The sequence below is a fragment of the Micromonospora sp. NPDC048907 genome (assembly GCF_055586885.1).
The window spans coordinates 321981-549128 of record NZ_JBVJHI010000003.1; the positions used below are offsets into that span (position 1 = coordinate 321981).

Sequence of the window (227148 nt, forward strand, 5' to 3'; positions counted from 1 at the left end):
CCCGGGGGGTCGTGGCGCGGCGCCGGGCGGAACGCCTGCGCGCCGCGGACGTGGCCACGCTTGCCGACCTCGGCTGCGGCCTCGGCGCGGACGCGCTCGCCGCAGCCGGCGCCGGCATCCGGGTGTACGGCGTGGAGGCCGACCCGGTGACCGCCGCCATGGCCGCCGCGAACGCCGAGGCGGCCGGACTGGCCGACCGGTTCACCGTGGAGTGCGGGGACGCCACGGCGTTCGACGTGGGCCGGGTCGACGGGGTCTTCTGCGACCCGGCCCGCCGGAAGGCCGGCACCGGCCGGCGGATCTTCGACCCGAACGCCTACTCGCCGCCCTGGGACTTCGTGACGGGGCTGGCCGCGCGGGTGCCGCGCACGGTGGTGAAGGTGGCCCCTGGGCTGGACCACGCGCTGATCCCGGCAGGCGCCGAGGCGGAGTGGGTGAGCGTCGACGGCGACCTGGTCGAGGCCGCGCTCTGGTGCGGCGAGCTGGCCGGGGTGCCCCGCCGCGCCACCGTGCTCCGGGAGAGGGAGGGACGGCTCAACGCCCACCAGCTCACCGGCAGCGGCGACGCCGAGGCGCCGGTGGACGGGCCCCGCCGCTTCCTGTACGACCCGGACCCGGCGGTGGTGCGCGCACACCTGGTCGCCGAGCTTGCCGGCGACCTCGACGCGACGCTGGCCGACCCGAGCATCGCCTACCTGTACGGCGACGAGGCCCGGCCGACGCCGTTCGCCCGCTGCCTGGAGGTCACCGACGTCCTGCCGTTCTCGCTGAAGCGGCTGCGCGCGCTGCTGCGGGAGCGCCGGGTCGGACGGGTGGAGATCCTCAAGCGCGGCTCCGCGCTGGAGCCGGAGAAGCTGCGCCGGGATCTGAGGCTGGCCGGCGACGCGGCGGCCAGCCTGGTGCTGACCCGGGTGGCCGGCGCGCCGACCGTGCTGCTCTGCCGCCCGGCGCCGGGCTGAGCGGGACGCGCGGCGGGTCAGGACGCTTCGCGGACGCGCAGGTCGGCCAGCCACACCTCGGCCAGGTCGCTGAGCGCGACGTCGAGGACCTCGCTGAGGCAGACCACGGTGCCGAACGCGGGCGCCGGGAGCCGGCCCACCTCGATCTTGCGCAGCGTCTCGGGCGAGATGCCGGCCGCCAGGGCCACCTCGACGAGGCTGCGGCCACCTCGCGCGACCCGGAGCGCCGCCCCGAGACGTTGCCCCGCGGCGATCTGTTCCGGCGTGAGCGGTGGGCGAACCATGCCAGCAGGATATCCGCCTTCCCGGATCGGCGAAGCCGACCGGGCGGGCGCCTCGGCCGGCCTGGTATAAATATACCGCACCGGAAGGAAGGGTTGATCGTGATCGAACTGAAGTCGGCCGAGGAGATCGACCGGATGGCCGAGACCGGCCAGTTCGTCGGCGAGCTGCTGGCGGAGCTGCGTGAGACCGCCGCCGTCGGGGTCGACCTGATGGACCTCGAACACCACGCCCGCCGCCGGATCAGGGAACGTGGCGCGGAGTCCTGCTACTGGGACTACACGCCGTCGTTCGGCCGCGGCCCGTTCCGCAACGTCCTGTGCCTCTCGGTCAACGACGCGGTGCTGCACGGCCTGCCGCATCCCTACGTCCTGCGCGACGGCGACCTGCTGAGCATCGACGTGGCGGTCGGGCTCGACGGCTGGGTCGCGGACTCCGCACTGTCCGTCGTCGTCGGCACCCCGGCCCCGGAGGACCTGAAGCTGATCGAGGCCACCGAGGTCGCACTGGAGGCCGGGATCGACGCCGCGCGGGTGGGCAGTCAGCTCGGCGACGTCTCCGCCGCCATCGGCGACGTGGCCCGCCGCTACGGCTACCCGGTGAACAACGAGTTCGGCGGGCACGGCATCGGCCGCACCATGCACGAGGCCCCGCACGTGCCCAACAGCGGCCGCCCCGGCCGGGGCATGCGGCTCAGGCCCGGCCTGACGATCGCCATCGAGCCGTGGTTCTGCCGGGGCACCGACAGGATCAGGTTCGACGGGGACGGGTGGACGATCCGGTCCGCCGACGGCTCGCGCTCCGCCCACTCCGAGCACACCGTCGCGATCACCGAGGCCGGCCCCCGGGTGCTGACCCGCCGACCCGGGCACGACACGAGGCCCGGCGACCGCAGCGGGCGGTCGGCCGCGTCGGCCTGACGAGCGTCCCCGTCGGCGCGGCGCGCGGCCCGAGCAGGCCGGTCGCCCTCTTCCCGGCCGGTGATTTCGGCTCGCCCGCCGGACGGGAGCCGGGTTAGCTTGTCGCTCATGGCGGGACAGGGCACTCCGGCGACGGCACTGCTGACCAAGCGGAAGATCGCGCACAGCACCCACCCGTACGACGTCTCGCCGGACGCGCCGAACTACGGCGCCCTGGTCGCGGCGGCCCTCGGGGTGCCTCCGGCCCGGGTGTTCAAGTCGCTGGTCACCGAGGTCGACGGCGGGCTGACCGTGGCGGTCGTGCCGGTCACCGGCGAGCTGGACCTCAAGGCCCTCGCCGCCGCGGCCGGCGGGAAGCGGGCGGCCATGGCGGACCGGGCGGTGGCCGAGCGCGCCACCGGGTACGTCCGCGGCGGGATCAGCCCGCTCGGCCAGCGCAAGCGGCTGCCCACGGTCGTCGACGCCTCGGCGCTGGCGCATCCGACGGTCTACGTCTCGGCGGGGCGCCGCGGCCTCCAGCTCCAGCTCGCCCCGGCCGACCTGGTCGCGCTGACCGGGGCCGTCACGGCGCCGATCGCCTCCCGCTGAGCGCCGGCCCTGGGAGCGTTTCCGCACGCCACCCGGATGGAGCGCTCTCTGCAGGTGACAACGGGGTGCCACTGGCGTTGCTGAATTGTTACTGCCGCCAACAAACTTCTGACCTCGGCTCTCTTGCGCGCCTCCGCGGGGGAGGAATACGTTGCCGGGCACAACAAAACACCGACACCACTCCCCCAACCCCCGAAAGGACCCATGCATATGCGCAAGGGCTTCCTCACCTTCGCGGCAGTCGGTCTTCTCGCGACCGGCAGCATGGCCGCCTGCGGTGACAACGGCGGTTCCGACCAGGCCGGCGGCTCGACCGACAAGAAGCCGAAGATCGGCGTGATCCTCCCCGACAGCAAGTCCTCCGCCCGGTGGGAGGGCGCCGACCGCAAGTACCTCAAGGAAGCGTTCGACGCGGCCGGTGTCGAGTCGGACATCCAGAACGCCCAGAACGACAAGAACGCCTTCCAGACCATCGCCGACCAGATGATCACCAACGGCGTCAACGTGCTGATGATCGTCAACCTGGACTCCGGCACCGGCAAGGCCGTGCTCGACAAGGCCAAGTCGCAGGGCGTCGCCACCATCGACTACGACCGGCTGACCCTGGGCGGCTCGGCCCAGTACTACGTCAGCTTCGACAACGAGGCGGTCGGCAAGCTCCAGGGCGAGGGCCTGAGCAAGTGCCTGACCGACAAGGGCGCCAAGAACCCGTCGATCGCCTACCTCAACGGCTCGCCGACCGACAACAACGCGACCCTGTTCAAGAACGGGTACGACTCGGTGCTCAAGCCGAAGTTCGACTCGAAGGAGTACACCAAGGTCGCCGACGACTCCGTGCCCGCCTGGGACAACGCGCAGGCCGCCACGATCTTCGAGCAGCAGCTCACCAAGGCCCGCGGCAAGATCGACGGGGTGCTGGCCGCCAACGACGGCCTCGGCAACGCGGCCATCTCGGTGCTGAAGAAGAACAAGCTCAACGGCAAGGTCCCGGTGACCGGTCAGGACGCCACCAAGGAGGGCCTGCAGAACATCCTCGTCGGCGACCAGTGCATGACGGTCTACAAGGCGGTCAAGAAGGAGGCTGACGCCGCCGCCGAGCTGGCCATCGGGCTGGCCAAGGGCCAGAAGAAGGACACCGGACAGACGGTCAAGGACCCGGAGGGCGGACGGGACGTCCCGGCCGTGCTGCTGGAGCCCAAGGCGATCTACAAGGACAACGTGAAGGACGTCGTGGCGGACGGCTACGTCACCAAGGACGAGCTCTGCACCGGCGCCTTCGCCAAGCTCTGCACCGACGCCGGCATCAGCTGACCCCCACCCCGCACCAGGCGGCGCCGCCCGGCACGGACACCCGTGCCGGGCGGCGCCCGCGCCGGACGGGATCCGAGACCTCCCCTCCGTTCCGAAGGAGAACCCCCGTGTCCGCAACCCCCCTGCTGGAGCTACGCGGGATCGACAAGAGCTTCGGTCCCGTCCAGGTGCTGCGCGATGTGGCCTTCACCGCGTACCCCGGCGAGGTGACCGCGCTGGTCGGCGACAACGGCGCCGGCAAGTCGACCCTGGTCAAGTGCATCAGCGGAATCCACCCCACCGACGGCGGGGAGTTCCGCTTCGACGGCCGGCCGGTGAGCATCAACAGCCCGCGCGACGCCGCCGCGCTGGGCATCGAGGTCGTCTACCAGGACCTCGCGCTCTGCGACAACCTCGACATCGTGCAGAACATGTTCCTCGGCCGGGAGAAGCGCAGCGGCATCGTGCTCGACGAGCCGACCATGGAGCAGATGGCCGCCGAGACCCTGGCCGGCCTGAGCGTGCGGACCGTGAAGTCGCTGCGCCAGCACGTGTCCAGCCTCTCCGGCGGGCAGCGGCAGACCGTGGCCATCGCCAAGGCCGTGCTCTGGAACAGCAAGCTGGTCATCCTGGACGAGCCGACCGCCGCCCTCGGCGTCGCGCAGACCGCACAGGTGCTGGAGCTGGTCCGCCGGCTCGCGGACAACGGCCTGGCCGTGGTGCTCATCTCGCACAACATGAACGACGTCTTCGCGGTCTCCGACCGCATCGCCGCGCTCTACCTCGGCCAGATGGTCGCCCAGGTGAAGACCAGCGACATCACGCACGCGCAGGTGGTCGAGCTGATCACCGCCGGTCGCTCCGGCAACCTCGGCCTCGCCGATTCGGGCAGCAACGGCACCGGGGCCGCGCCCGCCGACACGACTCCAGGAGCCGTCCGATGACCACCACCGCCGTCAAGAGGGAGGGCCCCGCCGCGGTCACGCCGGCGCCCACCCTCGGCACCCACCTCAGCAACTACTGGCGCCGGGTACGCGGTGGCGACATCGGCGCGCTGCCGGCCGTGTTCATGCTCTTCGCGCTGGTGGTCGGCTTCTCGATCGCCCGGCCGACCTTCTTCACGGCCGGCAACTTCGCCAACCTGTTCACCCAGGGCGCCGCGACCACGCTGATCGCGATGGGTCTGATCTTCGTCCTGCTGCTCGGCGAGATCGACCTCTCCGCCGGCTTCGCCAGCGGCGTCTGCGCCGCCATCCTGGCCAACGCGGTCACCGAGCGCGGCTACCCGTGGTACGTGGCGATGCTCGCCGCCGTGATCACCGGCGTGGTGATCGGCACCATGCTCGGCCTGCTGGTGGCGAAGGTCGGCATCCCGTCCTTCGTGGTCACCCTCGCCGGCTTCCTCGCCTTCCAGGGCATCGTGCTGATGCTCATGAAGGAGGGCTCCAACATCTCGGTGCGGGACGACACCATCCTCGCCATCGCCAACCGCAACCTCTCCCCCACGCTCGGCTGGGCGCTGGCCGCGGTGGCCGTCGCCGCGTACGCGGCCGTGCAGCTGCTGCGCCACCGCAACCGGGCCGCCCGCGGCCTGCTCACCGACCCGATCGCGGTGGTGGGCGCCCGGATCGCCGGCCTCGCGGTCATCCTCGGCGCGGCGGTCTACGTGCTCAACCTGGAGCGCAGCCGCAACGTGCTCGTCGTCTCGCTCAAGGGCGTGCCGATCGTGGTGCCGATCATCGCGGTGCTGCTGGTCGTCTGGACGTTCGTGCTCCAGCGCACCAGCTACGGCCGGCACGTCTACGCGGTCGGCGGCAACGCCGAGGCGGCCCGCCGGGCCGGCATCAACGTCGACCGGATCCGCATCTCCGTCTTCGTCATCTGCTCCACGATGGCGGCGATCGGCGGCATCGTGGCGGCCAGCCGGGCCAACTCCGTGGACCCCAACACCGGTGGCAGTAACGTACTGCTCTACGCCGTCGGCGCGGCGGTGATCGGCGGCACCAGCCTCTTCGGCGGCAAGGGCCGGATCCTCGACGCCGTGCTCGGTGGCGCGGTGGTCGCGGTCATCGACAACGGTATGGGACTGATGGGTTACAGCTCGGGCGTGAAGTACGTGGTCACCGGCGTGGTCCTGCTCGCCGCCGCCACCATCGACGCGCTGTCCCGCCGGCGGGCCGCCGCGACCGGCACCCGCTGAACCCGGCACGGAACATGACGGTGGCGATGCGCGCGGGACCGAGCCAGGACGAGATCCGTCGGCAGAACCTGGGCGCGCTGCTCCGGTACGTGCACGTCCGGGGCGCCACCAGCCGCGCGGAGCTGACCACCGCGCTCGGCCTCAACCGCAGCACCATCGGCGCGCTGACCGCCGACCTGGCCGGCGCCGGTCTGGTCAGCGAGGGGACGCCGAAGGAGACCGGCCGGGCCGGACGACCCTCGCTGGTCGTCCGGCCCGAGTCGGCCCGGGTCTACGCGTACGCGTACAGCGTCGAGGTCGACCGGCTGCGGGCCGCGCGGGTCGGGCTCGGCGGTGAGGTGCTCGACCGCCGGGAGCTGGACCGGCCGCGGAACCTGGTCGCCGGGGACGCCGCGCCGCTGCTGGCCGACGCGGTCCGGGAGATGCACCGCGCGGTGCCGCCCGACTCGATCTGCGTCGGGGCCGGCGTGGCGGTCTGCGGCATGGTCCGCCGCGAGGACGGGCTGGTCCGGCTCAGCCCGACCACCGGCTGGGTGGACGAGCCGCTCGGCGCGGCGCTCGCCGCCGAGCTGGGTGTCGACGTGCCCATCACGGTGGGCAACGTGGCCGACGTGGCCGCCTTCGCCGAGCACGCCCGGGGCGTCGCCGCCGGCTGCGACAACGTCATCTACCTGTACGGGGACGTCGGCGTCGGCGCCGGCATCATCGCCGGCGGCCGGCGGCTCACCGGGCACGGCGGCTACAGCGGCGAGGTCGGCCACATGGTGGTGGTCCGCGACGGCATGCGCTGCGACTGCGGGCGGCGGGGCTGCTGGGAGACCGAGATCGGCGAGCACGGGCTGCTCCGCGCCGCCGGCCGCTCCGACGCCCGGGGCCGGGAGGCGCTGCTGGCGGTCTTCGACGCCGCCGACCGGGGCGACGCGCGGGCCCAGACCGCCGTGCGGCAGGCCGGCGACTGGCTCGGCTTCGGCGTGGCCAACCTGGTCAACATCTTCAACCCGGAGATGGTCATCTTCGGCGGCACCATGCGCGACCTCTACCTGGCCGCCGCCGCCCAGGTGCGCAGCCGGCTCAACTCCAACGGGCTGCCCGCCTGCCTGGAGCACGTGCGGCTGCGCACCCCGAAGCTCGGTGACGACGCGGCGCTGATCGGCGCCGCCGAGCTGGCCTTCGAACGCCTCCTCGCCGACCCGCTCGACGTCGGCTGAACTGATCGGGTCCGTGATCCGTACCAGTGTGCGGACGGGCGGCCGGCGGGTGCGGCCCGCCCGCGACATCCGCGTACCGGTCCGGACCGAGGAGGCACCCCCACCATGGCACCGCTGGAATCCGCACGCCGCCGGCTGGCGCACCGGGTGATCCTGCTGCTCGTCGCGCTCACCGCGGGGATCGGCGTTCTTCCCGGCGCGGCACAGGCCGCGCCCAACCCTGTCGTACAGCTCAACGCCGCCGACATGACGCTGCTCAACGGGGTACGGCTGGCCGGGCTCTGGGAGATGCCGGCCGGGCAGATGGCCGCCGAGAAGGGCCAGTCGAAGCGGGTACGGGAGATCGGCGCGGAGATCGCGCGCCAGCACGGCGTCCTGGACCAGCTCGTGGTCGAGGCCGCGAACAAGCTGGGCGCCACCCTGCCGACCACACCGACCACCCAGCAGCAGGGCTGGCTGACCGAGATGCAGAACGCCACCGGCGCCCAGTTCGATCAGATCTTCGTGACCCGGCTGCGGGTCGCGCACGGCAACATCTTCCCGGTGATCGGGGCGGTCCGGGCCAGCACCCGGGACCCGATCGTGCGCAAGCTCGCCGACCAGACGAACACCTTCGTCACCAACCACATGCTGATGCTGGAGAGCACCGGGCTGGTCCGCTGGCAGCAGCTCCCGCCGCCCGCGATGCCCCCGGCGCAGAGCGACTCGCTGATCGCCGCGGCCGGCGCCAACGTCGGCAGCGGCGGCGGGATCCAGGTCAGCACCACCGTGGTGTGGGCCGTCTTCCTGCTGGCCCTGGCCACCGGCGGGTACGCGACCTGGCGGCTGCTCCGCCGCTCCTGACCGCGCGGCACACCCGAGGCCCCACCGGTGCGACCGGTGGGGCCTTTCGCTCAGCCGTGCCAGGACCGCCACAGGGCGGCGTACGAGCCACCGGCCGCGACCAGCTCGTCGTGCGAACCCAGCTCGGTGATCCGGCCGTCCTCGACCACCGCCACCCGGTCCGCGTCGTGGGCGGAGAACAGCCGGTGCGCGATGGCGATGACGGTCCGGCCCTCGAGCACGGCGGCCAGCGAGCGTTCCAGCGCCCGGGCCGCCCGCGGGTCGATCAGCGAGGTGGCCTCGTCCAGCACCAGGGTGTGCGGATCGGCGAGCACCAGCCGGGCCAGCGCGACCTGCTGCGCCTGCGCCGGCGAGAGCTGATGCCCGCCCGCGCCGACCCGGGTGTCCAGCCCGTCCGGCAGCGCCTCCGCCCAGTCCCGCGCGTCGACCGCGGCGAGCGCCGCGCGCACCTCGGCGAGACCGGCGTCCGGGCGGACCATCGCCACGTTGTCGGCGAGGGTGCCGATGAAGACGTGGTGCTCCTGGCTGACCAGCGCGACGTGGGTGCGCAGCTCGGCCAGGGGCAGCCCGGACAGCGGCCGGCCGTCCACGGTCACCGTGCCGGCGCGCGGCTCGTGCACCCCGGCCAGCAGCCGGCCCAGCGTGGACTTCCCCGCGCCGGACGGGCCGACCATGGCCAGCTTCTCCCCCGGCCGGGGCACCAGCGTGACCCCGTGCAGCACGTCGTGGCCGGCGCGGTACGCGTACCGGACGTCGTGGGCGGCGAGCCGCCCGTCGTCGGAGACCGGCCGCCGGTCGGCCGCCTGCTCGGTGGCCTCCGCCGGACCGCCGGACACGCCGAGCAGCCGGGCCAGCGAGGCGCCGCCGACCTGGAACTCGTCCAGCCAGGACAGCAGCCGGTCGACCGGGTCCACCAGCTGCTGGGCGTAGAGGGTGGCCGCGGTGACCTGACCGAGGCTGGCCCAGCCCTCCAGGTAGAACCAGCCGCCGAGCAGCAGGGTGCCGACCACCGGCAGCAGGTAGCCGATCTCGGCGACCGGGAAGAAGACCGTCCGTAGGCTCAGCGTGTAGTACTCGGCGGCGTACGACCGGCGGATGTCGGCGTCGGAGCGGGCCCGGCGGCGGGCCTGCTGGCGCAGCGCCTCGGTGGTCCGCGCCCCCTCGACCGTCTCGCTGATCCCGTCGGTGATGTCGGAGTACGCGGCGTTCTCCCGCAGGTAGCCGGCCGGCGCCCGGCGCAGGTACCAGCGGGTGCCGGCGACCAGCAGCGGCACGGCGAGCAGGCAGGGCAGCACCAGCAGCGGGCCGGTCAGCACCAGCGCGCCGAGGATCAGCAGCACGGTGAGCGCCGAGATCAGCGTCTCCGGCGCGGCGAACCGGACCGTCCGGGACAGCGCGGCGACGTCCCGGGAGGTGCGGGTGAGCAGGTCGCCGGTGCCGGCGCGTTCCACGGTGGACAGCGGCAGGGCGAGCACCCGGTCGACGAACTCCTCGCGCAGCTCGGCGAGGACCCGCTCCCCGAGCCGGGCCGAGGCCAGGTGGGCGAAGCGGACCAGCACCGACTGGGCGACCACGAAACCGGCGATGGCCAGGGCCACCCGGTCCACGGTGACGGCGCCGACCCCGCGCGAGATCCCCTCGACCAGGTCGCCGAGGAGCCGGGGCGCGACCAGGCCGGCGGCCGCGGCGAGCGCGTGCAGGCCGAGCGCGGCGGCCAGGCCGCGCGGGTGCCGGCGGACCAGTTCCCGCGCGTACCGGCGGACCTGCTGCGCGTCGGCCACAGGCAGGGCGTTGCTCACCGGTCCTCCTCCTCCCGGCTCACCGTGGCCCGGTACCGGGGCTCGGCGGCGAGCAGCTCGTCGTGGCGGCCCTCGGCGACCACCTTGCCGTCCTCCACGAACACCACGTGCTCGGCGCGGCCGAGCACCAGCGGGCTGGTCGTGCAGACCAGCGTCGTCCGCCCGCGCCGGGCGGCGGCCAGCCGGTCGGCGATCCGCGCCTCGGTGTGCGCGTCCACCGCGCTGGTCGGCTCGACCAGGATCAGCGTCTCCGGGTCGGCGACCAGCGCCCGGGCCAGCCGCAGCCGCTGCCGCTGCCCGCCGGAGAACTCCCGGCCGCGCTCGGCGACCGGGCTGTCCAGGCCGCCGGGCAGCGCCTCGACGATGTCGGTGGCGCTCGCCGCGACCAGCGCCGCCTCGATCGCGGGGCCATCCGCCCGGTCGTGCGGGTCCAGCTCCGCGCGGAGGGCGCCGCTGAACAGCTGCGCGTCGTTGTCGGCCACCAGGATCCGCTCGCGCACCGTCGCCAGCGCCACGTCCCGCAGCGGTACGCCGTGCAGCGTCACGTCCCCGTCGGCGTACCGGCCCAGCCGGTCGGCGATCTCGACGGCGTCCTCGGGCGCGGTGGCGGCCAGCGCGGTGAGCCGGCCCGGCCGCAGCACCAGCCCGGAGCGCACGTCCACCAGCTCGCCCGGCCCCTCGGGCACGGGCACCGGGCGGGCCGGGTCGGTGAACTCCGGGGCGAGGCGGAGCAGCCGCACCACGCGGCGGGCCGCGACGTGCCCCCGGGTCAGCTTGTCGGCCGCCTCGGTGAGGTTGCGCAGCGGGCTGACCAGGAACGCCGTGTAGCCGTAGAAGGAGACCAGCTGGCCGGCGCTGATCTCGCCGCGCAGCGCGAACCGGGCCCCGAGCCAGGTCACCAGCACCACGAAGACCCCGGGCAGCAGGATCTGCGCGGCCTGGATGAGCGACTCCACCCGGGCCACCCGCAGGCCGTCGGCCCGCAGCGCCTGGGACTGCTCCCGGTAGCGGGCGCCCAGCACCGGCTCACCGCCCACCCCGCGCAGCACCCGCAGCCCGGACACGATGTCGCCGGCCCGTGCGGTCAGCTCACCGGTCGACTCCCGGTACGCCGCCTGCTGCCGGTGCAGCGGCCGGATGAGCAGCGCCACCAGCGCCATGAGCAGCGGCACCCCGAGCACCACCACGAGGCCGAGCGGCAGGGACGCGGTGAGCAGGATCACCGCCACGGTGGCGATGGCGACCACCGCGCCGGTGCCCCGGGCCGTGATGTCGATGGCGCTGCCGATGTGCTCGATGTCGGCCGTGCCGATGCTCACCACCTCGCCCGCGGCCACCCTGCGGGGCAGCGCGGCCCCGAGCCGGTTGGTGGCGTCCACGGTGACCTGCACGGTCCGGTACGCGGCGCCGAGCCAGTTGTGCACGGCGCAGCGGTGCCGCAGGATGCCGGCGGTCGCCTGGACGACGCCCAGCCCGAGCAGGACCAGGCCCCAGCGGAGCAGGGCGTCCGGGTCGCGGTGGGCGAGGCCCGCGTCGACGGCCCGGCCGACGGCGGCCGGCATCAGCGCCTGGGCGAGCATCCAGACGATGCCGAGGGTGATGGCGGCGCCGAAGTACAGGGGGTGCCGACCGGCGAGCCAGACCAGGTAACGGGTGGCGGACCGGGCGTCGGGGGTGCCGGGGTCGCCGGCGGGTGAGAAGCGCATGACCACCCGACGCTAGGTGCCGGGCCGGGGTGGACGCCAACCGGTTTCCCGCCGGCCGGGCCGGCCCGGGTCAGCGATCGACCTGCGTGAAGTCCCAGCTGTGCGGCGGCCGGGCGACCAGGCGCATGGGTGGCTCGGGCAGCTCCCGCGGGTTGCTCCGCCACTTCGAGATCACCACCACGCGGTGGTCGGTCGACGAGAACACCTCGCTGGACAGGTGCAGCGGTTCGTGCTCGAACTCGGGCAGCGCGGTCTCGCACACCCAGGTGATCAGGTCGGCGAAGCCGTACGGCTCGGCCTTCGCCTCCCACATCCGGACGATCACGTCGGTCCCCTCCCCCGCCTCAGACACTGACCACGGTCAGCGGCATGGCGGAGTCGGCGGGCAGGTCCAGCCGGCTCGGGGCGACGCCCGCGGCGACCAGGTGCGAGCCGAGCGCGGCCACCATGGCGCCGTTGTCGGTGCAGAGCTTCGGCCGGGGCGTACGCACCCGGACGCCGTGCTTCGCCGCGCGGTGCTCGGCCATCGCCCGCAGCCGCGAGTTGGCGGCCACCCCGCCGCCGATCACCAGCGTGTCGATGCCGCTGCTGCGGCAGGCGTCCAGCGCCTTGCCGACCAGCACGTCGCAGACCGCCTCCTGGAAGGACGCGGCCACGTCGGCCACCGGCACCGGCTCGCCGGCCCGCTGCCGGGCCTCCACCCAGCGGGCCACCGCCGTCTTCAGCCCGGAGAAGGAGAAGTCGAAGCGGTGCCCGGCCAGGTCCTTCGGCGCGGTCAGCCCGCGCGGGAACGCGATCGCCGCCGGGTCGCCGGCCCGCGCTTCCCGGTCGATGAACGGGCCGCCCGGGAAGGGCAGCCCGAGCAGCCGGGCCACCTTGTCGAACGCCTCACCGGCCGCGTCGTCGATCGTGGCGCCGAGCGGCGTGACCTCCCGGGCCAGGTCGTCGACGCGCAGCAGCGAGGAGTGCCCGCCGGAGACCAGCAGGGCGATGGCCGGCTCGGGCAGCGGACCGTGTTCCAGGGTGTCCACGGCCACGTGCGCGGCGAGGTGGTTCACCCCGTACACCGGCTTCTCGGCGGCCACCGCGTACCCCTTGGCGGCGGCGACCCCGACGAGCAGCGCGCCGGCCAGGCCCGGCCCGGAGGTCACGGCGATCGCGTCGATGTCGGCGATCGTCACCCCGGCCTCGCGCAACGCCCGGTCCATGGTCGGCACGATGGCCTCCAGGTGGGCCCGGCTGGCCACTTCGGGCACCACGCCGCCGAACCGGGCGTGCTCCTCGACGCTGGAGGCGAGCGCGTCCGCGAGCAGGGTGTGCCCGCGCACGATGCCCACCCCGGTCTCGTCGCAGGACGTCTCGATGCCGAGGATCAGTGGTTCGTCAGCCATCCGCGTCAGTCCTCGTTGCGCTGCATGACCAGCGCGTCGGTGTTGCTCGGTTGGTAGTAGCCGCGGCGTACGCCGATCGGCTCGAAGCCGTACATCGCGTAGAGCCGCTGCGCGGGCGCGTTGTCGGCGGCGACCTCCAGCAGGGTGCTGCGCACCCCGCGCCGGGCCGCCTCGGCCAGCAGCGCCTCCAGCAGCAGCCGGCCGATCCCCCGGCGCTGGGCGTCGCGGCGGACCGCGACGTTCTGCACCCACGCCTCGTCGGGCGGCGCCACCATCAGCCCGGCGTAGCCGAGCACCGTGCCGTCGTCGTCGGTGGCGACCAGGTAGTGATGGCCGCTGGCCAGCTCGTTCCAGAACATCGCCGCGGACCACCGCTCGGCGCCGAACAGGTCCGCCTCCAGCGGCAGCACCTGGTCGACGTGCCACCAGCGGAACCGGCCCAGACGCACCTGGCTCATTGCAGCACCGGCTTGTGGCCGGTGGCCGCGACCGCGTCCGGGCGGCGCAGGTAGAGCGGGGTGAGCGGCTCGCCGGGTGCGCCCGCGCGGATCCGCTCGGCGGCCAGGCGGGCCAGCGCCAGGGCGTCCGGGTACCGCGGCTCCTCCCGGACCGGCAGGCCGAGGACGTCGGCGTACCGGTGCGCGCCGTCACCGACCGCCACCGTGACGGCCAGGCCCCGGGCCCGCTCGGCGGCCACCGCCGGGATGTCCACGTTCGGCCCGGCGATGCGCTGGCCGGCGCCGTCGTAGACGGCCCAGTAGACCTCCCGGCGGCGGGCGTCGCTGGCCGCCAGCACCGGCTCGCCGGCGGCCGCCGGGTGCCCGATCCCGTCCAGCGAGCAGACCCCGTACGTGGGGATGCCGAGCACCTGCCCCATCGTGGCGGCCGTGACCAGGCCGACCCGCAGCCCGGTGAACGGCCCGGGACCGAGCCCGGCGACGATCGCGGCCAGGTCGGCGGGGCGGGCGCCGACATCGGCAAGCACCGCGTCGACCTGCGGGGCGAGCAGCTCGCCGTGCGCCCGGGCGTCGACCGTGCACCGCTGCGCGCGGGCCGCGACGCCGTCCGCCGAGACCTCGACCAGCGCCGCGGTCACCGCGGGCGTCGAGGAGTCCACCACGAGTACGAGCACGGTATGCCAGCCTAGCCGCCGCACCGGTTACCGGCGGTGACGCCCCTCCCCCGTCACCGCTGCGCTCGGAGCGCGGACGGCGGTGCCGGCTCGACGGTCAGCCGGCGGTGCGTTCCCAGTCGATCGTGGGCAGGCCGGCGTCGGCGAGCGCCTTGTTGGCGGCGCTGAACGGGCGACTGCCCAGGAAGCCGCGCGGGTTCATGGGGCTCGGGTGGCCCGCCTCCAGCACCACGTGGTGCGGGTTGGTGACCAGGGCGGCCTTCTTGCGCGCGTAGCTGCCCCAGAGCAGGAAGACCACCCGCCGGTCGAGCGCGTCGAGGGCCCGGATGGTGGCGTCGGTGAACTCCTCCCAGCCCCTGTTGGCGTGCGAGCCCGGGGTGGCCTGCCGGACCGTGAGCACCGCGTTGAGCAGCAGCACGCCCTGCCCCGCCCAGCCGCTGAGGTTGCCGCCGGCCGGCTTCGGCACGCCCAGGTCCTCGCCCAGCTCCTTGAAGACGTTGCGCAGCGACGGCGGCACGGCCACGCCCTCGCGCACGCTGAAGCTCAGCCCGTGCGCCTGCCCCGCCTTGTGGTAGGGGTCCTGCCCGAGGATCAGCACCCGGGTCTCCGCCGGCCCGCACAGCCGGTAGGCGGAGAACAGGTCCTCGACCGGCGGAAAGACCGCGCGGGTCGCGTATTCCCCGGCGACGAACTCGGCCAGCGCCGCGGTGCGGGCCGGGTCGAGGTGCGGGGTGAGCGCCGCCCGCCAGGCGTCCGGGAGGAGCGCCAACAGGTCGAGGGTGGGAGCGTCGTCGGGCATCGGCAGCCTTTCACCGCGTCGGATCGGTCCCCGGCACTGTAGGCAGCGGGTACGACACAGGGTCAGTCCAGGGTGGCCAGGCGCCGCGCCCAGTCGCCACCGACCGGCTCCAGGGTGACCACCCGGGTGTCGTCGTCCCGCCGGTCGATGCGCACCCGCAGATGGGCGTCGACCAGCTGCTCGACCATCCCCTCGCCCCACTCGACCACGGTGACCGCCTCGTCCACCGAGGCGTCCAGGTCCAGGTCGTCGATCTCGGCGCGCGGGTCGGCCGACTCCCCCAGCCGGTACGCGTCGGCGTGCACCAGGCTCACCCGGCCGCCCCGGGCCGGATCCGGCCGGTGCACCCGGGCGATCACGAAGGTCGGCGAGGTGACGTCGCCGCGCACACCGAGGCCGGCGCCGATGCCCTGGGTCAGCGCCGTCTTGCCGGCGCCCAGCGGGCCGCTGAGCAGCAGCAGGTCACCGGCGCGCAGCACACCGGCCAGCCGGCGGCCGAACTCGTGGGTGTCGTCGACGGTCTTCAGCTCCAGCACCTCGCTCACAGCGACCCCAGGAACCTCTCCAGCGCCGCGTTCACCTGGTCGGCGTGCTCCAGCATCACCACGTGCCCACTGTCGTGGATCTTCACGAACTCGGCGTGCGGCAGCCGCCGCACGATCTCCTCGGAGTGGGTCACCGGCGTGATCATGTCCTTGTCCCCCACGACCACCAGCACCGGCGTGCCGGCCAGCGCGGCCAGGGCCGGGAACCGGGAGTGCGTGGCCAGGGTGCGCAGGTAGCGGGTGACCGTGTCGGCCGACGTGCGGGAGTTCATCGTCTCGACGTACGACACCAGGGCCGGGCTGGGCTTCGCCGTGCCGAAGCCGTACCTGCGGGTGAGCAGCCAGGCCACGTTGGACGTCGACTTGCGGGCCTTGTCGATCACCGGGCCGCCGTACCGCGTGGCGTTGCTCATCATGTAGATCACCGGCGCACCGACCCGGCCGAGCAGCGCGGGCGCCACCAGCTTGGTCTCCGCGAGCAGCCCGCCCGAGGTGGCCATCAGCACCGTGCCGACCACCCGGTCGCCGAACAGCTCCGGGTAGAGCTCGGCCAGCGCCATGATCGTCATGCCGCCCATCGAGTGACCGATCAGCACCAGCGGCCCCTCCGGGGCCACCTCGTCGATCACCCGGCGCAGGGTGTGGCCCAGCGCGGCCAGGTCGTAGTCGCCGCCCTCCAGCTTCCCGGAGCGGCCGTGCCCGGGCTGGTCGTAGGCGACGATCCGGTAGTCGCCGCGCGCGGCGAGCAGCTTGCGCTGGAAGTGGAACGTGCCCATGTCCAGGCAGAAGCCGTGCACCAGCACCACGGTCGGGTGCCCGGCGACCGGACGGGTCGGCTCGACCACCTCCACGTGGATGTCGGTGCCGTCCGGCATCTCCAGCGCGTACGCCGCGTCGTGGCGCAGCTCGCCGAAGACCTCGTCGGCGTAGGGATCCGCGGGGTCGGACTTGAGGCGGCGGACCAGGACCCGCTCACTCACCACCCCGGCGGCGAGCCCGGCGGCGGCCACCCCGAGCGCCGCGCCGACCACCCCGGCGACCCGGCCGGCGGCGGTCCGCGGCCGGGGAACCCGGAACCGCTGGCTCACTGTGCCACCTCGGCTCGCGACTGCGGGGCTCGCAACCCCGGCTCACTCCTCGCGCTCACCGTGCCACCCCGGCTCGCGACTGCGGGGCTCGCAAACCCGGCTCACTCCTCGCGCTCACGGCCGCTCGCCGTCGTAGACGCGGGGCACCCGGACACCGCCGAACCGGGTCACGATCTCGTAGTTGATGGTGCCGACCGCCTCGGCCCAGTCGTCGGCGGTGGGCTCGCCGTCCGCGCCGCTGCCGAAGAGCGTGGCCACGTCCCCGGCGGCCACCTCGTCCTCGCCGCAGTCGACGACGAACTGGTCCATGCAGACCCGCCCCGAGATGGTCCGCCGCTTGCCGCCGAGCTGCACCGGGCCGGTGTTGGAGGCGTGCCGGGGCACCCCGTCGGCGTAGCCGAGCGGGACGACCGCCAGGTTCGCCTCCTGCTCGGTCCGGTAGGTGTGGCCGTACGAGACGCCGGTGCCGGCCGGGACCCGCTTGGTCAGCATCACCCGGGCCCGGGCGGTCATCGCCGGGCGCAGGCCGAACCGCTCGCCCTCGATCGGGGAGAGGCCGTAGACGGCCAGGCCGGGCCGGACCAGGTCGAAGTGGGTGTCCGGGCGGGTCAGCGTGGCGGCCGAGTTGGCCAGGTGCCGGTAGCGGGGGCGCAACCCGGCCCGCTCCACCATCTCCAGCCCCTCGTGGAACACCGCCAACTGCCGGTCCGTGGTGGGGTGGCCGGGCGAGTCGGCGTACACGAAGTGGCTCCACACGCCGACCACCTCGACCAGGCCGTCGGCCTGCGCCTTCGCGGCGGCCTCCAGCAGCGCCGGCCAGTCGGCCACGGTGGCTCCGCCGCGGGACAGCCCGGTGTCGATCTTGAGGTGCAGCCGGGCCGGCCGGTCCGCCCGCCGGCCCGCCTCGATCATCTCGTCGAGCTGGGTGAGGCTGGCGCAGCCCAGGTCGACACCGACCGCGACCCCGTCGTGCAGCGGCAGCCCCGGGTCGAGCAGCCAGGCCAGCACGGGCGCGGTCACCCCCTGCTGCCGCAGCAGGAGCGCCTCGTCGAGGGTGCAGACGCCGAGCCAGTCCGCCCCGGCGTCGAGCGCCGCGTTGGCCGCCGGCACCATGCCGTGGCCGTAGCCGTCGGCCTTGACGACCGCCATCAGCTCGGCGCTGGTGCCCGACTTGAGCCGGGCCACGTTCTCCCGGATCGCGTCCAGGTCGACGCGCACCTCCGACTGCCACATGCCCTCAGCCTACTTCCGCGGGTGATCACCGTGGCCGCGAGCCGCGCGGCCGGCCTGTCGGCCGCCGCCGTGGTCAGGGCAGGCGGGCCAGCACCGGGCGCAGCGCGGTCGCCACGTCGGGTGCGGTCACCGGGCCGCCGCGCGCCGCTTCCCGGCCGGCCAGCCCGTGCAGGTACGCCGCCGCGGCGGCCGCCCGCTCCGGAGCCAGCCCGGCGGCGAGCAGCGAGCCGAGCAGCCCGGCCAGCACGTCGCCGGTGCCCCCGGTGGCCAGCACCGGGGTGCCGGTCGGGTTGACGTAGGCCCGGCCGTCGGGGGTGCCGATGATCGTCCGGTCGCCCTTGAGCAGCACCACCGCGTTCATCCAGGCGGCCAGCCGCAGCGCCGCCCCGACCCGGTCCGCTCCCGGGGTCTCGCCGCACAGCCGGGCGTACTCGCGGTCGTGCGGGGTCACCACGATCGGCGCGTCCCGCCCGCGCAGCCGGTCCGCCAGCTTGCCGTCGACCAGCAGGGTGAGCGCGTCGGCGTCGAGCACCACCGGCACCGGCGCGGCGAGCACCGCGCGCAACTCGGCGGCCGACGCCTCGCCGGTGCCCAGACCGGAGCCGCAGATCCAGGCCTGCACCCGGCCGGCGTCGGCGACCCGCTCGGTGGCGATCACCGACGGGTGCTGGTGCAGCACCTCGGCGCGGGCGCCGCCCGCGTAGCGGACCATGCCGGTGGGGCCGGAGAGGGCGCCGCTCACCGAGAGCACCGCCGCGCCCGGGTAGGTCGCCGAGCCGGTCGCCACCCCGACCACGCCCCGGCTGTACTTCTCCGAGGACGGGCCGAGCCGGGGCCACCAGTCGACCAGGTCGGACCACTCGGTGACGCGCAGCGCCGGGGTGCCGCGCAGCCAGGGCGCCAGCCCGATGTCGACCAGCTCGACGTGCCCGGCGAGCGGCGCGGCCGGGCCGACCACCAGGGCCGGCTTGAGCGCGCCGAAGGTGACCGTCACGTCGGCGCGCACCGCGCAGGGCCGGCCGGAGGCCGTGAGCGGCACGTGCCCGGTGTCCACCGCGACGCCGCTCGGCACGTCCACGGCGACCACCGTGGCCCGCGTGCCGTCCCGCCCGATCCGCTCCGCGAGGCTCGCGGCGAGCTGGTCGGCGGTCTCCCGGAGCCCGCCGGTGCCGCCGATCCCGACGATCCCGTCGAGCACCAGGTCCACCACGGCCGGCGGCCGGTCGACGACGCGCCCGCCGGCGGCCCGCAGCGCGGCCAGCCCCTCACCGTGCGCCCGGCCGGGGGTGAGCAGCAGGGCGGCGACCGCCGCGCCCCGGCGGGCCAGGTGCGCGCCCGCGTAGAGGGCGTCGCCGCCGTTGTCGCCGGAGCCGACCAGCAGCAGCACCCGGGCGCCGTAGACACCGCCCCGCTCGCCGAGCAGCAGCGCGCAGCGGCGGGCCAGCCCGGCGGCGGCCCGCTGCATGAGCGCCCCGGGCGGCAGGGTGCCCATCAGGCCCGCCTCCGCCGCGCGTACGTCCGCGACCCGCCACACCGGTCTCATGCCACCCCGTCCCGTCCGTTCGTCCTGTTCGTCCCGGACCGGCCGGCCGGCCCGCCGGGTCGGCTCACTGTTCCGCGACCACCATGGCCGACGCGATCCCGCCGTCGTGCGACAACGACAGGTGCCAGCGGTTGATCCCGCGTTCGGCCGCCGCGGCGGCCACCGTGCCGGACACGGTCAGCCAGGGGCGGCCGTCCGGGTCGGAGGCGACCTCGCAGTCGTGCCAGTTGAGCCCGGCCGGCGCGCCGAGCGCCTTGGCCACCGCCTCCTTGGCCGCGAACCGGGCGGCCAGCGACTCCGGCGAGCGCGGGGTGCCGGAGCCGGTGCGGCGCTCGGCCTCGGTGAAGAGCCGGTCGCCGAGCGACGGCGTGCGCGCCAGGGACCGGGCGAACCGGTCCACCAGCACGACGTCGATGCCGACAGCCACGATCACGGACCTCACCCTACCGGCGCTGCGGGCCGCGGATCAGCCGTGGACGACCCCTGTGGAAAACCGGGGGTACGCCCCACCGCCCGTTGTCCACAGGGCCGGCGTGGGCAATCCGCCCGGCCGTAGCGTCGCCGCTGTCCGTCCGCCGGGTCGCAGGGAGGTCAGCATGGCCGAGGAGCCGTTCAGCGTCGAGCCTGAGCTGCTGCGCGGGGTGGCCCGGGAGCTGGCCGACGACGCCTACCGGCTGGCCCGCGGCCCGGCCACCGGCCCGGGGCTCGTGGTGCCGGCCGACGGCTGGCGGGCCGGGGCGACGCTGGCCGAGCTGGAGGCCGCGGTGCAGCGCTGGTGCGGGTCGCTCGCCGCGCGGGTGGCGACCACCGCAGAGGCGGTCCGGGCCGCGGCCGAGGGCTACGAGGCGGTGGACGAGCGGGCCGCCCGCCGTCTGGCCGGGCTTCCCCGGTGAGCGCGGCCGCCGGCTTCCGGCCGGCCGGGCGAGCGCACCGACCGGACCGGCTGGGCGAGCGGGCGGCCGACGTGCCGCCGGTCGGCTACGCGCAGCTCTGGCGGGCCGACCCGGGGGCCTGGGCCGCCGCCGGCGCGGCCTGGCGGGCACTCACCGGCCCGGTCGGGCGCCGGGCCGACGGGCTTGACGCCCGGATCGGCGCCCTGCGTCCGGGCTGGTCGGGCGCGGCCTCGGCCACCGCGCAGGGCCGGATCGGCGAGCTGCGCACGGCGCTGACCGACGTGCTGCCCGCGCTCGTCGAGGTCGACCAGGTGCTCGCCGAGTTCGCCGCCCGGGTGGCCGCGGCCAGGGCCCGGCTCGGTGCCGCCGTGGCGCACGCCGACGCCGGCAACCTGCTGGTGGACCGGGCCGGGGCGGTGCGGCCCGATCCGGCCCGCCCCCGGCCCGCCTGGCTGGCCGGCCCGGCGGTGGCGCAGGTCGGCGCCGAGATCCGGGCCGCGCTGGCGCTGGCCGGTGCGGCGGACCGGGAGGCCGCAGGCCGCCTGGCGGAGCTGGCGACGGCGGCGGTGACCGGTTGGGTGAGCGTCCCGCCGGCCTGGCGACCACCACCCGGGGCCGGACCGGCCGAGGTGGGCCGGTGGTGGGCCGGCCTCACCCCGGCGGAGCGCCGGTGGCTGGTCGGCCGCGAGCCGGACCGGGTCGGCCGTCTCGACGGGGTGCCCGTGGCGGCCCGCGACCAGGCCAACCGGCTGCTGCTCGCCCGGCGTCGGGCCGAGCTGGTGCGGCGGCGCGCCGGGCTGCTGCGCCCGCGGCCGGCCGGGCCCCTCGAACTGGCCCGGCTGGCCCGGCTCGCCGCCGTGGAGGCGGCGCTGCGCGGCCTCGACGGGCTCGGCGAGCGGTTGGCCTCGCCCGGTGCGCCGCGCGCGTACCTGCTGGGGCTGGACCCGGCCGGGGACGGGCGGGCGGTGGTGGCGCTCGGCAACCCGGACCGGGCCGGCGCGGTGCTGACCTACGTGCCGGGGATGACCGCGGACCTCGCCGACGCACCGGGCGAGCTGGGCCGGGCCGCCCGGGTGCTGGACCGGTGCGCGGCGGTCGACCCGGGCACGGAGGCGGCGGCCGTGCTCTGGCTGGACTACGACGCGCCGGATTTCCTGCCCGAGGCGGCGCGCGGGCGGCAGGCCGAGGACGCCGGGCCGGCCCTGCACCGGTTCCAGGAGGGGCTGCGCGCCTCGCACGAGGGGCCGCCCGCCCGGCAGACCGTGCTGGGGCACAGCTACGGCTCGGTGGTGGTCGGCACCGCGGCGCGGGACCACGGGCTGAGCGCCGACGCCCTGGTCTTCGTGGGCTCTCCCGGAGTGGGCGTCGACCGGGCGACCGAGCTGCGCATGCCGCCCGGCCAGGTCTGGGCCGCCACCGCGCCGGATGACGTGATCCGGCTGGCCCGGCCGCCCGACGAGCTGGCCCGTCGGGCGGTGCTGGCCGGCACGCCGCTCGGCCCGGCGGCCGCGCTGCTCGATCCGCACGGCGACCGGCTCTGGTTCGGCGCGGACCCGAGCTCCCCCGGCTTCGGGGGCCGGCGCTTCCCGAGCGGGCCCCACGGGCACGCCGGCTACTGGGACCCCGGCAACCCCGCGCTGGACGGGATGGCCCGGATCGTGCTGGGCCGGTGACCGCGCCGGGGCCGGAGACGGCGCGGCCCCTCCGCCGTGGGACGGAGGGGCCGCGACCGGTCGACTACTCGACGGTGACCGACTTGGCGAGGTTCCGGGGCTGGTCGACGTCGTGCCCCCGGGCGGCGGCGATCTCGGCGGCGAGCACCTGGAGCGGCACCGTGGTCACCAGCGGCGCCAGCAGCGTCGGCGTGCGCGGCACGTAGATCAGGTGGTCGGCGTAGCGGACCACCGCCTCGTCGCCCTCCTCGGCGATCACGATGGTGCGGGCGCCGCGGGCGCGCACCTCCTGGATGTTGGAGACGACCTTGTCGTGCAGCATGCCCCGGCCGACCGGCGACGGCACGATGCAGATGACCGGGGTGCCCTTGTCGATGAGCGCGATCGGGCCGTGCTTCAGCTCGCCGGCGGCGAAGCCCTCGGCGTGCATGTACGCCAGCTCCTTGAGCTTCAGCGCGCCTTCGAGGGCCACCGGGTAGCCGACGTGCCGGCCGATGAACAGCACGGTCGGCTCCGACTTCAGGTCGCGGGCCAGCTCGCGGACCGGCTCGATGCGGTCGAGCAGCTCACGCAGCTTGCCCGGCATCTCCTGGAGCTGGGCCACCACCGCGCCCACCTCGTCGGCGAACTTGATCCCGCGCACCTGGGCCAGGTGCAGGCCGATCAGGTAGCAGGCGACGACCTGGGTGAGGAAGGCCTTGGTGGAGGCGACCGCGATCTCCGGGCCGCCGTGCGTGTAGAGCACGGCGTCGGACTCGCGCGGGATGGTCGAGCCGTTGGTGTTGCAGATGGCCAGCACCCGGGCCTTCTGCTCCTTGGCGTGGCGCAGCGCCATCAGGGTGTCCATGGTCTCGCCGGACTGCGAGATCACCACGATCAGCGTGGACCGGTCCAGCACCGGGTCGCGGTAGCGGAACTCGCTGGCCAGCTCCACCTCGCAGGGAATCCGGGTCCAGTGCTCGATGGCGTACTTGGCGACGAGACCGGCGTGGTAGGCGGTGCCGCAGGCCACGATGAAGATCTTGTCGACGTCGCGCAGGTCCTGCTCGCTGAGGCGGACCTCGTCGAGGGCGATCTCGCCGCTCTCGGTGAGCCGGCCGAGCAGCGTGTCGGCGATCGCCTGCGGCTGCTCCTCGATCTCCTTGAGCATGAACCAGTCGTAGCCACCCTTCTCGGCGGCCGACGAGTCCCAGTCGATGTGGAAGTCCTTGCCGGTCGCGGGCTGGCCGGCGAAGTCGGTGATCTCGATGCTGTCCGGGGTGATCAGGACGATCTGGTCCTGGCCCAGCTCGACCGCGTCGCGGGTGTGCTCGATGAACGCGGCCACGTCGCTGGCCAGGTAGTTCTCGCCGTCACCGCGGCCGACCACGAGGGGCGAGTTGCGCCGGGCGCCGACCACCGCGCCGGGGATGCCGGCGTCGACCGCGAGCAGCGTGAAGGCGCCCTCCAGCCGCTGGCAGACCAGCCGCATGGCGGAGGCGAGCAGCTGGGGGCTGTCGACCTCGCCGGCCGAGCGCAGGTCGGCCAGGGAACGGGCGAGCAGGTGCGCGGCGCACTCGGTGTCGGTGTCGCTGGTGAACTCGACGCCGTCGGCCTCCAGCTCGGCCCGGAGCTTCGCGAAGTTCTCGATGATGCCGTTGTGGATCACGGCGACCCGGCTGTCCGGGGAGAGGTGCGGGTGGGCGTTGCGGTCGGTCGGGCCGCCGTGGGTGGCCCACCGGGTGTGGCCGATGCTGGTCGTGCCGTCGCCGATGCCGATCGGGCTGGCGGCGCAGGACTCGGGGTCGGAGGCGGCGCGCTCGGCGAGAACCTTCTCCAGGTTCGCCAGCTTGCCGGCCTTCTTCTCGATCAGCAGCTCGTCGTCGCAGACGACGGCGACGCCCGCCGAGTCGTAGCCGCGGTACTCCAGCCGCCGCAGTCCGTCCAGCACGATGCCGAGCGCCGGGCGCGCACCGGCGTAACCCACGATTCCACACATGGTCCGCAGCCTAACCCAGTTTCGCTCACCACGTGTGCTCGGAAGCCGGGTAAACGATCACTGAATTTGAGCGAACGGGTGTGCGGATGGCGAGGATCAGACAAACCTCGCATCCGGGCACGGCCATGCTGGCGCGGGCCGACCCATCGACCGAGGACGGGTTCCGGCGGGACCGGCGCGTACGGGGGACGCGCCGGCCGGTCGGCGGGCCGTACATTGAGGGCCCCGGTCGGGGCCACGCCTCCGACCCGCCCGTCCCGCGGTCGTCCGCGCCGTCCCTGCGAGCTGAACGATGTCCGAGACGACCCCCACCCCGGACCGGGGGAACAGCGACGGCCCCAGCGACCCGACCGCTCCGGAACCCACCACCTGGACCCCGCCGGACCCGCTCGCCGCCCCGCAGCCCTGGGCGCCACCCGCCCCCTGGGCCCCCACGCCCTGGACCCCCAGCCCGTGGGCCCCGCCCGGATCCGCTCCGCCGGGCCCGTGGCCGCAGCACGGGTCCGCCGCCCCGGACGCCCCCGGGACGCCCCCACCGCCCGGCCCGGGCACGGACCCGACGGCAGCACCCGGCCCGACCGGTTGGACGAGCCCGGGCGCCGCGCCGGGCCCGGCGGGCTGGGCCGCCCCGGGAGCAGCACCGCCGCCCTCCGGTCCGAGCGTCCCGGGTGGCACGCCGCGCCCGGCCACCCCGCCGGGGTACCCGGTCGGCCCGCCGGGGTACCCGGCCGGCCCGCCGGCGCCACCCTGGCCCGGCGGCGCTTCCGGGCCGGGATGGCCGCCGGCCGGCTACCCGCCGCCGTACTCGTACCCCGGGGCGGCGCCGCGCCGGTCGACGGGCGGATGGGTCGTCGCCGTCGCGGTGACCGTGGTCGTCGCCCTGGTGCTCGCCTTCTGCGGCTGCGTCGGCCTCGGCGTGCTCGGCAGCTTCCTCGACGACTCGGCCAGCTCCGGGCAGCCCTACGACCCGGAGTTCGACGAGCCGGACGACGGCCTCGCGGGGGACCCCACGGAGGGCGCGCCGCCGATCCCCGCCACCACCCCGTCCGGCGGGCGCGGGCGGTTCACCGTGGTCTACGAGGCGACCGGCGCCGGCACCGTAGACGTGCAGTTCTACGACGCCAACGCCGACTTCCTCCAGGTCGACGGGGTGCGGTCGCCGTGGCGGCTGGCGTTCACCGCGAACGACCGGGAGCGGGTGCAGATCATCGCCTCGCCCACCGATTCGGGCGAGGCGAGCTGCCGGATCACCATCGACGGGAAGGTCGTCTCGCAGGACTCCGGCGAGTACGGCGCGACCTGCTTCGGCTGGTGACGCGGTGGTCTTGCGGCGTCGGCGCCGGGCCGTAGGCTGGCCGGCGTGACGACGACCGATCCGCTGGTGGCCCGGATGCGGCCGTTCGGCACCACCATCTTCGCCGAGATGTCCGCGCTGGCCGTGCGCACCGGCGCGGTCAACCTCGGGCAGGGCTTCCCCGACACCGACGGCCCGCCGGAGATGCTCGCCGCGGCCGCCGAGGCCCTGCGCTCCGGCCACAACCAGTACCCGCCCGGCCCGGGCATCCCGGCGCTGCGCGCGGCCGTCGCGGCACACCAGCGCCGCTTCTGGGGCCTGGAGTACGACCCGGACGGCGAGATCGTGGTGACGGCGGGCGCCACCGAGGCCATCGCGGCGAGCATCCTCGCCCTCTGCGAGCCGGGTGACGAGGTGGTCTGCTTCGAGCCCTACTACGACTCGTACGCGGCCTCGATCGCCCTGGCCGGCGCGGTCCGCCGCCCGGTGACGCTGCGTCCCGCCGCCGACGGCCGGTACGCGTTCGACCCGGCGGAGCTGCGCGCCGCGTTCGGGCCGCGCACCCGGCTGGTGCTGCTGAACAGCCCGCACAACCCGACCGGCAAGGTGTTCACCGCCGACGAGCTGGCCCTGGTCGCCGAGCTGTGCCAGGAGCACGGCGCGTACGCGCTCACCGACGAGGTCTACGAGCATCTAGTCTTCACCGACGCCGCCGCCCGGCACGTGCCGCTGGCGACGCTCCCCGGCATGCACGAGCGGACGTTGCGCATCTCCTCGGCGGGCAAGACGTTCTCCTGCACCGGCTGGAAGGTCGGCTGGGTGAGCGGCCCGGCGCCGCTGGTCGCCGCCGTGCTGCGGGTGAAGCAGTTCCTCACCTTCGTCAACGCCGGGCCGCTGCAACCGGCCGTGGCGGTCGCGCTCGGCCTGCCGGACGCGTACTTCGCGGACTTCCGGGACGGGATGCAGCGGCGGCGGGACCAGCTCGTCGCCGGGCTCACCGACGCCGGGTTCGGGGTGCTCGCGCCGGAGGGGACGTACTTCGTCACGGCCGACGTCACCCCGCTCGGCGGGTGGGACGGGGTGGAGTTCTGCCGCTCGCTGCCGGAACGCTGCGGCGTGGTGGCGGTGCCGACCCAGGTCTTCTACGACGACGCGGAGGCCGGCCGGCGGCTGGTCCGGTTCGCGTTCTGCAAGCGGCCCGAGGTGCTCGCCGAGGCGGTCACCCGGCTGCGCCGGCTCAAGGAGGACGCATGACCGACGCGTACGCCGAGCGGATGCGCCGGCTCGCCGCCCAGCGCGACTGCGACACCGTCCTGTCCGGCGTCCGGCCGGCCTCGGTGCGGGAGCAGCTCGCGGCCCTCGGGGCGGCCGTCCCCGACGACCTGCTGCCCGACTTCTACGGCGAGGGCGGGGCGGTGGAGCAGCTCGAACGGCGGGTCGCCGAGCTGCTGGGCGTGGAGGCGGCGGCCCTCTTCCCCACCGGCACGATGGCCCAGCAGGTGGCGATGCGCTACGGCGCCGAGCTGACCGGCCGGGACGCCGTCGGCCTGCACCCGCTCAGCCACCCGCTGGTGCACGAGCGCGACGCGTACGCGGTGCTCGGTGGCCTGCGGGCGGTGCGGACCACGGCGGCGCCGCGCAACCCGACGGCCGAGGAGGTGGCCGCGCTCGACGAGCCGATCGGCACGCTCTTCCTGGAGCTTCCGCTGCGGGACGCCGGATTCGTGCTGCCGAGCTGGGACGAACTGGTGGCGGTGGTCGCCGCGGCCCGGGAGCGCGGCGCCCGGGTGCACCTGGACGGCGCCCGGCTCTGGGAGTCCACCGTCCACCTCGGGCACCCGGCGGCCGAGGTCGCGGCCCTGGCGGACAGCACGTACGTCTCGTTCTACAAGTCCCTGGGCGGCCACTCGGGCGCGGCGCTGGCCGGCGACGCCGAGCTGGTCCGGTACGCCCGCGCCTGGCGGCACCGTTACGGCGGCACCCTGTTCCAGCAGTGGCCGGCGGCCCTCGCCGCGCTCGCCGGGCTGGCGGGGGAGCTGCCGCGGCTGGCCGGCTACGTGGCGCACGCGAAGGTGGTGGCCGAGGCGCTGGCCACCCTGCCGGGCGCGCGGGTCCACCCGGCCCCGCCGCACACCCACCAGTTCCGGCTCTGGCTGCCGCATCCGGCCGAAGCGCTGGACGCCGCCAACCTCGCGCTCGCCGAAGAGGAGAAGGCGTGGTTCGCCGGCGGCTGGCGGGACACCGAGGTGCCCGGCCTGGCGCTGACCGAGGTGACGGTGGCCGGCCCGGCGCTGGAGCTGGGCCCCGACCGGATCCTCGACCTGGCCGACCGGTTCCTCCGCCGGGTCGCCTCCCGCTGACCCGGACGGGTCAGCCGGCGGACCGGGCCGGGCCGTCCTCCGCTGCCGTCGCCGGGCCCGGCCGGTCGGTCGCCAGCGCCCGGAGCACGGCACCCCCGTCGGCGAGCAGCGCCGACTCGGCGTCGTCGACGAAGGCGAGGTCCGCCTCGACGTGCCGGGCGGCGGCGGAGAGCAGCAGCCGGACCACCGGGTCCTCGGAGCCGCGGCGCAACCCGTCGAGGTTGCGCAGCTCCCGCATGAGGTGGCCGCGCTGGTTGGTCAGCACGGTGCGGACGGTGGTGGCCTCGCCGGACCGGGCGGCGGCGGTGACCTTCAGGAAGAAGTCGTCCCGGAAGCCGCCGCTGCGCGGGCTGGGTTCGGCGAGCCAGCGGTCCAGCTCGGTCCGGCCGGCCCGGGTGATCTCGTAGACCACCCGGTCGGGCTTCACCGGCTGGGCGTGCCGCTCGGCGACCACGAGGCCGTCCCGCGACAGCCGGTCGAGGATCTGGTAGAGGTGCCCGATGTTGAGCGGGCCCCACTGCGGGCCGACGGCCCCCTCGAAGGCGCCCTTGAGCTCGTAGCCGTAGCTGGTGCCGCGGGCGAGCAGGGCCAGGACCGCGTGCTGGATCGCCACCGTCTCCTCCGATCCGGTTCCGGACAGGCGCCCCGGAGGGGCCTTGCATTGTCACAATGTATCGCGCACAGTGTGAGTCAGCACACGGGGAGGCGCGAATGTTCCACGTCATCTGGGGGCAGCTTCGTGGCCGTGCCGGACGGTCGGTGGCGCTGCTGGTCGGCGTGCTGGTGGCGACCACCGGCTTCACCGTCCTGACCGGGGCCACCACGACCTCCCGACTGGACGTCACCGGCACGGTCGAGCGGAACACCGGGGCGGCGTACCAGATCCTGGTCCGCCCGAAGGGGACGCGCACCCCGCTGGAGGTCGAGCGGCGGCTGGTCCGCCCCAACTACCTCTCCGGCCTCTTCGGTGGCATCACCACGGCCCAGTACGCGCAGGTCAAGGCGGTGGGCGGCGTCGACGTGGCCGCGCCCATCGCGATGCTGGGCCACTCCACCGCACCGGTGCCCATGTCGTTCGACCTCACCGACGCCGTCGACCGGAGCCTGGACCGGCAGGTGATCCGCGTCGACCCCACCTTCGTCGCCGAACGCGGCCTCTCCACCGCGCCGGCCAAGCCGCGCTACGTGTACGTGACGAAGCACCGCCTCATCTACCCCCGCTTCGACGGCGACCTGGGCGAGCAGGCGACGCCGTACACCGACGGCCGGTCGTACGCGTGGGACAGCGTGTGCGGGCCCGTCCCGCGAGAGGTGCTCCCGGACGGAGCGAGCCGCCCGATCTGCGATCCGATGTTCGGCGGGCTGCAGGCCGGTCCGGCCACCCTCTCCGAGCGGGAGGTGTGGAGCCTGGACTCGGTGCGGCTGCTGCCGGACGGCCGGTTCGAAGCGGCCAACGGCCTGCTCACGCGGGACAGCGCCCCCACCACCACCGACCGCCTGGTGCTCACCTACCAGCTGACCGTGCCGTTGCTGGTCGCCGCCATCGACCCGGTCGCCGAGAACCAGCTCGTCGGACTGGACGCCGCGGTGGTCAGCGGGCGGCCGGTCCGGGCCGGCGACCCGGTGGCCGAGCACCGTGGCGGCACCATGCTGACCCGTACCGCACCGGCGCTGGTCACCAACCGTCTCTTCTTCGACAGCACGGTGCGCGCCCGGTTCACCCGGTTGCCCACGGCCCGGCCGGCCACCGTGCCGGCGATCGAACTCGAGCAGACCCTGGGCCGCGCCACCGGGATCCCGGCCGGCTCCGCCGAGGTCGACGCGGACACCGCCTACCGCGCCCAGCTCACGAAGGGGGTCGCCGAGGACGCCTGCTGCCGTGGCCAGCTCCAGCGGGTCATCCAGGCGGGGCCGGTGACCTACCGCGAGCTGCCCGACGGCACCCTGCGCGCCGACCCGGTGCCGCCCGCGAACCCCGAGGTGTACGGCAATCAGTTCACCTTCAACTTCCTGCCCCGGCCCTGGCTGGCCGAGGACACCGGCTTCCGGCCGGTCCGGGCCGTCGCCGGGAAGGAAGGTGGCGCGGCCACCCAGTACCACCAGTGGCAGGCCGCCGGGGTGTTCGACCCGGAGAAGCTGACCGGCTTCAGCGACCTGGGCACGGTCCCGCTGGAGACGTACGAGGCGCCGCGCGCCGAGGGCGCGGACGACGCCAGCCGCACGGCGCTCGGCCGGCGGCCCCTGGAACCGAGCGGCAATCCGGCCGGCTACCTCTCGGTGCCGCCGCTGGTGCTGGTCAACCTCGCCAGCGTGCCGAAGCTGCTGGAGGGCGGCAACAGCCCGCAACGCGGCGCGCCGATCAGCGCGATCCGGGTGCGGGTGGCCGGTGTGGACGGATACAGCGAGCAGGCCGCGGAGCGGGTCCGGCTGATCGCCGAGCAGATCAACCGGGCGACCGGCCTGGACGTCGACATCACGCTGGGCTCGTCCGCCGCCCCGCAGACCGTGGAGCTGCCCGGCGGCGCGTTCGGCCGCCCCGACCTGCGGGTGACCGAGAACTGGTCGGCACTGGGTGTCGCCTCGACGATCGTCCAGGCGGTGGACCGCAAGAGCGCCGTGCTGTTCCTGCTGGTGCTGGTGGTCTGTGTGCTCTTCCTCGGCAACGCCGTCTCCGCCGCCGTCCGGGACCGCCGCGCCGAACTGGCGGTGCTGGCCTGCCTCGGGTGGCCGGCCCGCCGGATCGGGGCACTCATCCTCGGCGAGGTCGCCCTGCTCGGCCTCGCCGCCGGGCTGCTGTCGCTCGGGCTCGCCGTACCGCTCGGCGCCGCCCTCGGCATCGGCGTCGACTGGCGGCGGGCGTCGCTCGCCGTACCGGTGGCGCTGCTGCTCGCGCTCGCCGCCGGCCTGGCGCCCGCGCTGCGGGCGGCGCGCGCCCACCCGGCCGCCGCGCTCCGCCCGCCCGTGGCCACAGCGCGGTGGGTACGCCGGCCGCGCAGCCTGCCCGGCCTGGCCCTGGTGAACCTGGTCCGCACTCCCGGTCGCACCGTGCTCGGCGCGGGCGCGCTGGCCATCGGGGTGGCCGCCCTGACGCTGGTGGCCGCCGCCGCGTACGCCTTCCGCGGCGCCATCGTGGGCAGCCTGCTCGGCGACACCGTGTCGCTCGGCGTACGCGGCGCGGACACCCTGGCGGCCGTGGCCACGGTCCTGCTCGGGGCGGCGGCGGTCGCCGACGTCCTCTACCTGAACATCCGCGACCGCGCCGCCGAGCTGGCCACGCTGCGCGCCACCGGCTGGACCGACGCCGCGTTGGGTCGCCTGATCGGCTACGAGGGCTTCGCGCTCGGCGCGCTCGGCGCGGTCACCGGGGCCGCCCTCGGGCTCGGCGGGGCGGCCTGGCTGGTCGGCGAGCTGCCGGCGGCGCTGGTGGCGGTGGCCGCCACCGTGGCGCTGGCCGGGGTGCTGGCCACCTGCCTGGCGGCGCTCGTCCCGGCCGCGCTGCTGCGCCGCCTTCCCACCGCACGACTGCTGGCAGAGGAGTGACAATGGATGCGACGACGGGCAGTACGGTACGCACCGCCGGGCTGGTCCGGCAGTTCCGCAGCGGCACCGAGCGGCTCACCGCCGTCGACGACGTGTCGCTGGAGATCGCGCCGGGATCGGTGGTGGCGCTGACCGGGCCGAGCGGCTCCGGCAAGTCCACGCTGCTGCACCTCATCGGCGCGATCGAGCAGGCGGACCGGGGCACCGTGACGGTGGACGACGTGGAGGTCACCGGCCTGCGCCGGGCCGCGCTGGCCCGGTACCGCCAGCGGGTCGGCTTCGTCTTCCAGCGCTACCACCTGCTACCGGCCCTGACCGTGCTGGACAACGTGATCGCGCCGGTGCTGCCCCGCCGGGGCCGCGCCGACCACGCGGTCCGCGCCCGGGAGCTGCTGGACGCGGTGGGGCTCGCCGGCCGGGAACGCGCGCTGCCCGCCCAGCTCTCCGGCGGCCAGCAGCAGCGGGTGGCGATCGCCCGGGCGCTGATGGGCGCGCCCCGGCTGCTGCTGGCCGACGAGCCGACCGGCAACCTCGACTCGACGACCGGCGCACAGATCCTCGACCTGCTGCTCGACCTGCGCGACCGGCACGGCATGACGATCCTGCTCGCGACCCACGAACGGGCCATCGCCGCCCGGTGCGACCGCCTGGTCCGCCTCGCCGACGGGCAGGTCGTGGAGGACGTCGACCTCACCGACGGGGAGGACCCGGCCGACACCTTCGACCGCGCCACCCGGCTGCGGCTCTGACCGGCGCCGCCGTTCAGGGGTGCCGGACGCGGTGCGGCGGACTCCGCAGAGGTCAGCCAGTGTGAGTCAGCACAGGGAGAGGCGCGACATGTTCCACGTCATCTGGGGGCAGCTTCGTGGCCGCGCGGGACGGTCGGTGGCGCTGCTGGTCGGCGTACTGGTGGCCACCACCGGCTTCGTCGTCCTCACCGGCGCCACCACCACCTCCCGGCTCGCCGTCACCGGCACCGTCGAGCGCAACACCCGCGCCGCCTACGACATCCTGGTCCGTCCGAAGGGGACACGCACCCCGCTGGAGGCGGAGCGTGGCCTGGTCCGGCCCAACTACCTCTCCGGCAGCTACGGCGGCATCACCACCGCACGGTACGACCAGGTCAAGGCCGTCGAGGGGGTGGACGTCGCCGCTCCGATCGCCATGCTCGGGCACTCCACCACCCAGGTCGAGCTGCCGCTCGACCTCACCGACGCCGTCGACCGCTCGCTGGACCGCCAGGTGATCCGGGTCGACCGCACCTTCCTCGCCGAACGCGGCTTGAGTCACGTCGTCGCGGAACCGATCTACGTGTACGTCACCACACATCCGCTCCTCTATCCGCGCACCGACGAGGGGTTCCGGGCCGACGCCATCCCGTACAGCGACGGCCGGCGCTACAACTCCCTGCTCTGCGGGGACGTGCCGCGGGAGGTCCTGTCCCGCGGACGGAGCGCGCCCATCTGCGACCCGCGCTGGTATCTCGCCCCGTCGATGAACACCCTCACCGACCGGCAGACCTGGTCGATCGAGGCGTTCCGGCTGCTGCCCGACGGGCGATTCGAGAGCCGCGCTCCCGCCTCGCCGCCGGCCGAAGAGTCGGATCGGCTCGTCGTCCGGCCGAGGGTCACGGTGCCGTTCCTGCTCGCGGCCGTCGACCCGGACGCCGAGCAACGGTTGGTCGGCCTGTCCGGAGCGGTCGTGGAGGGCCGGCCACTCACCGCCGCCGACACCCTCCGGACGAGGCGAACGTCGGGCACGACAATGCACACCCTGCCCGTGCTGGTCAGCGCCCGGCCCTACCTGGACGGCACGGTACGCACCACCTGGCACCGCATCGTGCCGCCCGGCAGCATCGGCGACGTCGAGCCGGACGACCTGGCCCGGGTGTTGCGCGGCGCGCCGACCGTTCCCGCGGGCGGGTCGGAGCAGGAGGTGGCGGCCGCCTACCGGGCGCAGCTCACCGTCGCTGAGGAATGCTGCGCCGGTCAGCTCGCCCGCGTGGTGCAGCCCGGCCAGACCAGCTACGACCAGATGCCGGACGGCAGCCTCCGCGCCCGGCCGGCGGCCCCGAACCCCAAGGTGTACGTCGGGACCGACCTGGGGATCGCGACGCCGCGTCCCTGGCTCACCGAGGACACCCCGTTCCGGCCGCTGGCCGCGCTCGGTCTGCCCACGTCCGGGCGGTCCCTGACCACCGCGCGGAACTGGCGGTCCGTGGGCCTCTTCGACCCGGAGAAGCTGACCGGGTTCAGCGATCTGGGCAAGGTGCCGCTGGAGACGTACGAGCCGCCCCGGGCCACCAGCGCCGACGACCGCAGCCGTGCGGCCCTGGGCGGGTCGCCGCTGGAGCCGAGCGGCAATCCCGCCGGCTACCTGTCCGCCCCGCCGCTGCTGCTGGCCACCCTCGCCGCGGTGCCGGAGCTGCTCAAGGGCGGCAGCAGTCCGCAGCGCACCGCGCCGATCAGCGCGATCCGGGTCCGGGTGGCCGACGTCGACGGCTACAGCGAACGCTCCGCCGAGCAGGTCCGGCTGACCGCCGAACGGATCGCCACCACCACCGGCCTCGACGTGGACATCACCCTCGGTTCCTCCCCGGCCCCGCAGACCGTGGAGCTGCCCGCGGGCGCCGTCGGCCGCCCGGACCTGCGGCTGACCGAGAACTGGTCGGCCCTCGGCGTCGCCACGGTGATCACCAGAGCGGTGGATCGGAAGAGCGCCGTCCTCTTCCTGCTGGTGCTGGTGGTCTGCGTACTCTTCCTCGGCAACGCCGTCTCCGCCGCGGTCCGGGACCGCCGCCCCGAACTCGCCGTGCTGGCCTGTCTCGGCTGGCCCGCCCGCCGCATCGGCGCACTCGTCCTCGGTGAGGTCGCCGCCCTGGGCGTCGGCGCCGGGTTGCTCGCCGTCGGCCTCGCGATACCCCTCGGCACCGCCCTCGGCATCGACGTCGACGGGCGGCGCGCCCTGCTCGCCGTACCGGTGGCCCTGCTGCTGGCGTTGGCGGCGGGGCTGACACCCGCGCTGCGGGCCGCGCGCGCTCACCCCGCGGCCGCGTTGCGCCCGCCCGTGGCCCACACCCTGCGCTCCCGTCGGGCCCGGACGATCGCCGGCCTGGCTCTCGTCAACCTGGCTCGCACTCCCGGGCGCACGCTGCTCGGCGCCGGCGCACTGGCCATCGGGGTGGCCGCGCTGACCCTGGTCGCCGCCGTCACCTACGCCTTCCGCGGTGCCGTCGTCGGCAGCCTGCTCGGCGACACGGTGTCGCTGAGCGTGCGCGGCGCGGACGTCCTCGCCGCGGTGGCCACCGTCCTGCTCGGATCCGCCGCCGTGGCCGACGTGCTCTACCTGAACATCCGCGACCGCGCCGCCGAGCTGGCCACCCTTCAGGCCACCGGCTGGACCGACGGGATGCTCGGCCGCCTGATCGGCTACGAGGGCTTCGCGCTCGGCGCACTCGGCGCGGTCACCGGCGCCGGCCTCGGCCTCGGCGGAGCGGCCTGGCTGGTCGGCGACCTGCCGGCGGCGCTGGTGGCGGTAGCCGCCACCGTGGCGCTGGCCGGAGTGCTGGTCACCTGCCTGGCGGCACTCGTCCCGGCCGCGCTGCTGCGCCGCCTGCCCACCGCACGGCTGCTGGCCGAGGAGTGAGCATCGACCCGACGACGAGCAGCACCCGGCCGCGCGGGTAGCCGGGTCAGGCGACCGGGCTGGCGGTGCGGACCTGCTCGGCGATGCGCTCGGCCACCGATCGGGCGGTCGACTCGGTGGCCGCCTCGACCATGACGCGGACCAGCGGCTCGGTGCCCGACGGGCGGAGCAGCACGCGGCCGGTCTCGCCCAGCTCGGCCTCGGCCCGGTCCACCTCGGCGCGGACGGCCGGCGCGGCGGCGCCGACGGTGCGGTCGCCGACCGGCACGTTGATCAGCACCTGGGGCAGCTTGGTGACCACGCCGGCCAGGTCGGCGAGGGACTTGCCGGTGGCGGCCATCCGCGACATGAGGTGCAGGCCGGTGAGCACGCCGTCGCCGGTGGTCGCGTACGCCGGCATCACGATGTGTCCACTCTGCTCGCCGCCGAGCGCCAGGCCGGACGCGCGCAGCTCCTCCAGCACGTACCGGTCGCCGACCTTGGTCTCGACCAGCCGGATGCCCTGGGCGGACATGGCCAGCCGCAGGCCGAGGTTGCTCATCACGGTGGCGACCAGGGTGTCCTGGGTCAGCTCGCCGGCCTCCCGCATGGCCAGCGCGAGGATCGCCATGACCTGGTCGCCGTCGACCTCGTCGCCGTCGGCGGTGACCGCGACGCAGCGGTCGGCGTCGCCGTCGTGGGCGATGCCGAGGTGCGCGCCGTGCTCGACCACGGCGGCACGCAGCGCCTCGATGTGGTTGGAGCCGCACTCGTCGTTGATGTTCAGGCCGTCCGGCTCGGCGTAGATGGCGATGACCTCGGCGCCGGCCTCCCGGTACGCCACGGGGGCGACGTCGGCGGCCGCGCCGTTGGCGCAGTCGACCACGACCTTGATCCCGTCCAGCCGGTGCGGCACGGTGCCGACCAGGTGCTGGACGTAGTGGTCGGCGCCGTCGAGCAGGTCGTGCACCCGGCCGACCCCGGCGCCGATCGGGCGCTCCCAGGCGGTGGTGGCGTTCGCCTCGACGGCGGCCTCGATCCGCATCTCGATCTCGTCGGGCAGCTTGTGCCCGCCGGCGGCGAAGAGCTTGATGCCGTTGTCCGGCATGGGGTTGTGCGAGGCGGAGAGCATGACGCCCAGGTCGGCCTTGGCCTCGGCGGTCAGGAACGCCACCGCGGGGGTGGGCAGCACGCCGACCCGCACCACGTTGGCGCCGGCGCTGGTCAGCCCGGCGACCACGGCGGCCTCCAGCATCTCGCCGCTGGCCCGGGTGTCCCGGCCCACCACGGCGAGCGGCGGATGGCTCTTGTCGGTCTCGGCCAGCGTGTGGGCGGCGGCTACCGCCACCGCGAGCGCCAATTCCGGGGTGAGATCCGCGTTCGCCCGCCCGCGTACGCCGTCCGTGCCGAACAACCGGCCCATACCCGCCAACCTCCGATGGAACTGCCGATGAGAGGAGAAAGCGGAACGGCCGGGCCACCTCCCGGAGTGGGAGGCGGACCCGGCCGTCCGTCAGAAGTACAAGGCGCTGTTGGTGATCAGCGCTTCGAGTACTGGGGAGCCTTACGGGCCTTCTTGAGGCCGTACTTCTTGCTCTCCTTGACCCGGGCGTCACGGGTCAGGAAGCCGGCCTTCTTGAGGGCCGGGCGGTCGTCGGGCTCGCTGACGATCAGCGCCCGGGCGATGGCGAGCCGCAGCGCGCCGGCCTGGCCGGTGGTGCCGCCGCCCCGCAGGTTGGCGATCACGTCGAACGCCTCGGGCTTCTCGGCGGTGACCAGCGGGTCCTTGATGAGCTGCTGGTGCACCTTGCTCGGGAAGTAGGCCTCGAGGTCGCGGCCGTTGCAGGTGATCTTGCCGCTGCCCGGAACGATGCGGACCCGGACGATGGCTTCCTTGCGCCGACCCACGGTCTGGATCGGGCGGTCGCCACGAGGCGCGCGCGCGACGGGCGCCGGCGCCTCGGTGGCCTCGGGGGCGACCTCGGTGGCGGTGATGTCGGTCATGCTGCTTCCTTCGCCCGCGCTCACTGCGCGATCTGCTTGATCTCGAACGGCATCGGCTGCTGCGCGCCGTGCGGGTGCTCGGCACCGGCGTAGACCTTCAGCTTCTTGAGAATCTGGCGGCCCAGCTTGTTGTGCGGAAGCATGCCCTTGACGGCCAGCTCGATGGCCCGCTCGGGCCGCTTGGTCAGCAGCTCGTCGTAGCCGACCCGCTTCAGACCACCCGGGTAGCCGGAGTGGCGGTAAGCGATCTTGGTCTGCCGCTTGTTGCCGGTCAGCGCGACCTTGCCCGCGTTCACGATGACGACGAAGTCGCCCGTGTCGACGTGCGGCGCGAAAGTCGGCTTGTGCTTGCCACGCAGCAGCGTGGCGGCGTGGGTCGCGAGGCGGCCCAGCACGACATCAGAGGCGTCGATGACGTGCCACTGACGCTCGATCTCACCCGGCTTCGGGCTGTACGTACGCACAGGTCTACCTTGTCTCGTCGTCGGTCTGGGGTCGCGCGCCGAGGTGACCAGGGCTTCCCGGCCGGACCAGCGCGCACGAACGACCAAGCGTACCTGATGCGGCACGCCTAAGAATGTCGTACAACAGCAGGCAACGATACCCGGCCGTGCGGCGGCAGGTCAAAACGGGGTGTCGCCCCGCGTGGCCTGCGCCTTTCCCCATGGCGGAGGTCACACGCCGGACAGTTTACGCGGCCCCGGCCGCAGGTACACCGCCCAGGTCACCAGGAAGCACAGCGCGTACCAGCCGAGGAAGGCCAGGTAGGCGGCGTCGGCGGTGCCGGAGGTCAGAAACGACTGCCGGAACGCCACGTTCACCAGCACCCCGCCCGAGGCGCCGACCGCCCCGGCGATGCCGATCAGCGCCCCGGAGAGCCGCCGGGCCCGCCGCTCGGCCGCCTCCCGGTCCCCGGTCAGCTCCGCCTCGGCGGCGGCCCGGGCCCGGAAGATCGCCGGGATCATCTTGTACGTCGACCCGTTGCCGATGCCGGAGAAGACGAAGAGCGCCAGGAACCCGGCCAGGTAGAGCGGGAAGGACCGGTCCCGGGCGGCGTACAGCACCAGGCCGGCGCCGGCGGCCATGGCCACGAAGTTGCCGAAGGTGACGCGGGCCCCGCCGAGCCGGTCGGCGAGCTGGCCGCCGAACGGCCGGACCAGCGAGCCGATCAGCGGCCCGAGGAAGGTCAGCCACGCGGCGTCGACCGGGGTCGGGAACCGGTCGTGGAACTGGAGCTGGAGCACCTGGCCGAAGGCGAAGCCGAAGCCGATGAACGAGCCGAAGGTGCCGATGTAGAGCAGGGACATCACCCAGGTGTGCGGGTCCCGGGCCGCCGCGCGCAGCGCGCCGGGCTCGTTGCGCGCCCCGGGGAGGTTGTCCAGCCGGCGTGCCGCGAGCAGCGCCGCGACCACGATCAGCGGCAGGTAGACCGCCGGCACCAGCCGGGGGTACGCGGCGCCGGCGGTGGCCAGCACCGCCAGGCCGACGAGCTGCACGGCCGGCACGCCCAGGTTCCCGCCACCGGCGTTGAGCCCGAGCGCCCGGCCCTTGAGCCGCTCCGGGAAGAACAGGTTGATGTTCGCCATGGAGGAGGCGAAGTTGCCGCCGCCGACGCCGGTCAGGCAGGCCAGCACCATGAGGGTGGCGTACGACACGCCGGGTTCGATCAGCACCGCCATGGGCACCGCCGGCACCAGCAGCAGCAGCGCGCTCACGACGGTCCAGTTCCGGCCGCCGAACCGGGCCACCGCCAGGGTGTACGGCAGTCGCAGCACCGCCCCCAGCGCGGCCGGCACGGCGGTGAGCAGGAACTTCCCGGCCGGGTCGATGCCGTACTCGGGGCCCAGGAAGAGCACCATCACCGACCAGAGGCTCCACACCGAGAAGCCGACGTGCTCGGCGAAGATCGAGACGTACAGGTTGCGGCGGGCGACCGGCGCGCCGGTCGTGGCCCAGAACCGCGGATCCTCCGGGCGCCATTCGGTGATCGGTCCCGGGCGGCCGGTGGCGGCCGGGGCCAGGGTGGTGGGGGAAGCGAGCGTGCTCACGGCGACTCCTCCTCGTCGGTGACGAGGGGGACGCTAGGAACGTGCGGTTTCCCGGCCGTGCCCGTCGCGGGTCGGTCCGGAAACGGAGATCGCACGTCGGCCGGAGGGCGGCGGTGAAGCGGCTCAGATCTCCTGGAGGATGCGCAGCGCGCGGCCGACCCGCTGCATGGTCTCGGTGTCGGCCACGTCCACGCACTCGGTGAACCACTTCTTCATGGGCGAGGAGAGCCGGTCGGGCATCACCACGTAGCCACCCATCCGCACCGCCAGGGGCGAGTCGCGCAGCAGCGACTCGTCGACCACCTCGACCACGATCACGATCGGCACGGCTGTGGAGTTGTAGACGTCCGAGCTGATGACCAGGCCGAGCCGTTCCCGGGCGCCGGAGATGCGCCAGATCTCCCCCCTACGCAACACGCGGGCGCCCGCCCCCGAACAGCGCGTCGTCGACCAGCGCGACCTCCTGGGCGTCGGCCAGGGCGGCGGACTCCAGGTCGAGGCCGGCACGGGCGACCGCCTCGGCGTGCGCGGTGAAGACCTCGCGCAGCGCCTTCTCCCGGGCGGCCTGGTCCATCCAGGCGGAGAGGGAGAGCCCCTCCCGCTTGGCGAACCGGCGCGCCTCCTCGATCGTCTCGTCGGAGAAGGACAGTGTCACCTTGGCGGTCATGCCGGACAGATTACCCACCGGTATGACCGCCAGTCATCCCCGCTCGCGCGGGTCGCGGAACCGGACAGCCGGGCACGCTCAGGGACGCCGGCCGCCGAACACCGCGAACCGCCACTCCTTGAAGAAGCAGTCCACGTCGACCAGGCCCGCCTCGGCGAGCCAGCGGCACTGGTCGGCCACCGGCGCCGGCCGGTCGTGCCGCATCCGCTCCCGGGCCCCGGCGATCTCCGTGGCGTCCGAGCCCAACTCGGTGATCCGGGCCGTCCAGACCTCGTCGTAGCGCCGGTCGAGGGCCGGCGTGGGCCCGGCCACCTGCTCGGCGTTGACGAAGACCCCGCCCGGCGCCAGCGCACCCGCCGCCCGGCGGTAGAGGGCGCGCTTGCCGTCGTCGTCCAGGTGGTGGATGGCCAGCGCGGAGACCACCGCGTCGTAGCGGCCGGCGGGCAGCGGGTCGGCCAGGTCGGCGAGCACCGTGCGGTGCGGCACCCCGCGGGCGGCCAGGTGGCCGGTGGCCACCGCGAGCATGCCGGGCGCCGCGTCGACCAGGGTCAGCCGGACCCCCGGGACCGCCGCCGCCAGCAGCAGCGAGAGCAGGCCGGTGCCCGCGCCCAGGTCCAGCACCTCCGGGGTACGCCCCGCGGCGAGCGCCGCCCGCAGCGGCGGCGCGGCCACCTCGACCGCCGTGCCGTAGAAGGAGTCGAAGCACGGCACCAGGCGGCGCCGGGCCGCGTCGTAGCTGCCCGCCACCGCGTCGAACGCGTCCGCCACACTCATCGCGTCTCCCATTATCCGAGATATTCGTCCCACATTCTAAGCCCAGCCGGCCGGCCCGTCACTCCCGCGCCATGTGAGGTGCTCTTGACAGGACCGAAACAGAGGGGACCCGGAGCGGAAACCGCTCGCCGGCACGCTTTCCCGACATGACAGACGGTGCACGGCTGGCGACGCAACCGGGGGTACGGCCTCGGGAGGCCGCCACGCACTGCCCCTACTGCGCGCTCCAGTGCGGCATGCTGCTGCGCGAGACCGCCGGACGCGTCGAGGTCGCGCCCCGCGACTTCCCCACCAACCGCGGCGGCCTGTGCCAGAAGGGCTGGACGGCCGCCGAGCTGCTCGACCATCCGGACCGGCTGACCACCCCGCTGCTGCGCGACCGGCCCGGCGGTGAGCTGCGCCCGGCGAGCTGGGACGAGGCGCTCGACCGCGTCGCGGGTGGGCTGCGGGCGATCCAGGAGCGGCACGGGCGGGACGCCGTCGCGGTGTTCGGCGGCGGCGGGCTGACCAACGAGAAGGCGTACGCGCTCGGCAAGTTCGCCCGGGTGGCGCTGGGCACCCGGCACATCGACTACAACGGACGCTGGTGCATGTCCTCGGCCGCGGCGGCCGGGCTGCGCGCCTTCGGCGTCGACCGGGGGCTCCCCTTCCCCCTCGCCGACCTGGCCCGCGCGGACACCCTCCTGGTGGTCGGCGCCAACCCGGCCGAGACCATGCCGCCGCTCATGCGCCACCTCGCCGACCAGCGCGAGCGGGGCGGCCGGCTCATCGTCGTCGACCCCCGGCACACCGCCACCGCCCGCCAGGCCGACCTGCACCTGCAACCGCTGCCCGGCACCGATCTGGCCGTGGCCAACGCGCTGCTGCACATCGCGCTGACCGAGGGTTGGCTCGACCGGGCGTACGTGGCCGACCGGACCACCGGCTTCGACGAGGTCCGGCGGACCGTGGCGGGCTGCTGGCCGGCCGAGGCGGAGCGCCTCTCCGGGGTGCCGGTGGCCGACCTGGAGGCGACCGCCCGGGCCCTGGCCACCGTGGACCGTGCGGTCATCCTCACCGCCCGGGGCGCCGAGCAGCACGCCAAGGGCGTCGACACGGTCACCGCGTTCATCAACCTGGCACTCGCCCTGGGCCTGCCCGGCCGCCCCGGCTCCGGCTACGGCTGCCTCACCGGGCAGGGCAACGGGCAGGGCGGCCGGGAGCACGGGCAGAAGGCCGACCAGCTCCCCGGCTACCGGCGGATCGACGACCCGGCGGCCCGGGAGCACGTGGCCGGAGTGTGGGGCGTCGATTCCGCGGCGCTGCCCGGTCCGGGCGTACCGGCCTATCAGCTCCTCGACTCGCTCGGCACCGCGCACGGCCCCCGGGCGCTGCTGGTCTTCGGTTCCAACCCGGTGGTGTCGGCGCCCCGCGCGGCCCGGGTCGAGTCCCGGCTGCGCGACCTGGACCTGCTGGTGGTGGCCGACTTCCTCCGCTCGGAGACCGCCGAGCTGGCCGACGTGGTGCTGCCCGTCGCCCAGTGGGCCGAGGAGGACGGCACCATGACCAACCTGGAGGGCCGGGTGCTGCGCCGCCGCGCGCTGCGCGAGCCGCCGCCCGGCGTCCGCACCGACCTGGCCGTCCTCGCCGGGCTGGCGGGCCGCCTCGGCGCGCCCGGCGCGTTCCCCACCGACCCGGCGGCGGTCTTCGCCGAGCTGCGCCGCGCCTCGGCCGGCGGGCCGGCCGACTACGCCGGGGTCAGCTGGGACCGGATCGACGCCGACACCGGCGTCTTCTGGCCCTGCCCGGACGAGGACGGGCCGGACACCCCCCGCCTCTTCGCCGACCGGTTCCCCACCCCGGACGGGCGGGCCCGGTTCCGCGCGGTGACCCACCGGCCGGCCGCCGAGCCGGTCTGCGCCGACTACCCGCTGCACCTCACCACCGGCCGGGTGCTCGCCCACTACCAGTCCGGCGCGCAGACCCGGCGGGTCGCCGCGCTGCGCCGGGCCGCGCCCGGCGGCTTCGTGGAGCTGCACCCCGACCTGGCCGGCCGGCTCGGCGTGGCCGAGGGCGAGGAGGTCCGGGTGGTCTCCCGCCGCGGCGAGCTGCGCGCGCCGGCCCGGCTCAGCGCGGCGATCCGGCCGGACACCGTCTTCGCGCCGTTCCACTGGCCCGGCGCGGCGCGCGCCAACTCGGTCACCAACGACGCCGTCGACCCGGTCTCCGGGATGCCCGAGTTCAAGATCTGCGCCGTCCGGGTGGAGAAGGCATGACCGAACGCATCGTGATCGTGGGCTACGGCATGGCGGGCGCCCGCCTCGCCGCCGAACTGCACGCCCGGGGCGGGGACCGGAAGGTCACCGTGCTCGGGGCGGAGCCGCACCGGGCGTACAACCGGATCCTGCTCTCCACCCTGCTCGCCGGGAAGATCGACGAGCCGGACGTGGAGCTGGTCGAGGTCGCCGGGCAGGGCGCGGACGTGCGCACCGGCGCCGCGGTCACCGCCGTCGACCGGGCCGCCCGGGAGGTACGCACCGCCGACGGCGACCGGCACGGCTACGACCACCTGGTGCTCGCCACCGGCAGCCGGGCCCTCGTGCCGCCGCTGCCCGGGCTCCACCCGCTCCCGGAGCGGGTGGTCCCGTTCCGCACCCTGGACGACTGCCGGCGGATCCTCGCCGCCGCCCGGGGCGCCCGCCGCGCGCTGGTGCTCGGCGGCGGGCTGCTCGGGCTGGAGGCGGCCCGCGGGCTCGCCGCCCGGGGCCTCGACGTGACAGTGGTCCACCCGGTCGGGCACCTGATGGAACGGCAGCTCGACGAGCCGGCCGGCGCGGTCCTCGCCGGCACCCTCGCGGGGCTCGGCGTACGCACCCGGCTCGGGGTCACGGCGACCGGGGTGGCCGCCGACGCCCACGGGGTCCGCCTCGACCTCGCCGACGGCGACCCGCTCGCGGCCGACCTGCTGGTCCTGTCCTGCGGCGTACGCCCGGACACCGCACTGGCCGCCGCCGCCGGGCTGGCCGTGGACCGGGGCGTGGTGGTGGACGACCGGCTGCGCACCAGCGACCGACGGATCTCCGCCATCGGCGACTGCGCCCAGCACGACGGGACCCTGACCGGGCTGGTCGCTCCGGCCTGGGCGCAGGCCCGGGTGGTGGCCGACGTGCTGACCGGCGGCGACCCGCTGGTCCGGTACCGGCCGCGGCCGGTGGTGACCCGGCTCAAGGCGGCCGGGATCGACCTGGCCGCGATGGGCGACGCCGCCGGCGCCCCGGACGGGGACGGGCCGGTCGAGGAGCTGACCTTCGCCGACCCGGCCCGCGGCACGTACGCCCGGCTGCGGATCCGCGACGAGCGGCTGACCGGGGCGATCCTGCTCGGCGACAACCCGGCGGTCGGCACCGTGGTGCAGCTCTTCGACCGGGGCGCGCCGGTGCCGGCGGACCGGCGCTCGCTGCTGCTCGGGCGGGCGTTCGGCGCCGCCCCGGCCACCCCCGCCGCGTCCCCGGCGCTGATGCCGGACGCGGCGACGGTGTGCCAGTGCAACGACGTGAGCAAGGGCGCGCTGGTGGCGTGCTGGCGCGCCGGCGCCCGGACCATCGCGGACCTTGCCGCGGCGACGCGGGCCGCGACCGGCTGCGGCGGCTGCCGGGACGCGGTCGCCGGGATCGCCGGCTGGCTCGCCGAGGTGGATCCGGTGGCGGGACGGCAGGAACGGAGTGCGGGGATGGACCGTCTGGAGGTGGCGGGATGAGCGGCAGGCTGGTGGTCGTCGGCAACGGCATGGTCGGGCAGCGCTTCGTCGAGGCGTTGCGGGCCCGGGACCAGGAGGGACGCTGGCGGGTCACGGTGCTCGCCGAGGAGCGGCGGCCGGCGTACGACCGGGTGCGGCTCTCGGCCTTCTTCGACGGGGTGAGCGCCGGGGAGCTGAACCTGCACACCCCCGACGACGGGGTGGAGCTGCGGCTGGGCGAGCCGGCGCTGGCCGTCGACCGGGCGCGGCGGGTGGTGCGGACCGCGACCGGCGAGCACCCGTACGACGCGCTGGTGCTGGCCACCGGCTCGTCGGCGTTCGTGCCCCCGATCGGCGGCACGGACCTGCCGGGGGTCTTCGTCTACCGGACGCTGGACGACCTGGCGGCGATCCGGGCGCACGCCGAGGGCCGGCGCACCGGGGCGGTGATCGGGGGCGGGCTGCTCGGCCTGGAGGCGGCGAACGCGCTGCGCCTGCTCGGCCTGGACACCAGCGTGGTCGAGTTCGCGCCCCGGCTCATGCCGGTGCAGGTGGACGAGGCGGGCGGGGCGATGCTCCGGCGCTACGTCGAGGAACTGGGCGTCACCACGTACCTCGGGGTGGCCACCAGCGCGCTGACCCCCGGCCCGGACGGGACGGTCGGCGCGCTGGAGCTCTCCGACGGGCGCACGGTCCCGGCGGACCTGGTCGTGGTGGCCGCCGGCATCCGGCCGCGGGACGAGCTGGCCCGGGCCGCAGGGCTGCCGCTCGGGCCGCGCGGCGGGGTGCTGGTCGACGCGGGCTGCCGGACGGCGGACGAGCGGATCTGGGCGGTCGGCGAGTGCGCCGCCGTGGACGGCACCTGCCACGGGCTGGTCGCGCCCGGCTACGCGACCGCCGAGGTGGTCGCCGACCGGCTGCTCGGCGGGGCGGCCACCTTCCCCGGCGCGGACACCGCCACGAAGCTCAAGCTGCTCGGCGTGGACGTGGCCTCGTTCGGCGACGCGCACGGCGTCACCCCGGGCTGCCTCGACGTCACCTTCACCGACCCGGCCACCCGCGCGTACGCGAAGCTGGTCCTCTCCGACGACGCGCGGACGCTGCTCGGCGGCGTGCTGGTGGGCGACGCGAGCGCCTACCCGACGCTGCGGGCGAGCGTCGGCGGGCCGCTGCCCGCTCCCCCGCTGGCGCTGCTGGCGCCGGCGGGCGGTACGGGCGCCGGGGCCGGCGCGCTGCCGGCCGCCGCGCAGGTCTGCTCCTGCAACGCGGTGACCCGGGCCGACCTGGACGCGGCCATCGCCGGCGGGGCGACCGACGTGCCGGCGCTCAAGGCGTGCACCCGGGCCGGGACGAGCTGCGGCTCCTGCGTGCCGATGCTCAAGCAGCTCCTCGACGCGGCCGGGGTGCGGCAGTCCCGCGCGCTCTGCGAGCACTTCGACACCGGGCGGCAGGAGCTGTTCGACATCGTCCGGGTCCGGGGCATCCGCACCTTCTCCCAGCTCATCGCCGAGCACGGGCGCGGGCGCGGCTGCGACATCTGCAAGCCGGTGGTGGCCTCGATCCTCGCCTCGCTCGGCACCGGGCACGTGCTCGACGGCGAGCAGGCGTCCCTCCAGGACACCAACGACCACTTCCTGGCCAACCTGCAACGCGACGGCAGCTACTCGGTGGTGCCGCGGATCCCCGGTGGCGAGATCACCCCGGAGAAGCTCATCGTGATCGGCGAGGTGGCCCGGGACTTCCGGCTCTACACCAAGATCACCGGCGGGCAGCGGATCGACCTGTTCGGCGCCCGGGTCGAGCAGCTCCCGCAGATCTGGCGCCGGCTGGTGGACGCCGGCTTCGAGTCCGGCCACGCGTACGGCAAGGCGCTGCGCACGGTGAAGTCGTGCGTCGGTGAGACCTGGTGCCGGTACGGGGTGCAGGACTCGGTCGGGCTGGCCGTCGCGCTGGAACTGCGCTACCGGGGGCTGCGCGCCCCGCACAAGCTCAAGTCGGCGGTCTCCGGCTGCGCCCGGGAATGCGCCGAGGCCCGCAGCAAGGACTTCGGCGTCATCGCCACCGAGAGCGGCTGGAACCTCTACGTCGGCGGCAACGGCGGCTTCCGGCCCCGGCACGCCGACCTGTTCGCCACCGACCTGAGCACCGCCGAGCTGGTCACCCTCATCGACCGGTTCCTGATGTTCTACGTCCGCACCGCCGACCGGCTCCAGCGCACCGCCGCCTGGATCGAGGCGATGGACGGCGGGCTCGACCACCTCCGGTCGGTGCTCGTGGACGACTCCCTCGGGCTCTGCGCCGAGCTCGACGCGGCCATGGCCCGGCACGTCGCCGGATATTCCGACGAGTGGCGGGACGTGCTGGAGGACCCGGAGCGGCTGCGCCGCTTCACCTCCTTCGTCAACGCCCCCGACGTCCCCGACCCGTCGATCACCTTCGCCGTCGAGCGCGGCCAGCCGGTGCCCGCCCGCGGCGCGCCGCCGGGCGCCGACGATCGCCGCCAGCCGGTCGCCCTGGGCCTTCCGGAGGTACGGCGATGAGGACCCTGGACTGGACGGCCGTCTGCCCGCTGGACCGGCTGGACCCGGACCGGGGCGTGGCCGCCCTGGTCGACGGGGTGCAGGTGGCGCTCTTCCGCACCGGCGGCGAGCTGTACGCGGTCGACAACCTCGACCCGGTCGGCGGCGCGCAGGTGATGTCCCGGGGGATCGTGGGCAGCCGGGGCGGCCTGCCGACGCTCGCGTCCCCGCTGCACAAGCAGGTCTACGACCTGACCACCGGGCGGTGCCTGGACCTGCCCGGCGTGGCACTGCGGCGGCACGAGGTGCGCTGCCGGGACGGCCTGGTCGAGGTGCGGCTGCGGCAGGAGGAGTGATGCGGGAGGAACTGGCCGGCTTCACCATCGGGGTCACCGCGGACCGGCGGCGCGACGAGCTGGCCGCGCTGCTCCAGCGGCGCGGCGCGCGCGTGGTGCTCGCCCCGGCACTGCGGATCGTGCCGCTGGCCGACGACACCGACCTGCGCGAGGCCACCCGGACCTGCCTGGAGCGCCCTCCGGACGTGCTCATGGCGAACACCGGGATCGGGATGCGCGGCTGGCTGGAGGCAGCCGAGGGCTGGGGGCTGGCCGAGCCGCTGCGCGGCGTGCTGTCCCGCTCGTACGTGGTGGCCCGCGGCCCGAAGGCGACCGGGGCGATCCGGGCGGCCGGGCTGCGCGAGCACTGGTCCCCCGCCTCGGAGAGCTGCGACGAGGTGGTCGAGCACCTGGTCCGGCGCGGGGTGGCCGGCCAGGTCGTCGCGCTGCAACTGCACGGCGAGCGGCAGCCGGAATGTACCGAGGCGCTGGAGTCGGCCGGGGCCACGGTGATCGAGGTGCCGGTCTACCGCTGGGCGCCGCCGACCGACCCGGCACCGCTGCACCGGCTGATCGACCTGGTCGCCGGGCGGATGGTCGACGCGGTGACGTTCACCTCCGCCCCGGCGGCCGAGGCGCTGCTGCGGGCGGCCGGGGACCGGACCGAGACGGTGCTGGCGGCGCTGCGCGGCGACGTGCTGGCCGGTTGCGTCGGCGCGGTCACGGCCGAGCCCCTGGTGCGGCGGGGCGTGCCGGTCAGCGCGCCGACCCGGGCCCGGCTCGGCGCCCTGGTGCGGACGATCGTCGACGAGCTGCCCCGCCGGACGGTGACCGTGAAGGCCGGCGGGCACCTGCTGACCCTGCGCGGGCACGCCGCGGTCGTGGACGGCGAGCTGCGCCCGCTCGCGCCGGCCCCGATGGCGGTGCTGCGGGCGCTCGCGGCCGCGCCCGGGAAGGTGCTGTCCCGCACCGCCCTGCTGCGTACCCTGCCCCGGGGCGCGGACGAGCACGCGGTGGAGATGGCGGTCGCCCGCCTGCGGGTCGGGCTCGACGCCCCCCGCGTGGTGCAGACCGTGGTCAAGCGCGGCTACCGGCTGCGGGTCGACTGACCCGCGACCGGCGCCCCGTCAGCCGACCGGCGTCGCGAAGCCGTGCTCGGCCTGGAGCCGGAGCATGGCGTGCTCGACCACCGTCACCAGCACCTGCTTGACCGACTCGCGCCGCCGCGCGTCACACATCACCAGCGGCACGTCCGGCGAGATGGCCAGCGCCTCGCGGACCTCCTCCAGCTCGTACTGCGGCGCGTCGTCGAACCGGTTTAGCGCCACCACGTACGGCAGGTTCCGGTTCTCGAAGTAGTCCAGCGGCGCGAAGGCGTCGGTGATCCGGCGGGTGTCCACCAGCACGGCGGCGCCCACCGCACCCCGGATGATCTCGTCCCACATGAACCAGAAGCGGGTCTGGCCCGGCGTGCCGAAGAGATAGAGGATCAGGTCCTCGGCCATGGTGATCCGGCCGAAGTCCATGGCGACCGTGGTGGTCTCCTTGCCGGGCACCTTCGACGGGTCGTCGATGCCGACGCCCGCCGCGGTCATCAGCGCCTCGGTGGTCAGCGGCTGGATCTCGGAGATCGCGCCGACCAGGGTGGTCTTGCCCACCCCGAAGCCGCCCGCGATGACGATCTTCGCGGAGATGATCTCCCGGCTGCGGTTCGCCCCGGCGGGGTCATAGTTCGCGAAGTCCACTTAGCACCCTTCCAAGCAGGTTCATGCGCGCCGCGAACCCCGTCGCGGGAGCGGCAGTGTGTAGCGTCAGCAGGCCCTCGGCCACCATGTCGGCGACCAGCACCCGGGTGACGCCCAGCGGCATCCGGGTGTAAGCGGCGATTTCCGCCAGCGACTGTGCCCGGCCCTCACAGACCGAGGCGATGCGGTACTTGTCGTGCCCGGCGAACCGCGCCTCGGCCGACTGGGTGGGCGTGCACGACAGCACCGCCTCGAGCGCGATGTTCTGCAACGGCTCGGTGCGGCCACGGGTGACCGCGTACGGCCGCACCAGCGCGCCACGCGGGTCTCGTCGTGGTTCCATCTCGCGATCACCTCCCCTCGTACGGAGCCGGACGGGCTCCGGATCACCAGGTCACCGGACGGCCGGTCAGGGCCGGACGGCGTCCCTCGGAAGCGGGACCAGCGCCTGGCCGACCCGTTCCACCAGCAGCGCCATCTCGTAGCCCACCTGTCCGACGTCGCAGCTCCGCGCGGCCAGCACGGCCATCGACGAGCCGTCGCTGATCGACATGAGGAAGAGGTATCCGCTGTCCATCTCGATGACGGTCTGGAGCACCCCGCCGGCGCTGAACATCCGGGCGGCGCCCTCGGTCAGGCTCACCACGCCGGACGTGATCGCGGCGAGCTGGTCGGCCCGATCCGTCGGCAGGTCGCGGGAGGAGGCGAGCAGCAGCCCGTCCGCGGACACCGCCACCACGTGGGCGATGCCCGCCACGCTGTCGGCGAAGTTGGTGAGCAGCCAACCCATGTCCTGCATGGCCGCTGGCCTGTTCATCGGTTCGTCTCCTTGGTCGAGGTGCTGTTCAGGTCCGCGCCGGCCGTCCGACCCCGCTGCACACCGCGGTGGTAGGCCGACAGCAGGCCGCGTACTTCGTCCGGGGTGCGCCGGGCGGAGGCCCGGCTGCCCTTCGGCTCGATGCCGCCGGGCACGAGCTGCGCCTGCGGCACCCGCTTGGGCAGGCCGGAACGGGTGGTGCCGGCGTTGCTGGGCTCCGCGGCCTTGCTGGCCCGCGACCACCCCTCGTCGGCCGCCGTGCGCCACGCCTCCGGGTCGATCGGCGGCGGTGCCGGTGCCGGCGGGGGTACGGCCGCGGCGGGCGCCGGGGACGGCACCGCCGGCGGGGTGTACGGCGGTGGGGTGGTGACCCCGCCCGCCTGGGCGCCCGGGGTGCGGGTCGGCAGCGGCGGCAGCGGCGGCGGGCCGGCGGGCTGCGCGACCGCGGTGGGCTGCGCGGCGGCGGGCTGCGCCGGCGCCGGCGGCTCCTCGTCGAACCGGGGGCGGGTGAAGATGGTGGTCTCGTCCTCGCCGTGCGAGCGGAACCACACCGCCTCCATCTCCCGGAAGATCGGCGCCTCGGCCGGGCGGGCCGAGCGGGCCACCACCGGGGCCGCCGGGGTCGGCTCGACCGCCGGTGCCGGTGCGGCCGGCTGGTAGGCCGGCGGTGCCGCCGGGGCACCCGTCGCCGCCTCGCCGCCGGGCGTCCGGTGGGGCAGTGGGTCGAGCGCCGGGTGCGCGACCGTCGGCCCACCCGCCGACCAGCCGGCGCCGGAGATCGGAGCCGGGGCGACGGGGGCGGGCGGCGCGGAGGCGACCGGCGCGGGCGCCGGCACGGTGGGCAGCGCGCCGGTCGCGCCGAACTGCACGGCCGGGGCGGTGTCCCGGGCCTCGGCGGGCGCCTGCCAGCGGGCGGGCGGGGGCGTGGCGGTGCTGCGCCACTGATCGGCAAGGGTGGCCGTGCCGGCCCGGCCCGCGCCGGCAAGCGCCTCGGGGGCGCCCATCTGGCTGAGCGGGGACTGCTCGACGGCGAGCGGCTGGCGCGGGCGGGTCAGCGGGGCCTGGCCCCGGTTCGCCGGCAGCACCACTGTGGCGTTCGGCAGGGTGACCTGGGCGACGGTGCCGCCCTCGACGTTGCGGCGCAGCTCGACCCGGATCCCGTAGCGGGAGGCGAGCCGGCTGACCACGGCCAGGCCCATCAGCCGGAACGCGGCCACGTCGACCGTGGGCGGGGCGGCCAGCCGGCGGTTGAGCGAGTCGAGCTGCTCGTCGCTGAGCCCGAGGCCGCGGTCCTCGACCTGGATGAGCACGTAGTCGCGGATCCGGCGGCCGTCGGCCACCACGATCGTGTTCGGCGGCGAGAACCGGGTGGCGTTGTCCAGCAGCTCGGCGACCAGGCGGACCACGTCGTTGACCGCGTGGGCGGCGACCGAGATGTCGGTGTCGACCGTGCCGAACTCGATCCGGTTGTAGAGCTCCACCTCGGACTGGGCGGCGCGCAGCACGTCCACCAGGAGCGCGTCGTCGCGGCGTGGCACCGCCGAGTCGGCCCCGGCCAGCACCAGCAGGTTCTCGTCGTTGCGGCGCATCCGGGTGGCCAGGTGGTCCAGCTCGAAGAGCTGGGCCAGCCGCTTCGGGTCCTCCTCGCTGCGCTCGATCGCGTCCAGCTCGCCGATCATCCGGTCGACCAGGCTCTGCGAGCGGCGGGCCAGGTTGAGGAACATCGCCGAGACGCTGGTCCGCAGCGCGGCCTGCTCGGCGGCCACCCGGACCGCCTCCCGGTGGACCACGTTGAACGCCGACGCCACCTGGCCGACCTCGTCGCGGTTGGTCAGCTTGATCGGGTCCCGGACCTGCTGGACGATCTCGTCCACGCCGCCGTCGCCGATGGCGTTGACGTTCTGCAGCCGGCTCACCGCGTCGGGCAGGTCGTGGTTCGCCACCGCCAGCGCGCCCTCGCGCAGCCGGCGCAGCGAGTCGTTGAGCGAGCGGGCCAGCACCACGGCCAGCGTCACGGCGATGGCCAGGGTGAGCAGCACCAGCAGGCTCTCCACGACGGCCTGCCGGATGACGTCGGAACGCACCGCGTCGGCGTCGGCGAGCAGCTCGTCCTGGAGCTGGATCTCGGCCCACCGCATCAGGTCGCCGACCGCGCCGACCGCCGCGGCGGCCTCGTCCCGGGTGACCAGCGGGACCTGCCCGACCGAACGGGAGATGTCGTTGGCGACCCGGTCGGAGAGCTGCACGGCGTCACCGGAGACCGTGCGGTCGACCAGGGACCGTTGGGCCGGCTCGGCGGCCCGGGAGAAGGACAGCAGGGCCTCCTGCTGACCGGTCAGGGTGGCCACGAAGGAGGAGAACTGCTCCTCGTCGATCCGGCCGGTGGAGAGGGCCGTGAAGGCGACCGCCTCCTCATCGGCGACCTCCGCCTTGGCGTGGGCGAAGGCGGCCACCGCGCGGCGGGCGTCCGCCAGTCCCTCCGCGCCGGGCTGCTGGGCCAGCGTGTCGCCGTACGCGACGAGGTCGTCCAGGATGATGCCGTAGCGCAGGCTCGCCTCGGAGACCGGCATCTGCTGCCGGTCCAGTACCTCCTGGCGGGTGCCGTTCAGCGTCGCCAGGTGGTCGTCGATCACCTTGAGCCGGTCGCGCACCGAGGCCGGCACGTCGCCGAGCTTGCCCCGCTCGTCCCGGTAGGCCGCGATCCGCTCGTCCGTGCTGCGGACCCGCAGGTTGTAGGCGTCCGGCTTCTGGTTGGGCGCGACCAGGAAGGACGCCGCCGCCATCCGCTCCTTGTGCAGGTCCTGGGTGAGCGCCGAGACGTCGATCGACAGCGCGGTCAGCGACCGGATCCGGTTGGCCTCGTACGCGCCCTCGCCGACCGAGACGAGTCGGATAGTTGCCAGTGCGATGACAGCCGCCACCGGAACCACGAGGATGAGGGCGAGCTTGGAGCGGATCCGCGCGTCACGCAGCCGAGGCAGTCGCCGGCGCCGGTTCCGCTCATCGGCGTCGGGGCTCTCGGGCAGGGTCGTAGGTCCGGTGCTCACGACATCGCCTCCGTCGTTTCTTCCACGCCTGACCCGCCGACCCGTGCCTGGTGCAGCGGCCAGCGCCACGCGCGGCACGGCCGCGATTTCATCAGACGAGATCCTGTTTGGGAAGCGGCAGTGAGGCAGGAAACGGTCGGGGCCGACGCAACCCGTGATCCGATCACCTAATACCTTCTTTTCTCCAGCCCCCTGAACAGGGCATGTCACTCCAGAGTGGTCGGATGCATCTGCGCAGTAATTGTCGGTTAACGTTCCGTGTCCCCAGCATGTGGGACGGCTGTCCCGAAACGACTCCCGGCATCCGCGCTTGACCACAGGGCCCGGCATTGGCAAGGTTTTGCAGGCTTCGCGCACACCGTACGGCACACCAATCCCGATCCTCCACTGAGGACGGACGAGCGGCGGTGGTCGGGCGCTGGCCCGCGCCGCACCTGGAGGACTGAGTTGAGCCCCATCCGCTCCGCGAGCATCGCGGTGCTCGCATCGGCCGTGCTGGCCACCACGCTCACCGGCTGCGGGATCGGCGAGGAACCGCAGGACACCAGTCCGATCGTGATCGCCGCGGACCTCGAACTGTCCGGCGCCTCCGCGTCGATCGGCAAGGTCTACCAGCGGGCCCTGGAACTGAAGGTCCAGCAGTTGAACTCCTCCGGCGCGCTGGGTGGCCGGAAGATCGAACTGAAGGTGAAGGACAACCGCTCCGACGCCGCGGAATCGTTGCGCAACATCAACGATTTCAGCGCTGACTCGCGGGTCAGCGCCATCATCATGGGCGGCTGCAACGAATGCGCGATCGGTGCCGTCCGCACGATCGGCGAGAAGCGCATTCCCACCATCGCGCTCGCCTCCTCCGGGGAGGTCACGGAACCCGTCGCCGAACGCCGCTATGTCTTCAAGCTGGCGCCGAATGCGGCCGACAGCGCCGCCGCCCTCACCACCGAGCTGATCCGCCGCGACATCCGCAAGGTGGCCGTGCTGCACAGCGCCGACAAGTACGGCGAGGAGGGGCTGGCCGCGTTGAACGGCGAGTTCGACAAGGCCGGCATCAAGCTGACCCGCGCCGAGTCGGTGCGGACCACCGACACGGAGGTCAGCACCCAGATCGGCAACCTGACCGCCAAGAAGCCCGAGGCCATGGTCGTCTGGACCCCGCCGGAGCAGGCGTCCCTGGCGGCCGCCACCGCCCGGCAGAACCGCTACACGGGTGCCCTCTTCTTCGACGCCTCGGCGGCCGGTGACCTCTTCCTGGGCGCCTCCGCCCGGTCCACCGAGCGGACCACGCTGATCTTCACGCAGACGATGGTGATCGACGACGTCATCGCCACCACCCCGGCCAAGGCCGCCCGGCGGCAGTGGTTCCAGGAGTACACCGCACGGTTCGGCGGCTACAACGGCTTCTCCTCGTTCGCCGCCGACGCCGTCCAGCTCATCGCCGACGCCGAACTGCGGGCCGGCGGCGAGCCCGGCCAGGTGGACCGGGGCGCCCTGCGCGAGGTCCTGGAGACCGCGCAGCTCGACGGCCTCTCCGGACCGATCCGGATGACCCCGGACAACCACTCCGGCCTCATGCCCCAGGCGCTCACCACGCTCGTCGCCCGCGGCGGCCGCTGGCGACTGGCCGGCTAGTCGCGACGGCTTCCCGGCAGGAGGCGGAGACGCTTCCTGCCGGGAGCAGCGGTCAGCGGGCCGAGGTGGTGGCGCGGACCCACGGCAACGCCAGGCGCTCGACCAGGCTGAGGGCCGAGTAGAGCACGATGCTCATCACCGCCACCAGCACGATCGCCGCCCACGCCGTCGCCGTGTCGCCGACGCCGTTGTACTGGAGGATCTGGTAGCCCAGCCCCGGCCGGTCCGAGTAGAACTCCCCGATGACCGCGCCGATCGCGGCCAGCGGCATGGCCACCTTCAGCCCGACGAAGATCTGCGGCAGCGCGGCCGGCAGGCGGACCTTCCGGAACGCCTGCCACCAGGACGCGTTCAGCGAGCGGCCCAGCTCGGCCAGGTCCGCGGGAGTGGTGGTCAACCCGGTCGCCGTGGAGAGCACGATCGGGAAGAAACACAGCAGGAACACCATGGTCAGGATGGGCTTCTGCCCCCAGCCCACCGCGACCACCAGCAGCGGCCCGAAGGCGATCTTCGGGACCGCGTTGACGGCCACCAGCAGCGGGGCGAACATCCGCTCCACCCGGCTGGAGGCGGCCAGCGCCATCCCGATCAGCACCCCGGCGAGCGTCGAGAGCAGGAAGCCGAGCAGGGTCGTCCAGGTCGTGATGCCCAGCGCCGGCAGCAGCACGTCGGTGGCGGCGACCAGCGAGCGCCACACCGCCTGCGGCGGCGGCAGCGCGACCGGGTGGACCAGGTGCAGCCCCGACGTGATCAGCCACCAGGCGGCCACCGCGATGACCAGCCCGAGCGCCGGCAGGCCCACCGCCGCCGGGCGTACGGCGAGCCGGCGCGGAGCGACGACGGGCTCCGCCGGCGCTGCCGCCTCGGCACGGGCCCCGGTCAACTGCGTCAACGTGTCCTCCTCTCTCGGCCGGCCCGACGACCGGCACGCGAAGGGGGTGCGCCCCGCCGGGAGTCCCGGCGGGCCGCACCCCCGTTGCCCGAGCCGACCGGTCAGGCCTTCGGCGCGAGGTTGAAGTCGATGATCTGGTCGGGGGTGAGGTTCTGCTTGAGCGCGCCCGCGCCCTGGAGCAGGGCGATGCTCTTGGCGACCCGGCCGCTGTCCAGCGTGCCGATCGCGGTGCCGGAGTTGCTGGAGCGGACGTACGCGGCCATCAGCTGGAGCTCGGCGGCGCCCGCGGCCGGGTTGGCGGCCGGCACGTTCTTCTTCAGGAGCTCGCCCGCCTCGTCCGGGTGGGCCAGCGAGTATTCCAGGCCCTTGAGCAGCGCCGCGGTGAAGCGCTTGACCATCTCCGGCTTCTCCTTGGCGATCTTGCTGGAGGTGATCAGCACGTTGCCGTAGAGGTCCTGCATCACGTTGCTGTAGGGCAGCACCACCGGCTTCTTCTTGGCCACCGCCTCGACGGTGGGCTGGCCGACCACGAACTGGCCGATGCCGTCGACCGCGCCCGAGCCGAGCATGCCGATCAGGCCCTGCGCCTCACCGTTGACCCAGGTCACCTTGCTGCCGTCGATGCCGGCCAGCCGGGCGTACGTCGGGAAGAGGTTGCGCACGACCGAGGTGGGCGTGTCGGCGAGCTTCTTGCCCTCGAGATCCTTCGGGGTGGCGATGTTCTTACCCTCGACCGAGACGATGGCGGCCATGGTGCGCTGCTGGATCGCCGCCACGGCGATGAAGTCCTTGGCCTGTCCGTTGCCGAGCTGGAGGATGCCGCCGGTCAGGTCGATCGGGCCGAAGTCGGCCTGGCCGCCGGTGATGGTCTGGATGACCGATCCGGTGCCCTGTCCGGGCTTGATGTCGACGTCGAAGCCGGCCTCCTTGAAGAAGCCCTTCTCCTTCGCCACCCAGGCGTAGGAGTCACGGCCGAAGTTGCCGAACGAGGTGAGGTAGGTCACCTTCTCCAGCGCCGCGCCGTTGCCGCCCTTGGCGTCCTCCGACTTGTCCGAGTCGCTGCTGCAACCGCCGACGAGGGCGAGGGCGGTGGCCAGCGCGGCGGCGGCGACCGTACGGGTCAGCCTTCTCATCAGTGCACCATGTCCTTTCCGACCAGGGCATGTTCGCCCGGTCGGGTCGTGGGTCCGACGGTGTCGGCAGGAGGGGGCGCCGACGGGACCGTCGTGAGGGGACTCTTCGCGCGCAACAGCGTACGAGAAGGCCGATGACGTCCGGCGGGCGTACGGGTTGCGGAACGGAAACGAAGTTGCCTGACGGAAAGGAGACTGACGTCCACCCTGGATGGTGCTATAGGGACGGCCTCCCGCTACGCTAGCCCGGCTCGCGATCGCGACTGGGGAAGGGAGCCGGCGGGAGATGATCCGACTGTCCGGGGTGTCCCGCACCTTCGACGGCCGCTCGGGGCGGGTCGAGGCGCTGCGCGGCATCGACCTCGACGTCGCCGACGGCGAGTTCGTGGCCGTTCTCGGCCGCTCCGGCTGCGGCAAGTCCACCCTGCTGCGCATGGTCGCCGGCCTCCTCCCGGTCACCGAGGGCGAGATCACCGTGGCCGGCACGCCGATCACGAAGCCCCGCCAGGACGTCGCCATGCTGTTCCAGCGACCCGCGCTGCTGCCCTGGCGCACCGTGCTCGACAACGTCCTGCTGCCGGTGGAGATCTTCGGCTGGAGCCGGGCCAAGCACCGCGACCGGGCCCGCGAGCTGCTGGAGATGGCCGGGCTGAGCGGCTTCGAGAAGCGCCTCCCGCACGAGCTCTCCGGCGGCATGCAGCAGCGGGTCTCGCTCTGCCGGTCACTGATCGGCGAGCCCCGGGTGATGCTCATGGACGAGCCCTTCTCCGCGCTCGACGCGCTCACCCGCGAGGAGCTCTCCGGCGAACTCCAGCGGGTGCACATGGAGACGAAGGCCACCATCGTCTTCGTCACCCACTCGATCGACGAGGCGGTGCTGCTCGCCGACCGGGTCGTCGTGCTCAGCCCGCGCCCCGGCCGGATCCGCGAGGTGGTCGAGGTGGCCGTGCCCCGGCCCCGCACCCTGGGCCGCCACGCGCACCTGGCCGAGGTGGCCCGGATCAGCGCCGAGCTGCACGAACTGCTGATGGAGCGCGACGCCACCGAGGGCGTCGTCGCGGGAGGACTCTGAGCATGCGGGTGTCCGTCTTCACCGAGCCGCACCGCGGGGCCAGCTACGACGACCAGCTGCGGTTCGCCCGGCTGGTCGAGGAGACCGGCTTCGAGGGCTTCTTCCGGGCCGACCACTACCGCGCCATGGGCGACGAGCCCGGGCTGCCCGGCCCCACCGACGCCTGGCTCACGCTGGCCGCGCTGGCCCGGGAGACCTCCCGGATCCGGCTCGGCACCCTGGTCACCTCGGCCACCTTCCGGCTGCCCGGGCCGCTGGCCGTGATGGTCGCCCAGGTCGACCAGATGAGCGGCGGCCGGATCGAGCTGGGCATCGGCGCCGGCTGGTTCGAGCGCGAACACACCGCCTACGGCATCCCGTTCCCGGCCGTCACCGAGCGGTTCGACCGGCTGGCCGAACAGCTGGAGATCGTCACCGGGCTGTGGCGCACCCCGCTCGGCGAGACCTACAGCTTCACCGGGGACCACTACCGGCTGGTCGACGCGCCCGCCCTGCCCAAGCCGGTGCAGCAGCCCGGCCCGCCGGTGATCGTCGGTGGCCGGGGCCCGAAGCGCACCCCGGAACTGGCCGCCCGGTACGCCGACGAGTTCAACATGCCGTTCAAGACCGTCGCCGAGACGGCCGCTGCGTACGAGCGGGTCCGTGAGGCGTGCGACCGGACCGGCCGCGCCGCGTCGGGGCGGGCGCCGCTCGTGCTCTCCGCCGGGATCGTGGTGGCCGTCGGGCGCACCGACGCGGAGGCGCAGCGCCGGGCCGCGCCGCTGCACGTCAAGAGCGCGCTCCCGCCGGAGGACCCGGTGGTCGGCTCCCCCGCCCAGCTCGTCGACCGGCTCGGCGAGTTCGCCGCCATCGGGGCCACCCGGGTGCACCTGCGGCTGATCGACTTCGACGACCTCGACCACGTGGAGCTCATCGCCGCCGAGGTGCTCCCCCAACTGGACGGACCACGATGACCGACCTCTCCGCCGACCTCGAACTCGGCCCGGTGGGCCAGGAGATCGTCTTCGAGAACGACCGGGTACGCGTCTGGCACATCCGGCTGGAGCCGGGCGAGCGGCAGCCGCTGCACCGGCACGACCACCCGTACCTGGTGGTGGCGATCCAGGGCGCGAAGAACGTGGTGCAGACCATCGACGGCACCACCATCGACGCCGACGAGCCGACCGGCGGGGTGGTCTACCGCGACCCCGGCGCCGTCCACATGCTGACCAACGTCGGCGACACCACGTACCTGGCCCGGCTGGTCGAGCTGAAGTAGCCACGCCGGCGCCATCTCGCCGCGCCACGGGTGGCAAGGTGGCGATCGGGTGCACCGGGCCGTAACGTGCCCGACATGGCCTTTCGGACGTGGGGCAGGCTGCTGCTCACGGCGCTCGGCGTGAGCGTGCTGGCCGGGGCCGGCCAGCTGGGCATCGCGTACGGCTTCGGCGCCGTACGCCTCGACGGCGCGTTCGTCGACGACTCGGTGAACCGGTGGCCCGCCCAGCTCGCCTGGGTCGGCTGGTTCGCGGCGGTCGCCACGGTCGCCGGGGCCGTCCTCACCGACCGCCTCGCCCGCCGGGACTCCGCCCCGGTCGGCACCACCGAGCTGCTCTCCATCGCCGGCGTCAGCGGGCTGGGCGCGATCGTGGTCGCCCCGCTCTGCATGCAGCCGGCCCGCGCCGCCGAGCTGGGCGGCACCGTCGACCCGGTGTGGGCGGTCGGCATCTGCGCCATCCTCGGCGCGGTGGTCGGTGCGGGCGCGGCGATCGCCGTGCTGCTCAAGCCACCGTTCGGCTGGAGCATCGCGCTCACCGCCGCGGCCGTCTGGCTGCTCGCCCTGATCTCCGTGGCGCCGTCGGTCACGTCGGCCGGCCCGCTGCCCACCGTACGTCTCGGCGTCCTCGAACCGTCCTGGCTGGATCCGGCCGCGGCCGAGCGCCTGGCCATGCTGCTGCTGCCCACCCTGGCCCTGCTGGCCGGCGCGGCGGTCGGCGCGCTGGCCCGCCGGGCCGGCTACCTGCCGCTGGTCGGCGGCGCCGCCGGGGCGGCCGGCCCGGTCCTGCTGGCCTTCGCCTACCTGACCGCCGGCCCCGGCACCGCGGCCGACCGCTACCAGCTCGCGCCCTACTACGGCGCGCTCATCGCGGTCGCCGCCGGAGCGCTCGGCTCGACCGCCACCACGGTGCTGCCCCGGCCGGTGACCGCGGACGAGCCCGGCGCCATCGAACCGACCGACATCCTCCAGGCCCTGCCGCCGTCGCCGGCCACCCCCGACCCGGCCGATCCGGCTCCCGCCGCCCCGGTGCCCGTGCGCCCCGCCGGGGCGCCCAGCCCGGCCCACTGGGACTGGCCGGCCGCCGGCGGGCTCACCCCGGCGCCCGTACCGGCCGGGCTCACCCGCCGGCCCCAGGGTCGCCCCGCCCCCGACCGGCCGGCGGACCGGGACGAGGCGACACCGGTGCACGGGCGGGGCTTCGCCGCCGAGCGCGACGCGACCCGGCCGGGCTCGATGCGGCACCGGTTCGACGCGGCACCTCCCCCCGACGCCGCCGAGGCCACCGGTCCGGTCCCGGACGCGCACGGCGCGGACCGGCCGGCCACCGGTCCGGTCCCGGACGCGCACGGCGCGGACCGGCCGGCCACCGGGCCCGGTACCCCGGCGTGGCCCGGCACGGCCGACGACACCGCCGCGCGGCGCCCGGCCCCGGACGGCCCGACGGCGGACGTGGCGCCGGGCGGGCCCCGCGAGGTGACCTGGGAGGGGCACGGTTCCGACCAGCCGGCCGCACCGACCCAGGGCCCGGACGTCCCACGTCCGGACCGGCCGTCCGACGACACCGGCCTCGGGCAGCTGCCCGGTTCGCCGCCCCCGGGACGGCGGACCTCCGCCATCGACGTGCTCGCCGCCGGCCGCCCGGCCCCGCCGGGCGGGCCGGAGCCGGTGACCCGTCCCGCCCCGACGGCGGAGCCCGCCTATCCGGCGGCAGCGCACGCCGAGGCCACGAGGGCCACCGGCCGGACCGAGGCACCGACCGCCGGGGCGGAACCGGTCACGCCTCCAGGTCCGACGACGACGGAGCCGGTGCACCCGTCGGCCACGAGGGCCACCGGCCGGACCGAAGCCCCGGCCGTCGCGCCGCGCGCGGCGCTGGACCGGACGGAAGCGGCGCCGGAACCCGAGGTGGCCGAAGCCGCCCCCGCCGCGCCGGCGCCGGAGTCCGCTCCGACGCGAACGACGCGACCCAGGCGGAGCCGCGCCGCCGCCTCCTCGACACCCACGCCGCGCTCGGCGGACGACACGCCCCCGCCGGCCCGGCCGGCGGACGACGCTCCGTCGGCGGCGCGACCGGTTGACGACGCCCGGTCGGCGGCCCGACCGGCGGACGACGCGCCGTCGGGGGCCCGACCGGCGGACGACGCGCCGTCGGCGGCGCGACCGGCGGACGACGCGCCGTCGGCGGCCCAGCCGGCGGACGGCGCCACCCTGGCGGGCGCCGGCGGCACGAAGTCGGCTGCCGGGGCCGGTGATCCCGCCCCGGCTCCGGCCGGACGCGCGAAGCGCACCCGCAAGCCGCGTACCACCCGGACGACCCCGGACCAGGCACCCGAGCCGACCCCGACCGCCGCACCGGCCCCCCTGACCGAGCCGCCCGCGACCACCGCGGCCGCGGCGGCCGGCACCACGGCGGACGGCCAGCAGCAGGACCCCCGGGAGCGGTACCGGGGGCCGGAGGAGCAGACCACCTCCGGGCGAGCCGGAAGCAGGCGGGACGGCACCGCGGCCGAGCCGGCCGGAAGCGCAACCGACCACCCCTCCGCGCCAGCCGACGGCATCCCGGCCACCACCGCGCCGACCCCGTCGACCGGCGCCGAGCCGGCCGGGACGGCGCGGCCCGCGGACGTGCCGGAGACGCCGGGCCCGGCGGAGGCCGACCCGAGCGGCGGCGGCGCGCCGGCCGCCGGCGAGCGGCGGAGCTTCTTCTTCGACGCGGAGCCGGCGCCGGCCGACCTGCCCGAGCCTCCGGCGTCACCCCGGCCAAGGATCCCGATCTTCGAGGACGTGACCCCGGGCGACGTCCGGCCGGCCTGGCCGGTCGCGCCCGCCGCGAACTGGCCGGTCACCCCGCGCGGCGGCACCGAGCCGGCCGCACCGGACGGCCCGGCCGCCGGCGCCGAGGGCACCCCGGCTGCCGGCCCCGCCCGGCCCGAGCCGGCGCCTCGTCCCCGGCACCGGGCCCTGCCCGACCTGGGCCGGAGCACCGGCTGGGAGGCCCTCGCCAAGGCCCGCCCCGCCGGCCCGCCCGCCCCGCCGCCCGCCGGCCGGACCCCGGACACCACCGCCCCCGGCGGCCCGGTCCCGGCAGACACCGACACCACCGGCCGGGTCCCGGAAACCACGGACCGGCTCCCGGGGACCGCCGGCCCCGCCGCGGAGTCCACCGGCCGGCTCCCGGAGACCACCGGCCCGGAGACCACCGGCCCCGAGGCCGCCGGTGCCACCGACCGGGCCCCGGCCGGCGCGGTCCTCCCGGCCTGGGACGCTCCGGCCCCGGAGGCGACCGGCGGCGCATCCGGCGGGCGGCACGCCGACGAACCCGGGGCCGGCGCGAGCGCCGAGGCGGCCGGCGGGAAGTCCAAGGCCCGGCGCAGCCTGTTCCGGCGTAACCGCGGCAAGGGCGCCGAGGCCGGCGAGGCCGACCGCGACGCCGAACCGCTCGCCGCGCAGGACGAGGAGTACGTCGACTGGGTCGCCGGCCTCGCCTCGGACGACAACGCCGACGACGCCCGGTCGCTGCGTACCGGCCGGCACCACCGCGACTGAGCCCGCGGGGCCGGGTCGAGCAGCGGCCCGGCCCCCGGCGGCGCTCAGGCGAGCGGCAGGTAGACCCGCGAGCCGCCGGCCACGAACTCCTCGGACTTGTCCTTCATGCCGCGCGCCGCGTAGTCCTTCAGCTCCTGGGTGATCTTCATGGAGCAGAACTTCGGCCCGCACATCGAGCAGAAGTGCGCGGTCTTCGCCGGCTCCGCCGGCAGCGTCGCGTCGTGGTACGACCGGGCGGTCTCCGGGTCCAGCGCCAGGTTGAACTGGTCCTCCCAGCGGAACTCGAACCGGGCCTTGGAGAGCGCGTCGTCCCAGGCCTGCGCCCCGGGGTGGCCCTTGGCCAGGTCGGCCGCGTGCGCCGCGATCTTGTACGCGATGACGCCCGCCTTCACGTCGTCCCGGTCGGGCAGCCCGAGGTGCTCCTTCGGGGTGACGTAGCAGAGCATGGCGGTGCCGAACATGCCGATCATCGCGGCGCCGATGGCCGAGGTGATGTGGTCGTACGCGGGCGCGATGTCGGTGGTCAGCGGGCCCAGCGTGTAGAACGGTGCCTCGTGGCACCACTCCTGCTGGAGGTCCACGTTCTCCTTGATCTTGTGCATGGGCACGTGGCCGGGGCCCTCGATCATGACCTGCACGTCGTGCGCCCAGGCGACCTTCGTCAGCTCGCCCAGCGTGCGCAGCTCGGCGAACTGCGCCTCGTCGTTGGCGTCCGCGATCGAGCCGGGCCGCAGCCCGTCGCCGAGCGAGAACGTCACGTCGTAGCGGGCGAGCAGCGCGCACAGCTCCTCGAAGTGGGTGTAGAGGAAGTTCTCCTCGTGGTGCGCCAGGCACCAGGCCGCCATGATCGAGCCGCCGCGGGAGACGATGCCGGTGACCCGGTCCACGGCCAGCGGCACGTACGGCAGCAGCACCCCGGCGTGCACCGTCATGTAGTCGACGCCCTGCTCAGCCTGCTCGACCACCGTCTCGCGGAACACCTCCCAGCTCAGCTTCACCGGGTCGCCGCCGACCTTCTCCAGCGCCTGGTAGATCGGGACGGTGCCGATCGGCACCGGCGAGTTCCGCACGATCGCCTCGCGGGTCTCGTGGATCCGCTTGCCGGTGGACAGGTCCATCACGGTGTCCGCGCCCCACCGGGTGGCCCAGGTCAGCTTCTCCACCTCCTCGGCGACCGAGGAGGTCACGGCCGAGGTGCCGATGTTGGCGTTGACCTTGACCAGGAACGCCTTGCCGATGATCGCCGGCTCGCACTCGGGGTGGTTGACGTTGAGCGGCAGCACGGCCCGCCCGGCCGCGATCTCGTCCCGGACGAGGTCCGGCGCGACCCCCTCGCGGATCGCCACGAACTCCATCTCCGGCGTGACGATCCCGGCCCGGGCGTACGCGAGCTGCGTGGGCCGGCGACCGTCCACGCCGGCCAGCGGGGTGCCGGCGCCGCGCACCGGTGCGACGTCCCCGCGCGCCGCGATCCACGGTCCGCGCAGTGGCGGCAGCCCCACCTCGGGCTCGGATCCCGGCCCGGAGGTGTCGTAGAGCCGGACCGGCGGGTTGTCCCCGGTCAGCGGCACCTCGGCGAACGGCACCCGGATGTCCGGACGTGACCCCTCGACCCAGACCTTGCGACGTGCGTGCATGACAGCCTCCCTGTCGCTCATGCGGACCAGCCGAAGTGGTCCAGCGGGCCGTGTCCCGCGCCCAGCTCCCAGTGCCGCGCGCCGGTCAGTGCGCGGGCCACGTACTCCTTGGCGGCGGCCACGGCGACCGGCACCGGGTCACCGGCCGCCAGCCGGACGGCGATCGCCGCCGAGAACGAGCAGCCGGTGCCGTGGTGGTGCCGGGTCGGCACCCGGGGCGCGCGCAGCAGCGTGGTCGCGCCGCCGCCGGCCAGCACGTCCACCGACTCGCCGGCCGCGTCCACGTCGCCGCCGGTCACCACCACGTGCGCCGGGCCGGCGGCCGCCAGCGCCTCGGCCGCCGCGACCATCTCCTCGACCGTGGTCACCGGGCGTCCGGTGAGGGCCGCGGCCTCCGCGCAGTTCGGCGTCGCCACCTCGGCGTACGGGAGCAGCCGCTCGACGGCCGGGACGACGCCGAGCCGGTGCCCGCTGGTGGCGACGAGCACCGGGTCGACGACCAGGTGGGGAAGGCGGCCCGCCTTCGCGGCCTCGACCACCGCGTCGGCGACGGCGGGAGTGCCGAGCATGCCGGTCTTCACGGCGCGTACGGCGAAGTCGGCGAGCACGCTGTCGAGCTGGTCGCGCACGGTCTGCGGGGGCAGGGGCAGCACGGCGTCGACGCCCCGGGTGTTCTGCGCGGTGACCGCGGTGATCACGCTGGTGCCGTAGGCCCCGAGGGCGGCGAAGACCTTGAGGTCGGCCTGGATGCCGGCGCCGCCGCCCGAATCGGATCCGGCGATCGTGAGCAGGGTGGTCGGCGTCATGGCTTTCCCCCGGTGGCGGTGGGCGCTGGTCGGGCCGCCCCGTGACCGGCCCGACCAGCGAATTCGTGGGCCGCCGTGAGCGTGGCGGCGATCCCGGCGGGGTCCTCGGCGCGCATCAGGGCGCCGAGCACGGCCACCCCGGCGGCGCCGGCCGCGACGCACTGCCGGACCTGGTCCGGGGTCTCGACGCCGCCCAGGGCGAGGACCGGCACGGGGCTGGCGGCGATCAGCTCGCGGAGCCCGGCGGGGTGCAGGGGTGGGCCGTAGCCGGGTTTCGTCCGCGTCGGGAAGACCGGCGACAGGGTCGCGTAGTCCTCCGTGGTGAGCCGGGCCAGCTCGGTGGCGTCGTGGCAGGATCGGCCGACCAGCCCGGCGGCCGGCGGCGGGTACGGGCCGGCGGCCGGCAGGTGCACGGCGTCGCCGTCGAGCGGGTCGGGCCCGGCGACGATGAGCCTGCCGCCGGCGTCGGCGAGGATCGCGCGCAGCTCGGCGGCCAGCGCCGCCCGCTCGGCCCGGGGCAGGTCCTTCTCCCGCAGCACCACCCAGCGCACTCCCCCGGCCACGGCCGCCTCCACGACCTCGGTCGGCGGCCGCCGCGCAAGCCGCCGGTCGGTCAGCAGCACGACGCCCGACGGCACGGGGCGGTCCGGCCGCGCGCCGGCAGCGACGGAGGCGGGTGCCGTCACAGGTCCGGCCTCCCCTCGTCCGGGGTGGAGGCGAGCGCGTGGAAGCGGCGGGCGATCCGGCCCGCCCCGTACGCCAGCCGCCCCGCCTCGACGGCGTGCCGCATGGCGCTGGCCATCGCCACCGGGTCGGCGGCCCGGGTGACGGCGCTGGCCAGCAGCACGGCGTCGCAGCCCAGCTCCATGGCGAGCGCGGCGTCGGAGGCGGTGCCGATCCCCGCGTCGAGGATCACCGGCACGTCCACGCCCTGCCGGATCAGCCGGATGTGGTGCGGGTTGGTCACCCCCAGCCCGGAACCGATCGGCGCGCCGGCGGGCATCACGGCCGCGCAGCCCACGTCGGCCAGCCGCCGGGCCAGGACCGGATCGTCCGAGGTGTACGGCAGGACCGTGAACCCGTCGGCCACCAGCTCCTCGGCGGCGCGCAGCAGCTCGACCCCGTCGGGCAGCAGCGTGCGCTCGTCGCCGATCACCTCCAGCTTCACCCAGTCGGTGTCGAACGCCTCCCGGGCGAGCTGCGCCACCTTCACGGCCTCCGAGGCGGTGTGGCAGCCGGCCGTGTTCGGCAGCAGGCGTACCCCGCACCGGTCCAGCAGGTCGAGCAGGCCACCGGCGGCGGCCGGCGCGGTGTCCACCCGGCGCAGCGCCAGGGTGACCAGTTCGGTGCCGGAGGCGCGGATGGCCTGCTCCAGCACGTGCAGGTTGCCCGCGCCGCCGGTGCCGAGGATGAGCCGGGAGCCGAAGTCCACCCCGCCGATCGCGAAGGACATCCGGCTCACCCGCCCTGGGCGGCGCTGAGCACCTCGACCCGGTCGCCGTCGCGCAGCACGGCCGCCGACCAGCCGCCGCGCGGCACCACCTCGCCGTTCACCGCGACCGCGAGGCCGCGTTCCTGGGCGGTGACCTCGCGGACCACGTCGGCGACGGTCGAGCCGGCGGGCAGGTCCCGTCCCGCGCCGTTGACGATCAGTTCCACCTGGGCTCCTTCCCGAACCGGTCCGGGGTGAAGGGGGCGAGCAGCGGGTCCGGCTCGCCGGTGACGATCAGCTCGGTGACCAGGTCGGCGGTGACCGGGGTGAGCACGATGCCGTGCCGGTGGTGCCCGGTGGCGACGAGCACGCCGGGCCGGCCGGGCAGCGGCCCGATGATCGGCGCGTTGTCCGGCGTGCCGGGGCGCAGCCCGGCGGTCGCCTCCACCAGGTCGTACTCGGCCAGCTCGGGCACCAGGTCGACGGCGGCGCGGAGCAGCCGGAGCACCGCACCGGCGGTCACCTCGGTGTCGGCGCGCTCTTCGACGGTCGCCCCGACCACCACCTCGCCGCTGTCCCGGGGCACCAGATAGACCGACTCGCCGTCGGCGTACCCCCGGATCACGTGCCGGAAGTCCGGCGCGCCGCGACCGGGCGCGCGGAGCCGGAGCACCTGGCCCTTGACCGGCCGGACCGGCAGCCCGGTCAGCGCGGCGGCGCCGCAGCCGGCCGCCACCACGGTGACCCCGGCGTCCACCTCGGACAACGCGCCGACCCGGGCCGGGCTCAGGACCGCGCCGGCCCGCTCGGCCGCCGCCCGCAACGCGGGAACCAGCCGGCGCGGGTCGACCTGGTGGTCGCCGGGCGCGACCGCGCCGCCGCGCACCCGCGGGGCCAGCGCCGGCTCGCGGTCGCGCAGCTCCGAGGGGCGCAGCGGCGTGATCGGCAGTCCCAGACCCTGCTGGTACGACCAGAGCCGCCGCGCCTCGGCCAGGTCGTCGGCGGTGAGCCCGACCACCAGGGTGCCGTCGGCCCGGTAGCCGACGTCGGCGCCGGCCGCCTCGGCCAGGTCGGCGGCGAAGCGGGGCCAGCGGGCGGCGGACTCGGCGAGCAGGGCGGTCAGCTCGTGCTCACCGAAGTACGCCTCGGCGACCGGGGAGAGCATCCCGGCGGCGACGTGCGAGGCCCCGGAGCCGGGAGCGGGATCGTGGACGGTCACGCGCAGCCCGCGGGACGCGCACCGCCACGCGATCGCCAGCCCGACCGGTCCCGCCCCCACGACGGCGACGTCCGGTCGGGTCAGCACGCCAGCGCCTCGATCAGCTCGGCGGTCGCGCGGCCGGGATCGGGGCTGGCCGACAGGGCACCCACCACCGCCACCCCGTACGCGCCGGCGGCCCGCAACGCGGGCACCGACGCGGCGGTCACCCCGCCGATGGCGATCACCGGCACGTCGACGGCACCGGCCACCGCGCGCAGCCCGGCCGGGCCGATCGGGTCGGGCAGGCCGGACTTGGTGGTGGTCGCGTGACAGGGGCCCACGCCCAGGTAGCTGGCTCCGGCGGCGACCGCCGCGGCGGCGCCGCCCGGCTCCCGCGCGGTCGCACCGAGCACGGCGCCCGCGCCGAGCACCCGGCGGGCGGCCGCCACCGGCAGGTCCTCCGCGCCGACGTGACCCCCGGCGGCGCCGACCGCCAGCGCCACGTGCAGCCGGTCGTTGACCAGGCACGTCACCCCGTACGGCCGGCACAGCGCGACCGCCCGGCTGGCCAGCTCGTACGCCTCCCGGTCGGTGGCGTCGTCCTCCACCCGGACCTGGACGACCAGCTCGGCGCGGGCCACCGGCAGGGCGGCGCGCAGCACGGCGAGGGGCTGCCGCCCCGGCCGGGTGTCGGTGATCAGATGCAGTCGTCCCAGGGACGGCACGGCAACTCTCCTCCCTGCGCCGGCATTACCCGGATCAGGTTCGACGGTCGGGGGCTTCCAGCCCCCCTCTCAGCCCGGTGGCACCGGGCTCCCGTGGGTCACTTGCGGGCCTACCGTACGACGTGCGCGCGGATCCGCCAAGGGGCGGGTGGGGAATTTCCCACCGACCGTCCGAGGTGGAGTGCCGGGACAGCGCGTGACCTCCCGCTCACGTCATGCTGTCCGGATGCCCTCGCCCGCCCACGTCCCCCGCCGGCTGTCCTTCCGGCCGTTCCGGGGCAGCGCCGCCGTCGCCGATGGGCTCCTGACCTGGGCGATGTTGAAGGGACCCGCCTGGCGCTGCCTCCTGCCGGACGTGTACGTGCACCGCGACGGCCACCGCCCGGAGGACCATCGCATGTGGTGCGAGGCCGTGGCGCTACGGCTGCCGGCCGCGGCCATCGCCGGGCGCAGCGCGGCGTATCTGTGGGGCGCCGACCTGCTCGCCCGGGACGCGCCGGTCACCGTTCTGCTGCCCCGGACCGCGCGGATCCGGCCGCATCCCCGCGTGCACCAGGTCCGTTCCGTGCTGCCGGACACCGACCGCGCCCGCTTCGCCGGACTGCCGATCACCACGGCGCTGCGAACCGCCTTCGACCTCGGCCGGCAGGGGCCGCGGGTCGAGGCGCTGGTAGCGGTCGAGGCGTTGCTGCACCGCCGGGTGGTGAAGCTGCCCGCCCTGCGCGCCTACGCGGCGGCGCATCCCGGCTGGCCCGGCGCGGCGGTGCTGCGCGAGGTGCTGGCGCTGGCGGAACCGCTGAGCGAATCCCCGATGGAGACCCGCCTGCGGCTGCTCCTCCTCGACGCGGGCCTCGGCCCGCTCAGCGCCCAGCACGACGTGCACGACGGTCGAGGGCGCTTCATCGCCCGCGTCGACCTGGCCTGGCCCGCGCTCCGCGTCGCCGTCGAGTACGACGGCGACCACCACCGGGAACGCGCCCACTTCCGCCAGGACGTGGCCCGCCTGAACGCCCTCCGCGCGGCCGGGTGGCTGGTCCTCCGCTTCACCGCCGACGACGTCCTCCGCCACCCCCGCGCCACGCTCACCCTGGTCCGCCAGGCGCTCCGCGAACGCGCCACCCGCTGACCGCGTGCCCTCCGCCGAGCTCAAACCGCCCGCGTGACCTCCACAGCCTTCCACCCACGCCCGCACCGCCACCGTCGGTGGAGCGCCATGGAGGTCAAAACCCCAAGATGACCTCCATACCGCTCCACTCACGCCCCGCCGCACCCCGGCGCGGCGGGGCGCGGCGGGGCGCGGCGGGACGGCGGGGCGGCGGGGCGACGGAGGGTTGGTCAGAGGATCGCGTCGAGGGTGTCGAGGTCCTCGTCGGTGGGCTGCCAGGTGCCCGCCTCGGCGTTGGCGCGTACCTGCTCGGGCGTGGTGGCGCCGGCGATCACCGAGGTCACCGCGGGCCGGGCGGCGAGCCCGCCGATGGCCACCTGGAGCATGCTGATCCCGCGCTCGGCCGCGTACGCCTCGATGGCCTCGATGGTGTCCCAGTCGGCGGCCGCGAGGCGCGCGGCGTACCGGCCGCCGCCGGAGAGCCGGCTGCCGGCGGGCGGGGCCTCGTCCCGCTTGTACTTGCCGGTGAGCAGGCCGTTGGCCAGCGGGAAGAACGGCAGCATGCCGAGGCCGAACCGCTCGCACGCCGGGATCACCTCGGCCTCGACGCTCCGCTCCAGCAGGGAGTAGTGGTTCTGCGCGGAGATGAAGCGGGTGCGGCCCTGCGAGGAGGCGGTCCAGTCGGCGTCGGCGATCTGCCACCCGGCGAAGTTCGAGTTGCCGAGGTAGCGCACCTTGCCGGCGGTGACCAGGTCGTCCAGCGCGGCGAGGGTCTCGTCGATCGGGGTGCCCGGGTCGGGCTCGTGCATCTGGTAGAGGTCGATGTGGTCGGTGTCGAGGCGGCGCAGGGACGCCTCGACCGCCCGGGCGATGTAGCGGCGGGCGCCCCGGGCGCCGTGGTCCGGCCCGTTCAACCCGTGCATGTCCATGCCGAACTTGGTGGCGACCACCACGTCGTCCCGGCGGCCCTTGAGCGCCTGCCCGAGCAGTTCCTCGGAGCTGCCCTGCGGCTCACCGTAGATGTCGGCGGTGTCGAAGAAGTTGATCCCGGCGTCGAGCGCGGCGTCCACGACCGCGCGGGTGCCGTCGAGGTCGAGCTTGCGGCCGAAGTTGTTGCAGCCGATGCCGACGACGGACACCACGAGTCCGGAGTCGCCGAGCCGGCGGTAGGTCATCTCAGTCACGAGATCCACCCTATGCCGGTCGGCGCACCCTCACCCGACGTCCCAGACCGGCTCCGGGGTCTCCACCACCTCGCCGTCGCCGCGGAACAGCACGAACCGGTCGAAGGAGCGGGTGAACCACCGGTCGTGGGTGACCGCCACCACCGTCCCGGCGAACGCCTCCAGCCCCGCTTCGAGGGCCTCGGCGGAGGCCAGGTCGAGGTTGTCGGTCGGCTCGTCGAGCAGCAGCAGGGTCGCCCCGGACAGCTCCAGCAGCAGCACGAGGAAGCGCGCCTGCTGGCCGCCGGAGAGGGTGCCGAACCGCTGGTCGCCCTGCCCGGCCAGCTCGTAGCGGGACAGCGCGGCCATGGCCGCGTGCCGGTCCATGCCGGCCCGGTGCTCGTCGCCCCGCCACAGGATGTCGACGAGCGTCTTCTCCATCAGCTCGGGCCGGTCGTGGGTCTGCGAGAAGTGGCCGGGCCGGACCCGGGCGCCGAGGCGTACGGCCCCGCCGTGCGCGACGGGCGCCAGCTTCGCCCCGTCGACCGGGATGTTGGCCGGGTCCGGGTCGGTGCCGCCGCGGGCGAGCAGGCGCAGGAAGTGCGACTTCCCGGTCCCGTTCGCGCCGAGCACCGCGACCCGGTCGCCGTACCAGAGTTCCAGCTCGAAGGGATAGGTCAGGCCGTCCAGTTCGAGCTGCTCGGCGATCACCGCGCGTTTCCCGGTCCGCCCGCCGGTCAGGCGCATCCGGATGTCCTGGTCCTTCGGGGGTACGGGCGGCGGCCCCGCCTCCTCGAACTTGCGCAGCCGGGTCTGGGCGGCCTGGTAGCGGGAGGCCATCCCGTCGTTGTACGCGGCCTTCTGCTTGTACATGAGCACCAGCTCGCGCAGCTTCTGGTGCTCCTCGTCCCAGCGGCGGCGCAGTTCGTCGAGTCGGGCGTGCCGGGCCACCCGCGCCTCGTGCCAGCTCGCGAAGCCGCCCGGGTGCACCCAGGCGCTGCCGCCCTCCACGGCGACCACCCGGTCGGCGGTCTGGGCGAGCAGTTCCCGGTCGTGCGAGACGTAGAGCACGGACTTGCCGGACTCGCGCAGCCGGGCCTCCAGCCAGCGCTTGCCGGGCACGTCGAGGAAGTTGTCGGGCTCGTCGAGGAGGAGCACCTCGTCCGGGCCGCGGAGCAGCAGTTCCAGCGCGAACCGCTTCTGCTGGCCGCCGGAGAGGGTCCGCACCGGGCGCTCCCGGGCGGCGTCCCAGGGCAGGTCGAGGACGATGGTGGCGACGGTGTCGAAGAGCACCTCGGCGTCGTACCCGCCGGTCTCGCCCCAGGCGGCCAGCGCGTCCGCGTACGCGAGCTGCGCCTTGCCGGCGGCGCTGCTGTACTTGCCGCGGACCTCGGCCGCCCGCATGGCCGCCTCGGTGTCGGCGAGGCGGCGGCCGGCGTCGCGCAGCGCGGGCGGGGCGAGCGACAGCGCCAGGTCGGCGAGGGTCGACTCGTCACCGATCATGCCGATGAACTGGCGCATCACGCCGAGGCCGCCGGCGCGGGCGACGGCGCCGGTCTTCACCGGCAGGTCGCCGGCCACCATGCGCAGCAGGGTGGTCTTGCCGGCGCCGTTGGGGCCGACGAGCGCCACCTTGGCGCCCTCACCGACCCGGAACGACACCCCGGCGAAGAGTTCCCGGCCGTCCGGGAGGATGTGCCCGACCCCTGCCACGTCCACGTATCCCACGCGGGCATCCTCCCCGAGGGACGGGGGCGGGCGACACCGGATTACCGGGTGACCCGGAGCACCCGGTAGCCCTTCTGGCTGGCGTGCCGCTCGACCTGCCAGCCCTGCTCGACCAGCCAGCGGTGCAGCGAGTCGCCACCGAGGTGCCGGGCGACGACCAGCCAGGCGACCCCGTCCGGGGTGAGCCGGGGCAGCCAGCGCCGCAGCAGCTCGTGCAGCTCCGCCTTGCCGATGTGGATGGGCGGGTTGGACCAGATCTCCGCGAAGGCGACGTCGGCGGGTACGTCGTCGGGTGCGGCCACCCGGACCCGGTCGGCGGCACCGACCCGGGCGGCGTTGGCGGCGGTGAGGTCGCGGGCCCGCTGGTTGACGTCGACCGCCCAGACGGTGGCGGCCGGCGCGCTGCTGGCCAGCACGCAGGTGATCGGCCCGAAGCCGCATCCGACGTCGAGCAGCGGGCCGGTGGCGTCGTACGCCGGCAGGTCGGCCTTGCGCAGCAGCACCGCGGTGCCGGGGTCCAGCCGGGCGGCGGAGAAGACGCCGGCGGACGAGGCGAGGGTGTAGTCGCGCCCGGCGACGGAGAACTCGACCTCGCGGGGCTGGGCGGGGGTCGCGGGTTCAGCGGTGAAGTAGTGGTCGCCGGTCACGTCGGGCATTGTCGCACCGCCCGGGAGCGGCGCCCCGACGGTGCGGCGCGCAGGACGAAACGCCACTCCGCTAGATTTTGCCGATATTACCCACGAAAGGGACAATGGCCCCTACTGTAGCCAACATGGTGTATCGGTACGAGTCCGATGAGGACGCCTTCCTGGAGTACCCGCGGCCCGGGTCGGACCCGTCGGTGCCCGGGGAAGCGGCGGCTCCGCCTGCGGGTCCCTCGCCGTCCCGCTTCCCCACCCCGTCGCTGCCGCCACCGGTCCGGCCCACCCGGCCGGCCGCCGACGTCGCCCGGGCGCCGGCCCCGGCGCCCCCGGCTCCGGCTCCGGCGCCGAGCCGGCCCGCCCCGCCACGGGAGCCCGCTCCCGTGCCGCAGCCCACTCCGGCCGTGCCGCCGCCCGCGCCACCGACGCCGCAGCCGACGCCGGCCGCCGCGCCGAGGCCGGCGTCGACCCACGCGCCGTCGGCCCACGCGCCGTCGGCCCACGCGCCGTCGACCCACGCGCCGTCGACCCACGCGGCGTCGACCGCCACGACGTCGACGCCGGCCGACCCGATCGCCCGGACCACCGATCCGCTGGACCTGACCCGGTCCCGCCGGGCCGATCGCCGGCGCGGCGGCCGGGCCTGGCAGGTGCTGATCGGCGGCGCCGCCGTGCTGATGCTGCTCGCCCTCACCGGGCTGGCCGTCGCGGCCCTCCTGGAGGACCGGACCGTCACGCCACCGGCCAGCCAGCAGAGCAGCCAGCCGGTGGTGGAGCAGTCCGCCGCCGCCGACGGCACCGACCTGGACTCCCGGGACACCGACCAGTCGGCGCTCACCGCCAAGGAGGTCTTCCCCGGCCAGCAGCTCGTGGTGGCCGACGGGCAGCCGGCGTACCGGGTGCTGAAGACGCACTCCAGCGGCAGCTGCGCGGTCGCGGCCACCGGCGAGATCGCCGACCTGCTGGTGCGCCTCGGCTGCAACCAGGTCGTCCGGGCCACCCTCCGCTCCCCCGACGGCGACCACCTGCTCACCGCCGGCCTGTTCAACCTGACCGACGTGGCCAGCGCCCAGCGGGCGCGCGACCGGATCCGCCCGATGCTGGACGAACGGCAGGGCCGGTTCCGCGGCATGGCGGCGGACAAGGACACCGAGGTCGTGGCCACGGCCGCCGCCCGGGTCGGCTGGCAGGTCCGCGGCCACTACCTCGCCTACTGCGTCGTCACCCGGGCCGACGGGGAACGAATCAGCTCCGGCGACACGAAGGCCCGGGACATCCTGTACGACATGATCGAGGTCTACCTGAACCGGGGCGTGCTGGAGCGCCGGGCCAGCGGCGGGGTGGCCAGCCAGCCCACCGACGGCCCGAGCGAGGGCACCGCCGGCCAGGACGGCACCCGCAACTGAGCCCGCCCAACACGGCCCGTCGTTCCCGTCCCGGGGGCGGCGGGCCGTTCCGCTGTGGTCAGCCCTCGGCCACCGGCACCCGGAGCCGGCGGGTGAAGTCGGCGCGGCGGGCGTACTCGGCGGGGTCGGCCGGGTAGCCGACCTCGACCAGGGCCAGCCCGTGCGCGGGCGCCACGGTCACCTCGCTGGCGCGTTCCCGGCGGTCCAGCAGGCCCGCCGGCCACGCGACCGGCCGGCGGCCGTCGCCGGCCACCAGCATGGCGCCGACCAGGCTGCGCACCATGTTCTGGCAGAACGCGTCGGCCTGCACCGTGGCGACCAGGACGCCGTCCGGCTCGCGCCGCCAGTCCAGCCGGGTCACCTCGCGCAGCGTGGTGGCGTTCTCCTTGCGCCGGCAGTACGCGGCGAAGTCGTGCTCACCCACCAGACCGGCCGCGGCGGCGTTCAGCGCCGCCAGGTCCAGCGGCTTCGGCCAGGCGAGGGTGTCGGTGCGGCGCAGCGGCTCGGCGCCCCACGGCGCGTCGGTCACGCGGTACTCGTAGCGGCGGAACGTGGCCGAGAAGCGGGCGTCGAAGTCGGCCGGCACCTCGGTCATCGCCCGCACCCGCACGTCGGGTGGGAGCAGCCGGGCCAGCCGCCGCAGCAGCCTCCCGTCGTACTGCCGCCACACCTCGGCCGGCAGGTCGAGGTGGCAGACCTGCCCGGTGGCGTGCACGCCGGCGTCGGTGCGGCCGGCCACGGTGAGACCGGTCGCGGTGCCCACGCCGAGGACCAGGTCCAGGGTCTCCATGAGCACCCCGGCGACCGTGCGCCGGGCGGGCTGGGCGGCCCAGCCGGAGAAATCGGTGCCGTCGTACGAGACGTCCAGCCGCAGCCGGATCCGCTCGTCCACCTCGTACCTCCTCATGGCGTCGGGGGGGGGGGGCCCCCCCCGGGGGGGGGGGGCCCCCCGCCCGGGGGGCCCCCCCCCCCGGGGGGCCGGGGGGGGGGGGGGGGGGGTGGGGGGCGGCGGGGGGGGGGGCCCCCGCGGTATATTGGGGGGCGGTGTCACTCGAGGCCCCCCCCCCGGCGCCCCGGCCGCCCCCCCGGGCCCCCCCCGGGGGGGGGGCCCCCCCCCCCCCGGGGGGGGGCCCGGGCCCCGACGATGCGGCCTACGCTCAGGCCTTGTCGTTCTCGGTGGCCTCGTCGCTGTCCTCGCGGGCCTCGGCGGTGTCACCGGAGGCCGAGACCGGGGCCTCGGCGTCCTGGTCGGCGGCCTCGCTGGAGCGCGGGGCCTCCTCGGCCGGGGCCAGGGCCTCGACCTTGTCCTGCTGGGCGGCCTTGCGGGCGGCGGTCTTCTTGTTCGCCTTGGGCTCGGCGACCTGAAGCTCCTCCACCAGCTCGATGATCGCCATCGGAGCGGCGTCACCCTTGCGCGGACCGGTCTTCACGATCCGGGTGTAGCCACCGTTGCGGTTGGCGTACCGGGGCGCGATCTGGTCGAACAGGGCGTAGACCACGTCCTTGTCCTTGACGACGCCGAGCACCCGACGCCGCGCGGCGAGGTCGCCGCGCTTGGCCTTGGTGATCAGCTGCTCGGCCAGCGGACGCAGCCGCCGGGCCTTCGTCTCGGTGGTCTGGATCTTGCCGTGCTGGAACAGCGCGGTGGCCAGGTTGGCCAGCATCAGCCGCTCGTGCGCGGGGCTGCCGCCGAGGCGGGGGCCCTTGGTGGGCGTGGGCATGCTTGGTGCTCCTCAGGTGTGGCGGCAGCGCGGACTAGAGCTGCTCGGTCTCGCGGTAGTCGTCGGTGTCGTAGTCGGCCTCGCCGAAGGCGTCCACGACGTGCGCCGGGTCGAAGTTCGGAGCCGAGTCCTTCAGCCCCAGGCCCATCCCGGCGAGCTTCATCTTGACCTCGTCGATCGACTTCTGGCCGAAGTTGCGGATGTCGAGGAGGTCGGCCTCGGTACGCCCGATCAGCTCACCAACGGAGTTGATGCCCTCGCGCTTGAGGCAGTTGTAGGAGCGGACGGTGAGGTCCAGCTCCTCGATCGGCAGGGCCAGGTCGGCCGCCAGCTGGGCGTCCTGCGGGGACGGCCCGATGTCGATGCCCTCGGCGGTCTCGTCCAGCTCACGGGCCAGCCCGAACAGCTCCACCAGCGTCGAGCCGGCCGAGGCCAGCGCGGTGCGCGGGCCCATCGACGGCTTGGTCTCGACGTCGATGATCAGCCGGTCGAAGTCGGTCCGCTGCTCGACACGGGTCGCCTCGACCCGGTAGGTCACCTTGAGCACCGGCGAGTAGATCGAGTCGACCGGGATCCGGCCGATCTCGGCACCCGACTGCTTGTTCTGCGCCGCCGTGACGTAGCCACGACCCCGCTCGACGGTCAGCTCCATGTCGAGCCGGCCCTTGCCGTTCAACGTGGCGAGCTTCAGGTCCGGGTTGTGCACCGAGACACCGGCCGGGGGCTGGATGTCACCGGCGGTCACGTCGCCCGGGCCCTGCTTGCGCAGGTACATGCTGACCGGCTCGTCGTGCTCGGAGCTGACGCAGAGCTCCTTGATGTTCATGACGAGCTCGACCACGTCCTCCTTGACACCGGGGATGGTGGTGAACTCGTGCAGGACACCGTCGATCTTGATCGAGGTGACCGCCGCACCCGGGATGGACGACAGCAGCGTGCGCCGCAGCGAGTTGCCCAGGGTGTAGCCGAAGCCCGGCTCCAGCGGCTCGATGGTGAACCGGGAACGGGTCTCGTTGATCGACTCTTCGGAGAGAGACGGTCGCTGGCTGATGAGCATCTTTTCTCTTCTCTTCCGGGGCGCCCGCTATATGACGCCCACGACACAAACTGTTCCGGTGGCCCGCCCCGGAGGGCGGGCCACCGCAACGAGCCCTTACTTGGAGTAGAGCTCGACGATCAGCTGCTCCTGGACCTGGGTGTCGATCACCTGGCGGGCCGGGAGCGAGTGCACGAGGATCTTCATCTGGCTGGGAATCGCCTCGAGCCAGGCCGGAACCGACCGCGAACCGGCCTGAGCCTGCGCCACCACGAACGGGGTGAGCTGCTTGCTCTTCTCCCGCACCTCGATGATGTCGTGCTCCTTGACGCGGTACGACGGGATGTCGACCTTCTTGCCGTTCACCGTGAAGTGACCGTGCTTGACCAGCTGGCGGGCCATGTCCCGGGAACCGGCGTAGCCGGCCCGGTAGACCACGTTGTCCAGCCGCGACTCGAGGATCTGCAGGAGGACCTCACCGGTCTTCGCCTGCTTGCCCACGGCCTCCTCGTAGTAACCGCGGAACTGCTTCTCCAGCACGCCGTAGACCCGGCGAGCCTTCTGCTTCTCACGGAGCTGGAGCAGGTACTCCGTCTCCTTGGTGCGGCCGCGGCCGTGCTGCCCGGGCGGGAACGGCCGGGACTCGAACGGGCACTTCGGGCCATCGCACTTGCTGCCCTTGAGGAACAGCTTCATCTTCTCCCGCCGGCAACGGCGGCAGTCAGCACCGGTGTAACGAGCCATCTCTCTCTACCTCTCAGACCCGACGACGCTTCGGCGGACGGCACCCGTTGTGCGGCTGCGGGGTGACGTCGGAGATCTGCCCGACCTCCAGCCCGACGGCCTGCAGCGAACGGATGGCGGTCTCCCGGCCGGAGCCGGGGCCCTTGACGAACACGTCGACCTTGCGCATGCCGTGATCCATGGCCCGGCGCGCGGCGGCCTCGGCGGCCAGCTGCGCGGCGAACGGGGTCGACTTGCGCGAGCCCTTGAAGCCCACCTGGCCCGCGGAGGCCCAGGAGATGACCGCACCGGTCGGGTCCGTGATGGACACGATGGTGTTGTTGAAGGTGCTCTTGATGTGCGCCTGCCCGTGGGCGACGTTCTTGCGTTCCTTGCGCCGGACCTTCTTGACGGCGGCTCCGGCACGAGCCTTCGGTGGCATAAGTCTGTGCGCTCCTAGTTACTTCTTGCCGGGCTTCTTCTTGCCGGCCACGGTCCGCTTCGGGCCCTTGCGGGTCCGCGCGTTGGTCTTGGTCCGCTGGCCACGGACGGGCAGGCCCCGGCGGTGCCGGATGCCCGCGTAGCAGCCGATCTCGACCTTGCGGCGGATGTCGGCGGCGACCTCGCGGCGAAGGTCACCTTCAACCTGGTAGTTGGCCTCGATGTGGTCGCGGAGCTGCACGAGCTCCTCGTCCGTGAGGTCCCGAGCGCGCTTGTCCGGCGAGATGCCGGTGGCGGCGAGCGTCTCCAGGGCGCGGGTGCGACCGACCCCGAAGATGTAGGTGAGCGCGATCTCCATCCGCTTGTCGCGGGGGAGGTCCACGCCGACTAGACGTGCCATGTGCGGGCGTACTCCTCGTGATGTTGTGGCGGAGGTGTGGACCCGTCCCATCCCGCTACCGACCGTCCCTGTCCTTCCGGCGCGTTCAGCGCCGGCGACCGGGATCGGTCGCTGCCCGAGCGGGCCCCGGCCTCCGACCGGGGGTCAACCACGAGGAAGTACGCGCTGCGTACCGCTCGCGGCTGGGACGAGCTGGTGATGTGTGTGCGGGATCTGCGAACCCGGGCCGGTTCCGCCGCCGCTCGTCACGGTCGGCGGGAACGGTTCAGCCCTGGCGCTGCTTGTGGCGCGGGTCAGAACAAATGACCATGACCCGGCCGTGCCGGCGGATCACCCGGCACTTGTTGCAGATCCTCTTGACGCTCGGCTTGACCTTCACGGTTGCCTTACTTCCCATCTGGCCCGGAGACGCGACGATGCGCGACCCGGACGTCGAAGACGGACACGGGGACGTCCCGGCCGTCGTCAGGCTTACTTGTAGCGGTAGACGATGCGCCCGCGGGTCAGGTCGTACGGCGAGAGCTCGACGACGACCCGGTCCTCCGGCAGGATGCGGATGTAGTGCTGCCGCATCTTGCCGCTGATGTGAGCCAGCACCTTGTGGCCGTTCGCGAGCTCCACCCGGAACATGGCGTTCGGCAGGGGCTCGATGACCCGACCCTCGATCTCGATGGCTCCGTCTTTTTTCGGCATGTCCTCCGCTGTCCTGACGTCGGTTGCTCCGGACGGCCCACAACGTCTTACACGGGCTCCGGCGAGGAGTCGCCGAGCCCGAGCCAGCCGCGGCTCCGACTCCCACCGAAGCGCAGGGTGGGCATGCCGGAGTGGACGCTGTGCGCCGATCTGAAAGTGTACGCCCGCCTGCGCGCCGTCGCCAAACCGGCCGCCCGGCCGGTCACCCGACCGGAGCACATCCCGCGCCCGCTGTGACCACCGCCACAGACAAGCGGTCAGCGCCGGCCGCGCCGCTCCCGGCGACGGGGTCGGCCCGGGTGCCCCGGATGGCCGCTGCCGATGAGCCCCACCGAATGCATCACCAGCAGGGCGCCCCACGGCCCGAGGACCCAGGCCGGCCAGAAGTGCGCCAGGTCCCGGGAGCCGATCGAAACGAGGACCCAGATCGGGACGATGATCCCGGCCACCCGCAGCCACGGCGTCCACAGCCCGAGCAGCCGGGATCGCGCGGCCCCGGCCACCGGCCCGCCGTCCCCGGTCACCGGTGCCGGGGGTGGCGGCGCGGGCGCCACCGCGGAGCGCTGCGCCGGCGCCGGGCCGGGCAGGTCGGCCACCACCTCGTCCAGGTCGGCGTAGGTCTTGGCGCCGTACGCCCGGGCCAGCCGCTCGTCGTACTCGTGCAGGCCGAGCCGGCCCTCCTCCAGCGCCACCCGGAGCCGCTCCGCCGTGGCCTCCCGGTCGGCGTCGGCCGCCCGCATTCCGCTCCGCCCGTCCATGCCGGCAAGCATGACACCGTCTCGCCAGCGCGGGGTACCGCCCGCGGGCGGGACGGGGAGTCCCGGGCCGCCCGAGCGGACCGTCTCCGGTCAGACGGCCGGCGAGTCGGCGGGCTGGCGTGCGGTGACCAGGTCGCCGAGCCGGGCCCGGCCGCCGTCCTCGGCGGTCAGCACCCAGACGCCGTCGTCCAGCAGCGCCATCGAGTGCTCGACGTGCACCGCCATCGACCGGTCGCGGGTGACCACGGTCCAGCCGTCGGCCAGCTCGACCGTACGCGCGGAGCCCATGGTGATCATCGGCTCGATGGCCAGCGCCATGCCCGGCACCAGACGCGGGCCCTTGCCCGGGCGCCCGTGGTTCAGCACATGCGGGTCCTGGTGCATCTCGGTGCCGATGCCGTGCCCGCCGTAGCCGTCGACGATGCCGTACCGGCCGCCCTTGCGGACCGCGGTCTCGACCGCGTGGGAGATGTCGGTGAGCCGGCCCTTCCGGCTCGCGGCGCCCCGCGCGGCCGCGGCGATGCCGGCCCACATGGCGTCCTCGGCGACCGCGGCCATCTTCAGCAGGGCCGGCTCGACCTCGCCGACGCCGACCGTGATGGCCGCGTCGCCGTGCCAACCGTCGAGCACCGCGCCGCAGTCGATCGAGATGAGGTCGCCCTCGCGGAGGACCTGCTCGGGTGACGGGATGGCGTGCACCACCTGCTCGTTGACCGACGAGCAGATCGACGCCGGAAAGCCGTGGTAGCCCTTGAACGACGGGACCGCGCCGGCCTCCCGGATGGTGGCCTCGGCGATCGCGTCGAGATCGGCGGTGCTGACGCCGGGGGCGACCGCCTCCCGCATCCGGCGCAGCGCACGGGCGACCACCAGACCGGCGGCCCGCATCAGCTCGATCTGCTCGGGGGTCTTCAGCTGGATGTCCAGCTGGGGACGACGCATGGAGGCGATACCTTTCGTTGCGCGGAACAGCGGGGCACGTCGCACGTACCCCGCTGTTCGCACTCTATCCGCCGAGGTCCGGCGGGACGTCAGCCGCCGTACGACCGAAGGGCGTCGATGGCGCGGACGGTGACGTCCTCCACCGGGCCGGTCGCGTCGATGCCGACGAGCTTGCCCTGGGCGCCGTAGTAGTCGACGAGCGGCGCGGTCTTCTCGGCGTACTCCCGCAGCCGGGCCGCGATGGTCTCCGGCTTGTCGTCGTCCCGCTGGAACAGCTCGGCGCCACACCGGTCGCAGACACCCTCGCGGGTGGTGGCGTCGAACTCGACGTGCCAGATCTTGCCGCAGCCCCGGCAGGTGCGCCGGCCGGAGAGCCGCCGGATCACCTCGTCGTCGTCGACGACCAGCTCCAGCACCAGGTCCAGCGCCGTGCCGAGGTCGGCCAGGAGCTTGTCCAGCGCGGCGGCCTGCGGGGTCGTGCGCGGGAAGCCGTCGAGGAGGAAACCCTCGCCGGCGTCCGGCTCGGCGAGCCGGTCCCGCACCATGTTGATGGTGACCTCGTCCGGCACCAGCTTGCCGGCGTCCATGTACCGCTTCGCCTCGACCCCCAGCGGCGTGCCCTGGGAGACGTTGGCCCGGAAGATGTCACCGGTCGAGATCTTGGGCACCGAGAGGTGGGCGGCGATGAACTCCGCCTGTGTGCCCTTGCCCGCGCCCGGCGGGCCAACCAGAACGAGTCGCATCTACCGCAGGAACCCTTCGTAGTTCCGCTGCATGAGTTGGCTCTCGATCTGCTTCACGGTCTCCAGACCGACGCCGACCATGATGAGCACAGCGGTGCCGCCGAACGGGAAGTTCTGGAACTGCTGGTTGTCGAGCCAGATGAAGAAGAAGTTCGGCAGGATCGCGACGATGCCCAGGTAGAGCGCGCCCGGCAGGGTGATCCGGCTGAGGATGAAGTCGAGGTACTCGGCGGTCGGCTTGCCGGGGCGGATGCCCGGCACGAAGCCGCCGTACTTCTTCATGTTGTCCGCGACCTCGGTCGGGTTGAACGTGATCGACACGTAGAAGTACGTGAAGAAGATGATCAGGAGGAAGTAGATCGCGATGTGCTCCGGCGCGGCGGCCTTCACGATGTGGTTCTGGATCCAGGCCTGGGTCTTCCCCGGGTTGTTCTGGTCGAAGAACTGGAGCGCGAGCTGCGGCAGGTAGAGCAGCGACGAGGCGAAGATGACCGGGATGACGCCGGCCTGGTTCACCTTGAGCGGGATGTAGGTGGACGTGCCGCCGTACATCCGCCGGCCGATCATGCGCTTGGCGTACTGCACCGGAATCCGGCGCTGCGCCTGCTCGATGAAGGTGACCGCGGTGATGACCAGCAGGACCAGGGCGATGACGAGGAGGAACATCCCCCAGCCCTTGGTGGTCTTGATCTTCCAGCCCTCGCTGGGGAGCCGGGCCGCGATCGAGGTGAAGATCAGCACGGACATGCCGTTGCCGACACCCCGGTCGGTGATCAGCTCACCGAGCCACATCACCATGCCGGTGCCGGCGGTCATCGTCATGACCAGGATCGTCAGCGTCAGCCAGTCCGGGATGCCGGTGCCCCGCGGGACGATCGGGAACTGGTCGCACTGGTTGTTGAAGAGCTGACCCGAGCGCGCCAGCGCCACGAACGCCGAGGACTGGAGGATGCCCAGGCCCAGCGTCAGGTAGCGGGTGTACTGGGTGATCTTCGCCTGGCCGGCCTGCCCCTCCTTGCGGAGCTGCTCCAGACGCGGAATGACCACGGTCAGCAGCTGCAGGATGATCGACGCGGTGATGTAGGGCATGATGCCCAGCGCGAAGACCGAGAGTTGGAGCAGCGCGCCACCGGAGAAGAGGTCCAGCAGGCCCAGCACACCGGTGCCGCCCTGGACGGTGTCGAGGCACTTCTGCACGTTGCCGTACGACACACCCGGGCTGGGCAGCGTGGCGCCCAGCCGGTAGACCGCGATGATGCCTACTGTGAACAGCAGCTTCTTGCGCAGGTCAGGCGTACGGAACGCACTGAGAAAGGCGGACAGCAACTTCTTCCTCCTGCGCGACGCGGGCCGCCGGTGATGATCCCTGGCGGAGCGGGGTGGGTGCCGGGCGGAGCGCCCGATATCCATAGCTGGGAAGGGACTCTAACAGCCCGACCCGGGTCCGGGCAGATGCGCCCGGCTACATAAAACGAATCCGATGTTACCCGGCGCACATTCGCCAGGTAGAGCACGGCGCCCGCCCAGTTGCGGACAACTGAGCGGGCGCCATGAGTGCCTTACAGCTCGGTGACCGAGCCGCCGGCCGCGGTGATCTTCTCCTTGGCCGACGCGCTGAACGCGTGCGCCGACACCTGGAGCGCCACACCGCCGAGGTCGCCGGTGCCGAGCACCTTGACCGGGTGGCCCTTGCGGACCGCACCGGCCTCGGCCAGCTCGACCGGGCCGACCTGGCCGCCGTTCGGGAAGAGCTCGGCGAGCCGGTCCAGGTTCACCACCTGGAAGACGACCTTGAACTTGTTCTTGAAGCCCTTCAGCTTCGGCAGGCGCATGTGGATGGGCATCTGCCCACCCTCGAACGCCGCCGAGATGTTCTTCCGGGCCTTGGAACCCTTGGTACCGCGACCGGCGGTCTTGCCCTTCGAGCCCTCACCGCGACCCACCCGGGTCTTGTCGGTCTTGGCCCCGGGCGCCGGGCGCAGGTGGTGCACCTTGATCGTCATTACTCGACCTCCTCGACCTTCACGAGGTGGTTGACCGTGAAGATCATGCCCCGGATCTCCGGCCGATCCTCCTTGACCACCACGTCGTTGATCCGCTTGAGACCGAGCGAACGCAGCGAGTCACGCTGGTTCTTCTTGGTCCCGATCTCGGACCGGACCTGGGTGACCTTCAGGCGTGCCATCAGGACGCCACCCCCGCCCGCGACGCCAGCATGGCGGCCGGCGCGACGTCCTCGACCGGCAGACCACGACGGGCCGCGACCTGCTCCGGCGACTCGAGCGCCTTCAGGGCCGCCACCGTGGCGTGCACGATGTTGATCGGGTTCGACGAGCCGAGGCTCTTGGAGAGCACGTCGTGGATGCCCGCGCACTCCAGCACGGCACGGACCGGACCGCCGGCGATGACACCCGTACCGGCCGAGGCCGGCTTGAGCAGCACCACACCGGCCGCGTCCTCGCCCTGCACCGGGTGCGGGATCGACTGGCCGATCCGCGGCACCTTGAAGAAGTGCTTCTTGGCCTCCTCGACACCCTTGGCGATCGCCGCGGGCACCTCCTTGGCCTTTCCGTAGCCCACACCGACGGTGCCGTCGCCGTCGCCCACGATCACCAGGGCGGTGAAGCTGAAGCGACGACCACCCTTCACGACCTTGGCGACGCGGTTGATCGCGACGACCCGCTCGAGGTGCGGGGTCTTCTCGACGGGCGCGTTTCCGCGGCCGCCCTCACGGCGGTTGTCGCGGCGACCACCCTCGTTGCCACCGGACCCGCCGCCACGGCGCTGTTGACCTGGCATCAGCAGCCTTCCTTCTCTCTCGTGACGGGGTTTCTAGAACTCGAGCCCGGCTTCGCGGGCGGCTGCGGCAAGCGCGGCGACCCGCCCCGCGTACCGGTTGCCACCGCGGTCGAAGACGACCTTCGAGACGCCGGCGGCCTTGGCGCGCTCGGCGAGCAGGGCGCCGACCTTGCCGGCCAGGGCGCTCTTGTCGCCCTCGGCGCCGCGCAGCGAGGCGTCCATGGTCGAGGCCGACGCCAGGGTGTGACCCTTGGTGTCGTCCACGATCTGGGCGACGATGTGCCGCAGGGAGCGGGTGACGACCAGGCGGGGACGCTCGGTGGTGCCGCTGACGTTCTTGCGGACCCGGAAGTGCCGGCGCGCACGCCCGACGGCCCGCTTGGCGGCGACGCCGCGGCGGCGCTTGAGCAGCGTGGCGCTCACTTCTTACCTGCCTTTCCAGCCTTGCGGCGGATGACCTCGCCCTGGTACTTCACGCCCTTGCCCTTGTAGGGCTCCGGCGGGCGGATCTTCCGGATGTTGGCGGCGACCTCGCCGACCTGCTGCTTGTCGATGCCGGCCACGTGGAACAGCGTCGGCCGCTCCACCGTGAAGGTGATGCCCTCCGGGGCCGGAACCAGCACCGGGTGCGAGAAGCCGAGGGCGAACTCGAGGTCCTTGCCCTTGGCGGTCACGCGGTAACCGGTGCCGGCGATCTCGAGGCTCTTGCGGTAGCCCTCGGTCACGCCGACGATCATGTTGGCCACCAGCGTACGGCTCAGGCCGTGCAGCTCCTTGGCCTTGCGCTCGTCGTTGGGCCGGTTGACGTGCAGCGTGCCGTCCTCGCCCCGCTCCGCCGTGATCGGCTCGGCCAGTACGTGGCTCAGCTCGCCCTTGGGGCCCTTGACCTTGACGGTCTGGCCGTCGATGGTGACGTCGACGCCGGCTGGCACCGGGATCGACTTACGTCCAATACGCGACATTTCTACCTGTCTCCCGTTACCAGACGAAGGCGAGGACTTCCCCGCCAACGCTCCGCTTGCGGGCCTGCCGGTCGGTCAGCAGCCCCTGGGACGTCGAAATGATCGCCACGCCCAGCCCGCCGAGCACCCGCGGGAGCCCGTCCGACTTGGCGTACACCCGGAGACCGGGCTTGGACACACGCTTGATGCCGGCCAGGCTCCGCTCCCGGTTCTGGCCGTACTTCAGCTCGACGACCAGTCGCTTGCCGACGGCGCCCTCCTCGGGCTCCTCGACGGCCCAGGTGGCGATGTAACCCTCGGCCTTGAGGACCTCGGCGATGTTCGCCTTGATCTTCGAGTAGGGCATCGTCACCCGGTCGTGGTACGCCTGGTTGGCGTTGCGCAGACGCGTGAGCATGTCTGCGATCGGGTCGGTCATCGTCATGAAATTCGTCAACCTTTCTCGCCGGGGTTCCCCGGGCCAGGCCCGGGGCCTACGGCGAAGAGACAGTTCAGCTGACGCGCGAAGCGCGCCGGGCTATTACCAGGAAGCCTTGGACACGCCGGGCAGCTCACCGCGGTGGGCCATCTCCCGGATGCACACCCGGCAGAGACCGAACTTGCGGTAGACCGCCTTCGGACGCCCGCACCGCTGGCAGCGGGTGTACGCGCGAACCGAGAACTTCGGCTTCGCGGCCGCCTTGAGGATCAGCGCCTTCTTGGCCATCTCAGTTCTCCTTGAACGGGAAGCCCAGGAGCTTGAGCAGCGCCCGGCCCTCGTCGTCGGTCGTGGCGGTCGTGACCACCGTGATGTCCATGCCCCGCTGGCGATCGATCTTGTCCTGGTCGATCTCGTGGAACACCGACTGCTCGGTCAGACCGAACGTGTAGTTGCCGTGGCCGTCGAGCTTGCGCCCGTCCAGGCCGCGGAAGTCGCGGATACGCGGCAGCGCGATCGAGAGCAGCCGGTCCAGGAACTCCCACATCCGGTCGCCCCGCAGGGTGACCTTGGCGCCGATCGGCATGCCCTCACGCAGCTTGAACTGCGCGATGGACTTGGTCGCCCGCCGCACCAGCGGCTTCTGACCGGTGATCGTGGCCAGGTCGCGGACGGCGCCGTCGATCAGCTTGGCGTCCCGAGCGGCCTCGCCGACGCCCATGTTGACGACGATCTTGACGAGCCCGGGCACCTGCATGGGGTTGCCGTAGTTGTACTGCTCCTGCAGCTTCGCCACGACCTCGTTGCGGTACCGCTCCTTGAGGCGCGGCAGGGTCTTGGTTTCGGTAGCCGTGGTCATCAGAGGTCCTTACCGGTGCTACGCGCGATGCGGACCTTCTGGCCGTTGTCGTCCACCCGGTAACCGACGCGGGTCGGCTTGCCGTCGGAGTCCAGGACCTGCACGTTCGAGACGTGGATCGGGGCCTCCTGGGTGACGATGCCACCGGTCTTGGCGCCACGCTGGGTGGTGCTGATGCGAGTGTGCTTCTTGACCCGGTTCACGCCCTCGACCAGGACCTTGTCCTGCCGCGGGTAGGCCGCGATGACCTTGCCCTTGGCACCCTTGTCCTTGCCGGCGATGACGACGACCGTGTCGCCCTTCTTGACCTTCACGGTCACAACACCTCCGGCGCGAGAGAGATGATCTTCATGAACCGCTTGTCCCGCAGCTCCCGGCCCACCGGGCCGAAGATGCGGGTACCGCGCGGGTCCCCACCGTCCTTGATGATGACGGCGGCGTTCTCGTCGAAGCGGATGTACGAGCCGTCCGGCCGCCGCTTCTCCTTGGCGGTGCGAACGACGACGGCCTTGACGACGTCGCCCTTCTTCACACCGGCACCGGGGATCGCGTCCTTGACCGTGGCCACGATGACGTCGCCGATGCTCGCGTAGCGCCGACCGGAGCCACCGAGAACCCGGATGCACAGGATCTCCCGGGCACCCGTGTTGTCGGCGACGCGCAGTCGCGACTCCTGCTGAATCACGTCTATCTCCTATGTCTGCCGGTTCTCCGGCCGCCGGGGGCGGCCGGAGCCTGGCGGAACCTGCGCCCGACCGAACCCGGCCGAGCTCGAGCCTTCGCTACTTGGCCTTCTCGAGGATCTCCACGAGCCGCCACCGCTTGGTCGCGGACAGCGGCCGGGTCTCCATGATCAGGACCCGGTCGCCGATGCCGGCCGAGTTCTGCTCGTCGTGGACCTTCAGCTTGCTGGTCCGGCGCATGATCTTGCCGTACAGCGCGTGCTTGACCCGGTCCTCGACCTCGACCACGACGGTCTTTTCCATCTTGTCGCTGACCACGAGGCCCTCGCGAACCTTGCGACGGGCCCGCGCGGCGGCGGTCGTGTTCTCACTCATGATGCAGTCACCTCAGTCGGCGCGGCCGAGAGACCCAGCTCACGCTCACGCATGATCGTGTAGATCCGGGCGATCTCCCGACGGATGACCTGCAGCCGCCGGTTGTTGTCCAGCTGCCCGGTTGCGGCCTGCACGCGGAGGTTGAACAGCTCCGCCTTCGCCTCGCGCAGCTTCGTGACCAGCTCCTCCTCGGAGAGCTCACGCAGCTCGGAGGCCTTGACGCCCGCTGCCATCAGGATTCACCCACTTCGCGCGTAACAATGCGGCACTTCATCGGGAGCTTGTGGATCGCGCGACGCATCGCCTCTCGCGCGATCTGCTCGTTGGGGAAGGACATCTCGAAGAGAACCCGCCCCGGCTTGACGTTGGCGACCCACCACTCGGGCGAACCCTTACCGGAACCCATGCGGGTTTCCGCCGGCTTCTTGGTGAGGGCCTGGTCCGGGAAGATCGTGATCCAGACCTTGCCGCCACGCTTGATGTGACGGGTCATCGCAATACGCGCCGACTCGATCTGGCGGTTGGTCACGTAGGCCGGCTCGAGAGCCTGGATCCCGAACTCGCCGAACACCACCCGGTTACCGCCCTTGGACGCGCCACTGCGGTCCGGGTGGTGCGGCTTGCGGAAGCCCTTCGGGGGCTTGCGCGGCATCAGCATCTGTCAGCCCTCCTGCTGCGTTTCTGCCGGCTGAGTGGCGGCCGCGGCGACGGCGCCGGCGTCAACCGGCTCGCCGCTCGGCGTCTCGGCCTGCTGCGCGATGGTGGTCGCGGCAGCCCGGCCGGCCTCGGTGCCACCGGCGGTCGTGCCCGACGAACCCGACCGGCCACGGCGCGGCCGCTCGGGGCGGTCACCGCGGTCACGGCGCGGGCGGGACGGACCGGCCTCGGCCGGAGCCTCCCGGCCCGGGACGGCGTCACCCTTGTAGATCCAGACCTTCACGCCGATCCGGCCGAAGGTGGTACGGGCCTCGAAGAAGCCGTACTCGATGTTGGCCCGCAGCGTGTGCAGCGGGACCCGGCCCTCGCGGTAGAACTCGGTCCGGCTCATCTCGGCGCCGCCGAGACGGCCCGACACCTGCACCCGGATGCCCTTGCAGACCGGGTTCTTCATCGCGGACTGCATCGCCTTGCGCATGGCCCGACGGAAGCTGACCCGGCTGGACAGCTGCTCGGCGACGCCCTGGGCGACCAGCTGCGCGTCCGACTCGGGGTTCTTCACCTCGATGATGTTCAGCTGGACCTGCTTGCCGGTGAGCTTCTCCAGCTCGCCGCGGATCCGGTCGGCCTCCGCACCCTTACGGCCGATGACGATGCCCGGCCGGGCGGTGTGGATGTCGACGCGGACCCGGTCCCGGGTGCGCTCGATGTCGACCTTGGAGATGCCGGCACGCTCGAGGCCCTTGGACATCATCCGGCGGATCTTGACGTCCTCGCCGATGTAGTCCTTGTAGAGCTTGTCCGCGAACCAGCGGGACTTCCAGTCGGTCGAGATGCCGAGCCGGAACCCAGTGGGGTGAACCTTCTGACCCATTACTCGGCACCTTCCGTCGTGCTCTGCCCCTCAGCCGCTCCGGCCTGGCTGGTCGCCTCGGCCTTCGTCTGCGCCTGGGCCTTCTTCGCCGACTTCTTCGGCGCGGCCGGCGCGACCGCCTCGACCGCCACGGTGATGTGGCAGGTCCGCTTGCGGATCCGGTACGCCCGGCCCTGCGCCCGCGGCCGGAACCGCTTCATCGTCGGGCCCTCGTCGACGAACGCCTCGCTGACGAGCAGCGCATCGGGGTCCAGCCGCTCGTTGTTCTCCGCGTTGGCGATCGCGCTCGCGAGCACCTTGTACACCTGCTCGCTCGCAGCCTGCGGCGCGAACTGCAGCACCGTGAGCGCCTCCTTCGCGGGCAGGCCGCGGACGAGGTTGACCACCCGGCGCGCCTTCATCGGCGAGATGCGCACGTGCCGCGCAACCGCCCGCGCGCCCGGAAGCACCGGAGCGTCGCCCTTTCCTGGCATCGCTGTAACCCCTTGTTCCTCTATCCGTATGCCCGCGGCGTCAGCGCCGGCGGCTCTTCCGGTCGTCCTTCTCGTGACCCTTGAACGTGCGGGTCAGCGCGAACTCGCCGAGCTTGTGCCCGACCATGGCCTCGGTCACGAAGACCGGGACGTGCTTGCGTCCGTCGTGCACGGCGATCGTGTGACCCAGCATCTCCGGGATGATCGTCGAGCGACGCGACCAGGTCTTGATGACGTTCTTCGAGCCCTTGTCGTTCTGCGTCTCCACCTTCTTGAGCAGGTGGTCGTCGACGAACGGGCCCTTCTTCAGGCTGCGAGGCATGTCTTATCTCCCTCAGCCGCGCTTACGCGTGGCGTAGCGGCGGCGGACGATCAGCCGGTCGCTCGGCTGGCCCTTACGACGGGTGCGGCCCTCGGGCTTACCCTGCGGGTTGACCGGGTGGCGACCACCGGAGGTCTTACCCTCACCACCACCGTGCGGGTGGTCCACCGGGTTCATGGCCACACCACGGACGGTCGGGCGCTTGCCCTTCCACCGCATCCGGCCGGCCTTACCCCAGTTGATGTTCGACTGGTCGGCGTTGCCGATCTCGCCGATGCTGGCGCGGCAGCGCACGTCGACCCGCCGGATCTCACCGGACGGCATGCGGAGGGTCGCGTACACGCCCTCACGGCCGAGCAGCTGGATGCCGACGCCGGCCGAGCGGGCCAGCTTGGCGCCGCCGCCCGGACGCAGCTCCACGTTGTGGATGGTGGTACCGACCGGGATGTTGCGCAGCGGCAGGTTGTTGCCCGGCTTGATGTCGGCGCTCGGCCCCGACTCCACCCGGTCGCCCTGCTTCAGGTCCTTCGGCGCGATGATGTAGCGCTTCTCGCCGTCGGCGTAGTGCAGCAGCGCGATGCGCGCGGTGCGGTTCGGGTCGTACTCGATGTGCGCGACCTTCGCCGGCACGCCGTCCTTGTCGACCCGCTTGAAGTCGATCAGACGGTACTGCCGCTTGTGGCCGCCACCGTGGTGACGCGTGGTGATCCGGCCGTGGGCGTTGCGTCCGCCCTTCTTCGGCAGCGGAGCCAGCAGCGACTTCTCAGGCGTCGACCGGGTGATCTCGGCGAAGTCGGCGACGCTCGAGCCACGCCGGCCCGGCGTCGTCGGCTTGTACTTACGGATAGCCATTGTCTACACCCCTCAGCTGACCGGGCCGCCGAAGGCCTCGATACGGTCACCGTCAGCCAGCTTCACGATCGCCCGCTTGGTGGACTTGCGCTGACCGAAGCCGGTCTTGGTGCGCTTGCGCTTGCCCTCGCGGTTGAGCGTGTTGACCGTCAGGACGCGGACGTTGAAGATCTGCTGGATAGCGATCTTGATCTCGGTCTTGTTGGCGTCCGGGTGCACCAGGAAGGTGTACCAGTTCCGGTTCAGCTCGCTGTAGCTCTTCTCCGAGACGACCGGGGCGACGATGATGTCGCGCGGATCGGCGATCGTGCTCACTTGCCACCCTCCTCGGTGGTCTCGGCGGGAACGCCCAGGAACTCGTCCAGGGCCTCCTTCGTGAAGACCACGTCGTCGGCCACCAGCACGTCGTACGTGTTGAGCTGGCCGGCCTCGATCAGGTGCACGCGCGGCTCGTTGCGCAGCGACACCCAGTTCAGCTCGTCGGTGCTGCTCAGCACGACCAGGACCCGACGGGCCTCGGTCAGCTTCGCCAGCGTGGCCAGCGCGGCCTTGGTCGACGGCTTCTCGCCCGAGACGAACGCCTCGACGACGTGCATCTGGCCGGCGCGCGCCCGGTCGGAGAGGGCGCCACGCAGGGCGGCGGCCTTCATCTTCTTCGGGGTGCGCTGGCTGTAGTCGCGCGGCACCGGGCCGTGGACCACGCCACCGCCGGCGAACTGCGGCGCGCGGATCGAGCCCTGGCGGGCACGACCGGTGCCCTTCTGCTTGTACGGCTTCTTGCCTCCACCGGAGACCTCGCCGCGGGTCTTGGTCTTGTGCGTGCCCTGCCGGGCCGCCGCCAGCTGAGCCACCACGACCTGGTGCATCAGCGGGATGTTGGCCTGAGCGTCGAAGATGTCGGCGGGCAGCTCGACGGAGCCGGCCTTGTTGCCTTCGACGTTGAGGACGTCAACGGTGGTCACTTGGCCGCACCGCCCTTCTTGACCTTGGCCTTGGCCGCGGTGCGGACCAGGACCAGCGCGCCCTTCGGGCCCGGAATGGCGCCGCGGACGAGCAGGAGGTTGTTGTCGGTGTCCACCGCCTGGACGGTCAGGTTCTGGACGGTGTAGCGAACGCCACCCATCCGACCCGCCATCCGGGTGCCCTTGAAGACGCGACCCGGGGTCGCGCAGGCGCCGATCGAGCCCGGCGAGCGGTGCTTGCGCTCGACACCGTGGCTGGCGCGCAGACCGTGGAAGCCGTGCCGCTTCATCGGGCCGGCGTAGCCCTTGCCCTTGGTCTTGCCGGTGACGTCGATGGTCACGCCGGCCGGGAACTCCTCGACCGTGACCTCCTGGCCCGGCGAGTAGTCCGCGGCGTCGGAGGTGCGCAGCTCGACGATGTGCCGGCGCGGCGCGACGTCCGCCTTGGCGTAGTGCCCGGCGATCGGCTTCTTGACCTTGCGCGGGTCGATGGCCCCGTACGCCAGCTGGACCGCGGAGTAACCGTCCTTGTCGGCGCTACGAACCTGGCTCACGACGCACGGGCCGGCCTGAACCACGGTCACGGGAACAACGCGGTTGTTGTCCCAGACCTGGGTCATGCCGAGCTTTGCGCCCAGGATCCCCTTGACTTGCCTGTCCATTTGTCCGGTCCCTACAGCTTGATCTCGATGTCGACGCCAGCCGGCAGGTCGAGGCGCATGAGCGAGTCGACCGTCTTCGGGGTCGGGTCGATGATGTCGATCAGACGCTTGTGCGTGCGCATCTCGAAGTGCTCGCGCGAGTCCTTGTACTTGTGCGGCGAGCGGATAACGCAGAAACGGTTGATCTCCGTGGGCAGCGGCACCGGGCCAGCGACCTGCGCCCCGGTACGCGTCACCGTCTCGACGATCTTCCGAGCCGAGGAGTCGACGACCTCGTGGTCATAGGCCTTGAGCCGGATGCGGATCTTCTGTCCCGCCATGGTGGCTTCTGTTCCTTCTCTCGATGCCGCTGTGTTGCGGGCGCCTGTACCGGCTGGCACAGGCCCACTTCGCCGACCCCCGCGGTCGGGCGTGTCGCGCCCGTGGGCCGGGCTCCGCCCCGGGACTCCGGAGCGATTTCCGACCACGCGGTGGGTCATGGCGCCGATCGCGGTGACCGCGACCTGGACGCCGCGCGAGGGTGGTTGACCGCCAGGGGCGATCAACCACCCTACGCGAGACTGTCTGTCACCCGGAGGTCCAGCGTTAACCGGACGCAGGTAACTGACCGTCGTTACGCAACCTGACTAGTATGCCGCACGACCGGCGGCGACGCTAATCGGGGTTACCCAGCTCACTTGACGATCTTGGTGACGCGACCAGCGCCGACCGTGCGGCCACCCTCCCGGATCGCGAACTTGAGGTTTTCCTCCATCGCGATGGGCTGGATCAGCTTCACGGACATCGTGGTGTTGTCGCCCGGCATGACCATCTCGGTGCCCTCGGGCAGCGTGACGACGCCGGTGACGTCCGTGGTCCGGAAGTAGAACTGCGGACGGTAGTTCTGGAAGAACGGGGTGTGCCGGCCGCCCTCCTCCTTGGAGAGGATGTAGACCGTCGCCTCGAACTCCGTGTGCGGGGTCGTGGTGCCCGGCTTGATGACGACCATGCCGCGCTCGACGTCCTCGCGCTTGATGCCGCGGAGGAGCAGACCGACGTTCTCGCCGGCCCGGGCCTCGTCGAGCAGCTTGCGGAACATCTCGATGCCGGTGCAGGTGGTCTTCATCGACTTCTCGCGGATGCCGACGATCTCCACCTCCTCGTTCGGCTTGAGGATGCCGCGCTCGGCGCGACCGGTGACGACGGTGCCACGACCGGTGATCGTGAACACGTCCTCGATCGGCATCAGGAACGGCTTCTCGGTCTCGCGCTCCGGCTGCGGGATCGCGGTGTCGACAGCGTTCATGAGGTCCATGAGCTTGCCGGTCCACTCGGGGTCACCCTCGAGGGCCTTCAGCGCCGAGACCCGGACGACCGGCAGGTCGTCACCCGGGTACTCCTGCGACGAGAGCAGCTCGCGGACCTCGAGCTCGACGAGCTCCAGGAGCTCCTCGTCGTCGACCATGTCGCTCTTGTTGAGCGCCACGACGATGTACGGCACACCGACCTGACGGGCCAGCAGCACGTGCTCGCGGGTCTGCGGCATCGGGCCGTCGGTCGCCGCCACCACCAGGATCGCGCCGTCCATCTGCGCGGCACCGGTGATCATGTTCTTGATGTAGTCGGCGTGACCGGGGCAGTCGACGTGCGCGTAGTGACGCGCCTCGGTCTGGTACTCGACGTGCGCGATGGAGATCGTGATGCCGCGGGCCTTCTCCTCCGGCGCCTTGTCGATCTCGTCGAACGGCGTGTACGGGTTGAGGTCCGGGAACTGGTCGTGCAGGACCTTGGTGATGGCCGCCGTCAGCGTCGTCTTACCGTGGTCGATGTGACCAATGGTGCCGATGTTGACGTGCGGCTTAGTCCGCTCGAACTTCGCCTTCGCCACTGGTGTCCTCCTGTGGACTTTCTTGGTTCGTTCGCCCCGGTGCGCCGGTCGGCGCTTAGGACTCTGTCGACAGCCTTTCCGGCCTGACGGCCGGAGAGCCTTTGTGGGTTCTGCGGCGATGAAGCCTACAGGCCCGGATTCACACAATCCGACCGAGGTGGCCGCGGGGCGGGAGAACCCTCCCGCGGCCGCCCCGGATCAACGGATCAGCTCAGGGTGAGCGTCACTCACCCGTAGCCTTGGCGATGATCTCCTTCGCGACGCTCTGGGGAACCTCGGCGTAGGAGTCGAACTGCATGCTGTAGCTAGCCCGGCCCTGGGTCTTCGACCGCAGGTCGCCGACGTAGCCGAACATCTCCGACAGCGGCACCAGGGCCCGGACGATGCGAGCGCCGTGACGCTCCTCCATCGCCTGGATGATGCCCCGCCGGGAGTTGAGGTCGCCGATGACGTCACCCATGTTCTCCTCAGGAGTGGTGACCTCAACGGCCATCATCGGCTCGAGCAGTGCGGGGTCGGCCTTGCGGGCCGCCTCCTTCATCACCATCGAACCGGCGATCTTGAACGCCATCTCGGACGAGTCGACCTCGTGGTACTGGCCGTCCAGCAGCGTCAGCTTGACACCCACCAGCGGGAAGCCGGCGAGAATGCCGTACTGCATGGCGTCCTGGGCGCCCGCGTCCACCGACGGGATGAACTCCCGGGGGATGCGGCCACCGGTGACGGCGTTCGCGAACTCGTAGGTCGGCGAGTCGTTGTCCAGCGGCAGCGGCTCCAGGCTCACGATCACCCGGGCGTACTGGCCGGAACCACCGGTCTGCTTCTTGTGGGTGTACTCGACCTTCTCCACCGCGCGGCGGATGGTCTCGCGGTACGCCACCTGCGGCTTGCCGATGTTCGCCTCGACGTTGAACTCGCGGCGCATCCGGTCCACCAGGATGTCCAGGTGCAGCTCGCCCATGCCGGAGATGACCGTCTGGCCGGTCTCCTCGTCCAGCTTGACGCGGAAGGTCGGGTCCTCCTCGGCCAGCCGCTGGATGGCGGTGCTGAGCTTCTCCTGGTCGGCCTTGGTCTTCGGCTCGATGGCCACCTCGATGACCGGCTCCGGGAAGGTCATCGACTCGAGGATGACCGGGTTCGCCGGGTCGCACAGGGTGTCACCGGTGGTGGTCTGCTTCAGACCCTGGACCGCGATGATGTCGCCAGCCTTGGCGGAGCTGCGCTCCTCCCGCTTGTTGGCGTGCATCTGGTAGATCTTGCCGATGCGCTCCTTGCGGTCCTTGGTGGAGTTGACCACCTGGGACCCGGACTCGACCACACCGGAGTAGACCCGGACGTAGGTGAGCTTGCCGAGGTGCTTGTCGGTCTGGATCTTGAAGGCCAGGCCGGAGAACGGCTCCGAGGTGGACGGCTTCCGCTGCAGCGGGGTCTCGCCGTCGGTCGCGGTGCCCTCGATCGCCGGGATGTCCAGCGGCGACGGCAGGAAGTCGACCACGGCGTCGAGCATCGGCTGGACGCCCTTGTTCTTGAACGCGGAGCCGCAGAGCACCGGGTTGGCCTTGCCGGCGATGGTGGCCCGACGGATGGCGGCCTTGATCTCCTCGGCGGAGATCTCCTCGCCCTCCAGGTACTTCTCCATCACCGAGTCGTCGACGTCGGCCAGCGTCTCCATCAGCTTCTCGCGCCACTCGGCCGCGGAGTCGGCCAGCTCGGCCGGGATCTCCTCGATCGCGTAGTCCTCACCCTTCTGGGTCTCCCCGCGCCAGGTGAGGGCGCGCATGCCGATCAGGTCGACGACGCCGATGTGGTCGGCCTCGAGCCCGATCGGGATCTGGAGCACCAGCGGGGTGGCGTTGAGCCGGTCGATCATCATCTGCACGCAGCGGAAGAAGTCGGCACCGGTCCGGTCGAGCTTGTTGACGAAGCACATCCGCGGGACGTTGTACTTGTCCGCCTGCCGCCAGACGTTCTCCGTCTGCGGCTCGACGCCGGCGACACCGTCGTAGACCGCGACCGCACCGTCCAGCACCCGCAGCGACCGCTCCACCTCGACCGTGAAGTCGACGTGGCCGGGCGTGTCGATGATCTGGATCGTGTGGCCCTTCCACTCGCACTTGGTGGCGGCGGAAGTGATGGTGATACCGCGCTCCTGCTCCTGCTCCATCCAGTCCATGACGGCGGCGCCCTCGTGGACCTCACCGATCTTGTACGTGATGCCGGTGTAGAACAGGATTCGCTCGGTGGTAGTGGTCTTACCGGCATCGATGTGCGCCATGATGCCGATGTTGCGTACGTTGGCGAGCGCGTCTGCGGCGGCCACTTCAATCCCTACTTATCGTCGTCTAGACACAACTGGTGGCGGTTCCGGCGCCTCGTGGGCGCCGGAACCAAGGTGTTACCAGCGGTAGTGCGCGAAGGCCTTGTTGGACTCGGCCATCTTGTGCGTGTCCTCGCGCCGCTTGACGGCGGCACCGAGGCCGTTGCTCGCGTCCAGCAGCTCGTTCATCAGCCGCTCGATCATGGTCTTCTCGCGACGGGCGCGGGAGTAGGTGACCAGCCAGCGCAGACCCAGGGTGGTCGCGCGGGCCGGCCGCACCTCGACCGGAACCTGGTAGGTGGCGCCACCGACGCGGCGGCTGCGAACCTCGAGGGTCGGCTTCACGTTGTCCATCGCCCGCTTCAGCGTGACGACGGGGTCGGTGCCGGATTTCTCGCGGCAGCCCTCCAGGGCGGCGTAGACGATGCGCTCGGCGAGCTGACGCTTGCCGCGCAGCAGGATCTTGTTCACCAGCTGGGTGACCAGCGGCGAGTTGTACACCGGGTCAGCGACCAGCGGCTTCCGCGGAGCGGGTCCCTTACGCGGCATGTCAGCTCTTCTCCTTCTTCGCGCCGTAGCGGCTGCGAGCCTGCTTGCGGTTGCGGACACCCTGGGTGTCCAGCGAGCCGCGAACGATCTTGTACCGCACGCCGGGGAGGTCCTTCACACGGCCGCCGCGGACGAGCACGATCGAGTGCTCCTGCAGGTTGTGGCCGACGCCCGGGATGTAGGCGGTCACCTCGATCTGGCTGCTGAGCTTGACACGAGCGACCTTGCGCAGCGCCGAGTTCGGCTTCTTGGGGGTGGTGGTGTACACGCGGGTGCACACGCCGCGACGCTGGGGGGACCCCTTGAGCGCCGGGGTCTTGGTCTTGGTCGTCTTGGCCTGACGGCCCTTTCGGACCAGCTGCTGAATGGTGGGCACCGGGTTTCTCCGCTCCCTTCGGCCGCTGCGAGGCGACCGCGCCGTCTGCTCTAGCCGGCCTGATGGACGGCTCTCCTACATTCCAACCAGGGCCACCTGACGGGGGTCCCAGCACCCGCGGTCGGGCGTGTCGCCCAAGTCACGGTCCCGGCCCGGTCACTCGCGTGTCCCACCGGGTTTTTGTCACCGGCGCAGGAAACTCCCGACGCCAGGTCTTGCGGCTCTGTCGTGCGGCCGCGCGATCACCGACTCACCGGCTCCAGCGCACGCACGCATTGCCCGGGCTGGCCCGGGCACAAGGGGAAAGAGTACCTACCACAGCCGCGCGGGTCAAAACGGAGCGGCTCGGGGGGAACCGCGTCGCGGTCCGCCGGCCGATCGCATCGTGCCCGCGCGCCCGTCATGGGCACCTACGGTGACAAGTGTACCGGCTTCCCCAGCGCTCGGCCCGGCGGCCCCGGTTCCACCCGCGCACCGGACATCCCGGCATACCGGTCATAGCCGGTCAATGCGCGGCCAGGCCGGCCGACCGGGTCACGTGATCTGCACCACCAGGGCCAGCACCAGCCCGCCCAGGCTGATCAGCAGGCCCACTCCCCCGCAACTGACCCCGGCGAGGGCCAGGCCACGCCCGGTGAACCGGACCGCCGGCGGCGGCGCCGGCCGCCGGATCTGCCGCCGGGCCAGCAGCCCCGCCACGACGGCCGCCGTGCCGGCGATCACCCCCAGCACGGTGAACGCCCCGGCGGCCCAGGCGCCGCCGTAGTTCCGCCCGGCGACACCGAAGCAGAGGACCAGCAGCGACACCAAGATCGAGGCGATCCCGATCACCAGCGACCCGATGGCCAGCCCCGACGCGACCGGCGGCACGTCCAGGTGGACCACCCCGAACGGGGTGCCCGGGACCGCGTCGACGCGCTTCGGCGGGCGCGGCGCCTCGCGCGGGGGCGGCGGCACCGACGCCGGAGGTGTCGGACCCCAGCCGCCGCCGGCCGGCGCGCTCCCCGGCGCCGCCCACCCACCACCGGGCACCGGCTGGTTCCCCGGGTACGCCCCGGACGCCGGCCAGCCGGCCGGAGTCACCGGTCCGGCGGCGGCCGGGGACGGGTGGCCGGCGTGCTGCGGCGGGAAACCGGCCGGGGCCGACGGCGGGGCCGCGTACCCCGGGTGAGGTGACGGGGAGCCCCACGGCGCGGCGGCGGGCGGGGCCGGGTGCCCGGCGTGGTGTGCCGGGGAGCCGGGCGGCGCCGGCGGATACGGCCCGGCGGGCGGCCACGGTCCGGGCGCGGCCGACTGCGGCGGCCCGGCCGCGTCCGGCCCGGTGCCGGGGCGGGTCGGATCGCCTCCCGGCGGCGGGGCCGGTTCCGTCACGGGATCCTCCTGTCGACGTGGCTCGCCCACCGCGCGGCGGACACCGGCCAGGCTACCGTCGCGGGTCGCGCCCGCGGGGTCGGGCGCGTGCGGGCTCCCCCGCCCGGTCAGTCGACGTTCGGGGCGAAGTCGTGCCCGAACGGGGCGCCCGCCAGCCGGACCAGGCCGATCACCAGGGCCGCCACGGTCGCGACGGCCGCGAGCAGCAGGCCCGTCCAGGCCAGCTGCTCCCCCCGGCGCAGCCAGCCGGCGCCGGTGAGGAAACCCCCCGAGACGTACGCCTCCCGGCGGGCCTGCCGGGCGAGGGTGAGCGCGATGGTCGCGGGCACCACCCCGCCGACGAAGAAGCCGGTGAGCGCCCCGATCAGCCCGAGGGCGAAGACGGCGCGGGCCTTTGTCGAACGGACCGGCTCCGGGTCGAGCGGGTGGCGGTGCCCCTGCGGAACGACGGGCACCTGCCCGGGCACGGTCGTCATGCCCACCATTCTGCCCCGAGAGCCCGACGCCGGTCGGGCGCTACGCGGCCGACGGCACGGGATCCGGCGATGCCGACGCCTCGGTCCGCCGCGCGGTGAGGCGGTCGGCCCGGAACAACAGCAGCGCGGCAAGTCCCACGACAGCGGCCTCGGTCAGCAGCAACGCGCGGTAGTCGAGCACCCCGATCAGGTACGCGCCGAGCCCGATCGAGAGGGTCTGGGGGACGGTCGTGGTCACCTCGAAGCCGGCGTAGACCCGGCCCTGCAGTCGTTCCGGCGCGCTGCGTTGCAGCAGGGTCAGCAGCGCGATGGCCATCACGGTCAGGCCCGCGCCCGAGCTGACCCGTCCGGCCAGGACCAGGCCGAGCAGCGGGGTGCTGGCCCCGATCGCGCCGGCGGCCCAGGCCAGGAACGCCGCCGCGGCGACGCGTACCTCACCGAAATGCCGGACGGCTGCGGCGCTGGCCAGGCCGCCGAACACCGCCCCGACGCCCTGCGCGGCCTGGAGTACGCCGAGGAACTCCGGGGACCGGTGCAGCCCACGGTCGACGACGGCGTACGCGGTCGACTCACTGAAGCCCAGCACGAGAGCGAGCACACCGGTGGCGAGGACAACCCGGCGGAGCAGGGGGTGGCCGGCGAGATGCCGGAATCCGGCTGTCAGCTCCCCGGCCCAGTGCCGGAGCGCGCCGCCGCCGCGATCCGAGCGCTCGGGGGTGGGGTCCGCGACGCGCAGCGTCAGCAGCAGCACGGCCGCGGCCGCGAACGTCGCCATGTCCAGCGCCGCGACCGCGGCACCGCCGAGCAGCGCGTAGAGGCCGGCCCCGGCGAGCGGGGCGAGCAACCGCAGGCTCTCCCGCGCCGTGCGCAGCAGTGCGTTGGCGTCGGCCAGCAGGTCGTCGGGGAGCAGGCTGACCAGCAGCGCGGACTGGGCTGGCGCGATGACCAGGTTGAGGCACCCGTACAGGAGCATCACCGCGTAGATCAGGGGCACCTGCTCGGGACCGTGGACCGCCAGCAGCGGAAGCAGGATCGCCGCCCCGGTCAGGTTCGCCACCACCAGGAGCCGGCGGCGCGGCAGACGGTCGGCGAGCAGTCCGGCCAGCGGCGCGAGCAGCGCCGGGGCGGTGAAGAAGAGGAAGGTCAGTCCGGCCGCGCCGTCGCTGCCGGTCAGGTCCTTCACCCAGATGCCGCAGGCCAGCCACATCGAGCTGTCGCCGACCAGCGAGAGGGTCTGACCGGCGAGGTAGCGGCGGGCGCGCCGGTCAGCCAGCAGTCGTCGGGTCGACATCCGACACCTCCGGCGCTCGGACGGGGTAGCCGAAGAAGAGCAGTTCGACCGGAAGCGCCCCGGCCGGGCGGGCGTCGGCCCCGGCGCGTCGGGCGTCGAACCGGGCGGTGAATCCGGCGACCAGCTTCCGGTAGGCGGCCGCGAACTCGGCCAGTTCGTCGGGGGTGAGGTGGAAGAGCTGCTGCTGTCCGGTGGCCGCCTGGTACCACTCGGGCGGATAGGTGGGGGCCTCGTCGACGAACCGGCGCAGCCGCTGGACGTACCGGTCGAGCAGGACCCGGTCGAGGGCTTGGGAGGCGCGGGTCCAGTCGGGGTCCTCGGGTCGGGCCGGCGCCGACCAGCCCCGCCGGGTCAGCCGCCAGGGCCGGACCCGGCCGCGGCCGCCGCCGGCCTCCTCCACGAATCCGTAGCGAGCCAGCTGACGTAGGTGGAAGGAGCAGGTGGTGGGGCTCTCCCCGATCAGCTCGCCGGCCTGCGTGGCGGTCAACGGGCCGGCCCCGAGCGCCTCTAGGAGGGCAAGTCGTACGGGGTGGCTGAGTGCGCGGAGCTCTCGAGGGTCGGTGAGGGTGCGGGGTTCGTCGCCGTTCATGTTGTCGAGAGTAGTCTCTCGAGAGAATTCTCTCGAGACGTAACCTTTCAGATGGCGCACCGGAGACGCGACGAGGCCCCCGGCGGGTGCCGGGGGCCTCGTCGTTTCCTACTGCTTAGCGGTACGACCCGAAGTCGAAGTCGTCCAGCGGCACGGCCTGGCCGCTGGCCGGCCCGAAGCCGTAGTCGGTCTCCGGGTAACCGGTCATCGAGTAGACCTTGGCCTTCGCCTCCTCGGTCGGCTCGACCCGGACGTTGCGGTACTTGCTGATGCCCGTACCGGCCGGGATGAGCTTACCGATGATCACGTTCTCCTTGAGGCCGACCAGCGAGTCGCTGCGCGAGTTGATCGCCGCGTCGGTCAGCACCCGGGTGGTCTCCTGGAAGGAGGCCGCCGAGAGCCAGGAGTCCGTGGCCAGCGAGGCCTTGGTGATACCCATCAGCACCGGGCGACCGGCGGCGGGCTCGCCACCCTCGCCGACGAGCCGGCGGTTCTCCGACTCGAACAGCGCCCGGTCGACAAGCACGCCCGGCAGGAACTCGGTCGAGCCGGAGTCGATGACCGTCACCCGCTTGAGCATCTGGCGGATGATGATCTCGATGTGCTTGTCGTGGATGAGCACACCCTGCGAGCGGTAGACCTCCTGGACCTCCTGGGTCAGGTGGACCTGGACCGCGCGCGGACCGAGGATGCGCAGCAGCTCGTGCGGGTCGATGGTGCCCTCGGTGAGCTTCTCGCCGACCTCGACGTGGTCGCCGTCGTGCGCCCGGAGCCGGACCCGCTTCGAGATCTTGTCGTAGACGATCTCGTCGCTGCCGTCGTCCGGGATGACCACGATCTTGCGGGACCGCTCGCCGTCCTCGATCCGGATCCGGCCCGGGGTGTCGGCGATGGGCGCCTTACCCTTCGGGACCCGGGCCTCGAAGATCTCCTGGACACGGGGCAGACCCTGGGTGATGTCCTCACCCGCGACACCACCGGTGTGGAAGGTACGCATCGTCAGCTGCGTACCCGGCTCACCGATCGACTGGGCGGCGATGATGCCGACCGCCTCGCCGACGTCCACGGTCTTGCCGGTCGGCAGCGAGCGGCCGTAGCACGCACCGCAGACGCCCAGCTTCGACTCGCAGGTGAGCACGCTGCGCACCCGCACCGTCTCCACCCCGGCGGCGACGATCGCGTCGACCAGGATCGAGTTGAGGTCCTGACCCCGCTGGGCCACCACGGTGCCGTCCGGCCCCTTGATGTCGTCGGCCAGGGTCCGGGCGTGCACGCTGGTCTCGGCGTGCTCGTGCACGACCAGCTTGCCGTCGAGCCGCTCGCCGATCTGCATCGGGATGGCGCGGTCGGTGCCGCAGTCCTCCTCGCGGATGATGACGTCCTGCGAGACGTCCACCAGACGCCGGGTCAGGTAACCCGAGTCGGCGGTACGCAGGGCGGTGTCCGCGAGACCCTTCCGGGCGCCGTGCGTGGAGATGAAGTACTCCAGCACGGACAGACCCTCCCGGTACGAGGCCTTGATCGGCCGCGGGATGATCTCGCCCTTCGGGTTGGCCACCAGACCACGGATCGCCGCGATCTGCCGGAGCTGGAGCAGGTTACCGCGGGCACCCGAGTTGATCATCTTCCACAGTGGGTTCTCCTGCGGCAGCGCGGTGTCCATCTCCTTGGCGACCTCGTTGGTCGCCTTGGTCCAGATCTCGATGAGCTCGCCGCGACGCTCCTCGGCGGTCATCAGACCACGCTGGTACTGCTTGTCGATCCGGTCGGCTTCCTTCTCGTACTTGTCCAGGATCTCCCGCTTGCGCGGGGGCGCGATGACGTCCTCCATGCCGATGGTGACGCCGGACCAGGTGGCCCAGTGGAAGCCGGCCTCCTTGAGCCCGTCCAGGGTGGCCGCCAGAGCGACCTTCGGGAAGCGCTCGGCGAGGTCGTTGACGATCGCGGAGAGCTGGCCCTTGCGGATCTCGTAGTTCACGAAGCGGTAGCCCTGCGGCAGCGTCTCGTTGAACAGGACCCGGCCCAGGGTGGTCTCCACCGTCACCGGCTCGCCCTCGACCCAGCCCTCGGGCGCGACCCACGGCTCGGCGCCGGCGCCGTTGTCGACACCGACGATGCCCCGCAGGCGGATCTTGACCGGGGTCTGCAGGTGCAGCTCACGGTTGTCGTACGCCATCCGCGCCTCGGCGTCCGAGCTGAACGCCCGGCCCTCGCCCTGCCCACCGGGGGTGAGGTGGGTGAGGTGGTAGAGGCCGATGACCATGTCCTGGGTGGGCATGGTGACCGGCTTGCCGTCGGCCGGCTTGAGGATGTTGTTCGACGACAGCATCAGGATCCGCGCCTCGGCCTGGGCCTCGGCGGACAGCGGCACGTGGACCGCCATCTGGTCACCGTCGAAGTCGGCGTTGAACGCGGTGCAGACCAGCGGGTGGATCTGGATGGCCTTGCCCTCGACCAGCTGCGGCTCGAAGGCCTGGATGCCCAGCCGGTGCAGGGTCGGCGCCCGGTTCAGCAGGACCGGGTGCTCGCCGATGACCTCCTCCAGCACATCCCACACGACCGGCCGCTGCCGCTCGACCATCCGCTTGGCGGACTTGATGTTCTGCGCGTGGTTGAGGTCCACCAGCCGCTTCATCACGAACGGCTTGAACAGCTCCAGCGCCATCTGCTTGGGCAGGCCGCACTGGTGCAGCTTGAGCTTCGGGCCGACCACGATGACCGAACGGCCGGAGTAGTCGACGCGCTTGCCGAGCAGGTTCTGCCGGAACCGGCCCTGCTTGCCCTTGAGCATGTCGGAGAGCGACTTCAGCGGGCGGTTGCCCGGACCGGTGACCGGCCGGCCGCGACGGCCGTTGTCGAACAGCGCGTCGACGGCCTCCTGGAGCATCCGCTTCTCGTTGTTGACGATGATCTCGGGCGCGCCGAGGTCGATCAGCCGCTTGAGGCGGTTGTTCCGGTTGATCACGCGGCGGTACAGGTCGTTCAGGTCGGAGGTCGCGAAGCGGCCACCGTCCAGCTGCACCATCGGGCGCAGGTCCGGCGGGATGACCGGAACGCAGTCCAGCACCATGCCGAGCGGCGAGTTGCGGGTGTTCTGGAACGCCGCCACGACCTTGAGCCGCTTGAGCGCCCGGATCTTCCGCTGGCCCTTGCCGGACCGGATGGTCTCGCGCAGGCTCTCGGCCTCGGCCTCCAGGTCCATGTTCTGGACCAGCGCCTTGATGGCCTCGGCGCCCATGCTGCCGGTGAAGTACTCGCCGAAGCGGTCGCGCAGCTCGCGGTAGAGCAGCTCGTCGGTGACCAGCTGCTTCGGCTCGAGCTTGCGGAAGGTGTCGAGGACCTCGTCGAGGCGGTCGATCTCGCGCTGGGCCCGGTCGCGGATCTGGCGCATCTCGCGCTCTCCGCCCTCCTTGACCTTGCGCCGGACGTCCGCCTTCGCGCCCTCGGCCTCCAGCTCGGCCAGGTCGGCCTCGAGCTTGGCGGCCCGCTTCTCGATCTCCGAGTCGCGGCTGTTCTCGGCCTGCCGCTTCTCGGCCAGGATCTCGTTCTCGATCGTCGAGAGGTCACGGTGACGCGCTTCGGCGTCCACGCTCGTCACGACGTACGAGGCGAAGTAGATGATCTTTTCGAGGTCCTTCGGGGCGAGGTCCAGCAGGTAGCCCAGCCGGCTCGGCACGCCCTTGAAGTACCAGATGTGGGTCACCGGAGCGGCAAGCTCGATGTGACCCATCCGCTCCCGGCGGACCTTGGAGCGGGTCACCTCGACGCCGCAGCGCTCGCAGATGATGCCCTTGAAGCGGACCCGCTTGTACTTACCGCAGTAGCACTCCCAGTCCCGCTGCGGGCCGAAGATCTTCTCGCAGAAGAGCCCGTCCTTTTCCGGCTTCAGGGTGCGGTAGTTGATGGTCTCGGGCTTCTTGACCTCGCCGTGGGACCACTGACGGATGTCGTCGGCGGTGGCGAGGCCAATGCGCAGCTCGTCGAAGAAGTTGACGTCGAGCACTATGTCCCCTATGTCGTCGTCTGTACTGCCTAGCTAACGGGCGGGGTCGGGAGCCGGCGGACCGGCTCCCGACCGCTCGCCTCAGACCTCTTCGACCGAGCTCGGCTCGCGCCGGGACAGGTCGATGCCCAGCTCCTCCGCGGCCCGGAACACCTCGTCGTCGGTCTCGCGCATCTCCAGGGCCACACCGTCGCTGGAGAGCACCTCGACGTTGAGGCACAGCGACTGCAGCTCCTTGAGCAGCACCTTGAACGACTCCGGGATGCCCGGCTCCGGGATGTTCTCGCCCTTGACGATCGCCTCGTAGACCTTCACCCGGCCGAGGACGTCGTCGGACTTGATGGTCAGCAGCTCCTGCAGGGCGTAGGCGGCGCCGTACGCCTGCATGGCCCAGCACTCCATCTCACCGAAGCGCTGGCCACCGAACTGCGCCTTACCACCCAGCGGCTGCTGCGTGATCATCGAGTAGGGGCCGGTCGACCGGGCGTGGATCTTGTCGTCGACCAGGTGGTTGAGCTTGAGGATGTAGACGTAGCCGACCGCGATCGGGTCCGGCAGCGGCTCGCCGGAGCGACCGTCGAACAGCTGCGCCTTGCCGGAGGAACCGATCAGCTGCTTGCCGTCCCGGTTGGGCAGGGTCGACGCGAGCAGACCGGAGATCTCCTCCTCCCGGGCACCGTCGAAGACCGGAGTGGCCACGTTGGTGTCGGGCTCGGACTCGTGCGCCTCGATCGAGCGGAGCTGGCGCTTCCACTCGGCGTCGTCGCCGTCCACGCTCCAGCCGGTCTTGGCCACCCACCCGAGGTGGGTCTCCAGGACCTGACCGATGTTCATCCGGGACGGCACACCGAGCGGGTTCAGCACGATGTCGACCGGGGTGCCGTCCTCCAGGAACGGCATGTCCTCGATCGGCAGGATCTTGGAGATGACGCCCTTGTTGCCGTGGCGGCCCGCGAGCTTGTCACCGTCCTGGATCTTGCGCTTCTGGGCCACGTAGACCCGGACCAGCTCGTTCACGCCCGGGGGCAGCTCGTCGCCGTCCTCCCGCGAGAAGGTACGCACACCGATGACCGTGCCGGTCTCGCCGTGCGGCACCTTCAGCGAGGTGTCGCGGACCTCGCGCGCCTTCTCACCGAAGATCGCGCGGAGCAGCCGCTCCTCGGGGGTCAGCTCGGTCTCGCCCTTCGGGGTGACCTTGCCGACCAGGATGTCGCCGGGGACGACCTCGGCGCCGATCCGGATGATGCCGCGCTCGTCGAGGTCGGCGAGCATCTCCTCGCTGACGTTCGGGATGTCGCGGGTGATCTCCTCCGGGCCGAGCTTGGTGTCCCGGGCGTCGACCTCGTGCTCCTCGATGTGGATCGAGGTGAGCACGTCCTGCTGCACGAGGCGCTGCGACAGGATGATCGCGTCCTCGTAGTTGTGGCCCTCCCAGGTCATGAACGCCACGAGCAGGTTGCGCCCGAGCGCCATCTCGCCCTCGTCGGTGCACGGACCGTCGGCGATGACCTGGCCGGCCTCGACGCGGTCGCCCTCGAAGACGACCGGCTTCTGGTTGACGCAGGAGCCGGCGTTGGAGCGGCGGAACTTGTGCAGCAGGTACGTCCGGCGGTGGCCGTCGTCCTGGTGGACGGTGATGTAGTCCGCGCAGAGGTCCTCGACCACACCGCCGACCTCGGCGACGACGACGTCACCGGCGTCCACGGCCGCGCGGTACTCCATGCCCGTGCCGACCAGCGGGGCCTCGGCCTTGACCAGCGGCACCGCCTGGCGCTGCATGTTGGCACCCATGAGCGCGCGGTTGGCGTCATCGTGCTCGAGGAACGGGATCATCGCGGTCGCGACCGAGGTCATCTGCCGCGGCGACACGTCCATGTAGTCGACGGCCGACGGCGCCACGTCCTCGGTCTCGCCGCCCTTACGGCGGACCAGGACGCGGTCCTCGGCGAACGACCCGTCAGCCTTCAGCGGGGCGTTGGCCTGCGCCTTGACGAACCGGTCCTCCTCGTCCGCGGTCAGGTAGTCGATCTGGTCGGTGACCCGACCGTCGATGACCTTCCGGTACGGCGTCTCGATGAAGCCGAACGGGTTGACCCGGGCGAAGGTGGACAGCGCGCCGATCAGGCCGATGTTCGGGCCTTCCGGCGTCTCGATCGGGCACATCCGGCCGTAGTGGGACGGGTGCACGTCGCGGACCTCGAAGCCGGCCCGCTCCCGGGACAGACCACCCGGGCCGAGCGCGCTCAGCCGGCGCCGGTGGGTCAGACCCGCCAGCGGGTTGGTCTGGTCCATGAACTGGGACAGCTGCGACGTGCCGAAGAACTCCTTGATCGCCGCCACCACCGGGCGGATGTTGATCAGGGTCTGCGGCGTGATCGCCTCGACGTCCTGCGTGGTCATCCGCTCGCGGACGACCCGCTCCATCCGGGAGAGACCCACCCGGACCTGGTTCTGGATCAGCTCGCCCACGGTGCGCAGGCGCCGGTTGCCGAAGTGGTCGATGTCGTCGGCCTCGTAGCCGTCCTCACCGGCGTGCAGCCGGCAGAGGTACTCCACGGTGGCGACGATGTCGTCCTCGGTCAGCGTGCCGGTGGTGATCGGCACGTCCAGCTCGAGCTTCTTGTTGAACTTGTAACGACCGACCTTGGCGACGTCGTACCGCTTCGGGTTGAAGAAGAGGTTGTCGAGCAGGGTCTGGGCGTTCTCACGGGTCGGCGGCTCGCCAGGGCGGAGCTTCCGGTAGATGTCGAGCAGCGCCTCGTCCTGGCCGGCGATGTGGTCCTTCTCGAGCGTGGTCATCATCAGCTCGGACCAGCCGAACTTCTCGCGGATCTGCTCCGCGGACCACCCGATGGCCTTGAGCAGGACGGTGACGGCCTGCCGACGCTTGCGGTCGATGCGGACGCCGACCGTGTCGCGCTTGTCGATGTCGAACTCCAGCCAGGCACCCCGGCTCGGGATCACCTTGACGCTGGAGAGGTCGCGGTCGGAGGTCTTGTCCGGCTGCTTGTCGAAGTACACGCCCGGCGAGCGGACGAGCTGGCTGACCACGACGCGCTCGGTGCCGTTGATGATGAAGGTGCCCTTCGGCGTCATCATCGGGAAGTCACCCATGAACACCGTCTGGCTCTTGATCTCGCCGGTGGTGTTGTTGGTGAACTCCGCGGTCACGAACAGCGGGGCGCAGTAGGTCAGGTCCTTCTCCTTGCACTCCTCGATCGAGGCCTTGACCTCGTCGAAGCGCGGAGCCGAGAAGGAGAGCGACATGGTGCCGGAGAAGTCCTCAATGGGACTGATCTCGTCGAGGATCTCCGCGAGACCCGATCGTGCGTGCGGGTCGTCCGACGACCGGCCCTGCCAAGCCTCGTTGCCGACGAGCCAGTCGAAGGACTCGTTCTGGATGGCGAGGAGGTTGGGGACCTCGAGGTGTTCGGTAATCCGACCGAAAGAAACTCGGCGGGGCGCGAAAGCGCTCGACGTACGACTGGTCTTCGCAGGGCGGGAAGCTGCCAAGATGCGTCCTTCCGAGGACCGGTGCTGCAGAACGGCTGGTACGCGTGCACTCCAATGACCCCACCAGAAATATCCGTAAACGGACATTTCCGAGCAGGGGTCAAGTCGGAAGGCAGCGCAAACTAGCAGTGTAGCCGAGAGGCTAACCGCTGTCCAGCCCACCCCGCAGGTCATCGCGGAACTTGCCTCGGGACCTCGGAAAACCGGGTCAACCGGGCTGCTCGGAACGCGACGTTCCTGCCGGTCCGCTCGGGCGGAGCGGCGGTGGTGCTGCCGTTGCCTTACCCGAGAGGCGGCCGTTGCAAGCGCGGAAGGTCTTGCTGGTGTCAGCGTGCCTGCCGGGCCCGTGTCGCGTCAAGGGCCGGTTACCCCTCGGGGTGTCTTTCCCACCGACGGGCTACCGACAGGGGCCGGCGCGACACCCGCACGCCGGGCGCGGACGCCCTGCTCACGCCGCTGCCCTCGGGTACCACCAACACGGCGGGCGGCGATCCGGTTCCCCGGATCACCGCCCGCCGAGACGCGGTGTGCCCCGACTCACGTGAGCCGGACGCGCGTCAGGTCGAACTCAGGGTCACTTGAGGGTGACCTTGGCGCCCTCGCCCTCGAGCTTGGCCTTGGCCTTGTCGGCGGCCTCCTTGTTGACCTTCTCCAGGACCGGCTTCGGAGCGGCCTCGACCAGGTCCTTGGCCTCCTTGAGGCCCAGGCCGGTCAGCTCGCGCACGACCTTGATGACCTGGATCTTCTTGCCACCGTCGGCGTCGAGGATGACGTCGAACTCGTCCTTCTCCGGCTCGGCCTCGGCGGCCGGGCCGGCGGGGCCGCCGGCGGCGGCGACGGCGACCGGAGCCGCCGCGGTGACCTCGAAGGTCTCCTCGAACTGCTTCACGAACTCGGAGAGCTCGATCAGCGTCATCTCCTTGAACGCGTCGAGCAGCTCGTCGGTGCTGAGCTTCGCCATGTCTGGCGTCCTTTCTGAAAGTGAAAACTAAGAACGTGGGTGCGCCGGGTGGCCTCAGGCCGCCTCGGCGCCCTCCTTCTCGCGCTTGTCCTGCAGAGCGGCCGCCAGACGCGCGGTCTTGGCGAGCGGAGCCTGGAACAGGGCCGCGGCCTTGCTCAGGTTGCCCTTCATGGCGCCGGCCAGCTTCGCCAGCAGCACCTCGCGGGACTCCAGGTCGGCGAGCTTCGTGACCTCGGCCGCGGAAATGGCCTTGCCCTCGAAGACACCGCCCTTGATGACGAGCTTCGGGTTGGCCTTCGCGAACTCGCGAAGCCCCTTCGCCGCCTCGACGACGTCGCCCGAAACGAAAGTCAGCGCGGTAGGACCGGTGAACAGCTCGTCGAGGCCGGAGATGCCCGCCTCGGTCGCGGCACGCTTGGCCAGCGTGTTCTTCGCGACCGTGTAGCTGGTCTCCTTGCCGAGCGAGCGCCGCAGCTGCGTGAGCTGCGAAACCGTGAGCCCGCGGTACTCGGTCAGCACGGTCGCTCCCGCGGTGCGGAAGCTCTCGGTCAGCTCGGCGACGGCCGTGGCCTTGTCGGCCCGGATCGGCTTGTCCGCCATGTCCCTCCTCTCTCGTTGCTCGGAGCTGGTACGCCGGCGACGAGCAGAGCTCGCGACGGCGGCGGAGGCATCACGACAACGAGAAAAGCCCCGGCGCAGGGCGCACGGGGCGAGGGCCGGCACGACGGGCGCGGTCGGCGGACCACGCACTGCACCGATTTTCGCTTGCCGCCCTGCGCGGGTCGCCCGTCATCGCGGGACCTTCGACCGTGCCGGGGCACGGTGACCAGCGGTCTTTGGGTGGAACTACGCGACTAGGTTACGCGACCCGTCCCGAACCACCAAATCGCCCCCGGAGTGCGCCCGGTCACTCAGGCGCGGCTCCGGCGGCCCCAGGCGTAGCCGGCCAGCGCCACGGCCGCCCAGGCCAGCGCCCAGGCGGTCAGCAGCACGCCGGTGGGTGCCGCCAGCGGGCCGGCCAGCGCCCGGGCGGTGGGCAGCACCGGCGGCACGAGCCAGGGAGCCACCGAGCGGGAGAGGCCGAGGACCACCGCGGCCACCGCGCCGACGGTGAGCACGGCGACGCCGTAGCCGGCGCTGCGGGTGATCGCCCGGCTGGACAGGGCGCCCAGCGCCACCGCCGCGGGGAGGGCCAGCAGGTGCGCCCAGAGGCCGAGCGCCAGCCCCTCGACCAGCGGCCGGTCCCCCGGCCCGCTGGGGCCGGTCACCCCGCCGACCAGCCAGGGGAAGACCAGCGCGACGGCGATCGTGGCGAGGCCGGCCACGGCCGCCGCGAGCAGGCCGGCGGCGCGCTCCCGGGCCGGGCCGACGACCACCCGGGCCAGCCGGCGCTGCACGTCGGGCTCGACGTCGAGGAGGATCTTGGTCTGCCAGGCCAGCACCGGGAAGAGCACCACCGCCGAGACGCCGTAGGCCTCCGCGGGCTGGGCCCGGCCGCCGCCGTAGAGGACGCCGAGGGCCAGCAGGCCGGCCAGCACCGGGGCCAGCGCCCGCCCGGTACGCAGGAAGCCGGCCAGCCGCAGCCGGACCAGGGCGGTCACCGGGCCACCTCCGACGCGGGGCCGGACCGGCCGGCGCCGGACGCCGGTTCCACGGCGGCGGACGGGAAGTCGGGCTCCGGTCGGGCGGCGGCGGACGCCGAGTCGGGCTCAGGTCCGGCGGCGGGAGACGGGGAGTCGGATCCGGGTCGCGTGGCGGGGGGCGCGACGGCGTGGTCGCGTATCCGCAGGACGTGGTGGCCGTCGGCGCGCAACCGGGCGACGGCGGCCGCGGCCGCGGCGGCCGGGACCGACAGCTCGACCACGACGGTGGCCGCGGCGCCGGACGGCGTCGCCTCGGTGACCGTGCCGTCGGCGACCGACCAGTGGCGGGCGCCGGGGAGCCGGACCGTCTCGCCGCGGTGGTCGCTGACCAGCACCGCGCCGCCCTCGGCCAGCACCTCGCCGATGACCTCGGGCACCAGGTCGCGGGTGGCGGCGTCCAGCCCCTCCCACGGCTCGTCGAGGACGAGCAGGCCGGGCGGGCGGATCAGCGCCTGGGCCAGGCCGACCTTCTGCGCGGTGCCCTTGGACAGCTCGGGCAGCCGCACCCCGTGGAAGCGCGCCAGGCCGAGCCGGTCGACCCAGTGCCGCACCGCCCGGTCGGCCTCCGCGCCGGGGACGCCGGCCACGCGGGCCATCGCGGCGAGGTAGGCCCCCACGGTGAAGGGCTGGTCGGCGGGGAAACGCTCCGGCACCCAGCCGACGGCCGCCGGCCGGTCGACCACCCGGCCCCGGGTCGGCCGGAGCACACCGGCGGCGAGCTGGAGCAGGGTGGACTTGCCCACCCCGTTGCGCCCGAGCACCACCGCCACCTCGCCCGGGCCGATCGCCACGTCGGTCTGCCGCAGCACCCACGGGCCGCGCCGGTGGTAGCGCAGCCAGACGCCTTCGAGCCGCATGTGCCGAGCCTGCCACACCGGACAGACGGACGGGGCCCCGCCACCAGCAGGTGGCGGGGCCCCGTCAGGGCAGTGGTGCTCAGGCCTCGGCCGAGGCCTCGGTCAGGTTCTTCACCGCGTTCGGGTCGACCGGGACGCCCGGGCCCATGGTGGTGGTGAGGGTGACCTTCTTCAGGTACTTGCCCTTGGCCGCGGACGGCTTCGAGCGCAGGACCTCATCCAGCACCGCCGCGTAGTTGTCGATCAGCTGGGACTCGGAGAACGAGGCCTTGCCGATGATCAGGTGGAGGTTGGAGTGCTTGTCCACCCGGAAGGTGATCTTGCCGCCCTTGATGTCGGCGACGGCCTTGGTGACGTCCATGGTCACCGTGCCGGTCTTCGGGTTCGGCATCAGGCCGCGCGGGCCCAGGATCCGCGCGATCCGGCCGATCTTGGCCATCTGGTCCGGGGTGGCGATCGCCGCGTCGAAGTCCAGCCAACCGCCCTGGATGCGGGCGACCAGCTCGTCGGTGCCCACCTCGTCCGCACCCGCGGCGGCGGCCTCTTCGGCCTTCGCGCCGGCGGCGAAGACGATCACGCGGGCGGTCTTACCGGTGCCGTGCGGCAGGTTGACCGTGCCGCGGACCATCTGGTCCGCCTTGCGGGGGTCGACGCCGAGGCGCATCGCGACCTCGACCGTGGCGTCGAACTTGACGTTGGTGGTCTCCTTGGCCAGCTTGACGGCCTCGGCGGGAGAGTAGAGCTTCGACCGGTCGATGACCTCGGCGGCCTTGCGGTAGCTCTTGCTGCGCTGCATTTCTCGTAACTCCTGTGGTCTATGGCGGGCCCGCGACCTGCGCGGCCCTCCCACGAACTGATCCGGGTGGAGCGGTCGACCGAGGTCAGTCGGCGACGGTCAGGCCCATCGACCGGGCGGTGCCGGCGATGATCTTCTCAGCCTGGTCGATGTCGTTGGCGTTGAGGTCCGCCATCTTCTTCTCGGCGATCTCGCGCAGCTGGGCGCGGGTCACCGAGCCGACCTTCTGGGTGTGCGGGACGCCCGAGCCCTTCTGCACGCCGGCGGCCTTGATCAGCAGCCGGGCGGCGGGCGGGGTCTTCAGCACGAAGGTGAAGGTGCGGTCCTCGTAGACGCTGATCTCGGCGGGGACGATGTCGCCCCGCTGCGACTCGGTCTGCGCGTTGTAGGACTTGCAGAACTCCATGATGTTCACGCCGTGCTGGCCGAGCGCGGGGCCGACCGGCGGCGCCGGGGTGGCCTGGCCCGCCGGCAGCTGAAGCGTGAACGTCTTGACGAGCTTCTTCTTCGGAGGCATGTCTCTTCCTGGGGCTTGGAACTGGGATTTTCGCCGGCCCGCGGGCGCGCACGGTCAGCGCGGTGCGGACAGCCGACGTTCTAGGGTAGCGCAGCCTCGCGCCACCCTCCCCGCCGAGGTCCGGCGGACGGCGAAAACGACGCACCGGCGGCCGGCCGGAGGCCCACCGCCGGTGCGGACGTGCGTCAGATCTTGGCGACCTGGTTGAAGTTGAGCTCGACCGGGGTCTCCCGGCCGAAGATCGACACCAGGACCTTGAGCTTCTGCTGGTCGGCGTTGATCTCGCTGATCGTCGCCGGCAGCGAGGCGAAGGCGCCGTCGGTGACGGTGACCGAGTCGCCGACCTCGAAGTCGAGGACCTTGACCTCGGGCTTGGCCTTCTTCTGCTCGGTCTCGACCGCCGGGGCCAGCCACTTGAGCACCTCGTCGAGGCTCAGCGGCGCCGGGCGGTCGGCCCGGTCGGTCGCGCCGACGAAGCCGGTGACCCCCGGGGTGTTCCGGACGCAGGAGTAGGACTCGGCGGTCAGCTCCATCCGGACCAGGATGTAGCCCGGGAAGACCTTCGCCTGGACCTGCGACCGCTTGCCGTTCTTGACCTCGACCTCTTCCCGGGTCGGCACCTCGACCTGGTAGATGAAGTCCTCCATGTCGAGGGAGGTGATCCGGGTCTCGAGGTTGGTCTTGACCTTGTTCTCGTAGCCGGCGTAGGAGTGCACCACGTACCAGTCGCCGGGGGCGTAGCGCAGCTTCTGGCGCAGCTCGGCGACCGGGTCGAAGTCCTCGTCCGGGGCCGGCTCGGTGGTCGGGAACTCCGGCTCGCTGGCGGCCTCGACCGACTCATCGTTGGCCGCCGTCGCGACCGTGGACTGCTCGTCCGTGGTCTCGGCGGTCTCGTCGTACTCAGGCACGCTCGCTCACTTCCGTCACTATCGCTGTCCGCAGGTCAGCTGGGGTTGCCGAAGACCCACAGCACCGCCTTCGCGAAGCCGTAGTCCAGGCCGGCCACGATCGCCAACATCACCGCGACGAAGGTGACCACCACCGCCGTGTAGGTCAGCAGCTCCTTGCGGGTCGGCCAGATGACCTTACGCAGCTCGGCCACGACCTCGCGGAAGAAACGCGCGATGCGGGCGAACAGCCCGATCCGCTCGGTGTCCTTCCGGGTCTTCCGGCCCTCGGTCGAATCGGTGCGGGCCCGCTTACGGGTGGCGGTGCCGCCCCGGGAGACCGGTTCGTCCGCGTCGGTGGCGTCGTCGTCGGCCACGCCGTCGACGGTCGCGTCGTCGTCCAGACGCTCGTCGCCGGCGTCCTCGCCGCGCCGCTTGCTCTCGGCCACTTCGCCCTCCGTGCGGGATATCGGGTCGCACGCCGGGCGGCGTGCGCGGCGTGTGGTCACGCCGGCCGGACCAACCGTCCCGCGACGGGCCGCGGCCGGCGGATCGACCCGGGAGGGCCCCGAATGCCTCGGAACCAACCCCGCCGATGCCACCACCACGGGCCGGGCGCCGCCGTGCGGCGGCGCGACCCACGGGAACGGTCAGGCCTGAGGCGCAGGGGTGACAGGACTTGAACCTGCAGCCTGCGGTTTTGGAGACCGCTGCTCTGCCAATTGAGCTACACCCCTGTGCGGCAACTCACCCTCACCCGGACACGAGGTGCCGAGCAGGGGTCACTTGCCCCACGGCGGACCAGTGTACGGGTAGTCGTGCGACTTTCCCAACCGGTCCACCCCTCGCGCGCCGAACGGATCCTCAGCGAGGCGTCCGCACGAGTGCCCGAGCCTGCGACAGCACCTTCTCCCCCAGGCAGGTCGCGGTGATGTCGAGCCTGGTCAGGCCGTCCTCGGTGACCTCCCTGACCACCGCGGCGACCTCGACCTCGGTGCCCTCGTCGGTGTCCGGCACGACCACCGGGCGGGTGAAGCGCACGTTGAAGTCGACCACCGCGTCCGGTGCGCCGGCCCAGGTGGTCACCGCCCGGCCGACCAGAGCCATCGTGAACATGCCGTGGGCGATCACCCCGGGCAGGCCGACCTTGGTGGCCGTCCGGTCGCTCCAGTGGATCGGGTTCAAGTCGCCCGAGGCGCCCGCGTAGCGGACCAGGTCCGCGCGGGTCACCCGGTACGTCTGGGTGGGCAGTTCCATCTCTCAGGCCTCCCCGCGTACGACGATCTTGGACCAGACGGCGACCACCGGCTCACCGGCGACGGTGCTCACGTCGGTACGGGTGGTCAGGAAGCCGTGCCCGCCCCGCGTCGTGACCTCCTCGATGGTGTTCACGCAGACCAGCTCGTCACCGGCCACCACCGGCCGGTGGTACGCGAAGCGCTGGTCGCCGTGCACCACCCGGCTGTAGTCGACGCCCAGCGCCGGGTCCTCCACGATCTGCTGGCTGGCGGCCATGGTCACGATCACCGGGAAGGTCGGCGGGGCCACCACGTCGGGATGGCCGAGCGCCCGGGCGGCCGCCGGGTCGTGGTGCGCCGGGTCGGTCGCGCCGATGGCGGAGGCGAACTCGCGGATCTTTTCTCGGCCCACCTGGTAGGGGGCGGTCGGCGGATAGGTCCGGCCGACGAAGGACGGGTCCAGGGACATGCCGCGAACCTACACGGAAAACACGAACGCCGATCCGTACGGTCGGGCGGCTCGGAGGCCGCCGTCCGTGCGGATCGGCGTTCGGAAGCTGTCTGCGGGCCGGCCGGGCCGGCCGCGGGTCAGCGGGTCTCGCGGTGGATGGTGTGCTTGCCGTCCCGGGGGCAGAACTTCTTCAGCTCGATGCGGTCCGGATCGTTGCGGCGGTTCTTGCGCGTGATGTAGTTGCGCTCCTTGCACTCCACACACGCCAAAGTGATCTTCGGCCGGACATCGGTCGCCTTCGCCACGGCGGAGTGCCTTCCTCGCTCACGGATAACAACTACGGCGCATCAGACTACGCGCTGAATACGCGGACATGCAAAGTGGGCGCCTGTGGCGCCCATCCCACCGTCCGCCGGGCGGGCCCGGAGGACGAGAGTAGCGGTGGCCGGACTTGAACCGGCGACACAGCGATTATGAGCCGCTTGCTCTGCCATCTGAGCTACACCGCCGTGGCGGGTCCAGCCGGACCCTCTGAGCCCCCTTACGGAATCGAACCGTAGACCTTCTCCTTACCATGGAGACGCTCTGCCGACTGAGCTAAGGGGGCCTACCCGATCACCCCGTGGGGTGTCGCGCAGAGGAAACAGTACACGACCCCGTCGGCGAGGTGAAATCGGATCCCCGGTTGCGATGTTCCCGCAGCTCAGGGCACGACACGCAGGCGCGGCAGCTCGCCCGCCACGATCGTCTCCGGGTCGACCTGGGCGCCGAACCAGGCCTCCAGCCGCTCGTACGGCAGGGGCCGGCTGAACAGGAAGCCCTGGCCGATCTCGCAGCCGATGTCCTGGAGCAGCTCCAGGGTCAGCTCGCTCTCCACGCCCTCGGCCACGACGGTCAGGCCGAACTGCTGCGAGAGCGTCACCACCGCGTTGACGATGGCCAGGTCGCCCGGGTCGGTCGCCATCCCCTGCACGAACGAGCGGTCGACCTTGACCTCGTGCACGGGCAGCCGACGGAGCTGGGCCAGGGACGAGTTGCCCGTGCCGAAGTCGTCCACGGAGAGCCGGACACCGAGCTCGCCGAGGCGCTTCAGGGTCGGGATGGGACGTTCGGTGCCGTCCAGCACACCGGCCTCGGTGATCTCCAGGGTGAGCCGCTGCGCCGGCACGCCGTACTCCTCCAGCAGATCCCGCACCAGGGCCGGGAAGTGCTGGTCGGTGAGCGTCCGGGCGGCCAGGTTGACCGAGATGGCGAGCGCCTGCTCGCCGTGGTTCCAGTCCCGGCTGCGCCGCAGGCTCTCCCGCAGCACGAACTCGGTGAGCCGGCCGAGCTGGCCGGTGTGCTCGGCGACGGCCACGAAGTCGTCCGGGGCCACCGTGCCGTGCGCCGGGTGCTCCCAGCGGGCCAGGCACTCCACCCCGACCAGGCGCCGGTCCCGCAGCGTCACCTTGGGCTGGAAGTAGACCTCCAGCGCGCCGTCGTCCAGCGCCCGGCGCAGGTCGCCGGCGAGGCCCAGCCGGCGCAGCGACCGGGACTCCAGCGCCGGGCTGTAGAGCTGAACGCTGCCCGGGACCGACTTGGCGGCCGTGGCGGCCAGGTCGACCCGCTGGAGCAGGGCCACCGCGTCGCTGCCGTGGTCCGGGTGGACGGCGACGCCGACCGCCGTGTCCACGTCCAGGGTGAGCGCGTCGAAGACCATCTCGTCGCGGATCTGCTCGCGCAGCTGGCCGGCCAGTTCCAGCGCCGCCTCGGTGCTCTCCAGCCGCAGCGTCACCAGGAACTCGTCGCCACCGGCCCGGCCCACGAGGGCGGAGGAGGGTGCGCTGGCGCGCAGCCGCTCGGCCACCTCGACCAGGACCTTGTCCCCGGCCGCGTGACCGAGCGACTCGTTGACCTGGCGCAGCCGGTCGACGTCGAAGAGCAGCAGGGCCACCACCTCACCGGGCGCCGCGATCCGGACCGCCTCGGCCACCGCCGCGGTGATCCGCCGGCGGTTGGGCAGCTTGGTCAGCGTGTCGTGCTCGGCGTCGTGCCGGAGCCGGTCGACCAGGCGGGTGTTCTCCAGGGCGACCGCGGCGTGCGCGGCCACGGTCTCGAAGACCGCGATGTCCGCAGGGGTGAAGTGGTTGCCGTCACCGAGCCGGTTGGCCACCTCCAGGGTGCCGATCACGACCGGACCGGAGCGCAACGGCACCACCACGGCGTCCTTGACCCGCCGCTCCGCGAACTCCGCGCGGAACTCGTCGTCGGTCGTCACGCCGTGTCCGACGGCGACGGTACGCCGGAGCTCCCGCACCTTCTCCCGCAGCGCCTGCGGCGTGTGCGCCATGTCGAGCAGACCCGGGTCGTCGACCCGGGCGGTCAGCAGCGTCTCCGGGTGCCGGCCCTGGGCGGGGAGCCAGAGTGTGGCGTACTCGGCCTGCATCAGGGACCGCACCCGACCGAGGAGGGCGTCCGCCAGTGTGCCGCTCTGCCCGCTCTCCACCACGGCGCGGGTCAACTCGTAGAGGTCGGTCAGGGTGCGGTGCTGCCGGAAGAACTGGGCGTACGACCGGTAGACCAGGACGAGACCCGCGCCCAGTGCGGACAGCAGGAGCAGCGACCACCACGTGCTGCGCACCAGGATCAGCACGATCAACCCGACGGACACGTTGATCGCCGCCGTCAGCAGTCCGGCCTTGGCGCTGCGCAGGGCGCCCCGCCCGGTCTGCCAGCCGTGCAGCAGGGTGTGCACCGCGACCACGCTGGCGACGCTGACCAGCAGCACCATGCTGACCGCCGCGAAGATGCTCACCCAGGTGCGTGGCCCGACCCCCTGGATGGGCGGCAGCGCCTGGAGGACCAGCACGGCCAGCGAGGTGCCGGCCGCGGCGCGCGCGACGTTGAACCAGACCTTCGGCGCCGAGAACCGGTGCCGGATGTGCGTGATGAGCGCCGTCAGCGTGTAGATGACCACGACGGTCAGCGGCGGCAGGAAGTAGAGCGCCAGGACCAGCGGCAGCTCGGTGAGCGTGACGCCGAGCGTCTGCCGGCGGACGACCAGGCTCAGCAGCGGCAACCCGGCGACGATCATGAGGAGCAGGAAGAGCGCCGCCTGCGGCCACTTCCCGACGGGATGCTCGGCGAGCAGGCCGGTCACCGTGGCGCAGGCCACGGCGACCAACGCCATCGGTGCCGTGATGATCCAGGCGTCCTCAGACGACCGGCGTCGTGGCTGACCGCGACGGATCATGCCGCTCCTTCGGATTGGCGGCGCGCCGCCCCGTCATCGACGCGAGTCGTCGCCCGGCTGGCACGTGAGAGTCGTGGCAGCCGGGCTCGACGGCGACAGACCGGAGAACCCGGTCACTGCCACACAATGTCCAGGGTCTGGACGCCCCCGTTGATGCCATCGAAGTCGACACCGCCGACACCACCGACGAGGGCGGCAAGAATAAGAAGTGAGCCAAGCAGCCGGCCCAACCTTCGACCAGACATGATTGCTCCTGTCGAGAGAGTTTCAGCGATGGTGGAGGTTCCACGATCGTGCCACACGGGGGGCAGGCGGAAAAGCGGTGGAGGGCCCACCTCGCAGGGGCAGACGGGGAAATCATCCGTTCGACCGGCGCGCCCGTCCCTCCGGCCCAGCATGCTGTCACGATCGGTCCCGACGCTGCTACGGAAGGCGCGCACAACGACTTCCCGGTTAAACCGCGCGTAAGAGCAGATTCGCCTACCAGCCATGATGATCGGTCACCTTGACCACATTGGACGGCGAACCGGGCGGCTGCGGCGACCCCGTCGAACAGACTCCACCATCATCGATGTCCCGGGCAAGGGTTTCGGGCTGTCCGATCCACGCGTTCCACCGGCCTCGGCGGCACCGGGCCGCCGCCGGGCGGCGTGAGAGGCTGACCGGATGGGGACCGTCATCCGCAACGTCGCGTTCGACTGCGCCGACCCGTACGGGCTGGCGCACTTCTGGGGCCGGGTCTTCGACTGCCCGGTCGACCCGCAGTTCACGCCCGACGACGAGGAGGTGGCCGTCGAGCCGCCCACGGGCGCGAGGCTCTACTTCCAGCGGGTGCCGGAGCCGAAGAGCGTCAAGAACCGCGTGCACGTCTGCCTCCAGCCCGAGGTGCCTCGCGATCAGGAGGTCGAGCGCATCCGCGCCCTGGGCGCCACGGTCGTCGCCGACCGGCGCGAGCCGGACGGCAGCGGCTGGGTCGTGCTGGCCGACCCGGAGGGCAACGAGTTCTGCGTGCTGCGCAGCGAGGCCGAGCGGGAGACGTCCGCGTAGGCCAACGCTGCCGCCCTCAGGCGCGGCGGAACTCCGCGCGCCAGCGGAGCCCACCGTCGGGGGCCACGATCTCCTCGACCCGGGCCGGGGTCAGCGGGCCGGCCGCGAACGCGTCGACCTCGGCCCGGGCCAGCGGCCACGGCGGGCCCTCGACGACCTCGTCGTCCCGCCGGCCGGCCGCGATCACCAGCAGCGTCCCGTGCGGCGCGACCAGCCGGCCGACCGCCGGGATCGCCCGCTGCCGCAGCTCGGCCGGCAGTGCCTGCACGTTCATGCTCTCCAGCACGAGGTCGAACCCGCCCAGCCAGTCCTGCGGCGGGTCGAGCAGGTCGGCGGTCTCGTACCGGACCGAGGAGTCCGGGTGGCGGCGGCGGGCCGTCCGTACCGCCGTGGGCGAGATGTCGAAGGCGACGGTGGCGAAGCCGAGGCGGGCCAGGTGTTCGGCGTCGCGGCCGAAGCCGCACCCGACGACCACGGCGCGCCGACCGGAGCCGTCCGGCCGGATCCGGTCGGTCCACTCGCTGAGCAGGGAGTGCGCCCGGTCGAGGTCCCACGGGACGACCGCTTCGCCGCGCTCGGCGTCGGCGTAGAGCCGCTCGAACCGGCCGATCGGATCGTCTTCGGCGGTGGCCGGGGAGGGCAACGGGTGGGTCGGATCGTGGTCGTGCACGGACGCCTCCTCGCCTCGGACACCGCGAAACGACGAAGGCCCCTGACCGGCGTTTCCGCAGGTCAAGGGCCTTGCCGTTCCCTGGTGGCGGGTAGAGGATTCGAACCTCTGTAGCTTTCGCGACGGATTTACAGTCCGCTCCCATTGGCCGCTCGGGCAACCCGCCAGGGCATACCACCGCGTTCGACGCGGCGGCGGAAGCAAGGATAGCGGTTGTCCCCCGGGCCGTCGCAAGCGGGTACCGTCAGGGGGTCCCACGCTGGTCAGTGGGGGACGGACCAGGACAGACCGCCGGACAGCAGGAGCATGAGCATGGCAGCGAACCCGTCGTTCGACATCGTGAGCAAGGTCGACCGGCAGGAGGTCGACAACGCCCTCCGCCAGGCGGAGAAGGAGCTCTCGACGCGGTTCGACTTCCGCGGCACCGGCGCCGAGATCTCCTGGTCGGGCGAGGAGGCGATCAGCCTCCAGGCGGAGACCGAGGAGCGGGTCCGGGCAGCTCTGGACGTGTTCAAGGAGAAGCTGGTCAAGCGGAACATCTCGCTGAAGTCGCTGGACGCCGGCGACCCGCGCTCGTCGGGCAAGATCTTCAAGATCGACGCCAAGGTGATCCAGGGCATCGACTCGGACAAGGCCAAGGCGATCAGCAAGAAGATCCGCGACGAGGGTCCGAAGGGCGTCCAGGCGCAGATCCAGGGCGACCAGCTCCGGGTCACCGGCAAGAAGAAGGACGACCTGCAGGCCGTCATCGCGCTGCTCAAGGGCGAGGACTTCGGGGTCGCCCTCCAGTTCACCAACTACCGGTAGGACGGGCCACGGGCCGCCGCCCCGACGAGCATCCGGCGGCGGCCCGGCCCACCGGGGGTGGGACGGGCACCGTCAGCGCGAGAAGATCAGCAGCAGGATCACGGTCACGACGGCGCTGACCAGGATCGAGCCGAGGCAGCCGACCCGGTTCGAGAAGAAGAGGAACATGCCGGGGGCTGTACCCGCCCGCGCCGGTTTGATCCCGGGGACTCAGGCGACGAGCGACTGCTCGGCGCGTACCGCGGTGGCCTCGGCACGGGCGATCGGGCCGGTGGGCAGCGCGGCGACCGCCGCGCCGACGGCGACCGCGGCCCCGGCGAAGAGGAAGGCCCAGGGCACGCCGCCGGCGTGGTCGACGATGAGCCCGGCCACCGCTCCCCCGGCGGCGCTCGCCGCCACCGACATGGTCACCACCCAGGTGTACGCCTCGTTCAGCATGCCGGCCGGAGCGATCCGGCCGACCAGGGTGTTCTCCAGGGTCAGCGCGGGCGCGATGGTGGCGCCGCCGAGCACCAGCGCGGCGCCGAGCGCCGCCGGGGTGGGCATCACGGCGAAGACGGCGAAGCTGGCCGCGACCGCGCCGAGCAGCCAGGCGAACTGGCGGGTCATGTTGGCGGCGGGCTTGCGTACCCCGAACCAGAAGCCGCCGAGGGCGCTGCCGATGCCCCAGACGGCGAGCAGCACGCCGGCGAGGCTCTCCGGGTCGCCGGTGGTGGAGTTCCCGGCGAAGGCCGGGACGATCACGCCGGCGGCGCCGAAGGCGATGCCGAGGCTGGCGACGCAGAGCAGCAGGGCCGGGAAGCCGCCGACCCGCAGCGGGCCGAGGCCCTTGGCGTGGTGCTCGCGCGGGTGCGGCTGCCAGCCGCGCATGACCCGGCCGAGCGCGACGGCGGTGGTGCCGACCAGGGTGACCACGGCGGCGCCGACCAGCGCGGCGGCGGCGTCGGCGACCAGGACGAAGCCGGCCACCAGCAGCGGGCCGAGCACGAAGACGACCTCGAAGAGGGAGGTCTCCGCGGCGAGCGCCGTGTTGCGCAGGTGGGCCCGGCCGGTGGCGGGGGCGGTGAGGTCGTTCCAGGCGCCCCGGATGGCGGCGGTGAGCGGCGGGTACGTGGCACCGGCGACGCCGGCGGCCAGGTAGATCAGGGCGAGGTTGTCGGAGCCGGACCGGCTGGCTCCGAGCAGCCCGAAGAGGGCGAGCGGGTGGGCCACGGCGGTGGCCAGCAGCACCGGGGTGGGGCCGACCCGGTCGGCGATGCGCCCGCCGATCGGGCTGAGCGCGGCGCCGGAGAGCGCGTAGATGCCGCCGGCGACGGCGGCGAGCGAGTACCTGTCGGTTACCTCGGCGACGACCAGCAGCAGCGCCAGCGGGGTCATGCCGATCCCGAGCCGCCCGATGACGCCGAGGATCAGCAGCATCGGGGCGCCGGGGATCCGCCAGACGCCCAGGTACTGGCGCAGTGCGGCCACGGGTCGACCTCCAGGTAACGGGTGAGAGACGTTTCGACCCTAACGCCGGCGCGTATCCGGGGGAAACGGTTTGTGCCCGGACACACCACTCCGCCCGCGTCCGGCGGGACGCGGGCGGAGGTGGTCGGTGCGGGTCAGCGCTGGAACTGCACGGGCCCGGCGTTGCGGGCCAGCTGCTCCAGCCGGGCCACCCGCTGCTCCATGGGCGGGTGGGTGGCGAACATGGCGGCGAGGCCGCCGCCCCGCTTGAACGGGTTGTCGATCATCAGGTGCGCGGTGCTGGTGAGCTGGCCCTGCGGCGGCAGCGGGCGCGCCTGCGTACCCACATGGATCTTGCGGAGGGCGCTGGCCAGCGCCAGCGGGTCCCGGCTCAGCTCGGCGCCGGACTGGTCGGCCTGGAACTCCCGGCTCCGGCTGATCGCCAGCTGGATGAGGGTGGCCGCGATCGGGCCGAGGATCAGGGTGAGCAGCAGCACGGCCGGGTTCGGGCCGTCCTCGTCGTCCGAGGAGCCCAGCGGGATGAACCAGGCGATGTTCGCCAGCGCGGTGATGATGCCGGCCAGGCCGGCCGCCACGCTGGAGATCAGGATGTCCCGGTTGTAGACGTGGGACAGCTCGTGGCCGATCACGCCCCGCAGCTCCCGGTAGTCGAGGATCTCGACGATCCCCTGCGTGACGCAGACCGCCGCGTGCTCCGGGTTACGCCCGGTGGCGAACGCGTTGGGCTGCGCCGTCGGGCTCACGTAGAGCCGGGGCATCGGCTTGCCCGCCTGGGTGGAGAGCTCCCGGACCATCCGGTACAGCTCGGGGAACTGTGCCTCGCTGACCGGTTGCGCCCGCATCGAGCGCAGTGCGAGCTTGTCGGAGTAGAAGTAGGTCACGCCGTTCATCACCAACGAGAGGACGACGGCGATGACGAGGCCGCCGCTACCGCCGAACCAGTAGCCGACCGCGAGGATCAGCGAGGTCAACAGGCCGAGCAGCGCTGCGGTCTTGAGACGGTTGTGATGCACGATCGCTCCTTCGGTGCGCGGGCCGTGCGGGGCCCGCTGACCGGTTCAACAACACCGGTACCCGCCAACCATCCTGCTCATGGCTGAAAGTTGGCTGGGGATTCCTGTGAGCGCGCTGTGCCGGCCGCCCCCCAGGGGACGAAACCGTCAGCGGGCCGCCACGTCGAGCACCAACTGCGGGGCGAAGCCGAGCACCACGGCCAGCGCGGTGGCGACCCCCAGCGCGACCACCACGAGCCGGCCGGGGCGGACCGCGACCCCGCCGGGAGCGGCGTAGAGGGTGGCGGCCAGCCGCAGGTAGTAGGCCAGGCCGAGCACCGCGTTCAGCGCCACCACCAGGGCCAGCCAGCCGGCGTGCCCGGCCAGCAGCGCGCGGACCACGGTCACCTTGGCGAACAGGCCGGCCAGGCCGGGCGGCAGCCCGGCCAGCCCGATGAGGGCCAGCGCGAACGCGCCACCCACCCACGGGTGCCGGCGCGCCGCGCCGCGCAGGTCCGCCAGCGTGCCGCCGTCACCGTCGGCCGGTCGCAGCGCCACCACCGCGGCGAACGCGGCCAGCTCCAGCAGCACGAAGAAGACGGTGTACGCGACGGCCGCGGCGTACGCCCCGGCGCGGGCGTCGGCGGTGCGTCCGGCGGACAGCGCGAGCGCGCCCAGCGGGGCGAGGATGTAGCCGGCCTGGGCCACCGAGGACCAGGCGAGCAGCCGGACCGTACGCCGCTGGCGCAGCGCCACCAGGTTGCCCACGGTCATGGTGAGCACCGCCAGCAGGGCCAGCACCGGGCCGGTCACGCTCGCCGGCAGCGCCCGCTGCACCACGGCGAGCAGCGCCACCACGCCACCCAGCTTCGAGGCCGTCGACAGGTACGCGGCCACCGGCAGCGGGGCGCCGTCGTAGGTGGCCGGGGCCCAGGCGTGGAACGGCACCGCGGCGACCTTGAAGGCCAGCCCGGCCACCACCAGCGCCACGGCGACCGTGGCGAGCGGCACGTCGAGCAGGCCCTCCTCGCCGGCGAAGGTCGCGCCGAGCCGGTCGAGGTGGACGCCGCCGGTCATCGCGTAGAGCAGCGCCGCGCCCAGCAGGGTGACCGTGGTGGCCACCACGCTGACCACGAAGAAGGTCACTGCCGCCTCGGCACCGGCCAGGCTGCCCCGGCGCAGCCCGACCAGCACGTAGAGCGGCAGGGTGAGCGTCTCCAGCGCAACGACCAGGGTGATCAGGTCGCCGGCCGCGCCGAGCACCACGCCGCCGGTCATCGCGCAGGCGAGCAGGAAGCAGTATTCCCCGACCGGGACCCGGCCGGCCCGCAGCAGGGGGCCGGAGAGCGCGAGCACGCCGAGGGTGAGCAGCGCGATGGCCACCGCGACCAGCGCGGCCCGCCCGGTCCAGAGCCAGGAGCAGTCCGCGCCCACGCAGAAGGTGCGGCGTTCGCCGGCCGCGCCGACCAGCGCCGCACCGGCGGCGGTGCCCGCCGCGCCGAGGGCGGCCACGGCCACCGTGGCGGCGGCCCGGGCCGCCAGCAGGTCGACCAGGAGCACCAGCACGGCCGTGCCGGCGGCCAGGTAGGCCGGCAGCAGCGCCACGTTGTCCACGCTCTGCACCAGGCTCATTTGGTCACCACTCCCACCAGGGCCCCGACCGGGCCGGAGGCGTAGGACAGGACCAGGGCCGGGGCCAGGCCGACGGCGAGGGCGAGCAGCACCAGCGGCGCCCAGGCGGCCAGCTCCGCCGCGGCCAGGCCGGGCGCGAGCGGGGCCACCGCCGGGCTGGGCCGCCCGTGGGTGACCCGGCGCAGCAACCGCAGGAGGTACGCGGCGGTCAGCGCCCCGCCCAGCGCGGCCAGCACCGCCAGGGTGGTCCACAGCCCGCCGCCCCGCCGGACGGCGGCCACCACGGCGAACGCCTCACCCCAGAAACCGGCCAGCCCGGGCAGCCCGAGCGAGGCGACCGCCGCGAAACCGAGCAGCCCGGCCAGCCGGGGCGCGGTCTCCCGCAGCCCGGACAGCTCGGCGAGCGACCCGGTGCGGGTGCGGTCCTTGATCGCCCCGGCCAGGAAGAACAGCAGACCGGTGATGACGCCGTGCGCGATGTTGCCGATCAGCGCGGCCTGGAGGCCGGTGGCGGTGAGCGTGGCGACCCCGAGCAGCACGAACCCCATGTGCCCCACGCTGGAGTACGCGATCAGCCGCTTCAGCTCGTCCTGCGCGAGGCAGACCAGGCCACCGACCAGGATCGCCGCGACGGCGAGCACCCCGAGCACCGGGGCGGCCCAGCGGGCGCCCTCCGGGGCCACCCCGACCGCCACCCGGATCAGCCCGTACGTGCCCATCTTCAGCAGCACCCCGGCCAGGATCACGCTGCCCACCGTGGGGGCCTGGGTGTGCGCGTCGGGCAGCCAGGAGTGCAGCGGCCAGAGCGGGCTCTTCACCGCGAAGGCCAGTGCCAGCAGCGTGAACGCGGCGAGCTGGGTGCCCCGGGACAGCCCGGCGCCACCGGTCAGCGTCACCAGATCGGCGGTGCCCGCGGCGGCGACCACCACGTAGACGCCGACCAGCAGCAGCACCGAGCCGAACAGGGTGTAGAGGGCGAACTTGCGGGCCGCCCGCCGCCGGTCGTCGCCGCCCCAGCCGGCGATGATCGCGTACATGGGGAGGAGGACGACCTCGAAGAACAGGAAGAACAGCACCAGGTCGAGGGCGAGGAAGGTGCCCAGGATGCCCACCTCGACCACCAGCAGCAGCGCCACGAGGGCCCGCCCGCTGCCGCCGCCGGCGGGCACCCGCCAGAGCGTGTAGCCGCAGCAGAGCAGGGTGAGCAGCGCGGTGAGCACCACGAGCGGCCAGGAGATGCCGTCCACTCCGAGGTGGAAACGCAGGTCGAGGCCGGGCACCCAGGACACGTCCACCTGGTGCCAGGCCTGCACCGCCGGCCGGGGGCCGTAGCCGAACCAGCCGTGGTCGCCGCCGGCCAGCGGCAGGGTGGCGAGCAGGGTCAGCGCGGCCGCGGCCGTGCCGACCAGCCGGCCGGCCCGGTCGCCGGGGACGGCGGCGGCCGCGACCGCGCCCAGCGCGGGGACCGCGAGGACCGCCACCAGCAGGAACTGCCCGAACGTCATGAGGTCACTCCGATCAGGGCGACCGCGAGGCCGATCAGCAGCGCGCCGGCCAGCACCCCGGCCGCCGCGCGGGGCAGCGCGGCCCGGTGCAGCGCGGCGAGCCCGCCGCCCAGCTCGACCGCGGCCCGGCCGCTGCCCTCCACGAGGCCGTCCACGCCGAGCTCGTCCCCCGTGCGCACCGCGCCGGCCAGGGCGGTGGTCGGGCGTACCACGAGGGTGTGCTGGACGTCGTCGAGCCGGAACGCGCGGGCGAAGACCGGCCGCAGCGGACCCAGGAGGCGCGCCGGGTCGGCGGCCGGGTCGCGGCGCCAGCCGGCCCAGGCCACGCCCGCGCCGACCAGCAGCACGAGGAACGGAAGGACCAGGTTCGGCGCGAGGTGGACCAGCTCGACGGCCTCGTCGGAGGCGTCGGCCGGCACCCGCAGCCGGTCGGCGAACCACGGCGCGAAGGCGGCCAGGCCGAGCAGCGCGGCGGGCACCGCGAGCAGCAGCACCGGCCAGCGCAGCACGGCCGGCGGGTCGTGCGGGTGCGCCAGCGGGATCCGGGTCGCGCCGAAGAAGGTCCGCAGCAGCAGGCGGGTCGCGTACCAGGCGGTGACCGCGACGCCGAGCAGCCCGGCCAGCCACACCAGCCAGCCCACCCAGGCCGGGGCCGGGCCGGCGCCGTCGAGGGCGGCGGCCTGCGCGGCGGCCAGCACGCCGTCCTTGCTCCAGAAGCCGGACAGCGGCGGCACCCCGGCCAGCGCGCCGAGACCGATCAGCATGCACCAGAAGGTCACCGGCATGGCGGCGCGCAGGCCGCCCATCCGCGACATCAGGGTGGTGCCGACGGCGTGGATGACCACGCCGGCCGCGAGGAACAGCAGCGCCTTGAACGCGGCGTGGGTGAGCAGGTGGAACAGGGCCGCCGCCGGAGCGCCGACGGCGAGCGCCCCGGTCATGTAGCCGATCTGGGAGACCGTCGACCAGGCCAGCACCCGCTTGATGTCGTCCTGGGCGGTGGCCGCGAACGCGCCGAGCAGCAGGGTGACCGCCGCCATCACCCCGAGCACGGCGAGGGCGGCCGGGGCCTGGGCGAAGAGCGGAAAGAGCCGGGCCACCGCGTAGACCCCGGCGGCGACCATGGTGGCCGCGTGGATCAGCGCGGAGATCGGGGTGGGGCCGGCCATCGCGTCCGGCAGCCAGGTGTGCAGCGGGAACTGCGCGCTCTTGCCGGCCACCCCGGCGAGCAGCAGCAGGCAGGCCGCGGTGCGGGTGCCGGCGGAGTAGTCGTGGGCCAGCACGTCGGCGATCCGGAAGCTGCCCGCGCCGACGCCGAGCAGCGCGATGCCGAGCAGGAAGCCGACGTCACCCACCCGGGTGACCAGGAACGCCTTCACGGCGGCGGCCGGCGCCTCGGGCAGCCGCCGGTCGTGGGCGATGAGCAGGTAGGAGCAGATGCCCATCACCTCCCAGCCGACCAGCAGCAGGATCAGGTCGCCGGAGACCACCACGGTCAGCATGGCGGCGGTGAACAGGCTGATCTGGGCGGCGTAGGGCGGGTAGCGGTGGTCCACCTCGACGTCGTCGTGCGGGCCGCGCTTCAGGTAGCCGATCGAGTAGACCTGCACGGCCAGGGCCACCGCGGTCACCGCCACGGCGACCAGCGCGGCCACCCCGTCCAGCCGCCAGCCGAGCGTGACCCGCAGCCCGCCCAGGTCCACCCAGTCGGTGCCGCCCTCGACCGGCCCGTCCACCCGCAGCAGCAGGGCCACCGCCGCGAGCAGCGCGACCGCCGCGCCGGCCACGCCGAGCGCGATGGCCGCCCGCCGGGCCGGGCTCTCCCCGGTGGCCGCCCCGCGCGGCGACGGCGGCAGCAGCAGCCCGAGCAGGCCGGCGACCAGGGGTACGCCGGGCAGCGCCACCGCGAGCAGTCCGGTCACTTCGCCCCCTCGCCCCGGTCGGCGGCGACCCCGGCGGCCGGTGCCGGCGCCTCGGTGAGCGGCACGTCGTCCACCGTGACGCTGGCCCGCAGCCGGTAGAGCTGGAGCACGATGGCCAGCCCCACGCCGATCTCGGCGGCGGCCAGCACGATGACGAAGAGCGCGAAGACCTGGCCGGAGTGCGGCAGCGCCGCCCGGACCGTGGTGTCGGCGGTGACCAGGATCAGGTTGACCGCGTTGAGCATCAGCTCCACGGCCATCAGCACGAGGACGGCGTTGCGGCGGCGCAGCACGCCGTAGACGCCGAGGCCGAACAGCAGCGCGGCGGTGACGTACGGGATGACCGGCCTCACGCGCGCCCGCCCTCGTCGGCGGCGACGACCGGGCGGACCGGCTCGACGGGGCCGGCCGGGCGGCCGGGGCGGGCCGGGCCGGCGACCGGACCCGCGCCGGGCCGGCCGATGTCGGGGCGGGAGAGCACGATCGCGCCGACCAGGGCGGCGAGCAGCAGCACCGACAGCACCTCGAAGGGCAGCACCCAGGAGCGGAACACCTGCTCGCCGAGGCGCTCGGCGGTGCCCGCGGCGGGCAGCTCCACCCGGACCCAGCGGAACGCGTCGACCAGCAGCACGGCCAGGCCCAGGCCGCTGCCGGCGCCGATCAGGGCGGCCGGCCAGCCGGGCCGGTCGAGGTCGTCGGAGGGCCCGATCGGCGCCCGGGTCAGCATCACCGCGAACAGCAGCAGCACCACGACCGCGCCGACGTAGATGAGCACCTGCACCCAGGCCACCAGTTCGGCGCTCAGGACCAGGTAGTCGCCGGCCAGCGCGCCCAGGCAGACCACCAGCCAGAGCCCGGCCCGGACCAGGTGCCGGGTGCCCACCACCAGCGCGCCCGCGCCCACCGCCACCGCGCCGAGGGCGAGCAGCAGCACGTCCGCACCCGTCATGACGGCGCGCCCCCGCCCTGCTCCGCGCCGGGCTCCGGGCGGGCCGGGGCCGGACGCGCGGCGGGGGTCGCGGCCTTGCGGGCGGCGGTGGTCTCCTCCTTCGAGGGGTCGCCGTGCGGGTCGTGGGCCGGCGGCGGCGGGACGGTGACCATCCACTCGCCGAGATGGTCCTTGTCGTGCAGCAGGTCCTTGATGTCGTACTCGGCGTACTCGAACTCGGGCGACCAGTAGAGCGCGTCGAACGGGCAGACCTCGATGCAGATGCCGCAGTACATGCAGAGCGAGAAGTCGATGTCGAACTTGTCGAGCACGTTGCGCTGGCGGGGGCGGGCGGCGCCGGGGACCGCCACCTCCTCCTTGTGGGAGTCGATGTAGATGCACCAGTCCGGGCACTCGCGCGCGCAGAGCATGCAGACCGTGCAGTTCTCCTCCAGCAGCGCGATCACGCCGCGGGAGCGGGGCGGCAGCTCGGGGACGACGTCCGGGTACTGCTGCGTGGTCGAGCGGCGGATCATCGTCTTTAGCGTGACCGCCAGCCCCTTCACCAGCCCCTCGCCGGGCACGCCGCTGCGCTCACTCATGCCGCCCATCCTGCCCTGTGGCCCCGGCGCGCGCGACCACCACCCGGCGGATCGACCGCCGGCGGACCGCCGGGCCGGTCAGGCGTCGGTGGCCGGCAGCGGCGGGAGCATCTCGACGCCGAGCTGCTGGAGGACCTGGAACAGCTCGTTCACGCTCCACACGTCGACGATCCGGCCGGTCTCGTCGAAGCGGAGGAAACTCGCCCCCGAGTAGCTCACCACCCGGCCGGTCGGCGGCACCGGGCCGAACCGCCCGGCCTGGGTGCCGGCGGCCCGCCAGTGCACGGCCACCCGGTTGCCGGCGGCCACCACCTCGACGACCTTGTAGCGCAGGTCGGGGAAGGACGCCCGCCGGTCCCGGTGCCAGGCCAGGGTGGCGTCCGGGCCGGTCCCGCCCAGCCCCGGGCAGTCCTCGGCGACCAGGTCGTACGCGCTCTCCTCGCGGCCGGCGTTCCACACGTCGGCGATGAAGCGTCGGGCCGCGGCCTCCACATCCGTCACCGCGGCAGCCTAGCCCCGGTCGTGAGGGGTCGGCCTGCCGGAAGCCGGCCGAGCGACCATGATGGGACGCGGAACGCGACATCCTCGGGAGGCGGCGTGGGCGGCAACGGTGACGAGATCCTCGACCGGACCGGTGGCAAGTACGTCGAGCCGGGCGGCGAGTTCACCCGGGACCAGCGGTACATCGCCACCCGGATCACGGCGGACGGGTCGAGCGGCTGGCCGGTGGAGCCGGGCCGGTACCGGCTGGCGGTCAGCCGGGCCTGCCCGTGGGCGAACCGGCTGATCATCGTCCGGCGGCTGCTCGGGCTGGAGGACGCCATCTCGATGGCGGTGGCCGGGCCCACCCACGACAAGCGCAGCTGGACCTTCGACCTCGACCCGGGCGGGCGGGACCCGGTGCTCGGCATCGAGCGGCTGGCCGACGCCTACTTCGCGCGCTTCCCCGGCTACGAGCGGGGCATCACCGTGCCGGCCATGGTGGACGTGCCGACCGGTCAGGTGGTCACCAACGACTACGCACGGATGAGCCTGGACCTGTCGACGCAGTGGACCGCCCACCACCGGCCGGGCGCACCGGAGCTCTACCCGGAGCGGCTGCGCGGCGAGATCGACGAGGTCAACGCGGTCGTCTTCGCGGACGTGAACAACGGCGTCTACCGGTGCGGCTTCGCGGGCAGCCAGGAGGCGTACGAGCGGGCGTACCACCGGCTCTTCGACCGGCTCGACTGGCTGACCGAGCGGCTGACCGGGCAGCGCTACCTGGTCGGCGACACGATCACCGAGGCGGACGTCCGCCTGTTCACCACGCTGGTCCGCTTCGACCCGGTCTACCACGGCCACTTCAAGTGCAACCGGCAGAAGCTGGCCGAGATGCCGGTGCTCTGGGCGTACGCGCGGGATCTGTTCCAGACGCCGGGCTTCGGCGACACCGTCGACTTCGACCACATCAAGCGGCACTACTACGAGGTGCACCGGGACATCAACCCGACCGGGGTGGTGCCACTCGGCCCGGACCTGGCGAACTGGCTCACCCCGCACGGGCGGGAGCAGCTCGGCGGCCGCCCGTTCGGCGACGGCACGCCGCCGCTGCCCGCGCCGCCGGACGAGCGGGTCGACCCGGACCACACCCCGCTGCGCGACGCGGCCTGAACCCGCCGGGCGTCAGATCGCCAGGCGGACGGCGGCGGTCAGCACGAGCTGGGCCAGGGCCAGCGGGACGAGCACCAGCCAGCACAGGCGCTGGAGCTGGTCCTCGCGCAGCCGCGGGTAGCTCACCCGGAGCCAGATGATCACGAACGCGACGGCGAACACCTTGAGCAGGGTCCAGAGCCAGCCGAGCTGGGCGTCGGCGAACGGGCCCTGCCAGCCGCCGAGGAACAGCACCGTGGTCAGCGCGGCGATCACCACGATGCCCACGTACTCGGCGAGCAGGAAGAACGCGAAGCGCAGGCCGGTGTATTCGGTCATGTAGCCGAAGACCAGCTCGGAGTCGGCCACCGGCATGTCGAACGGTGGTCGGCGGATCTCGGCCAGCCCGGCCACGAAGAAGATCACCATGGCCGGCGCCTGCCAGAGCAGCCACCAGGGGTGCCACGCCGCCACGATGCCGGGCAGGCTGAGCGTGCCGGCCGCCATCGCCACCGAGGCGGCGGCCAGCACCAGCGGCAGCTCGTAGCCGAGCAGCTGGGCCGCCCCGCGCAGCCCGCCGAGAAGGCTGTACTTGTTGGCCGAGGCCCAGGCCGACATGAGCACGGCCAGCACCCCGATGCCCACCACGGCCAGCACGAAGAACAGCCCGATGTCCAGCGGCTGCCCGACCAGGTCGCCCGGGCCGAGCGGGATGACCAGCAGGGCGAGCAGGTAGGGCACCAGGGACACGGCCGGGGCCAGCCGGAACACCGCCCGGTCCGCCTCGCGCGGGGTGACGTCCTCCTTCTGCACGAACTTGATGCCGTCGGCGACGAGCTGCGCCCAGCCGTGGAAGCCGCCCGCGTACATCGGGCCGAGCCGGCCCTGCATGTGGGCCATCACCTTGTGCTCGGCCTGGCCCACGATCAGCGGCAGGGTGAGGAACGCGACAAGCACGCCCACCACCCGGAGGACCAGCTCCAACCAGTCCGGCATCAGCCCTCCCCCTCCTCGGCGTCGCCGCCCGGCGCCGGCCGGGTCGGCCCCGGCGGTGGCTCCTCCCGCGCGGGTCCGGTGGGCCGCTCGCCGGGCACCGGACGCCCGAGCGGACCGGGCTCCTCCGACGGCGGGGCGGGCTCCCGGCGGGACGGGCCGGTCGGCCGGCCCGCGGCGGGACGGGCCGGGCGATCGCCCGGTGCGGGGCGCGCCGGGCGTTCCCGGGCGGGCCGTGCCGGCGTACCCCCGCGGGGGCCCTCGCCCACCCCGGCCGCGCCGGCCGGCGTGGGCGTCGTCCCCCACTCGCCCGGCGCGGGCACGCCCGGGGGCCGGATCGGCCGGCGGCCGCCGCCGGCCTCCGACTCGCCGGGCTCCTTGGCGCCCGGCCACGGCTTGGCGACCCGGGAGGCGAGCACGAACTCCTTGCGCAGCGGGTGGCCCTCGAACTCCGGCGGCAGCAGCAGCGGCCGCAGCTCGCCGTGCCCGTCGAAGCCGATGCCGAACATCTCGTGGGTCTCCCGCTCGTGCCAGGCCGCGCCGGGGAAGACGTCGACCACGGACGTCACGACCGGCGTCTCCCGGGGCACCCTGGTGCGCAGCAACAGCCCGTGCCGGTGTCGGATCGACCAGAGGTGGGCCACCACGTCGAAGCCGTCGGCCAGCTCGTCGACCGCGGACAGCCAGTCGAAGAAATCGCAGTCGAGCTCGGCGTCGTCGCGCGCCGCGCGTACCGCGTCGCGCCAGCTCGCCGGGGGTACGTCGACGGTGGCGCGGGCGTGCCCCTGACCGCCGGAGACCGACGCGGTGGCCTCCACGGGCGCGAGCAGCGCGACCACCCGCCGGCCGACCTCTTCCGGAGTCATGCCGCTGATCCTAGGGCCGGTGACCGGGAGGCGTGTCGGGCCGTCCACGCTCCCCCGGGCCGGATCCGCCGCTTTGCCGGGCGCGCGGGCCTCCGGCGGGGAAGGATGAACCCGTGCGCGCTGTCACTGTGGCTCCCGGAGTTTCCGACTCGCTGCGCCTCGACGAGGACTGGCCCGAGCCGGCCCCGGAGGAGGGCGCGATCCTGGTCCAGGCCGTCGCGGTCGGCGTCTGCGGGACCGATCAGGAGATCATCGCGGGCGAGTACGGCGAGGCCCCGCCCGGCCAGGACCGGCTGGTGCTCGGGCACGAGTCGCTCGGCCGGGTGCTGGAGGACCCGACGGGCACGCTCAAGCCCGGCGACCTCGTGGTGGGGATCGTCCGGCACCCCGACCCGGTGCCCTGCCCGAACTGCGCGGCCGGCGAGTGGGACATGTGCCGCAACGGCCGCTACACCGAGCACGGCATCAAGGGGCTGCCCGGCTTCGCCCGGGACCGCTGGCGGGTGCAGCCGAGGTTCGCCGTCGGCCTGGACCCGGCGCTCGCCCCGGTCGGCATGCTGCTGGAACCGACGAGCGTGGTGGCGAAGGCGTGGGACCACATCGAGCGGATCGCCAGCCGGGCCGTGTGGCAGCCGCAGAGCGTGCTGGTCACCGGGGCCGGCCCGATCGGGCTGCTGGCCGCCCTGCTGGGCATCCAGCGCGGCCTGTCGGTGCACGTGCTGGATCGGAACAAGACCGGCCCGAAACCGGAGCTGGTCCGGTCGCTCGGCGCGACCTACCACACCTCGACCGTGGACGAGCTGGACTTCGCGCCGGACGTGGTCGTGGAGTGCACCGGCGCCCCGGTGGTGGTGCTCGACGTGATGTGCAAGGCCGGGACGAACGGCATCGTCTGCCTGACCGGAGTGTCCAGCGGCGGCCGGACCATCGAACTCGACGCGGGGGCGATGAACCGGGAGCTGGTGCTGGAGAACAACGTGGTGTTCGGCTCGGTGAACGCCAACCGCCGGCACTGGGAGCTGGCGGCGGAGGCGCTCGCCCGCGCCGACCAGGCCTGGCTGAACTCGCTGATCACCCGCCGGGTGCCGGTCTCCTCGTACGCCGACGCCTACAGCTCCACGGGCGCGGACATCAAGGTGGTGCTCGACTTCGAGCAGTGAGGCGGGGCACCGGGCACGGGCACCGGCGCCCCGGAACCTCAGATGCCGGGCAGCCGGCCGTTGCGGAACAGGTCCACGAAGAGCTGGTGGTCCTCGCGGGCCCGGATGCCGTAGCGGTGCGCGAAGTCGATCAGGTAGTCGACGAAGCCCTCCGCGTCGGCGTCCACCACGGCGACGATCGCCTCCTCGGTGGAGTAGTCCACCAGGTCGTGGCTGGACTCGTCGTCGGCCACCGAGTGCATCCGGGCCACCGCCCGGCCCAGGTCGGTGAGCACCCCGGCGAGGTCCTCGGGCTCGTTGACGTCGGCCCAGTCGAGGTCGGCCGCGTACGGGGAGACCTCGGCGACGAGCTGCCCGGCCCCGTCCAGCTCGGTGAAGCCCAGCCACGGGTCGGCGTGCGCCTGCAACGCCCGCTGCGACTCGGCGGTCCGGTGCCCCTGGTGCAGGAAGTACGAGCGGACCCGCTCGTCGTCGATGTGCCGCGCCACCGCCGGCACCTGCGCCTGCTTCATGTAGATGACGACGTCGTTCTCCAGCGCCTGGGTGTGCCCCTCCAGCAGGAGGTTGTACGAGGGCAGCCCGGCGGAGCCGATGCCCACCCCCTTGCGCAGCACGACGTCCTTGATGTTGGTGGCGACCGGGCGGAGCCGGGCGGTGGCCGCCGGCAGGGTGCCCAGGTAGTCCTGGAACGCGGCGCACACCTGCTCCCGGGTCGCGGCGTCGACCTCGAAGACCCCGTCGCCGAGGGAGAACCGGCGCTCGTAGTTGTCGATGGTGGTCTGCGTGGCGAGCAGGTCGACCCGGGTGTTCAGCCGGGCCTGCTGGAGCACCCGGCGCAGCACCCCGTCGGCGTTCTCCAGCGTGATCGAACCGATCGCGTCGTCGCCGCCGGCCGCGATGGCCCGCAGCTCGGCCAGGTACGACCGGGCGAAGCCGGCCACCAGCTCCCCGATCACCCGGTCGGAGAGCGCCTTGGCGTAGCCGAGCAGGGCCACGCTGGCGGCGAAGCGCTTCAGATCCCAGGAGAACGGCCCGACGTACGCCTCGTCGAAGTCGTTGACGTTGAACACGAGCTGCCCGGAGGCGTTCATGTAGGTGCCGAAGTTCTCGGCGTGCAGGTCGCCGTGGATCCACACCCGGCTGGTCCGGTCGTCGAGGAACCGGTCGCTGGCGAAGTCGCCGCGCTGGTCGGCGTAGAAGAGCGAGGCGCTGCCCCGGTAGAAGGCGAACGGGGAGGCGGCCATCTTCCGGAACTTGCGCCGGAACGCCGCCGGGTCGATCGCCATCGACGCGCCGAACTCCTCGGTGAGCACGTCGATGATGAAGGCGGAACGCTTGTCCGCGGAGTCGGTCATGATCGCAGGCTAGCCCCGCGCCGCCACCTCGCGGCTCAGCCGGCCGGGGGACGTACCGGTGGCGCGGTGAGGGATTCCACCGGCCGGGGGGTGCTCTCCGCGGGCCGCGGGTCGACCGGCGGGGCGAGCCGGTCCGGGCGGGGCACGCCGCCGACGCCGGACTCCTCGGCGGCGATCTTCTCCTGAAGGCGGAGGATGCCGTGCAGCAGCGCCTCCGGGCGGGGCGGGCAGCCGGGCACGTAGACGTCGACCGGGATGAGCTGGTCGACACCCTTCGTCACCGAGTAGGAGTCCCAGTAGGGCCCGCCGCAGTTCGAGCAGGCGCCGAACGAGATCACGTACTTCGGCTCGGGCATCTGGTCGTAGAGCCGCTTGACGGCCGGGGCCATCTTGTCGGTGACCGTGCCGGAGACCACCATGAGGTCGGCCTGGCGGGGGCCGTGGGCGAACGGGATCACGCCGAGCCGCATGAAGTCGTGCCGGCCCATGCTGGTGGCGATGAACTCGATGGCACAGCAGGCCAGGCCGAAGTTGAACACCCAGAGGGAGTAGCGGCGGCCCCAGTTCAGCACGAACCGGATCGGCTCGCCGAGCACGGCCGGCAACTGCACCTCGGGCCTCCTCGCCTCTCCCTGAGGTGACAGTCAACCACAGCGGGAAGGGGGGCGAACCGGTGCCGGGCACACGGCCAGGGTGACCGTGAAGGTCACGTTCGGCTGAAGCGGCGGCCGACGGGCCGGCGACGTCAACGGCAGCCGCTCCCGCGCCGGCATCCGGCCCGTTTCGTCCGTCGGGGACACCGTCCGGGCACCCCCGTCGATATGGTGCCGGTCGATGCCGCCGGGAACGGCGGGCACCGACCACGGGGAGGAACGACCATGCCCATCACCCTGTCCGCCGGGCGCCGGATCGCCGCCGGCCTGCTCGGCGCCGCGCTCGCGGCCACCGCGGCGGCCACGCCGGCCGCCGCCGCGCCGGCCGCGGCCACCGGCCCGCTGTCCGTCACCGCGCAGACCCTGGTTCTCAACCCCACCTCGCAGGGGTACGAGGGCACGCTGACCGCGACGGTCACCAACAACGGGACGACCGAGGACTACCCCTCGGTGTTCTTCACCGAGCCGGCCGGTGGCTCGTTCACGACGGTCGACCCCGGTTTCGGCTGCGCGATCCTGGGCCTGGTGGAGAACCGGATGCAGCACAGCTGCGCCGGCGTCTCGATCCAGCCCGGCGAGACGCAGACCTGGAAGCTGGGCTTCCACGTCTGGACCACGCCCCGGAAGTACGCCATGTCCGCCACCGGCGGCGAGTTCGGCGTGATGTCCAACGGCAGCAGCGAGATGTCGGACAACGTCGGCTTCACCACGTTGTTCCGGTCCACCAACGGCAGCCTCAAGAAGCCGCAGCCGTACGTGCAGGCGACCCGCACCGACCTGGCCGTCACCGCCGGCGCGGTCACCCTGAACCGGCAGGCCGACGGCAGCCTCCAGGGTCGGATGCCCGTCACGGTCCGGTACGGCAACGACGCGCCGTCGTTCGCCGTCGACCTGACGGCCGCCCTGCCGGCGGGCGTGGTCGTCGACCACACCGAGCCGCAGGACATGCCCAGCGGGTGGGACTGGTTCAGCGTGCCGGGCACCCCGTTCATGCCGGGTGAGCGGCGCACCTTCGACGTCGTGCTGACGGCTCCCGCCGGCACCCCGGCGGGCGCGCTGGGCACCGGCTCGTACACGGCGGCCGGGAACTACTGCTACTGCGCGCCGGTCGAGGACATCTCCCCGGCCGACAACACCGCGTCGTTCACGGTCACCGCGGTCGACTGACCCAGCGACCGGTCGAGGCCCGTCCGGCATGCTCCGGACGGGCCTCGGGTGCGCGGCCCGGTCAGGTGAAGGCGAGGCCGGTGGTGTGGGGCAGCCAGTAGCCGAGGTACGCCCCGGCAGTGACCTGGTAACTGAGCCGGCCGTTCACCCACGCGGTCGCCCCGAGGGGCGCGATGGACCCCGCCGAGAAGGTGAGCTTCTTGGAGCCGATGACGGTGCCGTTGCTGTCGTACGCGTAGCCGGTGTAGGCGCCGGGCTGGAACGACAGCGTCCGGGTGGGCTGGTACCGGTGCTCGACGGCCTTGCCGAGCAGGATGCGCTGCCCGTACGCCTCGGGCACGAGGTAGCCGGCGAGGGCGCCGTTCGTGATCTGGTAGTAGATGCCGCGGCCCAGGACCCGGGTCCGCAGGTTGGTGAGCGCGCCGGAGGCCCGGGTCAGTTTCAGGGTCTTCTGACCGGTGATCGCCCCGCTGCTGGAGAACCGGTAGCCGACATGGGTGCCCGCCGCGAACGATACGGTGCCGCTCACGGACGGCGCCGGGTAGTCCGAGCGGAGCAGGTAGGCGTACGTGGCGAAGGTGGCCGACCAGGTCATCTCGTAGAGCTTCAGGTTCTGGGCCGTGTGGATCTGGTGGTACTTGAGGTGCGGCTGGGCGCAACCCATCGAGTAGTTGCTGGCCCACCGGGTGACCCGGAAGTGGGTCGGCACGTAGCGCCGGACGGTGCTGGCCGCCCCGTCGAAGACGGCCACGGCCCGGTCGTCGGCGGTGAGACGCCAGTAGTCGTAGACGCCGTACAGGGCGAAGATGTGCCCGTTGAGGACCCGCTCGCCGGTGGTGCCGGCGGTCACCGGGTACTCCTCCAGCCAGAGGTACCCGTTCGGATCCACCCAACTGCCCCAGGGCGCCGTGGTGCTGGCCGGCAGGGTCAGGCTCAGGAACGTGTTGTCCGCCGCCGTCCGCCACCTCGCGTCCCCGGTGAGTTCGGCGAGGCCGACGAAGAGGCTGAGCAACTGCCCCTGGGCCATCCCGCTGTACCAGGGCGCACGGAGCACCGGCCGGCCGGCGCACCGGCTGAGGTCGAAGTCGTAGGGGTAGAACCACGCCCCCCGGGACTCGACGCGGCGGTCCACGTTGCGCTGGGCGTTCGCGATCGCCCGGTCGAGGAACCGCTGGTCCCGGTTGATCCGGTAGGCGGCCAGGTTGCTCAGGCCCCACTGCGCCTGCGCGACGGGGTGGTCCCACACCTTGCCGAGGAAGTTGAACATCCGGACGCCCTTGGCGTCGTGCAGGCCGGGGTCCACCAGTGGGGCGGGCAGGGTGTTGGTGGGTTGCGCCGCCAGCGGCAGGCTCCTGGGCAGGTGCCCGTCGCGGGCGTACCCGGCGAGGTCGGCGCCGTTCGCGCCGGCCGACCGCTCCTGCCGCTGCTGCTCCTTGATCTTCTTGACGTCGCGGGACGGCGGGAGCGGCACACCCTCGGCGACGGGGTCGGGCGTCCACCCCGGGTCGGGGACGGAGACGTCGGCGGACCGGTCCGGACCGGGCGGTTCGGCGGGGGCGGGCGCGCCGGGTGCGAGACCGAGCAGCGCACCGGCGGCGAGCACGGCCACGACGCGGCGGGCACGTGGTAGCGAGGCTGTTGTCATTCGGATACTCCCCGTGTCATCGATGTATCCGGATGGTAGCCAGGGGGCTATGTCCCGCTCCGGCGCCGAAACGCCGAACTTGCCCGCTGAACGGCTCGACCCGCCTCACCAGGCCGGGCGCTGGAGCAGCCCGACGAACTCCACGAGCAGCCGCTCGCGCAGCCGGACGGGGACCGCGTCGAGCAGCGTGTTCACGGCCGCCATCCGGTCCGCCGGCCCGGCGCCGAGCCCCAGGCCGGCGGCGAGCCCGGCGATCAGGTCGGGGGTGAGCGCCTCCGGGGTGAGGCTGCCGGCGAGCGCCAGCAGCTCCGGCGGCAGCACGACCGGCCCGGCCGCCCGGGCCGCGGCGGCCGCCTCGGCCAGCGCCGGGCCGAACTCGGCCACCCGGGGGGTCACCGCCGCGGTCACGGTGAGGTGCACGCTGGCCGGCAGGCCGGCGTACGCGAGCTGCGGCTGGGTGTGCCAGCCCCGGGCGGTCAGCTCGTCCACCAGCACGAACAGGTCCAGCCCCGGGTCGTCGGCGGTGAAGCAGACCACCGTCGACTCCGGCTCGGCCACCAGCCGCAGCCCGTCGACCGCGCGGACCGCGTCGGCCAGCCCGGCGACCGCGTCCCGGGTGAGCGCGGCCAGCCGCAGGTAGCCGTCCTCGCCGAGGTGCCGCAGGGTGGCGTACGCGGCGGCGATCGGCCCACCCGACCGGGTCGAGGCGATCACCGGGTTGACCATCGTGTAGCCGGGCCAGTCGGCGTACGCGAAGAACTGCGGCGCGCGCAGCCCCGCGTCCCGGTGCAGCAGCACCGACACCCCCTTCGGGGCGTACGCGTACTTGTGCAGGTCGACCGAGATCGAGGTGACCCCGGGCACGGCGAAGTCGAACGGGGGCACCGGGGCGCCGAGCCGGCGCAGCCACGGCAGTGTCCAGCCGCCGAAGCAGGCGTCCACGTGGCAGCGCACGCCGGCCGCCGCGGCCACGGCTGCGATCTCCGCCACCGGGTCGACGACGCCGTGCGCGTACGACGGGGCGGAGGCGACGACCAGGACGGTCTCCGGCCGGATCGCGGCGGCCACGTCGGCGGCGGCCGGGCGCAGGGTCACCGGGTCGACGGGCACCGGGTCGAGGGCCACCCGCAGGTAGTGGGCCGCCTTGGCGAAGGCGGCGTGCCCGCTGACCGGCACCACGATGCGCGGCTCGGCGAGGTCGGGCCGGGCGTCCCGGGCCGCCTTGACGGCCAGGATCAGCGACTCGGTGCCGCCGCTGGTGACGCTGCCGACGACGTCCGGCGCGGACGTGCCGGGGCCGCCACCGAGCAGCCGGGCGGCCGCCGCGACCACCGCGTTCTCCATGGCCAGCAGGGACGGGAAGGCGGTCGGGTCCAGGCCGTTGACGTGGGCGCTCTCGGCGTGCGCGGCCTGCGTCAGCTCGTCCAGCCCGGCCACACCGGGGTCGTAGACGTAGGCGAACAGCCGGCCGCCGTGCGTCGGGCGGTCGGCCGCCCGCAGGGCCCGGATCTCGTCGAGCACCCGCGCCGCGGGCACCCCCTCGACGGGCAGCGCGCCCGTCCCTGCCGTGTCGGTCATGGTGCTCGGGTTGTTCCTCTCGTGACGGTCCGGGGACGGGCTCGCGTGAATCAGGCCCGTGCCTCCGGCGCGACCCCGGCGGGGGTGGGCGCGGCGGCCAGTTGGGCCGGGGTCAGGGTGTAGCCGCGCAGCAGCACCACCGGGGCGGCGACCAGCAGGGCCGGCAGGACGGTGAAGCCGAGCAGCACGCCGAGCCGGGCGGTCGCGGACTGGGCCGCCGCGACCCCGGTGGACGAGGAGACGTAGCCGGAGAGCTGGAGGACCAGGCCGTAGATGCCGGGGCCGAGGGCCAGGCCGAAGGTCTCCCCCGCGGTCCACAGCCCGGTGAACACGCCGGCCTGCCGGCGGCCCGTGCGGGCCGTGTCGTAGGCGATGCAGTCCGGCAGCATGGCCAGCGCGAAGACCTGCTGGCCGGCGTAGCCGACCCCGATCAGGGCGACCACGGCGTAGACCCCGGCGGGCGGCAGGGCGGGGGCGGCGACCAGGGCGAGCGCCCCGGCCGCGAAGATCAGCGAGGCGGCGACCAGCGCGGCGCGCTTGCCCAGCCGGGCGCCGGCCCGGGTCCACAGGGGCATGACCAGCAGCGCCGGGCCGACGAAACAGGCGAAGAGCAGGGTCGGCCCGCTGTCCGGGGCGCGGAGCACCTGGCCGGCGAAGTACTTCACCCCGGCCAGCACGGTGGCCACCCCGGCGGACTGGATCACGAAGCAGACCAGCAGCGCCCGGAACGGCCGGTTCCGGCCGGCGACCGCGAGCTGGGCGCGCAGGCTCGGCTCGCTCTCCCCCACCGTGCCGGTCGGCGCGGTCCGAGTGCCGAGGAACGCGCCGACCGTGCCGGCCACGATCAGCGCCGCCACGAACAGGCCCATCCAGCGGTGCCCGGGCACGCCGTCGCCGCCGGCGGTCACCACGGCCGGTGCCACCGCGCCGGAGACCAGGATGGCCAGCGCGAGCACCGCGATCCGCCAGCTCATCAGCCGGGTACGCTCCGCCGGGTCGTCGGTCAGCTCGGCGGGCATGGCCACGTAGGGCACCTGGAAGAACGCGAACGCGGTCGCGGTGGCCAGGAACGCCACGGCCACGTACGTGCCGGCGGCCGGGCCGGACCCGAACGGCGCCGCGAAGATCGAGGCGAAGAGCACGGCCAGCGCGAGCCCGCCGCCGAGCAGCCAGGGCCGGCGCGCGCCCCAGCGGGACCGGGTCCGGTCGGAGATCCGCCCGGCGACCGGGTTGACCAGCACGTCCCAGGCCTTCGGCAGGAGCACCAGCAGGGCGGCCACCCCGGCCGCGACGCCCAGCGTGTCGGTGAGGTACGGCAGCAGGAGCAGCCCCGGCACCGTGCCGAACGCGCCGGTGACCAGCGAGCCCAGCGCGTATCCGGCGTGCACCCGGCGTGGCAGGCTCCCGCCCGTTGCTGTCATGGAGCCGAATGCTACTCACGTTATGTCGGCGGTCACATCCCCTCGTCGGGCGACCAGGCCGCCGCCATGTCCACCCCGGAGGGGCGCAGGGGGCAGCCCTCGGCACGCAGCCGGGCCCGCGCCTCCACCTCGTGCCCCGGCGGCAGCCGGCCGGCCGAGTTCACCACCCGGTGCCACGGCACCCCGCCACCGTGCCGGGCCATGATCGAACCGACCAGCCGGGCCGAGGACCGCCCCGACCGCTCGGCGAGGGCGTCCGCCACCGCCCCGTACGACATCACCCGGCCCGGCGGGATCCGCTCGACCAGGTCCAGCACCGCCTCGACGTACTCGTCAGGTGTCACGGGCTGCCACGATATGGGAACGCGCCGGGGCGCGGCGGACCGCAGCGCGCAGAATGGTCCGGTGCGCGAAGCAGTCACCTCGGCCCGCCGGATCGTCGTCAAGATCGGCTCGTCCTCGCTGACCACCCCGGCGGGCGGCCTGGACGACGCCCGGGTCGACGCGCTTGTCGACACGCTCGGCGCGCTGGCCGCCGAGGGGCGCGAGGTCGTGCTGGTCTCCTCCGGGGCGATCGCCGCCGGCCTGGCCCCGCTCGGGCTGCCCCGGCGCCCCCGCGATCTCGCCACCCAGCAGGCCGCCGCCAGCGTCGGGCAGGGCCTGCTCATCGGCCGCTACGCGGCGGCCTTCGCCCGGCACCGGCTCACCGTCGGGCAGGTGCTGCTCACCGTCGACGACGTGACCCGGCGGGCGCACTACCGCAACGCGTACCGGACCCTGCGCAAGCTGCTCGACCTGCGGGCCGTGCCGATCGTCAACGAGAACGACACGGTCGCCACCGAGGAGATCCGGTTCGGCGACAACGACCGGCTCGCCGCGCTCGTCGCCGCCCTGGTCGACGCCGACCTGCTGGTGCTGCTGTCGGACGTGGACGCGCTCTGGACCGGCGACCCGGCCCGCGCCGGCAGCAGCCGGATCACCGAGGTGCACGGCGAGGGCGACCTGGCCGGCGTGGACATCGGCGGCGCCGGCCGGGCCGGCGTGGGCACCGGCGGCATGGTGACGAAGGTCGAGGCGGCCCGGATCGCCACCGGCTTCGGCGTCCCGGTGGTGCTCACCGCCGCACCGCTGGCCGGGCCGGCGCTGGCCGGCGACCCCGTCGGCACCTTCTTCCACCCGAGCAGCCGGCGCCCCGCCGCCCGGCTCTTCTGGCTGGCGCACGCCACCGCGCCGCGCGGCCGGCTGCACCTCGACCCGGGTGCCGTGCAGGCCGTGGTCGGGCGGCGCAAGTCCCTGCTCCCGGCCGGGATCACCGCCGTGGACGGCGCGTTCACCGCCGGGGACCCGGTGGACCTGGTCGACACCGAGGGCGCGCCGGTCGCCCGCGGGCTGGTCAACTACGACGCGGTCGAGCTGCCCGGGTTGCTCGGCCGCTCCACCTCGGAACTCGCCGCGGCGCTCGGCCCGGCGTACGAACGGGAGGTCGTCCACCGCGACGACCTCGTCCTGCTGTGAGGAGTGCTGGCATGAGCGTGGTGGAGCAGGCCCGTCGGGGCCGGGACGCGGCGGAGGCCCTGGCGGTCGCCACCCGTACGGTCAAGGACGCCGCGCTGCACGCGATGGCCGACGCGCTGGTGGCGCGTACCCCCGAGATCCTGACCGCGAACGCGGCGGACCTGGCGGCCGGGCGGGAGGCCGGGCTGAGCGCGGCCGTGCTGGACCGGCTGGCCCTCGACGAGGCCCGGGTGGCCGACATCGCCGGCGCGCTGCGGCAGATGGCCGCGCTGCCCGACCCGGTCGGCGAGGTGGTCCGCGGCGCGACCCTGCCCAACGGGCTGGAGCTGCGCCAGGTCCGGGTGCCGTTCGGGGTGGTCGGCATCATCTACGAGGGCCGCCCCAACGTGACCGTCGACGCGGCCGGGATCTGCCTGAAGTCCGGCAACGCGGCACTGCTGCGCGGCTCCTCCTCGGCGGCGCACTCCAACGCCGCCCTGGTCGCGGTGCTCCGCGACGCGGTCGCCGGGGCCGGCCTGCCGGCCGACGCGGTGCAGCTCCTCGACGCCAGCACCCGCGACTCGGTCAAGGAACTGATGCGCGCCCGGGGGCTGGTCGACGTGCTGATCCCGCGCGGCGGCGCGTCGCTCATCCGGACCGTGGTCGAGGAGTCGACCGTGCCGGTGATCGAGACCGGGGTGGGCAACTGCCACGTCTACGTGGACGCCGCCGCCGACCTGGCCAAGGCCGTGGCGCTCACCCTGAACTCCAAGACGCAGCGCCTGTCCACCTGCAACACCGCCGAGTCGCTGCTGGTGCACGCGGGTGTCGCGGACGCCTTCCTGCCGGCCGTCCTGGCCGCCTTCGCCGACGCCGGGGTGACCGTGCACGGGGACGCGCGGGTGGCCGCGTACTCGGACGCGGTGGTGCCGGCCACCGACGAGGACTTCGACACCGAATATCTCTCCGCCGACATCTCGGTCGCCGTGGTCGACTCGCTGGACGCGGCGGTCGCGCACATCCGGCGGCACGGCACCGGCCACACCGAGGCGATCGTCACCGACTCCCAGCCGGCGGCCCGCGAGTTCGTGGCCCGGGTGGACGCCGCGGCGGTCATGGTGAACGCCTCCACCCGGTTCACCGACGGGGGCGAGTTCGGCTTCGGCGCCGAGATCGGCATCTCCACCCAGAAGCTGCACGCCCGCGGCCCGATGGGGCTGCCCGAGCTGACCAGCACCAAGTACGTCGTCACAGGCGACGGCCACCTGCGCTGAGCGGGCCGGCTCAGGCGGTGGGCGCCGCCGGCTCGGGCGGTGCCGCCTCCGGTGGCGGGGCGGACGGCGGGGCCGGCTTCGGCAGGGGGACGGCGGGCGGCAGGACCCGGTCGGACAGCGGCGCCGGGCGCGGCGCGGGCACCAGCGGCGGCGCGGCCGGCTGCGGTGCGACGAACGGCGCGCCGGAGACCGGGGCCTCCGGGATGGTCGGCCGGCAGGCGCGGATCGCCCGCAGGGTGGTGTGCACGTCGAACTGGTGGCCGTCGTCGCTGTCCCAGCCGCCGTCGCTGCGCTGGGTCTCGGCGAGCCGCCGCCGGGCCGAGACGAGCAGCCACTGCTCCTCGCCCACGTCGACCCGCCGCAGCGTGGCGGCGAGCCAGGCCACGTCGGCCGGGGACATCTGCGGGATGCGCTCGGCCAGCACCGCCTGGATGCGGGCGGACTCGTAGTAGAGCTGCTGGCGGTGCAGCACGGCCGCGGCGAGCCAGCCCGCCGGGAGAAAGGACGGCCAGCTGCCGTCCGGCGCGAGCTGCGCGGCGAGCGCCTGCGCCGCGGCCTGCACCACCCCGGCGTACGCCCCGCCGACCCGGTGGTCGAGCGGCCCGGCGGCGCGGGCGTCCAGCCCGGCCACGGTGAGCCAGAACCCGGCGTTGGCGGTGAGGAAGAGCCGGGCCTCCGGGTCGCCCGGCGTGGCCCACTCGGGGGCGAACCCGGCCAGCGACGGGTCCTCGTCCCAGCCGCCGTCGGCGAGCTGGCGGGCGGCCAGCCAGTCCAGCGCGTGCCGGGCGGCGGGTCGGCCCAGCGCCCCGAGGTCGTCCAGCTCGGACAGGCGGTAGCAGGTGGCGTCGACCGACGCGACCTCGCCGTCGAGCACCGCGGGCCAGCCGCCGCCGGGCGCCTGCCCGGACTCGGCCGCGTCGAGCAGGTCGGGCGGCACCGGGGCACCGGTGCGTAGCCGGGAGAGACGGGCGCGATCCACCGCGTCGCCGTGTGCCACGACGAAGCCGATCGCCGCCTCCAGATCCACCACGCAGGTCACGCTACCGGCGCAAACGTGGTTACGCCTCGGTAGCTCGGCCAGGGGTGGCCCGGCCCACCGGCGGTACGCGAAGGGCCCTCCCGGCACACCCGGGAGGGCCCTTCGACGGGGACCTCAGTACGCCGGCAGCGCCGGGTCGATCTGCTTGATCCAGGAGAGCACGCCGCCCTGGACGTGCACGGCGTCCTTGAATCCGGCCGCCTTGAGCGCGGCGAGCGCCTCGGCGGAGCGGACACCGGACTTGCAGTGCAACACGATCTGCTTGTCCTGCGGGAGCTTCGCGAGCGCGTCACCCGAGATGATCTCGCCCTTGGGGATCAGCGTGGAGCCGGGGATCCGGACGATCTCGTACTCGGCCGGCTCGCGGACGTCCACCAGGAAGATGTCCTTGCCGGCGTCCTGCCACTCCTTCAGCTCCAGGGCGGTGATGGTCGAGTCGACCACCGCCTCCTGCGCCTCGTCGGAGACCGCGCCGCAGAAGTCCTCGTAGTCCTCCAGCAGGTCGGTGACCGTCGGGTTCTCGCCGCAGAGCACGCAGTTCGGGTCCTTGCGGACCTTGATCTTGCGGTAGCTCATCTCCAGGGCGTCGTAGACCATCAGCCGGCCGACCAGCGGCTCGCCGATGCCGGCGAGCAGCTTGATCGCCTCGTTGACCTGGATCGACCCGATGGACGCGCAGAGCACACCCAGCACGCCACCCTCGGCGCAGGACGGCACCATGCCGGGCGGCGGCGGCTCCGGGTAGAGGCAGCGGTAGCAGGGCCCGTGCTCGGCCCAGAACACCGACGCCTGGCCGTCGAACCGGTAGATCGAACCCCAGACGTACGGCTTGCCGAGCAGCACCGCCGCGTCGTTGACCATGTAGCGGGTGGCGAAGTTGTCGGTGCCGTCGACGATCAGGTCGTAGCCGGAGAAGATCTCCCGGACGTTGTCCCGGTCCAGCGCGGTGTTGTGGATCTCCACGGTGACCAGCGGGTTGATCTCGCGGATCGAGGCGGCGGCGGACTCGGCCTTGGACCGGCCCACGTCGGAGACGCCGTGGATGATCTGGCGCTGGAGGTTGGACTCGTCGACGGTGTCGAAGTCGATGATGCCGAGGGTGCCGACACCGGCGGCGGCGAGGTACATCAGGGCCGGCGAGCCGAGACCACCGGCGCCGACGCAGAGCACCCGGGCGTTCTTCAGCCGCTTCTGCCCCTCGACCCCGACGTCCGGGATGATCAGGTGGCGGGAGTAGCGACGGATCTCGTCTACGGTCAGCTCGGCGGCGGGCTCGACGAGCGGGGGCAACGACACGGTGGACTCCCCGGGATCGGCGGTGGGACCGCGCCATTGTCGCTCGACCCGGTAGGGATCGGCCATGATGAGGGCCACGTCGCCCGACATGCGGGAGCGGGAATAACTCAGACCCCGTCGGTCGGCTCGCCGGAGTAGCGAACACCGTCGACGTACGGCCAGGCGTTCGCCACGCAGCCGTCCAGCCCGTACGTCTGCTGCTGCATGACCGGGGCCGGCGCGCCGGGCCCGGGGCAGGCCTGGTGCAGCTCGCCGAACTCGTGGCCGACCTCGTGGTTCACCACGTAGGTCCGGTAGACCTCCAGCGGGGCGCCGTAGTCGGGCACCGCCTCCATCCAGCGGGCCAGGTTGATGATGACCCGGCCGGGCAGCCGGCAGGAGGTGTACCGCTCGGTGCTCAGCCCGCCCTCGGCGCACATCCGCTCGGACGTGGCCGGGGTGGCCAGGTAGATGGTGAAGTCGGCGGCGGTCGCCTCGGGCACGCGCTGCACCCGCAGCTCGCCCGAGGCGATCCAGCTGCGCGGGTCGCCGAGCACCGCGTCCACGGTGGCGGCGAACTCGTCCACGTCCTGCCCGGCGTCCTGCTCGACCTCCACCCGGTAGCGGCGCAGCGGGCCGTCCTGTCCGTGCACCGGGGAGCGGCCGTCGGCGGCCGCGAAGCTGCCGGGGCCGGCGGTGGGATAGCCGCTCGGCTCGGTCCGGGGCCCGTCGCCGATGCCGTTGGCCAGGGACGGGTCGACGGCGGGCAGCGGGTGCCGGCCGGACAGGTGCACGGGCCCGTCCGGTCCGGCCGACCGGGTGACCGCGGTCGCGCCGGCGCCCCCGAGAAGCAGCGCGACGAGGAGCAGCACGGCCCGCCGCCGGCGGCGGCGCATCCGGCGCAGGCCGGGACGGGCCGGCGGGGCCGTTCCCGGGTGGGCCGGCGGACGGTCGAAGTCGAGCCGGGGCGGGCGGGGCTCGTCAGGCGGGTCGTAAGGGGACGACGACGTCATGTCCCCAGCGTGCCATGTCAATTCGGGCAATTGGCCCTTTTTACCGCTTCCCCCACGGAATACTTCTCATCGCCACGATCAGGTCCTTCACACCGGCGGGCCGGTGTACCGCTTCCCGCCCACGTACGGCCACGGGTTCGGCCGGCAGCCGTTCAGGAAGAGGGTCTGCTGCTGCATCACCGGCGCGGCCCGGCCCTTCCCGGGGCACGCCTCGTGGTGGTGCCCCAACTGGTGACCGACCTCGTGGTTGACGACGTAGAGCCGGTAGGTGTCCAGCGGGACCTTCGCCGCGACCAGGTGCGGCGCCGAGGTCCGCCACCGGTCCAGGTTGATCACCACCTTGCCGGTGACCCGGCAGGACGTGTACGGCACCCCGCCCACCCGGATGTCGATGCCCCCGGCGCGGCAGAGGCGACCCGCCGTGTCCCGGGTGGCCAGGTAGATCGTGAAGTCCGACCGGCTGCCCGGCCCGACCCGCTGCAACCGCAGCCGGCCACTGTCGACCCAGCTCCCCGGCCCGGCCAGCGCCCGCTGCACGGCCTCACCGAAGGCGTGCGCGTCCTCCCCGGAGCCGTTCTCCACCGCCACCCGGAACCGGCGCAGCACCCCGGCCCGGCCCAGCACCCCGCCGGTCCGGTCGTCGTAGCCGAAGCTCCCCCGGCCGCGCGCGGGCACCGGACCGGGCAGCCGCAGAACCGGCGTGCTCGGCACCGGATCCGCCGACGGCGACGACGACGGCGAGGGCGGCGGCACGCTCGACGGCGGTGCGCCGGCCGGCTGGGACGCCTGGGCCGCCGCACCGGCGTTGACGAGCGCTTCGGCCCCGACCGACGGATGTTGCAGCGCGGCCCCGATACCGACCGCGGCGGCGACGAGGAAGGCGCCGACCACAACCGCGGAACGCCAGCGGCCGGCGGGCGGGGCGGTGGGCCGCGCGGCACGCGGACGGACGGAGGTGGGCATCCGGGTCAGCCTGCCATGTCGCGGCGCCGCCCGCTCTCCTCCGTTCCGGTGATCAGTGCCCTGGCCTGCGCCTCCGTCCGCTCCTCATCCGGCGGCGACCCGCCGGGTGACGCCTCGGCGAGCAGCGCCAGCACCGCCCGCGCCACGGTCCGGGGCACCTCCAGCTGGGCCACGTGCCCGACACCGTCGAGCAGCAGCAGCCGGCTGTCCGGGATCACCCGGGCGGCCTGCGGCGCCACCCGCACGTCGACCAGGCGGTCCAGCCGCCCGCCCACCACCAGCGTCGGCGCGCGCACCGCCGCCGCCAGCCGCCACAGCGACCCCGACCCCGGCAGGTACGACCGCAGGAAGCTGGAGACCAGGCCCCGGAAGGTGCGGACGTAGGCCGCGGCGTAGTGGGCCGCCTCGTAGCGGATCCGGATCTCCTCGACCGCCTCCTGCCGGCGCTGCTCGCTGATCCGGGTCAGGTCGGCGATGCACGCCTCCATCACCTGCTGGGCCATCACCTCGGGAGCGAGCTGGACCAGCCGCCGGGCGGCCAGCCGCTCGGCCCGGGGGATCGCCAGCAGCGGCAGCATCCGCCCCTGCAACGAGCGCCGGAAGTCCAGGAAGGGCAGGGCCGGCGAGATCAGGGTCAGCGTCCGGACCAGGTCCGGCCGCAGCGCCGCCACCCGGACCGAGACGGCCCCGCCGAGCGAGTTGCCGAACAGGTGCACCGGCCCCCGGTCGCTGTGCTCGATCCAGCGCACCACCCGGTCGGCGAAGGACGGCACCGTGTAGCGCCGGCCCGGCTCGCTGCGCCCGAAACCGGGCAGGTCGATCGCCTGGCCGTCGAGCCGGTCGGCGAGCAGGCCGGCCAGGTCCGTCCAGTTCTGCGACGAGCCGCCGAGGCCGTGCACGTAGAGCGCCGGCTCCGCACCGGGCGCGGTCGCCGGGGTGTCCCGCACGTACGTCACCGTGCCGTCGAGACGGACGTTCCGGCCGGGCCAGGGCGGCGGGACGTGGTGCGCGGGCAGGAGATGGTCCGGCCAGAGAGCGGCGGGCTTCATGACTCCAGTCTTCCCGGACCGGGCCGGCCCGACACCGGCTCAGGCGAGCAGCGCCTCCAGCCGGCGGTTCACCGCCGCCAGGGTGGCCCGGACCACGGCCTGCCGGGGATCCCCGGCGACCAGGGCGGAACCCGCCAATTGCTCCACCCAGCCGTCGCAGACCAGCAGCACGACGACGGTCGCCACCTCACAGTTGCCGAACGGCACCACGGCGGTGTGCTCGACGAAGCACCGCCCCCGCTCCCCCGCCGGTGCGGCCTGGCCGAGCAGTTCGTCCACCGCCGCGGCCGCGGCCACGGCGCAGAGCCGCAGCACGTAGCCGTCGACGGCCGGCCCGGTGGAGTGCCCCTCCGCCGTGTGGTCCCCCGCGATCAGGCGGACCTCCACGGTGGCGTCGAGGCCGAAGGTGCTCACCTGGACGTGGTCGATCACCACCCGGGGCCCCGGCAGGCCGCCGGTGTCCAGCGGTCGCGACGGCGCGGTCTCCGTCGTGCTCATCTGCCCGCCGGAGTACGAGGTGCCGAGCGTGGCCGGGCTGCCGGTGGGGGTGCCGGCCGGGGCGGTGGCGAGCGACGACTCCTCGACCGCGGCGCGGCCCCGGTGGCCGCCGGCCTGCCGGCGGCGGCGCGGCGGCTCGACCCCCGCGTCGGCGTCCTCGGCCGGCGTTTCGGCGAGCCGGCCGGGGCGCGCCTCGGGCGTGGCGAACCGGCCCTCCCCGGACCGGTTCTCGGCCGGCCGGTTCGGGCCGGACCGCGGACCGGCCGGGTCTGCGGACGGCCGGGACTGCGGACCGGTCAGCTCCTCCACCGGGCCGGGCCTCGGGTCGGCCACGTCCCCGGCCGGGCGGGACCGCGCGGCGGACCAGGCCGGGCCGGGCAGTTCCTCCGCCGGGCGGGACTGCGGAGCCGACCAGGTCGAGCCCGGCACGTCCTCCGCCGGGCGGGAGCGCGCGCCGGACCGCGCCGGGTCCGGCCGGTCCTCGGTCGGCCGGGGCTCGGCGGGACGGTCGGCGCGCGGCTGGGCCGACCGGCGGCGGACCGGGGGCGGCGGGGTCGACGGGGCGCCGGGCAGGTTCTGCGGGGCGGCGGCCAGCCCCATCCGCTCCTGGAGCAGCCGGGCGACCACGCGGCTCACCTCGGCCGGGTCCGCGCCGTCGGCGAGGTCCAGCCGGAGGCTGTGCGCTCCGGCCGGGGTGCGGCGCAGCGCCGCGTCCCGCACGCCGGCCACCTCGCGGACGGCGTCGAGGATGGCGTTGACGTCGAAGCCCTCCGGCCGCTCGCGCAGCGGCGCGGGTTCGTCGTCCCGGCGCAGGTGGGTGGCGATGCGGGCGAGTTCCGGGGTCTCGGCGGGTGGTTCCACGGCGGGCGGCTCCGGCACGACGGGCACATCCGGCTCGGCGGGGACGCGCTGCGGCAGCACCGGGGTGAGGTCGGCCGCCTCGGCGGCCGGCGGCGGCTCCGGGGCGGACCGGCGGGCCGCGTAGGGAGGCGCGCTGGTCGGGGTGGGTGCGGGGGCGCGGTCGACGGGGGCGGCCGCTGGGCCGGCCGGCTCGGCGGGCGGCCGCTCCGCCGCGCCCGGCAGCCGGTACGGGCGGGCCTCCCGATCCTCGGCGGCGCGGACGGGCGGGTAGCCGGTGGGCGGCGGGCCGGTGGGCGCCTCGTGGGGCACGGGCGGCGCGCTGGTCGGCGTGGTGTGCGGGGGCGCGCTGAACGGGGTCACCGGCACGGGCGGCCCGGCCCAGGTGGGCCGGTCGGGGAACTCCCGGGCGGCCGGCTCGGGCGCGGGGCGGGTCTCGGGCGTCTCGTACGGCCGGGACGGCTCCGGGCGTGGCGCCTCGTAGCTCGCGGGCGGCTCGACCCGGGCCGGCTCGTAGGGGCGGACCGGCTCCGGACGCGGCGGCTCGTAGCCGGCGGGCGGCTCGACCCGGGCGGGCTCGTAGGGCCGGACCGGCTCGGGCGCCCACTCCTCGCGAACGGCGCGGCGGCCGGCCGGCTCGTCCTCGCGGGCGGCGCGGCGGCCGGGCTCCTCCTCGCCGGCCGGGCGGCCGGTCGGCCCGTCCTCGCGCGCCCACGGCGGCGCCCAGCCCTCGCCCCAGCTCGATCGGTTCCAGGCCGGGCCGGACCAGGGCGGTTCCCCGGCCGGCCCGGTGGCCCGGTCGCCGGCCGCGGCGCGTGGCTGCTCGGCGGCCGGCCGGCGCTCCTCGGCGGCACCGGCGTCCGGGCCGGCGGGCGGGGCCGAGGTGGCCCGGTCGGCCCAGCCCCGGGAGAGCGACGGCGCCTCGGCCGAGGGCTGTTCCCGGGGGACGTGATCGGCCCGGCCGGCGGCGTGCGGCGGCTCGGTCGGGGGCTGCTCCGGCGGGAGGCGGTCGGCCCAGCCGCGGGACAGCGACGGTGCGGGTTCGGACCGGTCGGCGGTCGGGGCGTGGAAACCGGGGGGCACCTCGAAGCCGGAGGCGGCGGCGCCGACCGGCGGCACCTGGAGGGCCGGCGGCCCGGAGATCGGGCCGCTGTCCGCCCAGCGTGCGGCGCGCCCGGGCGGCTCGTCGGAGGCGTGCCGGGACGGGCCGGGATCGGCCTCGGCGGCCGGCTGCTCGACCGCGGGCGCCGGCCGCTGGGCCGGCACGATGAGCCGGTCGCCGCCGGTCTCCCGCAGCGGCTCGTCCGCGGGCGGGGCGCTCACCGGTGTCTGGCGGGCCACGGGGGGCTCCTCCCCCGCGTGGTGCACACCGTTGACGTGGCGGCCGTTGGCCCGCCCGGGCGGCTCCTCGGCGGTCAGGCCGGGCAGCGGGGCCGGGAGGTCGCCGTGCCGGGGGGACGAGGCGCCCCAGCCGGTGGTGAGGTCGGCGCGGGGCCAGCCGCCGGGCGCCGGCGCGCCCCGGGCCCAGCCGGTCGCCGGGGGCGCCCACCCGCTGCCGGCGTGGGCAAGGTCGTCCTGCTGACCCGTGCCGTCGCCGTGCTCTCCCGGGGTGGCGGCTCCGGGTTGCCCTGATTCACTCACCGCGCGCTCCTTGGTCGCCCCCGCTGAGGCTACCGTGTGGTGACAGTGGCGATAAGTTACAGCGGCGGGCCAATTCCGCGACGGGTTCACGAACCCGGACCGGTTCGGGTGATAAGTGCCGGCTCGTACACAGAAACTCGGAGGTTCCCATGACCGCTGTGGGGAACGGTGCGCAGACCGCCGGCCGGCCCACCCGCCTGCCCCGCTCGGCGCGGCGCAAGCAACTGCTCGCCGCCGCCCAGGAGGTGTTCGTCGCGCAGGGCTACCACGCCGCCGCGATGGACGACATCGCCGAGCGGGCGGGTGTCTCCAAGCCCGTGCTCTACCAGCACTTCCCGGGGAAGATGGAGCTCTACCTGGCGCTGCTGGACACGCACTGCGACGCCATCGTGGCGAAGGTGCACGACGCCATGCGCGGCACCAACGACAACAAGGAGCGGGTCGGCGCCTCGGTGCGCGCGTACTTCGACTTCGTCGACCACGAGAGCGAGGCGTTCCGGCTGGTCTTCGAGTCGGACCTGCGCAACGACCCGGCCGTGCGGCAGCGGGTGGAGCGGGTCGAGCAGGGCTGCATCGCGGCGATCACCGACACCATCATCTCGGACACCGGGGTGAGCCGGGCCCACGCCGAGCTGCTCGCCTCCGGCCTGGTCGGCGCCGCGGAGACCGCGGCCCAGTTCTGGCTGGCCGGCGGTCGCCAGGTGCCCAAGGCGGAGGCCGAGGCGCTGGTCGCGGCCCTGTCCTGGCGGGGCATCGCCAGCTTCCCGCTGCAAGGTGAGTCAGCCTGAACATCGGGCCGCCAGATCGGATAGCCTTCCCACGGTGGCTTTTTCGCCCCAGTTGAGGAGGCACAGTGGAGGTCAAGATCGGCGTGCAGTACGCGCCGCGGGAGCTGGTCCTGGAGAGCGCGCAGTCGCCGGCCGAGATCGAGCAGATCGTGACCGACGCCGTCGCCAAGGGTGAGGGCGCCCTCTCCCTGACCGACGAGAAGGGCCGGCGGGTCATCGTGCCGGTCACGAAGGTCGCCTACGTCGAGATCGCGGAGGCCTCGCCCCGCGCGGTCGGGTTCACCGTCCGCTGATACCGGTCGGCCCGCCGTCGCGGGCTGCCATCCCCGGCCGGCCCGCCGTGGCGGGAAGCCCGTCACGGCGGCGCCCGGCGTTCAGTTGTTCAGCCCCGCGGCGGTCATCCGCGCGGTGTGCGCGTCGGTCAGCCGGCGGAACAGCGCCGGCACGTCCACGCCCTCCCGGGAGATCAGCGCGGTGAGCGCCCCCCGGTCGGCGGCGGCGACCCGGCCCGCCTGGGAGAGCGCCTCGCCGACCAGCCGCCGGGCCCACATGGAGAGCCGGTTGGCCACCCGGGGTTCGGCCTCGATGGCGGCCCGGATCTCGGCGGCGGCGAACTCGGCGTACCGCGAGTCGTGCAGCACGTCGAGGATCAGCCGCCGGTCCGCTCCGTCGAGGCCGTCGGCGATCCCGCGCAGGAAGTCGTCGCTGATGGCGTCGCCCACGTACGCCTTGGTCACCGCCTCCGGCCAGTCCTTCGGCTCGGTCGAGTCGTGGTAGGCCTGCAACGCCTCGACGTAGGGGGCCATGGCCTCGTCGGGGGTCACGCCGAGCGCGGTGATCCGGTCGGCGATCCACCGGTAGTGCGCGATCTCGGCGGCGGCCATCTCGCTCAGCGCGGCCCGGCGGCGCAGGTCGGGGGCGAGGCGGGCGTCGGCGGCCAGCCGGTCGAAGGCGAGCAGTTCGCCGTAGGCGACGAGGCCGAGCAGGTCGACCAGGGCGGGGTCGGGGGCGGACACGAGCGCAGGCTATCGCCCGCACGCAAGAGAGCCCTTTCAGTGACTCAGGTCACACCGGTCACCCCCGGGCGCGCTGCCGTCACCCGGAATCAGGACGGCTCCGGGGCAGTTCAGGTAGGATGAGACAGTTGCCGTGGGCACCGATTCGGTCAGCTCAGCTGATCAGCACCGGCCCCCGGCGCGCGTGCGGCCCGGTCCGGCTCGGCGTTACCGCCGCCGACCGTGTGGCCCGCGCCATACCGTTCGCGCCCTGAGGACATGACGGGGCGCACCACGAGAGGGCACCCCCAAATCCATATGAGCGAGCAGATTCAGGGCCACGAACTGGCCCCCACCGCTCCGGTCCGTCCGGAGGCTCCCACCTTCGCCGAACTCGGCGCCCGGCAGGAGACCGTCGAGGCGCTGGCCGCCGCCGGCATCACCCGCGCCTTCGCCATCCAGGAGTACGCGCTGCCGATCGGGCTGCGCGGCGTCGACCTGATCGGCCAGGCGCCGACCGGCACCGGCAAGACCCTCGGCTTCGGCATCCCGCTGCTGGAGCGCGTCTTCGCGCCCTCCGAGGGCAGCGACGGCGTGCCGCAGGCGCTGGTCGTCGTCCCCACCCGTGAGCTGGGCCTGCAGGTCGCCAAGGACCTCGACGCCGCGGGCCGCACCCGGGGCGTCCGTGTGCTGCCGATCTACGGCGGCGTCGCGTACGAGCCGCAGATCGACGCGCTGCGCAAGGGCGTCGAGATCCTGGTCGGCACGCCCGGCCGCCTGCTGGACCTGGCCAAGCAGAAGCACCTCCGGCTGGACCGGGTGCACGCGCTGGTGCTCGACGAGGCCGACCGGATGCTCGACCTGGGCTTCCTGGACGACGTCGAGAAGATCCTGGCGATGCTGCCGGAGGACCGGCAGACCATGCTCTTCTCGGCCACCATGCCGGACCCGATCGTCGCGCTGTCCCGGCGCTTCCTGCGCCGGCCGGTGACGATCCACGCCGGGCACACCGCCGAGACCGGCCCGTCGCCGCAGACCCAGCAGCTGGTCTACCGCACCCACTCGATGAACAAGGTCGAGATCGTGGCGCGCATCCTCCAGGCGGAGGGCCGCGGGCTGACCATGATCTTCACCCGCACGAAGCGGGCCGCCGACCGGGTGGCCGAGGACCTCGACTTCCGCGGTTTCGCGGTCGCCGCCGTCCACGGTGACCTGGGTCAGGGCGCGCGGGAGCGGGCGCTGCGGGCGTTCCGGGCCGGCAAGATCGACATTCTGGTCGCCACCGACGTGGCGGCGCGCGGGCTGGACGTCACCGGCGTCACCCACGTCATCAACTACGACTGCCCCGAGGACCAGGACACCTACACCCACCGGATCGGCCGCACCGGCCGGGCCGGGGCGTCCGGTGTCGCGGTGACCTTCGTCGACTGGGACGACATGCCCCGCTGGCGGATCATCGACAAGACCCTCGGGCTCGACATGCCCGAGCCGCCGGAGACCTACCACACCTCCGCGCACCTCTACACCGACCTGGACATCTCCCGGGACGTCAGCGGCACGCTGCCGACCGCCGAGCGCACCCGCGCCGGCCTGTCGGCCGAGGCCGAGGAGGACCTGGGCGGTGGCCGGTCGCGGCGCGGCGAGCGCGGCTCGCGGCGCGGCGACGGTCGGGGCGAGAGCCGGGGCGAGGGCCGGAGCCGGGAGCGCCGCCGGGGTCGCGGCGACGACAGCGACGCCCCCGCCGAGGCCGCGCCCGCCGAGGCGTCCGCCGAGGAGGGCACCCGCAGCCCGCGGCGCCGTCGGCGCCGCCGGGCCGGCGAGACGGTCGCCGGCGAGCCCACCGCGGTGATCTCCGCCGAGGGTGGCGCCGAGCCGGCCGCCGCGGCCGCCGAGGGCGAGTCGGCTGCCAAGCCGCGCCGCCGCCGGCGCCGCCGTGGTGGCAGCGGCGGTGGCACCGGTACGCCGGCCGAGGCGACCGCCGACTGACCCGCGCTAGACCCTGACATCCCCCCGCACCGGCCTCCGGCGCGGGGGGATGGTCACCTGTAGCCACCGCCCTTCGCTCCGCCGCCGCCGGCGCGACCCGGCCGGTCGTCTGGTGTCGCCTCCCGGGCGGCAGAGCGGGAGCGCCGCCCGAGCCGGGAGGAGACCCTCCTCCGCTGCCGGGCGGGCGGCGGGACCACGCACGGCCGGCCGGCCCGGGAGGCGGCGGCCGAGAGAAGGAAGAGGACGCCATGCCGGAACCGCTGGACGCCGCGCTGAGCGAGGTGCGGGCGCTGCTGCTCGACCCCGCCCTGACCCGGGCCGTCGCCGCCGGGCGTCGCCGTGGCCAGCGCCCCTCGGTGGTCCGCGCCGAGCTGCGTCCGGTCACCCTCAAGGGTGGCCCGCGGCTCCAGATCTCGACCTCCGACGGCGCCCGGCCGTACACCCGGAACGTGGCACCGGGCGCGGAGGCCGGCGTGGCGGTCGACGCGCTGCTGGCCGAACCCTTCGGCAACTGGCACGTGGAGACCGCCGACAGCACGCTCCAGCTCCGGGTGACCAAGTCGGGCGAGGCGCAGGTGCACCGGGCGGCGGCGAGCCGGCCGGCGCCGGAGCCGGGCGGCCACGACCGGGCCAAGGACTGGCTGCTCGACCCGGGCGACCCGATCTTCGCCGAGATCGGCGGCTCGGCGGCCAAGCGCCGGCAGGTGGACGCGTTCCTCCGGGCACTCGCCGCCACCCTGCCGGACGACCTCACCGGGCCGCTGCGCGTGGTCGACCTGGGCTGCGGCAACGCCTACCTGACCTTCGCGGCGCACCGCTACCTGACCCAGCGAGGGCTGGACGTGACGCTGGTCGGGGTGGACGTCCGCGAGGACCAGCGCCGGCGCAACACCGAGCTGGCCGAGCGGCTGGGCTGGGCCGACCGGGTGAGCTTCGTGGCCGGCACGATCGCCGACGCACAGGTCGAACCGGCCCCGGACCTGGTGCTCGCGCTGCACGCCTGCGACACGGCGACCGACGAGGCGCTGGCCCGCGCGCTGCACTGGGGCGCGCGCTGGGTGCTCGCCGCGCCGTGCTGCCACCACGACGTGGCCGCCCAGCTCCGGGCCCGCCCCGCGCCGGCGCCGTACGAGCTGCTCACCCGGCAGGGCATCCTGCGGGAGCGGTTCGCCGACGTGCTCACCGACGCGCTGCGCGCCGGCCTGCTCCGGCTGCACGGCTACCGCGCCGAGGTGGTGGAGTTCGTCGACTCCCGGCACACCCCGCGCAACCTGCTGATCCGGGCGCGGCGCACCGGCAGCGCGCCGACCGACGACCAGCGCGCCGAATATCGCCAGCTCGTCGACCAGTGGGGTGTGACGCCCCGGCTGGAGACGCTGCTCGCCGACCGCCGCTAGCGGCGGCGGTCACCCCGGTTGCGCTCGCCCCGCTCGAACGCGGGCACCCGGTCGCCGGGCCCGCGGTTGCCGGACCGGTCGGCCTCGGGGGACCCGGTCGGGAACGGCACCACCTTCCCCGACTCGTCGGCGTTGCCGGCGGCGGCGAACGCGTTCCACGAGATGTCGACCAGCAGCCGCTTCAGTTCGGCGTGCCGGACGGCGGCGCTGTGCTGGAGCGCCATCCGCGCGCCCAGCACCACGCCGGCAAGCGTCGTGCTGATCGCTCCGGTGGCGGCGATGAGGTGCACGCCGGTCGCCGGGCCACCGCGCACCGCCAGCACCAGCAGCCAGATCCAGAAGCCGAGAGCGAACACGCCGGCCTTGGCCACGAAGAAGAGGCTGATCGCGCCCGGGCGGTGGGGCACGGGACGGTCCGGCTCGGCCATGCTGCTCCTCGTCGTCGGTCATTCGCTGCTCAACGGGTCCGTCGAGTTTAGTTGACGGCTCACAACTGTCTATGCCCGTGGCGGTCCCGCCCACGGGACCTTCCGACCGATCAGTCAGTTACTTATCCGTCCGGGCGTACTAGGCTCGGTGCCCATAGTCGGGTGCTCCGGCGGAAAGGGACTGACCCCGGGGATGGGCTCCGCAGAGGTTTCGCCGCAGATGGCCTTCGCGCGGTTCGTGCGACGCGCCATCGATGACGCCCGCGAGGAACGCGGCTGGACGGTGACCGATCTCGCCACGCACACGGGCGTGGGGCGGTCGACGGTGTTCCGCTGGCTGGCCGGCGACTGGCAGGACTACCCCGAACTGGCCAAGGTGCGCGGCTTCTGCGCCGCCCTCGACCTGCCGGTGGCGGCCGCGTTCCGCGCGCTGGGGCTGCCCGACGCCGGCGCCGCCCCGCGCCGCCGGGGTGCCGAGGACGGCCCGGTGGAGGCCGACGTCCGGGTGATCCTGGAACGGCTGGCCGACCCGAACGTCCCCGCCGAGGAGAAGCACCACATCCGCGACCTGCTCCGCTACCTGGCCCGCCGCCCGGTCCGCCGGGCGGGCTGACCGCTCAGGCCACCGTCACGGTGAACGCGGCCGTGCGCACCACGCCGCCGACCTGGAAGTCGAGGAACATCCGGTAGCGGCCCGGCCCGGGCGCGGTCAGCCAGAAGGTCACCGCGTCGCCGTCCCGCACCGGCTCGGGGTGCACGTGCAGGTAGCCGAGGTCGCCCTCGCGGAGCGCGACCAGGTGGCCGTACGCGCCCAGGTAGGGCTGTAGCGGCGCGGCCGCGCCGCCGGACCCGGTGACCCGGAACCGCAGCGGCACCGACTGCCCCACGGCCGGTGTGCCCGCGTAGCCGACCGTGAACCCGTCGACCGTGGCCGAGGCGGTCGGGGCGGGCAGCGGCCGGGGCGCGTACCCGCCGGGCGCGACCAGGTCGGCGCCGAGGATCACGGCGGTCTGCCGGCCGTCGTCGGCGACCGCGGTGAAGTCCGCGTACGCCCGCCAGGCGCCCGGCTCGGCCAGCGTCAGCGGCACCGACCAGGTGCCGTCGGCGGCCATCGTCGGGTGCAGGTGCTGGAAGCCGGTGAGGTCGCGGCGCACCACGATGAGGTGCATCGGCTTGTCGTGCACGACGGCGAACCGGGTGACCGCCCGCCGCCGCTCGTCCCTGATCTGGAACCGCAGCTCACCCGCCCGGCCGGGGGTGAACGCCACGCTCGACGGGGCGAGCGTGTAGCCGGCCGAGCTGATCGACAGTCCGGCCGCTTCGGCGTCGCCGCCCTGGGTGACGGTGGCGCCGCCGTGCGAGTGCGCCCCGGTGCCGGGGGCGTGGCTGTGCTCCGCGGCCACCGCCGCCGCCCCGGTGCGGGCCGGGTTCGGCGGCGGGTTGAGCCGGCCGAGGCCGAAGCCGAGCAGCACGGCGAGCACCAGCCCGCCCACCACGAGGGCGAGCCGCAGCGTCGACCGGTCCACCTCGACGGGCCCGCCGCCCGCGGGCGCACCGGTGACCGGCCCGTCGTCGGTGACCGGCGCGTCGGTGAACGACGCGTCGGGGCCGGCGAGGGGCGGTGACTCAGGCAACGCCGGAGGCCAGCTCGTAGCCCGCCTCGTCGACGGCGGCGCGGACGGAGTCGACGGGCAGCGGGGCGGCGCTGGTGACCGTGGCCGTGCCCGCGGTGAGGTCGATCCGGACCTCCTCGACGCCCGGCAGCGCGGACAGTTCCTCGGTGACCGCTCGGACGCAGTGTTCGCAGGTCATCCCGGTGACGGTGTACGTCTGGACGACGGGTCGCTGCTCGGTCATGCGCCCACGGTACCGCCGCCGGGGCCCGAGCCCACCGGTGGTCCGCCGACGGTGGCGACGCTCGCATTCCCGGACCGGCCGGAACTATCCGGACCGGGGGAGCGACGGTTCAGCCGGCCACCGCGAGGGCCAGCGGCAGCACGTCGGGCGCGCCGGCCCGGCGCAGGAGGCGGGCCACCATGCTCATCGTCCAGCCCGAGTCGACCAGGTCGTCGACGAGCAGCACCGGCCCATCCAGCCCGGTCAGCGCGTCGGCCAGGTCGGCGGGCACCGCGAAGGCGTCGTGCAGCGCGCGTACCCGCTGGGCGCTGTTGCCGCGCGGCCCTCCCGGCCCGGACGGGCCGGTGGGAACGACCCGGCCGAGCAGCGGCAGCCGGCCCACCGCGGCGATCCGCTCGGCGAGCGAGCCGACCAGCAGCGGCCGGGTGCGGGAGCCGACCGCGACCACCCCGACGGGGCGGCGCGGCCACGGGTCGTCGCCGTGCGCCCACGCCTTCAGCACCTCGACCACCGCGGCCGCCACGTCGTCGGGGACCGGGCCGTCCGCCGCGTCCGGCCCGACCAGACCGCGCAGCCGCCCGCCCCAGCCCAGGTCGGACAGGCGTCCCACGGCCCGCCCGGACAGCGCCTGCTCCGCCGGGGCGATGCGCCCCTTCAGGGGTACACCGACCGCCTCCAGCCCGGTGGGCCAGAGCTTCTTCGGCGCGATCTCCACGCCGGGGCGGCCGAGGAAGGTCTGCGCGGCGGTGAGTGCGGCGTCGGACACGTCCGTGCCGAACAGCGGGGCGGCGCAGTTGTCGCACCGGCCGCAGTCCCCCGCCCCCGCGTCGTCCAGGCACTCCCGCAGGTAGCGCATCCGGCAGCCGGGCGTGGCCGCGTACTCGCGCATGGCCTGCTGCTCGGCGGTGCGCGCCTCGGCGACGCGGCGCAACCGGGCCTCGTCGTAGACCCAGGGCTCGCCGGTGGCGAGCCAGCCGCCGCGCACCCGGCGGACCGCGCCGTCGACGTCGAGCACCTTGAGCATCAGCTCCAGCCGGGCCCGGCGCAGGTCGACCACCGGTTCGAGGGCCTGGGTGGAGATCGGCCGGTCGGTGTCCAGGGCGGCGAGCACGGCCCGGACCTGCTCCTCGGGCGGGAAGGCCAGCGAGGCGAAGTACCGCCAGATGGCCGCGTCCTCGACGCCGGGCAGCAGCAGCACCTCGGCGTGCTCGACGGCCCGGCCGGCCCGGCCGACCTGCTGGTAGTAGGCGATCGGCGAGGGCGGCGCGCCCAGGTGCACCACGAAGCCGAGGTCCGGCTTGTCGAAGCCCATGCCGAGCGCGCTGGTGGCCACCAGCGCCTTGATCTTGTTGTCCAGCAGGTCCTGCTCGGCGGCCCGCCGGTCGGCGTCCTCGGCCTGACCCGTGTAGGCGGCCACCGACCAGCCCCGGGCGCGGAGGAACTCGGCGGTCTCGCCGGCCGCCGCCACGGTGAGCGTGTAGATGATCCCCGAGCCGGGCAGGCGGTCCAGGTGGTCGGCGAGCCAGGCCAGCCGGTGCGCCGGGCTCGGCAGGTCCAGTACGCCCAACCGCAGCGACTCCCGGTCGAGGGTGCCGCGCAGCACCAGGGCGTCGCCGAGCTGCTCCGCGACGTCCTGGGTGACCCGGGCGTTGGCGGTGGCCGTGGTGGCGAGCACCGGGGTCCGCTCGGGCAGGTTGGCGAGGAAGGTGCGCAGCCGGCGGTAGTCGGGGCGGAAGTCGTGCCCCCAGTCGGAGACGCAGTGCGCCTCGTCCACCACGAGCAGGCCGGTGGTGGCCGCGAGCTTCGGCAGCACGCCGTCCCGGAAGTCCGGGTTGTTGAGGCGTTCCGGGCTGATGAGCAGCACGTCCACGGCCCCGGCGTGGATCTCGGCGGTGATCTCATCCCACTCGTCGAGGTTGGCCGAGTTGATGGTGCGGGCCCGGATGCCGGCGCGCGCCGCCGACTCGACCTGGTTGCGCATGAGCGCCAGCAGCGGCGAGACGATCACCGTGGGGCCGTGCTCGCCGCCCTCGCGCAGCAGCGCGGTGGCCACGAAGTATACGGCCGACTTGCCCCAGCCGGTGCGCTGCACGCAGAGCACCCGGCGCCGGTCCACCACCAGCGCCTCGATGGCCCGCCACTGGTCCTCGCGGAGCCGGGCGTGCTCACCCGCCAGCCGCCGCAGCACCGCCTCGGCGCGTTCCCGGATGGCCGTCCGATCCTGACCCATCCGGCATTTCTACCAGGCGGCCGGCGGGGAGCCGAGTGCCGAGGGCCGGGCGGACGGCGGCTCGGGCGGCAGGAAGAGCAGCACGTCCCGGAGCGGTTCGGTCGCGCCGGGCGGCAGGTGGCACCGTCCGGCCAGCTCCTCCAGCGACCCGTACGGGCCGCGCAGCCAGCGGTCGACCGCGATCTGGCGGCGCTGCTCGACGGTCAGCCCGGGCAGCGTCGCCAGCACCGGCTCGGGCACCGCGTTGACGTCCACCAGGCCGCCGTCGTCGTAGCCGCGGGGCAGGTCCGGGCGGCCGATCCGCAGTTCGGCCCGGGCGGACGGATAGTGGTGCAGCAGGTAGCGGGCCTGCTCGCGGCGCAACCGCCGCTGCTCGTCGGTGCGCTGCCGGCCGGTCCAGAACTGCTCGCCGATGGCCGCCCAGAGCGCGGGGTTGAGCAGCACCACGTGCGCCGCGCCGAGCAGCCAGCAGATGCCCATCGCGATGACGAAGTAGAGCGCTTCGCCGTCGCTCGGCTCCTCGGTCTCCGGCGTGGTGACCGCGAGGACGAACACGCTGAGGACGAGCAGGAAGTAACCGAGGCCGGCCAGCGCCAGCCGCCAGCTCCGCCGCCACAGCGCGTACCCGAGGACCACCGCCCAGGTGAGCGCGCCGAACGACAGCAGCGCGCCGGCGGTGCCGACGACGGTCGCGGCGAGCCGGACCCACCCTGCCGCCTGGCGTGCCACCGGCGCCTCGGCCGGCTGGTTCATGGCGACCAGGAGGGCGTGCGGGACCGGGGCCACCGGCCCGGCGCCGCCCCAGCCCGGCGGGGCCGGCGGGGCCGGGGTGGGAGCGGGGACCGGTCCGGGAGCATCCCTGGTCGAGGCGGTGGGCGTCGTCCCGACGGGAGCCGCTTCCGGCGCGGGGGCCGGCGCCCCGTCCGGCAGGCCCGGCCCGCCGGCATCGGGGACGCCACCGGCCCGGGGAGCCGGCACGGCCTCCGGCCCAGGCGGCGTGGGCGTAGCGGGCGGGGCGGCCGCCGGGGCCGGGGCCGACTGGGCGGCGGGCGGCGCCGGCGGGGCGGTTGTCGGGGCCGGCGGGGCGGTTGTCGGGGCCGGGGCGTGGGGCGGCGACGGCGGGAGGAGCGTGGGGTCGGCGCGGAGGATGCGCTGGTGCAGGCCCTGGAGGGCCTCGCCGGGCTCGATGCCGTACTCCTCGCGGAGCAGGTCGGCGAAGTCGCGGTAGGCGGCCAGCGCCTCGGCCTGCCGGCCGCTGCGGTGCAGGGCCAGCATGAGCTGCTGACGCAGCCGCTCCCGGACCGGGAACTCGGCCACCAGCTCGACGAGCCGGCCGACCAGCTCGCCGTGCCGGCCGCCGGCCAGCTCCAGCTCGGTGCGCGTCTCCAGGGCGACGGCCCGCAGCTCCACCAGCCGGTGCCGCGCCGCGTCGAAGTACGGGCCGGCGAACCCCGTGAACGGCTCCCCCTGCCACCGCTCCAGGGCGGCGGTCACCTCGGTGAGCGCGTCCCCGGTACGCCCGGCCGCGTGCCACTGCCGGGCCCGGTGCACGCCGCGCTCGAAGCGGACGGCGTCCACCGCCTCCGGCGGGATCCGCAGCAGGTAGCCGGCGTCGGTGAGGGTCAGCACCTGCCCGGGGGCACGCGGCGACCGGTCGGGTTCGAGCACCCGGCGCAGCCCGGCCACGTACTTCTGCACCACGTTCGGGCCGTTCGCCGGGGGCTCCTCGGGCCAGACCGCGTCGACGATCTGCCCGGTCGGGACCGGACGGCCCGCGGCGAGCAGCAGCACGGCCAGCACGGCCCGCTGCTTGCCCGGGCCGAGGTCGAGCGGGCGGTCCGCGTACCAGGCCCGTTGCGGGCCGAGGATCTCGAAGCGCAACGCCTCTGACATGCGAGTTCCCGCTCCTGTACCCCCGGTCGCCCCGCCGCGCCGGCCCACGGCAGTCGGACGGCAGCATAACGGCAGCGGGACGGCCGTGGCGGCCGGTCTGATTCAGGGGCAACAGCCACCTGGGAAAGTGAGTCAAACGAGATGACGCAGCGTACCGGCACCGCCGCCACCTTCCGGCGGGTCGCGGCCCTCGCGACCGTCGTGCTGGCCACCACCGCACTGGCCGCGGGATGCGGCACCGGCGGGAGCACCGGATCCGACCCCACCCCGTCACCGTCGGCCGACCCGAAGGCCGCGCTGCTGGCCGCCGTGCCGGACGAGAAGGACCCGGCCTTCCGGTTCTCCAGCGTCGAGGGCACCGACAAGCTGGCCGGCGTGGTGGATCCGGCCGCACACGCCGTGGAGCTGGGGATGTCGGAGAAGAACGACGACCCGGAGTTCACCATGAACGTCACGTTCCGGCTCATCGACGAGGACATCTGGATGCGGGTGAAGCTGACCGGTGCCCCCGGTCTGCACGACGCGCTGAAGCTGCCGAAGCGCTGGATGACGCTGGACCGGACCAAGCTGGACGACGCCGTGGAGATCCCGGTCTACGACGGCGCCGACCCGTCCAACACCGCGGCGATCATCCGGACCGCGGGGACGGTCGAGGACAAGGGCAACGGAACGTACACCGGCTTCGTCAACCTGGCCGACAACGTCGACGTGCGGAACTCCTTCAGCGGGCTCGACGTGTCCACGCTGGGTGAGGCGGCGAAGAAGGTGCCGTTCACGGCGGTGGTCGGCGCGGACGGCAACCTGACCACGCTGACGCTGGACGTCCCGGCCGCCGGCAAGCAGAAGGCCATGAAGCTGGTGACCCGCTACTACGACTTCGGCAAGGCGCCGAAGCTCAGCGCGCCGAGCGGCGACCAGGTGCAGAAGGCGCCCGCCTCGGCGTACGAGCTGCTGAAGGGCTGACCCGCGACGTGGGCAGGGGCGGTGGCCGCACGGGGGGCCGCCGCCCCTGCCCGCGTGCGCAAGGGGTCAACGGCCGAGGACCGAGCCGCCGTTGACGCCGAGCACCTGCCCGGTGACGTAGCCGGCGGACGGGCCGACCAGGTAGCGGACGGCCGCCGCGATGTCGTCCGGCACGCCGGCCCGGCCGACCAGGGTGGCGGCCACCCGCTTGGCGTGCCCCTCCGGGGTCATCCGGTCGCCGAAGAACTGGGTATCGGCCACGTACCCGGGGCTGACCACGTTGACCGTGATCTGTTCCGGACCGAGCTGCGCGGCGAGGTCGTACGCCCAGCCGTGCAGGGCGGCCTTCGCCGCCGAGTACGGCCCGCCGCCGCCCCGCTGGGCGGCGATGGAACTGAGCAGCACCACCCGGCCGCCGGGTCGACGCAGGGCGGGCAGCAGCGCCTCGGTGAGGAGGACCGCGGTGAGCACGTTGGCGTCCAGGTTGGCCCGCCACCAGCCCGCCACGTCGGCCAGGGTGTCGGTCGGCCCGCCCAGGTAACCGCCGGCGTTGTTGACCACCGCGTCGACGGTCCGCTCCCCGACCGCCGAGACGACTGCCGCGACCTGCGCCGGGTCGGTCAAATCGGCGGCCACCGCGGTGACGGCGCCCGCCCGCCCGGACGCCGCCGAGATTCGCGCGGCGGCCTCGGCGAGAACGTCCCCGCGCCGCCCGACGATCACGACGTCGTACCCGTCCAGCACGAGCCCCCGCGCGACGGCGGCCCCGATCCCGGTGCCACCCCCGCTGACCACGGCCAGCCTGCTCTCCGCCATGCCCACCTCCCGCTCAGCTTCCGTTGATCATGAAGTTATCGCCGTCGACACCGGCGTGTCGTGACAATAACTTCATGATCAGCGCGGGTGGGGCCCGGCAGGGCGGGCGGGTCAGCGGCGGCGGGACAGGGACGTCAGGACGGGTTGCAGGCGGGCGCGGAGGCTGGCCAGGCCGCCGGGGAAGAAGTACACCGCCAGGATGAACACCGTGCCCAGGACGAACAGCGGCTGGCTCAGCGGGTGGCTCAGGAACGCCGGCAGGTTGTTCACCGCGTCGCTGGTGCCGAAGGCGGTGAGGCGGTGGTCCAGGTACATGTAGAGGATGCCGCCGAGCACCGGGCCCCAGCGGGTGCCGGGACCGCCGAGCACCACCATGACCAGCAGGGACAGGGTCAGCTCCGACGAGGTGACGTGCGGGCTGGCGCCGCCGACGATCAGGCAGTAGACCACCCCGCCGGCCGTGGCCAGGCCGCCGGCCAGGGTGAACGCGACCAGCTTGAACCGGTACGGGTCGAGCCCGAGCACCCCCATCCGCCGCTCGTCGTCGCGCAGGCCGGCCAGCACCCGCCCGGTCGGCGAGCCGCTCACCCGGTGCACCACGAGGACCACCAGAGCCAGGTACGCCAGCGCCAGCCAGTACAGGTTCACCGTGTTGGTGACCCCGACCAGGGCGGCCGGCAGCCCGGAGACGTCCAGCGGCAACCCCTCCTCGCCGCCGGTGAGCCCGCCGAAGTCCCGGGCCACCAGGATCGCCCCGACCTGCGCGAAGGCGAGCGTCACCATGGCGAACGCGATGCTGACCGTGCGCAGGGCGACCGCCCCGAGCAGCGCGGCGAGGATCGTCCCGCCGGTGACGGTCAGCAGCGCGGCCTGCCAGAGCGGCAGACCGGCCCGGGTCACCAGCACGTCGGTGCCGTAGACGCCGGCGGCGAAGTAGAGGGCGTGCCCGAAGGAGAGCATGCCGGTCCGCCCGAACAGCAGGTCGTAGCCGGCCGCCAGGCCGCCGAAGACCAGGCAGATGGCGAGCAGTTGCAGGGTGCCCGGCGAGTTCAGCGGCCCCTCGAAGATGCCCGGCAGGTTCACCGTGGAGTACGGCAGGACCGCCGCCACCACGAGGGCGACCAGCGGCGCGTACGGGCGCAGGCCGTGCCAGCGGGCGTGGCCGGGGGTCAGCTCGTCGGGCACCGCGGCGGGCGGCGCCGCCACCTCGGCGCTCTTGACCTCGGTCATGCGTGAGCCACCTTTCCGGCCAGGCCCTGCGGACGCAGCAGCAGCACCACGGCGAGCAGACCGACCACGCAGAGGTCACCCAGCCCGGACGTGCCGTAGTAGTTGACGAACTGTTGCAGCAGCCCCACCGCGACCGCCGCGTACGCGGACCCGACCACCGAGCCCATGCCGCCGATCACCACCACGATGAACGCGAAGATCAGCAGTGAGCCGCCCTGCCCGGGCGACACGGTGCCGAAGTAGACCGAGCCGAGCGCGCCGGCCAGCGCGGCGGCCGCCCCGCCGATCGCGAAGACCAGGGTGAACGCCTTGCGCACGTCGATGCCGAGCGCGGTCACCATCTCCCGGTTCTCCACACCGGCCCGGATGATCAGGCCGTACCGGGTGAACCGCAGGAACGCGAGCAGCGCGCCGAGCACCACCGCGGCGGCGACGATCAGCAGGAGCCCGGCGTTCGGCACCTGGGCGCCCAGCACCGAGGTCACGTCCCGGGTCCAGCCGGGGCGCGGGAACGGCCGCGCGTCGGCGCCCCAGGTGGCCTGGAGCAGTGCCACTCCGGCCAGCGACAGGCCGACGGTGACCAGCACCTGCTCGATGGTGCGGGAGTAGAGCGGCCGGATCAGCACCAGCTCGACGAGCACGGCCACGGCCGACCCGGCGAGCACGCCGAACGCGACGGCCACCAGGAACCCCAGGCCGTCCGGGCCGGCCCCGGGCAGGTTGCCCGCCGCCCACCAGGTCGCGTACGCCCCGACGCCCAGGAAGAGGCCGTGCGCGAAGTTGAGCACGTCGGCCAGGCCGAAAACCAGGGACAGGCCGGAGGCGACCAGGAAGTAGAGCGCCGCCAGGCCGAGCCCGGTCAGGGTCAACAGGATCACCGTGCTCACGCCGAGCCACCCTTCGTTCGCGACCGCGGGGCTCGCAAACCCGGCTCACTCCTCGCGTTCACCGGCACCTCCGAACCGACGCCCAGCAGCGACTTCGTCAGCGCGGTCTCCAGCAGCAGGTCCTGCGCATTGCCGGTCCAGGCGACCTGGCCGGCGGAGAGCACCACGGCGTCGCGCGCCAGCCGCCGCACCACGGCCAGGTTCTGCTCGACCAGGAGCACCGGCACGGATTCCGCGACCCGTTCCAGCACCTCGGCCACCTCGGTCACCACCTTCGGCGCCAACCCCTTGGTCGGCTCGTCGACCAGCAGCAGCCGGTTGTCGTTGAGCAGGACCCGGCCGATCGCGAGCATCTGCTGCTGCCCGCCGGAGAGCGAGCCGGCCCGCTGCCGTCCGCGCCGGTCCAGCTCGGGGAAGAGGGCGTAGACCTTGTCGTACGCCGGGGTGGTGCCCCGCCGCTCGGCCAGCCGCAGGTTCTCCGCGACGGTGAGCCCGGCGAAGACGCAGCGGTCCTCCGGCACGTAGCCGAGGCCGCCGCGGACCAGCCGGTGGGTGGGGCGGGCCAGCAGGCTCTGCGCCCCCATCCGGACGGTGCCGCGCACCTCGCCGTTGCGCGGGGTGAGCCCGACGATCGCGCGCAGCGTGGTGGTCTTGCCGACGCCGTTGCGGCCGAGCAGCACGGTCACCCCGGTCGGGGCGACCTCGAACGACACTCCCTGGAGGATGTGCAGCCCGGCGATCCGCACCGACAGGTCCTCGACGGACAGGACAGGTTCGGTCATCAGAGTGCCTCCCCCAGATACGCCTCCTGCACGGTGGCGTTCGCCATCACCGTGTCCGGGGTGTCGCAGGCCAGCAGCGCGCCGTGGTGCATCACGGCGATCCGGTCGGCCAGTTCCAGGATCACGTCCATGTGGTGCTCCACCATGAGCACCGACCGGCCGCTGTCGCCGGTCAGGGACTTGATCACGCTGACCAGCTCGGGCACGTCCTCGGCGCTCACCCCGGCCATCGGCTCGTCCAACAGCATCACCCGGGGTTCACCGGCGAGCAGCAGGGCGATCTCCAGTTTGCGCTTCTCGCCGTGGGCCAGGGTGCCCGCCAGCGCCGTACCCCGGTGGGCCAGGCCCACCCGGTCGAGCGCCGCGTCGGCGGCGGCGGCCACCTCCCGGTCGGCCGCCGCCCGCCGCCACAGCTTCATCGAGCCACCCCGGTGCGCCTGTACGGCGAGCCGGACGTTCTCCCGCACCGTCAGCGACCCGAAGACCGAGGACGCCTGGAAGGTACGCCCCAGACCGAGGCGGGCCCGCCGGTGCGGGGGGAGTTCGGTGACGTCCGCCCCGTCCAGCAGGATCCGCCCCTCGGTGGGCCGGCGCAGGCCGGTGATCAGGTTGAACAGGGAGGTCTTGCCGGCGCCGTTCGGCCCGATCACGCCGAGGAACTCCCCCGGTGCGAGGTCGAGGTAGACGGAGTCGACGATGGCGACCTCACCGATCCGCCAGGTCAGACCGCGGGTGGCGAGCACTGGGTCAGCCCTTCATCTGCGCGACCGGCGGCGCGCTCTCGTCACCGGTCAGGGTCTTCTGCGCGGCCGCCGTGAAGGCGGTGCCGCTGCCGGAGAGCTTCGCCTGGTACATCGGCTGGAGCAGCGCGTGGTCCTCGGCGCGGATGGTCATCTTGCCCTTGACGCCGTCGAACTGCCAGCCCTCCAGCGCCTTGACCATCTTGTCCACGTCGTCGCCACCCTCCTGCACGGCGCGGACGACCATCTGGGCAGCGGCGAAGCCGTCCGGGTGGAACAGGTCGAGCGTGCCGCCCGGGATCTTCGCCTTGGCGGCCTTGGCGGCCTCGGTGTCGCTGGCCCCGTCGAAGTAGTGCGACAGGAAGGAGATCTTGCTGCCGGCCGCCCCGAAGGTGGGCCAGGAGGCGCGGATGTCCAGGCCGGTGACGACCGTGGTGGAGGAGAGCACGCCCTGCTGGTCGAGGGTCTGCCACATGGCCGGGGCGGTGGTGCCCGCCCAGGCGACGAAGAGCAGGTCCGGCTTGGCGGCCTTGATCTGGCTGGCGAACGGGGTGAACTCGGTGGCGCTGGCCGGGGCCCGGACGCTGCTCACGGTCGCGCCGGCACCGCCGATGACGGCCTTGACGGCGGCCTCGTTGGCGTCACCGAAGGCGCCGTCCTGGGCGAAGACGACCACCTTCTTGCCGGCGGCGTCGCCGATGAACGACTTGGCGGTCACCACGTCCTGGTACGACTGCCGGCCCGAGCGGAAGGTGTACTTGTTCGCGCCGGTCACCGCGTCGGTGGCGGCCGGGCCGGAGATGAACAGCACCTTGTTCTGCGCCGCGATGGGGGCGACCTGGAGGGCCACGCCGGACGAGGTGGACCCGGCGATGATCTTCGTACCCTTGCCGATCAGGTCCTTGGCCGCGGAGACCGCCTTCGCCGGGTCGCCCGCGTCGTCGACCTCGGTCAACTCGACCTTCCGGTCGCCGACCTTGCCGGTGCCCTTGGTGGCGAAGTCGAGGCCGGCCTTGAAGCCCTCGATGTACTGCTTGCCGTAGCTGGCCAGCGGCCCGGACTGGGAATACACCAGGCCGACCTTGACCGGTGCGGCGTCGCCGCCGCCGGAGGCGGTGTCCTGCGGGCTGCCACAGGCCGTGGCCGCGAGCGCGGCCGCCATCACCGTGGCGGCGGAAAGGAACACCCGTCGCGTGTGCCGGATCGTCATTGCGACTCCAGGTGGGGACAGGGGAAGTGTCAGTTGTCGGCTCACGCTAGAAGTGACGTCACGCACGGGCTATGTGGCCGAAACACACAAGTAACCCAGGTGGGGTGGCCGGCCGTTACAAGCACCTCGGGACGGTGGATCCCTCCCCCGGCCCCGGTGGCCGCCGCCACCACCGGGCGGGACGCCACTGTGTCGCGCCCCGCCACCGCTGGCCGCGCGGTCGGCAGTCGCCGTCGCGCTCGGCAGTCGCCGTCCTGGTCGGCAGTCGCCGTCCTGGTTGACCCGGAGCGGGAGACAGGCTGCCCTCCAGCCGGGAGTTGGCGGAGACCGGCGCGGCACCTGCGTCGCCGAGCGACCCGGGCAGTTACTCGCGAGCCGCTACGAACTTGATGTCGTGAACGACTCACGCCCACCCGTGCCCGATTCGGCATGCCGTCACCGGCCGCCGCGAACAGGGACCGAACAGGGCGTTGGACAGGGACCCGAACAGGGCGTTGGACAGGGATCCCGGGCAGGGAGGCGGCCGGCCCGGTCGGCTGACTCAGCCGTCCGTTCCTGAGTCTTTTCGACATCGGCTCGGCAGGCGCCACCAGGACACGGTCATCGACATCGGCGCCGGCACTGGCATTGGCATTGCCGGCATCGGCACCGGCGACCTACCTGGTCCTGGAGGAGTCCCCGGCGCTCACCGGGCGCACGCACGACCGGCGCGCGCCGGGCCTCAACCACCAGCACCAGCACCAGCACCAGCACCAGCACCAGCACCAGCAGAGTGACCTGATCCGTCCGTCCGTCCGTCCGATCCATCCACGTCATCAAGTTCGTAGCGGCCTACACCGACATCCCGAGCCGCGGCAGCGACGACGACCCGGCAGCGACGGTCCGGCAGCGACGGTCCGGCAGCGACGACGGTGCGGCGACGACGCGGCAGCGACGACGCGGCGCCCGAGGGCGGGAGGCGCCGCGCCGAGAGCCCCGAGCCGCCCCGGCGCGGAAGGCCGGTCGGAGTCCCGCGTGCGCCGCCACGGCCCCGTGTCGGGATGGTCGCCGAGAGCGTCGTCGAGGCCCGGGCCCTGGAAGAGCTTGATACGTCGCGACGCCGCCTCCTGTCGGCGAGAGGCATGGACATGAGAGCGATCCGCGTTGGCCGCCAGTTGGTCGGTTCCTGACCTGCCGGTGAATCTCCGGACGGAAGATGACCTGGTGCGCCACCTGCTCCGGAACCCCGTACGGCTGGTGCCGTTCGGGTTCCTGGCGGTGATCCTGCTCGGCACCGGCCTGCTGATGCTGCCCTGGGCCACCAGCGAGAGCCGCTACACCCCGTTCGTCACGGCGCTGTTCACCTCTACCTCGGCCGTCTCGGTCACCGGGCTCGCCGTCAACGACACACCGAACTACTGGAACAACTTCGGCCTGGTCATGATCACGGTGCTCACCCAGCTCGGCGGCCTGGGCATCCTGACCGTCGCGGCGCTGGTGATCCTGGTGGTCTCCCGGCAGCTCGGCCTGCGCAACCGGCTGCTCGTGCAGGCCGAGACCGCCGAGTTCGGCCTCGGCGACGTGAGCTGGCTGCTGGTCCGGATCGTCGCCACGGTCCTCGTCACCGAAGCCGCGATGATCGTGGTGATCACCGGCCGGCTCTGGCTGGTCTACGACTACTCCCCGGGCCGGGCGCTCTGGTACGCCAGCTTCCACGCCGTCCAGGCGTTCAACAACGGCGGCTTCACCCTCTACTCCGACGGACTGGTCGCCTTCTCCCGCGATCCGTGGGTCGCGCTGCCGCTGGCTTTCGGCGCGATCGTCGGCGGCGTCGGCTTCCCGGCGCTGTTCGAGGCCGTCCGGCTCTGGCGGCGGCCGCGCCGGTGGGCGATCGCCACCAAGCTGACCATCTGGGGCACCGTCGTGCTGATCGGGTCGGGCGTCGTGTTCCTGCTGCTCGCCGAGTGGACCAACCCGGCCACCATCGGCACCTACGACTCGGCCGGCAAGGTGCTGGCCTCGTTCACCCAGATCGCGCTGAGCCGCACCGGCGGTTTCGACGTGATCAACACCGACCGGCTCGCCGACGAGAGCTACCCGCTGCTGATCGTCCTCATGTTCATCGGCGGCGGCAGCGCCAGCACCGCGGGCGGCATCAAGGTCTCGACCTTCTTCCTGCTCGCCTTCGTGATCTGGGCGGAGCTGCGCGGCGAGCCGGACGTCACGGTGGGCGGGCGGCGGGTGGCCACGGCCAGCCAGCGCCAGGCGCTCACCGTGACGCTGCTCAGCGTGGCGCTGGTGGTCCTCGGCACGATCCTGCTGATCCTGTTCACCGACAACCTGCGCAACTTCGCCGCGGTGTTCGAGGTGACCTCCGCGTTCAGCACCACGGGCCTGTCCACCGGCCTCGCCCCGGAGCTGTCACAGCCCGGCAAGTACGTGCTCATCGTGCTCATGTTCATCGGCCGGGTCGGCCCGCTCACCCTCGGGTCGGCGATCGCGTTGAACACCCGGCGACACCTGTACCGCTACCCGGAGGAGCAGCCCGTTGTCGGCTAGAAAGAGGGACGACAGCAGCGTCGTGGTGATCGGCCTGGGCCGGTTCGGCTCCCGGCTGGCCGGCTCGCTGCTGCAACTCGGCCACGACGTGCTCGCCATCGACCACCAGCAGGACCGGGTGCAGCGCTGGGCGTCCCGGCTGGACCGGGTGGTCCAGGCGGACACCACCGAGGAGAACGTGCTGCGCCAGGTGGGCGTCGCGGACTTCCGGCGGGTGGTGGTCGCCATCGGCGCGTCGGTCGAGGCGAGCGTGCTCACCGTGCTGGCCCTGACCGAGTTGGGAATTCCGCAGATCTGGGCGCGAGCGACCTCCGAGAAGCACGCGAAGATCCTGCGTTCGGTGGGCGTCCACCACGTCATCTTTCCCGAGGCGGAGACCGGCGACCGGGTGGCGCACCTCATCGTCAGCCGGATGCTCGACTTCATGGAGTTCGGCCACGACTTCGCGATCGCCAAGGTCCGGGTGCCCCCGTCGCTGGTCGGCCGGTCGCTGCGCGAGCTGACCCCGATCGACCGGTACGGGGTGATGGTGGTCGGCGCGAAACCCGCCGGCGAGCCGTTCCGCTACGCGGACTCGGACACCGTCCTCGAGCCGGAGAGCGTCCTCATCGTGGAGGGCCCGATCGATCGGGTGCAGCAGTTCGCCGGGCTGACCTGACCGTCACTTCTTCTTGCCCTTGCCGCCGGGCCCACCTCCCTTCCGCCGGTCTACCGGCCTTTTCCCTTGCCGTCCTCCTTGCCCTTGCCGGGCTTGGCCTTCGCGACGGGCTTCGCGGGCGCCTTCGCCGGCGCCTTGGCCGCCGGCGCCTTCGCGGGTGCCTTGGCCGGCGGCTTGGCGGGTGTCGTGGTGGGCGGCGGCGCCGTGGTGGGCGCCGAGCCGGCGACACCGGACACCTGCACGCCGCAGGTGCTCTCGCCGACCTTGAACTCCACCGGCAGCGGGTTGCCTCCGGTGTAGCTGCCCGTCAGCGAGACCTTCTTCGAGGCGCCCGGCGCCAGCGCGGCGTCGGTCGCCGGGGCCTGCACCAGCACGGTCTTGCCCTGCTGGCGTACCGCGGGCTGGGCCGCCCCGACGGTCTGCCTGCCCGGGAACGTGAAGCTCATGGTCCAGTCCCGCAGCTCGCGGCTGCCCGTGTTGGTGAGGGTCAGGTCCGCGGTGAAGTCCTTGCCGGAGTCACGGCGCAGCACGTAGTCGACCGCGCAGGGGGCCGGCTCGGGCAGCCCCATCCGGGCCTCGGTCGGTTCCACCCCGCCGCTGGCCGGGCTCTTCGAGGTGACCCCCCACAGGGCGGCGGTCACCGCGATCAGGCCGGCCGCGGCCACCCCGGCCTCCACCCTGCGCCGCCGGGCCGCGGCCCGGCGGGTCTTCGTGCGGATCGCCGAGAAGGGCAGCGCGTCGGTCGCCGCCGACCACGGCAGGATCGTCGTGCCCGCGTTCTCCATGAGCGTCGGGTCGAACTGGCCGAGCGCCGGGGAGACCGGCACGATCGCCGCGATCCCGGCGGCCTCGGCGAGCGTACGGGCCACCTCGACCGTGGCCGGGCGGTCCTCCGGGCGCTTCGCCAGGCAGCGCCGGACCAGGTCGGCGACCTCGTCGGGAAGTCCCACCACGGGCGGCATCGGGTCCGGCTCGTTGTACATGTGGGCGCGGAGCATCTGGGTGGTGGTGCTGGCCTGCCAGGGCAGCCGGCCGGTGAGCATCCGGTAGAGCAGCAGGCCGACCGCGTAGACGTCGGTGGCCGGGGAGACCTGGCCGTTGTCCAGCCGCTCCGGCGCCAGGTAGGCGGGCGTGCCGAGCAGCGCGCCGTCCGGGCCCTTCTCGCTCTCTCCCACCAGCGCCGAGATGCCGAAGTCGACGACCTTCACCCCGGTCGAGGTGAGCATGACGTTGCCGGGGGTGACGTCCCGGTGCACCACGCCGCGCGCATGCGCGGTGGCCAGCGCGGAGGCCACCTCCGCGCCGATCGTCAGCGCCTCCCGCCAGGGCAGTTGCCCGCCCCGGCCGAGCCGGCTGCTCAGCGGGCCGCCGTCGACCAGCTCCATCACCACGTACGGGACGGTCAGCCCGACCTGTTCGGACTCCCCGTAGTCGTACACGTTGGTGATGTTGGGGTGGCAGAGCCGCGCGGCGGCCTGCGCCTCGATCCGGATCCGGTGCCGGAACGCCTTGTCGCTGGCCAGCCGCGAGGCCAGCACCTTGATCGCCACCTGCCGGCCGAGCACCTCGTCGTAGCCGCGCCAGACGACCGACATGCCCCCCGCGCCGAGCTGCTCGACCAGCCGGTACCGCTCGCCGAGCAGCTGCGCGCCGTTCCTGACCGCTGCACCCATGGTCGGTCCAGTTGCCCGAGGCCGGCCCTCGTACACCTCAGGGGTCGAAATCGGTCAGCGAAGTCACCCGATCAGGCGGTCGCGAGGAGCTGGTCCACCGGCGCGTAGTCGTCGGTGAGCACCAGCGCGTCCCCGACGAACTCGGCCACCTTCCCCCCGTCCAGCAGCTTCGCCGGCTCCGCGAGCAGCCGCAGTCGCGCCGGGACGTCGGCCAGCGGCAGCGGCGCGTCGGAGGCCACGATGAGGAAGTTCGCGCCGTGCTGCCCGGCGATCGCGCCGGGCGGGGCGATCAGCGCCACGTTGCGGAACTCGGCCGCCACCGTGGCCAGTTCGGCGCGGATGAACCGGTCCGGCGGGTAGTCGATGACGTTCTGCACGTAGATCCCGTCCGGCCGGAGCACCCGGCGGATGTCGGCGGCCATCTCCCGGGTGGCCAGGTGCCACGGCACCACCAGGTGACCGAAGGCGTCGCCGACGATCAGATCCCGGCTGTCGGTGGGCTCGGCGCCGAGCAGCATCCGCGCGTCCCCCACCCGGGCGCGCAGCTGCGGCCCGGTGCGCACGCCCAGCTCCCGCCGGTCCAGCTCGACCAGGCCGCCGTCGATCTCGAAGACCAGGTTGTCGCTGCCCGGCCGGGTCGCGGCCAGGTAGCGCGGCATGGTGAAGCCGCCGCCGCCCAGGTGCAGCGCGTCCACCGGCTGCCTCGCCGGCCGCGCCACGTCCGCGACCAGGCCGATCCACTGGGTGTACGCGTACTTCAGGTGGGTCGGGTCGGCCAGGTCCACGTAGGAGTGCTCGGCGGAGTTCAGGTAGAGCGTGCGCCCCTGGGCCCGCTGCCCGTCCGCCTCGACCCGGGCGCAGTGGTAGGCGGTCTCCACGTCGCACGGGTTCGGGGCGACCGCGGAGAGGCCGGCCGCGGCGAGGCCGAGCACCCCCAGGGCGGCCCTGGCGCGGGCCGGGCCCGGCAGCGCCGCCCCCGCCTGCCGGCGCAGGTACGCCCCGAGCGCCAGCCCGGTCACCCCCAGCACGCCGGCCAGCGCCAGCACGATCACCGTGCTGGGCAGCGCCGCCACCAGGACGAACCCGGTGGCCAGGGTGGCCGTGATGCCGCCGAGGGTGCCGATGCCGGAGAGCCGGCCGACCACCTGCCCCGTGCGGCGCAGGTCGGCGAGCTGGAGCTTCACCACGAGCGGCGTGACCCCGGCCAGCAACGCCGCCGGCAGCAGCACCGCCAGCGCGGTCAGCAGCAGCACCGCGCTCGCCGCACCGCCGCGCAGCGCCTCACCGGCGTACCGGACGGCGGGCAGGGTGACGGCGGTGGCGATGCCGGCCAGCACCAGGGCCGGGGCGAGCAGGGTGCGCGGGTCCCGCCGGTCGGCCAGCCAGCCGCCCATCCACGCCCCGTACGCGATGGCGGCCAGGGCCATGCCGATCACCGAGCTGGTCACCTGGAGGGTCACCCCGACGTACGGGCCGACCAGGCGGAGCGAGACCGTCTCCAGCACCAGCACGGCCCCGCTGGAGAGGAAGACCAGGAACGCGGCGAGCCCGTTCGGCAGGGCCCGGGGCGGGACCGGCGCGCTCGGCGCCGGCTCCGCGACGACGTCGGACGATGTGCTGCTCACCGTGGCGATGCTACGCAGCGTTCCCCACGGCGGGGGTCAATACATCGAGATGTGAACATGGTTTGTGTGGTCGGCGGCGGGACTGCCGCCCCCGCTGTACGACCGCCAGCCGGTGTTCGGCATCCAGATCTGCCGGTACCAGATGACGTACATGATGCCGAGCCGGCTGGCGTTGTTCTTGGCCCAGCTGGCGAGGCTGTCGCCGTAGGACTTGTCGCCCCCGGTGGCCGAGACGTCCTCGAAGCCGCCGCTGGCCGCGGCGAAGTCGCAGGCCCGGCCCTTCGGGTGCTCGCCACCCCCGCCGCTGCGGTGGCAGGAGACGTAGCGCTTGTAGCCGGCCGCCTTGGCCTGCTGGAGCATGTGCAGGGTGCGCGGGGTGATGCAGCCGTCGGCGGGCGTCGGGTCGGTCACCGAGCAGGACTCCGACGGCCACGAGCCGTCCGGGTTGCGGGGCGCCGGCTTGGCCGACGACGAGGTGCCGCCGAAGCCGGAGCCGGAGCCGGAGCTGACCTTGGCGAGCGCCACCTCGGCGTCCCGCTTCTTCCTGGCCAGCACGGCGAGCTGCTTCTGCTGCTCCCGCACCTCGATGTCGATGGCCACCTTCGCCTCGGCGGCCTGGGCCTTCGCCTCGTTGAGGTCGTGCAGGCGCTTGCTGTCCCGCTGGGCCATGACGTCCAGCTCGGCGGCCCGCTTCAGGAAGTCGTCCGGGTCGGAGCTGCCCAGCAGCATCGACACCGGGGTCAGCCGGCCCAGCCGGTAGGACTGTGCGGCCACCTCGCCGACCTGCGCGGACAGCTCGACCAGGCGTCCCTCGACCTGCTTGAGCTGGTTGGCCAGCGCGACCTGCCGGCGCTTGGAGTTGTCGAGCCGGTTCTTGGCGTCGATGTGGCCCTTCGCCGCCGCCTCCAGTGCCTCGCGGAGCTGCTTGCTGCCGCCCTCGTCGGGGGCGCTCGGGGTGGGCGCGGCGGCGGCCGCCCCGGCGGGGGCGGGACCGGCACCCAGCAGCAGGGCCGTCGCGGCGAGCAGGGCGACCAGCGAGCGGCCGATGGGCCGGCGGGTGAGCCTGGTCCTGGGCACGTGAGGGTCCTTCCGTCGACCGCCGGCCCCCGAGTCGACCTTGCGCGGCGGCGGCTCCACCGGCGCCGGGCGGCGGCCTGCGGGCGGAGACCGCCGGTCACGATACCGGACCGCGGGCCGCGCGCCACGCCCCCGACCTCGGACGACGCGGATCGTCGACGGAGCGTGCCAGGGCCGTCGCGGACCGCTCGCTCAGCCGCCTAGGAGGGCGGCCCGGACCTCTTCCCAGGTGTCCTCGCTGGCCGCGACCAGCAGACCCTTGCCCTCGTCGGCCGGGTGGTAGTCGGTGCCGTCGAAGCGGCGGGCCACCCCGCCGGCCTCCCGGACCAGCAGGGTGCCGGGGGCGTGGTCCCAGGGCAGGGTGCGCCAGAAGAGCACGAACTGCTGCGCGCCGGTGAGCACGTCCAGGTATTCCCGGCCGGCGCAGTGCTGGCCGGGCAGCAGCTCGCCGAGCCGCTCGCCGCCCGCCTCCACGCTCCGCCGGAAGTCCGGGGGAAGGAAGCGGGTCATCGCCGTGCCGCGCAGCGCGCCGACCTCGGGCTCCCGCCCGGCGGTGCGTACCGGGTCGCCGTCCAGCCAGGTGCCGTCGCCCACTCGGCAGGTGGCCAGCGCGCCGTCCAGCGGGTCGTAGACCCAGGAGGCGACCGGCGCCCCGTCGGTCAGCAGCGCCACCATGAGGGCGAAGGGACGCCGGCCGGCGGCGAAGTTGGAGGTGCCGTCCACCGGGTCGACCAGCCAGACGTCACCGGCGCCGCGCAGGTGCCGCAGCAGGGTCGGGTCGTCGGCGACCGCTTCCTCGCCGACCACCACCGAGCCGGGGCGCAGCCGCCGCAGCCCGGCGGAGATCAGCGCCTCGGCCTTCCGGTCGGCGACGGTGACCACCTCGCCGGGAGCCTTCTCGGAGATGTCGGAGTCGTCGAGGCGGCGGAACAGCGGCACCACGATGTCGGCCGCGGCCTCCTGCAGCAGCGCGCCGACCTCCTCCAGCAGCGGGTCACCCACGCGGCGGCAACTTGACCACGCTGACGAAGAACTCGTCGATCTGGCGGACCACCGAGATGAAGCGCTCGAAGTCCACCGGCTTGGTCACGTAGGCGTTGGCGTGCAGCTGGTAGCTGCGCAGGATGTCCTCGTCGGCCTGGGAGGTGGTGAGCACCACGACCGGGATCCGGCAGAGCTGCTCGTCCTTCTTGATCTCCTCCAGCACCTCCCGGCCGTCCCGGCGGGGCAGGTTCAGGTCGAGCAGGATCAGGTCGGGGGTCACGGCCTCCGCGTACTGGCCCTCGCGGCGCAGGTAGGCCAGCGCCTCCGCGCCGTCGGAGACGACGGTGAGCCGGTTGCGGAGCTTGTGCTCCTCGAACGCCTCCTGGGTCATCAGCACGTCGCCCGGATCGTCCTCGACGAGCAGGACCTCGATCGGGCTCTTGCCGTCCGCCGGCGCGGTCATCCCACCGTCTCCTTCATGCCACCCGTCTCACTGTCTCGGGCCGCCCCCTCGGGCGTCTCTTCCCGGGCCGTGCCGTCCGGCTGCCGGGTCACGCTCACCGCGGCGTCGTCGACGCCGTCCCCGGTCGCCGCGACGTCCCCGGTCGACTCCTCGGCCCCGGCGGCCGGTTCCGCCGCCGCGACGTCCTCGGGCAGGGCGGGAAGGGTGAACCGGATCGTGGTGCCCTCGGGGGTGTCGGTGTCCACCCACACCCGGCCGCCGTGGTACTCGACGATCTTCTTGACGATGGCCAGCCCGATGCCGGTGCCCGGGTAGGCGTCCTTGGAGTGCAGCCGCTGGAAGATCACGAAGATCTTGTCGGCGAACTCCGGCTCGATCCCGATGCCGTTGTCGCGGCAGCTGATCTCCCACTCGCCGTCGACCAGCCGGGCCGAGACGTGCACCTTCGGCGGCACGTCGGGGCGACGGAACTTGATCGAGTTGCTGACGAGGTTGGCCAGCAGGTTGGTCAGCAGCGGCTCCTCGCCGCGGATCACGGGCAGCTTGTCCCAGCTCAGCTCGGCGTGGGCGTACTGCCGGGCCGCCTCGGTCTGGCCGGCCACGTCGCCCATCACCTTGTTGAGGTCGACCTCGACGAAACCGGTGGTGAGCCGGCCGATGCGGGAGAACGCGAGCAGATCGTTGATCAGCCGCTGCATCCGCTGCGCGCCGTCGACCGCGAACGCGATGTACTGGTCGGCCCGCTCGTCGAGCTGCCCCGCGTAGCGCCGCTGGAGGAGCTGGCAAAAGCTGGCCACCTTGCGCAGCGGTTCCTGCAGGTCGTGCGAGGCGACGTACGCGAACTGCTCCAGGTCGCGGTTGGACCGGGTGAGCTCCTCGGCCTGCTTCTGGAGCTGGCTGTTGACCCACTCGATGCGCTCGCGCGCCTCGCGTACCTCGTCCAGCTCCCGGGCGATCTTCTGCCGCATGAGGTCGATGTCGTCGGCGAGCAGGCGGAACTCCGGCGGCCCGGACCCCTCGATGTGGTGCCGGTAGTCACCCGAGGCGACCTTCCGCACCTGGCCGACCAGGCCGGAGAGGGGCCGGATGAGGATCCGGTCGAGGGAGAGCAGCAGGACCGCGCCGGCCACCGCCACCACCAGGGCCGCGATGATCAGGAGCACCACCAGCACGTTGCTCGTCGCGTTGACCTTGTCGGCGGTCTCCTTCCGGACCTGCAGGATCTCGGCCTGGAGGGCGTCGACCGCCGTCCGGATGCTGTCGAACTGCTGCCGGGTCTGGTCGGTGATCAGCGCCTGGCCGGCGGACGGGCCGCTGCGCTCGGTCGTGGCGATGACCGGCTCGGCGACGGCGGTCCGCCACGCGGCGGCCCGCTGCTCGACGACCCCCATCTCGCGCAGCACGTCCGGGTAGTCGACGGCAAGCTTGCGCATCTCGGCGACGGTGTCCCGCTCCCGCCGCAGGCCGTCCTGGTAGGGCGCCAGGTCGTTGCGGTCGGCGTTCACCGCGTAGCCGCGGACGGCGGTCTCCTGGTCGAGCAGGGCGCTCATCAGCTCCTGCGCCTGGACCCGCAACGGACCGGTCTTGAGCAGCACCGCGTCGATGTTCTGCCGGTTCTTGGCGGCGAGGGTCGCCTCGGCCGCGGCCAGCCCGAGCAGCAGCACCAGCACCACGCCGAGCAGCGCGACCACGCGCCGCCGCAGGGTCCACCCCTGCTGGTACGCCTTCACCGCACGCTCTCCGTTCCCGACCGCGGGGCCCGGTGCGCGGTCCGGGCGCTCACCGGCCACCGCCGCGGGTGACCAGCAGCATGGCGACGTCGTCGGCGAGCGGACCGCCGTTGAGCTGCTCGGCGCGGCCGACCAGCCAGGCGGGCAGCTCGGCCAGGGACACCGCGCGGTTGGCGGGGTCGGCGAGCAGGTCGGTCAGCCCCGGCACGTCCAGCCGGTCGTCACCGCTGCCCACCCGACCCTCGATGAGGCCGTCGGTGTACATCAGCAGGGACCAGTCATCGGTGTCGAACTCCAGGTCGAAGGCAACGGGTCGGCGCGGCCGCACACCCAGCAGCAGACCGCCCGGGGCCGGCACCGGAGCGACCTTACCCCCGCTGAGCAGCAGCGGCGGCGGATGGCCGGCGAGTCGCACGGTGGCCCGGTTGGCCGCCAGGTCGAGCCGGGCGGTGGCCACCGTGGCGAAGATCTCCTGGAGCCGGCGCTCGCTCATCAGCACCTGCTCCAGCGCGGGCAGCACCTCGTCGTCCGGCACCCCGGCCAGGACCAGGGCCCGCCAGGCCACCCGCAGCTCGACGCCGAGGGCGGCCTCGTCCACGCCGTGGCCGCAGACGTCGCCGACGATCAGGTCGATCCGGTCCGGCCGGGTCTGCACCACGTCGTAGAAGTCGCCGCCGATCAGCGCGGCGTGCCGGCCGGGGCGGTAGAAGGTGTGCACCGCCACCTGGTCGGTGGTCATCAGCGGCTGGGGCAGCAGACCGCGCTCCAGGCGGGCCGACTCGGCCTGGCGCAGCTCCACCTCGCGCAGCCGGCGGGCGTTCTCGTCGGCCCGCTTGCGCTCCACCGCGTAGCGCAGCGCCCGGGTCAGCAGGACGCCGTCGACCTGACCCTTGACCAGGTAGTCCTGCGCGCCCTCGGCGACCGCGACGATGCCCAGGTGCTCGTCGGAGCGGCCGGTGAGCACGCAGACCGCCGCCCCGCTGGCCATCTCCAGCACCCGGCGGAGCCCGTCCAGGCCCTGCGCGTCGGGCAGGCCCAGGTCGAGCAGGACGCAGTCGACCCCCATCACCCGCTGCCGGGCCTCGCTGAGACTGGTGGCGACCAGCAGGTCGATCATCGAGTTGGTCTCGGCGAGCAGCTCGCCGACCAGGAAGGCGTCGCCCTCGTCGTCCTCGACCAGCAGGACCCGCAGTCGCTCGCCGGGCGGCACCCGACCGTAGTGCCCCAGCCCGGCCTGCGGCGCGACGGGGACGCCGGGCAGGCCGACGCCCCGGTGCGGCCGGGTCACCGCCGCGAGACGCGGGAGTTCGCTGGTGATGTCGGGGCTCCTTCCGAGTGCGCTGCTGATCCTGTATCAGACAACGGTCGCACACAACACGACCGGAGTCGGCGCGGGCGGGGTGAGCGAATCCACTCGACGAACAGCGGCACGGCCAACGCCCGATGGTACGCCGCGACCGGGGTCCGGCCGGGAGCGCACCGGCCGGCGGGAGTGCCGCCGCAGGCCGCGGGGGTGCAGGATGATGCCCACCCCCGAAGCACCCCGAGGAGCCACCCGTGGGCGTACCCCCCACCCGCGCCGCCGACCGCGCGCCGGCCCGGCCGGGCCCGCCTCCCACCCGACCGGCCGACCGGGCGCTGGCCCGGCCGCGCCGGCGGCTGCCCGCCGCGCTGGCCGCGCTCGCCGCGCTGCTCGCCGTCGGCGCCGTCGTCCTGGTCGACCTGGCCACCCCGGCGCCCCGCCCGGCCGACGCGCCCGCGGGCGCGTTCAGCGCCGAGCGGGCGTACCAGCAGGTCAAGGTCATCGCGGCGCGGCCGCACGTGGCCGGCAGCGCCGCCAACGACCAGGTCCGGGAGCACGTCGTGGGCGTGCTGCGCGGGCTGGGCCTGGAGACCGAGGTGCAGGACACCGTGGCCCCGGAGGCCGGGCAGCTCAGCGGGGCGGCCGGTGGCGCGACCCTGGCCCGCGTCCGCAACGTGGTGGCCCGGCTGCCCGGCACCGACCCGACCGGACGGGTGTTCCTGGTGGCCCACTACGACTCGGTGCAGTCCGGGCCGGGCGGCAACGACGACGCGGCCGGCACCTCCACGATCCTGGAGGTGGCCCGGGCGCTGGCCGCCGGCCCACGTCCCCGCAACGACGTGGTCCTGGTACTCACCGACGCGGAGGAGGCGTGCCTGTGCGGGGCCGCCGGCTTCGCCGCGGACCATCCGCTGGCCGCCGACGGCGGCGTGGTGCTCAACCTGGAGGCGCGCGGCTCCACCGGCCCGGTGATCATGTTCGAGACGTCCCGGAACAACGCGAAGCTGGTGGAGGCCTTCGGCCGGGCCGCCCCGCACCCGGTGGGCACCTCGTTCGCCGTGGAGATCTACCGGGCGCTGCCCAACGACACCGACTTCACCGCCTTCCTCGACCACCGGTTCGTCGGGCTGAACTCCGCGTACATCGACGGCGGCGCGGTCTACCACACCCCGCTCGACGTGCCGGCCGCCATGAACCGGGGCAGCCTCCAGATGCACGGCGACAACGCGCTCGGCCTGGCCCGCGAGTTCGGCCGGACCGACCTGCGCGACCTGCGCTCCGGCCACGACGACACCTACTTCCCGGTGCCCGGCGGGCTGGTCCGCTACCCGGGCTGGCTGACCCTGCCGCTGGCGCTGGCCGCCCTGCTCGCGGTCGGCGTGCTCGGCGCTCTGCTGCGCCGGCGCGGCCGGGCCACCAGCGGACGGCTCGCGGCCGGCGCCGCGCTGGCCCTCGTCCCGGTCGTCGCCGCCCCGCTGGGCGCGTGGCTGCTCTGGACCGCGGTCACCACCGTCCGCCCCGGCTACGCCGAACTGCTCGACCCGTACCGCCCGGTCTGGTACCGGCTCGCCGTGGTGGCGCTCGCCGCCGCGATCCTGTTCACCTGGTACGCGCTGACCCGCCGCTGGGCCGGCCCGGCCGCCCTGGCCTTCGGCGGCCTGGTCTGGCTGGCCCTGTTCGGGGTGCTGCTCGCCGTGCTGGTGCCCGGCGGCGCGTACCTGACCACCCTGCCCGCCCTGGCCGGGGCGCTCGCCGGCCTGGCGGCGCTGGCCACCCGCCGGGACGGCCCGTGGCCGGTGGTCGCCGTGACCCTGGCCGGCGCGGTCGCCGTGGTGATCCTGCTGCCCACCGTCGTGCTGCTCTTCCCGGCGCTCGGCATGGGCATGGGCGGCGTGGCGGCGCTCGTGGCGGTGCTGCTCGGCCTGGCCGCGCTGCCCGTCGTGGACCTGCTGCACCCGCAGGCCGGCGGCCAGCGCGGCCTGCTCGCGCTCCGGGCCCGCCGGCTCGGCGCGCTGCCCGCCGGCGCCGCCGCGCTCGCGGCCGTGGTGCTCGCCGGGGTCGGCCTGGCCGTGGACCGCTTCGACGCCGCGCATCCCGTGCCGACCCACCTCATGTACGCCCTGGACGCCGGCACCGGCAAGGCGCAGTGGCTCAGCCACGAGGAGGACCCCCAACCCTGGACCGACGGGTACGTGGACCGCACCGTCTCGGTGGCCGACGACTTCCCGGGGCTGGGTGACGCGGAGCTGCGGAGCGGGACGGCCCCGGCGGCGAACCTGCCCGCCCCGAAGGTGGAGACCCTGTCCGACACCCGCTCCGGCGACCAGCGGGTGCTGCGGGTGCGGGTGCTGCCGCAGCGGCCGGTCCGGCTGCTCTCCCTGCACGTGGACACGTCCACGGCGCAGGTGCGGTCGGCCACCGTGGCCGGGCGGGACGTGCCGGTGAAGGCGCGCGACGGCCGGTGGGGCTTCGGCGTCGTCTTCCACGCCCCGCCGCCGGAGGGCGTCGAGGTCACCCTGACCCTGGTGCCGAAGGCGGGACAGGTGAACCTGCGCGCCATGGACGCCAGCGACGGGCTGGGCGGACTGCCCGGATTCCGGGCCCGGCCCGCGGGCGTCGGCGTGGTGGGCTCGCACAGCTCGGAGATGCTGGCGGTCGCCCGGACGTATCCGATCTAGCCGATACCCGGGAACAGGGACGGCCCGGGCACACCGGGTGTGCCGGGCCGCCCCTTGCCGATCGCGGTCAACTCTCAGGCAGCCGAATCGGGCTCACGCGGTGGTAAATGTTCCAGAGGGCACTCTTCCCGTCACGACCATAGAGCCCTAGGAAAGCGTCGTAGCCGCCATAGACCTGACCGGAATCAGCAACCATCAGGACGAGGTGATTGGACGCAGCCAACCCGACTGGGGCAAGTCTGCAGCCGACGCGCTTCTCATATCGATCGACGGTGGAAAGGCTGACCGCGCCGGTCGCACGGACCGCGTCCAGCACGCATTCGTCATGGCCACCGACGACAGCGTGTCGCGGATATTCGAAGGAGATGCCGTCGAATTCGGCGACGAAACCAATGGCAGCCTCCGACGGCAGGTAGCCTCGCTCCTTCCACAGGGACACGATCCCCGCCGAATCCACCCGGCGGCCCGGGCTCCACCCCAGTCCCGTCAAGAAGGTGCCGAGTGACGCGTCGGGGACCGGCCCTTCGGTCATCTTCCCGTCCTCTCGCTCGCGCCACCGCCGATCAGGATATGGCGGCACCATCCACACGACGGGTAGGGAGAGCCGTCCTCTTTCCGGACGGTCCCGTACTCGATCTCGTCCAGGTGAGCGTCGACATCGTTCATCACGTTGTTGCATGCGTGGAACTCGGCACAGACGCCGGGGTCCCACTCCTCCAGGTGGACTCCGTTCGCCTGCATCTCCTGCGCTTCCTGCAGGCGCGGCAGCAGTCGCGGGTGGACATTCGCGGGAACCGCCCCACTCTCGGCGGTCCTGACCTCGCCCGTGTACGTGTCCCGAGCGGCCGCGACGGCCGTGTTGTTGGTGTTGCTGGTCGACCCCGCCCGCCTGGCGACATCACACAGGTCGTTGTTGTTGTGTACGAGGATCGGCACGTCGTCGGGGACCACGTAGTAGGTGTGGACGTCCGCGACGGTGAGGTCGCGCATGTTCTGCGCGCCGACGTGGTTGCGCACCTCGGCCACCGCGGCGGTGCTCGGGCCGATCGAGAGGAGCGCCGCTCCCGCGGTCAGCGCACCCGCCATCACCCACCAGCGCGACGACTCGTTCCAGAACGGGTGGTTCTGGGTGGTCTTCAGGGTGGACTTCGCAGCGGCCTTGCCCTTGGTGCGGGTGGTGACCGTGACGTCGGCCAGGTCCCGGTCCCGGTTGAGGTGCAGGGCGGTGACCGGCTTGGCCGTCGTCTCGCCGGTCTTCGGGTCGGTCGCCTTGACCTTGTCCCCGATGTTGACGTCCTTGATCGGGCGGATGCTCCCGTCCGCCATGAGGACACGGGTGCCGGGTTCGAAGCTGTGACAGGCGCTGCTGGATCGACCCTTGCTCATGCCGCCGGTCAGACCACCGACACCGCTGGCCAGGGCGACCTGCGTCAGGTTGACGTGACCGGTGGTGGCCAACTGGGTGAGAGCGTCCGCCGTGCCACCACCGATGGCACCGGTCAGCATGCGCCCGCCCAACGAGCCGGCGAAGCTGCCCAGGCGGCTGCCCACGGCGCTGGCGATCCGGCCACCGACGATTCCGCCCAGGCCACCGACCGCCCCGCCCAGGGCCCCGAGCGCAGTGCTCTTCAGCAGGTCCATCCCCCGCTCACCGTTGATCAACCCGGTGACCAGGGAACCGGCCGCCCCGGCGAGTGCTCCACACGCGATGGCACCGACTCCGGTCCAACCAATCAGGGCACCGCAGCCGAGGCCGACGACCGCGCCGACGACGAAGCCGGCGATGTCGGCCTTGTGCTCCTGCACCCATTTCTCGGTGGCCTTGTAGGCGTCGACGACGCCGTTGACCGTCTTGGCGACGAGCTTGTTGCTCATCACCTTCGTGACCATGCCCTTACCGGCCTGCTTGACGTTGCTGGCCAGCTGTCTGGCCTGGCGTTTCAGCTCCTCCTTCCGCTCCTCGACCCACTTACGCCCCTCGTCGATCTTCTTCCGGCCCCAGTCCTTGGCCTTCTCGTATTTGTCGCGCGCGGATTTCCCGAGGTCAGTGGCCCACTTCTTGGCCGCGTTCCACTTCTGCGACAGGTAGTTGGTGGTGTAGTTCCACCCCGCCGAGACCAGGCTCTTGGTCGTGTTCCAGGCGGTCGAGAGGGTGCTGGTCGTGGCACGCCAGGCGCTGGAGACGCCGGACGTCACGGACTTGAAGGTCTTGCTCCAGTTCGGCCAGTGGCCGGTGGGGTCGGTTGCGGTGAGCGGGTTCTGGTCCGCGTAGGCGAAGCGGTTGGCGCTCACCGAGGTGGGCGTCGCCGTCAGGTTGGCCGAGTCACGGGTGTCGAACTGGCCCGTCTCCGGGTTGTACCAGCGGGACCACATGTTGACCCGTCCGGTCGCCTCGTCGGTCCAGCCCGACTGGTAGCCGAGGTTGCCGGTCATGCCGGCGCCGGCCAGGCGCCGACCCAGCGGGTCGTACGCCGTGGAACCGCCGAGTGCGGTGGCGGTGCCGGCGAACTGACCGACCACGTCGGTGTGCCGGTCGACCCACGCGTACCGGTTCTCCGCCCCGGCCCGGACACCGATGAGATCGTCCGTGACGTCCCGGGTGTAGAGCGCGGCACCGTCGGCGGCGAGGGTGTTGCCGACCCCGGTGTACTGGAACCCGGGGCGCTGCGCCCGGCCCAGACCGTCGTACTCGTAGGTCTGCGTGCCTCCCCCGGCCACGCTCTGGGACCGCACCTGACCGAAGGCGTCGGTGGCCGTGGTCGCCGTGCCACCAGCCGAGTCGACCGAAGCCAGCGTGCCGCGCGCGGTGTACCGGTAGCTGGCGCCGCTGCTGGAGCTGGTGAGCTGGTTTCGCTCGTCGTAGGCGAACGTCACGGTGCCCGCCTGGACACGGTTGCCCGACTTGTCGTAGGCGTACACCACCGGGGTCGTGCCGTTGTCCCAGCTCGTCAGCCGGTTGGCCAGATCGTAGGTGTAGGTGTTGGTGGTCGAGCCGGCGAAGCCGGTCGTCGTCTTCGAGATCTCGTTGTCGTTCGCGTCGTAGTCGTAGGCGATCCTGGCGACCGTGTCACCGGCCGGCGTGCTCAGCGTGTCGCCGGTGAGCCGGTGCAGGCCGTCGTAGGCGAGTTTCCGCGTGTTCCCCCCGGCGCCGTACCCGATCGTCTCGACCTGCGAGAGCGAGTTGTAGGTGTAGCTGAGGGCGACACCCGCGGTCGGGTTGGATACGGTCGCTGGTCGGCCCGCCGTGTCGTAGCCGTAGGTGGTGACGCCCGCGGCGTCGGTACGGGTGGCCATCCTGCGGTCCGGCGACCAGGTGAAGGACGACGCACCGGACGGTCCGTCGGCGGTCAGCAGGAGCCCACGGTCGTCGAAGGTGAAGGTGTTCGTACCGGAGGTGCCCGACACCGAGGTCAGCCGGCCGGCCCGGTCGTACCCGAAGGCCCGGTCAGGGCTCGTGACCTCCGCGCCGGCGCCGACCTGGGCGACCAGTCGGCCGACGTCGTCATAGCTGTTCGTGACGGTGACGCCGCCTGGCGCCCGTTGCTCCGCGACGTTCCCGCCCGGTTCGTAGCTGACGGTGAAGGTACGGTCCGCCACATCGGGGAACCGCGAGGTGGCCGGCTCGATCCGCGACTCCGGCAGGTTCCACGCGTTGTAGGTGGTGATGAACCGGTTGCCGCGCCCGTCGGTCAGCCGGGTCGGATTCCCCGCCAGGTCGTAGCCGAAGGACGTGGTGATCGAGTCACTCGCGGAGATCGGCTCCACCTGCGAGACCAGCCGTCCGTCGGCGTCGTAGGCGAACGTCGTCGTGGTCTCGCGGGCGTCGGTGGACCTGATCGGGCGGCCCGCCCGGTCGTACGCCCAGGCCTTGCCGCGCAACCGGGTGCCGTCGGCCTGGTAGGAGGAGGCCGACACGGTCCGGCCCGCCATGTCGTATCCGAGGGTGTCGTACGTCCCGTCCGGGAGGGTGGTGCGGACGAGCCGGCTCAGCCCGTCGTAGTCGTACCGGGTCACCTTGCCGGCGCCGTCGGTGCGGGTAACCGGCTCCCCGGCGGCGTTGTAGGTGGTGGACGTGGCCACCCCCGCGGGCGAGGTCACCGAGGACAGCCAGCCTCCCGGCCCGTAGGCGTAGCTGGTGGTATGACTGGCGCCGGTCTGCCGGACGATCTCGGTGGAGGTCACCTGACGACCGAGGAAGTCGTAGGTCGCTTCGGTGCGCGCCCCCGCCGGGTCCGTCGCCGAGAGCTGGTCACCGGCGAGACTGTGGGTGAAGCGGCTGACCCCGCCGTCCGGTGCGGTGACCGTGGCCAACTGGCCGAGCTGGTCGTAGTCGTAGCTGGTGGTCTTGTTCCGGGCGTCGGTCTGGGACTCGAGCTGGCCCAGCTCGTCGTAACTTCGCCGGGTGACCGGGTGCACCGGTGTCCCGGATCCCGGTGGCGTGTAGCTGGGCAGGTGCGTGGCGACGATCCGTCCGGCGCCGTCGTAGTCGTTGACCGTGACGTTCCCGTTCGGGTCCTTGGTCTCCGCCACGCCGCCGAAGGTGTCGTACCCGACGTAGGAGACTGGCCGGGCCTGCACCGCCGTACCTCCACCCGTCTCGGTGGAGACAGCCGGGCCCACCGTCACCGAAGGCCGGCCGGCCTCGTCGTACTGGGTGTCGGTGGTGGCTCCGGTGGGGTCGGTGGTCGCCCGCACCAGACCGCCGTTGTCGATGTCGTAGGTCGTCCGGACGACGGACAGGGTGGCGGCCGGAGCGGTGCCCGCGGCCACCTGGGCGGCCTCGGCGGCCGGGAGCGTCCGCTGGTACAGCTGCACGTCGTCCAGTTGGCCGGACCAGAAGGCGCCGGTCCCGGCGGCGGTCGTCCCGGCACCGAGCTGGAGCGGCCGCCGGGTGGTGAAGGAGGCCGCCCCGGTGCCCGTGCCCTCCAGCACCCCACTGACGTAGAGGCGGATGGTCCCGGTCGTGGCGTCGTAGGTGCCGACCAGGTGGGTCCAGGTGTCGGCCTGCGGGGTGCTGGTGGCCGTCGCCGCGACGACCGTGCCGTCGACCGAGTCGGCCGAACGCAGGGCGAACTGCCACCGGCCACCGTCGAGCCCCAGCTCGAAGGCGGATCCAGCCGCGCCCGGTCCGGACACCGCGGTCTTCGTACCGACCTTGTCCGAGGCCCGGACCCAGGCGGCGACCGTGAAGCTCTGCGCGGGATCGACCACCGGGGCCGTGCCGGTGAGCACGGCCGTGCCGTCGAATTCGGCGATGCCGCCCCGGGCCGTGCCCCAGTCGACCGGGCCGGTGGCGCTGACCGGGCTGTTGCCCGTGGCATCGGACAGGCGGGCCGTGGCGTCACCGTCGAAGGTCCACCGGCTGACGGGTGAGTTCACGCCGAGGTACGTCGTCTCGCTCAACGGACGGCCCATCGGGTCGTACGTCGTCTGGCGGCGCTCCCGGGTCGCCTCCGGATCCCCGAGGGTCTCACTCACAAGCTGGTCGTCGAGGGAGTATTCGAAGTCGGTGTAACGCTGGAGACCGTCCGGGTCCATGACGGTGCGCGAGACGCGGTTAGCCGGGTCGACCGTGTTGGTGGTGACCGTGGCGCCGCCGTTGGTGGTCACCGTGACCGGGTTGCCGGCGCCGTCGTACTCGGTCTTCTTCACCAGGAAGGTCGCACCGGTGCTCGGGTCCTTCCGGGTGATGGTCGCGGTCAGGCCGTTGTCCGTGTACGTGTACCTGGTCTGCCAGCCCATCGCGTCGGTCTCGGTGGCGAGCCGGCCCGCCGGGTCGTACTCCTTCGAGGAGAGGACCAGGTCCCGGGCCGGCTGGGGCGCGTTGGGGTCTCCGGTCCAGCCGAGGAGAGTCGTGGCCAGTTGCTGCCCGGCCGCGTCGTAGGTGGTGAGGATCTGCCCGCCGTCGGGGCCGATCTCCTTCACCGCACGGCCGTAGGAGTCGTACTCCAACCGCGTCACCCGCCCGGACGCGTCCGTCGAGCTGTCCTGCTGCCCGAAGGCGTTGTAGGTGGCCGACTCGGTTCGCGGCGAGTCCCCGCCCGTGGTGTCGGTGACGGTCTCGGAGAGGACGAAGCCGTCGTCGTCGTAGACGGTGCTGTTCACGGGGGTGTGCACGGCACCGGTGACCCGGTTGGTGGTGGCCGGATCGATGCGGGTCACGACGCGGCCCAGCTTGTCGTACTCGTAGACGGTGTCGAGGCCGCTGGGGAAGGTCTCGGTGATCTCCTTCTTCGCGGTGACCCGGCCGATGCCGTCGTACGTGTAGCGGGTCTCCTTGCCCGCCGCGTCCACCGTGCGCGCCAGGTCGCCGCTGGCGAAGTAGAACAGCTGCTGGCTGGTGCCGGCCGGTGAGGTCACGGTCGACGGCAGGCCCGGTGGGGCCACCCCGCCGCCCTCCGCCCCCGTCGAGCCGTCCGTGTACGTGGTGGTCGTGAGCCGGTCGAGCGGGTCGGTCACCGTGGTCCGGTTGCCCTGTTCGTCGTAGCCGAACGTGGTGAGGTAGCGGTTGTCGGAGACCCCGGAGGTCGACCGTCCGTCCCGCATGGTCAGCATGGCGTCGTTGCGCGGGTCGGGGCCGCCCGCGCCGAGCTTCTCGGGGGTACCCGTGGCCCACCCGCCGGTGCCGTTACCGCGCATGAGGTACAGGTCGCGGTCCGTGCTGCCGCGCCGGATCACGTCGGCCTTGCGGTCGCCGTTGAAGTCGCCGGGAGACAACAGCGCGTCGACGTCCGCCCAGCCCGCGCTGACCAGCACCGACGTTCCGGTCAGCCAGCCACCGGTCCCGTTGCCCTTGACGATGTAGAGGCTGTTGTCGGTGGACTTCCGGTAGAGCACGTCCGACTTGCCGTCACCGTCGAAGTCACCGGGCGAGAAGATCATCTGAGCCGATCCCCAACCGGTGCCGATCTGGATCGGCGTGCCGGTCAGCCAGCCACCGGCCCCGTTGCCTTTCACCAGGTAGAGGTTGTTGTCCGTCGACTTGCGGAACAGCACGTCCGGTTTGCCGTCACCGTCGAAGTCACCCGGGGAGAAGACCATCTGGGCGGTAGCACCGAAGGTCGACGGGATCACCTTGTCGGTGGTGGCGGCCCACCAGCCCTTGCCGTCGCCGCGCCAGAGACGGAAGTTGCTCTCCCCCGGAAGGTGGGAGATGACATCCCGTTTGCCGTCGCCGTCGAAATCGCCCGGGGAGAAGATCTGGTCCGGGCTGCCCCAACCCCCGCCGAGCTTCGCGGGAACGCTGGTGAGCCAGCCGCCGCGGCCGTTGCCCCGCATCAGGTAGAGGTTCTTGTCGCTGTTGTTGCGATAGATCACGTCGCCCGCACCGTCGCCGTCGAAGTCACCCGGCGAGAAGATCGGCCCGGCGTCCTTCCACAAGGCCGGAGGGGTCGAGTTGACGGAATAGGTGTAGTAGACCGTCGAGCACTTGTTCTGCGACCGGTCCTGGCACGTCGTCGAGGCGACGACGTTGCCGCGCGGATCGTGCTCGGTGGTGGTGACGTTGCCGTTCGGGTCGGTCGTGGTGCGGAGGAAGCCCGCGACGTCGTAGCCGAAGCGGGTGGTCCGACCGAGGGCGTCCGTCTCTTCGATCTTACGGTCGGCCAGGTCGTGCACGTAGACGAGCTGCTTGTTACCCGGATCCGTCACCCGGTACGTCTTCGTCAGCGCGCCGGAGGACTTGGACCTCGCCGTAAACTGGGCTCCGGCGTCGGCCGCCGTGAGCTGGCCGCGGTAGACGGAGACCTCGGCGATCTCACCCTTGTAGTAGCCGTTCGCGTTCGTGGGAGCGGCGGCCCAGCCCACCGCCCGGCCCGCGCCGACGTAGGCGTTGACCGCGCCGTACGAGGAGAGGGCACCGGCGATGGTGCCCACCGCCACCCCGTCGAGGTAGAGGGTCTGGCTGATGTCCGAGGCGGCGAGCAGCGCGTGGTGCCACTTCCCGTCGTTGACCGAGCCGGTCGAGGTGATGGCCGTGTTGTTGCCGTTCCAGAACTTGCCGCGAAGCTTGCCGTCGGTGCCGACGTAGAGGTGGGGACTCCAGCCGCTCGCCGGGGTGCCGGTGGCATCGACGGTGGCCACCTGCGACCCGAAGAGCACCCCGCCGCCGGTGTACCCGGCGGGCGTCTTGAACCACATTGCGATCGACTGCGGGCCGGTCCCGGGTACGTCGTTGTCCGGCATCTTGAGGTACGAGGAGGTGCCGTTGAAGGTTGCGACAGCGGTGTTGTCATCGCCGCGGGCCGGATCGTCGAACGGCCCGCCGGCGGTGCCCAGGGTCACCGAGTTGTAGCGGGCGATGCCGCCGTTGACCTCGTTGACGGCCTCGGTCGTGCCGCTCTCGGCCAGCCGCCAGTAGTCCGCCGGGTCGGCGCCGAGCACCGCACCCGCGTGGACGCGGTAGGACCCCGCCGCCGTGCCGGCCCCGATCTTCCACACCCCGCCGTGCTCGTCGGTGACCTGCTTGACCCGCCCGGTCACCCCGTCGTACTGCACCGCGGTCTGGACGTTGCCGGACGCCCGCACGACGGAGCTGATCGGCGAGGCCCCGCTGTTGGCACGGTCCAGGTCGTCCACCTCGAACCGGTTCAGCGCCCGGTCGAAGAGCGCCACCTCGGCGATGGAACCGGGGAAGAAACCCTTGCTGTTGGTGGGGCGTGCCGGCCAGATGTTCGTCTCGCCGGCACCGACGTAGACGTACTTCGCCGGATAGGTCTGCGGCACCAGCGGCTTGTTCAGCGTCCCCTCGGGGAAGCCGTCCAGGAAGAGGGTCTGACTCGTCTTGTCCCCGACGAGCGTGGCGTTGTGCCACTGGCCGTCGTTCACAACGCCGTAGGAGGTGATGGGTTCGACGGCTCCCGTCCAGAACTCACCGCGCAACTTGCCGTCGGTGCCGACATAGAGGGCCGGCGTGAAGTTCGACGTCGGACCGAGGGTGATCGGCGCCGTCTGGTAGGCAAACAGCGTGCCGCCCGCGGTGGAGCCGGCGTTCATCTTGAACCAGAGGCTCACCGACTTGTAGCCGGCGGGGTCGACGTCGGTCACCGGAAGGCTGACGTAGGAGGACGTGCCGTTGAAGACGGGCGCCGTCGCGGTGGTGCCGGGCAGCGCACCGGGCTGGCCCAACGTCACCGAGTTGTAGGTGCCGCTCTCCGCGCCGGCGGCCTCCAGCACCCCGTTGGCCGCGGTGGTGCCGGACGACTCCCCGAGCCGCCAGTACGCACGCGGGTTGGCGCGCAGCAGGGTCTCCGGGTAGCGGTTGCTCGTGGTGTACGTGTAGGTGGTGCACTTGACCGTCGAGGTCGGCGGACACACCTTCGTGAGCAGCCCGCCGCTGTACTCGTAGTTCCAGGTCGAGACGGTGGTGTCGTCGCCGGGGACCGCCGGGTCCGTGCTGACCGACAGAAGCCGGTAGACCTCCCGGGCTGTCGACCATTTCAGGTGCAGTGACCGCCCGTTGGCTGCCGTGATGGTCGTCGGTCGCCCTTCGACAGCCTCGTAGGTCCAGTGCAACCTCAACGTGCGGCCGTTGCTGTCCGTGATGGTGGTGAGGTCATACTGGCCAGGCACGGTGTAGCCGGTGCGAAAGGTGTAGGTGGTGCCGTCCTTGTCGACGAGTTCGTACCCGCCGTCCGGCTGCTCGGACAGCCTGGCGAACCGGCCGGGCGGTGGAGTGAAGGAGCCGTCGGCATTGCGGCCGAACGCCACCTCCTCGCCGGTCGGATAGGTCACGTTCAGATACGGCGGCGGGTACATGATGAACGCCCAGGGGTCCACGATCCGCATGTCGAGCACGCTCGACCAGCCCTCACCGAACGAACCACGCCGCTTCGACAGGCTGTTGTAGGAGCGGGCGATGGCCAGCGGCGGCCCGACCGTCGGGACGGAGGCGTCGGTGACGTTGAACGTGTAGTTGCCGGCGCCGGGGTCGAACCCACGATCACCGTTCTGTGCCAGCCCTCCGGCGGCCAACGGTTGTTGCACCGCGGTCGAGAAGGACTGCAACTGTTGAGAGGTACTGGCCAGGTTCCCGTCCTTGACGATGACCGTCCAGGTGTAGCCCTCGTTCCACTTGAGCTTGCCCGACGGCACCACCCAGGTCATGTACGGCTGCCAGCCGGACTCCGCGATCTTGGTGGCGCTGCGGTCGTACACCATGAAGTCGAAGCTCAGCGCGGACGGGAAGGCGTCCGGGTCGACGGCGTTGGCCAGGAGTTCGGGCGTGAGCGTGTTGACAGTGTGGCCGTGCGGCGGGTACTGCGAGTTGACCTGCGGCGCGACGTTGTCGGTGTAGGTCAACTCCAGGTACGGCGTGAAGACCGGGTTGGGCCCCTCACGGGACGTGAACCGCTTGAACTGAGGGTTGTTGGTCTGGTTGGTGTTCAACGCGAGGCCGTAGTTGGCGCCCCCGTTCGCCCAGTTCTGGAACGTCGACACGGGCAGATCAACGGTGACCCAGTCGCCGACCGCGCGGTCGGCCCCCGTGTTGCCACACGCCTTCGCCGAGTTGGGTGACAGCCTGGCCAACGTGCTCCCGAGCCCCGGGCCGGCGTAGGGGATGCCGCCGTACCGGGCGGTGGAGGCGCTCCAGGACTGGGTGAGGGTCTGCACCCAGAACTCCTGGGCCGTGCAGTTGTACTGCCAGGTCAAGTAAAGCTTGAGCTTGACCGCACTGAGGTTCTTGTAGTTGAACGCCGAGCCGAAGTTCTGGAATGCGAGCAGCGAGATAGAGCGGTGGGTGCCGCCGTCCCAGCTGCCGACCGCGAGGTTGTCCTCGCCCGAGTGGTTGATGTCGTTCCCGTACTGCATGTAGGTGTCGGCAGTGGTGTCGTACCCGTTGGTGACGGAGGGGTCGACGGTCACCGGGAACAGCCGCTGGGGATCCTGCAACCATTCCCGGTTCGCCGTCACGCGCAGCGCCTGGTCGCCGTCGAGGTCGATCAGCTCGTAGGAAATCGCCTGGGACGTGGTGAATTCCCCGGATCCCGGCTCCATGTGCGAGTCGTGCATCGAACCGGCCGGGATGGCGCCGACGGCATTGCCCGATGCCTGCCGCAGAGCGATGGAGCCGTCCGGCTCGAGGGTCGCCGTCAGCCCCTTGAGCGTCAGCGGGAAGACCCAGGAGTTCGCCGCTGTCGGCGAGTGCAGCACCAGCTCTTCCTTGAGCCCTCGCGGGCCGGCGGTCAGCCGAAGGTCCGTCTCGGGCAGGACCGAGGGGTAGAGGGCAGACGATTCGGTGACGACCGGCGGGACGGCGGCCGCCCCCTGGAGGCTCCAGGAGATGGAGCGCTCGGCGTCGAAGCGGAAGACGGCGAGCCGTGGGTCGTCGGCCTGTGCCGCCAGGTCGATGGCGAGCGGGCTCGCCTTCTGCTTCAACCTGGTTCCGGACCTGGTCCAGGTCCGGTCGATGGGCTGCCACGAGCCGTCCCCGGCCCGGTAGTTGATCGGCAGCTCGTGCAGCTTGCGGGTGACCGAGCCGTCCGGGTTCCGGTAGAGATCCGCATTCGCCTCGGCCTGCTCGCCGACCCGTCGGCTCCGGGCGGGATCGAAGCCCCGGCTGCCGGGGATCGGCGGGGTGGTCATCCGCTTGACACCCGGTTCCCGGGGCTGCGTCACACCGTTGGCGCCGGGGGCGTGTCCGGCCGGACGGCCGGCGCCGCCATCGGCCGTTGTCTCGGCGGTCGACGCGTAGTGGTCCCGACCGGCCGCTCCCCCCGCCGACCGTTGGGCCGGCCCGTCCGACACGGCCGCCGACCACGCGGCGCGCTGCGGCACCCAGGACCAGAGCCAGCTCAGGGGGAACGTCCCCTCCTGAGGCACGGCCCCGGGAGGTACCGCCACCAGGAGACCCAGGGCGAAGATGAGCACAATCCCCACACGTCGGAAGGGCGCCCGCGAGGAACGCCTCCCCCGGCCCTTCGGCCGAGCACTCCCGAACACGTTCCGCAACATCGCCGGACCTCCCCGTCAGGTCGCATTGACGAAGAGGAATCATCGGCCTACCAGCGGCCAGCGGACAGAGCCGAAGCGCTGAACAAACCTGACTGTCCGGCGGCACATTCACCGCCGCAAGATCTGCTATACGTCGACCAGCGTCACCCGGCCCCGACGGCGTCCCGGATGGCAGCCCCCACCTCGATACGGAGGGCTTCCGGGGATCCGCTGAGCCAGGTGAGGTTGCCCCGCGCCTCGCCGGGTTGATCACTGATGGCGACGAACCGTTGTTCCGGGAAGCGACCGGCGGCCGCCACGGCAGCGGCACGGGGCGCTTCACCGGTGAGGATCACCAGATCACACCGCGACTGGACCATGCTGGCGACGAAGGTCGCGGCGTTGTCCGCCGTCTGCCCGCCGATGACGGACAGGTACTGGACCTTGGTCAAGGTGGCCAGCGAGGCATCCTGCATCCCGGCCCACGCGGGGGCCGCGGCGGCGCCCGCGATCCCCTCCTGGTCGGTCAGCAGGCAGCTGGTGAAGGCGCCGTAGCGACGGCTCCGGACCTCCTCGTCGCCGCCCCCGGTAAGAAAGATCACACCGACGATGCCGGCGACGAGCACGACGCCTGCCGCGACCCATCGCACGCGCCTGTCCTTCACTGTCCCCTCCACTACCGGTGGTAGACGGTTGGCAGGCGTCCCACCGGCACGGCCGCCGCGCGGGGATCTTATGAGGCAGACGGCTCGCCCCGCCGCCCCGACGCAGGACACCGTCGGTCTCCGGTCAGCCGGGGCGCCCCCGCAGCGGGGGACGGGCCGCCCGCCCACCCATCGTGTCCCCGACCACCACCCCGAGCAGCACCAGCACGACGAAGGTGGTGACCAGCACCGGCGGCCAGCCACCCACCCACGGCATGGCGGCCAGCAGAACCACCAGCCAGAACACCCGGTGCACCGGAAACGTGCCCACGATCCGGTAGGTGAACAGGGTTCGCCCCACCAGGAAGAGCGCGGGCCCGCCGAGGATCAGCGCGATCCACCGCACCGGCGTGTCACCGGTGGGCCGCTCGACGACCAGGTCGAACGCGGCGGCGGTGCAGACCACGCCGGTCAGCATGACCAGGTGGGTGTACGGCGCCAGCCGGGTCGCCCGCCGCAGCAGCCCCGGCGCGGTGGTCCGCACGATGGAGCCGGCCCGCAGGACGTAGATCTGCCAGAGCAGCAGCATCGAGGCGAAGGCGGTCAGGAACGCGACCGACCGGGCCAGGGTGAACTCGGAGGCGCTGATCTCCAGGGTCGGCACCAGGATGACGTCGCCGAGCGCCAGGATGATGAACTGCTGGTAGCGCTCACCCAGGTGGTCGGTCGTCTTCTCGTACTGGGCGAACGGCACCCGGCCGAGACCGGGCGTCGGGTACCGCGCCGCGGCCGAGATGTAGTCGATCGTCACGGCGACGGCCCAGAGCGCCCACGCCCAGCCGTGCGGCAGCAGCGCCCCGCCGAACCAGAAGAAGCTGGAGATCACGAACCAGAAGAGGAAGCGGGCGGCCCGCCGCTCGGCCAGGGGATGTTGCCGGTGCAGCACGGTCACCAGCACCACCCCGCGCACCAGGTGCGGAATCACGTAGCCGGCCGCGAAGACCAGCGCGTGCGAGTCGACGGCCAGCGCCGCCGCCGTCACCACGGCACCGAGCATGGTCACCATGAGGATGGTCTGGATGGGTCGCTGGTCCGGATCGTAGAAGTCGGTGGTGGTCGAGGTGATCGACCAGGTCCACCAGATCGCCATCAGCATGATCACGACGGGCGCGACGCCGTTCCACGAGGTCCGGTTCGCGATCAGCATCGAGACCAGCGCCAGCGCCGCCACGAAGACGACGTCGAAGAGCAGTTCCAGCAGGGTGGCGCGGGTCGAGGCGTTCGGCGGGCGCACCAGCTCGCTGCTGCCTCCGCTCGTCATGCCGGCCTCCCGCCGCCCAAGGGCGCCCCCTTTGCGGAAATTATCCCGGCGCAGCGGCTCGCCGGGACGCCAACCGGAGATCGCACATCGAACCTTGACCTATACGTCGATCATCTGCTTATGTAGACGGCATGACTAGGCCCTTCGCGGCGATGCGCGAACCCACCTACTTCATCCTGGCCGCGTTGCAGGACGAACCCCTGCACGGCTACGCGATCGTCAAGCGGGCGCAGGAGTTGTCCGACGGGCGGGTACGCCTCACCACGGGCACCCTCTACGCCGCCCTGGATCGGCTCACCGGTGAGGAGATGGTGCTGGTGGCCGAGGAGGCGGTGGTCAACGGTCGCGCCCGCCGCACGTACGAGCTCACCCAGCGAGGCAGGTCCGCGCTGAGCGCGGAAGCCGAGCGGATGGCCGCGGCGGCCAGCGTCGTCCGGAACCGTTCCGTCCGTCCGACGGCGGCGGGGCGGGTGGTGCCGGCATGACCGAGCTGGAGCGCCGTTACCGGTGGCTGCTGCGGGCCTACCCCCGCGCCTACCGGCAGTATCGCGCCGACGAGATGCTCGAAACCCTGCTCGCCACGGCCGACAACCCGCGGCGGCCGAGCCTACGAGAATCGGTGGCGCTCGTGGTCGGAGGCCTCCGCGCCCGCACCGGTGTCGACCGCCTCGGCTCGCGATCGGCGCTGGGACGCTCCGCGCTGCGGCTGTCCGCGCTGTCCCTGCTCGTGTACGGCCTGACACTCTGGGCCGGAGGTCCGATCGCGGTCGTGGCCATGGTGCTGTTGGACCCCGCGTACAGGCCCGACGCGTGGTGGTTCATCGCTGCCCCGGCACTGCTGACCATCGCGCTCTTCGCTGCGGCGGGGGGTAGCTACCGACTGGCGTTCGCCGCGGCAGTATCGACCGTGGCCGCGCAATACTGGTCGGACAATTGGTGGGACCAATCGGCCTGGTTCTGGTCGGCCCACAGCCTCCAGGGCGCGATCAATCCCAGGTTCTGGCCAGCGGTGCTGGCTTCGCTGGTGCTGCTCCCTCTGCTGCGAGCCCCCCGAACGCCCGCCACCAGACCGTGGGCCTGGCCCGTCACCGCCGCACTGGCAGTCGCCGCTCTGACGCCGAACCCGGTCAACGGCTGGTCGGACGCACCACTGATGTCCCTGTACGCGTTCGCCGCACTGGCCGTGATCACCGCGTCCATCGATGCGCGAATGCCCATGGTCGCCTCCGTGCTGCTCCTGGCGCCGGCCTCGGCACAAGCCACCTACCAGCTCTACTTCCACGGAGCAGGGTGGGAGCTGGGAACCACCGTCAGCACGATCCTCGTCCTCGCGGCGGTCATGGTGATCACGCTTGCCGCCGGCACCATCGCCGGCCGCCGCCAGGCCCGCATGTAGAACCGGGAACGCCCCCGCACAGGTTCCGTGAAACGCGAATCAGGCCCGCTACCTGGTCGTGCTACGTTCCCGATCGTGACGGTCGACCGGAGGCTGGATCTGGATCTGGGTGTCGAGCAGCGCCCGTCCGACTCCCCGTACGTCGAGCGGATCTACCGGGCCGGCGAGATGACGGGGTCGTCGCCGGCGCGGATGCGCTCGGTCGCGAACTCGAACTGGGAGCTCGTGGTCTGGCACGACCGGGGCGAGACGAACGTGGCGGTGCGCGGTCCGGAGACGACGCCCACCGTCCTGGACCTGGCCCCGGGAGACGGCGAAACCTTCGGGATCATCTTCAGGCACGGTGCGTTCCTGGCGCCGATGCCGGTGTCCGGCCTGGTCGACACCGCGGTGCTGAGCCCGCACACGACGGCACGACGGTTCGTCCTGCAGGGCGACGAGTGGCAGCTACCGACCTATGACAACGCCGACGTCTTCGTGGACCGTCTGGTCCGTGCCGGCCTGCTGGTCCGCGATCCGCTGGTCACCGATGTTCTCCGCGGGGACACGACCACCCTGGTCACGCCCCGGTCCGTGCAGCGCCGGGTGGTCGCGGCGACCGGGCTGACCCAGGGCACGATCCGCCAGATCGAGCGGGCCAGGCGAGCCGCGATGCTCCTGCTCGGGGGCGCGGCGGCCATCGAGGTGGTGCAGCGGGTCGGGTACCACGACCAGCCGCACCTGGCGCGTTCGTTGACCCGCTTCCTGGGACGTACGGCGACCCAGTTGCGGCGGCTCGACGCCGACGAGGTGCTGTCGCTCCTGTACAAGACCGACACCGAGGTACGCCCATAACGTGGTGTCGACGCCGGAACGCACCGGCACCACAGAGCGTCCCGAAGGGCACCGAGATGGCTTACACGCAGATCTACGTCAACCTGCCGGTCGCCGACCTGGAGGCGAGCAAGAAGGTCTACGCGGCGATGGGCGGCACGATCAACCCGCAGTTCACCGACGACACCTCCGCGCAGGTCGTGCTCAGCGAGGCGATCGCCGTGCAGCTGATGACCCACGAGCAGTTCGCGACGTTCACCAGGCGGCCCATCGCGCAGGGCGCCACGGAGGCGATCAACGCGCTCGCCGCCGGGTCGCGCGAGGAGGTCGACCGCCTCGCGGACGCGGCACTCGCCGCCGGCGCCACCGAGCCACGCCCGGCCCAGGACCTGGGCTGGCTGTACAACCGGGCGATCGACGACCCGGACGGCCACAGCTGGGAACTCCTGGCCTACGACCCGAGCGCCATGGGCGACGGTCCGGCCATCGGCCAGGACTGAGCCGGTCTCGCCGGATGCCGGGCTACTTCCAGCGGAAGTGGACGAAGAGGCGGCCGAAGTTCTTCGAGTCCTTCTCGACCCGGTGGTAGAGCTGCTTGACGTCCTTCTGGTCGAGGAAGCGCAGCACCTTCTTCTTGAGCTGGCCGGAGCCCTTGCCGGGGATGATCTCCACGAGGGTGGCCTTCTTCGCCACGGCCTCGTCCATGATGCCGCGCAGTGCGCGGTCGATGTCGTGGCCGCGGTTGTAGATGTCGTGGAGATCGAGCTTGAGCTTCACCAGCCCATCGTAGGTACGCCGAAGGGCAGCCCGGCAGGGCTGCCCTTCGAGGTCGTCCGTCAGCGGCCGCCGACCTTGCCCTCCACCCGGCGCAGCGCCGCGGTGTAGTCGGCGTTGGTCGAGTACATGGCCGCCGCGATGCGCAGGTGGCGCAGCGCGTCGACGGGGCGGTTCATCCGCTCCAGCGTGCGGCCCAGCACGTGGTGCGCGTAGTGGTCGCTGGGGTCCCGGTCGACCAGCTCGCGCAGCTGCTCCTCGGCGCGGTTGAGCTGGGCCGACTGGAAGTACGCCCGGGCCAGCAGCTGCCGGACCGAGGAGTTGCCGGGCTCGGCCTCCACGATCGGTTCGAGCAGCCGGGCCGCTCCGGTCGGGTCACCCGCTTCGAAGAACATGGTCGCCCGCCGGTACTCCGCCAGAAGATCCACTCGACCCACCTCCTCGTGTCGCGCCAGCCCTTCCTCCGACGCTGGCACAACACCAGCCGTACCGCGAGTGTTCCTTCGGGGAAGATCGCGCTCAGGAGGTCGGGTCGTACCGGTCCCCGACCAGCTCCCAGGCCCGGACACCGCCCACGATCCCGGCCGTGTTCGGGACGACCACGACATCGTCGCCCATCCGGGTCAGCTGGTCCGGCCGGATCAGTCGGGAGTTCCCGCCGCCGAGGTAGAGCCGGTCCCAGCGGAACACCGGCCGCAGGCCGTCCACCACCTGGCGGATCCGCCGGGACCAGAACGCGTCCCCGAGACGCCGCCGTTCCGGTTCCCCGACGTACGTGTCGTAGGTGGTGTTCCAGCGCACCGGCGCGTGCGACAGCTCCAGGTGCGGGGCGAGCACCCCGCCGTCGAAGAGCGCGCTGCCCAGCCCGGTGCCGAGGGTCAGCACCAGCTCGCAGCCGGTCCCGGCGACCACGCCCGCGCCGTGCACCTCGGCGTCGTTGAGCACCAGCGCCGGCACGCCGAACGCCTCGGCCAGGGCGCTGCGCGCGTCGTACCCGGACCACTCGGTCACCAGGTCGGGGTCGACCCGGCTCCGCGGGCCGGAGCGGGTCACGTAGTGCGGGGTGGCCACCACCACGCCGTGCCGGATCATGCCGGGCATCCCGACGGTGAGCCGGTCCGCCGGGGGCAGCCGGCCGCCGAGATCCAGCAGCGTCTTGACGAACAGGGCGGGCGGCAGCGGGTACGGCGTGGGGACGCGCAGCGGCCGGGCGCGCATGGTCCCCGCCGCATCCAGCACGGAGGCCTTGATCCCGCCGCCCCCGCAGTCGATCGCCAGAGTGGTCACCACGGCTGTGAGTCTCCCTCACCCCGGTCGGGCCCCGAGCCCGGGTCGTCCGATCCGGGCCGCCGGTAGGCTTGATCTCCTCATGAGCGCCACGTTGATCGCCAAGGACCTCACCGCCGGGCACGGCGACCGCCTCCTCTTCACCGACCTGGACCTGGTGGTCGCCCCCGGCGACGTGATCGGGCTGGTCGGCGTGAACGGCGCCGGCAAGTCCACGCTGCTGCGCACCCTCGCCGGGCTCCAGCCACTGGAGCAGGGGTCGGTGGTGTCCAACCCGCCCACCGCCACCGTGGGCTACCTGCCGCAGGAGCCGGAGCGCCGGCCGGGCGAGACGGTCCGCGGGTTCCTGGCCCGGCGCACCGGGGTGACCGCGGCGCAGGCGGCGCTGGACACCGCCACCGAGGCGCTGACCGCCGGGGCGCCGGGCGCGGACGACGCGTACGCGACGGCGTTGGAGCGCTGGCTCGACCTGGGCGGGGCGGACCTGGACGAGCGGGCCGAGCAGGTCGCCGCCGAGCTGGGGCTCCGCGTCGACCTGGACCACCCGATGACCGGGCTGTCCGGCGGCCAGGCGGCCCGGGCCGGGCTGGCCTCCCTGCTGCTCAGCCGCTACGACATCTTCCTGCTCGACGAGCCCACCAACGACCTGGACCTGGCCGGCCTGGACCGGCTGGAACGCTTCGTCACCGGCCTGCGCGCCGGCACCGTGGTGGTCAGCCACGACCGGGAGTTCCTCACCCGGACGGTCACCCGGGTGGTGGAGCTGGACCTGCACCAGGGCCAGGTCAACCACTTCGGCGGCGGCTACGCCGCCTACCTGGAGGAGCGGGAGGTGGCCCGCCGGCACGCCCGCGAGGAGTACGAGGAGTACGCCGGCACCCGGGCGCAGCTGGAGGCGCGGGCCCGGACGCAGCGCTCCTGGATGGAGAAGGGCGTGAAGAACGCCCGCCGCAAGGCCACCGACAACGACAAGATCGGCCGCAAGTTCCGCTCCGAGTCCAGCGAGAAGCAGGCGGCCAAGGCCCGGCAGACCGAGCGGTTGATCGAACGGCTGGAGGTGGTCGACGAGCCGCGCAAGGAGTGGGAGCTGCGGATGGAGATCGCCGCCGCGCCCCGCGCCGGCGCCGTCGTGGCCTCGCTCCGGGGCGCCCGGGTACGCCGGGGCGACTTCACCCTCGGCCCGGTGGACCTCCAGATCGACTGGGCCGACCGGGTGGCGATCACCGGGGCGAACGGCTCCGGCAAGAGCACCCTGCTGGCGGCGCTGCTCGGCCGGCTGCCGCTGGACGAGGGGCACGCCGCGCTCGGCCCGGGCGTGGTGGTGGGCGAGGTGGACCAGGCCCGAGGGCTCTTCCTCGGCGACCAGCCCCTGCTGGACGCGTTCGGCGCCGCCGTACCCGGGTTGAGCCCGGCGGACGTGCGGACGCTGCTGGCCAAGTTCGGCCTCCGGGCCGACCACGTGCTGCGGCGGGCGGCGACCCTCTCCCCCGGCGAGCGCACCCGGGCCGCGCTGGCCCTGCTGCAGGGCCGCGGGGTGAACCTGCTGGTGCTCGACGAGCCGACCAACCACCTGGACCTGGCGGCGATCGAGCAGCTCGAATCGGCCCTGGCGAGCTATCCGGGGACGCTGCTGCTGGTGACCCACGACCGGCGGATGCTGGACGCGGTGAGCGTGAACCGGCGGCTGCGGGTGGCGGACGGGCGGATCGCCGAAGATTGAGCCGTGCCGACCCGGCGGCGCGGGGTGAGAATGAGCCCATGCTCAAGTGGGAGTACGCGCTGCTGGTCCGCCGGCGGCAGGCCGCCACCACCGACATCGGGTGGGAGGTCGTCTTCATCTGGTACGGCCCCGACGGATCCATGATCGACGTCACGCCGTACGGCGACACCGCGCTGGCCCACCTGAACCGGGCCGGTGACCAGGGCTGGGAACTGGTCGCGATGAGCGAGGACCCGTCCCTGCCGGGCAACAACGAGCTGCACCGCTACCACCTGAAACGGCCGAAGGCGCCCGCCCCGCAGCCGCGCCAGCGGATGCGCGGCTCCCGCGTCGCCCGCCGCACCATCGCCGGCTGACCCCGCGCCGGCCGGGGGCGCCCGGTCCCAGCGGGGGAGGCATATCGGGCGGGGATGCGGGTATCGCGCCGCCCGGAGGTGGGCGCATGGTGGCGGTGGCGCAATCCGCACTCTCGGGCGAGCGGCTGCGGGAGGTCGACGGCTTTCTCGCCGAGGCGTGGGCCGATCAGGCCCGGCACGACGAGCGGCTGCGCGGGCTGACCGTGGAGGTGCGCTTCGACCGGGGCGTCGCCCACCTGGACGGCGCGGTCGCCGACCCGGCGCAGCTGCGGCTGGTCCGGGACCTGGTGGGCCGGCTCGACGGCGTGCTCGGCGTCTGGTGCCGGGTGAGCGTCGCGGGCCGGGCGCCGGTCGTGGTGGACCTGGGCTGCGGGGCGACCAAGCAGTGGCCGGGCAACCTGGGCCTGGACATCTATGCGGCGCCCGGGGTGAACGCGGTGGCCGATCTGTCCGGCTCGCTGCCGCTGGCCGACGACTCGGTGGACGTGCTCTTCGCCGTGCACATCCTGGAGCACCTGATCGACTTCCTGCCGCTGCTCGACGAGTGTCACCGGGCGCTGCGCCCGGGCGGGGTGCTGCACGTGATGAGCCCCTGGTGGCGGCATGTGAACGCGGTGGCCGACCCGACCCACGTCCGCCTGCTCGACGTGCAGACCTTCAAGGGCATCTGCGGCCAGCGCCCGCCCGGCACCCCGCGCTGGTACCCGCTGCACGTGGGCTGCGACGGCGCCTCGATCTTCGCCGACCTGACCCCGCTCCCACCGGACGCCCCACCCCCGTCCAGTTCCCACCTGGCCCGCTTCTTCGACTGACCGGGTTACGGGGCCGATTCGCGGAGGGCCAGGCGGTGAGGGGCGACCAGTTCGCGGGGTGGGGCCTCCGGGTCCGCGGTGAGGCGGTTGGCGAGGAGTTCGACCGCCAGGCGGGCGATGCGCTCCTTGTCGGGGGCCACCGTGCTCAGGGTGGGGATGGAGAAGCGCCCGTCCTCGATGTCGTCGAAGCCGGCCACCGCCACGTCGTCGGGCACCCGCAGGCCGGACTCGTGCAGGGCGCGTAGCGCGCCGAGGGCCAGGGTGTCGTTGAAGCAGAAGACGGCGTCGGGGCGTACCCCGGTCGAGAGCAGGTGCCGGATGGCGGCCGCGCCGTCCGCGCGGTGCCAGGCCGGTGCGGGCGCCACCAGGCGCTCGTCGTACGCGATGCCGGCCTCGGCCAGGGCGGCGGCGTAGCCGGCGAGCCGGAGGCGCGCGCTGGCGCCCTCGGGGGTGCGCTGCGAGCCGATCGCGGCGATCCGGCGGCGGCCGAGCCCGACCAGGTGGGCGGTGATCTCCCGGGCGGCGGCCACGTTGTCGACCACGACGTGGTCGGCGGGGCCGTGGTCGACCCGCTCGCCGAGCAGCACCATGGGCATGCCGTCGAGGCCGGCGAGGTCGTCGGCGGTGAGCGCGAGGGGGCTGAAGATGAGACCGTCGATCATGTGGTCGCCGATGCCGCTGGCCGCCTTGCGTTCCTGCTCCGGGCCGCCGCCGGTCTGGTCGATCAGCACCGTCCAGCCGTGCTCGGCGGCGGCGGTCACGACGTGCCGGGCCAGCTCGGCGAAGTAGGGGATGTCCAGCTCGGGCACGGCCAGGGCGATCACGCCGGTGCGGCCCTTGCGGAGGTTGCGGGCCGAGAGGTTGGGGCGGTAGTTGAGTTCGACGATGGCCGCCTCGACCCGGGCCCGGGTGTCGGCACGGACGTGCTGGTAGCCGTTGACGACGTTGGAGACCGTCTTCACCGACACGCCGGCCCGTTCCGCCACGTCCTTGAGCCTGTGCCGCACTGCGCTTCCTCCCGGTGACTGCTGGGGCGCACTCTACCGCGTCACGACGACGTAACGATCGCTTTACAGCGTCGCTTACAACGTTGTACAAACCAGGGACACCCGGTGACCGAGGTCACCGGGACAGCACCGAGGAAAGGGTGGCACCAGTGCCGAACGCGCAGCTCACGATCGACCCGACCTTCACCATCGGCGCGGCCGACCGTCGCCTCTTCGGTTCGTTCGTCGAGCACATGGGGCGCTGCGTCTACGGCGGTGTCTACGAACCCGGCCACCCCACCGCCGATCCGCGCGGCTTCCGGCGCGACGTGCTGGAGCTGACCCGCGAGCTGGGCGTCTCGGTGGTCCGCTACCCGGGCGGCAACTTCGTCTCCAGCTACCGCTGGGAGGACGGCGTGGGCCCGGTCGGGGACCGTCCGCGCCGGCTCGACCTGGCCTGGAAGACCATCGAGACCAACGCGTTCGGCCTGGACGAGTTCATGACCTGGGCGGCCGAGGCCGGCGTCGAGCCCATGATGGCCGTCAACCTCGGCACCCGCGGCGTCCAGGAGGCCTGCGACCTGCTGGAGTACACCAACCACCCGGGCGGCACCCAGCTGTCCGACCTGCGCCGCAAGCACGGCGCCGAGAACCCGTACGGGGTCCGGCTCTGGTGCCTCGGCAACGAGATGGACGGGCCGTGGCAGGTCGGCCACAAGACCGCCGACGAGTACGGCCGGCTCGCTGCCGAGACCGCCCGCGCCATGAAGATGATCGACCCCTCGATCAGCCTGGTCGCCTGCGGCAGCTCCAACCGGGGGATGCCGACCTTCGCCTCCTGGGAGGCGACCGTGCTGGAGCACACCTACGAGCACGTCGACTACATCTCGGCCCACACCTACTACGACCCGTCCGACGGCGACCGGGCCAGCATCCTGGCCTCGGCCGTGGACATGGACAGCTTCATCCGCGAGGTGGTCGCCACGGCCGACCACGTGGCCGCCAAGCAGCGGCAGAAGCGCAAGCTGAAGATCTCCTTCGACGAGTGGAACGTCTGGTACCAGTCCCGCCTCCAGGCCGACCTGGACCGGCGCGGCTGGGTCGAGGCGCCGGCCCTCATCGAGGACGACTTCACGGCGGTCGACGCCGTGGTGGTCGGCGACCTGCTGATCACCCTGCTCCGGCACGCCGACCGGGTCGGGGTGGCCTGCCAGGCGCAGCTCGCCAACGTCATCGCCCCGATCCGCACCCGCAACGGCGGGCCGGCCTGGCGGCAGAGCATCTTCCACCCGTTCGCCCTGACCGCCCGGCACGCCCGGGGCACGGTGCTGCGCACCGAGCCGGTCGGCCCGACGTACGAGACGAAGCGGTACGGCGAGGTGCCGGTGCTGGACACCGTCGCCGTGCACGACGAGGAGACCGGCGAGCTGGCGGTCTTCGCGGTCAACCGCGGCCCGAACGAGCTCCCGCTCGACCTGGACCTGCGCGGGCTGCCCGGCCTGCGCGCCGTGGAACACGTCACCCTCGCGGCCGGCGCCGACCCGGCCGCCGCGAACACCGAGGCGGAGCCCGACCTGGTCACGCCTCGGGAGGCCACCACCCCCACCCTCGACGGCGGCCGGTGCTCCGTGGCGCTGCCCGCCTGCTCCTGGAACCTGCTGCGCTTCGCGTCCCAGTCGTGACCAGGCAATACTTCAACCCGTCCCCCCAAGGAGTAAGCATGATCCAGAACGAGATGAGCCGGCGCCGGCTGCTCGGCCTCGGCGTCGGGCTCGGCGCGGCGGCGACGCTGACGCTGGCCGGCTGCGGCGGCGGCAGCAGCACCAAGGGGTCCACCGCGGCCGGCAACGGCGGCAAGGACTACACCGGCCCGAAGGTCGACCTGAAGCTCTGGAACGGCTTCACCGGCGGCGACGGCGACATCTTCAAGAAGCTGGTCGAGCAGTTCAACAGCGAGCACCAGAACATCGCGGTCAGCGTGATCACCTACGAGTGGCAGGACTACTACAGCAAGCTGCCCGGCGCGGTCACCAGCGGCAACGGTCCGGACATCGCGGTCATGCACATGGACCAGCTGGCCACCTTCGCGGCCCGCGGCGTGATCACCGAGCTGGACGACGTGGCCAAGGCCCTGGAGCTGAGCGAGGGCGACTTCGCCCCGACGGTGTGGAAGGGCGGCATCTACCACGACAAGCGGTACGGCATCCCGCTGGACATGCACCCGATGGGCTTCTACTACAACAAGGCCGTGATGCAGAAGGCCGGCCTCGACCCGAACAAGCCGCCGGCGACCCGGGACGAGTACACGGCGGCGCTGACCGAGCTGAAGAAGTCCGGCGTGCAGGGCTTCTGGGTCAGCCCGTTCCAGTTCACCGGCGGCATGACCTTCTACAGCCTGCTGCACCAGTGGGGTGGGACGCTGTTCGACGGCGAGGTGGCGAAGGCGACCTTCAACTCGGACCCGGCCGTCGAGGCGTGCACCTGGCTGGTCGACATGATCAAGCAGGGCTTCTCCCCCGCCAACGTCGGCCAGGACGCCGACTACCTGGCGCTGAAGAGCGGCAAGAACGCCTTCAACTTCAACGGCATCTGGCAGATCAACGACCTGAAGAAGAGCCCCCAGGTGCAGTGGGGCGTCGCCCCGTTGCCGCAGATCGGCAGCCAGAAGGCCACCTGGGCGAACTCGCACAACTTCACGATCGTCAAGCAGCGCAGCGCCGAGAACAACAAGGTCTCCGGGGCGAAGGTCTTCATCAACTGGCTCAGCCAGCACTCGCTCGACTGGGCCAAGGGTGGCCAGATCCCGGCCCGCAAGGAGGTCCGGGAGGGCGCCGAGTTCAAGGCCCTGCCGGAGATCAGCGCGCTCGCGCCGGAGCTGGAGTACGCGGCCTTCCCGCCGGCCTCGCCGGGCCTCGGTGAGGTCATGACCACCTTCTACAACTCGTTCAACGAGGCCGCGCTCGGCAAGAAGTCGCCGAAGCAGGCGCTGGACGACGGCGTGGCCAAGGCGAACAAGCAGCTCGAGGACAACCGCAAGAAGTACGGGAGCTGATCCGCTGTGGCGGACGTGATCGAGGTCGGGGCGGCGCGTGGTGACGCGCCGCCCCCGGCGGGCCGCAACCGCCGCCGGGGCGCGACGGAGCGGGGGCACCGGGCGACGCCCTACCTCTTCCTCGCGCCGTATCTGGTTCTCTTCCTGGTCTTCGGGCTGGCGCCGATCCTGTTCGGGATCTGGATCAGCCTGCACCAGTGGGACCTCCAGCTGCCGAACCGGCCGTTCATCGGGCTGGAGAACTACCGCGACCTGTTCTCCAGCGACTCGGCCGACTACGCGGACTGGTGGGCCAGCGTCCGGGCGACCGCGATCTTCACCGTGCTGTCGGTGCCGCTGCTGGTGGTCGTCCCGCTGGGCCTGGCACTGCTGCTGAACGAGAAGTTCCCCGGCCGGACGTTCTTCCGGGCCGCCTTCTTCGCCCCGTACGTGCTCGGCGTCGCGGTGATCGGCCTGCTCTGGCGCTTCCTGCTGGACGCGAACCTCGGCCTGGTCAACCGGTTGCTCGGCGCGGTCGGGCTGCCCGCGGACACCCCCTGGGTGACCGACGTGCCCTGGGCCTGGGTCTCCCTGGTCGGCGTGACGGTCTGGTGGACCTGCGGCTTCAACGCGGTGATCTACCTGGCCGGGCTCCAGGACATCCCGGCCGAGCTGTACGAGGCGGCGCGGGTCGACGGCGCGACCGCCTGGGACCGGTTCCGCCACGTCACCCTTCCCGGGCTGCGTCCGGTGCTGCTCTTCGTGCTCACCACGACGATCCTCGCCTCGGCGAACGTCTTCGGGCAGTCCTTCCTGATCACCCAGGGCGCGCCGGGCGAGCAGACCCGGACGGTGGTCTGGCGGATCGTCGACGAGGGGCTGCGCAACTACGACGTCGGCCAGGCGTCCGCCATGAGCGTGCTCTTCGCGCTGCTGCTGGCGGTGGTCAGCATCGTCAACTTCCGGCTGTTCCGCTACCGGGAAGACTGAGGGGACGACCATGACGAACGTGCGTCGGGTGGTGCGCTACGGCGCGCTGCTCCTGATCACCGCGGTGTTCGTGACCCCGCTGGTCTGGATGCTCCTCACCTCGCTGAAGACGTACGAGGACGCGCAGCAGGACCCGCCGAGCTGGCTGCCGCACCCGTTCTCCACGTACGGCTTCGACGCGATCCTCAACAACACCGCCAACCCGGTGCTGCGCTGGTTCCTCAACAGCATGCTGGCGGCCAGCCTGCACACGCTGCTGGTGCTGGTCACCGCGTCGATGGCCGCGTACGCCCTGGCCCGGCTGCGGTTCCGGGGCCGGAAGGTGAGCTTCGCGCTGATCGTCGGGACGCTGTTCCTGCCGCCCACCTCGTTGATCATCCCGAACTTCGTGATCGCCGACCAGCTGGGCTGGATCGACACCCTGACGGTGATCGTCGTGCCGGGCGCGGCGAGCGCGTTCGGGGTCTTCTTCCTGCGCCAGTTCTTCCTCTCCATCCCGGCCGAGCTGGAGGAGGCGGCGGTGCTGGACGGGGCGAACCACTGGCAGGTCTTCTCCCAGGTGTTGCTGCCGCTGTCGAAGCCGGCGCTGGCCACCCTCGCGGTGTTGTCGTTCCTGACCAACTGGAACGACTTCCTGTGGCCGGTCTACGTGCTGTTCAGCCCGGAGCGGCTGACCCTGCCGGCCGGCCTGGGCCTGCTCCAGGGCGCCTACGTGACCGACTACCCGGTGATCATGGCGGGGGCGGTGCTGGCCAGCGTGCCGGTTCTGATCCTCTTCGTGCTCGCCCAGCGGCACATCATCCAGGGCGTGTCGCGCAGCGGTCTGAAGGGATGACCGTCCGGCGGACCCGGCGACGCGGCGCGGCGGCCCTGGCCGCCGCGCTGCTCGTCGCCGGTTGCGGCAGCGGAGAAACCCCGTCGAGTACGCCGGAGGGCGCCCACGTGTACACCAACCCGGTCATCCGGACCGACGCCCCCGACCCGCAGGCGATCCGGGTCGGCGACACCTGGTACCTGTTCCACACCAACTCGGGCGGCCGGAACGTCCCGGTGCTCACCTCGCCCGACCTGGTCGGGTGGACCGAGGCGGGTGACGCCCTGCCGGAGCTGCCGGCCTGGGCCGACGCCGGGAAGACCTGGGCGCCGGAGGTCATATCGCTCGCCGCGGACCGGTTCGTCCTCTACTACACGGTGGCCGACCGGGCCTCCGGCCGGCAGTGCCTCGGCCGGGCGGTGGCGGCCACGCCGCTCGGGCCGTACCGGGACGACGCGGCGGGGCCGCTGGTCTGCCAGGCGGAACTGGGCGGCTCGATCGACGCGAGCCCGTACCGCGACACGGACGGGAGCCTCTGGCTGCTCTGGAAGAACGACGGCAACGCCATCGGGGTGGACACCTGGCTCTGGTCGCAGCGCCTCTCGCCGGACGGGCTGCGGCTGGTCGGCGCCCCGACGAAGCTGCTCAAGCAGACCGAGCCCTGGGAGGGCACGCTGATCGAGGGGCCGTTCTTCCACCGGCACGACGGGAAGCTGCTGCTCTTCTTCGCGGCCAACGCCTACGACCGGGACACCTACGCCGAGGGCTACGCGGTCTGCGAGGGCCCCACCGGGCCGTGCGTGAAGGCCGCCGAGAACCCGATCCTGAGGTCGAACGCGGTCGCCTCCGGCCCGGGGCACGCGTCGATGGTCGAGAAGGACGGCCGCACCTGGCTGCTGTACCACGCCTGGCCGCCCGGCCAGGAGGGCAGCACCGACCCGGGCCGGCAGGTCTGGCTCGACGAGGTGGTCTGGACCGACGGCCGGCCGGTGGTGAAGGGTCCGACGGCGGAGCCTCAGCCCCGCCCCTGAGCGCACGGCGAGGGCCCCTTCGCCACCGAAGGGGCCCTCCTTGCACCAGGTCAGTGGGCGGCCGGCGCCGGTTCGTCCGTGGCCGCCTCGCGCCGGGCCAGCCGGTTCTTCCGGTGGCCGTAGCCGAAGTAGATGAGCCCGCCGAGCAGCATCCAGGCGAGGAACCGCAGCCAGGTTTCCACCGACAGGTTCAACATGAGGTAGAGGCAGGCCAGGGCGGACACGATCGGCAGCACCGGCGAGAACGGCACCTTGAACGGACGCTCCAGCTCCGGGCGTCGCCGGCGCAGGATCGGCACCGCGATCGAGACCAGCACGAACGCGCAGAGCGCGCCGATGCTGACCAGGTCGGCCAGCGCGGAGAGCGGCAGGAAGCCGGCGAGCAGGGCCACGCCGACCGTCATGATCGCCGAGATCCGGTACGGGGTGCCCCAGCGCGGGTGGACCTTGGCGATGGACGGCGGGATCAGCCCGTCCCGGCCGATGGCGAAGCCGATCCGGCCCATGGCCACCAGGTCGACCAGGATCACGCTGGTCAGGCCGGCGACGGCGGCGATGGAGACGAGGACGGCGGCCCAGCCGGCGCCGACCGCCTCGAAGGCCGAGGCGATCGGGGCGCCCTCGTCGATGTCGGTGTAGCGGACCATGCCGACCAGCACCAGCGAGACGCCGATGTACAGCACGGTGGAGATGCCCAGCGTGCCGAGCAGGCCCAGCGGCAGGTCCCGGCGCGGCTTGCGGGTCTCCTCACCGAGGTTCGCCACGGCCTCGAACCCGGTGTACGCGAAGAACACCACCGCGGCGGCGGTCAGCACCCCGGCGAAGCCGAAGATCGACGGTTCCAGCCCGAAGACGGCCTGGGTGACCGGTTGCCGGATGCCGTCCTCGCCGCCCCCGGCCGGCTCGGTGGTCGGGATGAACGGGCTGAGGTTGGCGGCCTTCACGAAGAACGCTCCGGCGACCACGATGAACACGCAGATGGCGACCTTGACCAGGACCAGCAGGTTGGTCACCCGGGCGGACTCGCGGATGCCGACGATGCCGATCGCGCCGAGGATCAGCACGATGGCGATCGCGCCGAGGTTGACCACGCTGCCCTCCTCGGCGAACCAGGCGCTGGGCAGGTCGAAGAGTTCGGCCAGGTAGCCGGACCAGCCGCGGGCCACCACCGCCGAGCCGAGCGCGAACTCCAGCAGCAGGTCCCAGCCGATGATCCAGGCGACGATCTCGCCCATGGTCGCGTACGCGTAGGTGTAGGCGCTGCCGGCCGTCGGCACGCTGGACGCCAACTCGGCGTAGCAGAGGGCGGCGAGCAGCGCGACCGCGCCGGCGATCGCGAACGAGATCACCACGCCGGGGCCGGCGTGGTTCTTCGCCTCGATGCCGGTCAGCGTGAAGATGCCGGTGCCGATGACGATGCCGATCCCGAAGCCCATGAGGTCGATCGCGCCGAGTCGACGGCGCAGTCCCGGCCGGCCGTCCTCGCCGTCGGCCTCACCCTGGGCGAGCACGTCCCGGATCGGTTTGGTCCGCAGGACGGACATTGACCACCTCCCACCGTGCGACCACCACGGTGGCGGTCCGTGACCGGGCAAGCTACCCAGGCCCTTCGCCGGCTAATCCGGTACGGGAGGTGTCGGACGGGTCACGGACCGGGCTGTGGCCCGGCTCACCCTCGGACGTTCGGCCCCACCTGCGCATCGATCCGTCCGGAGGTCTTGCGCCGCATCCGGATTGATGAAAGTTTTCTACCGGGGACGGATACAGTGCGGCGAATCTTGCCGGATGCGCCGCCCGTCCCCCGCCACCCGACACGCCCCCGTGAGCCCCAACGAAGGGACCGCACCGCATGAAGGCAACTCGGCTCGGAGCCGCCGGGCTGGCCCTGGCGCTGCTCGGCGCGCTCGTCGCCGGCACCCCCGCGAGCGCCGCGGAGAGCACCACGGCGACCGATTCCACCGCCACCACCTGCGTCACCGACCCGGCCGTCCCGAAGCGGCAGTTCCGGGCCATGTGGATCGCCTCGGTGACGAACATCGACTGGCCCAGCAAGGACTCCTGGACCGCCCCGGACCAGGTCGCCAAGCAGAAGGCCGAATACCTTGCCTGGCTCGACCTGGCCCAGAAGCTCCACCACAACGCCGTCGTGGTCCAGGTCCGCCCGACCGCCGACGCCTTCTGGCCCTCGGAGGTCGAGCCCTGGTCGGAGTACCTGACCGGGGTCCGCGGCCAGAACCCGGGCTGGGACCCGCTGGCCTTCCTCGTCGAGGAGTCGCACAAGCGCAACCTGGAGTTCCACGCCTGGATGAACCCGTATCGGGTCTCCATGCCGGCCCCCGGCGGCGCGGGCGCCGACATCTCGAAGCTCGCCCCGAACCACCCGGTGCGCCAGCACCCGGACTGGGTGTTCGCCTACCCGCCGGCCGGGGTCGCCGGCAGCCGGCTCTACTACAACCCCGGCATCCCGGCGGTCCGCGAGTTCGTGCAGACCGCGATGATGGACGCCGTCAAGCGGTACGACATCGACGGCGTGCACTTCGACGACTACTTCTACCCCTACCCGAGCGGCACGTACCAGTACCCGGACGACGCCACCTTCGCCGAGTACAACCGGGGCTTCACGGACCGGGCCGACTGGCGGCGCGACAACATCAACCTGCTGATCCAGGAGATGAACGCCAAGATCAAGGCGGTCAAGCCCTGGGTGAAGTTCGGCGTCAGCCCGTTCGGCATCTGGCGCAACAAGTCGGCCGACCCGAACGGCTCGGACACCACCGGCTCGCAGTCGTACGACATCATCTCCGCCGACACCCGCAAGTGGGTCAAGGAGGAGTGGATCGACTACATCGTGCCGCAGCTCTACTGGTACATCGGCCAGTACCCGGCGGCCGACTACGCCCGGCTCGTGCCGTGGTGGGCGGAGACCGTGCGCGGCACCGACGTCCAGCTCTACATCGGACAGGCCGACTACAAGAGCGGTGACCCGGCGTACGGCTCGTTCTGGATGAACCCGCAGGAGCTGTCGAACCACCTGACGCTCAACCGGTCGTACCCGGAGGTGCTCGGCAACGTGCACTTCTCCGCGGTCCAGGTGCGGGCCAACCGGCTCGGCGCCACCGACATCTACGCGGCCGAGCACTACTCCCGCCCGGCGCTGGTGCCGACCATGTCGCAGCTCCCGGCCAAGCCGCTGCTCTTCCCGGTCGTGACCGGCGCCGAGCGGCGGGCCGACGGGGTGCGGCTGAGCTGGCGGCAGCCGGCCGACGGCAAGGGCCCGTTCGGCACGGCCACCAGCTACGCGATCTACCGGTTCGACGGCGTCGGCCTGGCCGGCCGCTGCGACTTCGCCGACGCGTCCCACCTGGTCGCCACCGTCCGGGCGGACGGCGACGTGCAGTCCTGGGTGGACACCACGGCGGCGCCCGGCGCGCGCTACACCTACTACGTGACCGCGCTGGACCGGGTCTGGAACGAGAGCGCGGCGAGCCCGCCGCGCTTCGTGCGCTGACCCGTCACGACAGGGGACGCCCGGGGCCTCGCGCCCCGGGCGTCCCGCCGTCCTCAGGCGGCCTTGTGCAGCCGCACCTCCAGCCCGATCAGCCCGTCCCGGTCCACCTCGGCGCCGCCGAAGGCGCTCTCCGCGGCGAGCCGGGCGAAGGCGTCGGCGGTGACCGCCCGCCGCCGCAGCATCCGCAGGGCCGAGCGGGTCCAGAAGGCGTCCAGCCCGCTCAGCCCCATCCGGGCCACCTCCCGCTCGATGTCCGCCGGCGAGGCGTCGGCGGACAGGTCGTGGATCACCGCCCGGCCGCCCGGCCGGAGCACCCGGTGCAGCTCGTCCAGCGCCCGCACCGGGCGGACGAAGTTCTTGAACGCGGCCTGGCAGACCACCAGGTCGAACGAGCCCGCCGGGAACGGCAGCTCGTGCACGTCGCCCTGGCGGAAGGTCACCTCGACCCCGGCGCGCCGGGCCGACTCCCCGGCCAGCTCCACGAACGTGTGGCTGACGTCCAGCCCGGTGATCCGGTAGGCCCCCAGCCGGGCCAGCTCGATCGCCAGGTAGCCGGGGCCGGGCGCCACCTCCAGCACCGCCGCCCCGGCGGGCAGCCCCTCGGCCAGCCGGGCGGCCTGCCGCCGGTACTCGGCCAGTTGCGCGGCGGAGCCGCGGTTTCGCGCGTACCAGCGGGCGGTCCGCCCCTCCATCTCGGGCAGCAGCTTGCGCTTGGGCGCGCGCAGGTCCTTCGTGCTCATCTCTTCCTCCGGTCTCGGGTCGTGCGGGCACGAACCGACCCGGGGACGGGAGCCCGGTTATCGTTGCGGTTGCCACCTTGCGGCCGGGTTGCCGTTCCCGCGGTCTCGGTTCGCAGGTCAGGGCCCCGGCGGCGGTGTTCCCGCACCCCCGCCGGGGTCCACTCTCAGTGCGGCTCGGCCCCCCTCTCCGCCAGGTCCGCCGGGTTTCCGTGCGGCTCGGTCCCCCGGTCCGCCAGGTCCGCCCACTCGGGCGGCACCGCGCCGGTCTCGTGCCAGGCCCGCCACTCGGCCAGCCCCGGCAGCGCGCCGGTGGTCAGTTCGTCGAGCAGGCCGCGCACCCAGGTCGCCTCGGCCTCCCGGACGGCCAGGTCGTACTCGGCCTCGATGAGGAAGATCCGGGGCACCTCGCGGGCGTGCCCGGCCAGCGCCGCCCGCTGCGCGGCGAGTTGGCCCTCCAGCCGGTCGAGGCGCTGCCGCAGCAGCTTCAGGGCCTCGTCGGGCCCGAGGACGCCCAGCACCGACAGGCCGGCCTCGAACCGGGGCTGTTCCCGCTCCGGGACGGCGACCAGCTCCCGGGTCCAGTCGACGAGTTCCGCGCGCCCCGCCTCGGTGATCCGGTAGACGGTGCGCTCCGGACGCCGCCCCTGCCGGCCGCTCTCCACCGCGGCGATCAGGCCGTGCCGCTCCAGGTTCGCCACCACCGTGTAGAGCGAGCCCCACTTGATCGGCATGTCCTGGTCCTTGCCGCGGGCGCGCAGCACGGCGGCGATCTCGTAGGGGTGGCGGGGCCGCTCGACCAGCGCCGCGAGCACGGCGAGGGCCAGCAGGTTCCCGACCGGGCGTCGCTTCGGCACCGCTGCCTCCTCGTAACCGATTACTCGTAGGCGAGTATACGACCGGCGAGCCCGCGCGCAAGGCATTCGTCTGTTTCGACGCATGTCACCAACACGTCGCCCGAGGCATCGCCCACGGTTCCGCCATTGATCGACAATCGTCGACATATGGCCCCCACACCCCGGGGAGGTAACCGTGTCCCGACGTCTCACCACCCTGCTCGCCGCCGGCACGATCGCCCTGCTCACCGCCATCGGCGCGGCAACCCCCGCCGCCGCCGCGGTGAGCCGCGAGCAGAAGCTCGCGGTGCTCTCCAGCTGGACCCAGACCAGCGCCAGCAGCTACACCGCCTGGAACTCCGCCCGGGTGAACCGGGCCCCCTGGACCGAGTACGCCTTCGACTGGTCGACCGACTACTGCTCGTCCAGCCCGGACAACCCGCTCGGCTTCACCTTCAGCCTCTCCTGCTACCGGCACGACTTCGGCTACCGCAACCACAAGGCCATGGGCATCTTCCCGGCCAACAAGTCCCGGCTCGACAGCGCCTTCTACGCCGACCTGAAGCGGGTCTGCGCCACCTACAACACCGTGGTGCGGCCGGCCTGCTACAGCCTGGCCTGGACCTACTACCAGGCGGTGAGCGTCTTCGGCTCGGTCGCCGCCGTCCAACAGTCCGACCTGGACCGCGCCGCGCGGATGAAGGCCGACGCCGAACGCGCGGCCGCCCGGCACTGACCCGCCCCGCCGACCGGGAGGTTCGCGTCGCCGACGGAGCCCGACCGCGACGCGAACCTCCCGGTCAACTCGCGGTGGAGCGCCGCGGCGCGGGAGTCGTGAAGCGGGGGCTGTGCGGGGTGGTCAGGTCCGGGTGTTCCAGGTCGAGGGCCAGGGCGGCAGCCTCCTCCAGGCGGAGCGCGGCGCCGCTGGCCCAGGCGGCGTCGAACGCGGCGTCACCGAGGGAGCGCCGCAGGTCCGCCTGCCGGGCCAGCCAGTAGGGTCCGTGGATCCCCGGGGTGGCCCGCAGGCTCGCCCGGGTGGCCTGGGCCGCGCCGAACAGCCGGGCCGCCGTCACCGGCTCGCCGCCCACCGCGCAGCGCACCGCTATCGCGTTCAACGTGTCGCAGGCCCGGCCCAGGTAGCCGTGGTTCATCCGGGAGCGGAGCGCCACCAGCAGATGCTCGTGCGCGGCGACCAGGTCACCCCGGGCCAGCGCGACCAGGCCGAGCAGCATGTCCACCGAACGGCGACCCCGCTCGACCGGGCGGGCCGCCTCCACCGGGCGGGCCGCGCCGAGCACCTCGGCCGCCTCGTCCAGCGCGCCCCGGCGCCACAACAGCTCGGCGAGGTTGTAGACGGCGAGCAGCGCGTCGGAGACCACGTCCTGGGCGTACGCCCAGTCGACGACCTCCCGGCAGACCCGTTCGGCCTCGACGAACTGGCCCATGTCGACAAGCGGCGCGGCCCTTCCCGCCAGCACCCGGGCGAGCAGACCCAGGTCGCCGGCCTGCCGGGCGGCCGCCTCGGCCCGCTGCGAGTAGCGCAGCTCCTCGGCGAACTCGCCGTCCGCCCCGGCGTGCAACGAGTGCATGTGGTACGCCGCCGCCAGCTCCGCCTCCGGGATCGACTCACCGGTCTCGGCGATCCGGCCGTACAGCCGGAACAGCCAGAGCCGCCCCTCCCGGGCCAGCCCCCGCTCCCGCCACCACTGGTCCAGCCCGCCGGCCAGCCGCAGCCCGGACCGGGCGCTGCCACCGGTGGCGCACCAGCGCAGCGCGGCCCGCAGCTCACCGGCGAGCGGGTCGAGCGCGTACAGGGAGAGGGTGACCGGGCGGCCGTCCGGGCCCAGGTGGGCGCGCTCCAGGGCGTGCCGCGACCAGGCGACGTGCCGGTCCCGGGCGGTCTGCTCCTCGCCGGCCTCGATCAGCCGCCGGGCCGCGTACGCCCGGATCGGGTCCAGCATCCGGTAGGTGCTGCCCGCGGCGCGCGGCTCGGCCAGCACCATCGACTTGTCCACGAGCACCGACAGCGGGTCCAGCGGGTCCTCGTCGAGCAGCCACTGCACGGTCGGCAGGTCCACCGGGCCGGCGAAGACGGCCATCCACCGCAGCAGCCGCGCCGAGCGCGCCCCCAACGTCCGGTACGACCACGTGACCGTGGCCTGCATGGTCAGGTGCCGCTCGTTCGCCGAGCGCTGCACCGCGCGGCTGGCCGGCGTCGCCGGAGCGGCCCCGGTCGCCGCCGCCACCAGGTCGACGGTGTCCTGCTGGTTGCCCGTCCAGCCGGCCTCCACCACGGGCGGGTCCAGCTCCTCCCGCCCGGCGTCCAGCGTGCCCAGCATGTCGTCCAGGCGCTCGGCGAGCTGCCCGGCCGACAGCACCCGCAGCCGCGCGGCGGCCAGCTCGATGGCGAGCGGAAGCCCGTCCAGCCGGCGGACCACCCGGCGCAGGTCGGCCTGCTCGGCGGGCTCCGGCGCCCGGCCACCCCGGGCCGCCGCGGTGCGGTCCAGCAGCAGGGCCACGGCGTCGCTCGCCCCGCCGTCCGGGCCCGGGTCCACCGACAGCGGCGGGATCCGCCACACCACCTCACCGGGTACGCCGAACGACTCGCGGCTCGTCGCCAGCACCCGCACGCCCCGCCCACCGGCCAGCAGCCGGGAGATCGCCTCGGCCGAGGCGGCCGGCTGGGCGTCGCAGGTGTCCAGCACGACCAGCATCCGCCGGGCCGCCGCGTACTCGACCAGGGTGTCCACCATGGGCCGGCCGGGCTCCGGGCGGAGCCCGAGCACGGCGGCGATCTCGAACGCCACCAGCCCCGGGTCGGTCACCGCGGCGACGTCGACGAACCACACCCCGTCCGGGTACGCCTCGACCACCCCGGAGGCCAGCTCGACGGCCAGCCGGGTCTTCCCCGCCCCGCCCGCCCCCAGCACGGTCACCAGCCGGTACGTCTCGACCAGCCGCCGCAGCTCGGCCCGCTCCGCCTGCCGGCCCACGAACGAGGTGACCTGGGTGGGCAGGTTGTGCGCCACCGCGTCGGCGGTGCGCGGCCGTGGGAAACTCCGCTCCAGGCCGGGCGCGACGAGCTGGAACAGCCGTTCCCGGTCGTCGAAGCCACGCAGCCGGTGCAGCCCGAGGTCCAGAAGGGACGCCCCGTCGGGCAGCGGGTCGGCGTGCCGGGCGGTCGCCGCCGAGCAGAGCACCTGTCCACCGTGGGCGGCGGCGGCCACCCGGGCGGCCCGGTGCACCTCGGGGCTGGCGTACTCGCCGTCGCGGGGTTCGGCGTAACCGGTGTGCAGCCCCATCCGGACCCGGGGCGCGGCCTCCGGAGTGGGCCACTCGTGGTCGGCCAGCGCGCGCTGCGCGGTGAGGCAGGCGTGCACCGCCGCGCCCGCGTCCGGGAAGGCGAGGAAGAACGAGTCGCCCTCGGTCAGCAGCTCAGCCCCGTCGGTGCCGGCCAGCGTGTGGCGCAGCAACCGGCGGTGTTCCCGCAGAACCGGGCGGTAGCCCGGACCGAGCAGCTGGGCCAGTCGCGTGGAGCCCTCGATGTCGGTGAAGACGAAGGTCACCCAGCCGCTCGGGAGGTGGATCCGTGGCGACATGCGTGGAACCTCCGCCCCGTGACGTCGGTCTCATGCTGCCCTATGGTCACGCGGTCACGCATCGTGAGAACGGCCGGGCAGATTCCGACCCAAGGTGCCAAAGGATCACACGGGCGGCAAGCCGGGCCGACCAGCGGGCCGAGGATGGGCGGCCGGTCAGCAGCCGCAGGCACCACCGCAGCAGCCGCCGCCGGCCGGGGCGGACGCCCCGCCGACCGGACCGGACCCGCCCCGGCCGGTGACCGCGACGGCGGAGAGCAGCTTCACCGTGTCGGCGTGTCCCTGCGGGCAGGAGGCCGGCTGAGCGGCGTCGGCCATCGGGCGGTTGACCTCGAAGGTGTCGCCGCAGGTGCGGCAGCGGAACTCGTAGCGGGGCATGCCACCAGGGTACGGCGGACCTGACGCCGCGGCGGTCATGGGTGATACTCGACGGGTGGCGGACGGCGAGCAGCGATCGACGGTTCGGCCCCTGCGACCGGCCGCGCCCCCCGACGGCGGCGCCGGCCCCGTCCCCCGCCCCCGCCGCGACGCGACATCCGCCCGGGCCGGCGGCCCCGAAGCCGACCCGAAGACGGAGCCGGCAACCCTGAAGACGGAGCCGGCCGACCCGAAGGCGACGCCGGCCGAAGCGAGGACGGAGCCGGCCGACCCGAAGGCGACCCAGGCCGAGGCGAGGACGGAGCCGGCCGAGGCGGAGACGACCCCGACCGAGGCGAAGGCGGCGCCGGCCGGTGGGGAGGCCGCCCCGGCGGACAAGCCGGCGGCCGGCCGCCGGCGGCGGGTGCCGTTCGCGCACGCGGTCCGGATACCACCGCCCCGGCAGCTCGCGGTCGGCGCGGCCCGGGCCACCCGCGCCTGGTCGCGCCGTCCCAGCGGGCGCACGACCCTGCCCGGCCTCTTCCTGCTCGCCCTGGTCGCGGCCACCGCCACGGCCGGCGCGGTGCTGGTGCCCGCGGCGGTCCGCAAGCCGCAGCCGGTGGCCGTCGACGCCACCACCAACGCCCCGGTCCAGGGCGTACCGCAGGCGGGTGTGGTGCCCGGGGCGACCGGTGTGCCGGTGGGCCCCGGCGCGACCGGGCTGCCCGGCACCGTCGGCCCGACCGGCACGGCCGTCCCCGGTGGCACACCGACCGGGCCGGTGGCTCCGGCCCCCGGCCGCCCCGCCGACGCGCTGGCCGCCTGGGCCCAGCAGGTCAGCGCCACCACCGCGATCCCGCCGGTCGCCGTGCAGGCCTACGGCTACGCCGAGCTGGTCCTCGCCCAGACCAACCGCAGCTGCCAGCTGAGCTGGACCACGCTGGCCGCGATCGGCTACGTCGAGTCCCGCCACGGCGCGGCCAACAAGGCCACGCTCCGGCCCGACGGGGTGGCCGCGCCGGAGATCGTCGGCGCACCGCTCGACGGGCAGGGCGGCCGCTCCCGGATCCTCGACACCGACCAGGGGCAGCTCGACCACGACCCGGTCTACGACAAGGCGCTCGGCCCCATGCAGTTCATCCCGAGCACCTGGCAGGAGATCGGCGCGGACGCCGACAACGACGGCCTCAAGAACCCGCACGACATCGACGACGCGGCCCTGGCCGCCGGCCGCTACCTCTGCAAGGGCGGCCGGAACATGACCATTCCGGGCGACTGGTGGGGCGCGATCCTCTCCTACAACGATGTGCGCCGCTACGCCCAGGACGTCTTCGACAAGGCCGACGAGTACGGACGGCTGAGCGGTACGTGACGTGACCGGTCGCATACATTCGCGGACTGGACCCTTCCCCCGGGCTGCCGATGACGGCAAGCTAGACGGGTGATGGTGCGCGAGTGGGACCCTCGGACCGCGTCGTCCGCTGAGATCGCGTCGCTCCTGGACACGCTGAACGCGGTCCTGGCGACCGACCTGCCGCAGGATCCGCCCTGGCGGGAGAGTTCCATGCGGGAATACCTCTCCGAGGTGATGCCCGGTGAGCGACGGATCTCCTGGGTCTACCAGGCCGATCCGGCGCCCGACGGCACGCCGGGGGCGATCCTGGGCCACGTGCACGTGCTGCTGCTCGGCGGCATCGGCGTGCTGGAGGTGCTGGTGCACCCGGCGCTGCGGCGCACCGGGCTCGGCCGTGAGCTGGTGCGGGTGGCCGCCCGCCGGGTCTGGGACGAGGGCTTCCAGTCGATCGGCGTGGAGGTGGTCGGCGACACCCCGGCCGTGGCGTTCTACGAGGCGCTCGGCTTCACCAGGGAATACGTCGAGACCCGCAGCGTGCTCGACCTGGGCGCGGTCGAGTGGCCGGTGCTGGCCGAGATGGCCACCGAGGTGGGCGCCGGTTACCACGTCGAGTTCTGCCCGGGCGGGCCCCCGGACGACCTCATCGAGGCGTACGCGCGGGCCAAGGCCGAGGTGCGCGACGTGGACGACGGCGAGCTGCGACCCAGCTCCTACGACCCCCAGCGGCTGCGGGACAGCCTCGACACGCTGCACCGGCGGGGCATGAAGCCGTACATCGTGCTGGCCCTGCACGAGCAGACCGGCGAGGTGGCCGGGCTCACCGAGGTGGTGGTGCCGGCGCAGCACCCCACCCGCGCCGACCAGTACGACACCATCGTGGTCCGCGACCACCGGGGCTACGGCATCGACCGCGCCATCAAGGCCCGGATGCTGCTGGAGCTGCGTTCCGCCGAGCCGGAGCTGGCCGAGGTGCAGACCTGGAACGCGCAGGCCAACGAGGCGATGCTGAAGGTCAACGCGGAGCTGGGCTACCGGCCCGACCGGGACTGGTGCGAATACAGCGTGGATGTGGCCGAGCTGGTGCACCGGCTCGACAGCCAGCGCTGACGGATATTCATCAAACGGCTGCCCGGGGGATGGACGGCGGACCGGAACGGCCCTTAACGTGCGTTAGTTCCTGTCCACCCATCGTGGAGGCTCCATGCGCCCGCGCCGCACCTTAGCCGCGCTCGCGACCACCGCCGCCGTCTCCGTCACGGCCATCGGGATCGCACCCCCAGCGGCCAGCGCCGCGCCCACCGACCTGTTCATCTCCGAGTACGTCGAGGGCCTGTCCAACAACAAGGCCGTCGAGCTCTACAACGGCACCGGCGCGCCGATCGACCTGGCCGCCGCCGGCTACCAGCTCCAGCTCTTCTTCAACGGCGCCACCACGTCGACAAACGTGCCGCTGACCGGCACGGTCGCCGCCGGTGACGTCTTCGTCTTCGCCGCCTCGACGGCCGCGCCGGCGATCCTCGCCCAGGCCGACCAGACCTACGGCGGCTCG

At 73.3% G+C, this 227148-nt stretch carries 209 protein-coding genes, 4 tRNA genes, 1 pseudogene and 1 riboswitch (2 of these 215 running past the window's edge); of the genes and pseudogenes, 61 read left to right on the plus strand and 153 right to left on the minus strand.

Going from position 1 to position 227148, the window contains the following annotated elements; translation table 11 throughout:
* A protein-coding gene (locus ACZ6PY_RS10970; RefSeq protein ID WP_466071217.1) for a THUMP-like domain-containing protein crosses the window boundary here: on the plus strand, positions 1-959 show its 3' portion. The gene continues 241 nt to the left of window position 1, outside the view; the window shows 959 of its 1200 coding nt (coding positions 242-1200); its start codon lies beyond the left edge, outside the window; it ends in the stop codon at positions 957-959.
* Positions 960-976: 17 nt separating this feature from the next.
* Here the strand turns inward: ACZ6PY_RS10970 and ACZ6PY_RS10975 are convergent, their stop codons facing one another.
* Positions 977-1243 carry a helix-turn-helix domain-containing protein gene (locus ACZ6PY_RS10975; protein ID WP_466071218.1) on the minus strand — a complete coding sequence of 89 codons (267 nt, stop codon included), beginning with the start codon at positions 1241-1243 and terminating at the stop codon, positions 977-979.
* Between the two features lie 99 nt (positions 1244-1342).
* Between ACZ6PY_RS10975 and map (ACZ6PY_RS10980) the strand changes: the two genes are divergently transcribed.
* From map (ACZ6PY_RS10980) to ACZ6PY_RS11010, 7 genes are all read left to right on the plus strand, one after another.
* Positions 1343-2161 carry a type I methionyl aminopeptidase gene (gene map / locus ACZ6PY_RS10980; protein ID WP_466071220.1) on the plus strand — a complete coding sequence of 273 codons (819 nt, stop codon included), beginning with the start codon at positions 1343-1345 and terminating at the stop codon, positions 2159-2161.
* Positions 2162-2269: 108 nt separating this feature from the next.
* Positions 2270-2749 carry a Cys-tRNA(Pro) deacylase gene (gene ybaK / locus ACZ6PY_RS10985; RefSeq protein WP_466071222.1) on the plus strand — a complete coding sequence of 160 codons (480 nt, stop codon included), beginning with the start codon at positions 2270-2272 and terminating at the stop codon, positions 2747-2749.
* Positions 2750-2959: 210 nt separating this feature from the next.
* Complete coding sequence (locus ACZ6PY_RS10990) at positions 2960-4060, plus strand: sugar ABC transporter substrate-binding protein (RefSeq protein ID WP_466072058.1); 1101 nt, start codon at positions 2960-2962, stop codon at positions 4058-4060.
* Positions 4061-4167: 107 nt separating this feature from the next.
* Entirely contained in the window at positions 4168-4983 is an 816-nt protein-coding gene (locus tag ACZ6PY_RS10995; protein ID WP_466071224.1) for an ATP-binding cassette domain-containing protein, read from the plus strand.
* A complete protein-coding gene (locus ACZ6PY_RS11000) occupies positions 4980-6239 on the plus strand; it encodes a sugar ABC transporter permease (RefSeq protein ID WP_466071226.1) in 1260 nt (419 codons plus the stop codon). The genes ACZ6PY_RS10995 and ACZ6PY_RS11000 overlap by 4 nt, the downstream gene beginning before the upstream one ends.
* A gap of 26 nt (positions 6240-6265) precedes the next feature.
* A complete protein-coding gene (locus tag ACZ6PY_RS11005; protein WP_313724472.1) occupies positions 6266-7447 on the plus strand; it encodes an ROK family protein in 1182 nt (393 codons plus the stop codon).
* A 105-nt stretch (positions 7448-7552) separates the two neighbouring features.
* On the plus strand, positions 7553-8290 hold the full coding sequence (locus ACZ6PY_RS11010; protein WP_262283100.1) for a DUF4142 domain-containing protein: 738 nt from the start codon (positions 7553-7555) through the stop codon (positions 8288-8290).
* A gap of 50 nt (positions 8291-8340) precedes the next feature.
* On the opposite strand, the gene ACZ6PY_RS11015 is transcribed toward ACZ6PY_RS11010, so the two are convergent.
* The 12 genes from ACZ6PY_RS11015 to ACZ6PY_RS11070 form a co-directional block, all read right to left on the minus strand.
* Entirely contained in the window at positions 8341-10089 is a 1749-nt protein-coding gene (locus tag ACZ6PY_RS11015; RefSeq protein ID WP_466071228.1) for an ABC transporter ATP-binding protein, read from the minus strand.
* On the minus strand, positions 10086-11795 hold the full coding sequence (locus tag ACZ6PY_RS11020) for an ABC transporter ATP-binding protein (RefSeq protein ID WP_466071230.1): 1710 nt from the start codon (positions 11793-11795) through the stop codon (positions 10086-10088). Before ACZ6PY_RS11020 ends, ACZ6PY_RS11015 begins: the two co-directional genes overlap by 4 nt.
* Before the next feature lie 70 nt (positions 11796-11865).
* Entirely contained in the window at positions 11866-12120 is a 255-nt protein-coding gene (locus ACZ6PY_RS11025) for a hypothetical protein (protein WP_091262671.1), read from the minus strand.
* 19 nt (positions 12121-12139) lie between these two features.
* Entirely contained in the window at positions 12140-13186 is a 1047-nt protein-coding gene (gene tsaD, locus ACZ6PY_RS11030; protein ID WP_262283097.1) for a tRNA (adenosine(37)-N6)-threonylcarbamoyltransferase complex transferase subunit TsaD, read from the minus strand.
* 5 nt (positions 13187-13191) lie between these two features.
* Positions 13192-13644, minus strand: coding sequence for a ribosomal protein S18-alanine N-acetyltransferase (gene rimI / locus ACZ6PY_RS11035; protein WP_466071232.1), 453 nt, complete (start codon positions 13642-13644; stop codon positions 13192-13194).
* The gene (tsaB, locus tag ACZ6PY_RS11040; protein WP_466071234.1) at positions 13641-14318 is read right to left on the minus strand and encodes a tRNA (adenosine(37)-N6)-threonylcarbamoyltransferase complex dimerization subunit type 1 TsaB; all 678 of its coding nucleotides are present in this window, start codon (positions 14316-14318) and stop codon (positions 13641-13643) included. Before tsaB ends, rimI begins: the two co-directional genes overlap by 4 nt.
* 97 nt (positions 14319-14415) lie before the next feature.
* Entirely contained in the window at positions 14416-15117 is a 702-nt protein-coding gene (gene ung / locus ACZ6PY_RS11045) for a uracil-DNA glycosylase (protein WP_466071236.1), read from the minus strand.
* A gap of 62 nt (positions 15118-15179) precedes the next feature.
* Entirely contained in the window at positions 15180-15662 is a 483-nt protein-coding gene (gene tsaE, locus ACZ6PY_RS11050) for a tRNA (adenosine(37)-N6)-threonylcarbamoyltransferase complex ATPase subunit type 1 TsaE (protein ID WP_466071238.1), read from the minus strand.
* Positions 15659-16750, minus strand: a complete 1092-nt coding sequence (locus tag ACZ6PY_RS11055) for an alpha/beta fold hydrolase (protein WP_466071240.1) — start codon at positions 16748-16750, stop codon at positions 15659-15661. The genes tsaE and ACZ6PY_RS11055 overlap by 4 nt, the downstream gene beginning before the upstream one ends.
* Positions 16751-16864: 114 nt before the next feature.
* The gene (gene alr / locus ACZ6PY_RS11060) at positions 16865-17983 is read right to left on the minus strand and encodes an alanine racemase (RefSeq protein WP_466071242.1); all 1119 of its coding nucleotides are present in this window, start codon (positions 17981-17983) and stop codon (positions 16865-16867) included.
* A 73-nt stretch (positions 17984-18056) separates the two neighbouring features.
* Positions 18057-19526 carry an NAD(P)H-hydrate dehydratase gene (locus tag ACZ6PY_RS11065; protein ID WP_466071243.1) on the minus strand — a complete coding sequence of 490 codons (1470 nt, stop codon included), beginning with the start codon at positions 19524-19526 and terminating at the stop codon, positions 18057-18059.
* A 64-nt stretch (positions 19527-19590) separates the two neighbouring features.
* Positions 19591-19959 carry a holo-ACP synthase gene (locus tag ACZ6PY_RS11070; RefSeq protein ID WP_466071245.1) on the minus strand — a complete coding sequence of 123 codons (369 nt, stop codon included), beginning with the start codon at positions 19957-19959 and terminating at the stop codon, positions 19591-19593.
* A 163-nt stretch (positions 19960-20122) separates the two neighbouring features.
* Between ACZ6PY_RS11070 and ACZ6PY_RS11075 the strand changes: the two genes are divergently transcribed.
* Positions 20123-20419, plus strand: coding sequence for a hypothetical protein (locus tag ACZ6PY_RS11075; RefSeq protein WP_466071247.1), 297 nt, complete (start codon positions 20123-20125; stop codon positions 20417-20419).
* Positions 20416-22092 (plus strand): alpha/beta hydrolase, encoded by a 1677-nt coding sequence (locus ACZ6PY_RS11080; RefSeq protein ID WP_466071249.1) that lies wholly within the window; start codon positions 20416-20418, stop codon positions 22090-22092. The genes ACZ6PY_RS11075 and ACZ6PY_RS11080 overlap by 4 nt, the downstream gene beginning before the upstream one ends.
* 64 nt (positions 22093-22156) lie before the next feature.
* Here the strand turns inward: ACZ6PY_RS11080 and glmS are convergent, their stop codons facing one another.
* Entirely contained in the window at positions 22157-24070 is a 1914-nt protein-coding gene (glmS, locus tag ACZ6PY_RS11085; RefSeq protein WP_466071251.1) for a glutamine--fructose-6-phosphate transaminase (isomerizing), read from the minus strand.
* A 292-nt stretch (positions 24071-24362) separates the two neighbouring features.
* On the opposite strand from glmS, the gene ACZ6PY_RS11090 reads away from it, so the two are divergent.
* From ACZ6PY_RS11090 to ACZ6PY_RS11100, 3 genes are read left to right on the plus strand one after another with little or no spacing between them, the layout of a single operon-like run.
* Positions 24363-25385 (plus strand): MmpS family transport accessory protein, encoded by a 1023-nt coding sequence (locus ACZ6PY_RS11090; RefSeq protein WP_466071252.1) that lies wholly within the window; start codon positions 24363-24365, stop codon positions 25383-25385.
* 45 nt (positions 25386-25430) lie between these two features.
* Positions 25431-26618, plus strand: coding sequence for a pyridoxal phosphate-dependent aminotransferase (locus ACZ6PY_RS11095; protein WP_466071253.1), 1188 nt, complete (start codon positions 25431-25433; stop codon positions 26616-26618).
* Positions 26615-27724, plus strand: a complete 1110-nt coding sequence (locus ACZ6PY_RS11100) for a threonine aldolase family protein (protein ID WP_466071254.1) — start codon at positions 26615-26617, stop codon at positions 27722-27724. The genes ACZ6PY_RS11095 and ACZ6PY_RS11100 overlap by 4 nt, the downstream gene beginning before the upstream one ends.
* A 10-nt stretch (positions 27725-27734) precedes the next feature.
* On the opposite strand, the gene ACZ6PY_RS11105 is transcribed toward ACZ6PY_RS11100, so the two are convergent.
* Positions 27735-28337, minus strand: coding sequence for a PadR family transcriptional regulator (locus ACZ6PY_RS11105; protein ID WP_466071255.1), 603 nt, complete (start codon positions 28335-28337; stop codon positions 27735-27737).
* A 98-nt stretch (positions 28338-28435) separates the two neighbouring features.
* On the opposite strand from ACZ6PY_RS11105, the gene ACZ6PY_RS11110 reads away from it, so the two are divergent.
* The 3 genes from ACZ6PY_RS11110 to ACZ6PY_RS11120 all read left to right on the plus strand — a co-directional run bounded on the left by ACZ6PY_RS11110 (position 28436) and on the right by ACZ6PY_RS11120 (position 34909).
* Positions 28436-31264, plus strand: coding sequence for an FtsX-like permease family protein (locus ACZ6PY_RS11110; protein ID WP_466071257.1), 2829 nt, complete (start codon positions 28436-28438; stop codon positions 31262-31264).
* A 2-nt stretch (positions 31265-31266) separates the two neighbouring features.
* Positions 31267-32013: an ABC transporter ATP-binding protein gene (locus tag ACZ6PY_RS11115; RefSeq protein ID WP_466071258.1), complete on the plus strand. Its 747-nt coding sequence runs from the start codon at positions 31267-31269 to the stop codon at positions 32011-32013.
* Between the two features lie 88 nt (positions 32014-32101).
* Positions 32102-34909: an FtsX-like permease family protein gene (locus tag ACZ6PY_RS11120; RefSeq protein WP_466071260.1), complete on the plus strand. Its 2808-nt coding sequence runs from the start codon at positions 32102-32104 to the stop codon at positions 34907-34909.
* A gap of 46 nt (positions 34910-34955) precedes the next feature.
* On the opposite strand, the gene glmM is transcribed toward ACZ6PY_RS11120, so the two are convergent.
* The 7 genes from glmM to ACZ6PY_RS11155 form a co-directional block, all read right to left on the minus strand.
* Positions 34956-36311, minus strand: a complete 1356-nt coding sequence (glmM, locus tag ACZ6PY_RS11125) for a phosphoglucosamine mutase (RefSeq protein ID WP_313724450.1) — start codon at positions 36309-36311, stop codon at positions 34956-34958.
* Positions 36312-36427: 116 nt separating this feature from the next.
* The gene (gene rpsI, locus ACZ6PY_RS11130) at positions 36428-36892 is read right to left on the minus strand and encodes a 30S ribosomal protein S9 (protein ID WP_088991922.1); all 465 of its coding nucleotides are present in this window, start codon (positions 36890-36892) and stop codon (positions 36428-36430) included.
* A 20-nt stretch (positions 36893-36912) separates the two neighbouring features.
* Complete coding sequence (gene rplM, locus ACZ6PY_RS11135; protein ID WP_313724449.1) at positions 36913-37356, minus strand: 50S ribosomal protein L13; 444 nt, start codon at positions 37354-37356, stop codon at positions 36913-36915.
* Positions 37357-37566: 210 nt separating this feature from the next.
* Complete coding sequence (locus ACZ6PY_RS11140) at positions 37567-38940, minus strand: nitrate/nitrite transporter (RefSeq protein WP_466071262.1); 1374 nt, start codon at positions 38938-38940, stop codon at positions 37567-37569.
* Between the two features lie 123 nt (positions 38941-39063).
* A complete protein-coding gene (locus ACZ6PY_RS11145) occupies positions 39064-39357 on the minus strand; it encodes a type II toxin-antitoxin system PemK/MazF family toxin (RefSeq protein WP_262283074.1) in 294 nt (97 codons plus the stop codon).
* The gene (locus ACZ6PY_RS11150) at positions 39347-39607 is read right to left on the minus strand and encodes a DUF6364 family protein (protein WP_313724447.1); all 261 of its coding nucleotides are present in this window, start codon (positions 39605-39607) and stop codon (positions 39347-39349) included. Before ACZ6PY_RS11150 ends, ACZ6PY_RS11145 begins: the two co-directional genes overlap by 11 nt.
* Positions 39608-39685: 78 nt before the next feature.
* Positions 39686-40381 carry a class I SAM-dependent methyltransferase gene (locus tag ACZ6PY_RS11155; RefSeq protein WP_466071264.1) on the minus strand — a complete coding sequence of 232 codons (696 nt, stop codon included), beginning with the start codon at positions 40379-40381 and terminating at the stop codon, positions 39686-39688.
* A 146-nt stretch (positions 40382-40527) separates the two neighbouring features.
* Between ACZ6PY_RS11155 and ACZ6PY_RS11160 the strand changes: the two genes are divergently transcribed.
* Genes ACZ6PY_RS11160 through ACZ6PY_RS11180 form a run of 5 tightly spaced genes read left to right on the plus strand, consistent with a single transcriptional unit; the run spans position 40528 to position 48059 of the window.
* Positions 40528-42636 carry a molybdopterin oxidoreductase family protein gene (locus tag ACZ6PY_RS11160; protein ID WP_466071265.1) on the plus strand — a complete coding sequence of 703 codons (2109 nt, stop codon included), beginning with the start codon at positions 40528-40530 and terminating at the stop codon, positions 42634-42636.
* A complete protein-coding gene (locus tag ACZ6PY_RS11165) occupies positions 42633-44117 on the plus strand; it encodes an FAD-dependent oxidoreductase (protein WP_466071267.1) in 1485 nt (494 codons plus the stop codon). The genes ACZ6PY_RS11160 and ACZ6PY_RS11165 overlap by 4 nt, the downstream gene beginning before the upstream one ends.
* Positions 44114-46636 (plus strand): nitrite reductase large subunit NirB, encoded by a 2523-nt coding sequence (gene nirB, locus ACZ6PY_RS11170; RefSeq protein WP_466071268.1) that lies wholly within the window; start codon positions 44114-44116, stop codon positions 46634-46636. Before ACZ6PY_RS11165 ends, nirB begins: the two co-directional genes overlap by 4 nt.
* Positions 46633-46971 (plus strand): nitrite reductase small subunit NirD, encoded by a 339-nt coding sequence (gene nirD, locus ACZ6PY_RS11175; protein WP_262283068.1) that lies wholly within the window; start codon positions 46633-46635, stop codon positions 46969-46971. The genes nirB and nirD overlap by 4 nt, the downstream gene beginning before the upstream one ends.
* A complete protein-coding gene (locus ACZ6PY_RS11180) occupies positions 46971-48059 on the plus strand; it encodes a uroporphyrinogen-III synthase (RefSeq protein WP_466071270.1) in 1089 nt (362 codons plus the stop codon). Before nirD ends, ACZ6PY_RS11180 begins: the two co-directional genes overlap by 1 nt.
* An 18-nt stretch (positions 48060-48077) precedes the next feature.
* On the opposite strand, the gene ACZ6PY_RS11185 is transcribed toward ACZ6PY_RS11180, so the two are convergent.
* The 4 genes from ACZ6PY_RS11185 to ACZ6PY_RS11200 all read right to left on the minus strand — a co-directional run bounded on the left by ACZ6PY_RS11185 (position 48078) and on the right by ACZ6PY_RS11200 (position 52559).
* The gene (locus ACZ6PY_RS11185; protein WP_466071271.1) at positions 48078-48695 is read right to left on the minus strand and encodes a GTP-binding protein; all 618 of its coding nucleotides are present in this window, start codon (positions 48693-48695) and stop codon (positions 48078-48080) included.
* Complete coding sequence (locus ACZ6PY_RS11190) at positions 48676-49038, minus strand: DUF742 domain-containing protein (RefSeq protein ID WP_091262733.1); 363 nt, start codon at positions 49036-49038, stop codon at positions 48676-48678. The genes ACZ6PY_RS11185 and ACZ6PY_RS11190 overlap by 20 nt, the downstream gene beginning before the upstream one ends.
* A 66-nt stretch (positions 49039-49104) precedes the next feature.
* Entirely contained in the window at positions 49105-49512 is a 408-nt protein-coding gene (locus tag ACZ6PY_RS11195; protein WP_151463699.1) for a roadblock/LC7 domain-containing protein, read from the minus strand.
* Positions 49509-52559 carry a sensor histidine kinase gene (locus ACZ6PY_RS11200; protein ID WP_466071273.1) on the minus strand — a complete coding sequence of 1017 codons (3051 nt, stop codon included), beginning with the start codon at positions 52557-52559 and terminating at the stop codon, positions 49509-49511. The genes ACZ6PY_RS11195 and ACZ6PY_RS11200 overlap by 4 nt, the downstream gene beginning before the upstream one ends.
* A gap of 447 nt (positions 52560-53006) precedes the next feature.
* Here ACZ6PY_RS11200 and ACZ6PY_RS11205 point away from each other — a divergent pair, with 447 nt between their 5' ends.
* Entirely contained in the window at positions 53007-54188 is a 1182-nt protein-coding gene (locus ACZ6PY_RS11205) for an ABC transporter substrate-binding protein (protein ID WP_466071274.1), read from the plus strand.
* A 52-nt stretch (positions 54189-54240) separates the two neighbouring features.
* Here ACZ6PY_RS11205 and ACZ6PY_RS11210 read toward each other — a convergent pair whose 3' ends face one another.
* Positions 54241-55080, minus strand: coding sequence for an ABC transporter permease (locus ACZ6PY_RS11210; RefSeq protein WP_466071275.1), 840 nt, complete (start codon positions 55078-55080; stop codon positions 54241-54243).
* Positions 55081-55181: 101 nt separating this feature from the next.
* Entirely contained in the window at positions 55182-56213 is a 1032-nt protein-coding gene (locus tag ACZ6PY_RS11215) for an ABC transporter substrate-binding protein (protein WP_466071277.1), read from the minus strand.
* Between the two features lie 286 nt (positions 56214-56499).
* Between ACZ6PY_RS11215 and ACZ6PY_RS11220 the strand changes: the two genes are divergently transcribed.
* The 4 genes from ACZ6PY_RS11220 to ACZ6PY_RS11235 all read left to right on the plus strand — a co-directional run bounded on the left by ACZ6PY_RS11220 (position 56500) and on the right by ACZ6PY_RS11235 (position 62089).
* Entirely contained in the window at positions 56500-57285 is a 786-nt protein-coding gene (locus tag ACZ6PY_RS11220) for an ABC transporter ATP-binding protein (RefSeq protein WP_466071279.1), read from the plus strand.
* A 2-nt stretch (positions 57286-57287) separates the two neighbouring features.
* Positions 57288-58238 (plus strand): LLM class F420-dependent oxidoreductase, encoded by a 951-nt coding sequence (locus ACZ6PY_RS11225; protein WP_466071281.1) that lies wholly within the window; start codon positions 57288-57290, stop codon positions 58236-58238.
* Positions 58235-58543 carry a cupin domain-containing protein gene (locus ACZ6PY_RS11230; protein WP_313724435.1) on the plus strand — a complete coding sequence of 103 codons (309 nt, stop codon included), beginning with the start codon at positions 58235-58237 and terminating at the stop codon, positions 58541-58543. The genes ACZ6PY_RS11225 and ACZ6PY_RS11230 overlap by 4 nt, the downstream gene beginning before the upstream one ends.
* A 75-nt stretch (positions 58544-58618) precedes the next feature.
* Positions 58619-62089: a DNA polymerase III subunit gamma/tau domain-containing protein gene (locus tag ACZ6PY_RS11235; RefSeq protein ID WP_466071282.1), complete on the plus strand. Its 3471-nt coding sequence runs from the start codon at positions 58619-58621 to the stop codon at positions 62087-62089.
* 44 nt (positions 62090-62133) lie between these two features.
* Here the strand turns inward: ACZ6PY_RS11235 and thiC are convergent, their stop codons facing one another.
* The 7 genes from thiC to ACZ6PY_RS11270 all read right to left on the minus strand — a co-directional run bounded on the left by thiC (position 62134) and on the right by ACZ6PY_RS11270 (position 67890).
* Complete coding sequence (gene thiC / locus ACZ6PY_RS11240; RefSeq protein ID WP_466071284.1) at positions 62134-63726, minus strand: phosphomethylpyrimidine synthase ThiC; 1593 nt, start codon at positions 63724-63726, stop codon at positions 62134-62136.
* 17 nt (positions 63727-63743) lie between these two features.
* Entirely contained in the window at positions 63744-64532 is a 789-nt protein-coding gene (gene thiD / locus ACZ6PY_RS11245; protein WP_466071286.1) for a bifunctional hydroxymethylpyrimidine kinase/phosphomethylpyrimidine kinase, read from the minus strand.
* Positions 64529-65170: a thiamine phosphate synthase gene (locus tag ACZ6PY_RS11250; protein WP_466072060.1), complete on the minus strand. Its 642-nt coding sequence runs from the start codon at positions 65168-65170 to the stop codon at positions 64529-64531. The genes thiD and ACZ6PY_RS11250 overlap by 4 nt, the downstream gene beginning before the upstream one ends.
* A gap of 44 nt (positions 65171-65214) precedes the next feature.
* Positions 65215-65985 (minus strand): thiazole synthase, encoded by a 771-nt coding sequence (locus tag ACZ6PY_RS11255; RefSeq protein WP_466071288.1) that lies wholly within the window; start codon positions 65983-65985, stop codon positions 65215-65217.
* Positions 65986-65990: 5 nt separating this feature from the next.
* A complete protein-coding gene (gene thiS, locus ACZ6PY_RS11260) occupies positions 65991-66191 on the minus strand; it encodes a sulfur carrier protein ThiS (protein WP_466071290.1) in 201 nt (66 codons plus the stop codon).
* A complete protein-coding gene (gene thiO / locus ACZ6PY_RS11265; protein ID WP_466071292.1) occupies positions 66182-67270 on the minus strand; it encodes a glycine oxidase ThiO in 1089 nt (362 codons plus the stop codon). Before thiO ends, thiS begins: the two co-directional genes overlap by 10 nt.
* Positions 67264-67890 carry a thiamine phosphate synthase gene (locus ACZ6PY_RS11270; protein ID WP_466071294.1) on the minus strand — a complete coding sequence of 209 codons (627 nt, stop codon included), beginning with the start codon at positions 67888-67890 and terminating at the stop codon, positions 67264-67266. The genes thiO and ACZ6PY_RS11270 overlap by 7 nt, the downstream gene beginning before the upstream one ends.
* Positions 67885-67995: riboswitch (TPP riboswitch) on the minus strand. It overlaps the preceding gene by 6 nt.
* 121 nt (positions 67996-68116) lie before the next feature.
* On the opposite strand from ACZ6PY_RS11270, the gene ACZ6PY_RS11275 reads away from it, so the two are divergent.
* Positions 68117-69016, plus strand: a complete 900-nt coding sequence (locus ACZ6PY_RS11275) for an endonuclease domain-containing protein (protein ID WP_466071296.1) — start codon at positions 68117-68119, stop codon at positions 69014-69016.
* A gap of 209 nt (positions 69017-69225) precedes the next feature.
* Here ACZ6PY_RS11275 and ACZ6PY_RS11280 read toward each other — a convergent pair whose 3' ends face one another.
* From ACZ6PY_RS11280 to ACZ6PY_RS11290, 3 genes are read right to left on the minus strand one after another with little or no spacing between them, the layout of a single operon-like run.
* Positions 69226-70188 (minus strand): aldo/keto reductase, encoded by a 963-nt coding sequence (locus ACZ6PY_RS11280; RefSeq protein WP_466071298.1) that lies wholly within the window; start codon positions 70186-70188, stop codon positions 69226-69228.
* 21 nt (positions 70189-70209) lie between these two features.
* Positions 70210-71886 carry an ABC-F family ATP-binding cassette domain-containing protein gene (locus ACZ6PY_RS11285; protein WP_466071300.1) on the minus strand — a complete coding sequence of 559 codons (1677 nt, stop codon included), beginning with the start codon at positions 71884-71886 and terminating at the stop codon, positions 70210-70212.
* A 41-nt stretch (positions 71887-71927) separates the two neighbouring features.
* The gene (locus ACZ6PY_RS11290; protein WP_466072062.1) at positions 71928-72533 is read right to left on the minus strand and encodes a class I SAM-dependent methyltransferase; all 606 of its coding nucleotides are present in this window, start codon (positions 72531-72533) and stop codon (positions 71928-71930) included.
* Between the two features lie 377 nt (positions 72534-72910).
* On the opposite strand from ACZ6PY_RS11290, the gene ACZ6PY_RS11295 reads away from it, so the two are divergent.
* Positions 72911-73933 carry a hypothetical protein gene (locus tag ACZ6PY_RS11295; protein WP_466071301.1) on the plus strand — a complete coding sequence of 341 codons (1023 nt, stop codon included), beginning with the start codon at positions 72911-72913 and terminating at the stop codon, positions 73931-73933.
* 58 nt (positions 73934-73991) lie between these two features.
* On the opposite strand, the gene truA is transcribed toward ACZ6PY_RS11295, so the two are convergent.
* From truA to ACZ6PY_RS11585, 58 genes are all read right to left on the minus strand, one after another.
* Entirely contained in the window at positions 73992-74825 is an 834-nt protein-coding gene (gene truA / locus ACZ6PY_RS11300; RefSeq protein ID WP_466071302.1) for a tRNA pseudouridine(38-40) synthase TruA, read from the minus strand.
* Between the two features lie 265 nt (positions 74826-75090).
* Positions 75091-75654 (minus strand): 50S ribosomal protein L17, encoded by a 564-nt coding sequence (rplQ, locus tag ACZ6PY_RS11305; RefSeq protein ID WP_466071304.1) that lies wholly within the window; start codon positions 75652-75654, stop codon positions 75091-75093.
* A gap of 34 nt (positions 75655-75688) precedes the next feature.
* A complete protein-coding gene (locus tag ACZ6PY_RS11310; protein WP_091608828.1) occupies positions 75689-76711 on the minus strand; it encodes a DNA-directed RNA polymerase subunit alpha in 1023 nt (340 codons plus the stop codon).
* Positions 76712-76807: 96 nt separating this feature from the next.
* Positions 76808-77434, minus strand: a complete 627-nt coding sequence (gene rpsD / locus ACZ6PY_RS11315) for a 30S ribosomal protein S4 (protein WP_262283046.1) — start codon at positions 77432-77434, stop codon at positions 76808-76810.
* A 13-nt stretch (positions 77435-77447) separates the two neighbouring features.
* Complete coding sequence (gene rpsK, locus ACZ6PY_RS11320) at positions 77448-77855, minus strand: 30S ribosomal protein S11 (RefSeq protein WP_076466649.1); 408 nt, start codon at positions 77853-77855, stop codon at positions 77448-77450.
* An 18-nt stretch (positions 77856-77873) separates the two neighbouring features.
* Positions 77874-78254: a 30S ribosomal protein S13 gene (rpsM, locus tag ACZ6PY_RS11325; RefSeq protein ID WP_091262776.1), complete on the minus strand. Its 381-nt coding sequence runs from the start codon at positions 78252-78254 to the stop codon at positions 77874-77876.
* 265 nt (positions 78255-78519) lie between these two features.
* A complete protein-coding gene (gene rpmJ / locus ACZ6PY_RS11330) occupies positions 78520-78633 on the minus strand; it encodes a 50S ribosomal protein L36 (protein ID WP_043965539.1) in 114 nt (37 codons plus the stop codon).
* A gap of 92 nt (positions 78634-78725) precedes the next feature.
* A complete protein-coding gene (gene infA, locus ACZ6PY_RS11335) occupies positions 78726-78947 on the minus strand; it encodes a translation initiation factor IF-1 (protein ID WP_007073013.1) in 222 nt (73 codons plus the stop codon).
* A gap of 257 nt (positions 78948-79204) precedes the next feature.
* Positions 79205-79705: a DUF1707 SHOCT-like domain-containing protein gene (locus ACZ6PY_RS11340; RefSeq protein ID WP_466071306.1), complete on the minus strand. Its 501-nt coding sequence runs from the start codon at positions 79703-79705 to the stop codon at positions 79205-79207.
* A 90-nt stretch (positions 79706-79795) separates the two neighbouring features.
* The gene (map, locus tag ACZ6PY_RS11345; RefSeq protein WP_466071308.1) at positions 79796-80647 is read right to left on the minus strand and encodes a type I methionyl aminopeptidase; all 852 of its coding nucleotides are present in this window, start codon (positions 80645-80647) and stop codon (positions 79796-79798) included.
* A gap of 89 nt (positions 80648-80736) precedes the next feature.
* Positions 80737-81390 (minus strand): adenylate kinase, encoded by a 654-nt coding sequence (locus ACZ6PY_RS11350; RefSeq protein WP_151463666.1) that lies wholly within the window; start codon positions 81388-81390, stop codon positions 80737-80739.
* A complete protein-coding gene (secY, locus tag ACZ6PY_RS11355; RefSeq protein ID WP_357938781.1) occupies positions 81391-82716 on the minus strand; it encodes a preprotein translocase subunit SecY in 1326 nt (441 codons plus the stop codon).
* Positions 82717-82949: 233 nt separating this feature from the next.
* Positions 82950-83393 (minus strand): 50S ribosomal protein L15, encoded by a 444-nt coding sequence (gene rplO, locus ACZ6PY_RS11360; RefSeq protein ID WP_466071310.1) that lies wholly within the window; start codon positions 83391-83393, stop codon positions 82950-82952.
* Complete coding sequence (rpmD, locus tag ACZ6PY_RS11365) at positions 83393-83575, minus strand: 50S ribosomal protein L30 (RefSeq protein ID WP_013473693.1); 183 nt, start codon at positions 83573-83575, stop codon at positions 83393-83395. Before rpmD ends, rplO begins: the two co-directional genes overlap by 1 nt.
* Positions 83575-84189: a 30S ribosomal protein S5 gene (gene rpsE / locus ACZ6PY_RS11370; RefSeq protein ID WP_091262790.1), complete on the minus strand. Its 615-nt coding sequence runs from the start codon at positions 84187-84189 to the stop codon at positions 83575-83577. The genes rpmD and rpsE overlap by 1 nt, the downstream gene beginning before the upstream one ends.
* A 33-nt stretch (positions 84190-84222) precedes the next feature.
* A complete protein-coding gene (gene rplR / locus ACZ6PY_RS11375; protein ID WP_151463669.1) occupies positions 84223-84612 on the minus strand; it encodes a 50S ribosomal protein L18 in 390 nt (129 codons plus the stop codon).
* Entirely contained in the window at positions 84609-85151 is a 543-nt protein-coding gene (gene rplF / locus ACZ6PY_RS11380; RefSeq protein WP_466071312.1) for a 50S ribosomal protein L6, read from the minus strand. The genes rplR and rplF overlap by 4 nt, the downstream gene beginning before the upstream one ends.
* A gap of 16 nt (positions 85152-85167) precedes the next feature.
* Positions 85168-85575, minus strand: a complete 408-nt coding sequence (gene rpsH / locus ACZ6PY_RS11385; RefSeq protein WP_091426388.1) for a 30S ribosomal protein S8 — start codon at positions 85573-85575, stop codon at positions 85168-85170.
* A gap of 96 nt (positions 85576-85671) precedes the next feature.
* Positions 85672-85857 carry a type Z 30S ribosomal protein S14 gene (locus ACZ6PY_RS11390; protein WP_007073023.1) on the minus strand — a complete coding sequence of 62 codons (186 nt, stop codon included), beginning with the start codon at positions 85855-85857 and terminating at the stop codon, positions 85672-85674.
* Between the two features lies 1 nt (position 85858).
* Complete coding sequence (rplE, locus tag ACZ6PY_RS11395) at positions 85859-86428, minus strand: 50S ribosomal protein L5 (RefSeq protein WP_091262796.1); 570 nt, start codon at positions 86426-86428, stop codon at positions 85859-85861.
* Complete coding sequence (gene rplX / locus ACZ6PY_RS11400) at positions 86428-86748, minus strand: 50S ribosomal protein L24 (RefSeq protein WP_192579888.1); 321 nt, start codon at positions 86746-86748, stop codon at positions 86428-86430. The genes rplE and rplX overlap by 1 nt, the downstream gene beginning before the upstream one ends.
* A complete protein-coding gene (rplN, locus tag ACZ6PY_RS11405) occupies positions 86745-87113 on the minus strand; it encodes a 50S ribosomal protein L14 (protein ID WP_007073026.1) in 369 nt (122 codons plus the stop codon). Before rplN ends, rplX begins: the two co-directional genes overlap by 4 nt.
* Before the next feature lie 97 nt (positions 87114-87210).
* Positions 87211-87486, minus strand: a complete 276-nt coding sequence (gene rpsQ, locus ACZ6PY_RS11410; RefSeq protein WP_091262798.1) for a 30S ribosomal protein S17 — start codon at positions 87484-87486, stop codon at positions 87211-87213.
* Complete coding sequence (rpmC, locus tag ACZ6PY_RS11415; protein WP_007073028.1) at positions 87483-87719, minus strand: 50S ribosomal protein L29; 237 nt, start codon at positions 87717-87719, stop codon at positions 87483-87485. Before rpmC ends, rpsQ begins: the two co-directional genes overlap by 4 nt.
* On the minus strand, positions 87719-88144 hold the full coding sequence (gene rplP / locus ACZ6PY_RS11420; protein ID WP_007465292.1) for a 50S ribosomal protein L16: 426 nt from the start codon (positions 88142-88144) through the stop codon (positions 87719-87721). Before rplP ends, rpmC begins: the two co-directional genes overlap by 1 nt.
* Before the next feature lie 3 nt (positions 88145-88147).
* Positions 88148-89017, minus strand: coding sequence for a 30S ribosomal protein S3 (gene rpsC, locus ACZ6PY_RS11425; RefSeq protein ID WP_406040705.1), 870 nt, complete (start codon positions 89015-89017; stop codon positions 88148-88150).
* Positions 89017-89490, minus strand: coding sequence for a 50S ribosomal protein L22 (gene rplV, locus ACZ6PY_RS11430; protein ID WP_154228719.1), 474 nt, complete (start codon positions 89488-89490; stop codon positions 89017-89019). Before rplV ends, rpsC begins: the two co-directional genes overlap by 1 nt.
* A 40-nt stretch (positions 89491-89530) precedes the next feature.
* Entirely contained in the window at positions 89531-89812 is a 282-nt protein-coding gene (gene rpsS, locus ACZ6PY_RS11435) for a 30S ribosomal protein S19 (protein ID WP_007073032.1), read from the minus strand.
* Between the two features lie 12 nt (positions 89813-89824).
* Complete coding sequence (gene rplB / locus ACZ6PY_RS11440) at positions 89825-90664, minus strand: 50S ribosomal protein L2 (RefSeq protein ID WP_262283037.1); 840 nt, start codon at positions 90662-90664, stop codon at positions 89825-89827.
* A gap of 12 nt (positions 90665-90676) precedes the next feature.
* Positions 90677-90979 (minus strand): 50S ribosomal protein L23, encoded by a 303-nt coding sequence (rplW, locus tag ACZ6PY_RS11445; protein ID WP_091317975.1) that lies wholly within the window; start codon positions 90977-90979, stop codon positions 90677-90679.
* Entirely contained in the window at positions 90976-91626 is a 651-nt protein-coding gene (gene rplD / locus ACZ6PY_RS11450) for a 50S ribosomal protein L4 (RefSeq protein WP_466071314.1), read from the minus strand. Before rplD ends, rplW begins: the two co-directional genes overlap by 4 nt.
* Entirely contained in the window at positions 91623-92288 is a 666-nt protein-coding gene (gene rplC, locus ACZ6PY_RS11455) for a 50S ribosomal protein L3 (protein ID WP_466071316.1), read from the minus strand. Before rplC ends, rplD begins: the two co-directional genes overlap by 4 nt.
* An 11-nt stretch (positions 92289-92299) precedes the next feature.
* Positions 92300-92608 carry a 30S ribosomal protein S10 gene (rpsJ, locus tag ACZ6PY_RS11460; protein WP_007073037.1) on the minus strand — a complete coding sequence of 103 codons (309 nt, stop codon included), beginning with the start codon at positions 92606-92608 and terminating at the stop codon, positions 92300-92302.
* A gap of 353 nt (positions 92609-92961) precedes the next feature.
* Positions 92962-94155 (minus strand): elongation factor Tu, encoded by a 1194-nt coding sequence (gene tuf / locus ACZ6PY_RS11465; RefSeq protein ID WP_091262807.1) that lies wholly within the window; start codon positions 94153-94155, stop codon positions 92962-92964.
* Between the two features lie 223 nt (positions 94156-94378).
* Positions 94379-96475, minus strand: coding sequence for an elongation factor G (gene fusA, locus ACZ6PY_RS11470; protein WP_466071318.1), 2097 nt, complete (start codon positions 96473-96475; stop codon positions 94379-94381).
* 75 nt (positions 96476-96550) lie between these two features.
* Positions 96551-97021: a 30S ribosomal protein S7 gene (rpsG, locus tag ACZ6PY_RS11475; RefSeq protein ID WP_077938296.1), complete on the minus strand. Its 471-nt coding sequence runs from the start codon at positions 97019-97021 to the stop codon at positions 96551-96553.
* A 1-nt stretch (position 97022) separates the two neighbouring features.
* The gene (gene rpsL / locus ACZ6PY_RS11480; RefSeq protein ID WP_007465318.1) at positions 97023-97397 is read right to left on the minus strand and encodes a 30S ribosomal protein S12; all 375 of its coding nucleotides are present in this window, start codon (positions 97395-97397) and stop codon (positions 97023-97025) included.
* A 534-nt stretch (positions 97398-97931) separates the two neighbouring features.
* Positions 97932-98354, minus strand: a complete 423-nt coding sequence (locus ACZ6PY_RS11485; RefSeq protein WP_466072064.1) for a hypothetical protein — start codon at positions 98352-98354, stop codon at positions 97932-97934.
* Positions 98355-98875: 521 nt separating this feature from the next.
* Positions 98876-99244: a hypothetical protein gene (locus tag ACZ6PY_RS11490; protein ID WP_466071320.1), complete on the minus strand. Its 369-nt coding sequence runs from the start codon at positions 99242-99244 to the stop codon at positions 98876-98878.
* 40 nt (positions 99245-99284) lie between these two features.
* On the minus strand, positions 99285-100535 hold the full coding sequence (locus ACZ6PY_RS11495) for an MFS transporter (RefSeq protein ID WP_466071322.1): 1251 nt from the start codon (positions 100533-100535) through the stop codon (positions 99285-99287).
* Complete coding sequence (locus ACZ6PY_RS11500; RefSeq protein WP_466071324.1) at positions 100510-101124, minus strand: ArsR/SmtB family transcription factor; 615 nt, start codon at positions 101122-101124, stop codon at positions 100510-100512. Before ACZ6PY_RS11500 ends, ACZ6PY_RS11495 begins: the two co-directional genes overlap by 26 nt.
* A gap of 115 nt (positions 101125-101239) precedes the next feature.
* Positions 101240-105127, minus strand: coding sequence for a DNA-directed RNA polymerase subunit beta' (locus ACZ6PY_RS11505; protein WP_466071326.1), 3888 nt, complete (start codon positions 105125-105127; stop codon positions 101240-101242).
* An 81-nt stretch (positions 105128-105208) separates the two neighbouring features.
* Positions 105209-108640 carry a DNA-directed RNA polymerase subunit beta gene (gene rpoB, locus ACZ6PY_RS11510; RefSeq protein ID WP_466071328.1) on the minus strand — a complete coding sequence of 1144 codons (3432 nt, stop codon included), beginning with the start codon at positions 108638-108640 and terminating at the stop codon, positions 105209-105211.
* Positions 108641-109214: 574 nt separating this feature from the next.
* Positions 109215-109601 carry a 50S ribosomal protein L7/L12 gene (gene rplL / locus ACZ6PY_RS11515; RefSeq protein ID WP_466071330.1) on the minus strand — a complete coding sequence of 129 codons (387 nt, stop codon included), beginning with the start codon at positions 109599-109601 and terminating at the stop codon, positions 109215-109217.
* 54 nt (positions 109602-109655) lie between these two features.
* Positions 109656-110201, minus strand: coding sequence for a 50S ribosomal protein L10 (rplJ, locus tag ACZ6PY_RS11520; RefSeq protein WP_313724406.1), 546 nt, complete (start codon positions 110199-110201; stop codon positions 109656-109658).
* Between the two features lie 311 nt (positions 110202-110512).
* Positions 110513-111202 carry a hypothetical protein gene (locus ACZ6PY_RS11525; protein ID WP_466071332.1) on the minus strand — a complete coding sequence of 230 codons (690 nt, stop codon included), beginning with the start codon at positions 111200-111202 and terminating at the stop codon, positions 110513-110515.
* On the minus strand, positions 111199-112101 hold the full coding sequence (locus tag ACZ6PY_RS11530) for an ATP-binding cassette domain-containing protein (protein WP_466071334.1): 903 nt from the start codon (positions 112099-112101) through the stop codon (positions 111199-111201). The genes ACZ6PY_RS11525 and ACZ6PY_RS11530 overlap by 4 nt, the downstream gene beginning before the upstream one ends.
* A 79-nt stretch (positions 112102-112180) precedes the next feature.
* Positions 112181-112897, minus strand: coding sequence for a 50S ribosomal protein L1 (gene rplA, locus ACZ6PY_RS11535; protein WP_466071336.1), 717 nt, complete (start codon positions 112895-112897; stop codon positions 112181-112183).
* Between the two features lie 85 nt (positions 112898-112982).
* Positions 112983-113414 (minus strand): 50S ribosomal protein L11, encoded by a 432-nt coding sequence (rplK, locus tag ACZ6PY_RS11540; RefSeq protein WP_091570017.1) that lies wholly within the window; start codon positions 113412-113414, stop codon positions 112983-112985.
* Between the two features lie 185 nt (positions 113415-113599).
* Positions 113600-114322: a transcription termination/antitermination protein NusG gene (gene nusG, locus ACZ6PY_RS11545; protein WP_151462526.1), complete on the minus strand. Its 723-nt coding sequence runs from the start codon at positions 114320-114322 to the stop codon at positions 113600-113602.
* Between the two features lie 35 nt (positions 114323-114357).
* Positions 114358-114750, minus strand: coding sequence for a preprotein translocase subunit SecE (gene secE / locus ACZ6PY_RS11550; protein WP_466071339.1), 393 nt, complete (start codon positions 114748-114750; stop codon positions 114358-114360).
* A 215-nt stretch (positions 114751-114965) separates the two neighbouring features.
* Positions 114966-115038, minus strand: a tRNA-Trp gene (locus tag ACZ6PY_RS11555).
* 127 nt (positions 115039-115165) lie between these two features.
* Positions 115166-115558, minus strand: coding sequence for a MaoC/PaaZ C-terminal domain-containing protein (locus tag ACZ6PY_RS11560; RefSeq protein ID WP_466071340.1), 393 nt, complete (start codon positions 115556-115558; stop codon positions 115166-115168).
* Positions 115559-115561: 3 nt separating this feature from the next.
* On the minus strand, positions 115562-116008 hold the full coding sequence (locus ACZ6PY_RS11565; RefSeq protein ID WP_466071341.1) for an FAS1-like dehydratase domain-containing protein: 447 nt from the start codon (positions 116006-116008) through the stop codon (positions 115562-115564).
* Positions 116009-116127: 119 nt separating this feature from the next.
* Entirely contained in the window at positions 116128-116295 is a 168-nt protein-coding gene (rpmG, locus tag ACZ6PY_RS11570) for a 50S ribosomal protein L33 (protein ID WP_067301359.1), read from the minus strand.
* A 131-nt stretch (positions 116296-116426) separates the two neighbouring features.
* Positions 116427-116499 (minus strand) — tRNA-Met (locus ACZ6PY_RS11575).
* 25 nt (positions 116500-116524) lie between these two features.
* Positions 116525-116597 (minus strand) — tRNA-Thr (locus tag ACZ6PY_RS11580).
* Between the two features lie 96 nt (positions 116598-116693).
* On the minus strand, positions 116694-119222 hold the full coding sequence (locus tag ACZ6PY_RS11585; protein ID WP_466071342.1) for a putative bifunctional diguanylate cyclase/phosphodiesterase: 2529 nt from the start codon (positions 119220-119222) through the stop codon (positions 116694-116696).
* 666 nt (positions 119223-119888) lie between these two features.
* Between ACZ6PY_RS11585 and ACZ6PY_RS11590 the strand changes: the two genes are divergently transcribed.
* Positions 119889-120269, plus strand: coding sequence for a VOC family protein (locus ACZ6PY_RS11590; RefSeq protein ID WP_466071344.1), 381 nt, complete (start codon positions 119889-119891; stop codon positions 120267-120269).
* A 16-nt stretch (positions 120270-120285) separates the two neighbouring features.
* Here the strand turns inward: ACZ6PY_RS11590 and ACZ6PY_RS11595 are convergent, their stop codons facing one another.
* Both ACZ6PY_RS11595 and ACZ6PY_RS11600 read right to left on the minus strand, forming a co-directional pair.
* Positions 120286-120939, minus strand: coding sequence for a class I SAM-dependent methyltransferase (locus ACZ6PY_RS11595; protein ID WP_466071346.1), 654 nt, complete (start codon positions 120937-120939; stop codon positions 120286-120288).
* 82 nt (positions 120940-121021) lie between these two features.
* Positions 121022-121105 (minus strand) — tRNA-Tyr (locus ACZ6PY_RS11600).
* Between the two features lie 146 nt (positions 121106-121251).
* Here ACZ6PY_RS11600 and ACZ6PY_RS11605 point away from each other — a divergent pair.
* On the plus strand, positions 121252-121746 hold the full coding sequence (locus ACZ6PY_RS11605; RefSeq protein ID WP_151462534.1) for a YajQ family cyclic di-GMP-binding protein: 495 nt from the start codon (positions 121252-121254) through the stop codon (positions 121744-121746).
* Between the two features lie 210 nt (positions 121747-121956).
* On the opposite strand, the gene ACZ6PY_RS11610 is transcribed toward ACZ6PY_RS11605, so the two are convergent.
* The 9 genes from ACZ6PY_RS11610 to ACZ6PY_RS11650 all read right to left on the minus strand — a co-directional run bounded on the left by ACZ6PY_RS11610 (position 121957) and on the right by ACZ6PY_RS11650 (position 131298).
* On the minus strand, positions 121957-123216 hold the full coding sequence (locus ACZ6PY_RS11610; RefSeq protein ID WP_466071348.1) for an MFS transporter: 1260 nt from the start codon (positions 123214-123216) through the stop codon (positions 121957-121959).
* A 134-nt stretch (positions 123217-123350) separates the two neighbouring features.
* Positions 123351-124229, minus strand: coding sequence for a zinc metalloprotease HtpX (htpX, locus tag ACZ6PY_RS11615; protein WP_466071350.1), 879 nt, complete (start codon positions 124227-124229; stop codon positions 123351-123353).
* 147 nt (positions 124230-124376) lie between these two features.
* Positions 124377-125840 (minus strand): NADH-quinone oxidoreductase subunit N, encoded by a 1464-nt coding sequence (locus tag ACZ6PY_RS11620; protein WP_466071352.1) that lies wholly within the window; start codon positions 125838-125840, stop codon positions 124377-124379.
* Entirely contained in the window at positions 125837-127345 is a 1509-nt protein-coding gene (locus ACZ6PY_RS11625) for a complex I subunit 4 family protein (protein ID WP_466071354.1), read from the minus strand. Before ACZ6PY_RS11625 ends, ACZ6PY_RS11620 begins: the two co-directional genes overlap by 4 nt.
* A complete protein-coding gene (locus ACZ6PY_RS11630) occupies positions 127342-129267 on the minus strand; it encodes an NADH-quinone oxidoreductase subunit 5 family protein (protein WP_466071355.1) in 1926 nt (641 codons plus the stop codon). Before ACZ6PY_RS11630 ends, ACZ6PY_RS11625 begins: the two co-directional genes overlap by 4 nt.
* Positions 129264-129620 carry an NADH-quinone oxidoreductase subunit NuoK gene (gene nuoK, locus ACZ6PY_RS11635; RefSeq protein WP_466071357.1) on the minus strand — a complete coding sequence of 119 codons (357 nt, stop codon included), beginning with the start codon at positions 129618-129620 and terminating at the stop codon, positions 129264-129266. Before nuoK ends, ACZ6PY_RS11630 begins: the two co-directional genes overlap by 4 nt.
* Positions 129617-130216 (minus strand): NADH-quinone oxidoreductase subunit J family protein, encoded by a 600-nt coding sequence (locus ACZ6PY_RS11640; protein ID WP_466071359.1) that lies wholly within the window; start codon positions 130214-130216, stop codon positions 129617-129619. Before ACZ6PY_RS11640 ends, nuoK begins: the two co-directional genes overlap by 4 nt.
* On the minus strand, positions 130213-130797 hold the full coding sequence (locus tag ACZ6PY_RS11645; protein ID WP_466071360.1) for a NuoI/complex I 23 kDa subunit family protein: 585 nt from the start codon (positions 130795-130797) through the stop codon (positions 130213-130215). The genes ACZ6PY_RS11640 and ACZ6PY_RS11645 overlap by 4 nt, the downstream gene beginning before the upstream one ends.
* 78 nt (positions 130798-130875) lie before the next feature.
* On the minus strand, positions 130876-131298 hold the full coding sequence (locus ACZ6PY_RS11650) for an ester cyclase (RefSeq protein ID WP_466071362.1): 423 nt from the start codon (positions 131296-131298) through the stop codon (positions 130876-130878).
* 96 nt (positions 131299-131394) lie between these two features.
* Here ACZ6PY_RS11650 and ACZ6PY_RS11655 point away from each other — a divergent pair, with 96 nt between their 5' ends.
* Entirely contained in the window at positions 131395-132450 is a 1056-nt protein-coding gene (locus ACZ6PY_RS11655; protein WP_466071364.1) for a glutathione S-transferase family protein, read from the plus strand.
* Between the two features lie 12 nt (positions 132451-132462).
* Here the strand turns inward: ACZ6PY_RS11655 and nuoH are convergent, their stop codons facing one another.
* Both nuoH and ACZ6PY_RS11665 read right to left on the minus strand, forming a co-directional pair.
* Entirely contained in the window at positions 132463-133425 is a 963-nt protein-coding gene (nuoH, locus tag ACZ6PY_RS11660; protein WP_466071366.1) for an NADH-quinone oxidoreductase subunit NuoH, read from the minus strand.
* Positions 133425-134288, minus strand: a complete 864-nt coding sequence (locus ACZ6PY_RS11665; RefSeq protein ID WP_466071368.1) for an NADH-quinone oxidoreductase subunit C — start codon at positions 134286-134288, stop codon at positions 133425-133427. Before ACZ6PY_RS11665 ends, nuoH begins: the two co-directional genes overlap by 1 nt.
* Positions 134289-134401: 113 nt before the next feature.
* Here ACZ6PY_RS11665 and ACZ6PY_RS11670 point away from each other — a divergent pair, with 113 nt between their 5' ends.
* Positions 134402-135448, plus strand: coding sequence for a glucose 1-dehydrogenase (locus tag ACZ6PY_RS11670; RefSeq protein ID WP_466071369.1), 1047 nt, complete (start codon positions 134402-134404; stop codon positions 135446-135448).
* A gap of 38 nt (positions 135449-135486) precedes the next feature.
* Here ACZ6PY_RS11670 and ACZ6PY_RS11675 read toward each other — a convergent pair whose 3' ends face one another.
* Both ACZ6PY_RS11675 and ACZ6PY_RS11680 read right to left on the minus strand, forming a co-directional pair.
* A complete protein-coding gene (locus ACZ6PY_RS11675; RefSeq protein WP_466071371.1) occupies positions 135487-136803 on the minus strand; it encodes a DUF2252 domain-containing protein in 1317 nt (438 codons plus the stop codon).
* 35 nt (positions 136804-136838) lie between these two features.
* Entirely contained in the window at positions 136839-137414 is a 576-nt protein-coding gene (locus ACZ6PY_RS11680; protein WP_357338547.1) for an NADH-quinone oxidoreductase subunit B, read from the minus strand.
* Between the two features lie 267 nt (positions 137415-137681).
* On the opposite strand from ACZ6PY_RS11680, the gene ACZ6PY_RS11685 reads away from it, so the two are divergent.
* The gene (locus ACZ6PY_RS11685; protein WP_466071373.1) at positions 137682-138623 is read left to right on the plus strand and encodes a hypothetical protein; all 942 of its coding nucleotides are present in this window, start codon (positions 137682-137684) and stop codon (positions 138621-138623) included.
* Positions 138624-138684: 61 nt separating this feature from the next.
* Here ACZ6PY_RS11685 and ACZ6PY_RS11690 read toward each other — a convergent pair whose 3' ends face one another.
* The 4 genes from ACZ6PY_RS11690 to ACZ6PY_RS11705 form a co-directional block, all read right to left on the minus strand.
* The gene (locus tag ACZ6PY_RS11690) at positions 138685-140268 is read right to left on the minus strand and encodes a D-glucuronyl C5-epimerase family protein (RefSeq protein WP_466071374.1); all 1584 of its coding nucleotides are present in this window, start codon (positions 140266-140268) and stop codon (positions 138685-138687) included.
* A 105-nt stretch (positions 140269-140373) separates the two neighbouring features.
* Positions 140374-141846 (minus strand): pyridoxal phosphate-dependent decarboxylase family protein, encoded by a 1473-nt coding sequence (locus tag ACZ6PY_RS11695; protein WP_466071376.1) that lies wholly within the window; start codon positions 141844-141846, stop codon positions 140374-140376.
* A 50-nt stretch (positions 141847-141896) separates the two neighbouring features.
* Positions 141897-143267, minus strand: a complete 1371-nt coding sequence (locus ACZ6PY_RS11700) for an MFS transporter (protein ID WP_466071377.1) — start codon at positions 143265-143267, stop codon at positions 141897-141899.
* 32 nt (positions 143268-143299) lie between these two features.
* Positions 143300-143611, minus strand: coding sequence for an MGMT family protein (locus ACZ6PY_RS11705; protein WP_466071379.1), 312 nt, complete (start codon positions 143609-143611; stop codon positions 143300-143302).
* Between the two features lie 13 nt (positions 143612-143624).
* Here ACZ6PY_RS11705 and proB point away from each other — a divergent pair, with 13 nt between their 5' ends.
* Positions 143625-144782: a glutamate 5-kinase gene (proB, locus tag ACZ6PY_RS11710; protein WP_466071381.1), complete on the plus strand. Its 1158-nt coding sequence runs from the start codon at positions 143625-143627 to the stop codon at positions 144780-144782.
* 11 nt (positions 144783-144793) lie between these two features.
* Positions 144794-146035, plus strand: coding sequence for a glutamate-5-semialdehyde dehydrogenase (locus ACZ6PY_RS11715; RefSeq protein WP_466071383.1), 1242 nt, complete (start codon positions 144794-144796; stop codon positions 146033-146035).
* Positions 146036-146246: 211 nt separating this feature from the next.
* Here the strand turns inward: ACZ6PY_RS11715 and ACZ6PY_RS11720 are convergent.
* From ACZ6PY_RS11720 to ACZ6PY_RS11745, 6 genes and pseudogenes are all read right to left on the minus strand, one after another.
* A pseudogene (locus ACZ6PY_RS11720) lies at positions 146247-147116 on the minus strand (prenyltransferase/squalene oxidase repeat-containing protein); the annotation flags it as partial.
* 72 nt (positions 147117-147188) lie between these two features.
* On the minus strand, positions 147189-148436 hold the full coding sequence (gene moeZ / locus ACZ6PY_RS11725; protein WP_466072066.1) for an adenylyltransferase/sulfurtransferase MoeZ: 1248 nt from the start codon (positions 148434-148436) through the stop codon (positions 147189-147191).
* A gap of 41 nt (positions 148437-148477) precedes the next feature.
* Complete coding sequence (locus tag ACZ6PY_RS11730; RefSeq protein ID WP_466071384.1) at positions 148478-149362, minus strand: DUF3152 domain-containing protein; 885 nt, start codon at positions 149360-149362, stop codon at positions 148478-148480.
* Between the two features lie 87 nt (positions 149363-149449).
* A complete protein-coding gene (locus tag ACZ6PY_RS11735) occupies positions 149450-150325 on the minus strand; it encodes a DUF3152 domain-containing protein (RefSeq protein ID WP_466071386.1) in 876 nt (291 codons plus the stop codon).
* 5 nt (positions 150326-150330) lie between these two features.
* Entirely contained in the window at positions 150331-151374 is a 1044-nt protein-coding gene (locus tag ACZ6PY_RS11740; RefSeq protein WP_466071388.1) for an alpha/beta fold hydrolase, read from the minus strand.
* Positions 151375-151413: 39 nt separating this feature from the next.
* The gene (locus tag ACZ6PY_RS11745) at positions 151414-154371 is read right to left on the minus strand and encodes a hypothetical protein (protein WP_466071390.1); all 2958 of its coding nucleotides are present in this window, start codon (positions 154369-154371) and stop codon (positions 151414-151416) included.
* A 149-nt stretch (positions 154372-154520) separates the two neighbouring features.
* On the opposite strand from ACZ6PY_RS11745, the gene ACZ6PY_RS11750 reads away from it, so the two are divergent.
* Together ACZ6PY_RS11750 and ACZ6PY_RS11755 are read left to right on the plus strand one after the other, a co-directional pair.
* On the plus strand, positions 154521-155159 hold the full coding sequence (locus ACZ6PY_RS11750) for a TetR/AcrR family transcriptional regulator (protein ID WP_074472473.1): 639 nt from the start codon (positions 154521-154523) through the stop codon (positions 155157-155159).
* Positions 155160-155224: 65 nt separating this feature from the next.
* Complete coding sequence (locus ACZ6PY_RS11755) at positions 155225-155452, plus strand: DUF3107 domain-containing protein (protein ID WP_107079692.1); 228 nt, start codon at positions 155225-155227, stop codon at positions 155450-155452.
* An 81-nt stretch (positions 155453-155533) separates the two neighbouring features.
* On the opposite strand, the gene ACZ6PY_RS11760 is transcribed toward ACZ6PY_RS11755, so the two are convergent.
* Complete coding sequence (locus ACZ6PY_RS11760; RefSeq protein ID WP_466071392.1) at positions 155534-156175, minus strand: ferritin-like fold-containing protein; 642 nt, start codon at positions 156173-156175, stop codon at positions 155534-155536.
* A gap of 297 nt (positions 156176-156472) precedes the next feature.
* Between ACZ6PY_RS11760 and ACZ6PY_RS11765 the strand changes: the two genes are divergently transcribed.
* Positions 156473-158140: a DEAD/DEAH box helicase gene (locus ACZ6PY_RS11765; protein WP_466071394.1), complete on the plus strand. Its 1668-nt coding sequence runs from the start codon at positions 156473-156475 to the stop codon at positions 158138-158140.
* Between the two features lie 248 nt (positions 158141-158388).
* Positions 158389-159537, plus strand: a complete 1149-nt coding sequence (locus tag ACZ6PY_RS11770; RefSeq protein WP_466071395.1) for a class I SAM-dependent methyltransferase — start codon at positions 158389-158391, stop codon at positions 159535-159537.
* Here the strand turns inward: ACZ6PY_RS11770 and ACZ6PY_RS11775 are convergent.
* Positions 159534-159965 (minus strand): hypothetical protein, encoded by a 432-nt coding sequence (locus ACZ6PY_RS11775; RefSeq protein WP_466071397.1) that lies wholly within the window; start codon positions 159963-159965, stop codon positions 159534-159536. The two genes, ACZ6PY_RS11770 and ACZ6PY_RS11775, sit on opposite strands and share 4 nt — an antisense overlap.
* 193 nt (positions 159966-160158) lie before the next feature.
* Between ACZ6PY_RS11775 and ACZ6PY_RS11780 the strand changes: the two genes are divergently transcribed.
* Entirely contained in the window at positions 160159-160578 is a 420-nt protein-coding gene (locus tag ACZ6PY_RS11780; RefSeq protein ID WP_262282988.1) for a helix-turn-helix domain-containing protein, read from the plus strand.
* A 4-nt stretch (positions 160579-160582) separates the two neighbouring features.
* On the opposite strand, the gene ACZ6PY_RS11785 is transcribed toward ACZ6PY_RS11780, so the two are convergent.
* The 4 genes from ACZ6PY_RS11785 to ACZ6PY_RS11800 form a co-directional block, all read right to left on the minus strand.
* Complete coding sequence (locus ACZ6PY_RS11785; protein WP_466071399.1) at positions 160583-161599, minus strand: hypothetical protein; 1017 nt, start codon at positions 161597-161599, stop codon at positions 160583-160585.
* Complete coding sequence (locus tag ACZ6PY_RS11790; protein WP_466071400.1) at positions 161592-161822, minus strand: heavy-metal-associated domain-containing protein; 231 nt, start codon at positions 161820-161822, stop codon at positions 161592-161594. The genes ACZ6PY_RS11785 and ACZ6PY_RS11790 overlap by 8 nt, the downstream gene beginning before the upstream one ends.
* A 109-nt stretch (positions 161823-161931) precedes the next feature.
* Positions 161932-164052, minus strand: a complete 2121-nt coding sequence (locus ACZ6PY_RS11795; RefSeq protein WP_466071402.1) for a RecQ family ATP-dependent DNA helicase — start codon at positions 164050-164052, stop codon at positions 161932-161934.
* A gap of 9 nt (positions 164053-164061) precedes the next feature.
* Positions 164062-165945, minus strand: coding sequence for a BTAD domain-containing putative transcriptional regulator (locus tag ACZ6PY_RS11800; protein ID WP_466071404.1), 1884 nt, complete (start codon positions 165943-165945; stop codon positions 164062-164064).
* Positions 165946-166086: 141 nt separating this feature from the next.
* On the opposite strand from ACZ6PY_RS11800, the gene ACZ6PY_RS11805 reads away from it, so the two are divergent.
* The gene (locus ACZ6PY_RS11805; protein WP_466071406.1) at positions 166087-166908 is read left to right on the plus strand and encodes a hypothetical protein; all 822 of its coding nucleotides are present in this window, start codon (positions 166087-166089) and stop codon (positions 166906-166908) included.
* 66 nt (positions 166909-166974) lie between these two features.
* On the opposite strand, the gene ACZ6PY_RS11810 is transcribed toward ACZ6PY_RS11805, so the two are convergent.
* The 6 genes from ACZ6PY_RS11810 to ACZ6PY_RS11835 all read right to left on the minus strand — a co-directional run bounded on the left by ACZ6PY_RS11810 (position 166975) and on the right by ACZ6PY_RS11835 (position 172573).
* Positions 166975-167724, minus strand: a complete 750-nt coding sequence (locus ACZ6PY_RS11810; RefSeq protein WP_466071408.1) for an SDR family NAD(P)-dependent oxidoreductase — start codon at positions 167722-167724, stop codon at positions 166975-166977.
* A gap of 111 nt (positions 167725-167835) precedes the next feature.
* Positions 167836-168954 (minus strand): branched-chain amino acid ABC transporter permease, encoded by a 1119-nt coding sequence (locus ACZ6PY_RS11815; protein ID WP_466071409.1) that lies wholly within the window; start codon positions 168952-168954, stop codon positions 167836-167838.
* Entirely contained in the window at positions 168951-169841 is an 891-nt protein-coding gene (locus ACZ6PY_RS11820) for a branched-chain amino acid ABC transporter permease (RefSeq protein WP_466071411.1), read from the minus strand. The genes ACZ6PY_RS11815 and ACZ6PY_RS11820 overlap by 4 nt, the downstream gene beginning before the upstream one ends.
* Complete coding sequence (locus tag ACZ6PY_RS11825; protein WP_466071412.1) at positions 169838-170623, minus strand: ABC transporter ATP-binding protein; 786 nt, start codon at positions 170621-170623, stop codon at positions 169838-169840. The genes ACZ6PY_RS11820 and ACZ6PY_RS11825 overlap by 4 nt, the downstream gene beginning before the upstream one ends.
* Positions 170623-171366, minus strand: coding sequence for an ABC transporter ATP-binding protein (locus ACZ6PY_RS11830; RefSeq protein WP_466071413.1), 744 nt, complete (start codon positions 171364-171366; stop codon positions 170623-170625). The genes ACZ6PY_RS11825 and ACZ6PY_RS11830 overlap by 1 nt, the downstream gene beginning before the upstream one ends.
* 4 nt (positions 171367-171370) lie before the next feature.
* Positions 171371-172573 (minus strand): substrate-binding domain-containing protein, encoded by a 1203-nt coding sequence (locus ACZ6PY_RS11835; protein WP_466071414.1) that lies wholly within the window; start codon positions 172571-172573, stop codon positions 171371-171373.
* 1203 nt (positions 172574-173776) lie between these two features.
* On the opposite strand from ACZ6PY_RS11835, the gene ACZ6PY_RS11840 reads away from it, so the two are divergent.
* Together ACZ6PY_RS11840 and ACZ6PY_RS11845 are read left to right on the plus strand one after the other, a co-directional pair.
* Positions 173777-175111, plus strand: a complete 1335-nt coding sequence (locus ACZ6PY_RS11840) for a TrkH family potassium uptake protein (RefSeq protein WP_466071416.1) — start codon at positions 173777-173779, stop codon at positions 175109-175111.
* The gene (locus ACZ6PY_RS11845) at positions 175101-175769 is read left to right on the plus strand and encodes a potassium channel family protein (RefSeq protein ID WP_466071418.1); all 669 of its coding nucleotides are present in this window, start codon (positions 175101-175103) and stop codon (positions 175767-175769) included. Before ACZ6PY_RS11840 ends, ACZ6PY_RS11845 begins: the two co-directional genes overlap by 11 nt.
* Positions 175770-175819: 50 nt before the next feature.
* Here the strand turns inward: ACZ6PY_RS11845 and ACZ6PY_RS11850 are convergent, their stop codons facing one another.
* From ACZ6PY_RS11850 to ACZ6PY_RS11880, 7 genes are all read right to left on the minus strand, one after another.
* Positions 175820-177442, minus strand: a complete 1623-nt coding sequence (locus tag ACZ6PY_RS11850; RefSeq protein WP_466071420.1) for a serine/threonine-protein kinase — start codon at positions 177440-177442, stop codon at positions 175820-175822.
* Positions 177443-177513: 71 nt separating this feature from the next.
* Positions 177514-179067: a fused MFS/spermidine synthase gene (locus ACZ6PY_RS11855; protein WP_466071422.1), complete on the minus strand. Its 1554-nt coding sequence runs from the start codon at positions 179065-179067 to the stop codon at positions 177514-177516.
* Positions 179068-179103: 36 nt separating this feature from the next.
* Positions 179104-180144, minus strand: coding sequence for a coiled-coil domain-containing protein (locus ACZ6PY_RS11860; RefSeq protein ID WP_466071423.1), 1041 nt, complete (start codon positions 180142-180144; stop codon positions 179104-179106).
* Positions 180145-180336: 192 nt separating this feature from the next.
* On the minus strand, positions 180337-181146 hold the full coding sequence (locus ACZ6PY_RS11865) for an inositol monophosphatase family protein (protein ID WP_466071425.1): 810 nt from the start codon (positions 181144-181146) through the stop codon (positions 180337-180339).
* On the minus strand, positions 181139-181591 hold the full coding sequence (locus tag ACZ6PY_RS11870) for a response regulator (RefSeq protein WP_262282969.1): 453 nt from the start codon (positions 181589-181591) through the stop codon (positions 181139-181141). The genes ACZ6PY_RS11865 and ACZ6PY_RS11870 overlap by 8 nt, the downstream gene beginning before the upstream one ends.
* Entirely contained in the window at positions 181588-183321 is a 1734-nt protein-coding gene (locus ACZ6PY_RS11875) for a sensor histidine kinase (protein ID WP_466071427.1), read from the minus strand. Before ACZ6PY_RS11875 ends, ACZ6PY_RS11870 begins: the two co-directional genes overlap by 4 nt.
* Before the next feature lie 49 nt (positions 183322-183370).
* Positions 183371-184609, minus strand: a complete 1239-nt coding sequence (locus tag ACZ6PY_RS11880; RefSeq protein WP_466071428.1) for a PP2C family protein-serine/threonine phosphatase — start codon at positions 184607-184609, stop codon at positions 183371-183373.
* Between the two features lie 269 nt (positions 184610-184878).
* Here ACZ6PY_RS11880 and ACZ6PY_RS11885 point away from each other — a divergent pair, with 269 nt between their 5' ends.
* Positions 184879-187302, plus strand: coding sequence for a M28 family peptidase (locus ACZ6PY_RS11885; RefSeq protein WP_466071430.1), 2424 nt, complete (start codon positions 184879-184881; stop codon positions 187300-187302).
* 67 nt (positions 187303-187369) lie between these two features.
* Here the strand turns inward: ACZ6PY_RS11885 and ACZ6PY_RS11890 are convergent, their stop codons facing one another.
* The 4 genes from ACZ6PY_RS11890 to ACZ6PY_RS11905 all read right to left on the minus strand — a co-directional run bounded on the left by ACZ6PY_RS11890 (position 187370) and on the right by ACZ6PY_RS11905 (position 201198).
* Positions 187370-187834, minus strand: coding sequence for an SUKH-3 domain-containing protein (locus tag ACZ6PY_RS11890; protein WP_466071432.1), 465 nt, complete (start codon positions 187832-187834; stop codon positions 187370-187372).
* Positions 187831-198885, minus strand: coding sequence for a LamG-like jellyroll fold domain-containing protein (locus ACZ6PY_RS11895; RefSeq protein WP_466071434.1), 11055 nt, complete (start codon positions 198883-198885; stop codon positions 187831-187833). Before ACZ6PY_RS11895 ends, ACZ6PY_RS11890 begins: the two co-directional genes overlap by 4 nt.
* A gap of 512 nt (positions 198886-199397) precedes the next feature.
* On the minus strand, positions 199398-199883 hold the full coding sequence (locus tag ACZ6PY_RS11900; protein ID WP_466071436.1) for a hypothetical protein: 486 nt from the start codon (positions 199881-199883) through the stop codon (positions 199398-199400).
* Between the two features lie 139 nt (positions 199884-200022).
* Positions 200023-201198, minus strand: a complete 1176-nt coding sequence (locus ACZ6PY_RS11905; protein WP_466071438.1) for a low temperature requirement protein A — start codon at positions 201196-201198, stop codon at positions 200023-200025.
* Between the two features lie 131 nt (positions 201199-201329).
* Here ACZ6PY_RS11905 and ACZ6PY_RS11910 point away from each other — a divergent pair, with 131 nt between their 5' ends.
* The 4 genes from ACZ6PY_RS11910 to ACZ6PY_RS11925 all read left to right on the plus strand — a co-directional run bounded on the left by ACZ6PY_RS11910 (position 201330) and on the right by ACZ6PY_RS11925 (position 203907).
* Complete coding sequence (locus ACZ6PY_RS11910; RefSeq protein ID WP_466071440.1) at positions 201330-201683, plus strand: PadR family transcriptional regulator; 354 nt, start codon at positions 201330-201332, stop codon at positions 201681-201683.
* Positions 201680-202594, plus strand: coding sequence for a hypothetical protein (locus ACZ6PY_RS11915; RefSeq protein ID WP_466071442.1), 915 nt, complete (start codon positions 201680-201682; stop codon positions 202592-202594). Before ACZ6PY_RS11910 ends, ACZ6PY_RS11915 begins: the two co-directional genes overlap by 4 nt.
* A 75-nt stretch (positions 202595-202669) precedes the next feature.
* On the plus strand, positions 202670-203428 hold the full coding sequence (locus tag ACZ6PY_RS11920) for a helix-turn-helix domain-containing protein (protein ID WP_466071444.1): 759 nt from the start codon (positions 202670-202672) through the stop codon (positions 203426-203428).
* Positions 203429-203484: 56 nt separating this feature from the next.
* Positions 203485-203907, plus strand: coding sequence for a VOC family protein (locus tag ACZ6PY_RS11925; RefSeq protein ID WP_466071446.1), 423 nt, complete (start codon positions 203485-203487; stop codon positions 203905-203907).
* A gap of 22 nt (positions 203908-203929) precedes the next feature.
* Here the strand turns inward: ACZ6PY_RS11925 and ACZ6PY_RS11930 are convergent, their stop codons facing one another.
* The 3 genes from ACZ6PY_RS11930 to ACZ6PY_RS11940 all read right to left on the minus strand — a co-directional run bounded on the left by ACZ6PY_RS11930 (position 203930) and on the right by ACZ6PY_RS11940 (position 205471).
* A complete protein-coding gene (locus ACZ6PY_RS11930; RefSeq protein ID WP_046564396.1) occupies positions 203930-204184 on the minus strand; it encodes a Smr/MutS family protein in 255 nt (84 codons plus the stop codon).
* A 59-nt stretch (positions 204185-204243) separates the two neighbouring features.
* Positions 204244-204609, minus strand: coding sequence for a tetratricopeptide repeat protein (locus ACZ6PY_RS11935; RefSeq protein WP_313724336.1), 366 nt, complete (start codon positions 204607-204609; stop codon positions 204244-204246).
* 91 nt (positions 204610-204700) lie between these two features.
* Positions 204701-205471, minus strand: coding sequence for an ROK family protein (locus ACZ6PY_RS11940; protein WP_466071448.1), 771 nt, complete (start codon positions 205469-205471; stop codon positions 204701-204703).
* A gap of 79 nt (positions 205472-205550) precedes the next feature.
* Here ACZ6PY_RS11940 and ACZ6PY_RS11945 point away from each other — a divergent pair, with 79 nt between their 5' ends.
* From ACZ6PY_RS11945 to ACZ6PY_RS11955, 3 genes are all read left to right on the plus strand, one after another.
* Positions 205551-207188 carry an ABC-F family ATP-binding cassette domain-containing protein gene (locus tag ACZ6PY_RS11945; RefSeq protein ID WP_466071450.1) on the plus strand — a complete coding sequence of 546 codons (1638 nt, stop codon included), beginning with the start codon at positions 205551-205553 and terminating at the stop codon, positions 207186-207188.
* Between the two features lie 38 nt (positions 207189-207226).
* Complete coding sequence (locus ACZ6PY_RS11950) at positions 207227-207544, plus strand: hypothetical protein (protein WP_466071452.1); 318 nt, start codon at positions 207227-207229, stop codon at positions 207542-207544.
* Positions 207545-207630: 86 nt separating this feature from the next.
* Positions 207631-208356, plus strand: coding sequence for a methyltransferase domain-containing protein (locus tag ACZ6PY_RS11955; protein ID WP_466071453.1), 726 nt, complete (start codon positions 207631-207633; stop codon positions 208354-208356).
* Positions 208357-208361: 5 nt separating this feature from the next.
* On the opposite strand, the gene ACZ6PY_RS11960 is transcribed toward ACZ6PY_RS11955, so the two are convergent.
* Entirely contained in the window at positions 208362-209363 is a 1002-nt protein-coding gene (locus ACZ6PY_RS11960) for a LacI family DNA-binding transcriptional regulator (RefSeq protein WP_466071455.1), read from the minus strand.
* Between the two features lie 149 nt (positions 209364-209512).
* Between ACZ6PY_RS11960 and arfA the strand changes: the two genes are divergently transcribed.
* The 5 genes from arfA to ACZ6PY_RS11985 are packed head-to-tail and all read left to right on the plus strand — an operon-like array spanning position 209513 to position 215208.
* Positions 209513-211024, plus strand: a complete 1512-nt coding sequence (arfA, locus tag ACZ6PY_RS11965) for an arabinosylfuranosidase ArfA (protein WP_466071457.1) — start codon at positions 209513-209515, stop codon at positions 211022-211024.
* A gap of 38 nt (positions 211025-211062) precedes the next feature.
* The gene (locus tag ACZ6PY_RS11970; protein ID WP_466071459.1) at positions 211063-212394 is read left to right on the plus strand and encodes an ABC transporter substrate-binding protein; all 1332 of its coding nucleotides are present in this window, start codon (positions 211063-211065) and stop codon (positions 212392-212394) included.
* Between the two features lie 6 nt (positions 212395-212400).
* Entirely contained in the window at positions 212401-213363 is a 963-nt protein-coding gene (locus ACZ6PY_RS11975) for a carbohydrate ABC transporter permease (protein WP_466071460.1), read from the plus strand.
* A gap of 10 nt (positions 213364-213373) precedes the next feature.
* On the plus strand, positions 213374-214198 hold the full coding sequence (locus ACZ6PY_RS11980; RefSeq protein ID WP_466071462.1) for a carbohydrate ABC transporter permease: 825 nt from the start codon (positions 213374-213376) through the stop codon (positions 214196-214198).
* The gene (locus tag ACZ6PY_RS11985) at positions 214195-215208 is read left to right on the plus strand and encodes a glycoside hydrolase family 43 protein (protein ID WP_466071464.1); all 1014 of its coding nucleotides are present in this window, start codon (positions 214195-214197) and stop codon (positions 215206-215208) included. The genes ACZ6PY_RS11980 and ACZ6PY_RS11985 overlap by 4 nt, the downstream gene beginning before the upstream one ends.
* A gap of 50 nt (positions 215209-215258) precedes the next feature.
* On the opposite strand, the gene ACZ6PY_RS11990 is transcribed toward ACZ6PY_RS11985, so the two are convergent.
* A complete protein-coding gene (locus tag ACZ6PY_RS11990; protein ID WP_466071466.1) occupies positions 215259-216752 on the minus strand; it encodes an amino acid permease in 1494 nt (497 codons plus the stop codon).
* 305 nt (positions 216753-217057) lie between these two features.
* Here ACZ6PY_RS11990 and ACZ6PY_RS11995 point away from each other — a divergent pair, with 305 nt between their 5' ends.
* On the plus strand, positions 217058-218716 hold the full coding sequence (locus ACZ6PY_RS11995; protein ID WP_466071468.1) for a glycoside hydrolase family 10-like protein: 1659 nt from the start codon (positions 217058-217060) through the stop codon (positions 218714-218716).
* Between the two features lie 53 nt (positions 218717-218769).
* Here ACZ6PY_RS11995 and ACZ6PY_RS12000 read toward each other — a convergent pair whose 3' ends face one another.
* Together ACZ6PY_RS12000 and ACZ6PY_RS12005 are read right to left on the minus strand one after the other, a co-directional pair.
* Positions 218770-219456, minus strand: a complete 687-nt coding sequence (locus ACZ6PY_RS12000) for a class I SAM-dependent methyltransferase (protein ID WP_466071470.1) — start codon at positions 219454-219456, stop codon at positions 218770-218772.
* Positions 219457-219620: 164 nt separating this feature from the next.
* The gene (locus ACZ6PY_RS12005; protein WP_466071472.1) at positions 219621-220310 is read right to left on the minus strand and encodes a PadR family transcriptional regulator; all 690 of its coding nucleotides are present in this window, start codon (positions 220308-220310) and stop codon (positions 219621-219623) included.
* A 175-nt stretch (positions 220311-220485) separates the two neighbouring features.
* Here ACZ6PY_RS12005 and ACZ6PY_RS12010 point away from each other — a divergent pair, with 175 nt between their 5' ends.
* Positions 220486-221025, plus strand: coding sequence for a phospholipase (locus ACZ6PY_RS12010; RefSeq protein WP_466071473.1), 540 nt, complete (start codon positions 220486-220488; stop codon positions 221023-221025).
* A 64-nt stretch (positions 221026-221089) separates the two neighbouring features.
* On the opposite strand, the gene ACZ6PY_RS12015 is transcribed toward ACZ6PY_RS12010, so the two are convergent.
* Together ACZ6PY_RS12015 and ACZ6PY_RS12020 are read right to left on the minus strand one after the other, a co-directional pair.
* Positions 221090-223888 (minus strand): ATP-binding protein, encoded by a 2799-nt coding sequence (locus tag ACZ6PY_RS12015; RefSeq protein ID WP_466071475.1) that lies wholly within the window; start codon positions 223886-223888, stop codon positions 221090-221092.
* Positions 223889-224044: 156 nt separating this feature from the next.
* A complete protein-coding gene (locus tag ACZ6PY_RS12020) occupies positions 224045-224266 on the minus strand; it encodes an FmdB family zinc ribbon protein (RefSeq protein WP_466071476.1) in 222 nt (73 codons plus the stop codon).
* Between the two features lie 55 nt (positions 224267-224321).
* Between ACZ6PY_RS12020 and ACZ6PY_RS12025 the strand changes: the two genes are divergently transcribed.
* From ACZ6PY_RS12025 to ACZ6PY_RS12035, 3 genes are all read left to right on the plus strand, one after another.
* On the plus strand, positions 224322-225617 hold the full coding sequence (locus ACZ6PY_RS12025) for a lysozyme family protein (RefSeq protein WP_466071478.1): 1296 nt from the start codon (positions 224322-224324) through the stop codon (positions 225615-225617).
* A gap of 72 nt (positions 225618-225689) precedes the next feature.
* Complete coding sequence (locus ACZ6PY_RS12030; RefSeq protein ID WP_466072068.1) at positions 225690-226706, plus strand: GNAT family N-acetyltransferase; 1017 nt, start codon at positions 225690-225692, stop codon at positions 226704-226706.
* A gap of 94 nt (positions 226707-226800) precedes the next feature.
* Positions 226801-227148, plus strand: partial view of a lamin tail domain-containing protein gene (locus ACZ6PY_RS12035; RefSeq protein ID WP_466071479.1) — the beginning only. It continues 2925 nt past the right edge of the window; 348 of the gene's 3273 nt are visible here — the first part of the coding sequence; the start codon lies at positions 226801-226803; the stop codon falls past the right edge of the window.

Coding starts and splice junctions, on each gene's coding strand:
- ACZ6PY_RS10975 (WP_466071218.1), bottom strand. CDS start 1,243: ATGGTTCGCCCACCGCTCACGCCGGAACAGATCGCCGCGGGGCAACGT.
- ybaK (WP_466071222.1), top strand. CDS start 2,270: ATGGCGGGACAGGGCACTCCGGCGACGGCACTGCTGACCAAGCGGAAG.
- ACZ6PY_RS10990 (WP_466072058.1), top strand. CDS start 2,960: ATGCGCAAGGGCTTCCTCACCTTCGCGGCAGTCGGTCTTCTCGCGACC.
- ACZ6PY_RS11000 (WP_466071226.1), top strand. CDS start 4,980: ATGACCACCACCGCCGTCAAGAGGGAGGGCCCCGCCGCGGTCACGCCG.
- ACZ6PY_RS11005 (WP_313724472.1), top strand. CDS start 6,266: ATGCGCGCGGGACCGAGCCAGGACGAGATCCGTCGGCAGAACCTGGGC.
- ACZ6PY_RS11010 (WP_262283100.1), top strand. CDS start 7,553: ATGGCACCGCTGGAATCCGCACGCCGCCGGCTGGCGCACCGGGTGATC.
- ACZ6PY_RS11020 (WP_466071230.1), bottom strand. CDS start 11,795: ATGCGCTTCTCACCCGCCGGCGACCCCGGCACCCCCGACGCCCGGTCC.
- tsaD (WP_262283097.1), bottom strand. CDS start 13,186: ATGGCTGACGAACCACTGATCCTCGGCATCGAGACGTCCTGCGACGAG.
- rimI (WP_466071232.1), bottom strand. CDS start 13,644: ATGAGCCAGGTGCGTCTGGGCCGGTTCCGCTGGTGGCACGTCGACCAG.
- ung (WP_466071236.1), bottom strand. CDS start 15,117: ATGCCCGACGACGCTCCCACCCTCGACCTGTTGGCGCTCCTCCCGGAC.
- alr (WP_466071242.1), bottom strand. CDS start 17,983: ATGTGGCAGTCGGAGGTGCGCGTCGACCTGGACGCGATCCGGGAGAAC.
- ACZ6PY_RS11065 (WP_466071243.1), bottom strand. CDS start 19,526: ATGAGACCGGTGTGGCGGGTCGCGGACGTACGCGCGGCGGAGGCGGGC.
- ACZ6PY_RS11075 (WP_466071247.1), top strand. CDS start 20,123: ATGGCCGAGGAGCCGTTCAGCGTCGAGCCTGAGCTGCTGCGCGGGGTG.
- glmS (WP_466071251.1), bottom strand. CDS start 24,070: ATGTGTGGAATCGTGGGTTACGCCGGTGCGCGCCCGGCGCTCGGCATC.
- ACZ6PY_RS11090 (WP_466071252.1), top strand. CDS start 24,363: ATGTCCGAGACGACCCCCACCCCGGACCGGGGGAACAGCGACGGCCCC.
- ACZ6PY_RS11100 (WP_466071254.1), top strand. CDS start 26,615: ATGACCGACGCGTACGCCGAGCGGATGCGCCGGCTCGCCGCCCAGCGC.
- ACZ6PY_RS11110 (WP_466071257.1), top strand. CDS start 28,436: ATGTTCCACGTCATCTGGGGGCAGCTTCGTGGCCGTGCCGGACGGTCG.
- ACZ6PY_RS11115 (WP_466071258.1), top strand. CDS start 31,267: ATGGATGCGACGACGGGCAGTACGGTACGCACCGCCGGGCTGGTCCGG.
- ACZ6PY_RS11120 (WP_466071260.1), top strand. CDS start 32,102: ATGTTCCACGTCATCTGGGGGCAGCTTCGTGGCCGCGCGGGACGGTCG.
- glmM (WP_313724450.1), bottom strand. CDS start 36,311: ATGGGCCGGTTGTTCGGCACGGACGGCGTACGCGGGCGGGCGAACGCG.
- rpsI (WP_088991922.1), bottom strand. CDS start 36,892: ATGACCGACATCACCGCCACCGAGGTCGCCCCCGAGGCCACCGAGGCG.
- ACZ6PY_RS11150 (WP_313724447.1), bottom strand. CDS start 39,607: ATGACCGCCAAGGTGACACTGTCCTTCTCCGACGAGACGATCGAGGAG.
- ACZ6PY_RS11155 (WP_466071264.1), bottom strand. CDS start 40,381: ATGAGTGTGGCGGACGCGTTCGACGCGGTGGCGGGCAGCTACGACGCG.
- ACZ6PY_RS11160 (WP_466071265.1), top strand. CDS start 40,528: ATGACAGACGGTGCACGGCTGGCGACGCAACCGGGGGTACGGCCTCGG.
- ACZ6PY_RS11165 (WP_466071267.1), top strand. CDS start 42,633: ATGACCGAACGCATCGTGATCGTGGGCTACGGCATGGCGGGCGCCCGC.
- nirB (WP_466071268.1), top strand. CDS start 44,114: ATGAGCGGCAGGCTGGTGGTCGTCGGCAACGGCATGGTCGGGCAGCGC.
- nirD (WP_262283068.1), top strand. CDS start 46,633: ATGAGGACCCTGGACTGGACGGCCGTCTGCCCGCTGGACCGGCTGGAC.
- ACZ6PY_RS11180 (WP_466071270.1), top strand. CDS start 46,971: ATGCGGGAGGAACTGGCCGGCTTCACCATCGGGGTCACCGCGGACCGG.
- ACZ6PY_RS11190 (WP_091262733.1), bottom strand. CDS start 49,038: ATGGAACCACGACGAGACCCGCGTGGCGCGCTGGTGCGGCCGTACGCG.
- ACZ6PY_RS11195 (WP_151463699.1), bottom strand. CDS start 49,512: ATGAACAGGCCAGCGGCCATGCAGGACATGGGTTGGCTGCTCACCAAC.
- ACZ6PY_RS11215 (WP_466071277.1), bottom strand. CDS start 56,213: ATGAGAAGGCTGACCCGTACGGTCGCCGCCGCCGCGCTGGCCACCGCC.
- ACZ6PY_RS11220 (WP_466071279.1), top strand. CDS start 56,500: ATGATCCGACTGTCCGGGGTGTCCCGCACCTTCGACGGCCGCTCGGGG.
- ACZ6PY_RS11225 (WP_466071281.1), top strand. CDS start 57,288: ATGCGGGTGTCCGTCTTCACCGAGCCGCACCGCGGGGCCAGCTACGAC.
- ACZ6PY_RS11230 (WP_313724435.1), top strand. CDS start 58,235: ATGACCGACCTCTCCGCCGACCTCGAACTCGGCCCGGTGGGCCAGGAG.
- ACZ6PY_RS11235 (WP_466071282.1), top strand. CDS start 58,619: ATGGCCTTTCGGACGTGGGGCAGGCTGCTGCTCACGGCGCTCGGCGTG.
- thiC (WP_466071284.1), bottom strand. CDS start 63,726: ATGCACGCACGTCGCAAGGTCTGGGTCGAGGGGTCACGTCCGGACATC.
- thiD (WP_466071286.1), bottom strand. CDS start 64,532: ATGACGCCGACCACCCTGCTCACGATCGCCGGATCCGATTCGGGCGGC.
- ACZ6PY_RS11255 (WP_466071288.1), bottom strand. CDS start 65,985: ATGTCCTTCGCGATCGGCGGGGTGGACTTCGGCTCCCGGCTCATCCTC.
- ACZ6PY_RS11275 (WP_466071296.1), top strand. CDS start 68,117: ATGCCCTCGCCCGCCCACGTCCCCCGCCGGCTGTCCTTCCGGCCGTTC.
- rplQ (WP_466071304.1), bottom strand. CDS start 75,654: ATGCCCACGCCCACCAAGGGCCCCCGCCTCGGCGGCAGCCCCGCGCAC.
- ACZ6PY_RS11310 (WP_091608828.1), bottom strand. CDS start 76,711: ATGCTCATCAGCCAGCGACCGTCTCTCTCCGAAGAGTCGATCAACGAG.
- rpsD (WP_262283046.1), bottom strand. CDS start 77,434: ATGGCTCGTTACACCGGTGCTGACTGCCGCCGTTGCCGGCGGGAGAAG.
- rpsK (WP_076466649.1), bottom strand. CDS start 77,855: ATGCCACCGAAGGCTCGTGCCGGAGCCGCCGTCAAGAAGGTCCGGCGC.
- rpsM (WP_091262776.1), bottom strand. CDS start 78,254: ATGGCACGTCTAGTCGGCGTGGACCTCCCCCGCGACAAGCGGATGGAG.
- infA (WP_007073013.1), bottom strand. CDS start 78,947: ATGCCGAAAAAAGACGGAGCCATCGAGATCGAGGGTCGGGTCATCGAG.
- ACZ6PY_RS11340 (WP_466071306.1), bottom strand. CDS start 79,705: ATGGACGGGCGGAGCGGAATGCGGGCGGCCGACGCCGACCGGGAGGCC.
- map (WP_466071308.1), bottom strand. CDS start 80,647: ATGCGTCGTCCCCAGCTGGACATCCAGCTGAAGACCCCCGAGCAGATC.
- ACZ6PY_RS11350 (WP_151463666.1), bottom strand. CDS start 81,390: ATGCGACTCGTTCTGGTTGGCCCGCCGGGCGCGGGCAAGGGCACACAG.
- rplO (WP_466071310.1), bottom strand. CDS start 83,393: ATGACGATCAAGGTGCACCACCTGCGCCCGGCGCCCGGGGCCAAGACC.
- rpmD (WP_013473693.1), bottom strand. CDS start 83,575: ATGGCACGCCTGAAGGTCACCCAGGTCCGGTCCGAGATCGGGACCAAG.
- rpsE (WP_091262790.1), bottom strand. CDS start 84,189: ATGCCAGGTCAACAGCGCCGTGGCGGCGGGTCCGGTGGCAACGAGGGT.
- rplF (WP_466071312.1), bottom strand. CDS start 85,151: ATGTCGCGTATTGGACGTAAGTCGATCCCGGTGCCAGCCGGCGTCGAC.
- rpsH (WP_091426388.1), bottom strand. CDS start 85,575: ATGACGATGACCGACCCGATCGCAGACATGCTCACGCGTCTGCGCAAC.
- ACZ6PY_RS11390 (WP_007073023.1), bottom strand. CDS start 85,857: ATGGCCAAGAAGGCGCTGATCCTCAAGGCGGCCGCGAAGCCGAAGTTC.
- rplE (WP_091262796.1), bottom strand. CDS start 86,428: ATGACCACGGCTACCGAAACCAAGACCCTGCCGCGCCTCAAGGAGCGG.
- rpsQ (WP_091262798.1), bottom strand. CDS start 87,486: ATGAGTGAGAACACGACCGCCGCCGCGCGGGCCCGTCGCAAGGTTCGC.
- rpmC (WP_007073028.1), bottom strand. CDS start 87,719: ATGGCAGCGGGCGTCAAGGCCTCCGAGCTGCGTGAGCTCTCCGAGGAG.
- rplP (WP_007465292.1), bottom strand. CDS start 88,144: ATGCTGATGCCGCGCAAGCCCCCGAAGGGCTTCCGCAAGCCGCACCAC.
- rpsC (WP_406040705.1), bottom strand. CDS start 89,017: ATGGGTCAGAAGGTTCACCCCACTGGGTTCCGGCTCGGCATCTCGACC.
- rplV (WP_154228719.1), bottom strand. CDS start 89,490: ATGCCAGGAAAGGGCGACGCTCCGGTGCTTCCGGGCGCGCGGGCGGTT.
- rpsS (WP_007073032.1), bottom strand. CDS start 89,812: ATGCCTCGCAGCCTGAAGAAGGGCCCGTTCGTCGACGACCACCTGCTC.
- rplB (WP_262283037.1), bottom strand. CDS start 90,664: ATGGCTATCCGTAAGTACAAGCCGACGACGCCGGGCCGGCGTGGCTCG.
- rplC (WP_466071316.1), bottom strand. CDS start 92,288: ATGGACAGGCAAGTCAAGGGGATCCTGGGCGCAAAGCTCGGCATGACC.
- rpsJ (WP_007073037.1), bottom strand. CDS start 92,608: ATGGCGGGACAGAAGATCCGCATCCGGCTCAAGGCCTATGACCACGAG.
- rpsG (WP_077938296.1), bottom strand. CDS start 97,021: ATGCCGCGTAAGGGACCCGCTCCGCGGAAGCCGCTGGTCGCTGACCCG.
- ACZ6PY_RS11490 (WP_466071320.1), bottom strand. CDS start 99,244: ATGACGACCGTGCCCGGGCAGGTGCCCGTCGTTCCGCAGGGGCACCGC.
- ACZ6PY_RS11495 (WP_466071322.1), bottom strand. CDS start 100,535: ATGTCGACCCGACGACTGCTGGCTGACCGGCGCGCCCGCCGCTACCTC.
- ACZ6PY_RS11500 (WP_466071324.1), bottom strand. CDS start 101,124: ATGAACGGCGACGAACCCCGCACCCTCACCGACCCTCGAGAGCTCCGC.
- rplL (WP_466071330.1), bottom strand. CDS start 109,601: ATGGCGAAGCTCAGCACCGACGAGCTGCTCGACGCGTTCAAGGAGATG.
- rplJ (WP_313724406.1), bottom strand. CDS start 110,201: ATGGCGGACAAGCCGATCCGGGCCGACAAGGCCACGGCCGTCGCCGAG.
- ACZ6PY_RS11530 (WP_466071334.1), bottom strand. CDS start 112,101: ATGCGGCTCGAAGGCGTCTGGCTGCGCTACCACCGGCGCGGCCCGTGG.
- rplA (WP_466071336.1), bottom strand. CDS start 112,897: ATGCAGCGCAGCAAGAGCTACCGCAAGGCCGCCGAGGTCATCGACCGG.
- rplK (WP_091570017.1), bottom strand. CDS start 113,414: ATGCCTCCGAAGAAGAAGCTCGTCAAGACGTTCACGCTTCAGCTGCCG.
- ACZ6PY_RS11560 (WP_466071340.1), bottom strand. CDS start 115,558: ATGGAACTGCCCACCCAGACGTACCGGGTGACCCGCGCGGACCTGGTC.
- ACZ6PY_RS11565 (WP_466071341.1), bottom strand. CDS start 116,008: ATGTCCCTGGACCCGTCCTTCGTCGGCCGGACCTATCCGCCGACCGCC.
- ACZ6PY_RS11585 (WP_466071342.1), bottom strand. CDS start 119,222: ATGATCCGTCGCGGTCAGCCACGACGCCGGTCGTCTGAGGACGCCTGG.
- ACZ6PY_RS11590 (WP_466071344.1), top strand. CDS start 119,889: ATGGGGACCGTCATCCGCAACGTCGCGTTCGACTGCGCCGACCCGTAC.
- ACZ6PY_RS11605 (WP_151462534.1), top strand. CDS start 121,252: ATGGCAGCGAACCCGTCGTTCGACATCGTGAGCAAGGTCGACCGGCAG.
- ACZ6PY_RS11620 (WP_466071352.1), bottom strand. CDS start 125,840: ATGAGCCTGGTGCAGAGCGTGGACAACGTGGCGCTGCTGCCGGCCTAC.
- ACZ6PY_RS11625 (WP_466071354.1), bottom strand. CDS start 127,345: ATGACGTTCGGGCAGTTCCTGCTGGTGGCGGTCCTCGCGGTCCCCGCG.
- ACZ6PY_RS11640 (WP_466071359.1), bottom strand. CDS start 130,216: ATGACGGGTGCGGACGTGCTGCTGCTCGCCCTCGGCGCGGTGGCGGTG.
- ACZ6PY_RS11645 (WP_466071360.1), bottom strand. CDS start 130,797: ATGAGTGAGCGCAGCGGCGTGCCCGGCGAGGGGCTGGTGAAGGGGCTG.
- nuoH (WP_466071366.1), bottom strand. CDS start 133,425: ATGCCGGACTGGTTGGAGCTGGTCCTCCGGGTGGTGGGCGTGCTTGTC.
- ACZ6PY_RS11665 (WP_466071368.1), bottom strand. CDS start 134,288: ATGACTCCGGAAGAGGTCGGCCGGCGGGTGGTCGCGCTGCTCGCGCCC.
- ACZ6PY_RS11675 (WP_466071371.1), bottom strand. CDS start 136,803: ATGACCGACTCCGCGGACAAGCGTTCCGCCTTCATCATCGACGTGCTC.
- ACZ6PY_RS11685 (WP_466071373.1), top strand. CDS start 137,682: ATGCCCATCACCCTGTCCGCCGGGCGCCGGATCGCCGCCGGCCTGCTC.
- ACZ6PY_RS11690 (WP_466071374.1), bottom strand. CDS start 140,268: ATGACAACAGCCTCGCTACCACGTGCCCGCCGCGTCGTGGCCGTGCTC.
- ACZ6PY_RS11695 (WP_466071376.1), bottom strand. CDS start 141,846: ATGACCGACACGGCAGGGACGGGCGCGCTGCCCGTCGAGGGGGTGCCC.
- ACZ6PY_RS11700 (WP_466071377.1), bottom strand. CDS start 143,267: ATGACAGCAACGGGCGGGAGCCTGCCACGCCGGGTGCACGCCGGATAC.
- proB (WP_466071381.1), top strand. CDS start 143,625: ATGGGAACGCGCCGGGGCGCGGCGGACCGCAGCGCGCAGAATGGTCCG.
- ACZ6PY_RS11715 (WP_466071383.1), top strand. CDS start 144,794: ATGAGCGTGGTGGAGCAGGCCCGTCGGGGCCGGGACGCGGCGGAGGCC.
- moeZ (WP_466072066.1), bottom strand. CDS start 148,436: ATGGCCGATCCCTACCGGGTCGAGCGACAATGGCGCGGTCCCACCGCC.
- ACZ6PY_RS11730 (WP_466071384.1), bottom strand. CDS start 149,362: ATGACGTCGTCGTCCCCTTACGACCCGCCTGACGAGCCCCGCCCGCCC.
- ACZ6PY_RS11735 (WP_466071386.1), bottom strand. CDS start 150,325: ATGCCCACCTCCGTCCGTCCGCGTGCCGCGCGGCCCACCGCCCCGCCC.
- ACZ6PY_RS11740 (WP_466071388.1), bottom strand. CDS start 151,374: ATGAAGCCCGCCGCTCTCTGGCCGGACCATCTCCTGCCCGCGCACCAC.
- ACZ6PY_RS11750 (WP_074472473.1), top strand. CDS start 154,521: ATGACCGCTGTGGGGAACGGTGCGCAGACCGCCGGCCGGCCCACCCGC.
- ACZ6PY_RS11765 (WP_466071394.1), top strand. CDS start 156,473: ATGAGCGAGCAGATTCAGGGCCACGAACTGGCCCCCACCGCTCCGGTC.
- ACZ6PY_RS11770 (WP_466071395.1), top strand. CDS start 158,389: ATGCCGGAACCGCTGGACGCCGCGCTGAGCGAGGTGCGGGCGCTGCTG.
- ACZ6PY_RS11775 (WP_466071397.1), bottom strand. CDS start 159,965: ATGGCCGAGCCGGACCGTCCCGTGCCCCACCGCCCGGGCGCGATCAGC.
- ACZ6PY_RS11780 (WP_262282988.1), top strand. CDS start 160,159: ATGGGCTCCGCAGAGGTTTCGCCGCAGATGGCCTTCGCGCGGTTCGTG.
- ACZ6PY_RS11790 (WP_466071400.1), bottom strand. CDS start 161,822: ATGACCGAGCAGCGACCCGTCGTCCAGACGTACACCGTCACCGGGATG.
- ACZ6PY_RS11795 (WP_466071402.1), bottom strand. CDS start 164,052: ATGGGTCAGGATCGGACGGCCATCCGGGAACGCGCCGAGGCGGTGCTG.
- ACZ6PY_RS11800 (WP_466071404.1), bottom strand. CDS start 165,945: ATGTCAGAGGCGTTGCGCTTCGAGATCCTCGGCCCGCAACGGGCCTGG.
- ACZ6PY_RS11805 (WP_466071406.1), top strand. CDS start 166,087: ATGACGCAGCGTACCGGCACCGCCGCCACCTTCCGGCGGGTCGCGGCC.
- ACZ6PY_RS11810 (WP_466071408.1), bottom strand. CDS start 167,724: ATGGCGGAGAGCAGGCTGGCCGTGGTCAGCGGGGGTGGCACCGGGATC.
- ACZ6PY_RS11815 (WP_466071409.1), bottom strand. CDS start 168,954: ATGACCGAGGTCAAGAGCGCCGAGGTGGCGGCGCCGCCCGCCGCGGTG.
- ACZ6PY_RS11825 (WP_466071412.1), bottom strand. CDS start 170,623: ATGACCGAACCTGTCCTGTCCGTCGAGGACCTGTCGGTGCGGATCGCC.
- ACZ6PY_RS11835 (WP_466071414.1), bottom strand. CDS start 172,573: ATGACGATCCGGCACACGCGACGGGTGTTCCTTTCCGCCGCCACGGTG.
- ACZ6PY_RS11850 (WP_466071420.1), bottom strand. CDS start 177,442: ATGGGTGCAGCGGTCAGGAACGGCGCGCAGCTGCTCGGCGAGCGGTAC.
- ACZ6PY_RS11870 (WP_262282969.1), bottom strand. CDS start 181,591: ATGACCGCGCCGGCGGACGGCAAGAGCCCGATCGAGGTCCTGCTCGTC.
- ACZ6PY_RS11890 (WP_466071432.1), bottom strand. CDS start 187,834: ATGACCGAAGGGCCGGTCCCCGACGCGTCACTCGGCACCTTCTTGACG.
- ACZ6PY_RS11895 (WP_466071434.1), bottom strand. CDS start 198,885: ATGACCACCCCGCCGATCCCCGGCAGCCGGGGCTTCGATCCCGCCCGG.
- ACZ6PY_RS11905 (WP_466071438.1), bottom strand. CDS start 201,198: ATGACGAGCGGAGGCAGCAGCGAGCTGGTGCGCCCGCCGAACGCCTCG.
- ACZ6PY_RS11910 (WP_466071440.1), top strand. CDS start 201,330: ATGACTAGGCCCTTCGCGGCGATGCGCGAACCCACCTACTTCATCCTG.
- ACZ6PY_RS11915 (WP_466071442.1), top strand. CDS start 201,680: ATGACCGAGCTGGAGCGCCGTTACCGGTGGCTGCTGCGGGCCTACCCC.
- ACZ6PY_RS11925 (WP_466071446.1), top strand. CDS start 203,485: ATGGCTTACACGCAGATCTACGTCAACCTGCCGGTCGCCGACCTGGAG.
- ACZ6PY_RS11945 (WP_466071450.1), top strand. CDS start 205,551: ATGAGCGCCACGTTGATCGCCAAGGACCTCACCGCCGGGCACGGCGAC.
- ACZ6PY_RS11950 (WP_466071452.1), top strand. CDS start 207,227: ATGCTCAAGTGGGAGTACGCGCTGCTGGTCCGCCGGCGGCAGGCCGCC.
- ACZ6PY_RS11955 (WP_466071453.1), top strand. CDS start 207,631: ATGGTGGCGGTGGCGCAATCCGCACTCTCGGGCGAGCGGCTGCGGGAG.
- ACZ6PY_RS11970 (WP_466071459.1), top strand. CDS start 211,063: ATGATCCAGAACGAGATGAGCCGGCGCCGGCTGCTCGGCCTCGGCGTC.
- ACZ6PY_RS11980 (WP_466071462.1), top strand. CDS start 213,374: ATGACGAACGTGCGTCGGGTGGTGCGCTACGGCGCGCTGCTCCTGATC.
- ACZ6PY_RS11985 (WP_466071464.1), top strand. CDS start 214,195: ATGACCGTCCGGCGGACCCGGCGACGCGGCGCGGCGGCCCTGGCCGCC.
- ACZ6PY_RS11990 (WP_466071466.1), bottom strand. CDS start 216,752: ATGTCCGTCCTGCGGACCAAACCGATCCGGGACGTGCTCGCCCAGGGT.
- ACZ6PY_RS11995 (WP_466071468.1), top strand. CDS start 217,058: ATGAAGGCAACTCGGCTCGGAGCCGCCGGGCTGGCCCTGGCGCTGCTC.
- ACZ6PY_RS12000 (WP_466071470.1), bottom strand. CDS start 219,456: ATGAGCACGAAGGACCTGCGCGCGCCCAAGCGCAAGCTGCTGCCCGAG.
- ACZ6PY_RS12015 (WP_466071475.1), bottom strand. CDS start 223,888: ATGTCGCCACGGATCCACCTCCCGAGCGGCTGGGTGACCTTCGTCTTC.
- ACZ6PY_RS12020 (WP_466071476.1), bottom strand. CDS start 224,266: ATGCCCCGCTACGAGTTCCGCTGCCGCACCTGCGGCGACACCTTCGAG.
- ACZ6PY_RS12030 (WP_466072068.1), top strand. CDS start 225,690: ATGGTGCGCGAGTGGGACCCTCGGACCGCGTCGTCCGCTGAGATCGCG.